Raw genomic sequence first — 218,329 nt, forward strand, 5'->3', positions numbered from 1 at the left:
GCGTTCCTCCCCGACCATGATGTGGATGCCTATCTGGAGCGCCATCCTGAGCTCGTCGAGAACTGGGGACGTGCTCATGGCGAGCGCCCGCTGCGGGAGCGCCTCGCCGAGACGAAGGAACGCGGGTTCGCCGTCAACCCCGGCCTGATCGTCGAGGGGAGCTGGGGCCTCGGCGCGGCGGTGTTCGACCGTGCAGGGCGCCCGGAATGGGCGCTCAGCCTCACCGGCGTCGCCTTCCGCTTCGGCCCGGAGCGTCAGGCCGAGCTGGGCCGGACCCTCCTCGCCCACGCCCATCAGCTCTCGGCGAGGATCGCCCACGCCCGGCGGTGACCTCGATACATATCAGTAGGTATATACTTTCTGGTATGAATCGCTCCGAGGTCATCCCGTCACTCGTCCTGTCGGGGTACGCGCTGGGCCGCATCGCCGCCCAGGACGCAGGGAACGACGCCCCCGCGGCGCAGTGGCGGGTGCTCAGCCTGCTCGATCAGTCCGGTCCCCGCCGTGTCGGCGAGCTCGCCGCAGCAGCTCGCACCACGCAGCCCGGGATGACCCGGCTGCTCGGCACGCTCGAACGCGAGGGTCTCGTGCATCGCTCCCCCGATGCCGACGACTCCCGTGCCACCGTCGTCGCCGTGACCCGGGACGGGACGGCGGCCCTGACTGCCTGGCGCTCCGAGTTCCGGGAGACGATCGCGCCGCGGTTCGCCGACCTCGACGACGATGACTGGCACGCCCTCACCCGTGCGGCAGAGATCCTCGCCGCCCGCACCTCCGCAGACCGGACAGGAGAGATCCGTTGAACACCGCCCCCGCATCCCGCACCCCGTCGGTCTGGAAGCAGCCCGCCCAGGTGTGGGCCGTCGCCTTCGCGTGCGTCGTCGCCTTCATGGGCATCGGCCTCGTCGATCCGATCCTCCCGGCGATCGCGGAGTCCCTCGAAGCGACGCCGGTCGAGACGGAGCTCCTCTTCACCAGCTACCTCCTGGTCACCGGCCTCGCGATGCTCGTCACGAGCTGGATCTCCAGCCGGATCGGCGCTAAGGCCACGCTGCTGGTCGGACTCGGACTGATCGTGGTGTTCGCCTTCCTCTGCGCGATCAGCGGCAGCGTCGACGCCGTCATCGGATTCCGGGCCGGCTGGGGTCTGGGCAACGCGCTGTTCATCTCGACCGCGCTGGCCACCATCGTCGGCGCGGCATCCGGCGGCAGCAGCGCGGCGATCGTGCTGTACGAGGCTGCTCTCGGGCTCGGCATCGCCGTGGGCCCGCTGCTCGGCGGCATCCTCGGCGAGCAGAGCTGGCGCGGACCGTTCTTCGGCGTCGTCGCCCTGATGGCCATCGCGTTCATCGCCGTCCTGGTGCTGCTGCGAGGGCCGGGCGAGAAGCGCACCCCCGTGAAGTTCTCCGCCCCCTTCACCGCTCTGCGCCGTCCCGCTCTCGCGATCCTCGCCGTGGCCGCCCTGTTCTACAACATCGGCTTCTTCGTGCTGCTGGCGTTCTCGCCGTTCCCCCTGGGCTTCGGGGCCATGGGCATCGGCCTGACGTTCTTCGGCTGGGGCGTCGCGCTCGCGGTCACCAGCGTGTGGGTCGCGCCCGTGCTGATGCGCCGGATGCCGAGGACCCACGTCATCCTCACCGTGCTGCCGCTGCTCGCCGTCGACCTCGTCGTCGCGGGGCTGGTGGTCGCCGAACCTGCCGCTCTCGTCGTGTGCATCATCGTGGGCGGCCTGCTCCTCGGCGTCATGAACACCGTGCTGACCGAAGCCGTGATGGAGGCGACCGACCTCCCCCGCTCCGTCGCCTCCTCGGCCTACTCCGCGGTCCGCTTCCTCGGCGGCGCGATGGCCCCGCCGATCGCGGCGCTCCTGTGGCACCTGTTCAGCGCGACCGTGCCGTACCTCTTCGCCGCCGCCGCCGTCCTTCTGGCAGCACTGACGATCCTCCTCGGCCGGAAGGTCCTCGCGCACATCGACGACGAACCTGCCGACGCGACCGCGGAGGACGCGGCGGCGATCCTCGTCGGTGACGCCGGCTGACACGCTCGACTACCGTGGGGGCATGAGCGACCCCTCTTCCCTCCCCGAGCGCAGCCGACGGGTGCAGGAGCACCTCCTTGCGGCCGGTGTCGAGACCGAGATCCGGGTCCTGCCGGACTCGGCACGCACCGCTGCGGAGGCGGCCGCCGCCATCGACTGCGACGTCGCCGCGATCGCCAACAGTCTCGTCTTCCTCGCCGACGGCCGCCCCGTCCTCGTCATGACCAGCGGCGGGCACCGGGCGGATCTCGCCGTTCTCGCGCGGAGCATCGGGGCGCGTGCGGTGGCCATGGCGCCACCCGCCGTCGTCCGTGAGGCCACAGGACAGGCGATCGGCGGAGTGGCGCCCGTCGGCCATCCCGCACCCCTCCCCACCTTCATCGACCGCGCCCTGCAGCAGCACGACGCGATCTGGGCCGCGGCGGGCCATCCGCACACCGTCATGCCGCTGACCTTCGCCCAGCTGTCGAGCCTCACCGCCGGCACGGTGATCGAGGTCGTCTGACCGGATGTCCGCCCCATGCCCCATGATGGAGGCGATACCGGCCGCGGTCGGGTGACCGACGACAGGGAGGCGACGACATGTGCGGACGATTCGCGAACGACGCGACGACGGACGAGCTGATCCGGGAGTTCGTCGCCGAGGGCGGCCGACCGGAGGACTGGTGGAAGTCCTGGCACGGCGCCTACTCGATCGCGCCCACCGAGAGCGCCCCCATCGTCCGGGACCGGGGTGAGGGCCGCATCCTCGAACTCGTGCGGTGGGACTGGCAGAGTCCCCCCAACCGTCCCCAGCGCGCCCCGCTGATCAATGCACGGATGGAGAAGCTCGCCGCCGGATTCTGGGCGCCGGCGTTTTCTGCGGCCCGCTGCCTCGTCCCGATGCGCGGGTACTTCGAGTGGACAGGTGAGAAGGGGCACAAGACGCCGCATCTCCTCCACGGGGACGGCCTGCTCGCCGCCGCCGGCCTCACCTGGTCGATGGAGCACGAGGGCGAGAAGGTGCGCTGCTTCGTCGTCGTCACCAGGGAGGCGCGCGACGCCGGCGGCGAGGTGCACGACCGGATGCCCGCCTTCCTGACCCCCGACACGTGGGACGCCTGGCTCACACCGGAGAAGCTCACCGGGCAGACCAAGTTGGACACGCTGGCAATGCTCGATCACACCTCCGCCGACGTCGCGGCGACGCTCCGCGGCCACGTCGTGGACCGCAAGGTGAGCAACACCCGCACCGTCGACCCGTCCGATCCCACGCTTCTCGATCCGGTGGCCTGAAACGGGGAGACACGCGACGACGCACGACACCCCGGTCGGGTAGGAGAACGGGCAGAAGTGTGAAACGCTGAGCACACCCCACACCAGCGGTCATCGCGTCCGCGCCTCTTGGCACAGGTTCCCGTGGCGAGAAGGGAATCTTGCAATGGGCAAGTTCATCTACGAGAACAGCGTCAAGGTCGATATCGAAGACCGCGCTCTCACTCACATCCAGCTGGTCATGACCGCGAAGCTCCGCCGTGGCGAGCCCTTCGGCTTCACGTGGAAGGACGACGTCAGCATGGGCGGCGGCCGGACGACGGTCTGGATCCATGCCGGCAGCTCGCTCGTGTACAAGTACCACGGCAGCCGGCAGCCCAGCGTGAACCGCGCCTGGATCGAGGCTCTCGCATTCACGGCGAACGCCCCGAGCGGGCTGTATCTCGTCCCCGAGCCCGCGGAGCAGCAGCAGCCGGACGAGCGCGAGAGCGCTCTCACGCGCTCCTAACACGCCGACGGAGCGGGTTCAACCCCCCTTCGTATCGGTCCTGTCCCTTCGTATCGTGGAGCCATGGGGAACCATACGGGAATGACGACGACGCACATCGAGATCGATGGGCACGACTTCCTCCTGCCTCGCAGCACGGACGTCGCGGACCTCATGTCTCGGATCGAAGCGGCCGCCCGCTCGCAACCGACCTTCGTCGACTTGGCGACGGGCGATGCGCTGACGAGCGTGCTCATCACCGCCCAATCCCGGGTGGTCGTCTACCTCATCCGCGAGGACACGGGGCAGGATGCCCCCATCGACGCCCGTTCGACGCTCGACTGGGATCTCTGAGGAGCACGGCCCGCTCGTAGACTGGACCGATGCTCGTCGCTCTCATCCGCCCCCGAGGATCCATGACTGTCGACGTCACCGGGACATCCCTCGAAGACGTCCACACGCAGCTCGATGCTCATCGCGAGCCGGGCTACGCGCTCACGTCCGCCCCGGTGCGCATGCTCAAGGGCGAGGCGAAGATGGAGGCGACGGGAACGTTCCATCGCATCGACGGCGTCGAGCAGATCGAGGCCGACGACATGGCAGGCATCGAGGCCAAAGTGCCCGAGGGCTGGCAGTTGCTGTCCGTCCGTCGCGCCTGACGCGCGAACCGCCCACCCGAGCGCGCGTTTCCCCCCTCGCGCAGGTCGACCCGCACGCTCCGTGCGGGCTCGAAAAGGCTCCTGCGCGAGCCTGCAGAGGTGCGGTTTCGATCCCGCTAAGAGCACCCTGGCGGCCGGCATGGACGCGACCGCGGATGCAGCGAGCGTCTCGTTCGTACAGACAAAAGAAAAAGCCTCGGAGATGGCGAGATCTCTGAGGCTTGTTCCGTGCACCCCCAGGGACTTGAACCCTGAACCCACTGTTAGAAGGTGAGGGATGGCCTGACGTGGATTCTTGTGGCCTGACCTGCCAAAATGTTCCGTCGCCGTTGTTCGGCCACATGGACTGACATTCCCCGGGATTCCGCGGGATTCCCGTCATTGGATGGATTGAAAGTAGCCACTAAGTAGCCATTTTCGGCCCCTTCGCTACTTCCGGTGGTCGCTCCACGCCCGGCCGTCCCACCAGCGCAGGTTGGGCGTGCCGTCCGGGTCTGAGTACCAGCCGGCCTTGGGGCCGGTGGCGACGACCGGTCCCCTCGCCGCCGTCGCCACCGGTGTCTCGCGCCCCTCGTAGAAGGACGGGGGGAACGGGCGGCCGTCGGCGCCGTCGTGGGGCGCCACCGCGGCGCCGATCAGTCGCCCCATCGCGCTCTGAGTGCCGGGGCGATCGTGGAGCGACATCTGGTGCCCGCAGGTGTTGCAGGTGCCGGAGAAGGCCATGGCGATCTCTGAGACGCCGGCGGTCGCCACGGCCGCGCCGACGCGCCCCGTGTTGCGGACCCCGACGCCCACGCGGCTCGTCGTGCACTTCCCGCAGTCCGCGCAGCCGGTGAGGATTCGCTGTCGTCTTCCCATGGCCGAAGGATAGCGCGGCCGGTTGGGGCGGACAACGCTGCGCGACGTCGCCGGCGGGACGTACGATCGAGATCTCGGCCGGAGAACGGAGACGGCCATGCCATCGCGAGGGGTCCACCCCGACGTCAAGCTCTCGATCGAACTCGGGTGCATCCTGTCCAGGAACCGGTACACGGCCGACCCACGGCCCGTGATCGACGAGCTGCTCGCCACGGCGGGCGCCCGCGACGAACTGCTCGCGTTCGAGGTCGGGTCGTGGATCGCGTTCTACGACGACGAGCACACGCGCGCGCTGACGACGGCGCTACGCGCGCTCCCCCTCGACCTCGCCGCCGGGCTCACTGCTGGCGCGGAAGCGCGGCGGCGCGGCGCGCACGACACCACGGGCACCGGCGGCCCGGAGCAGGAACGCCGAAACGCCCCCACTCCCCGCGCATAGGCGGTGGAGTGGGGGCGTTTCGGGTCAGCCGGTCAGAGCCAGAAGAACAGGCTCGCGAGGAACGACAGGCCGAGGGTCAGGCCCTCGGAGCGGTCGTTGGTACGGGTGAAGGGCATGGGAACGCGCATAGCGGCCTCCTTGTATCAGAAGGCCGGCATGCCCTCTCCTGATAGGAGATGGAAGACATGCCGGCCGGTTTGGTGGAACGAATGTTGGATCTAGTGCGGGCAGAGCTCGCGTGGAGGGAGGACGGCGTCAGCGACGGTCGCGACGCAGGCTGACGCGCTGCACCGCGGTCTGGACGCGATCGCGCGCGTCCTCGTCGGTGGCGAATGCCTGCTCGACGAGGGCGACGTCGACGTAGTCCTTCGGGATGCCGTTGGACGTCACGTTGAGCCACGCCACGAGCCCGGCGAGGGGCGGGGCGGCGAGGGCGACGCCGAACTGGACCGCCGTCGCGACGACGTCGATCTGGCCGGTGACGATGCCGAGGACGACGGTCACCGAGATGCCGGCGGCGAGCGTGGCGGCGTACGCCTGGTACGTGGTGCGCACGAAGGCGCGCTTGGCCGCGAGCCGAACGGCCGCGGGGACGATGGGGTCAGTGCTCATAATGCTCCTCCATGGGGCGTCGGGATGATGAGCCTCGGGCCGGGGTCGGCGCCGAGCTCGATGATGATGAGGCGCAGGCGGCTTGCTTCCTCCTGCCACTGCCTGCGGTGATCGGCTTCACGGTCCGCGCGCTCGTCGGCGGCGCGCTCACCGGCTTCGGCCTCGGCCTGCAGCTTGAGCGCATGGTCTCGCTGCGCGACGATGTCGGACTTGCGCTTGTCCTCTTTGCCGGAAACGCCCTGACGGGCGAGGGTGACGACGCCGACGATCTCGCGGATTGCGATGCCGACGCCGCCACCGCCGAAGACGGCGACGGCCAGCGCAACCCAGTTGAATTCCTCCATGCGCTGCCCCTCGCCTACCGGTGTCGTCTGACGACGTCAGGAGTGCGCCGGCGCAGAGCAGCGGCGACTCGAGTTCGGAAGTCCGTGCCCGGTTCGGTAGCGAAGATCTGCAGCTCCGCGTAGCGCCGGACCATAACGAGCATCGCGACGCAGACGAGAGCTACTGCGACGGCCGAGGTGATCGAGGCGAAGGCGAACCTTCCGAGGACGATGAAGTAGATGCCGATGCCGAACGTCGCGAGGACCGTGGCGGGAACCTCGATCATCCACCAGCGAAGGAACCTACCCAGGAACCCCGCCGCGCCGCCGACGAGCAACAGGAAAGCCCAGAGGAGGATCAGCCATTCCCATCCGGCGAGCTCATCGACGATCGAGTTCGGGGTACCGACGAGGGCGTACACGCCTCCGATGAACACGGCGAAGTACGCGAACAGGTCGATGATGCGGATGATCGCTTCGTACCGGTGCCGCACCTTGGGTGAAATCGGCCAGCGGTCCACCGCCCTACTTCCCGCCGGCCTTCTTGAAGTCGGCCGCTGACGCGATGATGTAGACCGCGGCGCCCGTCTTCTCCGCGACACGGAAGGCCGCGTTCTCCTCGCGGGTGATCGGGCGGATCACCTTCTGCGTGCGGAGGTCGTACAGGTAGAACGTGCCGCTCGGGTTGGCCTTGTTGACCAGAATCGTGGGGAACATGGCGTCCTCCTCCTTCGTCTTGGCGCCAGTGGGTGCCGGGTCGTTGCGGTGGTTGTCGAGGTGCTCGAAGTGCTCGCCGTGCCAGGGCTCGTCCTTCGCCTTGTTGCCGGGGTAGCGCGCGGTCTGCCGCCAGCCGTGATCGCGCCACACGGCCGCGGCGCGCGCGTCGTACCAGTCGTCAGAGTCGGCAGCGCCGCCCTGGCAGTGGACGGACTCGTCCGCTCCCAGTGCGTACGGAGCCTTCGGTGCCCATGGGCCGCCCTTGAGGAAGAGCTCGTACGCGAGCCAGCGCGCGCGGTTCGCGTTGGCCTGCTCGGGCGACCGCCCGGCCTCGTTGATGTCGGCCGGGCGGCCGCGGAGACGGATGAGCTCGGCGTCGATCCGCGCGAGGGATGCTGCTGGCTTCGGGGCGAGCCATCCGCGCCCCAGGCCGATATCGACCTTCTTGAGAGTCCCGCCCATGGTTCCTCCTTGGGGGTCAGAGCGTGATCTTGGCGCCACGCCACACGGGGTCGTCGTTGGTCCGCATCCACACGATCTGCGGCAGAACCTTGACGGTGAGGGTGCGTTCCTCGGACGTCGTCCCGCCGACGGTCGCGCGGACGCCGATCACGACCGTCGTCCCCGCCATCGACGACGGCGCGACGAACGAGCGCGTGGCTCCGGACCCGGCGAATGCGACCGCGGGGCCGGAGACCTGGCGCCACGAGTAGCTGTCTGCTGGCAGCCCCGTGGACAGGACCGCGGTGACCGAAACGGTCGACATCGGTTCGACGGTGCGCTCGAGGAACGCGTTGATGATGACGGACGCGGTGCCAGCCATCGCGGCGCGGAACACCCGCCCGACGCGCGTCGCCGGCGCGGTGCCGGAAGCGGCGGCCCGGTACACGCGGCCCTTCGGGGCGTCCGGCGGTGCCGTGCCGACCATGCCAGCCCGATACGCCCGCCCGGCCGGCGGGGTAACAGGCGTGGTCAGGCCGGCACGGTAGGCCCGGCCGCCCATCTAGGAAGTCACCCCCAGCTCGAGGCTGAGGTTCGACCAGTCCGTGATCGCGGAGATCGTCGCGGGGAGGAGGGTGAACTCGTAGGCGGTGGGAGTTGCCGGGACACCTGCCTGCGTCCATGCCTGCCGGAGAGTGGTCCCCTCGAAGAGACGGATCTGCCAGTTGCCGACACCGGAGTCCATGCCGAGAGTGACCTGGACCTTGCCGGTGGCGCGAGCGGTGGACGGTGCGAGGCGGAACCGGATGCTCTGCTCGGCGCCCGAGACGGCGTCGGACTCGAGGTAGGTCGTGTTCGACTCGTCCGCCAGCGCGGCACCGTCGCTCGTGCCGCCGTTACGCGTCCACGCGCCGGACTTCGTCGCGGCGAAGGGAAGCGGGCGAGCGTCAGCGGCTCCGGAAGCCGGGACGCGAATCTCGACGGTGTCCGTGCTCGATGCCCCGAGGTTGTCGGTCGCCGTGAGCTGCAGCGTGTAGAGCTGCGGCGCGGCGCCGGCGACGAAAGACGGAGTGAGGGTGTTCCCTCCGCTGAGCGTCGGGGTGCCGGTCGACTCGGCGGCGACGAAGCTCCACGCGGTGGACGCCACAGACCCGCCAGGGTCGGATGCCGTCCCGGCGAGCAGGACCGTCGAGCCGCCGGCAACCGTCTGGTCGCCGCCTGCCGACACGCTCGGGGGCTCGTTGCCGATGCTCGTCGGGAACGACGCGTAGTCCGCACCGGTGTGCATGAGCAGGTCGTCCATGAAGACGCCCGAGGCGTTCGAGTTGGGGGCGCCCTTTCCGAAGCGGGTGCGGGTGATTGCGACCGTGCCGCCGCCGAGGTTCACGTTCTCGAGCCAGCCGGAGTCGGCGAGCGGCGTGGTCGCGTTGTTCGCGAAGATGGCCGCGCGCATACGTCCGCCGGTCGCGGTCGTGCCCTGCTCGACGAGGAGCTCGAATCGGACCCACTGCCCGGTCGGCATCGTGGTCGACGGTGCCCATGCGTTCGAGCCGCCGCCGCCGGAGACGTACAGACGGAGCACGTTGGTCGCGGTGAGGCGGAAGATCGCGATGCTGTTGCCGGCGGCGTCGTAGAGTCCGGCGAGGTTGAACTCGCCGCCGCTGTTGGGGTTGGTGAACCAGTAGGACCCCCGCATCGCGATGAGCGTCTCGGCGCCGTACGAGATCGCCCCGTAGGTCGCCGTCGCGGAGTCCGTGAACTCACACGACAGCGACCCCGAGTGCGCCCGGACGTTGGAGAACTTCGCTCCGGCACCGAAGACGCCGAACGCGTTGTCGGTCCCGCCTCCGCTGTTCGCCGCGGTGATCGCCGTGTTGTTGGCGCCCGCCTCGAATCCGTTCTTGAACTGCATGATGTGCTCCTAGTTGGATCTGACGAGGAAGTGGGTTGCCGGGTCGACGCCGGCGGCCTTGAGCGCGGATGCGGTCGGCGGCCACGCGGTCGTGACGATGTACGGCGCGAGCTTGTCGCCGGTCTTCGATCGGACGTCGAGCGTGTTGCCGACGCCGTCGATCCACCAGTACGTCGCCGGGGAGATCCGGAACGTGAGGTAGCCGTCGATCTGCGGGTGCTGCGTGTGGCGGAAGGTGCCGCCGTTGACGCGCAGGCGACCGCCCTTCGGGTTCCGGTTCCCGACCGAGGTGAACTGCAGGTGCATGGGCGACTGCGAGCTCGAGTTCGGGTTGTCCTGGACGAGCATGCAGTCGTTGAGCGTGATCGTCCCGTTGCAGGACTCCCAGCCACAGAGCGTCGCGTTCTCGTACCCGCCGAGCGACGCGCCCCCGTTGATGGCGGGGTCGCGGTTCTGCGTGTTCGTGATCTGCTCGACCTTGCACCGCGTGAGGGTGTACTCCCCGACCGGCGTCGTGGACGTCGAGTTCTCGTCGTTCGCCGCGTAGCGGGACACGTTCGAGTGGTGCAGCCAGCAGTCCTCGAGCGTCGACGACACCTCGTTGTTGAGCATGATCGGTGCGCACCGCCGCGGCCGCGCCGGGTCAAGGTCCGGCGACCGGCGCCCGTCGAACTCGCAGCGCACCCACAGCACGTTCCCGCGCTGGGAGTTGGCACATGCGTGCTCGAATGGCGGCTGCGAGTTGAGCGCGCGGCCCGCGCCCTGGAACCGGACGTGCGAGATGATCCCCGGCGACTGGTTGTAGAGCACGAGGCCCTGATGCGGCGCGGGCTGCGGCCGGTACAGGTCGCTGAGGTCCGACGCCATCGCCGTGATGTTCTGCTGGTCCGCGGCGCGCATCGTCAGGCCCGCGATGAGCACGGGCGACGCGGCCGTCCCGTCGAAGCGGGCGAAGCCCATCTGGTTCGGGGAGAACGACGCCTTGGTCTTCGTCGCGAGCTCGTTGAGCTGCGCCTGGGTCATGCTGTTCGCGTCCATCTGCACGAACGTCTTGTCCGCGCCCTGGCCGAGCAGTCCCTGCAGGTTCGGGAAGAAGATCCCGAACGCGTAGGTCGCGATCCCGGACGAGCCCGCGAGGCGGAACTGGTTGAGCCGGTAGACGCCCGCGCCGAGACGGACGACGACGCGGCCGCCTGCGGCGTTGACCGTGTTCTGCAGGTTGGTGTAGAAGTCGGACGAACCGGTCTGGATGTCCACGATCTTCGTGCCGACGGGCCAGCGGGACGTGAACTCGCGTGTGGAGCTGTAGACCCAAGGGGGTGCATCCTCAGTCCAGTCGGCGGTGCCCTTCGGCTTCTCGCCCAGAGTGGGACGGCCCTTGGCGTACCAGAGGGGATCGGGGTGGGTGCGCTGGTAGATCACACCCGGGATCGGGTTCGGCATCGGTCACACCCCCGGCGCCACGTAGATGTCGCGCACGCCTTCCCACGTCACGCCGGTGTACTCGGTGGGGCCACCAATGAACCAGCGCGACTTGATGCCAGGAGGGGCGACGGCCGGCAGGGTCGGCCAGCCGACACCGTCGACCCAGTAGACCTCGAGCAGGGAGCCGGTCCCACCGCCGCCTCCACCGCCGGTGCCTCCGGGCGCCGCGGTCCAGGTGCCGGAAGCGACCACCGGGACGTATCCGTCCGGGAGGCTCGTCGCGTCAGGCAGGCCTTCACCTGCGGGGCCGGGCTCGCCGGGCTCGCCGCGCGACCCCTCCTTGGACGTGATCGGGGTCATGATCGGACCCGACTTCGCGTACACGTCGGTCTCGCCGCTGACCACCTTGAAAGCCGGGTAGACGCCGGTCGGCGAGGCGATCAGGTACGCGAGCGGCACGTCGGCGAGGTCCGTGATCTCGAGCGGGAACTCGGCCGCAGTGTCCTGCATGGCGAAGATCTGCGCCTGCGCGCCGGGGACCACGTTGCCGGTTTCAGGGTTGAGGGCGATCTTCGGGTCGAAGTAGTCGTCAGCCATTGTCTTTTCCTCTCTCAGCCCACCGGCCAGGTGCCGTGAAGCATCACGACGTTTCCGACAGGGTTCGACCCGTACCGGTAGAGGTCTGAAATCCAGACGAGGCCGTTCGCATTCACGAACAGCTCGCCGTATGCCTTTGACTGCGTCACCGTCGCTCCGAGTGGGATGCTCGCGGACGGCCGGAACAGCGACGGGACAGTCGCCAAGTTCTCGTACGACGCGCCGGACTTCGCGGTCACGGCTCCGCGAAGGTGCGCGAGCGGACCGATCCGGCGTACGCGTGTGGGATAGCCGCTGACGGCATCCCACTTCGGACCGAGAGGGACGTTCACCCAGCCGGTGTCGGTCACGTCTGTCGACGCCCACCGTGGCGACCCGGTGGCGGTAACCGTGCGCGTCCACAGCACGTCGCCGATTCGCACCTGTGTGCCGATTCGGGTCAGGTACGACAGCGCGAGGTCATCGAATGCGATCAGCCCGTTGTCGCTGGGGACGCACCGCAGGTCGATGACTTCCTGCACGGCCGGCTGGCCCGCGTTGACGCGGCACAGGGCGATCGGCTGCTCGTACACGGTCCCCGGGATGTTCTGACGCGCGGGGATCTGCTTGGCGGAGCCGCCTGGGACGACGGCGAGGCTGGTGATGCGTGTCGCCCAGTTGTACCGGAGCACGATGAGGTCCCAGCGGACGCCCGACGGCACCGACGCGAGCGTCAGGGCTTCGGCTCCGGAAGACGCGGCCATCACGCCGCACGCCCATGCGATTCCGCCCGCGATCGCCACCTCGCGGGTGCCGGCGGAGATGGACACTCGCAGCGCGGCGAAGTCGTCGACGCCCTGCGTGACGCCGCCGGCGCGCGGGACGAGCTTCGCCCAATCAACATCGCCGACGGTGCCGGTGTAGCCCACACTCGTGATTGCCATGGTTACCTTCTCCCCTGATCGCGCTGACCGCGCGCGAGTTTCGCGACTGCGGCGCCGAGTGCTGCTTCTGTGGTCGGCTCGGCGTCTGCCTGGCCGATTCGGGGCGTCACGATGACGCCGCCCTTGGAGTTCTCGACGACCTCGACCGAGGTGATCTGCTCGCGGGTGTGCAGCGGGCCGACGTTGAGGTTGACGAAGTCGCCCTCGACGAACGTCTTGCCGTAGCGGAAGACGTCTGACTCGACGGCGTCGACCGTGATGCCGACGGCCGGCGCACCCTCGGCGACGGCTTCGACCGCCTCCGGGAGGATGTCCACGCCGACTTCGGTGTTGCGGGCGTCGACGAAGACCTCGATGATGTCGCCCCAGTCGAGCTCCCGCGCTGCGTCGATGTACTGCTTGAGCTCGCGGTCCTCGCCCTCCTGCCGGCCGCCGACGACGGCGCGCGTGGCTGTCGGGGCGACCGTGGTGAACTGGAACGAGTCCAGGACGCCGGAGTCGATCGTCAGGGTGCCGGGCACCGTCTTGCCGGGCCGGACGTCGACCGTGACCGCCCCCGTCTGGGGGTGGTAGCTGAGGACGACGACGAGCCCGTCGGCCGCGAGCGGCTCGAGGACTTTGTCGGCGAGCGGATGGAAGCGGACCGCGATCGCCTTGGAGGACGGGATCACGGAACCGCGGCCCTGGGACGGTGCGACCGTCCACGGGACGCCGAGACGCGTGAGGTTCTCCTGCAGCGCGGTCTTGAAGATCGTCTCCGTCGCCCCGGAGTAGTTCCGGTACGCCTGCGTCTGCGCAGTGATGGGCGCGGTCGTCAGCGGCCACCCCTGCCAGTCCCAGAGCTTCCGGAGGTCTCCCTCCACGCGAGGTGTCACCACGCCCGCTGGGCCCGTGCCCGGAGTCTCCGCGATCCGTCCGCGGAAGCGCTCCACACCGCGGAACCAGACGGCGCACCGGGCGCCCTTCGTGACGATCCCGTCGAGCGCGCTGTCGTTGTCGTCGAGTGTGAACTCGGCGGTGGAGATGCCGTTGGCGACGAAGGCGGCCGATGCCTCGACCTCGCTGAATGACCGACGGAACTTGTTGGTCTTGTCGTAGATGACGAACTTGAGGCCGGTCTCCATGGCTCTCCTCTCAGAACGCACGGAAGTACAGCGGCGTGATCTCGAACTGGATCGATCCGGCGCCCGTCGCGGCGATGTGCAGCGGCACTCCGGCGCCGTCCGGCACGGAGGCGTAGTTCTGCAGGCCGAGCTCCTCGGTCACGTCTTCGCCGACGAAGTCCGCCGGGTCTGCGACCGTGTCGCCGAGCGTTGCCGTCTGATTGCGTGGGCTGGTGTCGATGATGAGGGTCTTGCCGTCCGGGATCGCGAACGGCAGGTCGATGACCGCTCCGTCGACGCCGAGCTCAACATCCGTCAACGGGCCGACGGCCGTCCACTTCCCCCACGTCTCGATGTCGCCAGGGTTGGTCACCGCTGCGGCGTCGAAGGACGACTGTGAGGAGATGTGGAAGGGCGGGCCGCCGTCGCCGAAGAAGTCGACAGGATTCGCCGCCTGCCAAGGGCCGCATACGACCGGTGATCCCTCCCAGAACGGCTGCGCCGCCTCGAGCGTCACCCCGTACTGCGCCCAGCCGTGGAGCTGCGGGTCGATGTCGTACTGGTGCGGCTCGTCGAAGGTGCCCGTGAGGCGGAGGGTGCGCGTCTCGGTGCCCGCCGTGACCAGCCACTTTCCTTCGCGGTCCGGGTGGATGCTGCGGAAGAAGGCGTTATGCCGGGTGCGCCACTCTTCCGAGTCGTCGCCCCACAGGTAGATCGGCCAGAACACCGCTCGGGCTTCGGCTCGCCACCCGCGGAGCCGGTTACCCGGCACGCCCCGCGACGTCGACGTGTGGCGGGTGATGGACGGGTTGTGCAGGCCCTCGACTCCGCGGCGGAAGAGCATCGCGCCCTGCTCCCGCGAGTTGAGATCCCACTCAGACCCGTCCCACCCGACCCAGACCAGCGAGAGCGACTGCCACGCCGACTCGACGGGAGCGGGAAGCGGTGCCGGGACACTCAGGATGTATGGCGCCATTACCGCACCACCGCCTTCCTGAGTGCCCCGGTCCGGTTGAACCGGCGCCGCTTCGTCTGCTCGATCACCGAGCCGATTTCCGACGCGGCGGTGTCTGTCGTGACCCCGTAGAACTGGTAGGTGTCACCGCTTGCACGCGCGGTGCCAGCGGTGCCGCCCAGCCCAGTCGCCGTGGAGATCCCGTCGAAGTCGATGGCGTCGACCATCGACTTGCGGACGCCGGCGGCGCCCTTCGTGATGCCGAGCGCCACGCCCTGGATGAGAGGGAGACCGATCTCTCGATTCGTGCGGCGCGACGGCGACTTGATCTCTCCTGCGGCCTTCGCTGCGACGACGGCGCGGTCAACGGCTGCGGCGGCCGATCGGGAGACCGCGCCGCTGTTGTCGCTGATGCCGCGGGCGATGCCCCGCATGAGGGCGGCGCCCACGCTGTAGAACCAGCCGTCCGCACCGGCGAGCACCGATCCGATGGAGCCGCGGAGCCCGCTGAACGCCCCGACGACGCCGGAGCGTCCAGAGAGCGCGCCGGCGCGCATTCCGCCCATGGTGGCCGCGCCCGTGGGGATCAGCCACGAGCCTGCCGCCGACATTGCGCCGCGGAAGACCCCGCCGAGGTTGGAGAAGTCGGTCGAGATCGTCGGCGTGACGCCGTCGATCCCGGCCTTGAGGCCGCCCATCATGGCGGTGCCGCTCGGCGTGAGCCACGTCTCGGAGCCGGCCATCCCTCGCTTGACGGAGTCCTGGATGGACTTCATCGAGCGATCGAGCTCGGGCATGCCGAGCTGGATGCCGTCCGCGAGCTGCCGGGAGAAACTCACTCCCCCGCGGCCGCCGCCTCCGCCCCCACGTCCGTTCCGGTTGAGGTCGAGGGCCTCACTCGCTTCGTCGGCGAGGTCTCCGAGCTCCTCCATGATCTGACGGCGAGTGCCAAGGTCGACGGACCAGAACTCACCCATCCACGCCTTGCTGCCCTTGCCGTCGGTGAACGACTTCCGGATGCGCTCCGCGATGCGTGTTGCCTCGGACGCCGCGGTGTCGGCCGCGCTGGGGGCGAACTTCGGGTCCGGGAGCTCGAAGCCGAAGTCCTTGAACTCCGACTCCGCCCACGCGCGCACGTTGTCGTTCAGCGGATACGCGGAGTAGCTGCCGAGCAGCTCGTTCCACATCTCCGTCGCGCCCTCGGCGCCGCCCTCCTTGAACGCCTTCTTGACCTTGTCGACGACCGTCTCGAGCTTCGAGATCTCCGTCGCGCTGAGGTCCGGGAGGGCGAAGCCCTGCTGCAACTGCTCGTTGATCTTCGCGATCACCTCGGGCGGGATGCCCTCGATGTTGCGCATCTCGTCGACCAGCGCATCGGCGGCGCCCTGGCCCTCGGTGGCGAGTACGCGTTCGTACTCGTCCATGAAGACCTTCGCCATGCCCCGCGCCTTCTCGGAGACGGTCATGCGGTTGTCGTTCCAGTACCGGTCGAAGTCGAAGGACACCTCGACGGTGAACGGGTTGCCGTCGTCCTTCGGCTTGAACTGGCCGAGCTTGTTGAGCTGCTGCAGCGCGCCGGAGGAGTCCATGTCCCAGCCCATGAACTCGCGCACGCCGTCGAAGAAGTCCCCGTTGGCGCGGGACCACTCGCCGAGGGCGGAGATCCACTCGCCGAGGGTCTCGATGAGCGACGTGAGCACGGGAAGGATGTCGACCAGCGCTTCGGCGAGAGCGACGATGGCGTCGATCAGCACCGGACCCGCTGCCTCGACGAAGTCGTCCAGGGTCGGGCCGAGCTGCTCCGCGATCTGGATGACGGCGTCTCCGAGGGTCTCGAGGACGCCGGAATCCCTGATCTGGGAGATCAGCCGGTCGACCGCGGGCATGAGCTCTGCGAGCACACCCACCGCGGTAGGCAGGAGCGTCCCCGCGAGGTCGCCGAGCAGCCCCAGAAAGCTCCCGAAGGTCGAGGCGATCGTCGGCAGGTGAGGGAGGATGCCCTCGAGCGCGCGGACGAGCCCGTTCGACAGGTCGAGCAGGCCCTTGTCGACGGCTGGCTGGTTGAGCGCGTTCGCTGCGCCCTCGATGAGCCCGCCGAGGAAGGTACCGGCGGAGCCGATGAACTTCTCGATGGAGCGGTCGATTCCGAGGATCAGCCGACCGACTGCGGTGACGCCGTCGCCGAACGCGGTCATCGCGACGCTCGCGCCGCGGAACACGGCGGTGAGTCCGCGCTGGAAGTCCGCGCCGTTGACGATGCGGTCCCACTGCTGCATCATGTCGGCGAACCCAGCCAGCCCCTTCGAGCCTGCGGAGTCGGCGGCGCGCCAGAGTCCCTCGAAGACGCCGGCGATGCCGGTGGTCGCGTCCCACAGGTCGTACATCGACCGGATCGCGTTCTCCATCCAGCCGTCGAGACGACCGTCGGTGGAGACGGCTTCGAGCCAGTGGTCGAAGGTGTTGGCCTGCCGGACGAACCACTGCGCGAGGCGGGGCGTGTACTTCGCCGCGACCTGCGAGAGCGACGTCATGGCGCCGGCGAACGCGGGCGCGCCCGTGGAGAGGATGCGCCAGCCTTCGGCGATGCCGGAGAAGATCTTCTCGAGGCCGCCGTCGCCGAGCTCCTCGCCGAATGCCTTCGCGAGTTCCCCGGTGAACTGGCCGATGCCGGTGGAGAGCTCGCGGAACGAGGTCCGGAGCTGCGGCATGAGGTCGTTGACCAGGTCGAGGATCGGCTGCCGAGCCTGGCCCCAGAACGCGTCGTTGATGATCCCGCCGAGCTCGGACATGTCGTCCTTGAGGTCGGCGAGCTCGGTTCCGGTGTTGCGGAGCGCGACGATCAGCGCCGTCAGCGAACCGACGGCGTTGAGGATGAGACCGGGGACGACCAGGAACGCCGGCAGGATCGAGAAGAGCCCCTGGCCGATGCCGACGAGCCCACTGGTGGCGGCGAAGATCGCACCCACCAGGGAGGTGATGCTCGTGGTCCACCCGATGATCGACGGGAGGTTCTTGTCGAGGTTCTTCATCGACGTCGCGAGATCGTCGATCCACTTCCACGACAGCCGGGCGCCGGACAGGGCGGACAGCGTGGTCAGGGCGGAGACCACGGACGCCTTGGAGACCTTCGCGAAGATCTCGACCGTTCGGGGACGGGTGAGCCAGGCGAGACGGGCGGACGCCCACGCGGTGAACGGGTTGGCCTCGATGCGCGTCTCGCGATCGCGCGCGACGTGGTCGATGTGGTCCTTGATGTCGTTGAGACGAAGGCGCAGCTTCTCGGCGTCCTCGGGCGAGAGGATGTCCCGGGCGAGGCGGCCCGAGAGGTCGTGGAACTCGGCGCTCAGCCCGTCGAGCTGCTGGCGGAGTCGACGGTCCTCCATCGACGGGGTCATCTTGACCTCGATGTCGCGGAGGGTCTTGTCGATGTCGCGGCGCAGACGGTTCACGGTCAGGCGGTCCATCGTGAGCCGCACGGGCGCGACGATGTCCTTCATGTCCTGCACATCGGGCGTCGCCTTGAACCGGACGCCGCCGTCGAGGTCGCCGAGGCTGTTGAGCTGCTGGCGGATGTCCTCCTTGATGCGGCGGCTGTCGAGGCGGGCGCGGTTCACGCGCAGGGTCATCGACGTGCTCTTCTCGATGAGGTCGAGGCGGCGCTTGAGGTCGCGGCGGAACTCGTTGGTGTTCGGGACGACACGGATGGACAGGCGACCTGCGTTACGCCCGGGGTTGATACCTGCCATCCGTGTCACCCCTACTCTTTGATGAAGTTGTCGAGCGACCCGCTGAGCAGCTCCGCGATGGTTCGCGGCTGCACGGTCGTCTCCTGTTCCTCGGCGCCCGGATAGTCGATGAACATGCCGGGGTCTTTCTTCCCGGCGAGTCCCTGGATCAGCGAGGCGATGAGGTTGTGGGTGCGGACCGCGACGACGGTCGCGGCGTCCCACCCCTGCAGCTCAGGCGAGCCACCCCGGAGGGCGTATACGCGCGAGTGCGGGTTGAGCACGAGGTGCTCGGCGAGGATGACGACGTGGTGGGCAGAGACCTTGCCCGCCCACACGTCGTCGATGTTGAGCCCGTGGTAGAACTGGGCAAGGTCTGCGCGCAGCGCTCCTTGAGTGTCGAGTTCGTCGATCAGCTCTCGGAGCTGCGCGATTTCCCCAGTTCGTCCCGGTAGTGCATGTAGAGGGCGACGAAGTGCTCTTCGGTCTTCCCCTCGGACCAGGCGGCGTAGGCGTCCTTGTCCTCGGCGATGGTCTCGGCCCACTCGTCGATCGACTCGACGAAGGCGGCGAACTTCTGGTACCGCTCGATGTCCTCGGGCTTCGTCATGTCGAACTCGAGCATGCCCTCGCCGTCGCCGTTGCCATCGAAGGCACCGGACTTCGCGGCGTCGAGCGTGAGGTTCGTGAACGCGTTGCGGTGTCCGAGGCGGAACCGGTGCGGCTCGCGGAGCGGCGGCATGTCGCCGAGCAGCTCGCGGCGGAGCTCTTCGGCGTCCTGTTCGGCCTCGATCACCTCGGAGGGCTTCGGTGCCTTGCTGCGGGCCGGAGACTTCCGATCCTGCGGCTTCGTGGGAGTCGTCATTGCAGACCTCTTTCGTGCGGTGCAGACCTGGTGAGGAAGACGTCCCCCTGGGCGGGTCTGCGGCACTGCACCCAGGGGGACGGGTAGGGGGTTACGGCGTGGGAGCCGCGAGCCCGGTCTTGAAGATCTGGAAGACGCCGGCGCGACCCTCGACCGCGGGGATCGCGGAGTTGGCCGCCGACAGGATCGAGACGGAGAGCGGCAGCTCGAGGAACTGCGCCGTGTCGACCGACGGAGCGTCGCCGAGCGACACCTCCGTGTTCGGAATCCAGAACCCGACCGACCCGGTGGAGTCCTGGAAGTACAGGAACAGGGCGGTCGAGAGCGGCTTCGGCGTGGCGACGGTGTAGCCGCCGGTCGCCGGGTCGAATTCGCCGTTGAAGGCGAGGTCGAGCGTGGCGCCGTCGAACTGCAGCGCGGCGACGGTGACGCCCCAGGTGACCGAGCTGGTCGTGGTGCGCACGGCGTCGGCGAGGAAGGTGTCGATCGACTCCTTCTCACCGCCCTCCTTGGTGAAGGCGATGGTGTTCTGCTTCGACGTGTGACCGAGGTTCTTCCACGGCGACGGGCCGTCGGTCTGCAGGTTGAACGCCTCGAGCGGCGTCGCCGGCGGGACGGTGTTGACGGGGGCGTGGAAGACAGTTCCGTGCCCGGGGATTACGAGTGTGGTTGCGTCGACAGACACGGTTCCTCCTGGGTGTTGGGGTTGCAGACCCGCCCCGAGGGGCGCAGAAGGACTAGAACTTGCGGACGGCGAGCTGCCACGAGCCGGTGAGCTGGATCGCGGACTTGGCTTCCATCTGCGCTTCTCCGCCGACCCGGGAGAATGCAGAGATCTCGTTGAGGATGGACTCGACGGCGCCGATGCCCGCGACGAATCCGGCCGTGGGCAGCTCGTCCCAGGCGTGCACGCCGGTGTAGAGCGTGTCGGCGAGGGCGAAGGCGGTGTGGGGGTCGTCGAAGACGCTGAGGGTGAGCGTCACCGTCCACAGGTCGCGCCCGTTCCCGTCTTGCGACGCGAGCGAGTAGTGCGTGACGAGGGGCAGTGCGGCGAAGGTGCCGACGTCGAGGTCGGCGGCCACGTCGGAGTGGGCGGGCGCGATCTCCCGCACGAGCGTCTGGAACAGGCCGTCGTTGTCGAGGAGGAGGCCCATCAGCTCACCGCCCGGAGCGCTTTGCTCATGATGTGCTGGCCCGGCACGAACTTCACGCGGCGGGCGTTCTTGAAGCGCACGAGGTGGCCGTACTCGATCGACACGGCCGCCTTGTCGTCGGCGACGATGAGGCGGTCGTCGATGGGGCCGACTTTCGATGGCTGCACCGAGGGGACGGTCGCCACGAATGTCTTGCTGAGGTAGTCGCCGGTGAGGCGGTGCGACGCGGCAACCGAGCGCACGGCGCGGAGGCCGCGCTGCGCGACGACGTCCATCTCGCGGCTCTGGCCTGCGATCTGCGCGGCCATGGAACCGGCGCGAGGGTCGACGTAGGACATCCGGGCCTCCTACAGGTCGCGGAGCCACTTGATCGTGACTCGGTGGTGCCCCGTGCGCTTCGAGACGGAATGGCTCTGAGGTGCGCCGACCGTCTCGTACTCGGCACCGTTGAAGAGGACGTAGGAGTTGATGTCTCCGGGCCACTGGCGGGAGCGGACGATCGCGAGGTCGACCACCTGCAGGCCGAGCGTCTCGACTTCCTCGGACGATGACCAGTCGCGCACAGGTTCGACCATGCAGCGCACCGTGATCGGCGCTCCGTCGGGCACGTACTCGCGTTGGCCGCGCTCGTTGCGGACCATCTTCCGCTTCTGGACCTGGACGGTGTGAGGAGCTCGGCGGCCGAGGAGCGACATCAGGGCCACCCCTTCTGTCTGCTCAGCGTCGCGGTGCCGGCGCGGCCGCCGCGCTTCGGCGCGACGCGACCGGTGAGGTCGCGCTCGTCGATGTCGCTGAACCAGATGTAGCCGGATGCCGCGAGCGACTCACGCTGGAAGCCGTACTGGCCCTCGTGCTCCTCCTTGTAGCCCTCTTCGTTGCCGAAGACGCGGGCAGCGACTCGGACGACGACGGCGTTGTAGAGGCGCAGGGTGAGGACACCGGATTCCAGGCGGGCGGCGACGACGCTCCCCCATCGACTCTTGATCGAGTCGACGACCTCGCCGAGCTTGCCCTTGAGGTACCCATTGGCGAGGTCGGAGACGTCCACCGTCGAGTGCTTGGGGATCTCGTCGGGCGAGACTTCGGGGAGCGTCGTCATGTGGTCACTCCCCCAGCGACTCGATCGCGGCGTTGAGCTCGTCGTCGGTCAGGTTCTCGGCGTCTTCGATGCCGAGGTCGGTTGCCTTGGTGACGAGTGCGTCGCGGTCCGTCGCCTCGTCGTCAGCGGCTCCGGCGTCGCCCTGGGGCTTCGCTTCGGACCGCTTCGCGCGGATGCGGTCGGCGATCTCCGACTTGCTTCCGCTCTTCGCGACGCCGGTCGCCTCGGCGAGGTCGCGCAGCTCCTTGATGCCGAGGCCGGACAGGTCGTCCGTGTTCTCGTCCGACGGTGCGGGCTTCGACGCCGACGGGGCGGGCGCCGGGGGCTGGCTGGCGTCGGTGCTGGCGGGCTCTGCGCTCGGCGCGTCGATGAGTGCCGGGTTCGTCACCCAGTCGGGCGCCGCGTCTCCGGGGCCGGCGGTGACGAGCACGCCACCGATGATGCGGGCGACGTGACCGTTGAGGATTCGCTTCGTGTTGCTCATGGCAGACCTTCTCCTTACGGGTGCGGGGCGGCCCCGGGAAGGAGCCGCCCCGCAGTGACCGGGTGGGGTTACGCGACCTTGAGGGACGCGGTGTTGTCGGGCGCCTGCAGGATCGGCAGGCCGATCGCGGAGACGAGCACGTTGTACCCCTCGGGGTCGTGCGTGTGGGTCGCGCCGGAGAACACGCCGGCGGCCTCGGCCCGCGAGATGCCGTTGTCCTGCGACAGCGACTCAGCGGTGATGCCGGTGAGCGTCGAGCCGAACTGCGAGCCCGACAGCATCGAGATGCGGTCGGTCGGGAAGAGCGGCTGCTCGACGCCGGCGCGGTTCACGATCGTCTGCTCGTTGACGCGGACCTCGCCGTAGCCCCACTCGCGCAGCAGCGAGCGGACGTCCGTCTCGCTGACGCGGGTGGGGAGGTTGTCCCCGCGCTGGACGACGAGCTTGATGATCTCCACGTTCGTCTGCAGCAGCGCGAGGATCGTGCGCGGCATGACGATGGACGAGATGCCCTTGCCCATGACGGCACGCATGCCGTCGAGGTCGGAGATCGGGTCGGCGCCGGCGGCGTTCCACAGGGTCGGCGCGGTGCCGGTCTGCGCGGCCTTGCGGCCGAAGTCCACGATGACGCTGAGCCCGCGCTCCTGGATCGTCACCTTGCCGGAGACGAGCGCCTCGACCTGGCCGAGCACGAAGCGCGAACCGACGGCCTGCGCGTTGCGGCGGGCGCGCTTCTCGAACGCTTCGCCGATCGCGTCGTCCATGTTCATCAGCACGAGCTGCTGGTGCTCATCGACGGGCGTCCGGATCGAGATCGGGGGCAGCTTGCCGTCGGCGGTCTGGCCGCCCTCGAGCGTGCCGACCTCGGACTCGGTGCTGAAGCTGCGGTACGAGGCCGCGGCCGGGAGCACGGACTGACCGATGTTGACCGAGTAGGTCAGCGTCGGCGAGGCCTCGAGCGGGAGCATGTCGGCGGTCTCGAAGGACTCGACGTGGAGGCGGAACGCAGCGCGGGCGAACGCGGTGAGCTGCGCGGGGGTGCGGTGGTTCTTGCTGAACGCCATGGGTCAGTCCTCCACGTAGGTGAACGAGCCGCTCGACTTGGCCGTCTTCACGGTCGTGCGCTGAGCAGCGATGGGCAGGAGCGAGGGCTTGACGATGCCGTGCACGAGGCGGGCGAACGTCGGCTTGGCCGTCGCGGGGTTGTCGCCGAGGGACACGCCCTCGTTGTCGTCGACGTAGCCGGCGAGCGTGCGACGCGGGTCGCTGTCGTCGGCGCCAGCCGTCGCGCTGTACGGCCCGTACAGGCCGTTGGCGAGCAGGGCGACCGCGACCCCCGAGGGGATCACGTTCTTGTCCTGGCCGGGGATGTTGTAGTGCGTCCCCGCGGTGAACGCGGACACGTCGAGCTGACCGGGGCGCGCAGCGTCTTCACCGTGCGCCGACGCGCGCCAGCGGGTGTCCTGCTTCGCGCCGGTCGCACGAGACTTGATCTGGAAATCAGACATCAGTGCCTCCTTTAGGCGGTGGTCTTGGGCTTCATGGCGTCGTAGGCGGCCTGCTCCATCGACGCGACCGAACCGGTCGCACCGGGTGCAGGAGGGATGCGGTCAGCGTGGTCGCTGTGGAACCGCTGTCCCCATGCCGCTCCCGACTGGGTGCCGTTGCTGTCCGCCGAACCGAGGGACTGCGCGAACGTCTGGACCTTGGCGGCGTCCAGTTCTCCGTTGTCGCCGACGAACTTCGTCAAATCGGCGAACTCGATCGCACCCTCCACGCGGGAGGTTGCGGCTTCGACGGTCTCGCTCGCGCCCTTGGTGAGCGCGATGAGCCATCCCTTCACGGCGGACCCGAGCACCTTGCTCGTGCCCTCGGCGAATCCTTCGGCCTTGGCCGAGGTCTTCGCCTGCTCGAGCGCGCGGTCGGCGTCGCTGAGCGCGGCCTGGCGGGCCTGCTCGGCGGCGTTGGCCGCGTTCTGCAGGTCTTCGACCGTGCCGAACTGCTCGTATGCGCTCGCCCGTCGCTTCTCCGCCTCGGCGATGCGCTGCTGCACCTTGGACTGGTTCTTCCAGTACGCCTCGCGCTCTTCGGGCTTCATCTGGTCGAGGGGGGTGTCCTTGGGAAACCCGAGGTTCTCCTCCTTCGGCGCGGAAGCCCCCGGCGCCGGCGGCGTCTGCGTGCCCGCTTCGGCGCCCGGAACGGGGTCGATGTAGCGGAACCACGGACGGTGCCATGCGGGCGCGAACTGCGGGCCGAGGATACGGATGGGCTGGTGGGTGAGCATGGTGATGAGTCCTCCGGATCGGAAGGTGGAACCCGCCCCGGATCGAGGTGGGGGGTCTGTGTCAGGCGAGGTTCGACTCGGCCCGTGCGATGAGCGAGCGGTACCAGGCGATCGCCTTGTCGATGTCCTTCACCGGGATGGGGGTCTCCCCCTTGCCGGTGATGTCGACGAGGTTGGTGCCGTTGTCGCGCGCGTCGAGGAGGATGCGGAGGCCGCTTTCGGAGGTCGCGAGCTGCGACTCCCACATCCTTCGCTGGTCGTCGGCGGTCATGCGCGCGTAGGGGGTGAACTGCTTCCGCTTCGAGTCGCGGTTGACCTTCGCGAGGCTGCGGAATGCGTCGCCCTTGCGCGTGAGGATCGGACCGAGCTCGCCGTGCTCCCGCACCTGGACCGTGATGCGCTTGAGGTCGTCGGCGTAGTTGGAGCCGGCGGCCGCGTAGATGCGCGCGAGGTCGGCCTCGTTGAGGCGCAGCCCGAGGTCGCGGTCCTTCGTCAGGGGCGAGATCGTGCACTTGCACAGGTCGTGGAGCGGCATGAGCTCGGACTTCGAGTAGAAGCGCGAGGCAGCGACGATGCAGAGCCCGCAGGTTCCCGTCTTGGAGAACTCCGGGTGGATTACTCGGCGGTAGCCGATGACCTTCGGGGAGGCCGCCATCACCTTCTGCGCCTCGTCGCGGGTGACCGCGGCGATGTCGTCGTTGACGATCGACGTCAGCCGATCCTCGAACGTCTTCCAGACCTCGTCGGGCACCCGGTCGGGCCAGTCGACGGTCTCCGTGGTGGGGTTGCGGAAGCGCTCGCGGATGCGGTGCTCGAGTTGCCGGGCGGGTCGCTTGTAGACCTCGACGATGGACGTTCCGCCGCGCTCGTAGGTGTCCTCGATCGGCGGGAGCTCGTCCGGGAGCGCGTCGACGAGCTCGAGCTGGCGGAGCATGAACGCGCGGGCGGTGCGGCGTGCCCGCCGTGTGGCGGCGTCGACCTGGACGGCGGACGCTGCGGCTGCAGCGTTCACCATATCGGGTCGACCCCACCACACGAAGGGGAGCCATATCTGCAGAAGAGCTCTCAGCAGCGCCTCGACGATCGACTCCTGCTGCGCGGCGTAGGTGGCGACGAGGTGCTCGTACTTGAGATCCTCATTCGCCATCGTTCGCTCCTGTCGTGCTCACCGCCTGGCGGGTCGCCGGCGCGATCGCGAGGGCCGCGTTGAACGCCTCGTCGGCGCGGTCGGTCTCGGCCTGCCGCCGTTGCTGCGGCGTCATCTCGAACACCTCGGCGTCGATGAACGCCTGCGTGGCGCCACCGCCCTTGAACTTCGGTGCGGCTTCCGCCTTCTCGGCGAGGGTGGCCGGGTTGACCTTCGCCCACTCGACCTCGATCTTCGTGAACTCGGACCGGGTGTCCTGCCCCTCGATGCGAAGCGACTGGGACATGGCCTGAGCCAGCGAGACGCCCGCGACCCGGTTCATGCGGTTTACCGCGTTCACGAGCGGCTGGTGGCTGATCTGCGAGCCGAGCGCCGACTGGTTCGCGTTCGACGAGTCGAACAGGCTCATCGGCGTGCGGGTGATCGTGCAGAGGTCTTTCAGCTCGTCCTTGCGCGCCTCGTAGATCGGTCGCACGTCGGTCGCTGCGGACTCCCACATCTTCGCGGAGGACGGGAGGGTCCACAGGGCCGCGGGGCCGGTGCGGAACACCTCGTCGTAGTCGATCTCCTGCCCCGCCTTGGGGTGATCCTCGGGGTAGACCTCGTCGAGGTCAGCCATCACGGCGCGCTGCCGGAAGGACTGCATGACGATGAGGGTGAGGGCGTTCAGCGTGATCTCGTTGATCCGGTCGAGCGTGTCGAGGTGCTTCTCGTAGATGCCGGCGCCGTCGGGGGTCGCGAGCTGCGTGACGATGCACTCGTCGATCGCTCCCGTCCGGATCGGCTCGGAGACCCACGACCAGTCGGACGTGACCGTCCACGTCGTGCCATCGGCAGGGAGCGTGGGGACGTTCGTCGACCGGTACGCGACTCGGTAGTAGCCGGGCCGGAAGAGCGTCACTTCCTCGGTCCGCAGGATCGAGTTGTAGCCGACGATGATCGCAGCGCGCGTGACCCACGGGAACCGCGGGTCTTGCTCGCTGATCGTCGTCCACTCGTTCTCGATCTGCCAGAGCGCTTTCCCGTTCGAGTCCGGCGCGGTGATGATGTACGCGCGGCCGTAGTCGCCGAGGTCGTTGAACAGCGGCACCGACTGCATGGCCATGCGCGAGCGGTCCCAGATCGCCTGAGCGACCAGGTCGCCGTTCTCGTCGCCGGCGGCGGACGTGCGGAACGCGATCACCTCCTGTCGGTCGGTGCGCGCGTCCCGCAGCGTCTCCGCGACGTGGAGTCGCGATCGCCGCATGAAGCGGAGGTACTGCTCGCTCGTCGCGGCGTCCCACGAGTCGGCGGGAAGCAGGGCGTCGCCGTCACGGTACGAGCGCAGCTTCTCCATCCGCGGGAGGCCCGTGCCGAGGCGATTCGCCAGGCGCATGAGCCACCAGTCGTCGGTGTCCGGGATGTTCGCTTCGGTGAGCACTCTCCACCTCGTTTCCCCGGGGTTACCGGACTCGGCGAGCCGTGCCCGTCCGCTTCTTGAACTGCTTCCTGTACCGCGCGCGGCCTTCCACCGCGAGGCACATGCCGACGGCAGCGTCCATCTTCTTCATCGAGCCCTTGCGGTCCTTGCCGATGACGTCACCCGCTGAGCGCTTCCACCGGGACGCGTTGAGCACGTGCCGAGTGAGCACCTTGTGGTTCCCGTGGAAGAGCTCCCCGGACTTGATCGCGGTCTCGGTGCGCTCGACGACCTTCGCCATCACGGTGTGCTGGTTCGTCTCGAACGTGATCGGCTTCGCCTCGGACGCCTTGACGAGCAGGTCGGGACCGTACTTCGTCTCCCACCGGTCGACGTAGTCGCGCCAGTGAGGCGGGTCGGCGAGGAACGCGACGACCTTGAACTTCTTGAAGGTCTCGTCCAGCACGGCTTCGACCTCTTGATGGTCGACCGTCCAGTGCTTCGCTTCCTTCGAGTCGGGCGCTTCCCAGATTCCGATCGGGAAGACGTAGCCGTCGTCGATGCGGCATGCGATGAGCACGGTCGCGTCCGAGTTGAGCGATCCGTCGAACCCGAGCGCGATCTTGTCGCCGCGCGCCGGCGGACGGAACCCGAGCTTGGTGCCGGCTTCCTTCGCCTCGGCGAGCCGCGCCTGCAGGCTGATCCGCGACCACTCGACGAGCTTGAGCCACGAGTGCTTCCCCGCGACGACCGCGTTGAAGAAGTACCGGATGGTGTCTTCCTCGGACCGCCGCGGGTCGAACAGGTCGTCCAGCATGCCCTCGGGGTCGTTCCACGCGATCGCGTCGCCGAACGCCTCGTAGAACGCGTCGGTGAGTCGGGCGAGGTACTCCTCCTCCGTCTCGAGCCGCTGGCCGCCGCGCTTAGTCGGGTCCGGCACCTTGATCTTGTCCAGGGACTCGACGTCAGCCCACCGGTGATCGAAGAGGAGACGCGGCCTGCGCGCCTTCTTCTCCTCGATCTGGTCGGCGAGGAAGTACGTGTCCTCGGCGACCGATTCGGCGCCGGGCTCGTACATCGTCGTGGTCTCGATGAACCACGTGCCTTCCTTGCGGCGCTTGGACAGGTTGCGGACGACGGTGTCGTACATCGCGCGGAGCGTGGGCGTCTCGTAGAGGTGGGTCTCGTCGAAGACCGCGAAGGTCTCGAGCCCACCGTCCTTCGACGCGGCGCCGGCGGTGGACGGCGTGATCTGGCCACCGTTGTGCGGGATGAGGACGCGCGTCTTGCCCGCGTCGACTCCGTAGACGGCTTTCAGCGCGTAGAGGGGCGCGTTCTCGTCGGTCAGGTTGTAGTAAACGTTGTCGTAGACGTTGCCGGTCTGGCCCTCTTCCGTCGCCATGATCTTGACGGTCGGGGACTTGATCGGTTTGCCCATCGGCTCGCCCTTGAGGTACGTGTACGTCTGGCCGAGGAACTCGTAGGTCTCGCCGCCCTTCGCCCAGCCAGCGAACCGGCAGGGTCCGAACGCCTCGAACAGCACGAGCGCCGCGGCGACACCGGACTTGTCAGTGCCCTTCGGGCGCGAGAAGAACGCGGAGTTGTAGAACCGCTTCCCGGCAGCGTCGAGACCGTAGCAGTCGACGATGAAGCCGGTGTACTCGTCGCCGTACTTGATCGGCATGCCCGTGCCGCCACCGCGGCCGTGGACGACGAACGTCTCGATCCACCACACGGCCAGCCAGCCGAGCGACCTGTTCCTGTCGTGCCCCTTCGCGCGAATCAGACGCCGGGGCACCGTTCACTCCCCCGCTATCCGCTTGCGGCGGTCGTCGATGCTCGTGACATTCGAACTCTTCGCGTTCCCCACGGGATATTCCTCCGGGACTTCGATCTCGACGCGTAGACGCAGACGGTCAGCGGGCGTCGCACCGAAGTTCGCGACCCGAATACGGATCTCAGCGGCACGCTCAGAGTTCTTCCCACCGCTCTCCCACATCTGGTGATGCAGCAGGGCCGTGTCGAGCATGTAGTCCCAGTCAGGAGCGGAGACCATCTTCGCGGCCTGTGGCGACTCCCGCCAGTTGTTCCACCAGCGGACGGTTGCAGGATTCCACTGCTCGCGAAGAACGCGGTCCGGGTCGACCTGCTCGTCGTCGGGGAGGATCGGGAGCACGTCGTCGGGCAAGTCCCAACCGCCGATGCGGCCGTCGGAGCGGATGATGTCGCGGGTCTTGTTGTCGCGAGCTCGTGAGCGCCGTTCGGACGGCGCCGGTCCCTTGCCAGGCATGGTGTTCCCTCTCCCGAAACGGAAGCCGGCGACCGAAACGGTCACCAGACGGTGATGAAGTGGGGTCAGTCGGAATCTGCGGGCTCGACGCCGAGAGGCTCGAGCAGGTCTTGCGGGAGCGAGAACCAGAGCACCGACGAGAGGTTACTGATGAGCTCCGGCAGGTACTCGGTGTGGTGGTTGAGGAAGTTGAACGCGCGCTGCTTCCGCCGAGTCGTGCCACGCGCCCAGAACAGGCCGACGTGCGTGACCTCGTGGACGATGGCCGACAGCGTGACCGGCTGAGCGAGCATGACGATCGCGCCGACGCCGGCGGAGTCCGGCTTCCGGTATGTGATGGAGTGCGCGCCCGCCTCCGCGTCGCCGCACGCCCGTCGAAGCGCCTCGACGTCGTTGAAGACGAAGACGTGGACGCCGTGGGAGATCGACCAGCGGAGGTCGCCCTCGAAGACGCCCTGCCACGCGACATCGGCATCCGGCCAGGTGGCTTCGACGAGGTCGGGCATCGGTCTCCATTCGGCGCGACCGGGGCCGCATCATGACCCCCCAGACTCGCGCGCACCGCGAGAGGCAGAACGCTTGCGGGCGGGGCGAGGTGGGGGGCGGGGGGTGGTGGCCCCGGGGTGTCAGGTGGGTTGACACATGCGCGGTGTCGTGTGCGGCGGGTCGGTGTCGGCTGGCTGGACGGTGGGCGTGTGTCGGGTCCGGCTGGGGGGTGGGAATGTGTGCCGTGGGCGTGCCTGTGGGTGGGTGTGGACTGGGGGTAGACATGACACACGGGTGTGTGTATAGTCAGTGGTGTCGGAAGTGAAACACCGGCACACCACAACCGAAGGGAACAGACACCATGCGTGGAACACAGAAGCTCGGCCTTGCGGGACTCGGCGGACTCGCCGCGGGTATCGCGCTCATGGCGTGCATCGCAGCGACGGACGCGGGCACGGTCCCCGCGGATGAGCCGGCTACGGTCGTCACCGGTGAGGCGACGCCGGCGCAGCAGCTCGGCACGGATGACGCCGGCACGGTCGGCGCGGAGCCGGGCGCGGTCGAGTCGTCGGCTCCCGTTGCCGCGGATGCCGTTGCCCCGGATGCTCCCGTTGTCGCTCCCGTGGTCGAGGGCGCGGAGCAGGCGGCGCCGCGTGAGTGCGAGGACGACACGGACACGGGCTGTGTTGAGCCGCCGTTGCCGGTCGGCGTCACCGTGTACTTCCCCACGCTGGCAGAGGCGCAGGCGTTCCTTCCCGTGTTGCCGTGCTGGGAAGCACTGGACGGGCGCGGCGTGTGCTGGGTTGAGGGAGCGACGGGCGCAGACGTTCAGGGCTGAGGAATCCCGTGTCCCCGCGTAGGCGGCGACGGTTCACGACCGAGACACGGACGCACCCGGAAGTGAAACACCGGGCTTACCGAAGGGATAGGAACCATGTCCGCACAGAACACGATCACCGGACGCGTTACCCGCGTCATCCGCCACGGCCACACGGTGTACGGCAACCCGATTATGTCCATCGTCCTCGACACAGGGCACCGCGACGAAACCCCTCTCCGTGGGAGTGATGGTCAGGAGACTGGGCTCGTGTTCCCTGCAACAGAGCACGCACTTGTCACGGTCCGGATCTCAGACAACGCGAGCCTGGTCTACGGGATCGAGAACCCCGAGTACCGCGAAGACGAACACACGTTCGCGCTCACCCGCGCCGGGCGGGTGTCGCACGTCATCCGCGACTGAACCGCTCCCCCGTGCTACGCGTAGGCGTCGGCGGCTCACGACCGCGGCACGGGACAACCCCACCGGTGAGACAGTGGGGACGACGAAGGGAACAGGCAATGCGCTATTTCGACTGGGAAGACGGATTCACGCCCTACTCTGCGGCGCTGGACGGCGACGTACTCACGGAGTACGCCGGCGACATTGAGCGCGACCCGTCCGCGACCGTTGAGCGCCGTTCGCGGCTCATTCCGCGGCCGGAGTGGGATGGGCACCCGAACGCGGCCGACTACGTCATGAGTGACGATTTCAGCGCCGGCGAGGTCGGCGGCGAGGACGCCGTTTGGATCGACGGCCGCGGGTACGCGCTGACGCCGGCCGGCTGACAGGCACGGCACCTCATTGCACGATCCCGGGAAGTGAAACACCCGGGCACCGAAGGGAACACCATGAGCATCTATCGGGACGACTTCGCGGCGTGGGCGGACTACGTGGCGGGCGAACTTGCACGGTTCTACGATCACGCCGGCGGCGTCACGTACCTGTTCCAGAACACGCCCCGCGCGAACGCGTACCTTGCGAAGGCGGCGGCGCGCGGGTTCACGACGGAGCAGGCGGCGTTTTACGGCGCGGCGCACATGGTCCGCGGCATCGTCACGTCTGAGTTCCGGCAGTGGTGGATTGAGCATTGGGGTACGGAGCGGGTGACGTTCTCCCAGTGGCGGGAGCGCGCCGCTGAGGAGCGGGAGCAGGTCGCGTGGGAGGACTCGGCGGATAGGGCTCTCGACCAGCTCGACATGCTGCGGCGGCTGACGTTGGAGCGTGACGCGCTCATCCTTGACGCGGCGTCGAAGGGTGCGACGAAGGTAGCCATTGCGCGGGCGGTCGGGCTGTCCCGGCAGCAGGTACACACGATCATCGCGAACGGGACGACGCCGGACGTTGCGCCGTTCACGGAGTGGGCGGACGAGGTGCCCGCGGTCGTCGAAGTTGCAGCGGACGCGGCGTGGGGTCAGGTGTTCTAGTTGCAGGTTCGCGCGTTCCGCGTAGGCGGCGCCGGCGTCGTGGCCGGGACGCGCACGGTTGCAGATTGCAGCGCCCGGCAGGTGAGACAGCCGGGGAGGGTATCGAAGGGAAGTTGCAGCATGTTCGCATCGCAGGAGCTCGCCGTCAGCACGAACACGGAGCCGAACCCGATCCTCGTCGAGATCCGTCGTCAGAATCGGATCGGCGGGTGGAAGTTGCGCCCGCGGTTCGAGCTGCGGATGCTCGACGCCGGGGTGTACCGGGACCGTCGGCCGGATCAGGTGGAGCACGCGCGGCGGGTGCTGTCGCGGCTCGCGGCGCGGTCGCGGCGGTGAGCGAAGTTGCAGGGTCGGATGGCCTGCTCGAACCGCCGGAGCGGGAGCGGGACTTCGACCCGAAGTTGCAGCCCCTCGCGGGCGTGCGCTGGCCGCAGGGAGAGCGGCGGACGCCGGTCGAGGGGGAAGTTGCACTGTTCGATGTCACGGACCCTGGGGAATTGCAGGACTGGTGACATGAAGATGCCCCGGCTCGACCTCCGATGGAGGGTGAAACAGAGCCGGGGCGCGGAATCCAACCGAAGGGAAGGAACCATGGCCGATTCTACAGCTCATGGGACAATTGCAGGCATGACCGTGCAGTATCTTGGCCCCGCCGAAGTTGCAGCGCGCTTTGGGCTGGCGGCGGGCACGATCCGCCACTATGCGGCGCAGGGCAAGATGCCGGACCCGGACGTTCGGATCGGACCGATCGGCGGATGGTCGGAGGAGACGATCGACGCGTGGTGGGCGAACCGTCCCGGCCGCGGCGCTCGCACGGACCTCGACCGGGGCTAGTTGCAGCTACGGGAGCAGTCCCGGGTGCCGGCGCTTCTTTGCAGCCTTCCGGCGCGCTGAGGCGGCCGTGCCGCCCTCCGACGAGCTCTTCACGCGGTGGTGGTACTCGCACAGGGATTGCAGGTTCGACGGGGAGTGATCCCACGACCGCGACTGATCCTTGTGATCGACCTGATTTGCGTATTGCAGGCACTTCCGTTCCGTGTCGAATCGGATGTGCTGGCATCGGTTGCGATCGCGTTTCAGGATGAACTTGCAGATCTGGGGCCAGTCGTCGGGAAGTTGCGACTTCCGGTTGCTGGTCGACCAGGCCACGGCGGGTCAGCCCTTCTCGCGCCGCGCCTGCCGTGCTTCGGCGATGTCCATGATTTCGCACTCGCCGGCGGCCGACGGGGAGTTCCACGACGTCCCGCACTCGCGGCAGGTGTACTCGATCGTCGGCGGCGGTGTTGCGATCGTCACTTCGACCTCCGGGCGAGGATGCGGACCATGATCTCGGGGCCCGTGATGAGGCCGAGGCCGCGGGGCTCGTCGAAGCGCCGGGTGGGCTTCTTGCGTGCCTTCACGTAGGCGGTGCCAGCGCGCTTGCGCGCCTTGCGAGCTGCGGTGCTCAACGGGGCTCCTCGAGGGTCTCGATGCCGAGGTGCCAGGTCCGGAAGCGGGGGTGGCAGTCGGGATGCGTGGAGGGTGGGACGCGGGTGAGCGTCCACGCGAGCGTCGGGCGCCACAGGACGTAGGCGAGGATGCTGGCGGTGAGGCCGCAGGCGATGCCGAGGATGACGCGCATGTTGCACCGCCGGGGGGGTCGAAGGGAAGTTGCGTCTTGGGAGGTGCGGGACCGGCTCGGGGTGCCTGGGCGGGCTGGGTACCGCGCACCCGAAGTTGTCGAAAGACCCGCACCTCTCGCGACCCCGGGGAGAATCGAACTCCCGGCCTCCCACTTGACAGGTGGGCGCTCCCGCTGAGCTACAGGGCCGTGCGACCCGCCGCAGCCGAACTGGCTCGGGTCTGTTCAGTTGTTGCCCCTATGCACGCCAGTTGGTGCGCTCCGGCGGTGGTGTCCGGCTCTTCGGGGCGTTCGTCGCTCGCCGCCTACGACTGAGCCGACCGGGACCGCGATGGGTCAACCGAGGGATGCCAGGAGGAGGGTCTTAACGACGAAACCCCCGCCGAGGGCGAGGGTGTGGGGTATGGACGAGTCCAACCATAGAGACTCTATCAGGGGTTCTTCCGGTTTCTCTTCGCGTGCCACCGTGTCGTGCCCGGTTTGTCGATGGGGAGATCGCCGAAGCGCACGGCGAGTGGCGGCCGCCCCGTCGCCTCCGAGATGGGGTGCTCGAACGTGTGGATGGCGTCCTTCGCGATCCATCCGTCGATGGTTGAGCGGCTGACGCCGAACAGTTTCGGGAGGTCGCTGACTCGGACGGCGGCGTCGGCGAGCTCGTCGGAGCGGATGTAGTCGGCTCGGGTGGTCACTCCGGGATTCCTTCCAGGATGGTCTTGCACGTCCCGCAGACGGGGAACTTCGTGAAGTCGCGGGACGGCCGCCACTTCTTCCCGCAGAGCGCGGTGATCTCGACACCCTCGAACATCGACCTCTCGATGTCGTCCTTCCGGGCGTAGTGGGAGAACAGGTCGTGGTCGCCGGCGTCGGTGGTGACGGTGTCCGGTTTCTCGAGCGTGTCAGTGCTCATGGTTCTTCTCTCCTTCGGGGATGCGCCGGAACGGCACGATGGGATTCAGGGTGAAGTCGCCGACACTCTTCCCCGGGATCACCTCGACCTCGGGGCTGTACTCGCGATGTCCGTCCGGGAAGTCGAGGATCATCGCCTGGCGGCGCACGGGTTGGTCGGTCATCGTCTCTCTCGTCCTTCCTGGTCGAGTGGGATCGCTGACCCACCCCATGCCACGGGGCGGTCGTCGATGAGGGAACCGCAGGCCGGGCAGCGCCAGGCGGTGCAGTCGAGGTAGCGGTGCCAGCCGGTGAGCTGGCTGGCGTCGTGGGGGTGGTTGCATCGGGTGCAGAGGTACGGGAACGTCATGCCGGTCACGTCCGCGAGGACGGGCGACCGGTCGTCGAGGACCGCGGCCTCCACGCCGCGGCAGACGTTCCACTTCGCGGCCGGCTCCCCCTCCTCCCACGAGTGGCGGCCGTGGACGTGCGCGTTGCCGCAGGGCCGCTCGTCAGCCACCGTCGGCTCCTTCCTGCTTCACCGGCACCCACGGGCCAGCCTTACGACGACGCAGGAGCGTCTTCGTGTCGTCGGGATAGGCATGCTTTTCGAGAGAATCATTGGGCTGATCCATGAAGTAGCGGCAATTTTCATATGACCCGACGTAGGAGGGCTCGGGCTTCCAGTCGAACTTGACGCCGTACTCGCTTCCCGGTTCCTCGGCTACGACACCAGCCCGCACCGCGTCAACGAGCTCGGCCTGCTGAACCCAGATCGTGCCCGTGTCATCTCGCCACACGCCGTCGTTGTGGAACTCCCGCAAACGGATGCCGCCCCCTGCCCGCACCTCGGCATCATGAGCAACCAGCCAACGAGCGAAGTCTTCACTGCTCATGTAGCGCGAACACGCAGCGCTAACCTCCTCGGTGGTCGGTGTGTAGTCGGTCATCCCCTGTCCTCCACCTTCACTCGGAAGCCGCGTCGTACCTTCCGCCTCGCCAGCGATCGAGCGAACCACCGCCACCGCGTCTTGCGAACCGCCAGCCACCCGCCATCGCTCGTCCTCTCGCACACCCACCAGCGGTAGTGCGGCTCCCATGCCGTCTCAGCCACGGCTCTCTCCTTCCTCGTCTTCGTCGGGTCCGTTCTCGCGCCAGTCGTCCTGCCATGGCGAGTCGTCGTGCGCGTCGTAGTGCGAGTAGCGATGCCTCGGGTCTTCTGTGCAGACGGTGGCCCACGGTCCCGGCTCGGCGCAGTCGCCGCGGACGACTGCTCGCGCGATGCGTTCCTCATCACGCTCGAAGTACGTCTGGCCGCTCATCGCGCACCCCCAGCGGCCGAGAGCTCGACCTCGCGAGTCAGGAGGTGGTTCTCCTCCGCGTTGTCTGGTTCGCACCACCCGACTCGCTCGGGGGTCGAGTAGATCCACTGCCCGCGCCCCGCCGCTGCGAGACACGTGTAGTCCGCCGGGTGCTCGTCGAACACCTCCGGCAGCTCGCGCGCCAGGTCGACATGCTCCGGGCACGCCCAAGTGCACCAGTCGGTCGGCGGGGTGCCGATCAGGAAGTGCGCGACCGCGGGGCTGAGGCACGCAAGCTTCCCTGCCTCAGTCCAGTGGCACTTCCCAGCAGCGTGCTTCGGCGTTTCGCCGGTGACCTTGGGGCGGCTCATCGCGCACCCCCAGCCAACGCCGGAACGATCTCCGGGTAGGCGTCCACGATGAGCTGCGCGGCCTTCGCGTACGTTCCGGACACTTCGGGGCGGTACCGGTGGAGGAGAACGCCGAGCGTGAGCGCTGCGGCCTCCTCAGGTGTGTCTCCGTCCACAGCCACGTCGGGGCGGGTGGTGGCCTCGTACCTGAGTTCGAGCTTCACGGCCTCGATGATCTGGTGCTTCATGTGCCACATCGCCGTGTCCGGGTCGCCGTGGCGCGCCTGGCACTTCGCCTTGTGGCACTCGGGCCAGTCGTGTTCGACTATCGCCCGGCTCACACCAGCGCCCGCGACCGCAGCGACGATCCGGTCGATCAGAGCATCGTTCACTTCCCTGCTCATCGCGCACCCCCAGCGGCCGAGAGCTCGACCTCGCGAGTCAGGAGGTGGTTCTCCTCCGCGTTGTCTGGTTCGCACCACCCGACTCGCTCGGGGGTCGAGTAGATCCACTGCCCGCGCCCCGCCGCTGCGAGACACGTGTAGTCCGCCGGGTGCTCGTCGAACACCTCCGGCAGCTCGCGCGCCAGGTCGACATGCTCCGGGCACGCCCAAGTGCACCAGTCGGTCGGCGGGGTGCCGATCAGGAAGTGCGCGACCGCGGGGCTGAGGCACGCAAGCTTCCCTGCCTCAGTCCAGTGGCACTTCCCAGCAGCGTGCTTCGGCGTTTCGCCGGTGACCTTGGGGCGGCTCATCGCGCACCCCCAGCAGCACCCGGCTCCCAATCGGCGTGCCCGATCGCCGACCAAATGTCGTCCATCGCGTCTTCGATCTTGTCCGTGTAGACCAGGCCGTTGTCGCCCTGCTCGGTTGCCGACCACCACGCCATGCGCGCCTCCTCGATCTGGCCGCGAAGTCTCTGGATGGTCTGGGCGTCCTCGCTCTCGACAGCGCCCACCAGGGTCGCCGGCCAAACACGGTTCACGGACGGTTCGCCCTGTGGCTCCGATGACCGATTGATGCGAGCCTCAAGCGCAGAAGCGGTGCGCAGCCACAGACCGATCAGGCTGCCGGGCTTGATGCCGCTCGAAGTCTGCTTGCGCATCTGATTCGCCGTATCGATCAAGTCCCGCTCCTCGGCGCTCGGCTCCGGCACTCCGGAAGCAGCACGCAGAGCGGCAAGCACAACGCCACGCATCCGCTCGATGTCGTGAGCACGCCACGCTGAAAGCGGCTCAGGTTCCGGGCTGGGCTTGTATCCCCCCTGAACGGCGCGCAAATTGTCCTCCGCGTTCAGAGCGGCGAGGACAACCGCGTCGGACGGTTCACTCTGTAGCGCGCTCTCCCCAATCGACGCAGGCAGATGGATGCAGGACGGAATCGGCTTGCACGAGTGCTCGCTGAACACCTCCCCGCACTGATCGCATTCATGCTCGGTGCTCGGCTCCGGTACCTCGGAACGACGGAAGCCAGCATGAATCTCGTCGATGTGATGCGCTTCGCGGCAACGGTAACTGCGGGTATCCGCACCGTCTCCGGGACGTGCCAGGAGGTCACCGTGCTCAGGGCAGTAGTTGATGGTGATCATCGGCCCATGTCCTCTCGGTAAGGCGGGTACAGCTCGACGCATGCGGCCGTGGGGCAGTTCATGTCTTCGTGCTCGCAGCCCATCGGTGGGTGCGTGTAGTCCACCGGCTTCCCGGTGCGGTGCGCGTATTCGATCTCACGGGCCGTCGACTCCCCGATGTACTTGCCGGGGTTGACAACGAGGACTCTTGCGGCGATGTCGATCTTCCGAAGGTGCAGGGCGTCGAGCGCGATCTTCTGCTCCTCTGTGATCGCGTCGCCGGAGTGTGCGAAGACACCCGGAGTGACGACGACGGCACCGCTGAGGGTGAGGTCACGATTCGCAGCCTCAATCTCCGCGCGGAACCGGGTCGATCCGCAGATGCATACGACGTCGACGCTCGGCTCCGGTACCTCGGAACGACGGAGAGCCGCGAAGAACGCGCGCCGCTGATCCGGGGTGTTGTTCTCGGGAGCGGCGTCACGGTACTCGGCCCAGCGCCGCTCGTCGTCGGACGGGGCGTGCGCCTCCGGGAAGACCCGGCGTCCGCGCCAGTCCCGCGCGTTGAGGTTGCGGAACTCGACGGCGCGCCCGACGCGCCGGCACTGCCAGCCGTCGGGAGCGCCTTCGAGCTGCGCCCATTCGCTCGCTTCGGTCACTCGATCATTGGTCATTGGTCTGTCCTTCCTGGTTGGCGATCGCCAACAGTCCTGCGGCGCTTGCGCCAGTGGATAGTGCTCGCTCGACGCTCCATCCGCGTCGCAGGCGGTAGATGATCGTGTTCGCGTTGATCCCGAGCAGCTCGGCCCATTCCTGAGCGATGAGTTCTCGACCTCGCCACTCGATCCGGTGGTTGGTGCGCTTGTTCCTCTGGTTCGCTTGGTGCGACACCCAGCGGCAGTTCGATGGCGAGTAGTCGCCGTTGTTGTCGATCCGGTCGAGCTGGACGCCCTTGCGATAGCCCGAAGCCATGTCGGACGCGAAGAGCTCGAATCGGTGCCACCGCGCACAGACGGTGATTCCGCGTCCGCCGTAGTTCGACCATTCGGCGTGGCCCGGGTTTCCGGTGCGGTCGAGCATGCCGCGCCACACCCCGTATAGCGGCGACTTCGACATCCCGTGAGTCACGAGAGCATCAGCGGACGCGCACCCACACGACGTCGATACGCCGCGCACTAATGCCGATGCCTTGACGTCTCGTTCCCGACCGCAGTCGCACATGCACGCGATCAGCACCGCGCCGTGCCTGTCCCGCCCGGCTTCCTGATGCGCCGTCCAGCGCCCGAACCTGGTCCCCGTCTCGATGCTCAGCTTCGCGGGCATCAGTGATGCCCCTGGGATGCAATTTCGAGCAGTATGGCGGCGTGGCAGATGTCGGGTTCGCCAGGCGCCGGGAGCGGGCACCAGCACGCGAGGTTCTTCCCGGCGAGCTCGGCGCGGATGAGGTCGGGGTGGAACGTCCCGAATCCGATTGCGGATCGCTCGAAGAGCTCGACGGCACGGGCGCGGTCGCCGTTGACGACCCGGAAGGGGTTGCCCCACTTCGAGGGTCGGGCGACGACGACTGTGTTGTCCGGCTTCCGGTACCCGCGCCGGCGGGAGAGCTGCACCCGCTCAGGCATCGACGTCCTCCCACCACTCCGCGCCGCACCTGCGGCACTCGAACTGCCGGGTGTCTTCGTCCTCGTAGGTCAGGACGTCGTCGCACCCGAGGAGCTCACACCCGTCGTCAGGCATCCTGCTTCTCCTTCTTGGCCGCCTTCTCGCGGCGCTTCATGTCGGCTTCGATCGCTGCGAACGCGGGCGCGTACTGCTTCACCCACGTCTCCCACGCGACCTCGTACCCGCAGTCCGGTGTGCCGCAGACGACGCGGAGCTCGTCGCCGACGCGCTCCGGGGCCGCGCGCCACAGGTGCGGGTGGGAGCAGTTCGGGCACTGCAGGTACGGGATCGCTCGCAACTGCGCCTCCGAGTCGGGCCAGCGGCGCAGCGCGACGCCCATCCGCTTGAGGAGGATCACGGCCGACGTCGCCCCGTCGAGGGTGTTCACCCACGCGTCGACGTCGACCGCGACGGCGTCGTGCGCGAGGCGGATCGCCTCATCGATGGACGCCGTCGACGGGATCACCCGGGCGCCGAGAGCGACCATGAGCTCGTCGGCGGCGATCCACGGGTCCGGCATGAGGATCGACTTCTCCATCGAGGTGTCGACGCGCTCCCCGATCGCCTGCGCGGGCTTCTCGATCGACCGCAGGTGAGCGATCAGCCAAGCCAGGCGGCCGAGCGCGTCGACGACGCGCCGGTAGCAGACACCACAGAGGTAGCCGTGCTGCGCGGAGCGCGGAATGCAGCCCCGGCACGCCTGGTTCTCGCACTCGGCGAAGTGCGCCTCGGGGATGCGCTCCCCTGCGGGCGTCATGCCCCGCCGGCGGCAAGGGAAAGGGCGATCCGCTCGGTGGATCGCCCTCATGGACTCGTGGTTGGTGATGCAGATGTCGTGCTCGTCAGGCATCGGTGGCCTCTCGCTTGAAGATGAACGTGACCGGGCGGGGGCCGTACCGGTGTCCCATGGCGTTCTCGTGCGCCGCGCTGAGCTCGACCTCGACGAGGCGAGCACCCGCCGGTATCTCCGAGATCGCTTCGGCGATCGACAGGGCGTCGTCGTCGCGCGACGAGACGGTGAGGCGCTCTTCGCGCCGGACCGTCACCAGACACCCCCGCGCTCGTCCTCTTCGTGGATGTTGAACCGGTCGACTTCGGCCCGCTCGGACGCGGAGAGCTCGGGTGCGAGTACCGGCTCATACGTCTCAGCGAAGATGTCGGGCTTGCAGGGGTAGAACTCGCCTTGAACCCCGCGGATGATGTAGTCGCCCGGCCTGCCTTCCATCTCGCCCTCGAGAGTCACGATGTCGATGTAGTTGACGCCGAACTCCGGAAGACCGCAGAGCTCGCCGTCGACGACGTGCGTCTCTGACTCGGGCCACTCCGACACGTCTTCTCCGTCGGGATTGGCGAGGTATCCGTTCTCGACCATCCATACGGCGACCGCACGGTTGTGCTCGTTCATGGCTGAGCTGATCGCGTGGTACTCGTCGTTGTCGCCGTCCGCCGAGTAGGCGGGTCTGGTGTCGGGAGCCATCTGCATGGCTTCAATCTCGACGGGCTTCTTTCGGAACTTCATGGGGGTGGTCATAGCAGTCCTTCCTCTCGGAGCTTGGCCTCGGCGAGCGAGACGCGTTGGAACTTCGCGGGGTTGCCGCCGTGGTCGGGATGGGTCACCCGCTGGGCGCCCCGCAGCAGACGTGCGGGCTCGTCTCGGAACGCCCATCCGTCCACGAGCGATTCGAGGTACCCCCACGCCGCGTCCGCCGTGGCGAACCCTGCCGGCGCGGCCGCCGCTTCGATCGCGAGGAAGCCGCGGTACTGCTCTCCCCGCTTGGTGACGCCGTAGCGGTCGACCTTGCGGAGCGCTTCGAGCGCGAGAGCGATCGCACGGAGGTTGTCCTGCCACACCGTGAACGTGTCGCAGGGGTAGGAGAGGTGCCCGAACTTCGAGTCGATCGAGAAGATCACGCCCGGGTGCTCGGCCTTCGCGTTGGCGTATGGTCGACCGTCGTTGCGGAACGCGCCGGGCGGGATCGCGATGAGCAGCTCCGCGGAGTCCTGCTGCGCCTTCGTGTCGACGAGGTGGTAGATCTCCCGGTCGAGCAGCGTGAGCGAGTCGGAGAGCGTCGCGCTGAACTTCGACGGCTGCCTGTTCGGCGTCAACGCCGTCGGCCATTCGCCGATCGGGCCGACCTTCATGGTCGTGGGCCAGGCGGTCATGACTTTCCTTTCAGGGTCCGAGTGAGGCCCTTCGTGTGGGCCGCGGGGAGCTCGATGATCGGCTGACCCCGCAGGATGGATGCGCCGATCGCCGCCCAAGCGGCGTCGGCCTCGTTGTTGTTCCGCACGTCGGCCTCGGGGAGACGCTTCGCCGTGGCGAGCAGCACCTCGTCCTTCGCCGCGTTGCCCCGGCCGGTGGCGAGCTTCTTCAAGCTGGACGGGGCGAACACCCACGGCGCCTGGTGGTGCTCGCGGAGGGCGTTCATGGTGAGCCACCAGCCGCCGAACATCCGGTCGACTGAGGAGCCCTTCGCGCCGAGCGACGGCCCTTCGATCGCCCAGACATCACCCTCAGCGGGGTCCGCCCAGGCCGCGATCTTCGCCGCGATCCCTTCGACCCGATCGAGGTAGCCCTCCGGGGTGCCATCGTCGGGCTTCGTGGCGATCGTGCACCGATCCCACTCCCCGTCGATGTAGGCCGCGACACCGCATCCGGTGAGCGACCAGTCGATGCCGATGAATCCGGTCATCCTGATGTCCTTTCGAGATCGGCGAGCATCATGCTGCGATCGCCCCGTTGATGAACTCGGCCACCGCGTGCCCGAGGTCGCGCGCCGACGGCGGCGTGACCGCGTTCCCGGCCTGCTTGACCTTGTCCCGCTTCGACCCGAGCAGGTGGTAGTCACGGGCGAAGCCCATGCCCGCCTGGATCTCGTGCGGTTCGAGCATGCGGAACCCGGCGTCGTCGACGTCGAGACTGATCGGCTCGGGCGCGCCGATGAGCGACTGGTGACCGCCGGTCGTGAGCGTGCGGATCGGCTCGGTCACGGGCGTCGACATCTCGGCGCCGCCGAGGTTGTTCCGCATGACGAGGGCGTGGTGGTTGCCTTCGGCGCTGACCGTGTCGATCGGGTGCGATGCTGGCTTCGCGACGCCGTGGTTCCGCAGCGGCACGACGAGACCGGCACTGTCGACGGTGGTCACCGTACCCATGGGGTCATCGGTAGTGCGCGCTGTGCCCTTGCTGTAGTACGGCACGAGCAGCCCCGTCTCGTTCCGAGTCGACTGGGTGCGCAGCGGGTCCGCGGCGGATGCGGCGCTCTTGCCCTCGCGACCCTCGACGGGCACGAGCAACGACGCGTGGTTCCCACCGGCGACGAGCGACGGCAGCACCTCCGAGATGGGTCGAGACCGCGAGTCGTCGGCTCCCGAGAGGTTGTTGACAATGAGCGCATGGTTCGTCGCGGTGGTCACCGTGGGAAGCTCCTCATCGACGGTCCGCGCCCGGTTCGTGTGGTTGTTCGTCATGAGCAGTGGCGGGATCGCGAGGCCATGCTCAGCGCTGCCGGTCTGCACCGGCATAGGCGCGTCGAGCTCGGACACCCGGAGGTAGTTCGACCCTGTGGTGACGCCGTCGTACGTGTTCCCCGCAGCCTTGGCGACGATCGGAGACCAGTACCGCTCGATGCCACGGCGGATGCGCTCCCGGGTCTTCTCGGCGAGCGGCTTCTCCCGGTCTCCGATCCGCGGCGCCGGGATCGACCAGTCGATGATCGACGCCGCCGGCAGCCATCCGGGCTCCACGACCCCGTAGCACTCGGGGCACCGGTAGAGGTACTGCGCCCGGTACCGGCCCCACGGCTCCTCCTTCTTGAAGACCTGCACCGCGCGGACGAGGCCGTGCTCGAGGCAGACGGCCTCGGGGCGCGTCCACTTCCCGATCGCGGGCGCCGGGCGCTTCTTCGACGCGAGGTCCGACCGCCAGAACACGACGTACATGCGGTCGCGGGACTGTGGCGCCGGCAGGCCGCCGACCTGCGCGTGCATCGAGTTCAGCCACACGATCTGGTGCCGGTAGCCGAGCAGCTCCATCGCCTGCAGCCAGGCGGGGAACATCACCCACTTCGCGGCGTCGACGACGTTCTCGATGATGATGGCCTTGTAGCGGTGGTGCTCGGCGAACCGGGGCACGTCCCACATCGTCGCGCGGGACCGGTTCGCGGCCTCGTCGACGAGGGGGCGGGTGCCGTCGAGCTCGAAGAGCGCCTCGTTCATCGCGCGCTGGCGCTTCACGCCCTTCGCGATGGAGTGGTTCGTGCACTCGGGCGACGCCCACAGGATGTCGGTCGTCGGGAAGTAGCGCGGGTCGACCTGGCTGATGTCGGCCTGCGAGTGGTCCGTCTCCGGGTGGTTGACCTGGTGCGACGCGATCGCGAGCTCCCAGTGGTTCGCCGCGATCATGACCTTGTACCCGGCCTCGACGAGCCCGGAGGACGAGCCGCCCGCGCCGCAGAACAGGTCCGTGACGGTGAGCCCGTTCCAGGGCACCGACGGCTGGGCATAGCCCTTGTGCTTCGAGGTCTGGTGCCCGGCGACGAACGCGTTGGTGAGGGCCAGGTCGTTCGCTGCGTCGAGCGTGATGGCTGACGGTGTCATCGTTCTCCTAGGACGACGAAGCCCCCGCGGTGGCGGGGGCTTCGGTGGGGACGGGGCGCCGGTTCCGGTCGGGGTTCCGTGGGAGGCCGGCGGCGTTGCGGGTGCCGGTGACCTGGCGGCGCTCGAAGCCGAGCCGGTCGGCGATCTGCCGGTCGGTGAGGCCCTCCTTGAGGAGGGCGCGGAGGGTGTCGCGCGAGATGAGCGCGCTCTCGCCCGCTCGGGCGCGGTTGGCGGCGCCGCGGCGGTCGCCGACGGTGGCGCCGGCTCGGGGTCCGCCGCGAGCTCGGCGGGCCTTTCGTTCGGCTTCCGCGTCCTGCGCCGCGCGCTCCTGGTCGCTGGCGATGATGTCGGCCGCGCTGGCACCCGCGTCGACCTGCTTCCGGAACGTGTAGTCGCCCTGGTAGCGGACGTGGAACTCGCGGCAGGTGATCGGTGCTGGGCAGTGGCTCCCGCGGCATCCGAGGCGGTAGCCCTCGGATGTGCCGTGCGGGTGGGTGGGGTCGGACAGGATGTCGGCGCTCACGCGCTCCTCCTCGTGTTGGTGTCGCGCCTCCGCGGGAGGAGGTGCTCGGTGTTCGGGTGTGGGGGTGGCAGCGGCCGCTCGAGTTCGAGGCGGCGCCGGTACGGCAGGGAGCGCGCGTACCGGCCGCAGCAGTAGTCGAGGAACTCGGCGAACGCGAGGTCGGCGGACTTCATGGCCGTGTCAGGGACTCGCGCAACGCCCGGACCCAGGCGTTCTGGCTGGCGACGCGCCCGCGCTCCTCGCCGAGCTGCTTGACCGCGTCCGCGTGCTGCCTCGTCAGCTCACCGATCTTCCGCTGCGAGTACAGATCGACGGATTCGGCGACGGGACGAGACGGCTCCCAGTCGCCGCAGTCGAACGCGATCGACTGCTCGAGCTGCTCGATCATGAACGCCCGGAGCCCGATGTGTTCCGGCGTGGGCGGCGTCCACGCGCGCACCTGCCGCAGCATGGCCGTGTACCGGGCACGCAGCGCCTCCTTCTCGGTGATGTACGCCTCACGGACCGCCGCCATCTCGGCGGCCTCGGCCTCCTGGATCGCCGCCCACTCCTCCACGGAGCGGTCGAGCGCGGCCTGCAGCGCCTCACGCGTGCTCTCCACGCGTTCGGAGTAGTGCGGCTGCAGGGTCAGCTCGCGGAGCTCAGCTTCGAGCGGCTCGTCGCGCTGCATGATCGCCACGCCCATCGCGCGCGAGCAGCGGAGTGCGAACTCCGCGAACGTGATCGGCTGGTTGTCCTTGATGGGGGCGGTGTAGCCAGTGGCCATGGTGTGTCTCCTGCTGTTGGCTCAGACGAGCGCGGATTCGTGGATGTACTGCTGCACCTCGGCGGGCGAGCGGGTGATGGCGGCGAGCACGTACTTCGTCGGCGCGCGCGGAGGCTGCTGGATCTTGTTCAGAATCCAGACGGACACGTTGACGGTGTCCTCGGGGGCGAGGGTCAAGCCGAGCTTGTCCTCGATGTGCGCGCGGATGCGCATGACGTCGATCCCGTACTGGCTCGCCAGCGTGCTTCGGTAGGTGCCAGATTGATCGTCCGTCGCGTCGCTCGCGCGTGTATCTCGTGACGGACTCTCTGAGAGGTGAGTAGAAGTCTGGTGACTCTGACTCTGACTCTGACTCTGACTGTGCTTCTCGTTGTCAGATTCGGCTTGGCGTTTGCTAGCACTTGCTTGGGCCTTGGCAAGCCCGCCCCTGCGCCCCGCTTCCGCCCGCTTACTGCTGAGCGCCTCACGGTCCGCGCGGGTCTGCTGGTGCTTCGCGTACTCGCGGATGACGTAGTCCGTGCCGTCTCGGATGACGAGGGGGCGAGTGGGGTGAGAGCCGGTGAGTGCTTCGAGGATCTCTGGTGTCCAGAGGAACTCGGCGTCCTCGGCGCTGAACCGTCCGTCGTTGTCCGCGATACGCGCCTCGCCGTTCATTTCCACGAACGCCCACTTCACCTCGGCCGGCTGGTTGCGCAGCTTCGGGTGCCGGTGGAAGTCGTTCGGGAACGTCATGTAGAGGCGCTCATCCTTCGCCATCGCGATCCCTCCCGAAGAGCGAGTCCCAGAGGTCGTGACTGAGCCCATCCTTGAACCGAATGCGCGCAGAGAAGGTCGGCTCCGGACGCGGTTCGTCTGCCGGCCGGACGACCGTGCTTGGTCGGGTGCCGGGGACGGACCGCCCGTATCCATCGACGACCCTTTCGATTTCGAGGCGCTGGCATCCGGGCTGCCATGAGGCGAGAACCACGGCGCTCGCGGAGCGCCGGTCAGGGCTGAGCACGAGTGCGACGTGGGGGAAGACGGTGCGGTGCTTCCGCCGCGCGGAGAGCTTCGCCTTGTTTCGGCGTCCGCGGACCTTCATCCGCGGGAAGTGCACCGGGGTGCGGGGTTTCTGAGCCATCACGGCTCCCTTCCTGTGTTCATAGGTCGGCGGCCGCCTCGTCGACGATGACCGACCAGGGGCGGTGGAGCTGCCCGAGCCGATCCGTCGTCTTGAACGCACTGACGATGGACGCGGTGACCTGCATCGCCTCCGACAGCGATGCCCACCCGTCGTCCGCCCAGACGGTGACGCCTTGCGAGACGGCCCGTGCGCGCCACCGAATTCCGCCGCGCGTGGGCATCGGCGTGACGTAGCCGCGAGCCATCACGGCTGCCCTCTGTGCCGGGCGAGTTCGGCTTCCAGCTCGGCAACGCGGGTCTCGGCCGCCGCCACCTTGTCCGCCGGGGTGAGACCGTCGACGCGCTGCATGGTGAAGACGAACTCCGGATCGGGGCGGTCCGCGACCGTGAGCTTCGTCTCGACGTAGTTCACGCCGCCGACGGCCTCGAACCACATGCGTGCGATCTCCGAGACGACGAGCACGGTGTACTGGGTGTCCTCGATCGTGAGGGTGGCCTTGCCGTCGGTCAGATCGAGGTACTTGAGACGCATCTGATCGTTCGACGCGGACGGCAGAGCGCCGCGGCCGCGCTTCCGCGGCCCCCACCCGCCCTCCGGCTCGACGATCTGCATCTGGTTGCCCTGCATCCACATGCGCGTCTCGCCCGTCCCGTAGACGCGCTCGATGCACTCGTGGATGGTCTGCATCGCGTCAAGAGGGATCGGAAGCGAGAACGCCGCGCCGGACTTCCTTCGGATCTCCATCAGGTCGTGTCCTTCCTCAGTCGTCGTCGCACCGGCACGGCTTCACCAGCCAGCAGATGCCGCAGACGACCTCTTTCGGTCCGAGGGTGGTGGGGTCGGGCTTCGGGACGCAGCCGACGTGGCGGAACCTGCCGTCCTCGTCGCGCTCGATCTCGTCGCCCTCGTGGATGCGGTAGCCGCAGTCGGCGGCGCAGGTGCCGTTGTACTGAGCGGGGAACGACATCAGTGCCGTCCGATCGCCGCGAGCTGCAGAAGGGTGTTGGTGATCGTGAGGGATGCCGTCTCGGCCGCCGGCGTCGACCACCCGCGCCCTTCGAGGCTCGTCTTGAGCCGGTCAAGCTGATCGGCCATGTCATTCGTAGCTTCGAGGTTCGCCATGACGGCGGCCATCTGCTGTTCTGCGTCGGTCACGACGAGCCTCCGAGCTGTCGGGTGATGTTGAGCACGACCTCTGGGTCGCGGACTGCGAGGTCCCGGAGGCCGAGCGCGCCGGTGTACGGGATCGGCTCGACGAGCGCCCGACTGTTCGCCAGCACCAGGTGATGCACGTCCGGTTGTGCCCACGGCGAGCAGAGCTCCCCGGCCTTCGTGTGCTCGGCGTAGTCGACCAGAACGCCGGACGCGGTGGCGCGGGCGACATGCACATCGACGAGGTCGACGACGCCGATGATCTCGCCCGCGTGGTCATGCCAGGGTTGCGGTTCGTCGTGCACGCCGGGGTGGCGGTTCATCAGATCGGCGAGCACCTGCGACTGCCAGTCGTCGGCGTATGCCTTCGCGGCGTGGATGAGGACGGGGCCGCGGTAGTCGCCCGCGATGTTCGTGCTCCGGTTCTCGACGTCCTTCCCGCCGTGGATGATCGCCCATGCCCACGGCTGGCGAACGGTGAGGATTCGCATCACGTGTCCTTCCTGTTGCGGCGGTCAGCGAGGCTGACGATTCCCGCGAGGTTCTGCGGTGGTGGTTCGGGGACGGTGGTCCCGCGGGTGTAGTAGCGGTCTGCCCATGCGTAGAGCTCGTCGATGTTCCCGGCGAAGTGGCGGCGGAGGCGCCCGCCGCTGTTCGGCTTCGGCTCGGGTGACCCGTTGTCTTCCCACGCCTGCCTCGCGGCGCGGAGGATCGCGTTCGCCTGCGCCTGGTGGCGCTCGTCCTTGCACGCGCCGACCGGAGTGCGTTCGCCGGTCATCGGGTTCACGAGCATCGTCCGCATCCGTGGTTCGCGGGCGCACGGCGCACCCGCCGGGCGGAGCATCGTGCCGAGGCACTTCGCCTGCACCTTCATGTCGGGGCGGTACTTCGGGATGTCGTCGTAGAGCATGCGACGCAGCCCCGGGGTGAGCTCCTCGACCGTGCCCGTGCGCCCCATGAGCCGAAGCGCCCGGTAGGGCCAGCTCTCTCGGCGGAACTCCTTCACGGCCTGCCGCTCAGGCGCCGTCTCCCAGAGGTGGATGCCGGCGAGCGCGAACAGTCGCAGCGGTTCCGGGAGATCCGGATCGCTGAACACGGCCTCGCGTAATTCCTTCGCCTGCAGGGTGCGTTTGATGTCGACCATGCGGGGATGCCCTTCTCCGGGCATCCCCGGGTGGTCATGCGGCCGGCGTGAGGGTGCCGTCCGGGTTTCTGATGACGCGGCGCCCGTCCCACAGGGTCATCGGCGTCGTCGCGGGGTTCTGCGTCTGCCGGATGCGGAAGCCGCGCTCGGCCGCTTCGACCGGGTGGGACTCGATGTAGCCGTGGCACCCGGTGGTGCCGGTGCCGTGCACGAGGGTGCCGTTCTGCGGCTGGCCGGTGTCCGCGAGCCGGGAGCCGCCCATGCCGCGAGCGCGGACGTGCTGGATGCTGTACTCGCCGGGCTCGATGCGAACCGGGCGACCGCACCACTGGCACCGCGGGGTGCCGTGCTCGTCGCTGTCGCGGCCGATGATGATCCAGCGGACCCTCGGCGTGAACGCGCCGCTCACGTCGGCGCGTGGAGGCGCGCGACGACCGCGGCGTCCCACGCCTCTCGCCAGGTGTCGTAGCCGGCCCACGCGGTGCCCCGGTAGGGAGCCGCGTGGTCGCGAGAGGCGTCCACGTACCAGTACCCATCGGGGCCGTGCCGCACGAACGGATTCATGTGTCCGCTCCGAACTGGATCAGCTCGGCGAGGTGCTGGCCCTCGTTGTAGCGCAGCGGCCGCTTCCCCTTCTCGATCGAGTAGACGGTGCTCTGCGCCCAGTTGACGCCGCGCTCCGACATCGCGGCGGCGAGGCCCGCCTGGGAGAGCTCGGCGCGCTCCCGCGCCGCGGTCACCGCGGACCCGATCTCCACGTCGCTCTGCGGGGCACCGACACGCGGCCGCCCGGGCGCCGCCTGCGCCTGGGGCGTCGCGAGGATGCCGAGGTTCCTGATCGCACGCGAGATCGCCGATGTCTCGGCGACCTCCTGCGCGAACTGGCGGGTGACCTCGTCGGGGTCGTTCTCCCCGCGGGTGGCGTGTGCGACGGCGTCGGGCTGCTCCGACGAGGCTTCCTTCCGCACGTAGGCGCGGACGGTGTGCACCATGTACGGGACGCCCTCTGCGGTGCGCAGCTCCCGCGACTCGACCTCCGGGAGGATGCTGCCGTCCGGGTGCTTCTCCCAGAACGCCTCGATGCGCTGCGCCGCGCTGGTGAAGTCGTCGACGTTCTCCGACTTCGGCGGCCGCTGCAGTCGCGACCGGCGGGTGTCCTCGGGCATGTCGATGTCGTCGGCGGTGGTGGTCATGCTGTCGATCCTTCGAACTCGTCGATGTACTGGTTCACGTTCCACACCGGCGCCCGGAGGATGCCGATCGGACCGCCGCCTCGGGTCTTGTACCCCGGCCACTCCCCCGTTTCGATGCCCCGCGCGTACCGGATGCGGGCTTCCTTGGCCCGGCGACGGGCCATGAGGATCTCGTCGTCGCCGAGCCGAAAGACGCCCGTGAGGTACGGCGCCGCTGACTCGACCACGATGAACAGGTACGGGAGCGTGTCGCCGGTGATGAGGTTGTAGAGCCACTCGTAGTGCCCGAACTGCACGTCGTAGCCGAGCCGAAACGCGTCCTTCTCGAAGCCCTCCTCCGACGCGTCTCCCGACGTCGTCTTGAGGTCGGCGATGCGGCGCCCGAGCCAGTCGAGCCGGCCGCGCATCGGCAACCCGGTTTCCGGGTCGTCCGCGAACATGGAGACCTCGGGGTCGCCGGTCTCGAGCAGCTTCCGAACCGTCGGATCGGCGAGGACCGATTCCGCCATCCGCTGCACCTGGGCACCCTTCTCCCGCTTCACGGGGATCAGGCCCTTGGCGCGCGCGTCGGCCTCGAACGCCTTGGCCGCCTTCGTGCCGAGCGCGCCGACCTTCGACAGGACGGTGGTGAGCTCCTCGCCCTCGAACTTGAACGTCTCGTCGCCGGTGCCGTCGGGGTAGATCGCGATCTGCGCGCCCACACCGAGCACCCGAGAGTGCACCGCGGACCCGAGGTCAAACTCGGGCTTCGGCTCGTGCGGCTGGCTGACGTAGTGCTGGAAGTGCGCCGGCGACCGGAGCAGCTTCTTCGCGCCCGTGGAGCTGAGCCCGGGGAGCGCGTGATAGACCGTTTCGTCGAGGCCGCGGACGAGGCCCGTGTACTCCATGGCGCTCACTCGCCGCCCTCCGGCCAGATGCGGCGGGCCTCGACGATGAGTGGATCTTCGACGTCGATGTGCCTGGCGATGTTGTCCACCGGTTCGAACTGCATCCGCTCGTTGACCATGCCAACGCGCGCGGCGGTCGGTTCCATGTCGGTCTCCTGGATCACCCAGACCTCACCGGGGCGAGCGTCATGCCAGGGCTCCCGCGGAGGGTGCGCCACGAAGTACGCGTTGGCCGCACCGAACAGCGTGGGCTCGGTCCCGACGTACTGATCGCGCTGGGCATCCAAAGTCTGTCCAGTGCTCTCCGAGACAACGCGAACGCCGTCCCGTGGTCGAGGGAGTGCAACGTAGTCGGGATTCTCCGGCCACCGCCAGCGCCCCAGCTCCTCGTCGCGCTTCGCCTGCCACGTCTGTGCGCTCGCGAAGTCGTAGAACTCACGCAAGGCATCCGCCTGCCGCGGATCGAGATAGGCCTCGATCGAACTGCGGAGTGCCCCAGGAGTCTCGGCCGGGTCTTCGTCACGAACCGAGAGGCGGACGCCGATCGAGGTGTCGTGCGGGATCACCTTCACTCCGTTGCTGGCTGCGAACACGTTCATGCTGCGTCTCCGTTCCGTCGGTACATGGGCCACCCCACGAGGGAGTTGAGCCAGTCGATGTCGTCGGGGAGCCAGTGGAACCGGCTCACCTTCCACTCCCCCGCTTCGTTGTCGCGGTACTCGATCACGGGCTGGTCTCCTCGGTGGTGGCGGACGGGAGCCGGTTGAGGGTCTCCGTGAATGCGTCCGCGGTGATCCCGGACAGGAAGGCGTAGACCTTGATCCGCAGCTCGAATCCGTTGAGCGGCTGATCGATGATCCGGTAGACCTCGTCGGTGATGGCGGAGCGGTCGTCGCGCACGGCGCGCAACTCGGCGGTGGTGAGCTTGCGGAGGTCGGTCTTCACGGCATCCCCGCGATCACGTAGTAGGCGCCGCAGGCGATGATGACGAGGCAGACGGCGGCCGCGGCGAGGTTGGCGATCAGGTTCGCTTTCGTCATCCGCGGCCGCCGCATGGGCAGAGGCGTGCTGGCGGTCCGCGGCGCGGGGACAGGTGGAGGGAACTCCACGGCGTCGCCGGTCACCGCTGCTCTCCCAAGCGGCGCCCGTTCTTCTCGACGTTCGCAGACACGTCGTTCGCGTTCGTGCCCTCGATGATGAACGTGTTCGCGCTCTTCTGCGGAGGCCGCTTCCGGAAGAGGCCGCGCACCAATGCACTGAGCAGCAGGACGATGAGGACGAAGCAGGCGATGGCGATGACGGCGGCGAGCGCCCAGAGCATGAGGTCAAGAGGGTTCATTGGTCTTCCCAGAAGATGCGGGCGCCCTGGGGCGCGAGGACGGTGGCGGCGCAGGCGAGGAAGTAGGTCGTCACGCCGGGGTGGTTGTGGTCGATACGGGTGATGCGCTCGGCGGGGTGGAATGTCGTGCCGCTGCTCTGGTGGAGCACCGACCGCAGCCGGTCGCCAACGGCCGGCTGCGACGCCGAGCGTTCGCCTACCCATCCGCTGCGCATGCGGGTCACGAGTCGTCGCCCTGCATGTGGGCGGTGATCTGGGCGTGCGCCTTGAGCGGTTCGGTCGCGAGGTCGACGCGCTCGGCGCCGCCGGATCGGACGCCGGTGCCGCGGATCACGCCGATGTGCTTCTTCATCTGCGACACCCGCTTGTGGACGCTGTAGAACGCGATCCTGGGCCAGTCGTTCACCATGCGGCGGTGAAGGTAGACGTGCTCGAGTTCGGCTGGCGTCTGCGGCCCGAGCTCTTCGAGCAGGTCGACGATGGCGTGCATGACTTTCTCGGTGTTGGTGCCGGAGAGGCTGATCGCCGCGATGTGGGAGACGTCGGGGTCTCCGGTGTGTGCGAGGGCGTTGGTCTTCATGAACGGAGCTCCTTTTCGAGGAACCACTGCGCGCTCCGATTGTGCGTACCGCAGTGGAATGAGCCTGCTTCGATCTGCATCCGCCGGTGGCCCCAGCAGACGTTGATTTCGCAGCCACAGGTCGCTTTCCGCCACCAAGCTGCTGCGTTTCCCGGGACGACGTCGCAGGTTGGCCACGTCACGCGGGTTCCTGTCCCTCCGCAGGCGAGGCAGTCGGACTCTTCGTCCGGGTCTTTCGAGGTGGAGTAGAAGCCCCACCCGCGGCAGATGGGACACGCGTCACGGACGCGCGGGTTCCAGCGATCGCTCACGGCGTCTCCTTGGGTCGGGGGTTCTGCTCCCACAGGTCTTCGGTGGCCCACAGGATCGTGCGGACGAGCGTCATGCCGTCCTCGGTCGCGGCGGCCGCGATGATGACGCGGCCTCTGACCCAGAGCCACGACTCGTGGATGGGTGAGAAGAGGATGCGTTCGGGGAAGCGGAGCGCGTCGGTGACCTCGATCGGGTCGAGGCGTGCCTGCTGCCTCATCAGGTGCAGTCGGCCGGTGGCGTGGTGCGACATCACCAGGCGCTCCGCGTCGATCTCGGGGTGGCCATCGCGCGCGACGGCGCTCCGGAGGGGGTTGGACCTCGAGCGCTCCCGCGGCGTGCCGTAGCGACGCTGCACGGCTTCGAGCATCTTCATGCCCTTCCCCGGGGTGAGGCCGGGCCGCACGATGAAGGTGCCGCCGTCGGGGAAGCGGTAGCTGACACCGTCCGAGTTCTTCGCGATGCGTTCCGCGCCGAGCGCCCGGAACTCGCGGTCGAGGCACTTCGCGGGCTGCCGCAGCATGTCGCTACGCATCGCCTTCGCCTCCGCCCCGCGTACTGCTGGCATTCCCTGTGCGCATGAGCGCTCCCTTCGACCGAGCGAGCCCGGGCGGTTTCACCTCGCCCGGGCTCGCTGTTCCTTCGGTTGTGAGTAGTGGTGCTATTGGAGTTGGATCGCTGCTGCGACGAGCGCGACGACGATGGCCGCCGTCACGATGAGAGAGAAGATCGCGGTTCCGGGCGTGATCGGCGCTCGGGGCTTGCCGATCTGGCTGACGACCGCGAACGCGCTGAACGTCATCCACACCGCGGCCGCCCAGAGGGCTATGAGGAGCCACATGGTCAGCCGCCCGTGGCGAAGCGGACGACGCTGATGATCTGCAGCACGACCTGAACTGCGCCGAAGATGAACCAGGCGATCGCACCGATGACGCCGATGGCGACGCCGATGGGGGCGATCCAGAGCTTCTCGGCGGCGGATGCGAGCCCGATGCCGCCCAGCGCGAAGACTGCGTAGATGAGCCACGCGATTCCGAAGGTGAGAATGAGCCAGACGACTCCCCACACGATTGCCTCGGTCATGGGTATTCCTTTCTGTGTGCAGTAGTTCTGCGTGCCCGCCGTGGACTGGCCCACGGTGTACTGCCTGGTTCGGGCGCCGGCGATATCTCGTCGCCGGTCGGAATGTCTGTGGGCTTCCCTTCGATGAGTCACCCGCGGTTGTTCAGCACTCAGGCGTGCGTCACGTTCGCTACGGGGCCACGACGCGACCTAGCATCATCCCCGTTCGCGACCGCCTGTCTTGCCCCTCTCGGGATTCGGCGGTCTGACTTCGGCATGCGCTGCTCTTCCCCGTCGTCGTCTCGACGTGAGGGTCATGCTCGCTGTGCGTGTAGCGCTGTGGAGTTGAGATAGAACGCGTGCAGAACCCCTCGCGGAGAGCGCACTGAGTACCGGCCCTGTCGCATGCGACAGGGAACGCGGCGACCCGGATTAGCGACCCGGGCGGTCGTTGGGCCCGTCAGAGTGGGTGGTTCGGGAGGCTCGGAACTCGAGCACGAAGTAGAGGGCCGCGGCGACGATGGCGGCGGGAAGCGCGAACTCGATCGGGAGGGAGTCGATCATCAGGACTCCTCGGCGGTGTCGGCGGGCTGCAGGAGAGCTTCGACCCCGACCCGCGGGTACCGGACCATGCGGCCGATCTTGATGAACGGCGGTCCGATCTGCTTCCAGCGCCACTTCGCGAGGGTGTCGAGCTCGACGCGGAGGAGGTCGGCGACCTCCTGCGGGAGGAGGAACTCGGGCTTATCGGTCTGCGTGGTCACAGCGACACCAGCTCTGCGGCGGGCTCGGCGGTGATGAGCTCGGCGGCGGTGATGTTGAGGGCGCCGGCGATGAGGAAGAGGTCTCCGGCGGTGAGTCGCTCGGGCTTGTAGAGGAGCTTGGAGCGGAGGGTGGAGTACGGGATGGTGGACTTGTCCGAGAGCCACATCATGTCCCGGTCATCGTCTTTGATGAGCCGGAGGATGCGACTGGCGAGGTCTTCGACTTGGTGCGTCTTGCTCATAAACGCAACTGTAAGCGCCACAGAGGCAACATGCAAGCATTTGATACATCGAGAGTGCTACAAAGTTGTCTTGAAAGCGTTGTATATTGCCTACAAGAGCAAGAGAGTTGCTACCCAATGTTGGCGATTCTGGCGATATCATTGCCCCCATGGGGACAACCAGCGCCTTCGAAACCGCCACCGCAGCGCAGCTCAAGGCAGAGATCACCGCAGCAAACAAGAGCATCCGCAGCGTGGCCGCCGCCCTCGACCAGGACTACACCACCTTCTACAGGTGGGTCACCGGGAAGCGGCCGATCAAGCTCATCACCGTCTACGCGATCCTCGACTACATAGGCCTAGACATCGGCACGTTCTTCACGCGAGTGCAAGAGCGGGCCGACTCAGAACGCTAGCCAGAGTGATGCCCACCATGTCGCACGCCTCCTGCAGGTCCGAAATCGTCGGGCACTCCTTGCCCGGACGGAACAGAGGGCACTTCGAAGCGCAGGGACGGGTGGGAGCGCAGACAGTCATTGTGGGGCACCTTCGGGGCATGTCAGTCGGGGCTATAGCCCCTGGGGGTATGGGGGAATCTATCACCACTTCCACTCGACACATCCCCCCGCGATTAGAACGTATGTTCGATACTAGGTCGGGACGCAGACATTTGGGAAGGAAGCACCATGCCTAGGCCTCCACTCCCCCTCGAGACGTGGGGAAAGATCCGCCACGAGCTCCGGAACGGGAAGCCCGCAGCGATCACCTACTACCGCGACAGCAGCGGTCAGCGGCAGCGGATGATGCGCACCGGGAAGACAAAGACCGCGGCCGAGAACAACCTCAAGGCCGCGATCCGCGAGCGCATCGGAGTCATCGACGACGACGAGCTCCTGACCCCGGAATCGCCGCTGCGCGCACTCGCGAAGCAGTGGTACGCCGAGAAGGCGGCCGCCGGGCTCAAGCCGGGCACGCTCCGCACCTACCGGGTGTCGCTCGACGGTCACATCGTCCCGGAGCTCGGCGGCGTCCGGCTCTTCGAGGCGACGGTCCCCCGCATCGATCGGTACCTCAAAGCGCTCACCCTCTCCTCGGGGAGCGGCACCGCCACGACGGCGCGGGTCGTCCTCAAGGGCATGTTCGCTCTCGCGGTCCGCCACGGCGCGATGAAGAGCAACCCGGTCGCGGCGACCGCGGCGGTATCGGCGAAGCGCACGCGTCCGATCGCGCCGGACAAGGCGCAGGTCATCGGTATCCGGACGCGCTTCTACGAGTGGGACAACACGCTCGATGGCCGCGGGCGCCCGAAGATCACTCGCCTGCTCGAGGCGTGCGACATGCTCATTGGCACCGGCATCCGCACCGGCGAGCTGCTTGCGCTCAAGTGGGACGACGTCGACCTGGTCGACTGCACGGTGACGATCCGTCGCACGGTCGCCGTCGACGAGGAGGGGAAGGTGTTCGTGCAGGAGCTCCCGAAGACGGACGACTCGGCGCGCACTCTGATCCTGCCGGCCGCCGTCGTCCGGATGCTCTCCCGCCGCATCCGCGAGTCCGAGTTCGTCTTCCCGTCGACGACGGGGACGTTCTGGCAGCCGTCGAACTTCCGCGCGCGGTGGCGCGAGGCGCTCAAGGGTACGGAGTATGCCGGCACGACGCCGCGCGCGTTCCGCAAGCTCGTCGCCACGACGCTGCAGCGCGCGCTCGGCTCGCGCGCCGCCGGCGATCAGCTCGGCCACGCGTCGGAGCGCACGACGGAGCAGCACTACATCATGCCGACCCGGCAGGGTCCGGCGACGCAGGTGCTCGACGACCTGTTCAGCCTGCAGGCGAGCGAGTCCATCGAAAGTAGCCAATAAGTAGCCACGGAACGCAAAAAGGCCCCCATCCGAGCCGAAGCTGGATGGGGGCTTTGCCCTTGCGGGAGTAGATGAAGGCGGTGTGCACCCCCAGGGACTTGAACCCTGAACCCACTGATTAAGAGTCAGTTGCTCTGCCGATTGAGCTAGAGGTGCGTGGCCCGGGATAACCCCGACCGAGGAATTACATTACCAGCGGTTGGCGCCGAGACGAAATCCACGGCGACCCGGGCGTGGCTCGGGCGTTTCGCCCGCCGATCCTGGCCGATGGTCTCTGCGGCTGCGTCGATGACGGCGACTATTCTGAGAGCGTGACCGCCACTTCCGACGCCGCTGACCTGCGCGCCGATCTCCAGCTCGCCCTTCGCCTCGCCGACGCCGCGGACGCGCAGTCGCTCCCCCGGTTCGACGCTGCGGATCTGGAGATCTCCACGAAGGCGGATCACTCCCACGTGACCGACGCCGACCTCGCCACGGAGCGCGCGATCCGCCGACTCCTCGAGGAGGAACGTCCCGACGACGGCATCTTCGGCGAGGAGTTCGGCGCCCAGGGCAGCACCGTCCGGCAGTGGATCATCGATCCGATCGACGGCACGGCGAACTTCCTCCGGGGCGTCCCGCTGTGGGGCACGATGATCGCTCTCGCGATCGACGGTGTGCCACGGGTCGGCGTGGTCAGCATGCCGGCGCTCGGTCGACGGTGGTGGGCGGCGACGGGACACGGCGCCTGGACCGTCGATGACCGCACGGAGCGACGCCTCGCCACCTCCTCCGTCTCGGCGCTGCATGAGGCCAGCGTGAGTTTCCAGAGCATCGCCCAGTGGCGCGACGCCGGGCAGCTGGACGCCCTGCTGCGTCTGAGCGAGCACGTCTGGCGCGATCGGGCGTACGGCGATGTCTATGCGTACATGCTCCTGGCGGAGGGACGATTGGAAGCCGTCGCCGAGTTCGATGTGAAGGAATACGACATCGCCGCCGCCGTGGCCATTGTCACCGAGGCGGGTGGGCGCATGACGGCTTTCGACGGTTCCGAGACGATCTCGGCGCGCTCGACACTCGCCACCAACGGCATCCTTCACGATGACTTCCTCCGCCTTCTGCACGACTGATACCCCGAGGCACCATGAACCCCCGACGACTCGCGGCTCTGACCGGCCTCGTACTGATCGGGGCGCTCCTCACGGCGTGTACCGACGACGGCGCCCCCGACCCGTCGCCCTCGCAGGAGCCCACGTCCGCCGCGGGTGACGAGGGGGCGACGCCGGCGGCCACGGATGAGTTGACGTGCGAGTCGATGATCTCGGAGGGCACGGTCGCCGCCCTCACCGAAGCCGGGTGGACCGCCGAGCCGCGGGAATTCCGCGTCGGCGGCGTCGAGCTCTCGGAGGGACTCCTGTGCTTCTGGGCGGACTTCACCGTCCCGTCCGATCACGGTCAGATGTACGGCTGGTCTGCGCTCTCCCCCGCCGACGCCGAACGGGCGCGGGAGGGCCTCGAGGACGAGGGCTGGCGGAGCGAGGAGAGCGCCCAGGGCGTCTACGTCACCGAGGACCCTCAGTATGCGATGAGCACCGACGAGGACGGCTACGGCATGACGTACCTCTTCGGCGACGGCTGGGTGAAGGTCGCCGACACCAAACAGGGGCTGCTGCTGGTCGAAGGCCGGGACTGAGCAGCGCACCATCCCGACGACGTTGTCAAGCGTCTGGGCTCGGCGCTGCCAAGAGAGCATGCTGGAGGTATTCGTCGAGGAAAGGAACGCGCATGGCTAACGACAGCGACCGCAACGACATCAGCACCGAGCCCTCCCCCGGCCCGGAGGAGAACGACAACCTCGGCGCCGAGGACAACAAGGGCGAGCCGCGAACGGTTCCGCCCACGGATGGGTCCGACGATGACGGGGACGACGTCCTCGCGGAGGATCCGGACCGCTCGCACTGAGCCTGTCGAACACAGGAGCCCCGCCTCATGACGAGGCGGGGCTCCTGTCGTCTCGTCCGGGCGTCGACCCCTGGACGATCTCGTCGACGAGGTGGATCCCCCCAGTCGAGTTGGCCGACTGCATCAGATCCTCGATCCACTGCGGATTCAGCTTCGGCGGCTCCCGACCTTCGAACGTGAAGCGCAACGGGATCGCCGGATGCAGCCAGATCGTAGAGCGACCGTAGGCCTCTCCCTCGGGGTGCGTCCAGGACACCGTGAAGCTCTCGTTGCGTCGGAGCTTCGTCGCGATCACGACCTTGAGGTGCGCGAGCGCTCGGTCTTCGATGTGGAGCTGGCTCGTGCCGTCGTACATGATGAACCCCATGTGCGAATCGTAGGCCCGCGTTCCATCCGTCACCAGAGGCAGTCAGGTCCTCTGGAGTTCATGGCCGCCGGGATCTGAGCGCGAGCATGTCTGTATGAGCGCCCACCGCTGAGTGACGTCCCCCGAAGAGGGGACAGACGGCTCCTGGCATACGTCGATACTCTGGCCGGATCAGGGGACTCGTGCGAGATACGAGAGGTGCGAGCGTCGATGGCCGGTCACGCCGATCATCGCCCGGCGCTCATGATCGGAAGGACTTCTCATGACGATTGATGTCGTTGCGGAGCCGCTGGTGGCAGCAGTCCGCGAGGCGTGGGCCAGGGCGCGGGGAACGATCCTCGTGCCCTCGGGATTCCAGCTGACGGAGGTGACGGTCGATGCCGGATCGTTGACTGCTCAGGTGGCCGACCCCGCCGGCTCGCGATTCGGCATGCGCGTGGCGCTTCCGAATGCCGCGCGGTGGGAGGGTCGTGTCCAGGGCGGAGAGGGGACATCAGAGCACTGGGCGCTGTGGAGCGTCATCGTCCCGCTCATGGAGGAGCTGGAGACGGACGCCGCGCACCGCTTCCGTCCGGACGCCGACGGCGTCCGCTGGGTGACCTCATAGGAGAAGCCCCGGTGTCCCGGACGAGAGTCCGAGCCACCGGGGCTTCTTTCTGGTGACAGCGACCTGGTGGAGCTGGGGGGAATCGAACCCCCGTCCAACGCTGAGTCTCCACGCCTTCTCCGGGCGCAGTCTGTGGAAGCGTTCTGCTCGGCTCCGACCTTTGTCACAGACACCTAAGTCGACGAGCCCAGCCTGGGAAGAGTCCCACGTGACGTCCAGACGCCGTCACGCAGCAAGATTCCTAGATGACGCCAGGATCCGTATCGGAATCACATACGGTCTGACGGACTATCGGGCTCGCTTAGGCAGCGAGGGCGAAGTCGTTGCGCTTGGTTTCGGCAACTATTGTTTTGCAGAGAGCGTTTACGAGATAACTCTGCATCCTCGGCCCGCTTCTCGTGGATTCACAGGCGCTGTCGAAACCGATCAGCCCCGTGGTCCTTCTCTCGAAGGAGCCGCTGTCACACTGTGGAATTGTCACTCCCGGGCGACGAGCACCCGAGCATCTCAGACTACAACGTTCGCGCCTCGGCCGCCATTCCCCGCCGCCGATGCCGGTCGCGTAGAGTCGGCCCATGAGCGATGTGACAGTCACCGTCCGCGGCGAACACGAGGCGCGTCTGTCGCCGGAACGGGCGACCATCCGCGTCACGGTTCGCGCAGAGGGTCCGGAGCGCGCGACCGTCGTCGACCACGTCCTGCGTCTGACCGAACCCGTCCGCAGCAGCATCGTGGGACGTGTGGATGCCGGCACCGCCCTCGACTGGAGCAGCACGCGACTCTCGGTGCGTGCCGAGCGCCCGTGGAACGCCGAGGGGAAGCGTCTCGCCCCGGTGTACTACGCGAGCATCGACGTGACCGCGACCTTCGCGGAGGCCTCGGAGCTTTCCCTCTGGATCTCCGACATCTCCGCGTGGGACGGTGTCGAGATCGGTTGGGTCGACTGGCATCTCACCCCGGAGACCCGCGTCCGCGTGGAACGAGAGGTCGCCGCACAGGCCGTCGGCGTGGCCGTGACGAGGGCCGAGGCCTACGCCGCTGCTCTCGGTCTCGCCCAGGTGACTCCCGTGGAGATCGCTGACACCGGCCTGCTCTCCTCCACGACGCCGGCGCCGGGCGCTCCGCTCGGGAAGGCACGCGGCGCCGTCGCCTTCGCGGCCGATGCCGCCCCGGCCATGGAGTACGAGCCGCAGGATATCGTGCTCACGGCAACCGTCGAGGCGCGGTTCCTCGCTCGCTGACCCGCGCCCTCAGTCGGCGACGACGAAGGGGGCGAGGTCGGCGGCGAGGCGCTCCGACACGTGCGCGTGGACGGCGGTACCCGCCTCCTCGTGCTCGACCGACAGCAGCATCCCGGTCTCGTGGATCGCGGCGACAAGGTCTCCACGGTCGTAAGGGATCACGGCGTGGAGCTCGACCGCGGGCTTCGGCAGGGCCTCCTCGATCGCTGCACGGAGTTCGGCGATGCCCTCACCCGACCGCGACGACACGAAGTGCGCCCGCGGCTCCAGTCCGCGGAGAACCAGCCGCTCGTCTTCGGGGATCAGATCGGCCTTGTTGAAGACGACGAGCTCCGGCATGTCACGCACACCGACGTCGCCCATCACGTCACGCACGGTCTGCAGCTGTCCGGCCGGATCGGGGTGCGAGCCGTCGACCACGTGGAGGACGACGTCTGCGTCCCCGACCTCCTCCAGCGTCGAACGGAAGGCTTCGACGAGCTGGTGCGGCAGGTTGCGCACGAAGCCGACGGTGTCGGTCAGCGTGTACACGCGGCCGTCCTCGGTCTCCGAGCGCCGCACGGTCGCGTCGAGGGTGGCGAACAGCGCGTTCTCCACGAGGACGCCCGCGCTCGTCAGCGCATTGAGCAGACTGGACTTTCCGGCGTTCGTGTATCCGGCGATGGCGACAGACGGGATCGTGTTCCGCTTGCGCTCGGCGCGCTTCGCCTCACGCGCCGGGGCGAAGTCGCGGATCTGCTTGCGCAGCAGCGCCATCTTCGTCCGGATGCGTCGACGGTCGAGCTCGATCTTCGTCTCACCAGGACCGCGCGAACCCATACCGGCGCCGCCGGCGCCGACCTGTCCACCGGCCTGACGGCTCATCGATTCACCCCAACCACGCAGGCGCGGCAGCAGGTACTCGAGCTGTGCGAGCTCGACCTGGGCCTTGCCCTCCCGGCTTTTGGCATGCTGGCTGAAGATGTCGAGGATCACAGTGGTCCGGTCGATCACCTTGACCTTCACGACGTCCTCGAGCGCTCGTCGCTGGCTGGGCGCCAGCTCGGTGTCGGCGATGACCGTGTCGGCGCCGACCGCCGCGACGATGTCCTTCAGCTCCTGGGCCTTGCCTCGCCCGAGGTAGGTGGCGGCATCCGGGTGCGGGCGGCGCTGCAGCACGCCGTCGAGCACGACCGCGCCCGCTGTCTCCGCGAGCGCCGCGAGTTCGCGCAGCGAATTCTCCGCGTCCTCCTGGGCACCCTGCGGGTACACCCCGACGAGCACGACGTTCTCCAGCCGGAGCTGGCGGTACTCGACCTCGGTGACGTCCTCGAGTTCGGTGGACAGACCACCCACGCGCCGCAGCGCGTGCCGATCTTCGAGGTCCCACTGTTCGCCGTCGGCCGTCGAATGCGCGGCCGTCGCTTCGTCCTGGAGTGCCTGCGCGGCGCCGAACGTGCGCACCTCGGAGCGCTTCTCTGCGTTCGCCAGCACGCGGTCGACCGTCTGGTCGTCGGTGGAGGGTGTCTTCGTCTCCGTCATCCGTTCCTGTCTCTGGTTTCCTCGCGAGCCTTAACCTTAGCCCGCGCTGTCCGGTACGCTCACCGTATGGGGTCCGACCACTATTTCACTGCGGCCCCGGCTAGCCCCGAGAACCTGCGCAAGATCCGCGTATCCCTTGCAGGCCGTGAGCTCGAAGTGACCACCGCGGGTGGTGTCTTCAGCCCGGATCGACTCGACGCCGGCACCGCAGTGCTCCTCGCCAACATGCCTCCCGTTCCTCCCGGAGGTCATCTTCTCGACCTCGGGAGCGGGTGGGGGCCGATCTCCCTGTCGATGGCACTGGCCTCGCCGCACGCGACCGTCTGGGCGGTGGACGTGAACGAGCGGGCCTTGGATCTCGTACGTCGCAACGCGGCTGCCCTTGGCCTCACCAATATCAACGCCTCCCTGCCCGAAGATGTTCCCGACGACGTGACCTTCCGCACGATCCGGTCCAATCCGCCGATCCGCGTCGGGAAGAACGAACTGCACGGGCTGCTGGAGAAGTGGATCCCGCGGCTCGACGAACGCAGCGACGCGTGGCTCGTCGTCCAGCGCAATCTCGGCGCCGACTCTCTGCAGCGCTGGATCGCTGCGACCTTCCACCCCGGTTTCAGCGTCTTCCGCACGGCGACGGGCAAGGGCTACCGCATCCTCAAGGTGAGGAAGCACGGGACGCCGCCGACGGAACCGATCGACGTCGTCTGAGCCCCCCTCACCCCTCAGACCAGATCGACTTCGCCCTGGTAGACGAGCTGAGCAGGTCCGGACAGCGCGACGTGCTCCCCGTCCTCGGCGGGGAACATCCGGACTCCGAGCGTGCCACCCGGAACCTCGACCTTCCAGTTGTCAGGCGCCTGGGCACCGGCCCAGTAGCGCACGGCGAGTGCGGTGGCGGCCACGCCCGTGCCGCAGCTCAGGGTCTCGCCGACGCCGCGTTCGAACACACGCATCCGCACGTGGCCGACGCCGTCGCGCACGAGGGGCTCGCCGGGCACCACGAACTCGACGTTCGCCCCGGCGGGCGGAGCCGGTTCCAACTCGGGCGCGCGCGTGAGTTCCAGCAGGCCGAGCTCGGCGTCGGAGGCGAGCGCCACCACGACGTGCGGGTTCCCGACGTCGATGCCCAGTCCGGGCCGGGTCACGGTCAGCCCGTCCGCGCGCACCAGCGGGTCGACGCCCGACAGGCGCCACGCGCCCAGGTCGACCTGGTAACCGCTCACGCCGCGCGTGACGTCACGGACGCCAGCCCTGGTGCCGATGGGGAGAGTACTGCCGGCCTCGATGTCGGCGAGACCGGAGCGCACGAGGTAGTGCGCGAAGACTCGGATCCCGTTGCCGCACATCTCGGCGACCGAGCCGTCCGCGTTGCGGTAGTCCATGAACCACTCGGCATCCGGCTCCTCCGCCAGGGCCGCTGCCCCCTCCGCGATCGCGGACGAACGCACGACTCGGAGAACGCCGTCGGCCCCGATGCCGAAATGGCGATCGCAGAGCACCGCGACCTGCTCCGCGGTCAGCTCCAGCTGGCCGTCGGGGTCGGCGATGATGATGAAGTCGTTGCCGGTACCGTGCCCCTTGGTGAATGCGACCATGGGACCAGTCTAGGGAGCCGTCGAGCCGGCGCTCCGCCCCGCGACGCGGTAACGCCCGCAGAGGAAGCTGCGGTTGCGGGCGACCTCGATCAGATCCAGGTCGAGACGCCGGGGCAACAGTGGGGCACCGCCCCCGAGGGTCACCGGGGCGTATTGGACCCAGACCTCGTCCAGGAGGCCCGCGTCTGCGAACTGTCCTGCCACGTCTCCCCCGCCGACGACCCAGAGGTCCTTTCCTTCCGCCGCCTCGTGCATCGCGGCATGGACGTCGGGGATCGCCGCGCTCGTCACACGGACGTCCGCCCCGGTCGGCACGGCGAGCTCACGATGCGAGAGCACCCACGTGGGCTGCTCATACGCCCACCGGCCCTCCTCGTGGCGCATGACCCATTCGTACGTCGATGACCCCATCACGAGCGCCCCGATACTCTTCTCGAACGCCGGATAGGCCATGGGACCTTCCATGTCGATGTCCTGCGTCAGAAGCCAATCCAACGAATGCTCCGTCGTGGCGATGTACCCGTCAAGGCTGGACGCGGTGAAGTAATGAGTGGCCATGCGCGCATCGTCGCACGGGCCACCGACATCAGGTCAGGCCGCCAGCAGGTCGGCGACGGCCACCGGCGGCGCCATCCATTCGAGTTCCGGGTAGCGCTTGAACCACGACACCTGACGACGCGCGTAGCGCCGGGTGAGTGCCTGCGTCTCCGCGATCGCTTCCTCGGCGGTGGAGCGTCCCTCCAGCTGTGCGAGCGCCTGCGCGTACCCGATGGCCCGGGGAGCCGTCGTCCCGCGCTCCAGACCCTCGTCGCGCAGCCGCGCGACCTCGGCCACGAGGCCGTGCTCCCACATCCGCCGGACACGAGCATCCAGTCGGGCGACGAGATCGGAGCGATCCACGTGCAGACCGATCAGCCGGGTGCGCGGATGCCAGAGCGTCGGCTTCTCGGGCAGTGTCGCGCCGTGCGTCGCGCTCCCCTGTTCGACGACTTCGAGAGCACGGATCACTCGTCTGCCGTTGCGCGGGTCCACCCGGGCTGCGGCTTCCGGATCGCGCGCACGCAGCCGCTGGAGGAGGGCATCGACGCCATCCCGATCCAGCTCCTGCTCGAGACGCTCGCGGATCACGGGGTCTCGAGGCGGGAAGTGGAACTCGTAGACGACACTGGACACGTAGAGTCCGGATCCGCCGACGAGGATCGCGTCGCCGCCCCCCGCGTGAATCCTCTGCACGGCCTCGCGTGCGAGCGGTTGATACCAGGCCACAGCGGCATCCTGCGTCACCTCTCGCACGTCGAAGAGATGGTGCGGAATGCCGCGTCGTTCGGAGACGGGCAGCTTGGCCGTTCCGATGTCCATGCCGCGGTAGAGCTGCATCGCATCCGCGTTGACGATCTCCGCCGGGTTGCCGCGACGCCGGAGCTCCTCGGCGAGATCGAGCGCCAGATCGCTCTTCCCGGTGCCTGTCGCGCCGACGACGGCCCAGAGCCGAGGTGTGGTCACACTCCGACGCGGAGAGTCGGCAGGCCGAGGGAGACGGCGCGCGGTGCCCCGTCGCTCGGAGCCGGCACGGCGCACGACTCCGCCTGTCCCCGATCCCAGGCATCTCCACCGCGCGTACGGCGGATGCGCAGCGGCGCGCCGGTCGGATCGTCGGCGAGGAGGTGGAACGGTGCGGCGTGGGTCACCCTCACGGTGACGACGTCACCCGGACGCGGCAGCTCCGAACCCGGGGTCACCTCGAAGTGCACGAGCCGGTTGTCCTGAGCTCGTCCGGTCAGTCGACGGGTCTCCGTGTCCTTCTTGCCTTCACCCGTGGAGACGAGCACCTCGACCTCCCGGCCGACCTGCTTCTGGTTCTCCTCCAACGAGATGCGCTCCTGGAGCGCGATCAGCCGGTCGTAGCGGGCCTGCACGACCTCCTTGGGCACCTGATCCGGCATGGTGGCCGCGGGGGTCCCTTCGCGGATCGAGTACTGGAAGGTGAAGGCTCCGGAGAATCGGGACTGCTCGACGACGCGCATCGTGTCCTCGAAGTCTTCCTCGGTCTCGCCGGGGAAGCCCACGATGATGTCGGTCGTGATGGCCGCGTGCGGGATGCGTTCCCGAACGCGGTCCAGGATGCCGAGGAAGCGCTCGCTGCGGTACGAGCGCCGCATCGCCTTGAGGATCCGATCGCTTCCGGACTGCAGCGGCATGTGGAGCTGCGGCATGACCGCGGGGGTCTCCGCCATCGCGTCGATCACGTCGTCGGTGAAGGCAGCGGGGTGCGGGCTCGTGAAGCGGATGCGCTCGAGGCCCTCGATCTCACCGGCGGCACGGAGAAGCTTGCCGAACGCCTGACGATCCCCGAACTCCACCCCGTAGGAGTTGACGTTCTGCCCGAGGAGTGTGACCTCGATGGCGCCGTCCTCGACGAGAAGACGGATCTCGTTGAGGATGTCGCCCGGTCGACGGTCCTTCTCCTTGCCGCGGAGACTGGGGACGATGCAGAACGTGCAGGTGTTGTTGCAGCCGACGGAGATCGACACCCAGCCGCTGTGCGCGGAGTCGCGCTTGGTGGGAAGCGTCGAGGGGAACACCTCGAGTGATTCGAGGATCTCGAGCTCCGCGTCGCCGTTGTGACGGGCGCGCTCGAGCAGACCGGGCAAGGAGCCCATGTTGTGGGTACCGAAGACCACGTCGACCCAGGGCGCCTTGTCGAGCACGGCCTGCTTGTCCATCTGCGCGAGGCAGCCGCCGACCGCGATCTGCATACCGGCCTTGCGCCGCTTCACGGCGGCCAGATGGCCGAGCGTTCCGTAGAGTTTGCCGGCAGCGTTGTCCCGCACGGCGCAGGTGTTGATGATCACCACGTCGGCCTCGGTCCCGGCGTCGGCACGGATGTAGCCGGCACTCTCCAGAGACCCTGACAGGCGCTCGGAGTCGTGCACGTTCATCTGACAACCGAACGTGCGCACTTCGTACGATCGCTGGCGCCCGTCATCGTCGACGGCCGCTGACGACGCGCTGATGATCGTCGGTTCGCTGCGGGGGATAGTCATGATGTTCCCATTGTACGAGCGTCACCGAGAGGCGACCGCGTGCGGCTGTCAGTCGGAATCCACGAACCGGACGCCGGAGACGCCGCTACCGAAAGACGCCTCCCGCAGCGCCGTCTTCGCGGCGTTCATGGCGACGGAACCGGCGTATCCGCGGCGCGACAGCTGCCCGACCAATCGCCGTAGTGCCGCGTCGGGATCGAGGCGGCTCATCGAGCGTGCTTTGGTCCGTGCGAACTCCAGCGCCCGCTCCGCGTCATCGTCCGGGAGCTCGTCGAGAGCGGCATCGATGACCTCGCGAGGGATGCCCCGCTGTGCCAGCGCCCGGGACAGCGCGACCCGGCCCTGACCCTTGCGCTCGACCCCGGCCGTGACGAGGAGCTCGGCGAGTACCGCATCGTCGAGATAGCCTCGCCGCATGAAGTCGTCGATGACGTCTTCGATCGCGTCTGCGGCGAGCCCATGGCCCTTCAGCACCAGCCGCGCTTCGGAGACGGACAGCGATCGCGTACGGAGCTTCCGCACCAACGACTCCTCCGCCGTGGTGCGGACCTCCTCCGCGGAGGGCGCGCTCTCGCCGGCCTCTCCCCCACCGTCCGACCGGGACGTGTCACCCACTGCACGCAGCCTGGTCTTCTTCGCACCCGCGGTCCCGCGTGCGGGATGACGTGCGCTGGGAGAACCGTCGTCGTCAGCAGTCCGCTTCCCCGCTGTCGCGGGATCGTCCCAGGTCGACCGCCAGAGTCCCGCAGCGTCCGTAGACGGCGCCGACCGGCCGTGCCAACCGGGCGACGCGGCGCTCGCACCGTCATCCGCCGGGCGCTCGGCACGCGCGGGGCCGCCGAAGAGAGGGATGATGGGGGCGATCCGCTCGGAATCGCCCCCACGCTGGTCACTCATCAGGCCGGGCGACGCTCGGCCAGTTCATCAGCACCCGGAGCCGCGGCCGGGCCGCCGATACCGAGCTTCTGCTTGATCTGGCTCTCGATCGCCAACGCGATGTCCGCGTTGTTGAGCAGGAACGTCCGCGCGTTCTCCTTGCCCTGGCCCAGCTGATCGCCGTCGTAGGTGTACCACGACCCGGACTTCTTGACGATGCCGTGCTCGACGCCGAAGTCGATCAGGCTGCCCTCGCGGGAGATGCCGACGCCGTAGAGGATGTCGAACTCCGCCTGCTTGAAGGGCGGGGCCATCTTGTTCTTCACCACCTTGACCCTGGTGCGGTTTCCGACGGCGTCGGTTCCGTCCTTCAGCGTCTCGATACGACGGATGTCCATGCGGACCGACGCGTAGAACTTCAGCGCCTTACCACCGGCGGTGGTCTCGGGAGAACCGAAGAAGACGCCGATCTTCTCGCGCAGCTGGTTGATGAAGATCATGGTGGTGTTGGTCTGGTTCAGCCCACCGGTGAGCTTACGAAGGGCCTGCGACATGAGTCGCGCCTGCAGACCCACGTGCGAGTCACCCATCTCGCCCTCGATCTCGGCACGGGGCACGAGCGCTGCCACCGAGTCGATGACGATGAGGTCGATGGCTCCGGAGCGCACCAGCATGTCGGCGATCTCCAGCGCCTGCTCACCCGTGTCGGGCTGCGAGACGAGAAGGGCGTCGATGTCGACGCCGAGCTTCGCGGCGTAGTCGGGGTCGAGGGCGTGCTCGGCGTCGATGAACGCCGCAATGCCGCCGGCCCGCTGGGCGTTCGCGATGGCGTGCAGCGTCAGCGTCGTCTTACCCGAGGACTCCGGGCCGTAGATCTCGACGATGCGTCCACGCGGCAGACCTCCGACGCCGAGAGCGACGTCAAGAGCGATGGAGCCGGTGGGGATGACGGCCACAGGGGCGCGCTCATCGCTGCCCAGCCGCATGACCGAGCCCTTTCCGAACTGGCGGTCGATCTGAGCGAGGGCTGTCTCGAGAGACTTCTCGCGGTCGGCGGGTGATGGCATGGTGTGCTCCTTCTGCGCGTGTGCTGCCGCCTGTAGGCTGTCGCGGCTCTTCCGGCTGGAAGGAACTCTCCGACAAGGCGTATGGCTTTTCAGCCTGGCCCTCACGGTACGGCGGGCCTCCGACATTCGGTCGCAGGAGCCGGGGATCGTGGGGATCAGATCCGTCTGACCACTTGTGCAGAAGACTACGCCCGCTTCGAACAGATTTTCGACACCACGCCGGGATCGGCGTGTCGGACATCCGCACACCGAGACGTGACCGTCATCGCCCTCGCGGCTCCAGGCGCCCGACGCCGTGGCGGCGCGACTCCGGGACGTCCATGTCCGCGCAGAGCGCCAACCAGATGTCCCGCGGCGGCACCCCGGCGTCCAGCGCTTCGAGCGCCGTGCGCCCGTCCATCCCGGACAGCACCAGGTCGTTCACCAGAGACGATGCTCGGCCATGGAACTCGGCGTCGACGGCGCGCAGGAACTCACTGCGTCGCATAGAGGGGATCTCCGGGACTCAGCGGAGCGAGAGCTCGGGTTCCACGGACGCGACCAGGTCGTCCGGAACGACGTCCGGGAAGACCTGGATACCCTCGAGGACCGAGATGCGGTCCCCGACCTCGCGCATGATCGTGGAGATGGGGACGTCGAGCGCCTCCGCCACCGAGGCGAGGATCTCGCTCGAGGCCTCCTTCTGACCGCGCTCGACCTCACTGAGGTAACCGAGAGCGACCGAAGCCTTGCTCGCGACCTGGCGGAGCGTCCGCCCCTTCTGCAGACGGAAGTCCCTCAGCACGTCGCCGATCTCCTGTCGTACAAGAATCATCGGAACCTCCTCCGCAGTTCATGGATCGGGGTCTCCCCCGAAGAGACGGCCAGTCTAGTCCTCCTGGCTTGCACAGAATCTACCCTTGCACTCTGTGGTTTGAATGTGAGCACATCCGTATCAACATGACGCTGCACGTCCCTATTCCCGCAGTGCGGCGGCCATCACGTCGAGGACGGCCGCGACCGTCTGCGCCCGCACCGCGTCGCGGTCGCCTCCGAAGCGGAACTGTTCGGTGCGGCTCACGGTCGGCGTCACCACTCCGATGTGGACGGTACCCACAGGCTGGCCGTCCGGAGACTCCGGTCCCGCGATCCCGGTGGTGGACACTCCGACGTCGGCAGGACGCCCGTCGACCGCGACAGCCTCTCGCACACCGGCGGCCATCTGCCGCGCGACCTCCGCGTGCACCGGCCCGTATCGTTCCAGAAGCTCGGCATCGACCGCGAGCAGGGTGTGCTTGACCGGGGTCGCGTAGGCTACGACGCCGCCGAGAAGCACCGCCGAGGCGCCGGGGACCGCGACGAGCGCCGCAGACACCGCCCCGCCGGTGAGGGACTCCGCGACGCCGAGCGTCCAGCCCCGCCCCCGCAGAGCGGTCAGCGCCTCGGTCGGCGTCGTACCGCTCATCGGCTCTGACGGGCGCCGCGGACCTGCGCGACGATGTAGTCGATGCCGCTGACCACGGTGAGCACCAGAACGATGACCATCAGGACGGTGGTCACGACGGTCCAGGGCCCGAGACCGATGAACACATGCAACGGCAGGAGGGCCCACCCGAGAGCGACGCCCTGGAACGCTGTCTTGATCTTGCCCATCCAGGCGGCCGCCACCACGTGCTCGCTCGCGACGACCAGGCGATGGATGGTGATCCCCCACTCGCGGACGAGGATGACCGCGACGATCCACCAGGAGACCTCGCCGAGGATCGCCAGCCCTACGAATCCCGCGCCGGTGAGGAGCTTGTCCGCGATCGGATCCCACAGCTTCCCGAAGTCGCTGACGATGTCGTACCGGCGGGCGAGATAGCCGTCGACCCAGTCGGTGGAGATGGCCACGATGAAGAGGACGGCGGCGATCCAGCGCACGGTGAGGTCGGTGAGACCGTATGTCCCGCCGACGAGCAGGAGGACGAAGAACACCACGGCGAGCGGGATGCGCGCCACGGTGATCGCGTTGGGGAGCTGTCGGGGAATCGCCATCAGTCGCGTCCCGTCAGGCCCCAGGCGTCTTCGTCGCCCTCCGCTTCGACGACCGGCAGGCCGTCGTACTGCGCCTCCAGCGGATCGCGTTCGGCCGGTGACGCCGCGGCGGTGGGCGCAGCCGGTGCCGCGGGAGCCGATGGCACGTCCTCGCCACGGAGCTTCGCCATGACCTGCGGCAGCTGCTCGGGGGTCGCGAGCACATCCCGGGCCTTCGACCCCTCCGAGGGGCCGACGACCTCTCGCGACTCGAGGAGATCCATCAGGCGTCCGGCCTTGGCGAACCCGACCCGCAGCTTGCGCTGGAGCATGGACGTGGATCCGAACTGCGAGGAGACGATGAGCTCGGCCGCCGCGAGCAGGAGCTCGAGGTCGTCGCCGATGTCCTCGTCGACCTCCTTCTTCTTCGCCGGCTCCATCGCCTCCTGGACGTCCGCGCGGTACTCGGGACGCGCCTGACGCGTGACGTGCTTGACGACCGCGTCGATCTCCTTCTCGTCGACCCACGCGCCCTGCAGGCGGAACGGCTTCGACGATCCCATAGGCGAGAACAGGGCATCACCCTGGCCGATGAGCTTGTCGGCGCCGGGGCTGTCGAGGATCACGCGGCTGTCCGTGACGCTCGTCACCGCGAACGCGAGGCGGGACGGCACGTTCGCCTTGATGAGGCCGGTGACCACGTCGACGCTCGGGCGCTGCGTGGCGAGCACCAGGTGGATGCCGGAGGCACGGGCGAGCTGCGTGATGCGGACGATCGAGTCCTCGACGTCCCGCGGCGCGACCATCATGAGGTCCGCGAGCTCGTCGACCACGACGAGGAGGTACGGGTACGGCTTGAGCACGCGCTCGCTGCCCGGGGGCACCTCCACCTCCCCCGCTCGCACGGCGCGGTTGAAGTCGTCGATGTGGCGGAAGCCGAACGACGCGAGGTCGTCGTACCGCATGTCCATCTCCTTCACGACCCACTGCAGCGCCTCTGCGGCCTTCTTCGGGTTCGTGATGATGGGGGTGATCAGGTGCGGGACACCCGCGTAGCTGGTGAGCTCCACGCGCTTCGGGTCGATGAGGACCATGCGCACGTCGGAGGGGCGGGCCCGCATGAGGAGGCTCGTGATCATCGAGTTCACGAAGCTCGACTTACCGGACCCCGTCGAGCCCGCCACCAGGAGGTGCGGCATCTTCGCGAGGTTGGCGACGACGAAGTTGCCGCCCACGTCCTTGCCGACGCCGATCGTGAGCGGGTGCGTGCTCTTCTGCGCTGCACCCGAGCGCAGCACGTCGCCGAGGGCGACCGTCTCGCGGTCGGTGTTCGGGATCTCGATGCCGATCGCACTCTTGCCGGGGATCGGCGAGAGGATGCGCACGTCGTTGGAGGCGACGGCATAGGCGAAGTTGTTGCTCAGCTGCAGGATCTTCTCGACCTTGACGCCGTGGCCGACCTCCACCTCGTACTGCGTGACCGTCGGGCCGCGGGAGAAGCCGGTGACCTTGGCATCGACCTTGAACTGGTCCAGGACGCTGGTGATCTGCTCGACGATGCGGTCGTTCGCCTCGGACCGCGCGACCGAGGGCGGACCCTCGGACAGCACTCCCGGCGACGGGAGGATGTACGGGGCCACCGGCGCCTGCGGACCGCGGTCGCCGGGTCCCTCAGTGCCGAACCCGTCGAGCCCGGGGAGCTCCGGCATCTCGCCGGTGTCGGACTCATCGTCCAGCAGCGCGGTCGTCTGCTGCTCCGCGAGCGTGTCGGTGACGGAGCGGACGTCGCTCAGCACCTCGGTCGCGGCATCGTACGGGTTCGCCACCGTCACCGCCTGGTCGTACGCCGGGGTGGCCTCCGTGGTGGACAGGAGCGCCGTGATGTCGTCGGACGCGAGCGTGCCCTCGTCAGGATCTTCCTCGCGGCCGGTCTTGTTGCGCCGCCACCAGGGCAGCACGTCGGGGTCGTCGACCTTGTCGGCCTCGTCGACCGTGGCCGAGGCGTCCTTCGCCGGCTTCTCCGGGCGCTCGGCGTCGAACATCCAGGCGTAGAGGTCTCCGAGCCGCGCACCGATGCGGTTCGGCGGTGTCTTCGTGAGGATCAGGATGCTGAGGGCGGCGAGGAGCCCGAGGACGATGTAGGCGGGGATGTCGGTGAGGTACGTGAGCGGCTGCCCCACAAGCCAGCCGAGCAGACCGCCGGACTCGCTCAGCGCGGGCATGCCCTGGTTGGGGTGGGGACGGGGACCGGCGACGTGGAAGATCCCCGCGAGGGCGAGGACGAACATGCCGAAGCCGATCCCGATGCGGCCGTTGTCGTGCACCGACGACGGGTGCCGGAACAGCCAGCCCGCCAAGAGCAGCAGAAGCACGGGCATGATGAATGCCACGCGGCCCACGAAGAGGCCCACGGAGTAGGCACTGATGTTCGACGCGACCTCGTTGCCGATGAAGAACCACTCGTTGACGGCGCCGAGGGCCGCCAGGATGACCAGGAGCAACGGGAATCCGTCCCTCCGGTCGTCCTTCTGCAGCGTCTCCGGTCCGAATGCGCGGAAGAGTCCCCCGACGCCGTGCGCGAGCCCGGTCCAGGCGCGCGCGGCGACAGACGGCTTGTCCGCCTCATCGATGTACTTCTTGGGGGCGGGCTGCGCCTTGGGAGCCGCCTGCCGCTTGGGGCGCGACGGCGCGCTCGTCGAGGCGCGCTCGGTCTTGGTGCTGCTCCTGGCCATGCCTCCACGGTACGACCCGCGACCGACATCTCCGCGTCACCACGCGGAATTCGCCGATACGGCGCGCGACAGCACGCCGTATCGGAGGGTCAGGCCTCGATGACGAGAGGCACGATCATCGGACGGCGGCGCAGCTTCTGGTTCACCCAACGACCGATCGTCCGGCGGACGACCTGGGACAGCGCATGCGTGTCACGCACCCCGTTGCCCGACGCCTCCTTGAGCGCGGCGACGATCTTCGGCGCGACGTCGTCGAAGACCGCGTCGTCCTCCGCCACACCTCGGGCGTGGATCTCGGGACCCGAGATGATGCGTCCGGTCGTGGCATCCACGACGACGATGACCGAGATGAAGCCCTCTTCTCCGAGGATGCGGCGGTCCTTGAGGTCGGCATCGGTGATCTCGCCGACGGTCGAGCCGTCGACGTAGACGAAGCCGAGGTCGAGCTGGCCCGCGACCTTCGCGATGCCGCCCTTGAGGTCGATCACGGTGCCGTTCGAGGCGATGATCGTGTTGTCCTCCGGCACCCCGGTGTCCTGTGCAAGCTTGGCATTGGCGATGAGGTGCCGGTACTCGCCGTGGACCGGCAGGACGTTCTTCGGCTTGAGGATGTTGTAGCAGTAGATGAGCTCACCCGCGGCGGCGTGTCCGGAGACATGCACCTTCGCGTTCGCCTTGTGCACGACGTTGGCGCCGAGCTTGGTCAAGCCGTCGATGACGCGGTAGACCGCGTTCTCGTTGCCCGGGATGAGGCTGGAGGCGAGAATGACGGTGTCGCCCTCGCTGATCTCGATCGCGTGGTCCATGTTCGCCATCCGGCTCAGCACGGCCATCGGCTCGCCCTGCGACCCTGTCGACATGTAGACGATCTGCTCGTCCGGGAGGTCGCGTGCCTTCTTGAAGTCGATCAGCACGCCTGACGGCACCTTCAGATAGCCGAGCTGCTCGGCGATCGTCATGTTCCGCACCATGCTGCGTCCGAGGAACGCGACGCGGCGCCCGTTGGCGTGTGCGGCATCGATCACCTGCTGCACGCGATGGACGTGGCTGGAGAAGCTCGCGACGATGACGCGACGCGGCGCCTTCGCGATGACCTGGTCGAGCACGGGACCGATGGAGCGTTCCGTCGGGGTGAAACCGGGAACGTCGGCGTTGGTCGAGTCGACGAGGAACAGGTCGACGCCCTCTTCCCCGAGGCGGGCGAACGCGCGCAGGTCGGTGATCCGACCGTCCAGCGGCAGCTGGTCCATCTTGAAGTCGCCGGTGGCGAGGACCATGCCGGCAGGGGTGCGGATGGCCACCGCCAAGGCGTCCGGGATGGAGTGGTTGACCGCGACGAACTCCAGGTCGAACGGACCGACCCGCTCCTCCTGACCCTCCTTCACGGTGAGGGTGAAGGCCTTGATGCGGTGCTCCTTGAGCTTCGCCTCGACCAGCGCGAGCGTGAGCCCGGAGCCGATCAGGGGGATGTCGCTCTTCAGACGCAGGAGGTAGGGCACGGCACCGATGTGGTCCTCGTGACCGTGTGTGAGCACCACGCCGACGATGTCATCGAGGCGCTCACGGATCGGCTCGAAGTCCGGGAGGATCAGGTCGACCCCCGGCTGGTGCTCCTCCGGGAAGAGCACGCCGCAGTCGACGATCAGGATCTTCCCGTCGTACTCGAACATGGTCATGTTGCGACCGATCTCCCCCAGGCCGCCGATCGGGATGACCCGGAGCGTCCCTTCGTCGAGAGCGGACGGTTCGGCCAGGGGAATGGACATGCTGTCTCCTCAGTCGGACACTCCACGCGTCCGTTCGTTCATGGTGACGCGGCTCAGCGCGTCGTGCCGTGCACCTTCGGCAGGGCGCCGCCCGCGGCCGCGTTGCGGTCGGGCCGGAAGTTCGAGAAGTCCGCCCCCGGCACGCCGCTGACGAGGTCGAGCTCGTCCTCGATGAGGGCGGCCTCCCACTCTTCCGGGCCGACGAGGGGAAGGCGGACGCGCGGGCTGGAGATGCGACCCAGCCCGTGCAGGATGTACTTCGCGGCGACGGTGCCGGGGACGTGCGTCATGACAGCGCGGACCAGCGGCTCCAGGCGCTTGTGCTCCGCAGTCGCCGTGGCGAGGTCGCCGCGATTCACGGCGTCGATGATCGTGCGGTAGGGCGCGGACGCCACGTTCGCGGTCACGCCGATGAGGCCGGTCGCGCCGATCGACAGGTGCGGCAGCACGTTCGCATCGTCACCGGAGAAGTACATGAGGTCGGTCTGGTTGAGCACGCGGCTCACCTCGGAGAAGTCGCCCTTGGCGTCCTTCACCGCGAGGATGTTCGGGTGCTTGGCGAGCCGGAGGATCGTCTCGTACTTGATCGGCACACCGGTGCGCCCGGGGATGTCGTACAGGATGACCGGCAGATCGGTCGCGTCGGCGACGAGCCGGAAGTGGGTGAGGATGCCGGCCTGCGTCGGCTTGTTGTAGTACGGCGTGACGATCATGATGCCGTCGGCGCCGGCCTTCTCGCTGGCCTTGTACAGCTCGATGGCGTGCGCGGTCTCGTTCGATCCGCCGCCCGTGATGATCTTCGCCCGGCCGGCGGAGACGGACTTCCCGACCTCGACGAGCTTGAGCTTCTCGGGGTCCGTCAGGGTCGAGGTCTCGCCGGTCGTTCCCGTCACGACGATGCCGTCCGCGCCTGCGGTGATCACGTCATCGATGTGCTTCTCGACGGCGGGCCAGTCGACTTCGCCGTCGGCCGTCATCGGAGTGACGAGCGCGACGAGAACCTGTCCGAAAGGGTTGCCCGAGTGCGTCATGCGTCCAGCGTATCGGGTCGGATGCCGCTGCCGCGGACGGTGACGGGAACCGTCAGACCCGACCCCGACGCGCGACCGCCGCGGTGAGGGATCGGGGCAGCACCTTCGTCACGGCGACGACGGCCTTGTAACGCAGCGAGGGGATGGACACGGACTTCCCGCGCGCGGCGTCCCGGAGGCCTTCGCGCACGACGTCTCGGGCATCGAGCCACAGGAACGACGGCACGCCCTCCTCGCCGACCGCGAGACCCATCCGCTCGTGGAACGACGTGTGCGTGAAGCCGGGGCAGAGCGCGGTGACGCTCACGCCGTCCGGACCGTAGGCCGTGTTCGCCCAGCGGCTGAAGTCGATGAGCCAGGCCTTGCACGCGGAGTACGTCGATCGAGAGATGAAACCTGCGACCGAGGCGACGTTGATGATCCGGCCGCCCCGCCCCCGCATGGTCTGCAGGGCCGCGTGCATGAGGCGCATGGAGGCCTCGACGTGCAGGCGCAGATGCCGCACCTCGTCCTCGATGTCATTGTCGGCGAACTGCAGCGGCAGCCCGAAGCCGGCGTTGTTCACGAGCAGGTCGATCGGGTCGTCCCGGTCGCGGAGCCGTGCCGCGACGCGTTCGACGCCGTCCTCCTCGGACAGGTCGGCCGGCAGCACCTCGACGGCCACTCCCCACTCGCCGCGCAGCTCCGTCGCAAGAGCCGACAACGACTCCTCCGAGCGTGCCACGAGCACGAGATCGGCGCGCCGACGAGCCAGCTGACGGGCGAACTCGGCTCCCAGCCCCGCGCTGGCTCCGGTGATCAGTGCGGTGGGCATCAGCGCTCGTACCTCAGGAAGCGATACCGGATACCGGTGCGGGAGGTCTGCCACTCCCCCTCATCCACTACGCGCCATCCGGTCTTGGGCGGAGCGAACGTGTCGCCGGCGACCTCGAGGTCGAGCTCGGTGACCTCAAGCCGGTCAGCGTCGGCGATCACCTGACGGAAGATCTCCGCCCCGCCGATGATCCACACCTTCTCCTGGCCGCGGACGGCCTCGGACACCGTGGCCGCACGGCGGGCGCCGTCGGCCGCCCAGTCCTGCTGGCGGGTCACGACGATGTTGTCGCGCCCGGGGAGCGGCCGGAACCGTTCCGGCAGCGAATCCCAGGTCTTCCGTCCCATGACGACAGGTGCGCCCTGCGTGGTCTCCTTGAAGTGCGCCAGGTCCTCCGGCACATACCAGGGCATACCGCCCTCAGCACCGATGACGCCTCCGGCGGCCTCGGCCCAGATGAGTCCCACCCAGGTCATACCGCCACCGCCGCCCGGATCGGTGCGTGGTGCTGGTAGTCCTCGACGACGAAGTCCTCGAACCGGTAGTCGAAGATCGAGTCCGGCTTCCGCGCGAATCGCAGCGTCGGGTACGGGTAGGCCTCTCGCGTGAGCTGCTCGCGCACCTGCTCGACGTGGTTGTCGTAGACGTGGCAGTCCCCGCCGGTCCAGACGAAGTCGCCCGGCTCCAGCCCCACCTGCTGCGCGATCATCATCGTCAGCAACGCGTAGGAGGCGATGTTGAAGGGCACGCCGAGGAACATGTCCGCGCTGCGCTGGTAGAGCTGACAGGAGAGCTTGCCGTCGGCGACGTAGAACTGGAACAGCGCGTGGCACGGTGCGAGGGCCATGTCCGGGATGTCCGCGGGGTTCCAGGCGGACACGAGAAGGCGCCGCGAGTCCGGTGACCGCCGGATCTGCTCGATGACCTCGGCCAGCTGATCGATGCTGCCGCCGTCGGGAGTCGGCCAGGACCGCCACTGGACGCCGTACACCGGGCCGAGGTCGCCGTCCTCGTCCGCCCACTCGTCCCAGATCGAGACGCCGTTCTCCTGCAGCCAGCGGACATTGGAATCGCCGCGCAGGAACCAGAGCAGCTCGTACGCGATGGACTTGAAGTGGACGCGCTTCGTGGTGATGAGGGGGAAGCCCTCCGCGAGATCGAAGCGGATCTGCCGCCCGAACACGCTCGTGGTCCCGGTCCCTGTGCGATCGCTCTTGTGCGTGCCCGTCTCGAGCACGTCGCGGAGCAGGTCTTCGTACGGAGTCGGGACAGCGGCGCTCATGGTTGTCAGGATACCCGCCCCGGTCGCCCCGAAGGCGGTGTCATCGGCGCGATGCTCTCGTCACCTACCGAAACATCGCGGCGCTTCTGCGGCCGCGGCTCTAGCCTCTGGTTATGTCCCCCGTGCTCGCGTTCGCCGCCCTGGCCGCGCTTCTGGTACTCGCCACCGTGGTCGGCCTCGCGCTCCGCGGGAGAGAGGGCCGCCGCCGGGATGGCGGCGGCCTGCGGTTCGATCCCGCCGACGCGGAGGGCGCGGCGCTGGGTGCCACCGCGACGCTCGTGCAGTTCAGTACGGAGACATGCGCCCGCTGCCCCCAGGTGCGTCGTCTTCTCGGCTCCTACGCGTCCGTGGATGCCGGCCTTGCTCACCTCGAGATCGATCTCACGCACCGTCCGGATCTCTCGGCGCGTTACCGTGTGCTGCAGACACCGACCACCTTCGTCCTCGACGCCACCGGGTGCGTCCGGGCGCGGTTCGCGGGCATACCCGCTCGCGAGAGCCTGACCCACGCCCTCGCCGCCGTCCGAGACCCCGCCTGGAGCAGATCATGACCCCTCCCCCCGGAATCGATCCGCGCGGACCCCGCTTCGCAGCCGGGATCACCGCACTCCTGCTCGCCGTCGCGACGTTCTTCGCCCTCATCGGGATCTCCACCGCGCGGACCCCCGATCGCTGGTTCGCGCTCACGGCGTCGTCGGAGTTCGCGTTCATCGGAGGAGGCGGCTGGGCGGTCTCCACTGCGGGGCCCGTCGCGCGCGTGCTCGACCCGGGCTTCCTCCTTGCGACGCTGATCGCGCTGCTGTTCCTCTGGGGAGTGGTCTCGCCGGCCACCGCACCGTGGGGCGTGCTCTACCGCCGCCTCGTCCGTCCGCGCCTGGCGCCGCCCGTCGAACTGGAGGATCCCCGCCCCCCGCGGTTCGCCCAAGGCGTGGGCCTCGTCGTGGTGGGGCTCGGCCTCCTGCTCCACCTCGCCGGCGTGCCGTGGGCCCTTCCGATCGCCACCGCCGCAGCGTTCCTCGCCGCTTTCCTCAACGCCGTGTTCGCATTCTGTCTCGGCTGCCAGCTCTACCTCCTGCTGCAGCGCGTCGGGCTGACCGGGAGAACGCGCCGCACCGCGTGATCCCGGTTTCCGACGGCCGGGTCGCTCGGTAGGCTGGCGACCAAGCGACGCCGCTCCCCCGGTGGCGTCAGAACCGGAGGAACCATGCCCGTCACCAGTGAAGCCGCCGCCACCTGGACCGGATCGCTCATGGAGGGTTCCGGCACGGTCGCCTTCTCCTCCTCGCATCTGGGGACGTTCCCGATCGACTGGAAGTCCCGCAGCGAGGGCAGCGACACCACCACGACGCCGGAAGAGCTCATCGCCGCGGCCCACGCCTCCTGCTTCAGCATGGCGCTCTCGCACGCCCTCGCCGAGAACGGCACCCCGCCGGAGCGCGTCGACACCAGCGCCTCGGTCACTTTCAAGCCAGGCGTCGGCATCACCGGCAGCCACCTCAACGTCAACGCCACGGTTCCGGGTCTGACTCCGGAGAAGTTCCAGGAGATCGCCGAGGGCGCCAAGACCGGGTGCCCGGTGTCCCAGGCTCTCGCAGGCATCGAGATCACCCTCGAGGCGACGCTCGCCTGAGCTCCGTGGACGTCAGGCGCGGGACAGGCTGATCGCCTGCCGGATGCTCGCCCTGGCGTCCTTCCTGCGCCCCGCGGCATCCTGCACGACGCCGAGCCGGTAGCGCGCACGCCAGTCCGTGGGTGCCGCCTCCGCTTCCGCCGTGTAGCGCGCGACGAGCGCGTCCGCGTCCTTCCTGGCGATGCGGCCACTGGGCGTGAGCTCGGTCTCGACCGGCGGCATTCCGCCTTCGGCGTCGAGCAGACGCCCCAGACGATCCGCTCCGAAACCGAAGAGCATCTCGCGAACCAGGGCCCATCCGCCGACGGGGGCGAGCACGAGGAGGGTGACGCCCATCCCGATGGAGACCGGCGTCCCGACGGCCAGGAACATGACCGCGAGCCAGCCCGCGACCGCGAGGTACAGCAGGAGGGCCGCCGCCATCAGTGCGACCCCGATCCGCGACATCACGAGCGGATGCCGATGTCGAGCATGTTCTCCAGACCGACCACGACTCCGGACGCGGTGGCCGCATACGGCACAGCCAGCCGGATCCCCGGCGCGTAGGCCAGCGCCGGGTCGGTGGTGTCATGCGTGAACGTGAGCGACTCCCCCGGTCCGGACAGGATCACCTCCTGTTTCGCGATCACCCCGGGCCGCCGGAGGGAGTGGATGGGCACGCTGCCGACCTGCTGACCCCGCGCGCGCTGATCCGCATGCGGGGCGCTGACGGGGCCTTGGGACGCCCTCGCGGCGGCGATCAACTCCGCCGTGCGGACGGCGGTACCGCTCGGGGAGTCGACCTTGGTCTCCCGATGCGCCTCGACGATCTCCGCGGAGCCGAAGTAGGGCGCGGCGGCCGCGGCGAGGGCCGAACCGAGCACGGAGCCGAGGGAGAAGTTGGGGATGAAGACCGCTCCGGTGTCAGCGGCCTCGACCAGCGGCCGCACGAGCGCGATCCGCTCGGCCGACCAGCCGGAGGTGGCGACGAGGATGTTGAGGCCGTGCTCGACGGCGGTGCGGACCACATCGATGCTGATCTGCGGAGTGGACGCGTCGATCACGAGGTCCGCTCCCGCGAGCTCCGAGAGGTCACTCGCCGATGTCAGCACCCGGCTCACCTCGAAGCCTTCCAGCTCGCCGATCACCGCGCCGATGATCGTTCCGAGCTTTCCGGTCCCGCCGACGAGGGCTACCTTCGTGGTCATGCGTCCAGTCTATTTTCCGGGCGTCGAGCGGAGGCCACGGCGCGCGGATACGGTGATCACACCAACAGCGCGTCGGGAATCCCCGTCCGCAACTCCATCGGCAGGTGGCCGGTGTCGTTGTGCGTGAGCAGGGTCCACGGCCGACCCTGCTTCTGGGCGATCACCGTCAGTCCGCAGTGCGACTGGTTCAGCGTCATCCACCGCCAGTCGGGTGCGGCGAGCACCTCGCGCACGAACCACGAGATCACGAAGTTGTGTGTGATGAGCACCTCGTGCACGTCTCCGGTCTTCCGCACGAGGAACTCGTTGACGGCGTCGGACATCTGGGCGCGACCGGCCTCGATCTCGGCTTCGGTCACCGAGCCGAAGAACGGTTCGAACACCGCCGGGGTCTCCTCTGTCATCCCCGTGGGCACGCAGTCGAACAGCAGAGCGGACGGCGCGGGGTCCACGGACGGGAGGCGACCGGCGATCGATCTCGCCGTCTCGGCCGCGCGGAGCAGCGGCGAATGCCACACGGCGTCGAGCGGGAGCCCGGACAGCCGATCCGCGATCAGCTCCGCCTGCCGCTGGCCGCGCGGCGAAAGGGGTCCGTCGGCGAGACCGTGCTCGGCATCCTGATGTTCACCGTGTCTGACCAGATATATGTAGTGCGTCACAACTCGCTCGCTCGCCTCATCGCCAGCATTCGCCGGTCTTCCTCTTCCACCCTATGTCACGGGCAGCGGAAGCTCAGGCGCCCGCGCGGGTGAGGTCGGCCACCTGCGCCCGGGACAGCGTCACACCGGCGCCCTGCATGAGCTCGTCGACATGGTCGGTCGCGAATGTGTTCACGATCGGCGCGGCGACCGTGCGCTGCGCGAGCAGCCAGGCGATGGACACAGCGGCCACCGGCACTGCCAGTTCGGCGGCCACCTGATCCAGCGCGCGCAGCACCTTCGTACCGCGGCGGTTGAGATTCCCTCGCAACTGCTCTCCGCGGACGCCTCGTGACGCGAGCGCCTTGGTGCGGTGGCGCCCGGACAGGAACCCGTGCTCCAGCGCATGGGAGGGCGTGACCGCGAGGTTCTGCGCGCCGGCCACGAGCCGCAGATCGCCTTCGAACGGCTGCCGCCGCACGAGGTTGTAGGGCGTGTCGATCACAGTGATCCGCGGGTACCCTGCGGACGCGAGGATGCGGGCCTCCACCAGCCGCTCCGGGGTGAAGCCGTACGCGCCGAGCGCGCCGATCTTCCCGGCCTCGACGAGCCACTCGACCGTGGCCAGCGTGTCTTCGAGGTTGGTGGTCGCATCCAGCGTGGCGTCCAGGTACAGCACGTCGATGCGCTCGACGCCGAGCCGGGTGAGCGACCCCTCGACGGCGCGGACGAGGTTGACCGACCCCAGACCGGGGTTGTCGGCATGCGCTCCGATGCGGACGCTGAGGACGACGCGCTCCCGTTGGTCGCGCGACCGCAGCCACTGCCCGAGGATGTGCTCGCTCCGACCGCCGGAGAATCCGTCCGCCGTATGGATGGCGTTGCCGCCGAACTCCACGTAGCGATCGAGGATGCCGTGGCTCGTCTCGAGATCGACGTTCCACCCGAACTCCGCGGCGCCGAGCATCAACGGGAACGTCTCGTATCCGGTCTCGCCGATGGCGGTGCGGATGGACTCCCCCACACCGGGGCCGACGATGGGGATCGGGGCGGAGGGATGATCCTCGTGCTCGAGCGCGACGCGTTCCGCGTCGGGACCTGCGCCTACGCCGAACAACCGCATACTCTCACCCCCGCTGCGATCGGCTGGACCGATCGACATCACTGCTTCTCCGGCACCCCCCGGTGCGTACTTCGAGGGTATGCGACGTGCGCGAGCGTCCCGGCCAATCCGGGGAACGGCGCGCAAACTTCCCATAACGTTTCGATCACGGATCAGACGACGGAACCCGGGCCCCTCCCGACGGAGGGACCCGGGTTCCGTGTCGACCGTGTCCTACTCGGCGGCGGCGTCCTCGGCCGGAGCCTCGTCCGCGGCGGGTGCGTCGTCGAGCACGGGCTCGAGCGACAGCTTGCCGCGGTCGTCGATCTTCGTGATCTTGACGAGGATCTTCTGGCCGACGGAGAGCACGTCCTCGACGTTCTCCACACGCTTGCCACCGGCGAGCTTGCGCACCTCGGTGACGTGCAGCAGGCCGTCCTTGCCCGGCAGCAGCGAGATGAAGGCGCCGAAGGTGGCGATCTTCACGACGGTGCCGAGGAACTGCTCGCCGACCTCCGGGTTGGTCGGGTTGGCGATCGCGTTGACCTGGGCGCGGGCGGCCTCGGCCGAGGGGCCGTCGGTCGCGCCGATGTAGACGGTGCCGTCCTCCTCGATGGAGATCTGCGCACCGGTCTCGTCCTGGATCGCGTTGATCGTCTTGCCCTTCGGGCCGATCAGCTCACCGATCTTGTCGACCGGGATCTGGACGCTGATGACGCGCGGCGCGGTGGGCGCCATCTCGTCGGGCGCGTCGATCGCGGCGTTGAGGACGTTGAGGATGGTCAGACGAGCATCCTTGGCCTGGGTCAGCGCGCCCGCGAGCACCGACGACGGGATGCCGTCGAGCTTCGTGTCGAGCTGGATGGCGGTGACGAACTCGCTGGTACCGGCGACCTTGAAGTCCATGTCACCCAGCGCGTCCTCGGCACCCAGGATGTCGGTCAGCGCCGCGTAACGGGTCTCGCCGTTCACGTCGTCGGAGACCAGACCCATCGCGATGCCGGCGACGGGAGCGCGCAGCGGCACACCCGCGTTCAGCAGCGACAGGGTCGAGGCGCACACCGAACCCATCGACGTGGAGCCGTTGGAGCTGAGCGCCTCGGACACCTGACGGATCGCGTACGGGAACTCCTCGCGGCTCGGCAGCACCGGCACGAGCGCGCGCTCGGCGAGGAAGCCGTGCCCGATCTCGCGACGCTTCGGCGAACCCACGCGGCCGGTCTCACCGGTCGAGTAGGGCGGGAAGTTGTAGTGGTGCATGTAGCGCTTGCTCGTCGTGGGCGACAGCGAGTCGATCTGCTGCTCCATCTTGAGCATGTTCAGCGTGGTGACGCCCAGGATCTGGGTCTCGCCGCGCTGGAAGATCGCCGAACCGTGCACGCGCGGGATGACCTGCACCTCGGCGTCGAGCGGACGGATGTCCGCCAGGCCGCGGCCGTCGATGCGGGTGCCCTCGGTGAGGATGCGACCGCGGACGATCTTCTTCGTGACGGACTTGTACGCCGCGGAGAACTCCAGCGGTGCCGCAGCCGGGAGCGAGCCCGCCTCGGTGGCCTCGATGAGCTCGGCCTTGACGCGGTCCTTGATCGCGTCGTCGGCGTTCTGACGCTCGGTCTTGTCGGCGATCTGGTACACGTCGCTCAGCTCGGCGAAGGCACGCTCGGACACGAAGTCGTAGACCTCGTCGCTGTACGCGGGGAAGACCGGGTAGACGCCCGGCTCCTTCGACGCGGTGGCGGCGAGCTCGGCCTGCGCCTTGACGAGCTGGGCGATGAACGGCTTCGAGGCCTCGAGGCCCTGGGCCACGATGGTCTCGTCGGGCTTGGTGGCGCCGGCCTTGATCAGGTTCCAGCTGCCCTCGGTCGCCTCGGCCTCGACCATCATGATCGCGACGTCTTCGGAGCCGTCGGCCTTGGTGACCACGCGACCGGCGACGATCAGGTCGAACACGGCCTCGGAGACCTGCTCGGCGGTCGGGAACGCGACCCACTGGTCCTCGTGCTGGCCGTGACCGGGGATGAACGCGAGGCGCACACCGGCGACGGGGCCCGAGAACGGCAGACCCGAGATCTGCGTCGACGCGGAGGCGGCGTTGATCGCGAGGGCGTCGTAGAACTCACCCGGGGCGATCGAGAGGACCGTGATGACGATCTGGACCTCGTTGCGCAGACCGTCGACGAACGACGGACGCAGCGGACGGTCGATCAGACGGCAGACCAGGATCGCCTCGGTGGAGGGACGACCCTCACGACGGAAGAACGAGCCGGGGATCTTGCCGGCGGCGTAGGAGCGCTCCTCGACGTCGACCGTCAGCGGGAAGAAGTCGAAGCCCTCACGCGGGTGCTTGCCCGCGCTCGTGGCCGAGAGCAGCATGGTCTCGCCGTCCAGGTAGGCGGCGACGGCACCCTGAGCCTGCTGCGCGAGGCGGCCGGTCTCGAAGCGGATGGTGCGGGTGCCGAAGCGGCCGTTGTCGAGAACGGCCTCGGTGGCGGTGATTTCAGGACCTTCCAAGAGGTCTCTCCTTCTTTGTTTAGACTCGCGAATCCGTGTGACGCGCGAGCATGTTCAAAGGAGCGGAACGGAAGGGTTCGGGCGCGCGGGCACTCCCGCGAATCTCGCCTGCGCTGGCCACCAGTAGAAAGCCACCCGACGTGTGCCGAGGAACCCACCACAGGGGACCAGCTTCTCCGCCGATCGCTCCATGAGTCGATGTGAAATTGTCGGATGACCGGGGTCACCCTCGACCACACTACCAGCGTGCGCCCTCAGTCCCGAGGGTTCCCCACGCGGTTCGGTCACGACACCGCACGGTCACCCGACGTTCACCGCCCGTCCGCCGGGGCGAGGGACGGGTCGGCTGTGCTGGGCGCATGCGGATGTCAGTGATCGGTTGCGGGTATCTGGGAGCGGTGCACGCTGCGGCGATGGCCTCGCTCGGTCACGACGTCGTGGGCATCGACGTGGACGAGCGCAAGGTGGCCGACCTCGCCGCAGGCGCCGCGCCCTTCTTCGAGCCGGGCCTCGACGAGCTCCTCGACGCGGGGCTGCGATCCGGGCGGTTGCGCTTCGCCTCGGATGCCGCGGCCGCTTCCGGGGCGGATGTGCACTTCCTCGCCGTCGGCACCCCGCAGTCCGCCTCCGGTCCCGCGGCCGACCTCCGCTACATCGACGCGGCGATCGACGGGCTGCTCCCCCATCTGCGGCCGGGCGCGGTGGTGGCCGGGAAGTCGACGGTCCCCGTGGGCACGGCCGCGCGCCTCGCCCGTCGGATCGAGCAGACCGGGGCGACGCTCGCCTGGAACCCCGAGTTCCTCCGGGAAGGCTGGGCCGTCCACGACACGCTCACCCCCGACCGCCTGGTGGTGGGGGCCGATGACACCCCGGAGGGTGCCGCCGCCGTCGACCTGCTCCGCCGCGTATACGCCGCGGCGATCGATGCGGGCTCCCCGTTCCTGGTCACGGACCTCGCCACCGCGGAGCTCGTCAAGGGTGCCGCCAACGCTTTCCTCGCGACGAAGATCTCCTTCATCAACGCCATGGCCGAGGTCGCCGAAGCGGCCGGTGCCGACGTCACCCTCCTCGCCGAAGCCCTCGGCCACGACTCACGCATCGGCCGCCGCTATCTCGGCTCCGGGATCGGGTTCGGAGGCGGCTGCCTCCCGAAGGACATCCGCGCGTTCGCCGCCCGCGCCGAGGAGCTCGGCCGCGGCGAGGCCGTCGCCTTCCTGCACGAGGTGGACGCCATCAATCTCCGCCGGCGTGATCGCGCCGTGCGTCTGGTCGTCGATGCCCTGGACGGCCTGGTCTTCGGGCGGAGGATCGCCGTGCTCGGCGCGGCCTTCAAACCCTTCAGCGACGACGTCCGCGATTCTCCCGCGCTGGAGGTGGCCGTGCGGCTGCGCGGACTCGGCGCGGATGTCGTGGTGACGGACCCGGCGGCGATCGAGAACGCCCGTGCGCGGCATCCGCAGCTCGGATACACGTCGTCCAGGGACGAGGCCCTGCGGGACGCGGACGCTGTCGTCGTCGTCACGGAGTGGGACGAGTACCGCCGCGAGCTCAGTCCGCAGCACGCCGGCGGCCTCGTGCGGGGCCGGATCGTGATCGACGGACGGAACTGTCTGGACGCCGCCGCCTGGCGAGCCGCCGGTTGGACGTACCGCGGGATGGGGCGACGCTGAGGGCTGCCGTCCCTCAGACCACGCTGGCGTCACGCTCGACGGAGGAGCGTCCCACGTAGACGTAGTCGTCGTGCTTCGCCCGACGGCCGTCTCCCGCGGCACGGCCGTGGAGTCGCCGCCACACCCACGGCAGCGCGTGCCGCCGCCACCAGGCCGCGCGGCCGATCGGCTCGTTCTCGTGCAGGGCCGCATCCAGCAGTCCGAGCGCGTCCGCGTGCGGCACCCCGAGCACCTCGGCGACCCGATAGGCGAGGAAGCGGTGTCCGCGACTGCTGAGGTGCACCAGGTCCTCGCCCCAGTGCTGCCGCTCCGCCAGCACCGGATGCAGATCCGTGTCGATGAGGATCGCACCGGTCCGCGCAGCGATCCCCGCGAGGGCCGTGGCGAAGGCGGAGAAGCGCCGGGTGTACAGCGCCGCCGCGCGTCGGTCCGGGAGGAACGGGGTGACCAGGACCACGTCGGCCCCGGTCGCGCGCACTCTCCGCACGGCGGCCTCCAGACTCGCGGCGAGCGCCGGCACGGCGGCACGGTGCTTCACGAGATCGTTGGCGCCCACCAGCACGGTGACCAGATCGGGTCGGAGCTCCAGTGCGCGCTCCAGTTGCGGGCCGCACACGTCGGCCACGCGCTTCGAGCGGACCGCGAGGTTGGCGTAGTGGAGGCCGCCCCGCGCGGCGAGGAGCAGGGCGAGCCGGTCCGCCCACCCGCGGAGAGCACCGTCCGGCCCGGGGTCGCACAGTCCCTCGGTCAAGGAGTCGCCGAGCGCGACCACCCGCCGCCACCGTCGCGACGGGGCGGGCGCGGCGGGTTCCGGTCGGACGAGGCGGCGAGCGCGCAGACGGCTGTCCACGGCGTGCAGCGCCCGCGCCTCCTCGAAGTGCCCCAGGAGCTGATCCCCGAGGTGCTCCCAGCTTCGTCCCTGCACAGCGCTCCAGCCCGCTTGCCCGAACGCTCGGCGGGTCTGCTCGTCCCCGGCGAGAGCGGTCACGCGTCGGCGGAGGTCGGCGAGGTCCCCGGGGCGGTAGAGCCAGCCGTCCACGCCGGCCCTCACCAGATCGAGCGGCCCTCCGCGACCGGTGGCGACCACGGGCACCCCGCTCGCGTGGGCCTCCTGCAGCGTCTGGCCGAACGTCTCGCTCTCTCCCGGATGCACGAACACGTCGAAGGAGGCCAGCGCGGTGGCGAGCGCATCCCCGTCGAGCCTCCCGAGGAACAGAGCGTCGGGAAGCTGTTCCTGCAGCCGGTCCCGCCGTGGCCCGTCGCCGACGATGACCAGACGGGCGCCGGGGATGCCGTGCAGCGCGGCGAGATCCTCCACCTGCTTCTCGGCGGCGAGGCGTCCGACGTAGCCGATGACGATCTCCGCTCCCCATTCCGCTCGGAGCGCGTCGCTGCGCCGGGAGGGGTGGAAGCGCTCCGCGTCCACCCCTCTCCCCCAGGATCGGAGTCGGTCGACGCCGAGGTGACCCAGCTGGTGCGCGGATTCGGAGGACGGCGTGAGTGTGAGGGTCGCTCGCCGGTGGAGCCGTGCGATATGGGCGTGGGCCATACCGGTCGTCGCGGCGACGCGATACCTCTCCGTGTATGCGGCCACATCGGTCTGGTAGGCCGCGACCGTCCCGATGCCGCCGCGTTCTGCGGCGAGCAGCCCGCGCCACCCGAGGGCGAACGGCGACGCGAGGTGGACGACATCGGGGCGGAAGCGGCCGAGCTCCGTTCCGATCCGACGGGTCGTCGCCGCGCCGACGCGGACATCCCGGTATCCGGGGAGCGGCACGCTGCGGATCGCCGTGACGGGGGCACCGTGCAACCGCTCCGGGATGCCCGTGGCGGCGGGAGCGAGCACACAGGCCTCGTGCCCTCGGCGCTCCAGATGGCGGAGGATCTGCATCACGGATCCGGTCACGCCGTTCATGTGCGGAAGGAAGGACTCGGTGACGATCGCGACTCTCACCCCCTCAGGATGACGGTGCACCTCGCCCCCGCTGCGAGAAACCGGCGTCGAGCACCGGATGTTCACCGGATGCTGGATCACGGGTCACCGGCTATCCGCGCGTTGGTTCCCGTTCACCGTCTCGGGGCAGGGTGGCGGGGTGTCGACAGACCTGCTCGCTGACGTCCTCGCCGGTCCCTGGAGCCTGGCCGCGATGAGCCTGCTCGTGCTCGGGGACGCGTTCTTCGTCGTCGTCCCCGGGGAGATCGCCGTGACAGCCCTCGGCGCGGTCGCGATGACGACCGGAACGCCCGCGCTCTGGGCGGTGGTGCTCTGCGCGGCGGGGGCGGCAGCGCTCGGTGACGCCTGCTGCTATCTGATCGGGTGCGTCGTCGGCACCGAGCGCTGGGGCTGGATGAGAGGCCGCCGCATGCAGCAGGCCCTCGGCTGGGCACGCGACCGGCTGGACCGCGGCACGGCCACGGTGCTGTTCACCGCTCGTTTCGTCCCGTTCGCCCGGCTCGCCGTGAACCTCGTGGCGGGCGCCTCCCGGATCCACCCGCCCCGCTATCTGGCTCTCGTGACGCTCGCCGCGACCGGGTGGGCGGCATACCAGGCCGCGATCGGCGCGCTCGTCGCCGCGGTGCTGCCCGGCGGCCCCCTCGTCGCGGTCCCGGTGTCGGTCGCCCTGGCCGTCGGTCTCGGGCTCGGGGTCGACCGGCTCACGCGAGGGCGGGAGCGGTGACACTCGCCGCTGCTCCTGCCGTGCCCTAGGCTCGGGAGCATGAGCACCGAAGAAGGCGCCGGCTCCTCCTCGGAGGACATGAAGCGCAAGTTCAAGGAAGCGCTCGAGAAGAAGAACGCGCACCACCGGCAGGGCGAGGCCCACCTCGACGGCGATTCCGCCGTGCACGCCGCCAACGCCCCGCAGACGCGGCGCGAGTTCCGACGCAAGAGCGGTTGACCGTGCGGATGCGGGAGCCGGTCCACGGCTCCCGCATCCCTCTCCGCAGACACGGACATGCCCCGCGCCGAAAGGCACGGGGCATGTCACTCTCGAGAGGCTCCCTGTCACTCTCCGGCGAGACCGCCGAGCATGTGGCCGAACGAGCGCCCCTCACCCAGGTAGGTCGCGGGATCGAAAGGGTCGACGACGGTGGCAGCCTCCCGGCGCGCGACCGCCTCGGCGAGTTCCCTCGCCCCCTTCTCGACGCGCTTCGCCAACGGTGCGACATCGTCTCCGGCGCCGCCCCAGTCGCTCGACGCCGCGAAGACCCCTGTGGAGACGGCCTCGGCGTGCAGGTAGGCGAACAGCGGACGGATCGCGTAGTCGATCGCGAGCGAGTGCCGCGGTGTCCCCGCGTTCGCCCCGATCAGCACGGGCTTCCCCGTGAGCGCGTCCGGGTCGAGCACATCGATGAACGACTTGAACAACCCGGAGTAGCTCGTGGAGAAGATCGGCGTCACCGCGATCAGCGCGTCGGCCGAGACGACGGTGTTGATCGCCGTCTCGAGTGCAGGCGGCGCGAAGCCGGTCAGCATGTTGTTCGTGATGTCATGCGCGTGGTCGCGCAGCTCGATCACGTCGACCGTGGCCTCGATGTCGCGCTCCGCGAGCGCCTTCACGGTCTCCGCTGCCAGTCGGTCGGCGAGCATCCGGGTGGACGACGGGTTGGAGAGACCCGCCGAGACGACGGCGATGCGACGCGTGGTCATGTCAGGCCTCCTTCCGGCCGAGTCCGAACGCGGCTCCCGCGGGAGCCGGCGTGTCCTGGTAGGGCGAGTCCCCGGTGAGGTTGTCGCCGCGGTTCGCGCCGGGACGCGCCTGCCGGGTGGGTCCGTCTCCGTAGGTCGCCTGCACGCGCGCGGCGTGGGTCGGCGCGTCGGGCACCGTGGACGGGCGGTCCTTCGCCAGCTCCTTGCGGAGCACCGGCACGACCTCGGAACCGAGGATGTCCAGCTGCTCGAGCACCGTCTTCAGAGGCAGGCCGGCGTGGTCGATGAGGAACAGCTGACGCTGGTAGTCGCCGTAGTGCTCCCGCATCGCCGCATAGCGGTCGATCACCTGCTGCGGCGATCCCACGGTGAGCGGGGTCATCTCGGTGAAGTCCTCCATGCTGGGACCGAGACCGTAGACCGGGGCGTTGTCGAAGTACGGGCGGAACTGGTTCACCGCGTCCTGCGACTTCGCCGCCATGAACACCTGGCCGCCGAGACCGACGATCGCCTGCTCCCGCGTGCCGTGACCGTAGTGCTCGAAGCGCTGACGGTACAGCTCGATGAGGCGCTGGTAGTGCTCCTTCGGCCAGAAGATGTTGTTCGCGAAGAACCCGTCACCGTAGTAGGCGGCCTGCTCGGCGATCTCGGGTGTGCGGATGGAGCCGTGCCACACGAACGGCGCGATGCCGTCGAGGGGACGCGGGGTCGAGGTGAAGCCCTGCAGCGGGGTGCGGAACTTGCCCTCCCAGTCCACGACGTCCTCGCGCCACAGCTTGTGCAGGAGCGCGTAGTTCTCGATCGCCAGCGGAAGCCCCTGGCGGATGTCCTGGCCGAACCAGGGGTACACCGGGCCGGTGTTGCCGCGACCGAGCATGAGGTCCATGCGGCCGTCCGAGACGTGCTGCAGCATCGCGTACTCCTCCGCGATGCGCACCGGGTCGTTCGTCGTGATCAGCGTCGTCGAGGTCGAGACGATGAGCCGCTCGGTCTGTGCGGCGAGCGCGGCGAGGAACGTGGTGGGACTGGACGACCAGAACGGCGGGTTGTGGTGCTCGCCGATCGCGAAGACGTCGAGTCCGACCTCCTCGGCATGCGTCGCGATGGCCAGCGTCGCCTTGATCCGCTCCTGCTCGCTGGGGGTGACTCCCGTGGTGGGGTCGCGGGTGATGTCGCTGACCGACATGATGCCGAACTGCATCGCCTGCGCGCCTGACTGCTCGCTCATGATTGCTCCGTGTTCTCCGAATCGGATGCTCGACATCCGGTTCTATTCATTTGAATGTAATTGGGTCAACGCGTGCAGGGCAACTTTATTCCCGGCCGGTAGCCTCGGAGAATGAGCACCACCGGAGTCGGGACGACGGGGCCCAGCACAGGGCCGGTCGACCGCAAACGCCGACGCGTGCCCTTCTGGGACAACGCGCGGTACGCCTGCATCGTCCTCGTGGTCCTGGGGCACGCGATCCAGCGCCTCATCTACGACTCGGACATCGCCTTCGCCCTCTACCTGGCGCTGTACGCCTTCCACATGCCGGCGTTCGCCATCATCTCGGGCTACTTCTCCAAGTCGGGCTCCCCCACCCGGACGCAGATGGCCCGCGTCATCACCGACATCATCCTCCCCTACGTCATCTTCGAGGCGCTCTGGACGCTCACCAAGTGGCTCGTGGAGGGAGAGACCACCCCGAACCCGACGCAGCCCAGCTGGACGCTCTGGTTCCTGCTCGCGCTCGGGATCTTCCGCCTCGTCCTCCCCTACCTCGCCCTGCTGCGCTGGCCGTTGCTGTGGACGGTGGTCATCTCCGTCGGCGCGGGCTATCTCCCGAACGTCGACAGCACCTTCTCGCTCTCGCGCACCCTGGGCCTGCTGCCCTTCTTCGCCCTCGGCTGGTGGCTCAGGGAGCGGAACATCGTCGACCGCCTGCGTCTCCTCGACTTCCGCCCGTGGTGGGTCCGGATCACCGCCGTCGCCGTCCTCGGCACCGCCGGGTGGGCTGCGTGGAACTGGCTCCCCGTCTGGCAGGCCACCGATCTGCGGCATTGGCTGTTCTACGAGGCCTCCTACTCCGACCTCGTCGGGGACCAGTGGTGGGCCGGCGGCATCCGTTTCGCGCTCCTGCTCCTCGCCGTCGTCCTCTGCGCCGCGTTCTTCGTCCTCATCCCCCGCGGGTCCTACTGGTGGACCACCTTCGGCCAGTACACGATGTACGTCTATCTGCTGCACTCGTTCGTGCTCTACCCGTTCCGGGAGAGCGGCGTGCTGCGTGACCTCGAGCCGACCTGGTTCTGGCTCCCTGCGGTCACGGCGCTCTCGGTGGTCCTCGCACTGCTGCTCGCGACCACGCCCGTGCGGCGGGTGTTCCGTCCGCTCGTGGAGCCGCGGCCGCGGTGGCTGTTCACCGATCCCGAGCTCGCGTCGCGGGAAGGCCGCCGCAACGATCCGACCGGATCCCGGCGTCCGCGATGACAGCCGCCCACCCCGCGTCCGAGGTCCGGGACCGGCTCGTCGCCATCGCCGACTCCCAGGGGTTCGCCGCGCACGGGCTCCACGTGCGCATCGGCGAGGACACCGCAGGTCACCGCTGGGCACCCGACGTCCGGGAGGACGTGCACTCGATCGCGAAGGGCGTCTGCGTGCTGGCCACGGCCATCGCCGCCGCCGACGGACTGATCCGCCTGGACGACACCGTCGCCACCCTCCTCCCGGACCACGAGCTCGGCGACGGTGTCGCTCAGGTCACCCTGCGTCACCTGCTGTCGATGTCGAGCGGCATCGACCTTCCGTGGTCCGAGACGCTGATGACGGACTGGCCGGATCTGGCCCGCGAGTTCCTGCGACGGCCCTCGCGCGGGCGTGTGTTCCAGTACTCCAACGCGAGCACCTATACCGCGATGACCGCCCTCGCGACCCGCGTGGGCGACATCGGCGACTACCTCTCGACGCGCCTCTTCGCCCCGCTCGGCATCGAGGACGTGGTCTGGTCGCGATGCCCGAACGGACGCATCGAGGCGGGTGGCGGCCTGCCGCTCCGCACCGAGGAGGTCGCGCGCCTGGGGCTGCTCATCCGCGATCGCGGCTCCTGGCAGGGTCGTCGACTGGTCGCCCCGGAGTGGATCGACGCCATGCACGAGGACGGCGTCGTCGCGGGCGTCAACCCGGGCTACGACCGCTATGCGCTCGCGGGCTGGCAGGGTCCGGGGCGGGCGTGGCGGCTGCACGGGGCCCACGGCCAGCTGCTGCTGTTCCTCGGCGACGCGGTGGTGACGGTGACCGCTCACGATCACGCCGGAGCGGATGCGTTCGCCGCGGACGCCGTCGCCGCCCTCGAAGACGTCGCCGCCGGCTGAGTCCTGCTCAGGCGAACAGCTCCGCCCCCACGTGCGAACCCGGTCGCGCGCCCGGCGGGATCGCCCACATGCCTGAGCCCACGTGACGGATGTACTCGTTGAGACGGTCGGTCGACAGTCGGCGCTGCAGGCTGATGAACTGGGCGGGATCACGCTGGTAGGACAGGAAGAACAGCCCGGCGTCGAGTCGCCCGAGGGCGTTGTTGCCGTCGACGTAGTTGTACCCACGGCGCAGGATGCGGATGCCGTCGTTCTGCTCGGGATGCGCGAGCCGGACGTGACTGTTCGCATCGATCTTCGTGCCGCGGAAGTCCGGGGCCGTGAACTCGTCACCGCCGGAGAGCGGCGCCCCCACGCCCTTGTCCCGTCCGATGATCGTGTCCTGCTCGGCCAGCCGCACCCGGTCCCAGGTCTCGATGAGCATGGCGATCTTCCGCGCGACGAGGTACGAACCGCCGGCCATCCAGGACGGCTCGTCGTCGGTCGAGACCCAGACGTGGTCCGCGAGCGCCGTGGCGTCGTCGGCGAGGATGTTGGCCGTGCCGTCCTTGAAGCCGAAGAGGTTGCGCGGCGTCGCCTGGCCGGCCGTGGTGCGAGAGGTCTTACCGAATCCGAGCTGCGACCAGCGCAGGCGCGCCCGCCCGAACGCGATGCGGCTGAGGTTGCGGATCGCGTGAACCGCGACCTGGGGGTCGTCGGCACAGGCCTGGATGCACAGGTCGCCGTGCGACGCCTCGGGATCGAGGTCGTCCCCGAGGAAGGCCGGAAGCCGCTCGAGACCGGGTGGCCGCTGGGCGGCGAGACCGTAGCGATCGCCGTCCTCGTTCTCGAACAGTCCAGGACCGAACCCGAACGTGAGGGTCAGGCCCGCGGCGGGGAGCCCCAGCGCCTCCCCCGTGTCATCCGGGGGCGCTTCGGCGGGACCGTTCACCGCGCCGCTCGCACTCACCTCCAGGCCCTGCGTCATCCGTGCCGCGGCGTACGACCAGTCCTGCAACAGGGAGATGAGGTCGTCCCGGTCGGTGCGGGGCATCATGTCGAAGCTCGCGAAGTGCAGGTGGTCCTGCACGGGCGTCGTGATGCCCGCCTGGTGCGCGCCGAAGAACTCGTACCGCGACTCGGCGTCTTCCGCGGCTCGTGCGCGTCCGAGCGCCACGCCGCCGGCCGTCCCGGCCCCGAGGCCGACGGCCAGGCCCGCGACCCCGCCGCCGACGGCCAGCCCGAGCAGCCCGCGGCGGCTGAGACCGCCGCCGGAGGGCGCAGTAGGCACCCCCGCTGATGCCTCGTGGGCCTCCGGTTCCGACTCGTTCACGTCCATGCCTGCCCGTGCACCGTCGTCAGTCGAGCACCGTGCCGGTGAGCTGCGAGAGCGGCTCCGCCAGGGCGTTGATGAGATCGGTGAACTCCCGCTTGTCCGCTTCGGTCAGCTCGCCGTACCCCACGAAGCCCTCTGCGAGCGAGCCGTGCGCGGTGAGGGACTCCTCGAGGGCGGTGTATCCGGTCTCGATCTCGGAGACGAGGGCCTCGCCGTCGTCTCCCTGCGCCGCGGCGAAGTCCTGCACCAGCGAGAAGGCCATCTTGGAGCCCTCGACGTTCGCGGCGAAGTCGAAGAGATCCGTGCCGGACCACCAGTCCTCCTCGCCGGAGATCTTGCCGGTGGCCACCTCGTCGAGCAGGGCGATCGCGCCGTTGGAGATGCCGCCGATCCCCTGGTCGTCCAGTGCGGTGGTGAAGTCGTCCGAGTGCACGTAGTCGTACAGCTCCTGCACGTCGGCCAGGAGCAGGTCGCCGTAATCGGCGCGCTCCGCGGGCGTGGACGGCGCCCAGTCCTGCCATGCCGGGGTCTCTCCGTCGGCGTTCAGCGCGTCCTTCGCCGGCACCCAGAGGTCCTTCTCGATGCGGTGGAAGCCGGTCCAATCCAGGCCCTCGGCCACCGCATCGACCTCTCGATAGTCGATCCGCGGGTCGAGGTCCCCGAGCGCCTCGGCGACGGGCTCGATGCGCTCGTAGAACGCCCTCGTCTGTGGGAAGAGCGTGCGGGCGGTCTCGTCGTCGCCGGACTCGTAGGCGGCCACGAGGTCTTCCACGGCCGGCACGAGCTGCCCGACCTGATCCTTCACGAACGCCCCGTAGAGATCGACGGCCTTCTGCTTCTGCTCGGCGTCGGGGCCGTCCACCGCCACGCGGTCTCCGGTCACCGTGAACGAGGCCCGGCCGACACCGTCGCCGACCATGCCCGGCTTGCAGAGCGTGAAGTACTCGCCCGGCTGGGCGACCACCGTGAGGGTGCGGGACGCAGCCGGGGCGATGTTCTCGACCTCGCCGACGATCCGCAGACCGTCCTCGGCCAGCAGGTAGAACTCGGAGACCTGGTCGGTGTCGTTCTTCACATCGAACGTCAGCGTCCCGCTCTTCGCGGTGGACGCGGAGACGGCGCAGTCCGTGGCGGTGGATGAGACGTCGAACGCCGCCGTCGCCTGGGCATCGCTCTTCGCGACGCAGCCGCTGAGGAGGAGGACGGCGGTGCCCGCGGCGGCTGCCGCGGCGAGGACCCGGTGCGAGGTGATCATGCTGCTCCTTGCTGTGTGAGGGAGGACGTCGGGGTGGCGGCGGAGGCGCCGCGCGTCGAAGGGCGTGCCGAGCGGAGGCCGCGGAGGTAGAGCCCACCCACGACCAGGATGTAGAGGCCCCAGGCGAGCACCTGCAGCCAGGTCATGGCGGGCATGAAGCCGACCGTGGCCTGCAGGACGGAGGCCAGCGCGCCGCCGGGAGCGATCGCCGCCGACACGTCGAACGCCCAGCCGAACGGGAAGCCGGCCGCGCCCACGGCGACGGCGCCGGTGACCGGGTCGAGCGGAGCGGCGGCGGTGAAGGGACCGGGAAGTGCTCCCGCCTCCTGCAGATCCATCAGGGCGTAGGCGAGGACACCGGCCGCGACGATCACGAGGAAGCCACCCGTCCAGGCGAAGAACCGCCGCAGGTCCAGGCGCAGCGCCCCGCGGGAGATGAGCCAGCCGAGCAGGACGGCCACGGAGAGTCCCAGGAGCGCGCCGAGGAGGGCCGAGGGGGCATCACCGAAGGACTGCACCATCGACCACAGCAGCAGCGTGGTCTCGATCCCCTCCCGGGCGACGGAGACGAAGCCGATCGCGATGAGCGCCCAGAGACCGCCCACCGTCAGCGCGCGGTCGATGCCCCCCTCGAGGGTCGCCTTCATGGTGCGGCCGGCACGCTGCATCCAGAAGATCATCCACGTCACCATCGCCACCGCGACGAGGGACAGCCCGCCGCCGATCAGCTCCTGCGCCTGGAACGTGAGTTCGTAGGCCCCGAAGGTGAGGATCGCGCCGATGCCCAGAGCGAGGGCGACCGCAAGGCCGACCCCGGCCCACATCTTCGGCAGCGCGTCACGGCGACCGAGACGGCGGAGGTAAGCGACGAGGATGCCGACGACGAGCGCGGCTTCGAGACCCTCGCGGAGTCCGATGAGGAAGGTGGCGAGCACGGGAGACACTCTCTGGCAGGCGACTGAGGTAAGGCATCCCTTACCGACGAGACTCTAGCACCGTGATCGGCGCCCGCCCGACACCGGCCACCGAAGTAATGGAATGCAACAGAGCATCCTCGGGCCTCATCCGCGACATAGCCTCGGTCCATGGCTGAACTCTCGCTCCCCATCCTCGACCTGTCCCAGCTCGACGACGGCCCCGAGGCCGCGGCGCGTTTCCGCGACGACCTCCGCGCGGCCACGCACGATGTCGGCTTCTTCTACCTGACCGGCACCGGCATCTCTCCCGAACTGGAAGCGCGGCTGCATCAGGCCGCCCTCGACTTCTTCGCTCTGCCGGAGGAGGACAAGCTCGCGATCGAGAACGTCAACAGCCCGCACTTCCGCGGCTACACCCGGGTCGGCGGGGAGCGGACGCAGGGCAAGGTCGACTGGCGCGAGCAGATCGACATCGGCCCCGAACGGGAGCCGGTCGAAGGGGGACCCGCCTTCAACCGCCTCACCGGACCGAACCTCTGGCCCGCAGCGCAGCCGGAGTTGAAGGAGGTCGTCACGGAGTGGCACGACACCCTCACGGAGATCGCCCGCAAGCTCCTGCGGGCCTGGGCCCTCACCCTCGGGGCGGAGGAGAACTACTTCGACGAGCCGTTCCGCGATCCGTCCACCCTGATCAAGATCGTGCGATACCCGGGAACGAACGAGCCGGAACCGCAGCAGGGCGTCGGTGCGCACAAGGATTCCGGCGTGCTGACGCTGCTCTGGGTGGAGCCGGGCAAGGGCGGACTCCAGGTCGAGCGTGACGGCGAGTGGGTGTCGGCTCCCCCGGTGCCGGGCGCCTTCGTCGTCAACATCGGCGAGCTGCTCGAGTACGCCACCGGCGGCTACCTCAAGGCGACGAACCACCGGGTGATCTCGCCACGGGCGCCGGAGGAGCGCATCTCGATTCCGTTCTTCTTCAACCCGGCGCTCGATCAGCAGCTCCCGTTGCTCGAGCTCCCTGCCGACCTCGCCGCCGAGGCGACCGGAGTCACCGAGGACCCGAGCAATCCGATCCACGCGACCTACGGCGAGAACGCCATGAAGTCCCGACTGCGCGCACACCCCGACGTGGCGGCCATCCACCACCCTGATCTCGTGGGTGCCACCGCCTGACGGGGTCTCAGAACGACGTCTTGCCGCCCAGGGCGACGATCTCCCGCAGCGCCTGGAGGTGCGCTGCGAAGGCGTCTCGGCCCGTGCTCGTCGACCGCACCCACGTGCGCGAGCGCCCGCCGACGGTCCCCTTGCGCGCGGTCACGTATCCCGCCGCCTGCAGATGGGTGATCGCCTTGCTCAGGGGCGAGTCGCCACACTGCAGCATCTCGCGCAGCGCCGCGAAGTCGAGTTCCATCCCGTCTCCCAAGCCCGCCATGAGCGAGAAGCGGATCGGGGACGCGAAGTTGTCATCCAACCGCGTTCGCGGGTGCGGGACGGCATGGGAGTCAGTCACGTTCCGCACGTCCCGGGATGCAGGTGACCACCGCGAAGCACACGATCACGGCAACCCCACCCCAGACTCCGGCCCACCCCGCATCGCCGAGCACTCCCGCACCCAAGACGAGGGTCACCGGAACGCACGCGGCGAGCAAGAAGACGAGCACATGCGGCCACCGCCACGACGCGCCGATCGCCGGCAGCCCGACCTCCGAGGTCGAGACCGCTATCCACGCCACCAGGCAGAGCATCACGAGCAGCGAGATCGCGCTTCGCAGCACATCGTCCGGCGATCCCGCCAGCATGGTCAGCACTCCGATCGCGATGCCGACCAGGGCGGTGCCCCAACGACGTGGGCCCTTAAGAGCGACGGGACCCGGGCGGGAACGGTGCGAGTCGTTCGACGCTCGGAGGAGCTGCACGACTCCGTGCCCCCCGATGCCGACGAGCACCACGGCGGCGGGAAGGAGTACCACGGCTTCGGGGAGCCGCGTGTCCAGGGCGGCGAAGCCGAACACCACGAGTGCGCCGATGAGAACCGCTCCCCCTCCGAGCAGGAACGGCAATCGTGAACGCGTCATCCGCCACTGCAGCCCGGTGCGCTGCGCCATCCCGCTGGACAACTGCCCCCACACGAGGAAGGTGAACAGGACGATCTGCGACGCCAGCACATCGCCGCGCCGGAGAACGAGTGCGAAGGCGACGAGGTAGGCGGCCGTCACCACCGCGTTGCCGATCTCCAGCCGCGCGAGGGCACGCCGGTCGACCGCGCGATCGCGGCGCTCGACCGCCGCCTGGGCCGCTGCCAGGTACTGACTGGCGGTCTCGGAGTCCGGCGGGGCCAGAGGGTCCTGACCAGCGATCGGTTTCTGCTCCATCGTGGCCTCCCCGACTTTCCTGGTGGAAAGCTCTAGAACTTTCCTACCGGAAAGTGATGGCCAGGACAAGTCCGGACATGACGAAGGCCGCCCCACACCGTGGGGCGGCCTTCTCAAGAATGTTCTGCGCGATTGAACGCGGGGTCCGTGGTGCCTTATCGGCGAAGACCAAGGCGTGCGATCAGCGAGCGGTAACGCTCGATGTCGACGCTCTGGAGGTAGCCGAGCAGACGACGGCGCTGACCCACGAGCAGGAACAGACCACGACGCGAGTGGTGGTCGTGCTTGTGCTCCTTCAGGTGCTCGGTGAGGTCCTTGATGCGCTGCGTCAGCATCGCGGCCTGCACCTCGGGGGATCCGGTGTCACCGGGGTGCGTCGCGTACTCTTCGATGATCGCCTTCTTGACGTCTGCTTCCAGTGCCATAGATTCGATCCCCTCTCTGCTTGTTGCGCGGCGCCCGACGCCTGATGCGTGAGCTCTCTTTATCCGCGGCCGATCGAACGGCAACCTGACGAGTCTACCAGCCCGGACGACCACGGCGGGACACGGCGCCGGGGACGAGGCGCGTGGGGTCAACTAGGCTCGGGATGTGCAGAAGAAGACCGCCCTGTGAGCTCCCGACGCGGCCATCTGATCGACCTGACTCCGCTGAAGGCGAGCCCGGCCTTCGCCCGGATGTGGATCGGCTCGACACTCGCCGGCATCGGCGGTCAGCTCACCATCGTGACCGTGATGCTGCATGTGTTCGATCTGACCGCGAGCACGTTCGCCGTCTCGATGATCGCCGTCGCGGGCCTCCTCCCGATGATCCTCGCCGGCCTCTACGGCGGGATGCTCGCCGACGCGTTCGACCGGCGGCGGGTCGCGCTCATCGCCGCCACGGTGACCTTCGCCTCCACGGGGCTGCTCGAGGCGCTCACCTGGACCGGCACGGAGACGATCTGGTGGCTGTACGCGCTGAGCATCGTGAACTCGGCGGCGAACTCCGTCGGCATGGCCACGCGGACCGCGATCGTCCCCCGCCTGATCCCCCGCAGCATGCTCGCGGCCGCGTCCGCGCTCAACGGCGTCGCGTTCGGGCTCACGGTCATGGCGGGTCCGGCCCTCGCCGGGCTCCTCGTGGCGCTCACCGGATACGGCTGGACGTACACGATCGACGTCGTGCTCATGCTGTCGATGTTCCTCGGCCTGTGGACGCTCCCTGCCCTGCGCCCTGAAGGCGACATCGTGCGTCCCGGCCTCGCCTCGCTCGTCGACGGCTGGCGCTTCCTCCGCCGGGCGGGCAACATCCGCATGCAGTACGTGATGGACATCATCGCGATGACGTTCGGACAGCCGCTCGTGCTCTTCCCGGCACTCGGCACGGTCATCCTCGGCGGCGGGGCCTTCACCACCGGCATCCTCACGGCGGCGGTCGCCGTCGGCACCTTCTCCTCGAGCCTGTTCTCCGGGCGCGTGGTGCAGTACCGGTGGCACGGCCGCGGCATCGCCCGCGCGGTGGAGGCCTACGGCGCCGCCATCGCGCTGTTCGGTCTCGTTCTCCTGGCCGGCGCGTTCTCCCCGACGCCTGCCGGAGAGGACCGGCCGCACGTCGCACTGATCGTCGCCGCCTGCGTGGCGCTGGCCCTCTCCGGCGCGTCGGACAACGTCAGCTCGATCTACCGCAACACCATGATGCAGGCGGCGGTGCCGGACGCCATGCGCGGACGCCTGCAGGGCCTGTTCGTCGTGGTGGTGACCGGTGGCCCCCGCGTCGGCGCCCTCTACGCCGGGACGCTCGCGACGCTGACGTCACTGTGGTTCCCGCCGCTGCTCGGAGGGATCATCGTGATCGCCCTCGTCGCGGTCCTCGCCCGGCGGCATCCTCGTTTCCGCGACTACGACGCAGAGAACCCCGAGCCCTGACGGGCCCGGGGTTCACAGGGTCTGCGCGTCAGTCCTGCTGCAGCGCACCCTGGAGGTCGAGCGTGATCGTGACGTCCTTGCCGACGAGCACGCCGCCGGTCTCCAGCGCGGCGTTCCAGGTGAGGCCGAAGTCCTCGCGGTTGATGACGGTCTTGGCGGAGGCGCCGGCCTTGTAGTTGCCCCACGGGTCGCTGCCGAAGCCGCCGAAGTCGAGTTCGAAGGTGACCGGCTTCGTGATGCCGCGGATGGTGAGGTCGCCGTCGACGAGGAAGTCGCCGCCCTCGACGCGGGCGCCGGTCGAGACGAACTCCATGGTCGGGAAGTTCTCGGTGTCGAAGAAGTCGGCGGAGCGGAGGTGCTGGTCGCGACCCTCGTCCTTGGTGTCGACGGAGGTCACGTCGACGGAGGCCTCGACCTTGGCTTCGAGGGGGTTCTCCGGAGCCACGAGCGTCGCGCTCTTCACACCGAAGGTGCCGCGCACCTTCGAGATCATCATGTGGCGGACGCTGAACGTCACCTCGCTGTGGGACGGGTCGAGGACCCAGGTGCCGGGGCGGTAACCGGGGATGTCGATGCTGCTCATGATTGCTCCTCAGGAGACGTCGGCCGCGGCGGCGGCGAAGGGATGGCACCGCGATCGTCCGCGGCACCCTTCCGACAACATACATTCACTCGCATGTATTCCCGTGACGAACAGAAATGTCTCGACATGCAGAAGCGCCCCGCACCACGGGGTGCAGGGCGCTTCGGAGCGACGAAGTCAGCCGACGGCGACGAGATCGATGATGAAGATCAGCGTCTTGCCGGAGAGGAAGTGTCCTCCCCCGGCCGGGCCGTACGCGAGGTGCGGCGGGATGATCAGCTCGCGGCGGCCACCGACCTTCATTCCGGGGATGCCGTCCTGCCAGCCCTGGATCAGGCCGCGGAGCGGGAACTGGATGGTCTCCCCGCGACCCCACGACGAGTCGAACTCCTCGCCGGACTCGAACTCCACACCGGCGTAGTGGACGGTCACGGTGTCGCCGGGCTTGGCCTCGGCGCCGTCACCCTCGATGATGTCGCGGATGACCAGTTCTGCGGGGGCAGGGCCGGTCGGGGCGTCGAACTCGGGCTTTGTGCGATCAGTCATGGCTCCATCCAACCCGACCGTCGCGCGGCCGGTCAACGCGACGGTACCTGCTCACAGCGAACACCTCGCCGAGGGACTCCGCTCCGAAGTCCCTCGGGGCTCTTGACAGTTCGCGGGACGCGGGTGCACCCTGGTGGCAGATCAACTCAGCGCCCGGGAGACATGCAGGCATCGCCGCAGCACCGGGCGCTGAGTCTGTCTGCCGGGGCGCCGCTCAGTAGGCCAGCAGCGCGGCGCGTGCCGCCCTGGTCCGGATCAACAGGGCACGCTCGTCCTCGACGGCGAGCGGGTCTCGTCCGGTGATCGCCCGCTGACGGACCGCGGCCAGAGCCGTCGCATCCTTGATGAATTCGCGCATCAGCGGCCGGCGGTCGCCGCGCAGCTGCGCGGCCCAGGCGAGCCCCACCTTGCGCCCGGCCGGCGTGGCCAGCATCGTGACCTCCTCCGGCGTGAACCAGCCGGCGGCCGCATACTCGGCCAGGCGGGCCCGGGTGAGCCGCGCCTCCTCCCTGCGCAAGGCGATGATCCCGAGGATGAAGCCGATGAACAGCGGCACCTGCAGGGTGAAGTAGAGGCCGAAGAAGTCCGCGAATGTGGCCGATCCGTTCCACAGCGCGTGCAGGAGGATCGCCCCGACCATGCCGAGCAGGCCGGCCCCGGCGGCCGCTCCGGCGGAGGCGTGCCGGCGGGCCACGAGGCCGATCGCGAATCCGGTCAGCGAGGTGAACATCGCGTGCGCGAACGGCGACAGCACCGCCCGCACGATGAACGTGACGCCGAGCTGCTCTCCGCCGCCCTCGATGAGGCTGATGGCGAAGTACTGGATGTTCTCGGTGAACGCGAAGCCTGCACCGACGAGCGCCCCGTAGACGACGCCGTCGACCGGCCCGTCGAAGGACCGCCGCGCGAGCAGGAAGATGAGGAAGACCCCGAGGCCCTTCCAGAACTCCTCGACGATGGGGGCCTGGACCACCGCCGAGAACTCCTCGGAGCGGATGCCCAGCAGCATCGTGAGCCCGATGTCGACGAGGAGCGTGAGGCCGACGGCGGCGACCGCACCCCAGGCGATGGCGAACGCGACGAGGCGCTTGGGCTCGGGCTCCCAACGGTCGATCATGCGCACGCCGAGGAAGACGATCGTGAGCGGGATCACAGCCAGGACGAGCCCGATCACCGAGGCGGTCGGGCCGAGGGCCCAGCCGAAGTAGCCGATGAGTGCGAGCAGCAGGAAGCCGAGGAAGCCGAAGAGCCACAGCGAGATCGTGCGGCCCTTCTTGTTCGGCACCGGGAGAGCCGGCAGCGACTCCGCGGGCGACGGCGCGACCGGCGCCGGCGGTGTGTAGGGCGTGGGTTGCGCGAGAGCCGACGCATAGCCCGGCTGCTGTCCGTAGGACGGCGGCAGGTAGGGCGATTGCGCGTACTGCGCGGCGGAGTACGCCGAGGGCTGTGGTGGTGTCCCCGCCGGGGGCGTGTATCGGGCGGGCTGCTGGGGGTCGGACGGTCCTCCGAAGGTCATGGTCAAAGCTTATGGGGCACAAGCTTGCGCGCCGGGCTCTGGGGGCTTCCTCCACCCGACCGGCCGCAGGCACCCGGTAGCGTAGAACCATGCGGTTCGCTCACCTGCGCCGTCCAGACTCCTCCCGTGCGGTTCTCGCCGTGGTGGAGGGCTCGGACGCCATCCTCGTCTCCGATCTCCTGTCCGACGCGCCTGCCACCCTGCAGCAGCTGATCGAGCGAGGGGACGCCGGACTCGACGAGCTCCGCGCCGCCCTCCGCGACGGCACGGCCCCGCGCCACCCGCTGACCGACTGGGGTTTCGCCTCCGCGGTCATCGCGCCGCCGGCGGTGCTCGCCGTCGGGCTTAACTATGCCGCCCACTCCAGCGAGCTCGGCCTCAAGACCGACGCCGCGCCGACCGTGTTCACCCTGTGGCCCAACTCGCTCACCGGTCACGATCAGACCACCTCCTGGCCGCGGAGCCTCAGCGAGGCCGTCGACTACGAGGCCGAGCTGGGCGTGCTCATCGGCACCCCCGCGAAGGACGTCCCGGAGGCGGACGCCCTCGCGCACGTCTGGGGTTACACCGTGGTCAACGACATCACCGCCCGGAACATCCAGTTCTCCGAGGCGCAGTGGTCCCGTTGCAAGTCGTTCGACGGCTTCACCCCCACCGGCCCGTTCGCGGTGACCGCCGACGAGATCGCCGACCCGCAGGACCTCCACATCTGGACCGTCGTCGACGGGCACACCGTGCAGGACGCCAGCACCGACCAGATGGTGCGTTCGGTGGCGAAGCTCATCGCGCACCTCTCCCAGTCGCTCACGCTGCTGCCCGGCACCCTGATCTCGACGGGCAGCCCGGGTGGCGCCGGCTACTCCCGCGACCCGCAGATCTTCCTCCGCGACCGCTCGACCGTCACGGTCGGCATCGACGGGATCGGCGAGCTCACGACGCACTGCCGCATCCTCGACTGACTCGGACGCGACGAAGGGGACGGGAGCTGCGAGCTCCCGTCCCCTTCCCGTATCCGGTCGACGCTCAGATCTGGATGAGGTCGTCCGGGGTGACGATCGGGATGGCCGCGGTGACCGCCTCCAGGCCCGACAGGCGGGCAGGAGAGAGCTGCTTGGTCACCTCGTCGCGGGACATGAGTCCGGCCTCGACCACCAGGTCGGCGACGTTGCGGTTGGTCAGCAGAGCCGTCTTGGCCAGAGCCGCGGCCGCCGCGTAGCCGATGAAGGGCGTGAGCGCCGTGATGACGCCGACCGACGCGCCGACCATCGCGCCCAGACGGTCGCGGTTGGCGGTGATGCCCTCGACGCAGTTCACGCGCAGCGTCCACATGGCCTGACGCATCCAGGTGATCGACTGGAAGATCGAGTGCGCGATGACGGGCTCGAAGGCGTTGAGCTGGAGCTGCCCGCCCTCGACGGCCATGGTCACCGTCATGTCGGCGCCGACGACCGCGAAGGCCACCTGGTTCACGACCTCCGGGATCACCGGGTTGACCTTCCCGGGCATGATGCTGGAACCGGCCTGCCGTGCGGGCAGGTTGATCTCGCCGAGGCCCGCCTGCGGACCGGACGACAGCAGCCGCAGGTCGTTGCAGATCTTCGAGAGCTTGATGGCGTTGCGCTTGAGCGACGACGAGAACGACATGAAGGCGCCCGTGTCGCTCGTGGACTCGACGAGGTCGGTGGCCGTCTCGAGGTCGAGCCCCGTGATCTCGCGCAGGTGCTTCAGCACGGCCGGCGCGTAGTCGGGGTGGGTGGTGATGCCGGTGCCGATGGCGGTCGCGCCCATGTTGATCTCGAACATGAGCGAGGCGTTCTCGGTGAGGCGGCTGTGATCCTCGCCCAGGGTCGTGGCGAAGCCATGGAACTCCTGGCCGAGCGTCATGGGCACCGCGTCCTGGAGCTGGGTCCGGCCGACCTTGAGGATGTCGTGGAACTCCCCCGCCTTGCCGAGGAACGCCACGCGCAGGGCGTCCAGTTCGTCGAGCAGCGAGCGCAGCGTCAGCGACAGGCCGATCTTGACCGCCGTCGGGTAGACGTCGTTGGTCGACTGGCTGCGGTTCGTGTGGTCGATCGGAGAGAGGAAGGCGTAGTCGCCCTTCTCGCGTCCGGCCATCTCGAGCGCGATGTTGGTGATGACCTCGTTCGCGTTCATGTTCGTCGAGGTGCCGGCACCACCCTGGATGACGCCGACGGTGAACTGATCGTGGAACTCGCCGTCGATGACGCGCTGCGCCGCGCGGTCGATGAGGTCGGCGCGCTCGGCGTCGAGGACCCCGATCTCCTTGTTGGCCCTCGCGCTGGCCTGCTTCACCATCGCGAGCGCGATCACCAGTTCGGGGTACACCGAGATGGGGCGCTTCGTGATCGGGAAGTTCGCGTCGGCGCGGGCGGTGTGGATCCCCCAGTACGCCTCGGCGGGAATCTCCATGCTCCCCAGCGAATCGGTCTCGGTACGGGTATTGGCGGGCGCGGCAGAAGCCATGTCACATCCTCGTGGGTCGTGGCGAACGGAAAGGTCGGGGGATGCGTCCAGTCTACGCCGGTCCCCGCGGGGGTTTTCTGGAGAACGCCTCCAGGCGCCCTTCCGGCGTCAGCGCCGCCATACGGGCGACCCACTCCTCGGAGAAGTAGTCGCCGGTCGGCGCATCGACCACCGGGACGACGGTGTGCGTGAGGGTCTCCGGCCGCACGTGCACGAGCTGGAACGCCTGGGCGGCGTCCATGCCGTTCACCTCAGACGCGGGGCGCGCGACGTTCATCGTGTAGCAGGTGGCGGACGCCACGCTCACCGGGACGCCGGCGAACAGCCCGTGCGAGGAGTAGTGCAGGTGACCGGCGAGGATGCCGCGGACGTCGGTGCCCCGGATGACGGCGGCCAGCTCGTCCTGATGCCGCAGCTCGAGGATGTCGAACAGCGGCAGATGGCTGGGCAGCGGCGGGTGGTGCATCGCCAGGAGCGTGCCGTGCGGCGCCGGCTCGGCGAGGACCTCGGCGAGCCACGCGAGCTGCGCCGGGTCGAGGTCGCCGTGATGCCACCCGGGAACGCTCGTGTCGAGGGCCACCAGACGCAGCCCGTCGAGATCCCACACCCCGGTGACCGGCTCTTCCGTGGGCTCGGCATCGAGGAGGACCTCGCGCAGCACCGGGCGCTCGTCATGGTTGCCCGCGACCCAGACCACGGGAGCGCCCAGTTCGGCCGCGACCGGCTCGATCGCCGCACGCAGCCGGCGGTACGCATCCGGCTCGCCGAGGTCTGCGAGGTCCCCGGTGACGACGATCGCGGCGGGAGCGGGATGCACGGCGCGGATCGCCTCCAGCGTCCGCGCGAACGTGCGCTCGACGTCGTACCGTCCCCCCAGCGCCGCACCTCCGGCGAGGAAGTGCGGATCGCTCACATGGATCAGGACGTGGGAGGCGGGGGCGTACCGACCGAAGACCGGTGGTGTTCCCTTCGCTGCGGACATGTCCTCAGCCTACGGCCGGTCACCGACGCGCCCGGCGCACTGCGGACTCAGTGGCCGATGACGATCAGGAGGATGCCGGCGATGACCGCGGCGGCGCACAGCACGAAGCAGCCGTAGGCGCCCACAAGCGCGAGGGTCTTCTGCCCTTCGGTGAGCGGACTCTTCTTCGCTGCCTTCGCCGCCTGCTTGGCGGCCCGCTTGAGCTCCTTCTCCGAGATCACCGTGATGGCGTCGGTGAACTCCGCGGGGCTCACGACGGGCGCCCGCCCGCTGCGCACGAGCAGACGCAGGCCCAGGGCGTAGAAGGTGACGATGGCGGCGGCGCCGATGAGCGCGGCGGCGAACACCTGCAGGAAGGCGATCCAGTCGATCGTGACGTTCATGCCGAGTCCCCGTTCTGCGACGCGTCGGACGACGAGGCGCTGCCGGTCTTCGCGGCCTTCGCGTCCGCCTTGGCCTTGGCCTTCTTCTTCGCCTTGTCCTTCGCCTCGGCCTTCGCCTTCTCCTTGGCCTCGGCACGGGCCTTCGCCTCCGCCTTCGCCTGGGCGATGCGCTGCTGGCGACGCGTGGGCGGCGGGGTATCGGGAACCTCGACGGCGAGGTGGGATTCGGCGACGTCGCTCATGGCGTTGGCCGGCGTGACGGCGTTGCGCCGAGAGCGCATGTACAGCCCGAGGATGATTGCCACCGCGAGGACGGCGTCGATGGCCACGCCCCACGGGCCGAGCCACACGACGAGCAGTGCCGCCAGGGCGCCGACGCCTCCGGCCGCGGGCAGGGTCAGCAGCCAGCCGACGCCGATGCGACCTGCCGTCCGCCAGCGGACCGTGGACCCGCGGCGACCGAGGCCCGATCCGATGACCGATCCCGAGGCCACCTGGGTGGTGGAGAGGGCGAAGCCGAGGGCGCTGGAGGCGAGGATCGTCGCGGCCGTCGAGCTCTCCGCCGCGAAGCCCTGAGCCGGCTTGACGTCGGTCAGGCCCTTGCCCAGCGTGCGGATGATGCGCCAGCCGCCGAGGTACGTGCCGAGGGCGATCGTGAACGCACAGGCGATGATGACCCAGAGCTCGGGCTCGTGGTGCGCACCGGACTGCCAGCCGACGGTGATCATGGCGAGCGTGATGACGCCCATCGTCTTCTGCGCGTCATTCGTGCCGTGTGCGAGGGCGACGAGGGAGGACGTGAAGATCTGACCCCAGCGGAATCCGTCCCGTCCGTCCGGCTTGCCGTCGTAGCGACGAGTGACCGAGTAGGCGATCTTCGTCGCGACGTACGCGATGATGCCGGCCGTGATGGGGGCGATGAGGGCGGGGAGGACGATCTTCGACAGCACGGCGCCGAAGTCGATGCCGCCGAGACCGGCGCCGACGAGCGTCGCGCCGATCAGTCCGCCGAAGAGCGCGTGGGACGAGCTCGACGGCAGGCCGAGCAGCCACGTCAGCATGTTCCAGGTGATGGCGCCGATGAGCCCGGCGAAGATCAACGAGAGGAACAGCTCCGCTCCCGCGGCGATGATCGCATCCTCCTGGATGATGCCGCCGGAGATGGTCTTGGACACCTCGGTCGACAGGAAGGCGCCGACGAGGTTGAGGAGAGCGGCCAGGAGGACCGCTGTCTTGGGCTTGAGCGCTCCGGTCGCGATGGGCGTGGCCATCGCGTTCGCGGTGTCGTGAAACCCGTTCGTGAAATCGAAGAAGAGTGCCAGCGCGATGACGAGCACGACGATGAGGGCTGCGGTTTCCACCGTTCGCTTTCGGTCTTGAGGAAGAGGGAGATGTCGACGGGATCGACGTGACGAACGAAGAGTTCACCGTGGGTTTGACTTCCGTTTACCGGCCCCGGTAAATCCTGCCACCGTCCCCCGTGCCGGTCAACTCGACCTGGGATAGCGTGGGACGGTGACTGACGCCCCGATCGCCGCCCGCCGTTCCACCCTCCGCACGCATCACGGCGACACGGTCGACGACCCGTACGAGTGGCTGCGCGCCAAGGACTCCCCCGAGGTCATCGCACACCTGGAGGCGGAGAACGCGCACACCGAGGCCGAGACCGCGCACCTCGCCGCGCTCCGCGAGACGCTGTTCCAGGAGATCAAGGGACGGGTTCAGGAGACCGACCTCTCGGTGCCGACACGGCGTGGAGACTGGTGGTACTACAGCCGCACCGAGGAAGGCGCGCAGTACGGCATCCACTGTCGCGCCGCCGCCGCCGAGGGCGATTGGACGCCGCCGCGTCTCGAGCCGGGGGTGCCCGTCCCCGGTGAGGTGGTGCTGCTGGACGGCAACGTCGAGGCGGAGGGGCACGAGTTCTTCTCCCTCGGCGCGTTCGACACCTCCGACGACGCGACGAAGCTGCTGTGGTCGACGGACTTCGAGGGCGACGAGCTCTATACGGTCCGCGTCCGCGATCTGGAGACGGGCCTCACCCTGGACGATGAGATCCCGAACACCGGAGGCGCGTTCTTCACCCCGGACGGCACCGGGGTCCTCTACACGACCCGCGACGATGCGTGGCGCCCCGACACCCTGTGGCTGCACCGGCTCGGGACCCCGGTGTCGGACGACATCACGCTCTTCCACGAGCCCGACGAGAAGTTCTGGCTCGGCGCCGGGATCACGCGGAGCCGGCGCTACCTCGTGATCGGTGTGGGCTCCAGCATCACGAGCGAGGAGTACCTCGTCGACCTCGCCGGCGACATCACCGCGGAGCCGCGCACGGTGTGGCCGCGGCGCGAAGGCGTGGAGTACTCGCTCGAGCACGCGGTGGTGGACGGTGAGGACCGGCTCCTCATCCTGCACAACGACGACGCCCTGGACTTCGAACTCGTCTCCGTAGCGGCGGACGACCCGCAGGGCGAGCGCCGCGTCGTCGTCGCCCATCAGCCAGGACGGCGACTGCTCGGAGTGGACGCCTTCCGCGACTTCGCCACGGTGGAGTATCGCAGCGAGGGCCTCGAGCGCGTGGGCCTCCTGGACTACGCGACCGACACGGTGGAGGAGCTGCGGTTCGACGAGCCCCTCTACTCCGCGGGGGTCAGCGGCAACCCGGAGTGGCACTCCCCCTTCCTGCGACTCGGGTACACGTCGTTCGTCACGCCGGGCACGGTGTACGAGCTCGACCTCGCGACGCGGGAACTCGTGTTGCGCAAGCAGGTGACGGTGCTCGGCGGCTACGACCCCGCCGACTACGGACAGCGTCGGGAGTGGGCCACCGCGGAGGACGGCACCCGCGTGCCGATCTCCCTCGTGTGGAAGCGCTCCTTCGGCGAGCCCGGTGCGACCACGCGTCCCGTCCACCTCTACGGCTACGGCTCGTACGAGCACTCCATCGACCCGGGCTTCTCGGTCGCACGGCTCTCGGAGCTGGACCGCGGAGTCGTCTTCGCCGTGGCGCATGTGCGCGGAGGCGGCGAGATGGGTCGGCAGTGGTACGAAGACGGCAAGCTCCTGCACAAGCGGAACACCTTCACGGACTTCGTCGCCTGCGCCCGGCACCTCGTCGACGAGGGGACGACCACCCCGGCCCAGCTCGTCGCGGAGGGCGGCAGTGCCGGGGGTCTGCTGATGGGCGCGGTCGCCAACCTCGCCCCGGAGCTCTTCGCCGGCATCCTCGCGGGTGTGCCGTTCGTCGACGCGCTGACGACGATCCTCGACCCGTCGCTCCCCCTCACCGTGATCGAGTGGGACGAATGGGGCGACCCGCTGCACGACCCCGAGGTCTACGCGTACATGAAGTCGTACACGCCGTACGAGAACGTGCGCGACGGCGTGGAGTATCCGCGGATCCTCGCGGTGACCTCGCTGAACGACACCCGGGTGCTCTACGTCGAGCCGGCGAAGTGGGTCGCCCGGCTGCGGGAGGCCAGCGCGAAGGACGTGCTGCTGAAGTGCGAGATGGTCGCGGGGCACGGGGGCGTGAGCGGACGGTACAACTCCTGGCGCGAGCGGGCGTTCGAGATCGCCTGGCTCCTCGACACCCTCCACCTCGCCTGACCCGCGACATCAGGCACTCGCGCGACATCAGGCGCCTGCGCGCCGACCTGGCCTGAACTCGCGCGCACGCCTGTGCTGGCGGGGCGCGACGCCGGCACAGGCTCCCGCGGGGCATCAGGCGCCCATGCCTGTCCTGGCATGAGCTCGCGTGGAGGCCTGTATCGACGACCGAGCACTGCTCCTGCACAGGCAGAGAGTTCCGGGAAGCGCCTCCCCATCCGCGGTGGCGTGGTGAAGCGCGGCAGCGGGAGCCCGCAGGGTGGAGGGGTGACACGCACACGGGTGGAGAGCTGGGTCCGGGAGCAGGGAGGATCCGCGCATTCGTCGCGCGTGCGGGAGGCGGGCTTCACCGAGTACCAGATGCGTCGGGCGGTGCGGGAAGGGACGCTCGAGCGCGTGCGCCGGTCGTGGCTGCTCGTCCCTGAGGTCGATCCACGGCGCAGGGCCGCAGCATCCGTGGGCGGGAGGGTCACCTGCGTGAGCGCGGCGGCCCTCGCCGGATGGTGGGATGTCGGGGCCGCGGAGGTGCACGTCGCCCTCCCCCGCACCGCCTCTCGATTCGATCGCGTCGGCGTCCAGGTGCACTGCGCACAGGGGCCCGTTCCGGTGCATCCGCGGGCGGCGGTCGATCCTGTCCTAGGCGTCCTGTTCCACGTCGCGCGATGCCGGCCGTTGATCGAGGCCCGCGCGATCTGGGAGTCCGCCGTCCGCCACGGGGCCGTGGAACTGGACACCCTCGCACGCGTCCGGTGGCGGTGCGATGCCGCGAACCGCCTCGCTCGAACCGTCCGCGGCCGGTCGGACTCCGGTCCCGAGACGGTCTTCGTCGAACGGATGCGCGCGGTCGGCATTGACGTGCGACAGCAGGTGTGGGTCGACGGCCATCCGCTCGACGGTGTGATCGGCGAACGGCTCGCCATCCAGATCGACGGCTTCCGCCACCACAGCGCCGCGGGCGACCGGCGACGCGACCTCGCTGCCGACGCAAGGCTCGCACTCCGCGGCTACACCGTCCTCCGCTTCGACTATCACCAGGTCATGGTCGATGACCGTCATGTCGAGGACACCGTCCTGGCCGCGCTCGCGCAGGGGCTCCATCGCGCAGACCATCGAGCGACGGGTCGCGGATAGCGGACCGAACACAAGCACAGGCCCTCACGGGAGTTCAGGCGAGAAAGACAGCAAGATGCCTGAAGCGGCGCGAGAGCCTGAAGCCGGGCGGAGGTCAGCCGAAGAGGGCGGCGGCCTCGTCGTAGCGGTAGCGCGGCACCGTGTTCAGCTCGCCGAGAGCATCAGCGAACGGGACGCGGACGATGTCGGTGCCCTGCATCGCGACCATCTGCCCCCAGGCGCCGTCAACGATGGCGTCTGCGGCGTGCAGGCCGAGGCGGGTCGCGAGGACGCGGTCGAACGCCGACGGCGAGCCGCCGCGCTGGATGTGGCCGAGGATCGTGGCGCGGGTCTCGATGCCCGTGATCCGCTCGATCTCGGGGGCGAGCAGGTCGCCGATGCCGCCCAGCCGCGGTCGGTTGAACGCGTCCAGGCCCTTGTCGCTGTAGGCCTCGTCCATGCCGGCGAGCTTGAAGCCCTCGGAGACGACGACGAGCGGTGCACGACCGCGATCGTGGGCGCTCGTGACGAGAGCGGTGATCTCGTCCAGCGACATCGGCACCTCGGGGATGCAGATGACGTGGGCCCCGGCGGCCATCCCGGCATGCAGCGCGATCCAGCCGACGTGACGACCCATGACCTCGGCGACCATGCAGCGCTGGTGGGAGTCACCCGTGGTGCGGAGCCGGTCCATGGCGTCCGTGGCGATGTTCACGGCGGTGTCGAAGCCGAAGGAGTAATCCGTGGCCCGGAGGTCGTTGTCGATCGTCTTCGGAACGCCGAGCACCTTGATGCCGTCCTTGGCGAGACGGTCCGCCGCCGCGAGGGTGCCTTCGCCGCCGATCGCGACGATGCCGTCGATCTTGTGGCCGTAGAGCGTCTTCGCGATGTTCTCCGCACCGCCGCGCTCCCCCTCGTACGGGTTGGTGCGGCTGGTGCCGAGGATCGTGCCACCCACCTTGGACAGGCCCTTCACCTCGTGCCGGGTCAGGGGCATGAAGTCGCCCTCGACGACGCCGCGCCATCCGTCGCGGATGCCGACGAACTCGAGGTCGTAGGTCGTGGTGCCCTTGAGCACGATGCCGCGGATGACCGCGTTGAGTCCGGGGCAGTCGCCGCCGCTCGTCAGGATGCCGATTTTCATGCTGCTGCCTTCGGAGGTCGAGGGATGGGGGTGAGGCGACAGTGCCTGCGATCGACACTAGCGCGCCGCCCCCTCGCGTGGCCATTCGAGCGCGTCGAAAACCCGCGATCTTGACGGCCGCAGCGACCGATGCCGACGAAGTTCGCGCCGCGACAGGAACTTCCGCCTGCAGCAGCGTTAAGAACTCTTGTTCTTGACGCTCGCTCAGCGGCCGCCGAGAGCCTCGCGCAGAAGATGCATCAGCGCGGCCAGCTGCACCGACTCGCTGGCGGTCTCCTCCGTCGCCTCGCCGTCCAGCGCGCGGGCCGCGAGCCCCTGCTTCTGGTCGATGAGCTCCGCGATCTTCGTGTCGATCGTGTGGGCGGCGATGATCCGCCACGCCGTGACGGGCTCGTCCTGTCCGATGCGGTGCACGCGGTCGATGGCCTGCGTCTGCTCGGCCGCGGTCCACGACAGCTCCGCGAGCACGACGTTCGACGCCGCCTGCAGGTTGAGGCCGACGCCGGCCGCCGTGAGCGAGCACACCGCGATGCCGACCTCGGGGTCGCCGTTGAAGTCGTCGATGGCCTGCTGCCGTGCTGTGTTCGTCTGGTCACCGCGGATGGACACCGCGCGGATGCCGGCAGAAGCGAAGTGCGCCTCCGCCTGGTCCATGACGTCGATGTGCTTCGCGAAGAACACGACCTTGCCGACCGAACGCTGCAGCTGCGCGGCGTAGTCCGCCGCGAGGAGAGCCTTCGCCTGACCGATGCGGCGCACCATCGTGAAGACGTTGTCTCCCCCGGTGCCGGCAGCCTTCGACTCCTCGAGCTCGTTCTGCGCGACGAGACGGACGATGTCGTCGTCGATCTCGCCCGGGGCGAGGCCGCGGTCGCCGCGTGCCTCGATGATGCGACGGTAACGGGCGGCCAGCCGCTCCCCCAGCTCGCGCTCGGCCTGGCGGATGCTGCGGCCGAACTCGTCGTCGAGCTGCACGGGCAGATCGGCGATCAGCTTGTCGGGCAGATCGGCGGCGACGTCCTTCTTCTTCCGTCGCACGATGCCCATCGAGATCACCGCGTCGCGGGCCTCCGGGTAGAAGGCCTTGTCGGCAGGCGTCAGTCCCGTCGCGTCGAGCTTCTCCATGAGCTCCGGTCCGGGCTTCTCGCCGTTCGTCCAGCCGAGGAAACGCCAGATGGCGTCGAAGTCCTCGACGTCGTTGATGAGCGGGGTACCGGTGAGCGCGAGCATGAGCGGATCGTGCCCCGGCGTGCGCTCGCGCACTTGCGCGGCGAGCGAGAGCACGTTCTGCGAGCGCTGCGACGAGAGGTTCTTGATGAAGTGCGCCTCATCGACGACCATGCCGCGCAGGCCGATCGACGCCAGCCACGACATGTGACGGTCGAGGATCTCGTAGTTCACGATGAACACGTCGGCGAAGGCGTCGATGTCATCGCCGTCGCCCTGGATGACCGTGGCACGACGCTGCGGCGTCCACCGCTCGACCTCGCGCGCCCAGTTCATCTTCACGACGTTGGGCACGACGACCAGCAGCGGATAGGCGCCGGCGACGGAGGCCGCGAGCACCGACTGCGCCGTCTTGCCGAGGCCCGGCTCGTCGGCGAGCAGGAAGCTGCGGTGCCCGGCGCGGACGGCCTCGAGGAAGCGCGACTGGTGCACCATGATCTCGCGGCCCTTGGGCGAGAGGTGATCGAACTCGGGGGCCGGGGGAAGCTCCATCGACGCCGCGGCACCGCCCGCACCCGTCTCGAATGCCTTGTACAGCGGCCCCATGAGCTCCCAGCCGTCGAGACGGCGGCGCGGCGTGCTGGCCGGACGCGGCGTCAGGTCGGGCGCCAGGAAAGGGTTGGCGAGCTGGCGGGCCTCGACCGACGGCGGGGTGACCTGACGCTCCGCGATGGCCGCCGGCACCACCGACACCTGTACGGGCGCGGGGTCGGCGATGATGAGCTCCTCGGGGGGAAGCTCGGCACCGGACTCGAGCAGCCAGTCGCGACGCATCCGCTTGGCGACCGGCGAGGTGGCCTGGTCGGCCTCGAGCAGCTGGATGAGCGAGGTGTCCCGAGCGGCCGTCTTCGCGAGGATCGTCGCGACGCCGTCGAGCCGCTTGAGCAGCTCGGCGCGGGCCGCATCGGTGATCTCGGTGTCGGCCTTGACCCTGGCGCGCTCCTCGCGCACCAGGAACGCGATCACCTGGAACTTCGTGCGGTTCGTGGGGCCCAGCTTGCCGCGCTGGGACTTCGCCTCGATCTCGCGCACCTTGCGCGCGAGGATCGGGATGAGGGGTGCCTCGTCATCGCGACGGGACGTCTTCTTGCGCCGCGGGGCGGCGGTTGCCGTGGTCGGCATGCTCCTCCTGAGCCTGAAGGGCTCCGGCTCCCTCAGGGAGCCGTGAGCCGTTCTCGTCGTCCGCGTGTGGCGTGAGCCAGGACCGTGCGGACTGTGGATCGGTGTTCCCGCCGGAGCACGCGATACGTGCGGGACCGGTGGGAGCCTGATGCCATTCTATGCCATCCCGGCCCCCGGCCGCGGAAGCAGGGTGCCGCCGTGTTACACGGGTTCGTCGAGGATGGCCGCGGCCTGCGCGACGTCGGCGGCCATCTGCGTCATCAGCTTCTCGATGCCCTCGAACGCGACCATGCCGCGCAGCCGCTCGACGAACTCGACCGTCACGTCATGACCGTAGAGGTCGAGACCGGTCTCCCCCAGCACATGGGCCTCGACCTGACGCACGAGCACGTCGTCGAAGGTGGGGTTCGTTCCCACCGAGATCGCCGACGGATGCCGGATCCCCGTGTCGTGGTCGACGAGCCATCCGGCGTAGACGCCGTCGGCGGGCACGAACGCGTCGACGATCGTGGAGAGGTTCGCGGTCGGGAAGCCGAGCTCGCGTCCGCGCTTCAGACCGTGGACCACGACGCCGCGCACGTCGGGATACCGTCCGAGCGCGCGAGTGGCCTCGGCGACATCCCCCGCCATCAACAGCTCGCGGATCCAGCTCGACGAGACCCGTCGGCTGGAACCCGGAAGGTAGACGTCGTCCACGACCTCGACCGTGAAGCCGTAGCGGGGGCCGAGTGCGCGCAGCAGCTCGGGCGTTCCTGCACCCCGGTGCCCGAAGCGGAAGTCGGCACCGACGAGCACGGTGGACACGTGCAGCGCGCCGACGAGGATGTCGACGACGAAGTCCTCGGCGCTGCGGGCGGCGAGCGTCTCGTCGAACGTGAGCACGAGCGTCGCGTCGAGGCCGAGCTCGCTGAGGAGTTCCAGCTTGCGGTCGACGGTCACGACGTTCTCGGGGCACCGGTCCGGACGGATCACGGCGAGCGGGTTGCGGTCGAACGTCACCGCGACGGCACGGCTCCCCGAGGCTGCGGCGGCCTCCTCCAGACGGCGGATGACCGCCCGGTGCCCCTCGTGCACGCCGTCGAACTTCCCGATGGCGACGGCGCTGGGGCCGTAGCCGTCCGGGACCTCGTCCGGATTCCGGAACACGATCACGCGGCGACCTCGACCGGACGCGTGGCCTCGACGGGCCGGTGCGTGCGGAGCCACCAGATCCCGAAGACCGGGAGGACGAGAGGGATGAAGAGGTAACCGCGCCCGAACAGCGACCACACGGTCTCGTGCTGGAAGAGCTCGGGGAGGACGAGGCTGAGGACGCCGACGACCAGGACGCCGGTGAGCTCGAACACGATCGCGACCCACGCGACGGTGTACCAGCCCCGACGCCGCGCGAAGACGAGTGCGAGCGTCGCCAGGACGTACACGACCGCGGCGAGCGCAGACAGCGTGTAGGCCAGCGGGGCCTCGTCGAATCGACGGACGATCTGCACGAAGCTGCGCCCGGTGGCCGCCAGCGCCATCACGGCGTAGACGATCACCAGGACACGACCGATACCGGTCATCCGGGTGGAGGGGGCGGTGGAGCTCATAGCGCATTCCATCCTAGAGCCGGGTGAGCCGCCCGGCGTCCGCTCCCGGCCCGCGCTCAGGCGACCTGGATCGTCCAGATGACCTGCATGCGCCACAGCATGATCGCGATAGCGAGGGCGGCCACGCCGAGAACGACAGTGCTCCACCGGCTGCGCTCCATGAGGGCCCAGAGCACCGCACCGATCGGGAGCAGAGCCGCCGAGACGAGATACACCCAGAACTCCAGCAGGTCCCCGGTCGGCGGATTCCCCGCGAGGGGCGCGACGATGGCGACCACGACCTGCACGAGCAGCAGCAGCTCGACGAGCGCGAGTGCGCCCACCGAGAAGTCGCTGGGGCGCCGACCGGCGAACCCGGCACCGAGGCAGAAGAGCCCGGCGGCGACGGCGACGACGATCTCCACGATCGTGAACCACAGGATCATCGGGAGACCTCCGGCATGTTCATGGCACTCTTCACATCGGCGCCGCGCTTCTCGACGATCCCCACCAGCGCGCCGTCGTCCTCGATGGCCGCGGCGAGCGGACCGTCCAGGCGCACCGCCTGCCCCGCCAGACGCTTGCCGTGGCGCAGATCGCGGGCCTCGTCCGCCGTGACGGGGAGGACGGGGAGGACGCGAGCGGCGGCCTGGCCGGGGGTGAGCACGGGAGCGGTGTCGAGCGCGTCGATCGACACCGCGTCGCGCACGTCGAACGGGCCGACGCGGGTGCGGCGGAGCGCCGTCAGGTGGCCGCCGACGCCGAGGGCAGCGCCCAGGTCGCGGGCGAGCGAGCGGATGTAGGTGCCGGACGAGCAGTCCACGACGACATCGAGGTCGAGGGCGTGGTCGTCGCGGCGACGGGCGAGGACATCGAACCGGGAGACGACGACCTCCCGCGGCTCGAGGACGACCTCCTCCCCCGCACGGACCCGGTCGTACGCGCGACGACCGTCGACCTTGATCGCCGACACCGCGCTCGGGACCTGGGAGATCGCGCCCGTCAGCGCGGCCACCCCGGCATCGATCGCCGCGTCCTCGACCGCGACGAGAGCGGCGGGGTCCGCAGTGTGGAGGATCTCGCCCTCCGCGTCATCCGTGGAGGTGACGGCACCGAGCCGGATGGTCGCCTCGTAGGTCTTGTCGGCGCCCACGATGTACGTGAGGAGGCGGGTCGCACCCTCGATGCCGATGACGAGCAGCCCCGTGGCCATCGGGTCGAGAGTCCCGGCGTGGCCGACCTTGCGGGTCCCGAAGGCCCGTCGGGTGCGGGCGACCACGTCGTGACTGGTCAGCCCGCCGGGCTTGTCGACGAGGAGGATACCGGGGGTCGCCATCCCTCCAGCCTACCGAGGCCGAGAGCGGCGACCGCTCGCCTAGGCTGGAGGGATGGCCGCGCCCGCACCGTCCCCTGCGACGTTGACGCCCCTGCTCGGCTGGTACGCCGAGGCGGCGCGCGACCTCCCGTGGCGCCGGCCGGACTTCCATGCGACGTTCGGCGCCTGGGGCGTCCTGGTGAGTGAGTTCATGCTGCAGCAGACGCCCGTGACCCGGGTGATCCCGCATCTCGACGCGTGGCTGACACGGTGGCCCACGCCCCGCGCGATGGCGACAGCGTCCACGGCGGACGTCGTGCACCAGTGGGCGAACCTCGGCTATCCGCGGCGGGCCCTGTGGCTGCACCGGGCCGCCATCGAGGTGGTCGAACGGCACGGAGGCGTCGTGCCGCGCGACGTCGACGCCCTCCTCGCCCTCTCCGGCATCGGCGACTACACCGCCCGTGCCGTGGCCGTCTTCGCGTACGGCGACCGACATCCCGTCGTCGACACCAATACACGGCGCGTCCTGGCACGAGCCGTCGATGGACGGGCACAACCGGGGCCACCATCCCGCCGCGACCTCGCTCTCATGTCCTCCCTGCTTCCCGAGGGGGTGACTGAGGCGAGCGTCCTCAACGCCGCGGCGATGGAACTCGGCGCGACGATCTGCACGTCGCGCGCGCCCCGGTGCGAGCGCTGCCCGCTGGCTGACACCTGCGCGTGGCTCGCAGCCGGCCGACCCGATACCGGAGACGAGCGACGGCGACAGGCCACGTTCGAGGGGTCGGACCGGCAGGCCCGCGGCGCCGTGCTCCGGCTCCTGCGCGACGCGGCCCCCGAGCCGGTTCCCCTCGCGGCGGTCCTCCCGGCATGGCCCGACCTGCATCAGCGGGATCGGGCGATCGATTCCCTGATCGCAGACGGACTCGCGGAAGCGGACGGGGAGGGACTCTCGCTGCCGCGGTGAGCGCGGCTCAGAGGTACTGCTCGGTCCGGTGCGCCAATACGGTCAGCTCGACACGATTGCGCACGTGCAGCTTCGCGAACACGCGTCCGAGATGCACCTCGACCGTCCGGATCGACACCGACAGGCGCTCCGCGATCGCGCGGTTCCCCGTGCCTTCGACGGCGAGCATCGCGACCTCCAGCTCCCGCGACGTCAGCCGCTGCGCCCAGGCGCTCCGGCACACGGGGAGATGCGCGCCGCCCATGACGGGCGGGTCGGTCTCCAGCCGCTGCAGACGCCGGCGGACGGCACGCCCCCACGCGCTCGCCCCGGCGGCCTCGAACAGTATCTCGGCCTGCGCGAGGTGACTGCGGGACGCGATCGGATCCCCGTGCAGCCCGGACCTGACCCCCAACAGCGTCTCGACACGGCCGCGGGCGAAGGGCGACCGAAGCCGTCGTGCCGCCTCTCGCAGGGTCTCCTGCTCCGTGCGCCAGGCACCGTCGCCGGACGCCGCGACGGCGTGACGCAGGGCGTCGGCGAACTCCGTCTCCGGTGGGCGCACCGCCGGTGACGCCCGTCCGGCCTCGGGGACGAGCACGACCTCCTCCACCCCCGGCACCGCGAAGCGCGCCTGCGGCTCCCCGCGATCCCGCCACAGCCCGATCGCACCGGCGGCCGCCTCGAAGGAGCCGTTCAGGAACGCCTCGACAGCGCGGTCCACCAGTACGTCCATGTCTGCGGCCCGAGGGAGCACGGCGGTGAGAGCCCTGGCGATCGGGCTGAAAGCGCCGAGGACCGCCAGATCGAGCCGCCGAGCCAGCACCACGCCGAGTCCCGCGAACGGGATCGCGACGGGGAGCTCGACCGCTGCCTGCCGCAGCAGCAGCCTGGCGCGACCGATGTCTCCCCGCCAGACCAGAAGCAGCACCTCGGTGACGGCCCGGTAGGCCCGGCCCAGTGGGCTGTGCTCGAAACCGGGGATCATCGGATCGCGCTCCCCCACCCCGGGGAGATCCGCGGTCTGCAGCAGCCGCAGGCCCTCGTCGATGTCGCCGCCGCACGCGGCATGCAGAGCCCCCGACACGGCGCCCAGCAGCCCGCCGATTCCTGGCACGTCACCCGTGACGACCTCCCCGGCGAGGAGGCCGCACAGCGTCTCGACCGCGTCCCGCAGGAGGCCGTCCCCGCCGACGCGCGAGGCCCCGTCACGGACCTCGGCGAGCCAGCGGCGCCCCGCCCTGCGGTCGCCGCGCTCCGCGCACAGGATCGCCAGGAGCGCCGCGGACCGCGCCCAGGAGTCGCCGTCCGCCGTACGCAGCGGAGCGAGCCGCTGCGGATCGACGGCCGGCACCGCTCCGTACCGGAACGTGCGGGCGACGAGGAACGGTCCGAGCGCTCGCCCCCGACGGTGCTCGGCGGCACCGCAGACGAGGCTTCCCAACCATTCCTCGGCATCCGCCGCATGACCGCATGCGAGCGCCGCGCACCCGGCGAGCATTCGCGCTTCCTCGCCGATGTCGCCGGCCGCGTGCTTCGCGGCCTCGGCGGCGAGCAGCAGCACGCGTTCCGTGCGTCCCTCTGCGGCCGCGGCGCGGGCACCCGCCGTCAACGCCGCCGCGGACAGACGATCGCGGGCGGCGCCTCCACGGGCGCGATGCCAGGCCGCAGCCACCCGATCTCGCCGCCGGACGGCGACCGCGGCGAGGCGCGCGTGCGTATGCGCGACCTCAGCCGCCGACGCGGTCGCGTGCACTCGCGTCTCCATCCGGGGATCGGCGAACCGGACGCGTCCCGCGTGGATCACCAGGTAAGGCGAGGCGCCGCTCGCCCGCACCTCCTCCACGCCGCGCCCGTCCACCGCGAGGACCGGATCGAGGTCATCCTCGAACGTCAACGCCACGGTGAGCAGCAGCAGCCGGTCCGGGGTCGACAGCATGCCGAGAGGGACGGCATCGGCGGCGGACGGCAGCGGCCACGGCAGCCGGCCGAGACCTCGCCGCTGCTCCGGTGTGAGGCGGGCCGCCACCGCCATGACGGCAGCCGGGTCCTCCGGAAGCGCGGCGACGAGCCGCGCGGCCACGTGCGGGGCGCACGCGAGCTCCCGAGCCCGAAGCTCGTCCAGCAGCGCCTCGACGTCGCCGGGCGCGACGGACGACCCCGCAGGCGCGTTCCGAGACTCGATGTCGATCCCCCAGATCCACCGGTTGTCCCGCCGCGGACCTGAGGGTATCAGACGGGATCAGTCCTCGTCGTCGTCCGCACGGTAGGGGTCGGCCTCACCGGCGTGGGTCGCGGAAGAGGCCAGCTTGGCGACCTCCGCGTCCCGCTCCTGCGCCTCACGGAGCAGGGCGGTGATGTGATCCGCGTTCTCCGGGAGGGCGTCCGGGATGAACTCGAGCGTGGGGACGAGTCGCGTGCTGAGCTGTCGACCGACCTCGCTGCGCAGCATTCCGGTCGCGGACGTGAGCGCGGCGCCGCTGGCGAGGCGCTCCTCTTCCGTACCGAGCACCGTGTAGAACACGGAAGCGTGCTGCAGGTCGCCGCTCACGCGGACGTCGGTGATGGTCACGAAGCCGAGACGCGGGTCGCGCAGCCCCTTCTCCAAGCGCTCGGCGAGGATCACGCGGATGCGATCCGCGAGTCGGGCCTGTCGTTCACCAGCCATTGTTCCTTCTCCCACCTCTGTGCATCGCGGTTCCCAGCGAACCGCGGAGGCGGCTGCCCCCTCCCCCGTCATGGGAGGAGGAGGCAGCCGCCGGAGCCGTGCGGGTCAGCCGCGCGGCTTCTCCACCATCTCGGTCGTCTCGATCTCGTCGCCGATCTGGATGTCGTTGTACTTGCCGAGGCCGATACCGGCCTCGTAGTCCGTCCGCACCTCGGTGACGTCGTCCTTGAACCGGCGCAGCGACTCGATGGCGAGGCCATCGGCGATGACGACGCCGTCTCGGATGACACGGGCCTTCGCGTTGCGCGTGATCGTCCCGGACCGCACGATGACACCGGCGATGTTGCCGAACTTCGAGGAGCGGAACACCTCGCGGATCTCGGCGACACCCGACTGGACCTCTTCGTACTCCGGCTTGAGCATGCCCTTGAGCGAGCTCTCGATCTCGTCGATCGCGTTGTAGATGACGGAGTAGAAGCGGATGTCCACGCCCTCACGCTGAGCACGCTCGCGCGCCTTCGTGTCGGGGCGGACGTTGAAGCCCACGATGATCGCGTTGTCGATCGTCGCCAGGTTCACGTCGGACTCGGTGATCGCACCGACACCGCGGTGGATGATGCGCAGCTGCACCGAATCGTCGACCTCGATCTTGAGGAGGGACTCCTCCAGCGCCTCGACGGCACCGGAGACGTCACCCTTGATGATGAGGTTGAGCGACTCGACCTTGCCCTCTTCGAGAGCACGGGTGAAGTCCTCGAGCGAGATGCGCTTGCGGGCCTTGGCCAGCTGGGCGTTGCGCTCGACGGCTTCGCGCTTCTCCGCGATCTGACGCGCCATGCGGTCTTCCTCGGTGACGATGAAGACGTCGCCGGCGCGCGGCACGGAGTTCAGACCCTGCACCTGGACCGGTCGGGACGGCGCAGCCGCCTCGACGACCTCGCCGTTCTCGTCGATCATCGCGCGGACGCGGCCGTAGGCGGTGCCCGCCACGATCGCATCGCCGACCCGGAGGGTTCCGGACTGGATCAGCACCGTCGCGACCGAACCGCGGCCCTTGTCGAGCTTCGCCTCGATGGCGACACCGCGAGCGGCCTTGTTCGGGTTGGCAGTCAGGTCGAGACCGGCGTCCGCCGTGAGCAGCACCGCGTCCAGGAGCTCCTGGATGCCGGTGTTGGCACGGGCCGACACGTCGACGAACATGACGTCGCCGCCGTACTCCTCGGCCACCAGACCGTATTCGGTGAGCTGCTGACGCACCTTGGCCGGGTTGGCCTCCGGCTTGTCGACCTTGTTCACCGCGACCACGATCGGCACGTTCGCCGCCTGGGCGTGGTTCAGCGCCTCGACCGTCTGCGGCATGATGCCGTCGTCGGCCGCGACCACGAGGATCGCGAGGTCGGTGACCTGCGCACCACGGGCACGCATGGCGGTGAACGCCTCGTGACCCGGGGTGTCGATGAACGTGATCGCCCGCTCGATGCCGTCGTGCTCGGTCCAGACCTGGTAAGCACCGATGTGCTGGGTGATGCCGCCGGCCTCACCCTCGATGACGTTGGTCTGACGGATCGCGTCGAGGAGGCGCGTCTTACCGTGGTCGACGTGACCCATGACGGTGACGACCGGGGGACGGATCTCGAGGTCGTCCTCGCTCTCCTCCTCCAGCTCCTTCTCGAGGTCGAGACCGAAGCCCTCGAGGAGCTCCTTGTCCTCGTCCTCGGGCGAGACCATCTGGACCTTGTAGCCCAGCTCCTCACCGAGGACCTCGAACGTGGCCTCATCCAGCGACTCGGTGGCCGTGGCCATCTCGCCGAGGTTGAAGAGGATCGTGACGAGGGTGCCCGGCTGCACCGTGTAGCCGGTCAGGGCCTCGATCTTGTCGGCGAAGTCCGCGATGGACGCACCGCGACGCATGCGGATGATCTCCCCGTTGCCGCGGGTGACGTTGACGCCACCGACGACCGGGGCGCTCCGCATCTCGAACTCTTGCCGCTTCGCCCGCCGCGACTTGCGCTGCTTGCTCTTGCCGCCGCCCTTACCGAAGGCACCGGCGGTACCACCACCGGGACCACGGCCACGGCCACCGCCGCCACCCGGACGACCGGCGAAACCGCCACCGGGACGGGGACCCGCACCGGGACCGCCACCGCCGCCGGGGCGACCGGGACCGCCCGTACGCTGCTGGAACGGAGCACCGGGACGACCACCCTGGCCGCCGCGGGGAGCACCGGGACGCGGCGAGCCGGGACGCGGGGCACCCGGGCGCGGAGCACCGGGGCGCGGCGCCTGCGGACGCGGGATGTTGCCGGGGGTCGGCCGCTGGCCCATCCCCTGCGCCGAGGCGAAGGGGTTGTTGCCGGGACGAGGGCCGGCGGGACGCTGGCCCATGCCCTGAGCGGACGAGAACGGGTTGTTGCCGGGACGGGGCGCGCCGGGCTTCGGCGCGTTGCCGTCACCGGAGGACGGCGCGGCCGGGGCCGGAGCCGCGGGCTTCGCGGGCGCCGACGGTGCCGGAGCCTTCTCCGCCTCGGGGGCGGGCGCCGGTGCCGGGGCGGCCGGAGCCGCAGGACCCGGCTTGGGTCCGGGCTTCGGGCCAGGGGTGGGCGCCGAGGACTTCGGTGCCGGCTTTGCGGCGGGCTTCGCCGCAGCGGGCTCGGACCCGGCCTTGAGGGACGGGTCGGCCTCGATCGCGGCGCGCAGCTTGCGCGCCACCGGGGGCTCGACCGTCGAGGACGGGCTCTTCACGAACTCGCCGAGTTCCTTGAGCTTCGCAAGTGCGACCTTGCTGTCGACGCCGAGTTCGGCGGCGATCTCATGTACGCGTGGTTTACCAGCCACAATTCTCCTGTCTGGGTCGGTCTGCCCAGACAGGGCAGACCACTAGTCGCGGACGGGTCTCATTTCGAGCCGTTCACTTTGTTTCCATAGCTGTTCAGCCTTTGTTTCTTGGTGGGTGCTGTTCGAAGGTCCGTGTGTCCAGCTGAGTGGTCACACGCAGTGCTCTTCCGAAAGCTCGACGCCGCAGAGCGGCTTCCATGCACTCGGGTGTCGGATGCACCCACGCGCCGCGCCCCGGCAGGACAGCACGCTCATCGGGGATGAGAGTGTCGTTCTGGGCAACCACCCTGAGCAGAGTGGAGCGGGGAGCACGCGTGCGGCAACCGACGCACGTTCGTACGGGTTCCATCTTACACCTGCGTTCCGTCCGTCCTCGCCGCCACCGGGCGTGGCGTCGAGGACGGACCGGGATCAGTCGAGGACGCTGTCCGGCTGGATGTCGATCTTCGCACCCGTGAGCTTGGCGGCCAGACGCGCGTTCTGACCCTCCTTGCCGATCGCGAGCGACAGCTGGTAGTCGGGCACGAGGGCGCGGACGGCCTTGGTGCTCGCGTCGAGGACGAACGAGCTCGTGACCTTGGCGGGCGACAGCGCGTGCGCCACGAACGTCGGCAGGTCGGCGTCGTAGTCGACGATGTCGATCTTCTCCCCCGCCAGCTCCTCCGTGACGGCTCGCACACGGCGCCCCATCTCACCGATGCACGCCCCCTTGGCGTTGATCGCCGGGTCGTTGGCCTTCACCGCGATCTTGGTGCGGTGGCCCGCCTCACGCGCGAGCGCGACGATCTCGACGAGTCCGGCGGCGATCTCCGGCACCTCGAGGGCGAAGAGCTTGCGGACGAGGCCGGGGTGCGTGCGCGACACAGTGATCTGCGGACCCTTGAGCCCCTTGGCGACGCTGGTGACGTAGACGCGCAGACGGGACCCGTGCGTGTACTCCTCGCCGGGCACCTGCTCCTCGGGCGGGAGGATCGCCTCGACGGAGCCGAGGTCGACGTGGATCATGCGCGGGTTGGGCCCCTGCTGGATCACGCCGGCGACGATGTCGCCCTCCTTGCCCTTGAACTCGCCGAGGACGGCGTCGTCGGCGATGTCCCGGAGGCGCTGGCTGATGACCTGCTTGGCGGCGAACGCGGCGATGCGACCGAAGTCGTCCGGCGTCGCCTCCTCTTCGCCGATGATCGCACCCTCGTCGTCGCGGACGACCTGGAGGACGGCGACGTGGCCGGTCTTGCGGTCGAGGTGCACGCGGACGCCCTCCGGCGCGGCGCCCTCGGGCGAGACGTGCTTGGAGTACGCGGTCAGGATCGCCTGCTCGATGATCGCGACGAGCTCGTCGAACGGGATCGCCTTCTCCTTCTCGATCCCTCGCAGCAGACTCAGTTCGATGTCCATGACGGCCTCCCTATTCAGCTCTCGTCGCGCCCGAATGCACGCGCGACATCCGTACCACGATACCGTGTGCCGCGCCCCCGGGCCATCCGCGCCCGGGCACAGGCATTCGCGCGGCAGCAGGCGCCCACCGCGGGAACAGCCTGATTCCGCGTGGGAGCCTGTTGCGTCGTGGGATGCGTCGCGGGGTCAGACCTTCGGCGCGGACGGGAGCGCGTTGAGAGCCCCGATCAGGCGGAAGAGATTGCCCACCTGACGCTGATTCAGGTGCAGGGCGAGGCGCGGGAGGTCGAGCCGGTCGTCGTCGGCGACCTCCGGGGACCGCGGAGCCGTGCGCTCGATGCGCCCGGTGGACAGCAGCCCTGCGAAGCCGGCGTTGAGCTCCTCGATCTCGGCGTCTGTCGGCTCGGCCTTGAGGCGCAGCACCAGGGTGTCGCCGACCCACCGCAGCGAATCGTAGTTGCGCCAGAACCCCGTGATCTCGGCGCGAGCCTCCTCCACGGAATCGGTGACGACGACCCGATCGAAGTCACCGGGGGAGATCACCCCCATCGGCGCGAGGTGCTCGTCGACGAAGCGCCGCATGCCCTGCCAGAACGATCCGCCCTTCTCGTCGAGCAGCACGATCGGCGTGGGCTCGGCCTTGCCCGTCTGCTGGAGGGTGAGCAGCTCGAACATCTCATCCAGCGTGCCGAATCCGCCGGGGAGGCAGATGAAGCCGCTCGACTCCTTGATGAGCATGAGCTTGCGGGTGAAGAAGTACTTCATCGCGACGACCTGATCGCTTCCCGCGACCAGGCTGTTCGCCTTCTCCTCGAAGGGGAGACGGATGGAGACACCGAGCGACAGCGCGGGCCCGGCTCCTTCGGCCGCGGCCTGCATGATCCCCGGCCCGGCGCCCGTGACCACCATCCAGCCGTCGCTCGCGAGGGCCGCGGCGACATCACGCGCCTGCAGGTACAGCGGGTCGTCGTGGAGGGTGCGGGCGGACCCGAACACCGTCACCTTCGGCACCCCGCGGAAGGGCGCGAACAGGCGGAACGCGTCCCGCATCTCGGCCAGGGCGGCGGAGGCGATCTTGAGGTCGAGGCGGTCGGTGCCGTCCTCCCCCAGCAGCAGCGCGGTGCGGAGCATCCGCATCACGAGGCGACGGTCCGTGGCCACACCCGCCTCGTCCAGCACACGGTTGATCTCGTCGCTCAGGGCTGCCGGCAGCGGTTCCTCGGTCATGCCCCCAGCGTCCCACGCGGCATCCGGTCGGCGGGACGCAACGCCGAGGGACCGTACCCCGGGGCTCCGGAGCACGGAGGAGGAGCGGTGTCAACACCCGTGCCCGCCGCCGGGGAAGGCGTCACCATGGCGACATGACAGAGATCACCGGTCCCGAAGCCCTCGCCCGCGTCGCCGAACTCGTGGAGGACATCGACTTCACCATGCTCACGACCACCGATCCGGACGGGAACCTCGTCAGCCGCCCCATGTCGACCAGGCAGATGGACGATGCCGGCGCCATCTGGTTCTTCACGGCGGAGGACACCGAGAAGGTCGAGGAGGCCCGTCGTCATCACGACGTGGGGCTGGCCTACTGCGACGCCAAGGGGATGCGCTACGTGTCGGTCGCCGGCACCGCGGAGATCGTCCACGACCGCGCGAAGATGGAGGAGCTCTACTCCCCCTCCCTCGACATCTGGTTCGAGGACGGCCTGGGGACCCCGGGCATCGCGCTGCTCAAGGTCACTCCGGTCGTCGCCGAGTTCTGGGAGCCCGCGAAGGGCAAGGTCGCGATGGCCGCCGGGGCGCTCAAGGCGCTGGTGACCCGAGACACCCCGGACGACGACATCATGAACCACGGCCGCATCACCTGCTGAGCGGCCCGCTCCGAGCGCCGGCTCAGCGCGCGGCGGAGACCCGCTCCACCGCTTCGGCGACCGAGACGGCCTCACGCTCGCCCGTCCGACGGTCCCAGAACTCCACCTGCCCGTCGGCGGCTCCCCGGCCGACGATGACGATCTTCGGGACGCCGACGAGCTCGGCATCGCCGAACTTGACCCCGGGCGACACCTTCGGGCGGTCGTCGTAGAGCACGTCGAGGCCGGCCGCCTCCAGCTGCGCGGACAGGCCCTCCGCGACGTCGAAGGCGACCTGGTCACGGCCCGCGGCGACGACCTGCACGTCGAACGGCGCGACCGAGGCCGGCCAGATGAGGCCCTTGTCGTCGTTGTTGAGCTCGGCGATGATCGCCAGGATCCGCGTCACGCCGATGCCGTACGACCCCATGGTGACCGTGACGAGCTTGCCGTTCTCGTTGAGGACCTTCAGGCCGAGCGCCTCCGCGTACTTCCGCCCGAGCTGGAAGACGTGACCGATCTCCATGCCGCGGGCGAGCTCGACCGGACCGGAGCCGTCGGGCGCCGGGTCGCCGGCGCGCACGTTCGCGATCTCCACGATGCCGTCCGCCTCGAAGTCGCGCCCGGCGACGACCGAGTGCGCGTGCTTCTGGTCGATGTTCGCGCCGGTGACCCAGCTCGTGCCCTCGCTCACGCGGGGGTCGACGAGGTAGCGGATGCCCGTGGCGGACTCCTCGCCGAGCACCGCACCCGTAGGCGACCAGGGACCGATGTACCCCTTCACCAGGAGCGGGTTGTTCTCGAAGTCGTCCGCGGTCGCGGTCTCCACCTCGGCAGGGGCGAAGGCCACCTCGGCACGCTTCTCGTCCACCTCGCGGTCGCCGGGGATGCCGACGATCACGAGCTCACGGGTGCCGTCGAGGTGCTTCAGGGCGAGCACGACGTTCTTGAGCGTGTCGGCGGCGGTGTACTCGCCGTCGAGCTCCCGGTTGCAGTGCGCGACGAGGGTCTCGATGGTGGGCGTGTCGGGCGAATCGAAGATCACCGGAGCGCCATCGGCGTCGAACGGGACCGGAGCGGGCACGGGCGTGCTGAAGGCCTCGACGTTGGCCGCGTACCCCCCGGCGCTGCGGACGAAGGTGTCCTCCCCGACGGGCGTCGGGTGCAGGAACTCCTCGCTCCGCGAACCGCCCATCGCGCCGGCGTCGGCCTGCACGATCGCGTACTCGAGGCCCAGCCGCTGGAAGATGCGCTCGTAGGCGTCCCGCTGCGCCTGGTAGCTCACGTCCAGCCCCTCGTCCGAGGCGTCGAAGGAGTAGGCGTCCTTCATCGTGAACTCGCGCCCGCGGAGGAGACCGGCGCGCGGCCGGGCCTCGTCGCGGTACTTGTCCTGGATCTGGAAGATCGTCAGCGGCAGATCCTTGTACGACGAGTACAGGTCCTTCACCAGCAGCGTGAAGGCCTCCTCGTGCGTCGGCGCCAGGAGGTAATCGCCGCCCTTACGGTCCTGGAGGCGGAACAGCAGGTCGCCGTACTCGTCCCAGCGCCCGGTCGCCTCGTACGCCTCGCGCGGCATCAGTGCGGGGAAGTGCACCTCCTGGGCACCGGCGGCGGCCATCTCCTCGCGGATGACGGTCTCGATCTTCGCCTTGACGCGCAGCCCGAGAGGCAGCCACGCGAAGATGCCTGCTGCCTGCGGTCGGATGTACCCGGCGCGGATCAGCAGCTTGTGACTGGCGACCTCGGCACCGGCAGGATCTTCGCGGAGCGTACGGAGGAAGAAGTTCGAAAGACGAGTGACCACGGCTCAAGTGTAGTGAGCCGCGGTCACCCGCCTCGTCGCTCAGTTGAGGGCCGGCAGCCCCTGCGGCACGACGCCGCCGCGGTAGAGGCTCTCGGCGAGCTCCTGCAGCGCGGTCAGCGCGACCCGCTGCGGCAGCGGACCGTAGGAGATGCGGGCCACGCCGAGCTTCTCGTACTCGGATGCGGCGAGCGCCCCGGGGATCCCGATCACGCTGACCTTGCGCTCCCCGATGCCCTCGACCAGCTGTCGCGTGACGTTCGCATCGAGGATGCCGGGGACGAACACCGCGGTGGCACCGGCGTCGAGGAAGGCGCGGCCGCGCTGGATGGCATCCGCGATGCTCTGCTCCACGGGCCGCGACCCGGCACGCACGAACGCATCGGTGCGGGCGTTCAGAGCGAAGGGCACGCCCTCGGCCTCCGCAGCCTTCACGATGGACTCGACGACGGCGACCGATTCGTCGAGCGGCTTGAGGCGGTCCTCGACGTTCGCGCCGACGACGCCGGCCGCGATCGCGAGGCGGGTGGTCTCCCCGGCGTCCCCGTATCCGTCGTCCAGGTCGGCGGTGACGGGAACGGACACGGCCGCGGCGATCCGTCCGACCATGTCGATCATGACGTCGCGCGGGGTGTCCCCGTCGTCGTAGCCGAACGACGCCGCGATGCCGTGACCGGCGGTCGCGATCGCCGTGGTCTCCGGCAGTGCGGCGACGGCACGCGCGGAGACGACGTCCCACACGTTCACCACGCGGAGGATCTCCGGGGCGTCGTAGAGTCCGACGAGGGTCTGGGCCTTGGCAGCAGTGGTCATGTCCCCACGCTAGCGGCCGGTGCGGGCACGCGGGCCGGATGCCCGGGTTCCCTGCGGCGGTCGACCTAGGCTGGCAGCATGCCCCAGCGCCGCTCGCATGTCGCCCCCTCCGCCGCCCAGACCGAGCTCGCCGCGGCGCTCTCGGCCCTTCGGGAGGATCTGGACGCGTCGACGGAGTTCCCCGCCGACGTACTCGCGGAGGCGGAAGCCGCCACGGCGACTCTCCCCGACCTCGACCTCACGGATGTGCCGTTCGCGACCCTCGATCCGGCCGGTGCCCGCGACCTCGACCAGGCGTTCCACCTGGAACAGGACGGCGACGGCTATCGGGTGCGTTACGCGATCGCGGACGTGCCGGGTTTCGTCACCCCCGGTGGTGCCGTGGACGCGGAGGCCCGCCGGCGCGGACAGACCCTGTACGCCGCGGACGGCTCGATCCCGCTGCACCCACCCGTGCTGAGCGAGGACCGTGCCTCCCTACTCCCCGACGTCGACCGCTCCGCCCTGGTGTGGACGTTCCACCTGGATGCGGCTGGATCCGTGATCGACTTCCGGTTGGAGCGCGCCCTCATCCGTTCCCGGGCCCAGCTCGACTACGCCTCCACCCAGGAGGCGCTCGACCGGGGCGACGGCGGTCACGCGGCCCTGCTGCCGGAGATCGGCTCCCTCCGTCTGGAGCAGGAGCGCCGCCGCGGTGGCGCCAGCCTGAACATGCCGGACGAGGAGGTCGTGCGCACCGACGACGGCTTCTACGCGATCGAGCGCCGCAGCCCGCTGCCCGTCGAGGAGTGGAACGCGCAGCTGTCGCTCATGACGGGGATGGCGGCCGCCGCGCTCATGATCGACGCGGGCGTCGGCATCCTCCGCACGATGCCGGAACCCGACGAGGCGGCCTTCACTGCCTTCCGGCACCAGACGGAGGCACTCGGGCGGCCGTGGACCGACGGCACCTACGGCGAGTACCTCCGCGGCCTCGACCGCTCCGACCCGATGACGCTCCCCGTGCTGGAGGCCGCCGCCTCGCTGTTCCGCGGCGCGGGGTACCTCGTGTTCGACGGCGAACCACCCGCCGACGCCGTGCAGGCCGCGATCGGAGCACCGTACGCGCACGCGACCGCACCCCTGCGCCGACTGGTCGACCGCTGGGTGCTCGCCATCTGCCTCGCCGTGTCGACCGGGCAGCCGGTGCCGGGATGGGTCCGCTCCTCCCTCGGAGAGCTCCCCGCGCTCATGCAGGAATCGGGTCGGCGGGCGTCGCAGTTGGACGCGGACACCGTGAACCGCGTCGAGGCCGCGCTGCTCACTCCGCTCGTAGGACAGGCCATCGAGGCCACGGTGATCGAGCTCCGGGGCGAGCGTGCCGCCGTCCAGATCGCGGACCCTGCAGTGACCACGACCGCGTCGGTGACCCCCGACACCAAGCCCGGCGATGTGGTGCAGGTGCGCGTCGTGCGCGTGGACATCGGGACGGGTGAGATCGAGCTCGCCCTCTGAGCCCGCCAGATCAGGCGAGGACGCCGAATCAGGCGCTCCCGGGCACGACCGCCTGCACTCCCGCGTTCGCCTGATCCTGCACAGCCATCAGCCCGAGGGGAGACAGTCGTCGGCGCCGCTCGTGAGCATGTCGGTGCCGGTCGGCATACTCGCTCCATGCCTTCCCTGCCGGTCGAATCCGTGACGCGCCCATCGCTCGACCTCTTCGCGCTGGCTTCCTCCTTCGTGGAAGTCCCGGTGTCCTCGTGGCGCTCCGCCCCCTGGTGGTTCTTCCGCCTGTGCCTGGCGGTCTTCCTCTCCCTCGGAGCGGCCACTGCGTTCACGGTGGCGCCGGCTGCGACCGCGAACGACATGTCCCTCCGCATCGGCATCGGGATCGGATGCTCGATGGCGACCGTCATCCTGCTGGTCACGCTTCTGACCGCGAACGGCTACAGTCGCGTGACCCGGTTCGCCCGGAAGGCCCGGCACCGGATCAGTGCCGCGGTGCTGGGGCTGTCCGTCGCGTTCTCGCTGCTGCTGGCGATCGGAGCGGGTGCGGCGGCGCTGACACCGACGATCGGCCGGGACCCCCAGCTTCTCCTGCTGCTCGCCACGACCGCCGTGCTCGCCGCCTTGTGGGGATGGATGGCCCTGATGCTGACTCCCCCGGTCCTCTCGACGGCCCCGACCGCAGACCTGCATCGGGCAGGACGGGCCTACACGGCGATGACCGCAGCGGCAGTGATCTTCGTGGCATACACGTGCTGGTTCCTGAGCCCCCAGCTCGAGGTCGCGGGTTCCTTCTCCGTGGGCCTCGTCGCGGTGGCCGCCTGTCTCGCCTGGCGCAACCGCGCCCTCGCCGCGATGGAAGCGCAGCGGCAGCGGATCCTGGCGATCCTCGACGACGGCATCGCCGCCCGCACCGGCGATACGCATCGAGGCCTGCACGCGTCCAGCCTTCTCCCGCTGCAGAGCGCGGTGAGCGTGAGCCCGTTCGCCCCGAACTCCTTCCTGAGCACTCCGATGGCGGCAGCGTGGGAAGTGCAGATGATCCTCGCGTTCCTGGTGTGGGACTCCGGCGACGGTCCCTTCCCCGCAGACCTCGAGAAGCGGCGCGATCAGCTCGAGGTCTGGCAGCAGCTCCGCTCAGAGGAGCGAGAACTCGCCATCCAGGGCTTCTTCCGCGCACTGCGCCGACGAATCGTCGCCTGAGCCGCCGGATAACCTGACGAGATGGATCAGGTCGAACGCGTCGGGCGCTTCATCGCCGCGCGGTATCCGCGCGCACGCATCGCGATCGTCGCGGGGAGCACGGCCCGCGGCCAGCGCACGCGCACGAGCGACATCGACCTCCTGCTCATCGACGATGACCTCTTCACCGATCGCGCCCAGCAGAGCGAAGCCCTCACCTGCGAGTTCGAGGGCGAGATCCTCGAGGTGTTCGCCTACACGGTGGAAGGGTTCGAGACATGGGCCCACCGCGGCATCGCACAGCATCGACCCGTCATCGTGCACATGCTCCTGGAGGGCGTGCCGGTGCGCTCCGGACCCGGGCTCGACGACCTGCGGGCCCGGTGGGGTGCGGTGCTCGCCGCCGGCCCCGTCCTGGGCAAGACGGAGTCGCGGATCCGGCGGTACGTGATCACCGATCTCCTCGACGACCTCCAGGACGCGACGGACCCTCTCGAGCAGCGCGTCGTCGCCGGCCTGCTGTTCGAGCGCATGGCCGAGCTGATGCTGCTGGCCAGCGGGCAGTGGATCGGATCCGGGAAGTGGCTCCCCCGACGTCTGCGCGCGTGGAGCCCCGAGCGCGCGGACCAGCTCAGCACTCCGCTGCTCGCTGGAGACTTCCCCGGCTTCGCGGCGCGGGTCGATGAGGAGCTGACGATGGCGGGTGGTCGAGTGCAGGCGGGGTTCGTGCGCTGACCTCACTCGTTCACAGGCAGTCACGCGACAGCAGGCGACACCGGCGGCTGGCGCCTGTCCTCGCGTGATCGCCTGACGCGAGGGCTCAGGAGGCGGGGGTCGCAGTCGTCGTCATCACGAGCAGCTGAGGGTCGGACAGGTCCAGGGTCACCGTGATGGCGGCGAATTCCGCGAGGGAACGGACGTGGGTGCCGCCACAGAGGATGACGGCCTCGCCCTCCGGGAGCTCGCAGTGCCAGCGCCGCCGGTCCACGATCGTCGGTCCGTCCACCTCGATGCGGCTGGCGGCAGCCGAGGCGACCCAGGCGGCGAGCTGCGCGTTGATGCGGTGCTCGCGGTCGGACAGCGTCGCCGCGAACGTCTCGGTGTCGAATCCCGCGCGGCGCAGGCTCTTGCCCAGGCGGTACTCGTCGACGGCGCCGTCCTCGTGGATGCGGCTGGACTGGTTCGCCCGTCCCTCGAAGTCCGGGTTTCCCAGCGCATCCTCCCCCGGGTCCTTGCGCCAAAGGTCCGAGACGGCGATATCGAGGGCGAGGGAGGCGAGATGGCACGCGGTGTGACCGCGGCTGAGGCCGGCACGGTGCGCCTCGTCGACCGAGAGGGCCACGCGCGTCCCCTCCGCGAGCCAGGCGGGCGCGGCACCATCGAGCCGCTGGCCCACCAGCCAGGTCCACCCCTCGGTCCCGCGCTTGACGGGGATCGCACTCCCCACCGCGAACGCACCATCATCCGACACGGCCGCCATGAGCGCCTCGGTCACGTGGACGGCTCCGTCCTCGCCGGAGATCTCGCCGGTATCGCCGGGCTGATCGGGCCAGGTGTGATCGACGGGGTGGAACGGCGTGGCGTCGACGACGACCACGGCTCCGTCGGCGTCGTCCGCCACGCGGGTCACGACGGCGTCTCCGCGGAGGCTGCCGTCCGGGAAGGTGACGATCGTGGGCGTGGTCATGGGGCTCCTCGGAGAGACGACGGAACGATGGTGCCGATCAGGCACGGGGTGTCAGTGGGACGGTGGGATCGTGAAGCTGGCGAGCCGGTCGCCGTCGACGACGAAGATCCCATCGGACTCGCCGTTGAAGACGCGACTGCTCCACCCGAAGCGGATGCGCGTCATGTCGCCGTCCGTGGTGGCGGAGAGCACGGTCATCCGTGCCCCGGCGCCGATCGCGTCGCTGTCCGCCCAGCCGCGCACCCCGTCGGCACCGGCTTTCACGGTGCCCCAGTCGCTCACGAAGCCGTCCGCGGTGAACGCGGCGACGAAGGCCTCGGTGTCTCCGGCATTGATCGCGTCGATCATCGTCTGGACGGGCGCGGGCAACAGGAAGTCGGACACGGGCGCTCCTCGAGTCAGGCCGTGACGACCTGGGCGGTGCCGAGCGGAGCGTCCGGGCCCATCTCGGCGGCGATGCGGTTCGCCTCCTCTATGAGGGTGGCGACGATGTCAGCCTCCGGGACGGTCTTGATGACCTCGCCCTTGACGAAGATCTGGCCCTTGCCGTTGCCGGACGCGACACCGAGGTCGGCCTCGCGTGCCTCACCCGGGCCGTTCACGACGCAGCCCATGACGGCGACGCGCAGCGGCACCGTCATCTCCTTGAGCCCCTCGGTGACGTCTTCCGCGAGCGTGTAGACGTCGACCTGAGCCCGACCGCACGAGGGGCACGAGACGATCTCGAGCTTGCGCTCCCGGAGGTTGAGGGACTGGAGGATCTGGTGACCGACCTTGACCTCCTCGGCCGGCGGCGCGGACAGCGAGACGCGGATGGTGTCGCCGATGCCCTCCCCCAGCAGGATGCCGAAGGCGGTCGCGCTCTTGATCGTGCCCTGGAAGGCCGGTCCCGCCTCGGTCACACCGAGGTGCAGCGGCCAGTCGCCCCGCTCGGCGAGCTGGCGGTAGGCCTTGACCATCACGACGGGGTCGTTGTGCTTCACCGAGATCTTGAAGTCGTGGAAGTCGTGCTCCTCGCACAGCGACGCCTCCCAGACAGCGCTCTCGACGAGGGCCTCCGGCGTGGCCTTGCCGTACTTCTCGAGCAGGCGACGGTCGAGGGAGCCCGCGTTGACGCCGATACGGAGCGAGACACCCGCGTCCTTCGCTGCCTTGGCGATCTCGCCGACCTGGTCGTCGAACTTGCGGATGTTGCCCGGGTTGACCCGCACGGCGGCGCAGCCGGCGTCGATCGCCTGGAAGACGTACTTCGGCTGGAAGTGGATGTCCGCGATGACCGGGATCTGGCTCTTCTTCGCGATGATGTGCAGCACATCCGCGTCGTCCTGCGACGGCACGGCGACGCGGACGATCTCGCAGCCGGAGGCGGTGAGTTCCGCGATCTGCTGCAGAGTCCCGTTGATGTCGGTGGTCTTCGTCGTCGTCATCGACTGCACGCTGACGGGCGCATCGCCGCCGACAAGCACCTTGCCCACCTTGATCTGACGGGACTTGCGACGCGGGGCGAGGACTTCGGGGACCTTCGGCATCCCAAGATTCACTGCTGGCACGATCCCAGCCTACGCCGCCAGGATGCGGAAGGGCTGGATGCGGCGGGTGTGGTAGTTTCGCCCCATGATCGCGCACATCACCTGGTGGCCCGCCTCCTAGGCGGTGTGTTCGCGTTCCCTCGAATCCAGACCGCCTCCGGGGCGGTCTTTTCGTTGCGCCGAGCCGGAGCCCTCGCACAGGAGACATCGATGACCCTCTCTCGCCTCGACGAGCTCAGCGCCGATCCCACCGCGTCCTTCGTGCTGATCGCCCGTGACGGCGCGGACACCGTGGAGCTGCTCACCGGCGCCGTGACCGACGTCGAGCTGCTCTCCGACATCCCTCTGACGTCCGAGGGAGAGCCCCGGGAGGTCTTCGCCCTCGTCCCCTACCGGCAGGTCCGAGAGCGCGGGTTCGTCGCGCAGGACGACGGGGCACCGCTGCGCTGCATCGTCGTGGACGAGCACCTCCATCTGCCGACCGCGGCTGTGCTCGATGCGCTTCCCACCGCGCCGATCCCGCTGCGCGACGAGGGCTTCGACATCGCCGACGAGGAGTACGCCGCCATCGTCGAGACCGTGATCGCCGACGAGATCGGCCGCGGCGAGGGGGCGAACTTCGTCATCCGTCGCGACTTCACGGCGACCGTCGAGGCGGACGAACGGCAGGCGGCCCTCACCTGGTTCCGGGCTCTGCTCGCCCATGAGCGCGGGGCCTACTGGACGTTCGCGGTGTTCACCCCCCGCCACATCGCGGTGGGGGCGAGCCCGGAGGCACACGTCGTGGCCCGCGGTGGCGTCGTCACCATGAACCCCATCTCGGGGACCTTCCGGCATCCGGCGGGCGGCGCGACGAAGGAGACGCTGACCGACTTCCTGGCCTCGACCAAGGAGACCGAGGAGCTGTTCATGGTCGTGGACGAGGAGCTCAAGATGATGAGCGCCGTCTGTGCCGACGGCGGACGCATCACGGGCCCGCATCTGAAGGAGATGTCGCGGCTGACGCACACGGAGTACATGCTGCGCGGCCGGAGCGCTCTGGACCCCCGGGACATCCTCCGCGAGACGATGTTCGCCCCCACCGTCACCGGCTCCCCCATGCAGAACGCCTGCGCCGTGATCCGGCGGCACGAGCGCAAGCCGCGGGGCTACTACTCCGGCGTCGCCGCGCTCTTCACCCCCAACGCCGACGGCGGCCACGACCTCGACGCGCCGATCCTCATCCGCACGGTGTATCTGCAGGACGGCGAGCTGAGCGTTCCCGTCGGCGCCACCCTCGTCCGCCACTCCGACCCGCACGGCGAGGTCTCCGAGACCCACGGCAAGGCAGCGGGTGTGCTCGGCGCCATCGGCGCGATCGACCGGGACCGTGTGGCGGAAGCCCGCAGCGACGCCGACGCCCCCGGTGAGCCCCGGCGTCTCGCCGACGACCCGGACGTCGCCGCGCTCCTCTCCTCGCGCAACGCCCGCCTCGCCGAGTTCTGGCTGAACCCGCAGGGTGAGGACTTCACGGGGCCGTTCTCCGGCCGCTCCGCCCTCGTGGTCGACGCCGAGGACCGCTTCACGACGATGCTCGCGCATCAGCTGCGGCACCTCGGGCTTGACGTGACCATCGCGTCCTGGGACGACGTGGACGACGAGGCGGTCGAGACGGCCGATCTCGTCGTCGCCGGCCCCGGCCCCGGCGACCCCCGAGACGACGCGAGCCCGCGCATCGCCCGGATGCGCGAGGTCGTGGCGGCCCGCCTGCAGGCGCATGCCCCGCTGCTCGCGGTCTGCCTGAGCCACCAGATCCTGGCGGACCGGATGGGGATCGCGCTGACGCCCCTCGACGCTCCGCATCAGGGGCTGCAGAAGGCCGTGCCGATCTTCGGCGAGGACGCGTCGATCGGGTTCTACAACACGTTCACAGCGCGGGTGGACCCGGGGACGCTGACCGTCGGCGCGGCCGAGGTGTCGGCGGATCCGGCGACCGGCGACGTCTACGCCCTCCGGGGCGACGGGTTCGCATCGGTGCAGGGCCACCTCGAGTCGATCCTGTCCCGCGACGGCATCCGCACGCTGGAGCGTCTGGTCGCGCACGCCCTGCGCTGAGTGCGTCCCGGTCGCTCAGCCCAGCAGCTTGACCGGGTTGAAGAGGTCGGCCACCAACAGCAGAGCTCCCATCGCGATCAGCAGCGTCGCGACGACGACGGTTAGCGGGACGAGTTTCGTGGCGTCGACCGGAGCCGGCGGCGGCCGCCGGAAGAGCTTCGCCCACGCCCGCTTGATCCCTTCCCAGAGCGCGACGACGATGTGTCCGCCGTCGAGGGGCAGCAGCGGGATGAGGTTGAACACGAAGAGCGCGACGTTGAGCGACCCGAGGAGGCCGAGCAGCACGGCGAAGCGGTTGAGCACCGGCGCGTCCGTCGCGGCCACCTCGCCCGCCAGACGCCCGACACCGACGACGCTCAGCGGCCCGTTCGGATCGCGTTCCCCACCCGTCACCAACGACACACCCACGTCCCACAGCCGCACGGGCAGCGTGACGATCAGCGAGCCGACCCGGGCGACCGTGTCCGCCGCCATCTGCGGTCCGGCGGTGAGCGGCTGCTGCACGTAGCCCATCTGCGCGATCATGCCCGCGTAGCCGACCTCCTTCACGACGGGTTCGCCGTCGTCGTCGAGCACCGGCTGCCCGCTCGGATCCGTGATGGTGCGCTCCGCGGCGATCGGCGTGAGGGTGAGCGTCTGCTCCGTGCCGTCCCGGCGCACGACGAGGTCGAGGGGCTGCCCCGGCGAGGCCTGCACGATCGCAGTCGCCTCGGCGAAGGTCTCCACCGGTGTCCCGTCGATCGACACGAGGACGTCCCCGGGCTGCACGTCGGCCGCCGCCGCCGGAGACTCCGGATCGTCGGCACCGCATTCGGTCGCCGACGATGAGGCCGGGACCACGCATTCGTTCACCGCCGCGACCGTCGTGGTGCCCTGCTGCACGCCGATTCCGCTGACGAGGACGGTGAAGATGACCACGGCCAGCACGAGGTTCATGAGCGGTCCGCCGAGCATGACGATCACGCGCTTCCAGACCGGCAGCTTGTAGAAGACCCGATCCTCGGCGCCCTCGGCGATCGTCTCGTCGTTGGCCGAGCGCGCATCCTGGATGAGCGTGCGGAACGCGCCGGACGCGGGTCCGCTGTCCTTCGACGACGGGTACATCCCCGACATCGAGATGAAGCCGCCGAGAGGCAGGAGCTTGAAGCCGTACTCCGTCTCGCCGATCCGCTTCGACCACAGGCGCGGCCCGAAGCCGATCATGTACTGGCCGACACGCACGCCGAAGAGCTTCGCAGGGACGAGGTGACCGACCTCGTGCAGACCGATCGAGAGCCCGAGGCCGATCAGCATGAACACGATGCCGCCCAGATAGAGCAGGAATTCCACGTGCCCACGCTACTGCCCACCGCCTAGGAATCCGCCCGGCTCGCACAGCATGGCTAGGCTGGCGGGATGACGTCCCGGCAGCTGCGCTTCCTCCGCGCCGCCGCCGTGTCCGCGATCGCCACGCTCCTCGCAGCCGTGTCGCACACGCTCGCCGGCGGCGCCGCTCCGCACCCCCTGCTCATCGCCGCCGTCGCGGTGCTCTTCGTCCCGCTCTCCGCCGCGGTGGCCGGCGGTCGGCCGTCACGCGCACGGGTCGCCGTGGCCGTGCTCCTGGCGCAGGCCGCGTTCCACCTGCTCTTCCAGCTTCTGGGTGCGCCCACAGCGGGGGGCGCGTCCGTCATCGGCACGCACGCGCATCACCTCGACCTGGGCGCGCTCGCACCGCTGTCCCCGGCTCCCGGCCCGGACACGCTGATGCTGTCGGCGCACCTCGCCTGCGCGGTGCTGACCACGCTGCTGCTGTGGCACGGCGAGAGCGTGTTGCGCGCGATCGCCCGCTGGTTCCAGGCCGCGCTCCGGCGCGCGGCGACTCCCACCTCCGCGCCTCCCGCACCGCCGCGTCCGCTGCGCTCCGCTCTCCGCTCTCCGCTCGATGCCGCGATGACCGTGGTGGTGTCGCGGCGCGGTCCGCCGGTGCCCGTCGGCGGCTGAGCCGCCCCGCCGACCCTGCCGTCCTCGAGAGACGGCCCCTTCGGGCCGCGCTGTTCCCGCGCGCCCCCACACGAGCATCTGGAGACCCCATGTCGAACCCCACCATCCGCCCCCGCCGTCCGCGCCGCGCCCTCCTCGGAGCCACCGGCATCATCGGCGGACTCGCCCTCGCCCTCGCCGTCCCGGCGATGGCCGGCGCCCACGTCACCGTCAGCCCGGACGAGCTCGCCGCCGGTGACCACGGCGTGCTGACCTTCTCCTTCTCGCACGGGTGCGGCACCTCGCCCACCACAGCCCTGCGCGTCACCATGCCGGAGGGCCTCGCCTCCGTCGCCCCGACGCTCGACGGCGACTGGAGCATCCAGGTGGAACGCGGCGACGACGGTCTCGTGAGCGCGGTCACCTACACCGCCCTCACGCCCGTGCCGACCGACCTCCGCGGCGCCGTGAGCATGTCGGTGGGACTGGATGAGGACACGCCAGAGACGCTCGCCTTCCCGGTGGTCCAGCAGTGCGTCGACGGGGCGACGGAGTGGACGCAGCTCGCCGAGAAGGGCGAGGACCCGCACGACCTCGACTCCCCCGCTCCCGTCGTGACGGTGACGGACAACGCCGAGGGCGGTCACGGCACGAGCACCGTACCGCAGCCCGCGACGGCCGATGCCGGCGACGACGCCCTGGGTATCGCGCTGGGCGCCGGCGGCCTCCTGGCCGGTGTCGCGGCTCTCGTGGTCGCCGTGCTCGCGTTCCGCCGCCGCGCCTGAGCCCCGGGTCCGCCGCGCCCGGCTCCGGCGCGCGGCGGACCGACCCGCCCGGGCCGACACCGCCGTCATGAGAACATGGAGACGACATGTCGATGGAACAACAGCCGACCCTGCCCCCCGTGCTCCGCCCCGCGAACCCGCCCCGGCGCGAGCTGTCCGAACTCGCCTCCCGATTCGCCCGCTCCGTGCGCGGCGACGTGGAGGGCGTCGCTCTCAGTGGCATCACCCTCGCCACGGCGGACCTGCGTCCCGGCGAGGCGTTCGTCGCGATCCGCGGCGTGAACCGCCACGGCGCGGACTTCGCCAAGACCGCTGCCGAGAAGGGGGCGGTCGCCGTGATCACGGACCAGGCGGGCGCCGACATCGCCGCGGACGCCGGCCTCCCGATCCTCATCGTCGACGACCCCCGCGGCGTGCTCGGCGCGCTGAGCGCCTGGGTGTACGGCACGGGAGCGGAGGACCCGCTTCCCCTCCTCTTCGCGACCACCGGGACGAACGGCAAGACGAGCGTCTCGCACCTCCTCGAGGGCATCCTCGAACAGATGGGCGTCGTCACCGGGCTCTCCTCCACGGCCGAACGACACATCGCGGGCGAGGTCATCGTCTCGCGGCTCACCACCCCTGAGGCGTCGGAGATGCACGCCCTGCTCGCGCTGATGCGGGAGCGCGAGGTCGAGGCCGTCGCGGTCGAGGTCAGCGCCCAGGCCCTCTCCCGGCACCGTGTCGACGGCATCCGGTTCGACGTCGCGGGATTCACGAACCTCAGCCACGACCACCTCGACGACTACGCCGACATGGAGGAGTACTTCGAGGCGAAGCTGCCGCTCTTCCGGCCCGATCGCGCCGTCCGCGGCGTCGTGTGCCTCGACTCCTCCTCCGGGGCCCTGGTCGTGGAGCGCTCCGAGATCCCCGTTATCACCGTCGGGACGCCCTCCATCGCCGCCGACGCCGATCAGGCATCGCGAGCGGACTGGGTGGTCGTCATCGACGACGAGCGGACGACCGGAACGACGTTCACGATGACGGGACCGGCTGGCACGCTCACCACGACCGTCCCGGTGATCGGCCCCCACATGGCCGCGAACGCGGCGCTCGCGATCGTCATGCTGCTCGAGGGCGGCTATGCCTGGGAGCGGATCGTCGAGGCCCTGCAGCGCGACGGCGGCATCCACGCCTACCTGCCAGGGCGCACGCAGCTCGTCTCAGGCGCGCGGGGGCCGGCCGTCTTCGTCGACTTCGGCCACTCGCCTGACGCCTTCGAGAAGACCCTGGCCGCCGTGCGGCGGGTGACTCCCGGCAAGGTGCTCATGCTCTTCGGGGCCGACGGGGACCGGGACGCCAGCAAGCGCTTCGACATGGCCCGCACCGCGGTGGAGGGCAGCGACATCCTCGTCGTGACGGATCACCACCCGCGATTCGAAGACCCGGCGTCGATCCGCGCAACGCTCGTCGAGGGCGCGCGTCGCGCCCGTCCCGACGCCGAGATCCACGAGTACTCCCCGCCGGAGGCCGCGATCGTGGCCGCCGTCGGACTCGTCGGCGACGGCGACGCGATCCTCTGGGCCGGCCCCGGGCACCAGGACTACCGCGACATCCGAGGGGTGCGGACGCCGTACTCGGCCCGCGAGCTCTCCCGGCGTGCGTTGAAGGCCGCCGGCTGGCCGGTGCCGGAGCCGCGCTGGCCCGTGCCGTACCCGGACGAGGACTGAGCCCGCGCCGCGTCAGACGGCGGCGATGAGCTGGTCGGCCTTCCGCCGCGCCCAGTCCTCGGCCGCCGCGAGCGATTCCACGGTCAACGCGTCCGGAGCGTCGTGCGCGTCGACGACCCGCTGCACGGTGTCGACGATGCCGAGGAACGGCAGGCGCCCTTCGTGGAACGCGTCCACGGCCTGCTCGTTGGCGGCGTTGTAGACGGCGGGGAAAGTGCCTCCGGCGCGCCCGACGGCCTTTGCGAGCGCCACCGCGGGGAAGGCGTCGTCGTCGAGCGGCTCGAAGGTCCAGGACGTCGCCGTGGTCCAGTCCAGCGGACGGCCCACACCGCCCACGCGGTGCGGCCAGTCCAGGCCCAGCGAGATCGGCAGACGCATGTCCGGCGGCGAGGCCTGCGCGATGGTCGAGCCGTCGACGAACTCCACCATGGAGTGGACGATCGACTGCGGGTGCACGACGACGTCGATGTCGTCGTAGGGCACGTCGAACAGCAGGTGCGCCTCGATGACCTCAAGCCCCTTGTTGACCAGGGTCGCCGAATTCGTGGTGACCGTGCGACCCATGTTCCACGTCGGATGCGCCAGCGCCTGTTCCGGGGTCACTCCGGTGAGCTCGTCGCGCGACCTGCCGCGGAACGGGCCACCCGAGGCCGTGACCACCAGACGGCGGATCTCATCGTGTGTGCCGGAGCGCAGGGCCTGGGCGAGCGCGGAGTGCTCGGAGTCCACGGGGACGATCTGCCCGGGTGCCGCGGCGGCGAGCACGAGATCACCGCCGACGATCAGCGACTCCTTGTTCGCCAGCGCGAGGGTCCGCCCCTCCTCCAGCGCAGCGAGCGTCGAGCCGAGACCGATCGAGCCGGTGATGGCGTTCAGCACCACATCGGCTTCGACGTCGCGGACCAGCTGCTCCGCCTCGACCGCGCCGAGAGCCGTGTGCTCCACCTGGAACTGCGCCGCCTGCTCGGCCACCATCGTGGCGTTCGACCCCGCGGCGAGACCGACGAGCTCGAAGCGTCGCGGATCGGCGCGGATCACATCCAGCGCCTGCGTGCCGATGGAACCGGTGGAGCCGAGGATGATGACGCGACGCATGACGCCAGCCTAGGACACGCCGCCGGCTCTCCCGGGCCGCGGCTACTGCTGCGGCTGGACCGGAGTCGTGGCGAGGATGTCGACGACGAACACGAGGCTCTCGTCCTGCAGCTCGTGCCCCTCGCTCGCGCCGTAGCCATCGGACGGCGGCATGACGACGAGAACCTGCGAACCGACCTTCTGACCCTCGAGCGCCTTCTGGAACCCGGCGACGACTCCGGTCGTCTGGAACTGGGCGGGGGCCGCATCGCGGCTCCAGCTGGAGTCGAACTCTTCGCCGTCGGACCACTTCACCCCGAGGTACTGGACCACGACGAGGTCGCCGGACGCCACCGTTGCGCCGTCGCCCTGCTTGAGGACGGAGACCTTCGTCTCGGTCGGCGCATCGCCGTCCGGGATCGTGACGGACGGCTTGCCATCGTCGTCGAGCTCGACCTCGGGCATGCCGGCGGTCGGCTCGACCTCCTTGCCGGAGGCGACCTCGGGGAGCCGGTCGACGGCCTCCGCGTAGACGACGATGTTGCTCTGCCCCTCACCGAGCGCGCTGCCGGGGATGGCGAGGACGACGCGGGATCCGACCGGCTCGCACTCGAGCGCGGCGACGAACAGCGACGACTGGTTCGGGTCGAGGAGCACGGGGAGCGTGCCGTCCTCGCCGCGCGCCGACGAGTCGACCACGTCGCCGCTGGCGGCATCGACGATCTGATACTGGACGGAGACGAGGTCGTTCGCCGCGAGGTCGTCTCCCTCGCCCTCAGACACGACGGTCCGCTCGACGTTCGCGAACTCCGCATCGGCGGGAACCGTGATCTTGGCGTCGAGACCTTCGCCGTCCACCTCGATGGCGTCCGAGGTGTCGCCGGCCTTCGCGTTCACGAGGCACTGGCTCGACCCGGAGGCGTCCGGAGAGGAGGTGCTCTGCGGATCGCCGTTCCCGGAGCATCCCGCCAGCAGCAGGGTCGCCGCAGCGACGGTGGACAGGACGAGCAGCGGACGGGTGCGCACAGGAAGACCTCACGATCGCGGGCGGGAGCTTCCATCCTGCCTCATCGCCCTTTGCTCGCGCTGGGAAGCGGCGGCGCGAGTCTTCATTCCCACGTCGGCATGGATCCGGGAGTAGCCTGCTCTGATGAGCTCTGAGCAGTCCGTGGACCCCGAAACCCCCTCAGAGGACTCCCCGAAGCCCCGGCACGCCGGCTTCACCTACACGCTCGGCCGCAGCCTCATCGCCCCGCTCGCCCGGCTCGTCTACCGGCCGCGTATCGAAGGACGTGAGCACGTCCCCACCACCGGCCCGGTGATCTTCGCCAGCAACCACCTGTCGTTCATCGACTCCATCGCCATCCCGGTGGCGGCTCCGCGTCCCGTGCACTTCCTCGCCAAGTCGAGCTACTTCGAGGGCACCGGCATGAAGGGCTGGGCGTCCAAGACGTTCTTCGAGGCGATCGGTGCGATCCCGGTCCGCCGCGGCGCCGGCCAGGCGGCGCTGGACGCCCTAGACCTGCAGCGTCAGCTCCTCGACGAGGGCCTCGCCGTCGCGCTCTACCCTGAGGGCACCCGCTCCACCGACGGCCGGTTGTACAAGGGCCGCACGGGCGTGGCCTTCCTCGCTCTGCAGACGGGAGCACCCGTCGTCCCCGTGGGACTTATCGGTACCGACAAGGTGATGCCGGTCGGCGCCAAGATGCCCACGCTGTCCGAGCGGATCACCGTGCGCTTCGGCGAGCCCCTGGATCTGTCGCCGCACGGACCGGCCACGAGCGGCCGCGCGCGCCGGCTCGCGACCGACGAGATCATGGCCGCGATCCACGCGCTCTCCGGACAGGAGCTCGCGGGCACCTACAACGAGGCGCCGGCTCAGAACACGATCGAGAAGATCAAGCAGGCGCTCCCGCACGAACGCCGCTGAGGAGTCCGTTCAGCCGGCGGCCGTCACCGTCGCTTCGTGCCGGACGGGGAAGTTGACCGAGTTGGCGATGAAGCACCACTCGTTCGCCTGAGCGTGCGCGCGCTCGGCCGCCTCGATCATCGAGGCCTCGGCGACGACGACCTCCGGGCGCAGCAGCACCTCGACGAAGGAACCGCCGCCGGCGCCGTTCTCGCGCATCAGGCCGCTCGCGGTGTCCCGGTAGGACACGACCACCACTCCGGCCGTCACGCAGGCGTGCAGGTACGACAGGAGATGGCACTCGGAGAGCGAGGCCAGCAGCAGATCCTCCGGATTCCACCGCGCCGGATCGCCGCGGAACGGCTTGTCGGAGGAGGCGAGCAGCTCGGGCTTGCCCGCGACTTCGATCGTGACATCGCGGCGGTAGTCCCGGTAGCCGCTCGTGCCGGATCCGGTGTTGCCGGTCCAGGTGGAGGTGAGGGCGTAGCGGTGCTCGCCGAGGGACCGCGGAGTCGTCTGCTCTGGCATGCGCTCAGTCTGCCAGGTGCGGCCGACACGGCGCCGACTCGGCACCCGACCAGGCTGGGCCGGACCCGCCGGTAGAGTTGTCGGGTGCTGGAGACTCTCACCGTTCAGGATTCCGTCGAGCTCGCCGTCGTGGAGCGGAGCGGCTTCATCGAGTCGCGTCACGCCGGGGCGGCCGTGGTGCTCTCGCCCGAGGGTGAGGTGGTCGCGCGGCACGGGAATGCGGATGCGCTGATCCTCCCCCGTTCCAGCCTGAAGCCCCTGCAGGCGGTCGCCTGCCTCACCGCCGGTGCGGTACTCGAGGGCGAGCAGCTGGCGCTGTCGACGGCGAGCCATTCCGGCACCGATCGGCACGCCGAGGTCGTGCGCGAGATGCTCACCGCGGGCGGCCTCAACGAGGACGACCTCGCGTGTCCTCCCGCCTGGCCGAGCGACTCCGCGACCCGCGATGAGATGGTGCGCGAGCACGGCCAGGAGGCGCGCATCCGCATGAACTGCTCGGGCAAGCACGCCGCGATGCTCCGCGCCTGCGTCGCGACGGGCTGGCCGACCGACGGCTACCTCGACCCCTCGCATCCGCTCCAGGCGCACATCCGCGATGTGATCGCCCGGCTGACCGGCGAGAAGATGGCCCACACCGCGATCGACGGCTGCGGTGCCCCCGTGTACGCGCTCAGCCTCACCGGACTGGCCCGCGCGATCCACCGCATCGGAACCGCCTCCGAGCGCTCCCCCTTTGCGCTGCACCGCGTGGCGGGCTCGTTGGTGAAGGCGGTGCGCGAGAACCCCTGGACCATCGACGGCCCCGGGCGCCCTGACACGATCGCGATCGAACGGCTCGGGGTCTTCGCCAAGGGCGGCGCGGAGGGTGTCATGGTGATGGTCGCCCCGAACGGGACCACGGTGGCGCTGAAGATGCTCGACGGCGGCGCACGCGCGTCCACGATCGTGGCCGCCACGCTGCTGGCACGCGCGGGCGGGCTCAGCGACGCCGACGTGACCGGACTGGCCGACTCCCTGCCGCTCACGGTGCTCGGAGGCGGCGCGAACGTCGGCGCGATCCGTCCGGGTGCGGGCATCTGACCCGACCTCGTCGTCCCCGTGCCGCTGACCGTCATCGCCGGTCCAGCGCCGGGAGGACCACCCGCCGGGGAGGGCGGTCTCCGATCACGGACCAGGCCCGCCCGGCGTCCGGTCGCGCGTACGGCGGCTGAGCGCGGATGCCGACGAGCTGGCGGAGCTCGCCGGGCCGCTCCGCCCGGATGAGCACCTCCCCCTGCGATCGCACCCGCTGCCACAGTGCCCACTGACGCTGCCAGTTCTCGGCATCGCCCACCAGCACGAGCGGTCGCCCCGTTCCGCTCACCTCCGGACCCACCGCCTGTACGTCGCAGTCGGGATGCGCGGCCGCCAACGCCGCGACGACGCCGACGACGCCCGGGGTGACCAACGCCGTGATCTCCGCCTGCGGCACCCACACCGGCGTGCTCCCCCGCAGCTCTCCGGAGCGCGACTCCACCCCGGGACCCTCGACCCAGGCGAACTGCATCTCCCGCTCTCCGCACACGGCCCTCCCCGGCGGACGATCGCGTCGGAAGTGAGCGACCTCGCCGCCCGCGGCGATGTGCTCGACGCGTGTCGGCATCCGCAGCAGGGCCCGACGCGGGAGTGCCTCCAGCACGCGTGCCAGCGGACCCGTCGCCCGACCGGCCGCGAGCACCCAGGTGACGGTGGCCGATGATCGCACCAGCTGCTCCCACCGCTGGACGAACTCGTGGCCGACGTCGAGAGGCAGGCGCGCGTGGAGCAGATCGAGATCATCCGCGAGCACGACGTCGGGTGGCGCCGTGCCGCCCGCGACCCACGCGGCGAGCAGGTCGACGGCCGCTTCGGGATCATCCGGGAACCACGCGCTGTGGCGATGCTGCGCCGCGATCACACGCAAGGCTGTCGTCCGCCCCGTTCCCGGGGCGCCGAGGACCACGAGCCCGCGGTCGCGGCCAGGATGCAGAACCTCCAGCGGCTGCGCCTGATTCTCGGGCTCGTCAGCGCGTCCGAGCACCAGGCAGGGCCCGGCTTCCGAAGGCGCGGACCCTGCCCGAGCGGTCAGCAGCGCGTCGAGCGGCAGGCGCGTCGGGAGAGCGGGTCGCCACGGAGGTGGAGACGTCGGCGCTCCCGCCCATCGCTGCGCGATCCGTCGGATGACGTCGTCATCGGTGAGGGCGATGCGCACCGGCAGCGGCTCGTCGTCCTGCGGGCGACGGAGGAGCGCACGGCCTCGGCCCTCCGCTCCGCCGGGAAGCTCGGCTGCGCCGGAGGTGCCGAGCATCGCCCTGCTGTCAGAAGTCTCGGCGACGCGCAGGCTCAGCCGCAGCGGGCAGTTCGTCGCGAGCGCATCGCGAATGACCCCGGCGGCGCGCTGCGTGCCGAGGACCAGGTGCATGCCCAGGGCGCGCCCCCGCGCCGCGACGTCGGTGAACACCGCCGCCAGCTCTGTGTGCTCCTGCAGCAGGGCGGCGAACTCGTCGACGACGATCAGGAGTCGGGGAAGGTCGGTGTCACGCACGTCGCGCGCCTGCGCCGCCGCGAGGGCACCCTCACGGCGGCGCATCTCTGCGGCCAGGCTGGCGACGCCGCGCCGCGCCTCCGTCTCGTCGAGGTCCGTGAGGACGCCGACGACCTGCGGCAGCTCACGCAGGCGATCGAAGGCCGTCCCTCCTTTGAAGTCCGCGAGGAGGACACTCACCCGCTCCGGCCCGTACCCCGCGCAGACGGCGGCGACCCATGTGATGAGGAGTTCGCTCTTGCCTGTCCCCGTCATCCCCGTCACGATCGCGTGCGGGCCGTCCTCGACGATGTCGGCCATCACCGGGGCATCGTGTGCTCCGCGACCGAGCGCCACGAGGAGGCCTGGGCCCACCGGTGGCTGCGGAAGGTCCCGGAGCGCCACCGCCGCCCCGGTCGCCTCCGTCGCGGACCCTTTCCCGCCGCACAGCTCGGCGGCCGCCGTCGCCTGCGCCGACGACAGGTACTCGACGTCCACCCCGTCCTCGCCGTCCGGGGTGCGCAGAGTCGCCGCACCGGGTTCCACGATGTCGACCACCGTCGTGATGCCGTCAGGAACGTCCGCACCGGTCGGCAGGGTCCAGATCACCGCATCGGCGCTCGCGGCCGATGCGGCCTCCTCTGCGAGGGCAAGCCGGAAACCACCGCGTCGCGCCTGCTGCATGTGCGGGAAGCCCGCCAGCGCCCCGTCCCGCGCCGGGTCGCCGACGAGGGAGAGCACACTCGGGGAGAAGCGGAGACAGAGCTGGACGACGAGCGCACGTGCGGCGGCCCTGGCGAGCGGCTGCGGGCCCCGCAGGCATACTCCTCGACCGAGGAGGACGACCCGCGGCGCGTCTTCCAGGACACCGCACCGGCGGCGGAACGCAGCGGCGCGCTCGTCGTCACCGCCCTCGCAGCGCACGGTGCTGACCCGGAATCCGCGTCCCACGACGAGCGGAGTGTCGTGGTCGGGCGGCCGGGCATCCTGCAACGGGCGGCTGCGCAGACACGAGGCGGCATCCGGGTGCCGACGTTCCTCGTCTGCGCGCTCCTCCGCGTGGCGGCGGTGCAGCTGCGCTTCGACCTCTGCCCATGCGGCGTCCATCCGGAGCGCCTCGGCTCGCCGTTCGCGACGACGTCCGCGGGCTGCGTCGAGGAGCGACGCGCCCAGCATCAGCGGCCCGAGAGCCGCGAACCAGAGCGCATGCACCGCACCGGTCGTGAACCAGAGAGCCAGACCGACTCCCACGGGGACGACGGCGGCGATGACGGGAAGCGGGCGCCGCCGGGCCGGCGCCATGGCGGACGGGAGGACCAGGGGCGAGGAGTGCATGCCTCCAGTGGAGCCCACCACCGGGGCGGATAGGGCCTCTCCACAGGGGACGGAGCGCTACTCCCCCGAGTCCGCGGGTGGGGAGGAAGGATCCTCGGGATCGTCGACCTGCAGCACGATCACGGTGACGTTGTCGCGCCCTCCGTTGTCGAGGGCCGCCGCGAGCATCGCGTCGACGCTCTCCGCGGGGTCGGCATGAGCGCGGAGGAAGTGCTGGATGCCGTAGTCCGTGAGCTCCTTCGTGAGACCGTCGGAGCAGATGACGAAACGGTCGCCCGGCCGCACGTCGATGGTGACGTAGTCCGGCGCCGTGAGCTCGCTCGCACCGACCGCGCGGGTGATCACGTTGCTGTACGGGTGGCCCTCCGCCTCTTCGGGACTGAGCTTGCCGGCGGTGATGAGCTCCTGCACGACGGAGTGATCGGTCGTGACCTGCAGCAGCCGGTCGTCGCGCAGCAGGTACACGCGCGAGTCACCGATGTTCAGCGCCACCCAGTGCGGCTCGTCTCCCTGTTCGTCCAGGTAGACGCCGGTGAGCGTGGTGCCGGTCCCCTCGTCGGTGGTGTCCGGGTGCTCGGCGATGTCGTCCACCGCGAGCGCGAGAGCCTTCTCGATCGCGGAGGGGGTGACGTCGTCGGCATCGACCATCGCCCGCAGGCGCGCGACCGTGCTCTGGCTGGCGATCTCGCCGCCGGCATGACCTCCCATGCCGTCCGCGACGATGAAGAGCGGGTACTCGGCGAGGAGGGCGTCCTGATTCGTCTCCCGGCGGCGCCCCTGGTCGGTGACGCCGGCCCAGGACAGCCGCAACGGACGATGCGCAACCGTGAGGGTGTGCGTCTTGGTCTCAGCCACGAACTGCCTCCGATGGACCTGCGGCGGATGGGGCGGGCGCAGGATACTCACACATCGTAGTGGAACTCGCTCCTCGGGACCGCACCGGAATGGCGGTGGACGGGGCGCGGGGCGACGGGAGGAGGGACGACTTCCCTCCGCTGCGACGAGTCCATGTCTCCACGTTAGCGGCATGTGGGGACACGGAGGAGCCACGCACGCGAAGAACCCCCGATCCGAGGACCGGGGGTTCTCCTCACGTCGTCACGCAGGCGGCTGCGTGGGATCGTTCGGCGTGGTCGGCGGAGCCGGAGGGGCCGCAGGAGGAGCCGCCGGCGGGGCCGGAGGCGTGGTGGGCGGAGCCGCGGGAGGCGCAGGAGGCGTGGTGGGCGGCACCGGAGGGATCGGCGCACCCGTCGCCGGGGCGGCGGGGCCGGCGGGCGGCGCGTAGCCGGGTGCCGCAGGCGGCGTGTACGCCTGCGTCGGCGGCGCGTAGCCCTGCGGCGGGGTGCCGTAGCCCTGCGGTGCCCCGTATCCCTGCGGCGCACCGTAGCCCTGCTGCGGGGCGGCCGCTGCCGGCTGGACGGGAATGCCGTCCCACACCGTGCGGTCGCCGAGGAAGCCGTTACCCGCCCAGGAGGCCGGCTGGATGTTCGGGTTCCAGCGCGACTTGTCGAACGCGTTGATACCGAGCCAGACGATGGAGAGGAAGACGTAGAGGACGACCCAGACGGCGTCCTTCTGGAGCTTGAGGCCCACGCGCCACGCGGCGATGACCGAGAGCACCGAGAGCGCGAGCGAGAACAGGAAGCCGATGCCGATCCAGCTCAGCAGGGCCGTGCCGGCGATGCCGTACAGGACGAGCCACGGGCTCAGGTCACCGAGCTTGAAGAAGATCATCATGTTGTAGACGGGCACCCAGGCACGCCAGTTGCCCTGCACGCCGGCCTTCTGGAAGATCTTCATGTAGAAGAGCGACACCAGGACGTACCCGGCGACCGCGATCAGCAGAATGACGAAGAAGTAGGCGAAGAGCAGGCCGAGATAGCCCGCTCCGTAGTCGTCGTAACCCATGAGGCTCACATTCTCTGGTCAGGGGAGACGGCTCTCGTCCCCCGCCACGAGACTCCCCGCCTCGCATTGGACATGGTAGCGGTGCGCCCAGGGGGCGGCAACGACCGCCGGGGGCGATTCGCCGGCCTCGGGACCGTCAGTCGGCGACGACCAGCTCGATCTCCCCCGGTGCGGCGCCGTCCCGCAGAATGACGTCGTGCGCCTGTGCCCACCGGTGCAGCCCACGGAGCGAGCCGAGACGCGGCCGGTCCTCGGCAAGTGCCCGGACGAGCAGCCCCTTGGACTTCTTGTTGAAGTGGTTCAGCGCCCTCCCCTGCGCCGTGACGACCCGCACGTACACGGACGGCACCCCGGCCGGCACGGGTCCGAGTGCCGCGTACGCCTCGCTGCGCAGATCGAGCACGAAAGCCGGGGCATCGGCCGCGATCGCCGCCGCCGTCGGATCGGCCCAGTGGCGACGCAGCGGCGGCATCCCCGGAAGCGTGGTGCCGGCTGCCAGGCGATAGGTCGGGATCGCGTCCAGGGCCGCGACCGGGCCGAACGGAGCGCTGTGAATCCACACGTGGGCGTCCAGCCAGCGACGGGAGGCGGTCGAGAGCGACGCCGCGTCGAGGGCGTCGAAGAGCACACCGGTGTAGCGGTCCACCGCGGGCATCGTGGGCGCGCTCCTCACGACACGGTTGTGCGCGATGTCCCCCCGCTGCCGATCGCTCAGCTTCAGCACGCGCCGGCTCGCGTCCTCATCGGCGGCGAGAGCCACGAGAGCGTCGATCACGGCGGTCCGCTGCGGTGTGAGGTCCGGGAGTGCCAGCGCGGGCACATCCAGCGGACCGCCGTCACCGCCCTCGCGCTTGGTCTCGGACGGCGGAAGCAGGATCTTCATGGGACCTCAGGGGAAAGAGACGCGTCCGCCTCGACACCCGGGCGGGTGTCGAGGCGGACGCGATGTACAGGACTGTCAGGAGATGAGTGCCGCGTTGCCGGCCACGATCGTCAGGACGTCGCCCTCCATGGAGAGGAAGCCGTCCTGCGCGTTCGCCAGCACCTTGGCGCCATCCGTCTGGGTGATCCGGACCTGACCCTCGGCGAGGATGGCCAGCACCGGCTCGTGACCGGACATGAAGCCGATCTCGCCCTCGACGGTCTTGGCGACGACGAGGCTCGCCTCTCCCGTCCAGACCTCCGCGTCGGCGGAGACGAGGCTGACATGCAGCGCCATGGTCAGGCGTTCTCCTTCTGGATCTGCGCCCAGCGCTCCTCCACGTCGGCGATGCCACCGACGTTGAAGAAGGCCTGCTCGGCGACGTGGTCGAAGTCACCCCGGGTGATCGCATCGAACGACTCGATGGTCTCCTTCAGCGGCACGGTCGAGCCCTCGACGCCCGTGAACTTCTTCGCCATGTAGGTGTTCTGCGAGAGGAACTGCTGGATGCGACGTGCACGCGACACGACGATCTTGTCTTCCTCGGAGAGCTCGTCGACACCGAGGATGGCGATGATCTCCTGCAGCTCCTTGTTCTTCTGGAGGATCTGCTTCACCGTCGTGGCCACGCGGTAGTGGTCCTCGCCCAAGTAGCGGGGGTCCATGATGCGCGACGTCGAGGTCAGCGGGTCGATGGCCGGGTACAGACCCTTCGACGCGATCTCACGGGAGAGCTCGGTCGTCGCGTCGAGGTGCGCGAAGGTCGTGGCCGGGGCCGGGTCGGTGTAGTCGTCGGCCGGCACGTAGATCGCCTGCAGCGAGGTGATCGAGTGACCGCGCGTCGAGGTGATGCGCTCCTGCAGGAGGCCCATCTCGTCGGCGAGGTTCGGCTGGTAACCCACGGCGGAGGGCATGCGGCCCAGCAGCGTGGAGACCTCGGAACCGGCCTGCGTGAAGCGGAAGATGTTGTCGATGAAGAGCAGCACGTCCTGCTTCTGCACGTCACGGAAGTACTCCGCCATCGTCAGAGCCGACAGGGCGACGCGCAGACGCGTCCCCGGCGGCTCGTCCATCTGGCCGAAGACGAGGGCGGTCTTGTCGAAGACGCCCGCCTCCTCCATCTCGTGGATGAGGTCGTTGCCCTCACGGGTGCGCTCACCGACACCGGCGAACACCGACACACCACCGTGGTCCTGCGCGACGCGCTGGATCATCTCCTGGATGAGGACGGTCTTGCCGACACCGGCGCCACCGAAGAGACCGATCTTGCCACCCAGCACGTACGGGGTGAGGAGGTCGATCGACTTGATGCCCGTCTCGAACATCTGCGTCTTCGACTCGAGCTGGTCGAAGTTCGGGGCCTTGCGGTGGATGGGCCAGCGCTCGGTGACCTCGATGGTCTCGCCGGGCTCGAGGTTCAGCACCTCGCCGATCACGTTGAAGACCTTGCCCTTGGTCACGTCGCCGACGGGGACCGAGATGGCCTCACCGGTGTCGCGCACCTCCTGGCCGCGGACGATGCCGTCGGTCGGCTTCAGGGCGATGGCGCGGACCAGGTCGTCGCCGAGGTGCTGCGCGACCTCGAGCGTGATCTCGGTGGACTCCTCGCCCATCACGATGGTGGTCTTCAGGGCGTTGTAGATGTCGGGGATCGAGTCGTGCGGGAACTCGATGTCGACAACCGGACCGTTGACGCGGGCGACGCGCCCGACGACCGCGGTCGCCGGCTGCTCAGCCGTGGCGGTGGTGGTCATTTCTTCGTCTCTTTCCTGAGGGTCTGTCAGCTCGATGCGAGAGCGTCGGCGCCACCGACGATCTCGGCGATCTGCTGGGTGATCTCGGCCTGACGCGCGTTGTTGCGCAGGCGGGTGTAGTCGGTGATGAGCTTGTCGGCGTTGTCGCTGGCCGACTTCATCGCCTTCTGCGTCGCGGCCTGCTTGGCGGCGGACGACTGCAGAAGGGCGTTGAAGACGCGGCTCTGGATGTACACCGGCAGGATCGCGTCGAGCACCGTCTCGGCGTCGGGCTCGAACTCGTACAGCGGGTAGACGGTGCTGCCCGCCTCCGAGTCGTCGGCCTCCGCGATCTCCAGCGGCAGCAGGCGCACGGACTCCGGCGACTGCGTCATCATGCTGACGAAGCGGTTGTACACGAGGTGGATCTCGTCGACGCCGCCGTCCTCGCCGCCACGGTTGAAGGCCTCGAGAAGCGTCTGCGAGATCTCCTCCGCCGTGTGGAACGAGGGGGTGTCGGTGTCGCCGGTCCACTCTGCAGCGGCCTCGATGCGACGGAACTGGAAGTACCCGACGGCCTTGCGGCCCACGAGGTAGAACACCGGCTCCTTGCCCTGCTCGCGCAGGAGCTCCGCCACCTCGAGACCCTCACGGAGGATCTGCGAGTTGAAGGCTCCGGCGAGACCGCGGTCCGACGAGAAGATCACGACCGCGGAGCGGCGGATCGTCTCGGGCTCGCGGGTGAGCGGGTGGTCGACGTTCGAGTGCGTCGCGACGGCGGACACGGCCCTCGTCACGGCCCGCGCGAAGGGGGTGGACGCCTTGACGCGTGCCATCGCCTTCTGGATGCGCGAAGCCGCGATGAGTTCCATCGCCTTCGTGATCTTCTTGGTCGTCTGAGCAGAAGAGATCTTCTGCTTGTAGACCCTGAGTTGAGCGCCCATGAATCAGTACCTCACGCGGTTACGCGCGACGACCCTTGACGATCTTCTCCTGGTTGACGTCCTCGGCCTCGGCCGCAGCGTGCTCCTCGTGGCCAGGGGCGCCGATGGCGTGGCCCTTGCCGCCCTGGAACTCCAGGAGGAAGTTGTCGGTCTGCTTGTCGAGCTCGGCGACGGTGGCGTCGTCCAGCACGTTGGTCTCCCGCAGCGTGTCGAGCACCTTCGTGTTGCGACGCAGGTAGTCGAGCAGCTCGCGCTCGAACCGCAGCACGTCCTCGACCTCGATCGAGTCGAGCTTGCCGTTGGTGCCGGCCCAGATCGAGACGACCTGCTCCTCCACCGGGTACGGCGAGTACTGCGGCTGCTTGAGCAGCTCGGTCAGACGGGCACCGCGCGAGAGCTGACGACGCGAAGCGGCGTCGAGGTCCGATGCGAACATCGCGAACGCCTCGAGCGAGCGGTACTGCGCCAGCTCCAGCTTCAACGTTCCGGAGACCTTCTTGATCGACTTCACCTGAGCGTCACCACCGACACGCGACACCGAGATACCCACGTCGACCGCGGGACGCTGGTTGGCGTTGAAGAGGTCGGACTGCAGGAAGATCTGGCCGTCGGTGATCGAGATCACGTTGGTCGGGATGTACGCCGAGACGTCGTTCGCCTTGGTCTCGATGATCGGAAGACCGGTCATCGAACCCGCACCGAGCTCGTCGGACAGCTTCGCGCACCGCTCGAGCAGACGGGAGTGCAGGTAGAAGACGTCGCCAGGGTAGGCCTCGCGGCCCGGCGGGCGGCGCAGCAGCAGGGAGACGGCACGGTAGGCCTCGGCCTGCTTCGACAGGTCGTCGAAGATGATGAGGACGTGCTTGCCGCCGTACATCCAGTGCTGGCCGATGGCCGAACCGGTGTACGGAGCGAGGTACTTGAAGCCGGCGGGGTCGGACGCCGGAGCCGCCACGATGGTGGTGTACTCCAGAGCGCCGGCCTCCTCGAGCGCGCCCTTCACCGAAGCGATGGTCGAGCCCTTCTGACCGATGGCGACGTAGATGCAGCGGACCTGCTTGTTGACGTCGCCGGACTCCCAGTTGGCCTTCTGGTTGATGATCGTGTCGATCGCGATGGCCGTCTTGCCGGTCTGGCGGTCGCCGATGATGAGCTGGCGCTGGCCGCGGCCGACCGGGATCATCGCGTCGATCGCCTTGATGCCGGTCTGCATCGGCTCGTGCACCGACTTGCGCTGCATGACGCCGGGGGCCTGGAGCTCGAGCTCGCGGACACCCTCGGTCGCGATCGCGCCGAGGCCGTCGATCGGGTTGCCGAGCGGGTCGACGACGCGGCCGAGGTAGCCGTCGCCGACCGGGACGGAGAGGACCTCACCCGTGCGGGTGACTTCCTGACCGGCCTCGATGCCGGTGAAGTCGCCGAGGACGACGACACCGATCTCGTGCTCGTCGAGGTTCAGCGCGAGACCCTTGGTGCCGTCGGCGAAGGTCACGAGCTCGTTCGCCATCACGCCGGGAAGTCCCTCGACGTGAGCGATGCCGTCGGCGGCGTCGATGACGGTGCCGACCTCGGTCGCCGCGGCCCCGGTGGGCTCGTACGCGGCGGCGAAATCCTTCAGCGCGTCACGGATGACGTCGGGGCTGATCGATAGTTCTGCCATTGTCTTCCCTTTGTATCTGGGTGCGCGGTTCCCCGCGCGAAGTCGTGTTAGCCCGCGAGCTTCTGGCGAAGGTCGGCGAGTCGTGCGGAGATGCTGCCGTCGATGACGTCATCGGCGATCTGCACGCGCAGGCCTCCGACGACGCTGGGGTCGATGACGACGTTGAGGGACACCTGGCCGCCGTATCGCTGCGAGAGCGTCTGGCCGAGTCGCGTGCGCTGCGCGTCGCTGAGCTCGGTCGCCGTGTGCACCGTGGCCACGAGGCGACCGCGCTGGTTCGAGACGATACGCATCGCCCGGCTCAGCAGCTGCCGCACCCGGCGCTCGCGCGGCTGACGCACGAGGGACGTGACGATGAGGGCCGTCGGAGCGCTGGCGGAGGCATCGACGAAGAGACGCTCGACCAGGGCGGCCTTGGCGTCCTCTCCCCCGAGCCGGCTGCCGAGCGCGAGCTCGAGCTCCGGGTTCGCCGCGATCACCCGCGAGAAGCCGAAGAGCTCGCCCTCGATGTCCGCGCCGGGCTCGGCGATGGTCGCCGCCCGGATCGCGAGCTCCTCGAGACCGTCGATCAGCTCGGAGGCGTTCGACCAGCGTTCGGCGACAGCGGTGCGCAGGACATCCTGCGCCGCGGAGCCGTACTGCCCGAACACCGCGGACACGACGTTCTGCCGCGCCGAGGTCGGAGCCGAGGGGTCAGCCAGCGCGCCGCTCAGCTGAGACGATTCGCCCACGGCCCGCGCGGCCGCGAACAGCTCGCGCGCGGTCTCGAGGGTGACGTCCTTCGCTGCGGCAAGCGTCTGAGTGGATGCCGCGAGTGCCTGAGCGGTCGCGCTGCCCATTACGACTGCCCGCCCGGGACCTGAGCCTGTCGAAGGTCGGATGCTTCGAGATCGGCGAGGAAGCGGTCGACCACGGCGGCCGCGCGGGCGTCGTCGGAGAGCGTCTCGCCGACCACGCCGCCGGCGAGGTCCAGAGCGAGCGAGCCGACCTCGCTGCGCAGGGAGACGAGAGCCGTCTGGCGCTCTGCCTCGATCTGCGTGTGCGCGGTGGCGGTCAGACGCGCGGCCTCGCTGGCTGCGGTCTCCTTCGCCTCGGCGATGATCTTCTTGCCGTCCTCACGGGCGGCCTCACGGATCTCACCGGCCTCGGTGCGTGCCTCGGCCAGCTGTCGGGTGTACTCCTCGAGAGCCGCTTCCGCCTGCTTCTGCGCCTCATCGGCCTTGGCGATGTTGCCCTCGATGGCGGCGGACCGCTCGTCGAGCATCTTCGTCAGACGAGGAAGGGCGACCTTCCACACGACGGCGAGGATGATGAGGAACCAGAAGCCCGACCAGATGATGTCGTACCACGCGGGGATCAGCGGGTTGTTCGCCGCCTCACCCTCAGCCGCGAGGTTCGTGACAAGAGCGTTCAGCATCCTGTCTCCTTCAGAAGTCGGTGGGGATTACGGGAAGGGGATGAATCCGACGGCGATGCCGACGAACGCAAGCGCCTCGGTGAAGGCGATACCGATCCACATGAGGACCTGCAGGCGACCGGCCAGCTCGGGCTGACGGGCGACGCCCTCGATGGTCTTGCCGACCACGATGCCCACACCGATGGCCGGGCCGATGGCCGCGAGGCCGTAGCCGACCGCCGCGAGGTGGCCGTTGATTTCAGCGAGAACCGTAGTTGCGTCCACGGGTTTTTCCTTTCGTTGGGTGGGAGGGCTGTTGCCCGCCCGCTCAGTGCTCTTCTGCGACCGCGAGCTGGATGTAGACCGCGGTGAGGACGGTGAAGACGTAGGCCTGCAGGACGGCGACCAGGATCTCGAAGAGAGTGAAGGCACCGCCGAAGGCGAGGGTTCCGATACCGAGGGCAGCCCAGCCGCCGCCCGCGGTGAAGAAGAAGAACTGGGTCGCCGCGAAGCAGAGGACCAGGATCATGTGGCCGACGACGAGGTTCATCAGCAGTCGCAGGGTGAGGGTCACCGGGCGGATGATGAACGTCGAGATGAGCTCGATCGGCGTGACGATGAAGTAGACCGGCCACGGCACGCCGGACGGGAAGAGCGCGTTCTTGAAGAAGTTCTTCGGGCTCTTCTTGATGCCGGCGTAGATGAACGTGACGTAGCTGACCACGGCGAGCGTGAGCGGCACCGCGATGATGGCCGTTCCCGGCATGTTCAGGAACGGGATGATGCCCGTCACGTTCATGAACAGCACCATGAAGAAGATCGTGGTGAGGATCGGCAGGAAGCGGTCGCCGTCCTTGCGGCCGAGCAGGTCGTGCGCGATGCCGCCGCGGACGAAGCCGAGGCCCATCTCGACGAGGCTCTGGAACCGGCCGGGCACGACCTTCATGCGGCGGGTGCCGAGCCAGAGGATCAGGACGACGGCGATCACCGAGAGCAACTGGATCAGGTGGATCCGGTTGACCGGGATGGGTCCGACGTGGAAGAGGATCTCCGGGAAGAACTCATCGATCGAAGGGCCATGGAACTCGCCATCAGAGGACGCGAGTCGGGGGGTCAGGGTCGCAGCAAGATTAAACAGCGCGGGCTCCAGCTTCGGGGCACCGGTCAGAACCGGGGCGACGATGGTCGGTGTGCTACACAGCGCAAGCGCTCGCGGGCGAGCGGCGGGCACTCCTCAACACTATCAGAATCCAAGGGTGCCCTAAGACCGCGGGGCCGCGTCCGCAGGGCCGTCGGAGGCATCGTTCACCGCTCCGGGGGCGCGGTCCTCCGGCACCTCGGTGGGGAGCGTGGTGTCGCTGACGTTGGGCAGCCGCATCTGGGTGAGAACGACGACGTCGATGATGAGGGACATGAGCACCCCCGCGACGATCGACAGGAAGAACACCATCGGCTCGATCCACGGCTGTCCGGCGAGCAGGATCATCACGACGACGAAGACCCCGAGCTTCAGCAGCCACCCGCCCAGCACGATCGCGAAGAAGAGCTGCACGTACAGCGGATCGCCGTACCACCGGTTGGCGATGAGGATGCTCAGCCCGGTGATCCCGAGGAACAGCGCGGCGAGGAGGACACCGAGGAGACCGCTGACCAGCCCCTCCCCCTGCGCGACGGCGAAGCCGATCCCGCCGGCGACGAGCGCCAGCACGACGGTGGCCACCGCCGACCAGACGAGGGTGCGACGCAGGATCGGGGTGCTGGAAACGGGGCTCGGGCTCATCGGGGCTCCAGGGGGATCGGGTCGGGCGCGACGCCCGCGGCGGTCTTGCGTCGGCGGGTGGGACTCAGGGTGATGACGAGGCATGCGGCGATGCCGACGACCCCGAACGCGACACCCGGAAGGTACTGGCCGGGCCAGTCCTCTCGGGCGCCGACGTACATCAGGAGGACGGCGAGGGAGATGACGGCCGTCCAGGCGTAGAAGATCAGGACCGCGTCGCGGTCGCGGTGGCCGAGGTCGAGCATCCGGTGATGCAGGTGCTTGCGGTCCGGCGAGAACGGCGATCGCCCCGCGCTCATCCGACGCAGCACGGCGAGGCCGAAGTCCAGCAGCGGGAGGAGCACGACCAGCAACGGGAGCAGGATGGGCAGGAAGGCGCCGACCAGCTGCGAACGCCCCAGGCGCTCCGGGTCCAGGGCGGACGGATCCATCTGCCCGGTGATCGCGATGGCCGAGGTTGCCATGAGCAGACCGATCACGAGAGCACCGGAGTCGCCCATGAAGAGCTTCGCCGGGCTCCAGTTCAGCGGGAGGAAACCGAGGCAGGCGCCGATGAGGACCGCGGCGAGGAACGTGGAGAGGTTGAAGTAGCTCGACGCCCCCGAGTCCCGCGTGAAGATGTACGAGTACGCGAAGAAGACGCCGTTCGAGATCAGGCAGACGCCGGCGACGAGACCGTCGAGACCGTCGATGAAGTTCACGGCGTTCATGACGATCACGATCGCGAACATGGTGATCGTGATGCTCAGCCAGCTCGACACGACGATCAGATCGCCGAACGGCAGGGAGAGGATCTGCAGGCCGCCGCCCACCGTGATGATGCCGGCGGCGAGGAACTGCGCGCCCAGCTTGATCATCCAGTCGATGTCCCAGAGGTCGTCCATGACCCCGATCACGGCGATGAGCAGAGCGGCCGCGAGGATCGACCACATGGTCTGCGGCGGCGTCCAGATGCTCTGGAAGAACGGGTTGGCGGCCGAGACCGCGAAGGCGGCGACGATGCCGAGGAAGATCGCGACGCCGCCGAGTCGGGGCGTGGGCGTGGTGTGCACGTCGCGTTCGCGGATGCCGGGATACAGCTTGAAGCGGAGGCTCAGCCGCCACACCGCCCAGGTCAGCACGAAGGTGATCGCGGCGGTGACGATGATCGTGAAGAGGTACTGCTTCACGAATCCTCGTCCTGCGGGTCCGGCTCGAGCAGGTCGCCCAGGACCTCGCGCAGCTGCTCCCTGGTCACGACGCCGTCCCGCAGGATCCGGACGACGCCCTGCTCGGCGTCACCCGCGCGGCGGACGAGCGAGGTCGCATCGATGATCGTGGACGCGACGCCGTCCTTGCTCATGCCGTCGTCCAGATACACCGCGACGCTGTCGCCCAGCATCTTCTCCGCGTCGAGCGCGGAGATCGCTGCCGCCTTGCCGGTGAGGTTGGCACTGGACACCGCGAGCGGTCCGGTCTCGGCCAGCAGCTCGAGCACCACCCGCCCCTCCGGCATGCGGACGGCGACCGTGCCCTTGGTCTCCCCCAGATCCCACACCAGCGAGGGCTGCGCCGGCAGCACGATCGTGAGCCCCCCGGGCCAGAACGCGTCGACGAGACGCTGGACGGGCTCCGGAACAGCCTCCGCGAGGGCCGTCAGCGTCTCCTTCGTGCCGACGAGCACGGGCGGCGGCTGATTGCGGCCGCGACCCTTGGCGTCCAGGAGGCGCTGCACCGCAGGCGGCGAGAAGGCGTCGGCGGCGACGCCGTAGACGGTGTCGGTGGGGATGACGATGAGGTCGCCGCGGCCGATCGCCTGGCGCGCATTGCGCATCCCGGCGAGCAGCTGCGCCTCGTCGCTGCAGTCGAAGATGGGGGACATGACGGTTCGATTCTACGCGGGGCGGGTTCGGGACGAGCTCGACGTCTGCTGATCAGGGGCGGACGGCGGTGGTGGCGCGGTCGCGCAGCGTCAGATCGCGATGGGTGGCTGCGGCCCGCCATCCGTCAGCCGTGAGCAGCTCGCGGATCGGGGAGCCCTGCAGTTCTCCGTGCTCGATCACCAGCGTGCCCCCCGGCCGCAGCAGACGCAGAGCCCTGGTGCTGAGCACACGGACGACGTCCAGCCCGTCCTCTCCGCCGTAGAGCGCGAGGGCGGGGTCGAACAGCCGGACCTCGGGGTCGCGCGGGATCGCCTGAGCGGGGACGTACGGAGGGTTCGAGATGACGACCGCGGCTGTGCCGTCCAGTTCGGGGAAGGCATCGGCGAGATCGGACAGCACGAGCGTGAGGTTCTCGACACCCTCGACGTTGCGACGGGCCCAGACATGGGCCTCCGGGGAGATCTCCGCGGCGTACACCCGGGCGTGCGGCACCTCGGTCGCCATCGCGAGCGCGATCGCCCCGCTGCCCGTGCCGAGATCGACGCCGATGGGGGACGGATCGCCCGATCCCAGAAGGGCGTCGATCGCATACTGCGCCACGGTCTCCGTCTCGGGCCGGGGGACGAAGACACCAGGGCCCACCGCGAGCTCCAGATGCCGGAACGGTGCGGTGCCGGTGAGATGCTGCAGGGGCTCACGGCCTGCGCGTCGGGCGACGAGCGCGTCCAAGGCGGTCGCGTCGTCGTCGTCGAGCCTGTCGCCCCGGACGATGGCCGCCTGCACCTCCCCGCGGCGCTGTCCTCGGACGTGTCCGGCGAGCAGCTCGGCGTCGACGAGGGGGTCGGGCACGCCGGCGTCGGCGAGACGCTGCGCCGCGGCGCGCACGGCCGCAGCGAGGGAGAGGTCGGGCATGGCTCCAGCGTAGAGTGCGCAGCCGTCACAATGCCCCGTGCCCCATCGCGCTCGCCTAGGCTGGAGCGGCAGCGCACCCGCACAGGAAGGCTCCCCCATGTCCGGAATCCACCCCGACATCACCACCGCTTTCGGGAACACCCCGCTCGTCCGCCTCAACCGCGTGACCGAGGGCCTCGGCGCCACCGTGCTCGCGAAGCTCGAGTACTACAACCCGGCGTCGAGCGTGAAGGACCGCATCGGCATCGCCATGATCAACGCGGCCGAGGCCGCCGGCGAGCTCTCCCCCGGCGGCACCATCGTGGAGTCGACGAGCGGCAACACCGGTATCGCCCTCGCCATGGTCGGCGCCGCCCGCGGCTACCGCGTCATCCTCACCATGCCCGCCTCGATGTCGAAGGAGCGCCGTGTGCTGCTCAAGGCCTTCGGCGCGGAGATCGTCCTCACCGACCCCACCAAGGGCATGAAGGGGGCCATCGAGGAGGTCAAGCGGATCGTCGACGAGACCCCTGGCGCCGTCTGGATCCGCCAGTTCGAGAACGCGGCGAACCCGCAGATCCACCGCGAGACCACGGCGCAGGAGATCCTCCGGGACACCGACGGCGCGGTCGACATCTTCATCGCCGGCGTCGGCACGGGCGGCACCGTCACCGGCACCGGGCAGGCGCTGAAGGCGGCGAAGCCCGAGGTCCGGGTCATCGCCGTGGAGCCCAAGGACTCCCCCGTCCTGACCGAGGGGCACCCCGGACCGCACAAGATCCAGGGCATCGGCCCGAACTTCGTGCCCGACGTGCTCGACCGCGAGGTGCTCGACGAGATCATCACGGCGGAGTTCGAGGACTCGCTGCGCGTGGCCCGCGAGCTCGCGGCGAAGGAGGGTCTGCTGGTCGGCATGTCCTCCGGTGCCGCCGTGTCGGCGGCCCTGACCGTCGCCGCGCGCCCGGAGAACGCCGGCAAGACCATCGTTGTGATCATCCCGGACACCGGCGAGCGGTACCTCTCCACCGCCCTGTTCGAGGACCTGCGCGAGGACTGAGGTCGTCGATGGGCATGATCGGGCGAATGCGCGAGGACATCGCCGCCGCGCGCCTTCGCGATCCGGCCGCGCGCACGGCGATCGAAGTGGCACTGCTCTACCCCGGCCTGCACGCGATCTGGGCGCACCGCGTCTCGCACGCGCTGTGGCGGCGGCGCCTCCGGCTCCTCGCGCGCGCCGGGTCGCAGATCTCCCGGTGGCTGACCGGCGTCGAGATCCACCCCGGAGCCCGGATCGGCCGGCGCTTCTTCATCGACCACGGCATGGGCGTCGTCATCGGCGAGACAGCGGAGATCGGCGATGACGTGCTGATGTACCACGGCGTGACGCTCGGGGGCCGGACACGGGACATCGGCAAGCGGCACCCCACCCTGCAGGACGGCGTCGCCGTGGGCGCAGGGGCGAAGATCCTCGGCGCCGTCACGGTCGGAGCCCGTTCCGTCGTGGGCGCCAACGCCGTGGTCACCAAGGACGCACCCGCCGACAGCGTGCTCGTCGGCGTTCCCGCGAAGCCGCGCCAGCGGACCGCCGGAGAGGACACCAGGGCCCTGCTGACCGCCCCGGACTACTCCATCTGACGCTCGCCCCGCGGCCGGCGACCTTCGTCACTGCGCGACGAAGAACGGGACGGCGCCGACCAGGATGCCGATCCCCAGCATCACGAGCGACACGATGACCGCGCGCCACAGCACCTTCCGGTGGTGGTCTCCGAGGTTCACCCCGGCGAGCGAGACCAGCAGCAGGATCGCGGGGACCAGCGGACTCTGCAGGTGCACCGGCTGCCCGGTGATCGAGGCTCTGGCCATCTCGACCGGATCGATGCCGAAGTTCGCGGCGCTCTGTGCGAGCACGGGGAGGATGCCGAAGTAGAAGGCGTCGTTCGACATGAAGAACGTGAACGGGATGGACAGCACACCCGTGATCGGGGCGAGGAACGGTCCGAGCGCGGGTGGCAGCACGGTGGTGATCCAGGTCGCCATCGCGTCGACCATTCCGGTGCCGGAGAGGACTCCCACGAGGACGCCGGCCGCGATGACCATCGATACGACGCCGACGATGCTCGGGGCGTGCGCGACGATCTCCGCCGCCTGATCCTTGATGCCGCGGAAGTTGACGACGAGGGCGACGCCGGCCCCGACCATGAACACGTAGGGCAGCGGAAGGATGTCGACGACAAGGAGCACCATGACGGCGACGGTCAGCAGGAGGTTGAACCAGATCAGCCGCGGGCGCAGGGTGGGGCGGGCCGGATCGAGCATGGTGTCGGCCATCGCCGTGTCCGCGGGGTCGACGCTCCCGGCCGCGACCGGGGCGTGCCCGCCGGCGACGACGACGAGGTTGCCGGTGCGCAGCGAGGCGCGCGCGCCCGGCTTGAGCTCGGCGCCGCGGAAGATGCGGGGCACAGAGGCGAGCACACCGCCGTCGGCTCCGGTGAGCCGCCCGTCCGCATCGATCCGCCCCAGACGACGCCGCTCCCCCAGGCCGAGCAGCCAGGCGAAGCCGAGCGTCACGACGATGCCCGCGCCCAGCGCGGGAAGCATCGGCACGAAGATCTCCGTCGGCTGCACGCCGAGCGCGGTCGCGGCGCGCACGGTCGGTCCGCCCCAGGGGACGATGTTGAGCGTGCCGTTCATGAGGCCGGCGACGCAGGTGAGGACGACGGGGCTCATGCCGAGGCGCAGGTAGATGGGCAGCATCGCGGAGGTCGTGATGATGAAGGTCGTCGAGCCGTCGCCGTCGAGGGACACGGCGCCGGCGAGGATCGCGGTCCCGAGCACCACCTTCGCCGGGTCATCGCCGAGCAACCGCGTGATCAACCGGATGAGCGGGTCGAAGAGGCCGACGTCGATCATGATGCCGAAGAACATGATGGCGAACATCAGCAGCGCCGCCGTGGGCGCCATGGTGCCGATCGAGTCGAGGATCATGTCGCCCAGGCCGAGACCCGCCCCCGCGAACAGCCCGAAGACGGTGGGCACCAGGATCAGCGCCACCATGGGCGTGAGGCGCTTGGTCATGATCAGCGTCATGAACACGAGGACCATCGTGAAGCCGAGGATGACGAGCACCCCCTCCGGCGGCACGAAGGCCACGTCGTAGGTGGGTGCCTCCTCGGCGGCAGCGATCAGCGCGGTCGATGCGTGGAACATGCGTGACTCCTTCGTCGTCGCTCCGTCATCGCTGACGGATCCTGACGAGGCTAGGCAATCCGGAGACGCGGAGCGCGGTATGCCGCATTCCCGGCTGTTGTGCGCGTACCGTGACTTCTGCGCATATTGCGCGTCGGGAGCGAGGTGACGATGTCCACGGAGAAGCGGGTCCGGTTCGCGACCCGCGCCCTGTTGCTGCATCTCGCCGCCGTCGCCCTCGTCGTGACGCTGTGCACGGGCGTGTATCTCGCGCTCGCGGTCCAGCAGCTGCGCGCCGAGGCGGAGTCGACGGCACTCGGCATCGCCAGGACCCTGGCGGAGGACGCGCAGGTGCGGGAGACGGTGACCGCCATCTCCGCGTCGGACGACGAGCCGGATGCGGCGGCGCTGCGCGACGGGGAGCTGCAGCAGATCTCCGCCGCCGTCATGGCGCGCACCGGGGCTCTGTTCGTGGTGATCACGGACGACCACGGCATCCGCCTCGCCCACCCCCTGCCGTCGCGGATCGGCGAAGTGGTGAGCACCCCGTTCGCCGAGGTGCTGGCGGGCCACGAGGTGGTCGACTGGCAGACCGGCACGCTCGGCGAGTCGGCACGCGCGAAGGTGCCGGTGCGGGACGATACCGGCACGCCGGTCGGCGAGATCAGCGTCGGGTTCGAGCGCACCGGGGTCTTCGACGACCTCCCGCCCGTGCTCGCCGCGATCGGGCTGACGGCCGCCGGCGCGCTCGCGCTCGCGCTCGCGACCTTCCTTCTCCTCCGCCGCCGCTGGGAGCGGTTGACCCTCGGCGTGCAGCCCGAGGAGCTGGTCGCCCTCGTGCAGAACCAGACGGCGGTGCTGAACGGTGTCGGCGACGGCGTGCTCGCGGTCGATCAGGACGGTGTCGTGCGGGTGAGCAATGCCGCGGCGGATCGGCTCCTCGGGCTCCACGACCCGGTCGGCCGCCGCGTGGGCGAGCTCCCGCTGCCACCCGTCGTACGGGACACGGCCACGGGAGCCCGCGAGCGTGCGGAGGCGGTCGTCGGCGACCGGGTGCTCTATCTCGAGTCGAGCGCGGTGCGGCGCGACGGGCAGGAACTCGGTGACGTGCTGATCGTGCGCGACCGCACCGACCTCATCGCGCTGACCGAGCGGCTGGAGGCCGTGCGCACGATGACCTCAGCACTGCGCGTCCAGCGCCACGAGTTCGCCAACCGCCTGCACGTGGCTGCGGGCCTCATCGACGCCGGCCGTGTCGCCGACGCGCGCGCCTTCCTCGACGAGCTGGTGAGCCGTGGTCCCGTGTCGTTCCCCGTCGCCGGCCTCGACCTCGTGGGCGATCCGTTCCTGCACGCCTTCCTGGGAGCCAAGGGCGTGGAGGCCGCCGAACGGGGCGTCGCCCTGCGGATCGCGGAGGACACGCAGCTGATCGGCACCGTGCGTCGGGTGGAGGACGTGGCGAGCGTGCTCGGCAATCTCGTCGACAACGCGATCGCCGCCGCCGTCACGGGCACGAGGGACCCGCGGTGGGTCGAGGTCTCCGCGCTGAGCGACGGCGGCGCGCTCGTCGTCACCGTCTCCGACTCCGGCACCGGTATCCGGGAGCCCGACCTCCGAGCGCCCGCCGACGACGCGGGAAGCGAGGATCGCGTGCACGGGCACGGTATCGGCCTGCCCCTGGCCACGGAGATCGCCCGCCGGAGCGGCGGCGACCTCTGGATCATCGACCCCGGCGGCACCGGCCACGGCGCGGTGTTCGCCGCCCGCATCGGAGATGCCGTCGACCCCACTCCGCATCTCTCGAAGGAGGACCTGTGACGGAACCGCTGCGTGCGCTCATCCTCGACGACGACTTCCGGGTGGCCGACCTGCATCGGGCGGTCGTGGACGACCATCCCGGATACACCGTGACCGGAACCGCGCGCTCCTGTGGCGAGGCTCGCGACCTCGTGCGCTCGACACGCCCCGACCTGCTGCTCGCCGACGTCTACCTCCCCGACGGCGACGGCATCGGACTCGTCCGCGAGGTCGGGGTGGACGCGATCCTCATCTCCGCCGCGGACGACGCGCCCACCGTGCGACGAGCCCTGCGGGCCGGCGCGATCGGCTATCTCGTGAAACCGTTCGACCGTCGCGGACTGACCGGCCTCCTCGACCGGTACCTGCGCTATCGCAACCTGCTCGCGGGCGAGCGTCCCCTCACGCAGGAGGACGTGGACCGGGCGCTCGCGATCCTGCACGGCGGCGGTGAGCCGGTGTCCCTATCGCGCTCGGCCACCGAGCAGCGCGTGCTCGCAGCGCTCGGAGACGGCGAGTCCTCGGCCGCGGAGGTCGCCGAGCGGGTCGGCATCTCACGGGCCACCGCGCAACGGCACCTCGCGGCTCTCGCCGCACGGACGATCGTCGAGGTGCGGTTGCGGTACGGATCGACCGGACGGCCCGAGCACCGGTACGCGACGCGCACGTGACGCGGTGGGCGGCCGCTCAGCCCTCGGAGCCCACGGCGGCGAGGCGTGCTTCTTCGTCGGCGGCGATGGCGCTCTCGATGATGGGGTCGAGCGCACCGTCCATGACCTGATCGAGGTTGTACGCCTTGAACCCGGTCCGGTGATCCGCGATCCGGTTCTCCGGGAAGTTGTAGGTACGGATGCGCTCCGAGCGGTCCATGCCGCGGATCTGCGACTTGCGCGCGTCGGAGGCGGCCGCGTCGAGCTCCTCCTGCTGCTTGGCGAGCAGTCGGGCGCGCAGCACGCGCATCGCGGCCTCGCGGTTCTGCAACTGCGACTTCTCGTTCTGCATAGACACGACGATGCCGGTCGGCACGTGGGTGATCCGGACCGCGGAGTCGGTGGTGTTCACCGACTGGCCGCCGGGGCCCGATGAACGGAACACGTCGATCTTCAGATCGTTCTGATCGATCTGGATCTCCTCGGGCTCGTCCACCTCGGGGAACACGAGCACGCCGGTCGTGGACGTGTGGATGCGTCCCTGCGACTCCGTGGCCGGCACCCGCTGCACGCGGTGCACGCCGCCCTCGTACTTCAGGTGCGCCCAGACGCCCTGTGCAGGGTCGGACGAAGAGCCTTTGATGGCGACCTGGACGTCCTTGTAGCCGCCGAGGTCGGACTCGTTGCGCTCGAGCAGCTCGGTCTTCCACCCCTTGGACGCGGCGTACTGCACGTACATGCGCAGCAGGTCCGCCGCGAACAACGCCGACTCGGCGCCGCCCTCCCCCGCCTTGATCTCCATGATCACGTCGCGGGCGTCGTCGGGGTCGCGCGGGATGAGGAGTCGTCGGAGGCGCTCCTGCGCGGTCTGCACGCCCTCCTCCAGCGCGGGGACCTCGGCGGCGAACGCCTCGTCCTCCCTGGCGAGCTCGCGTGCCGCCTCCAGATCATCGACGGCGCCCGTCCACGCCTCGTGCGCCGCGACGATGCGTGACAGCTCGGCGTACCGACGGTTGACACGCTTGGCGCGGGCCGCGTCGGCGTGCACCGCCGGGTCGGAGAGCTCCTCCTGGACCCGGCGATGCTCGTCGATCAGAGTCTGGACGGACTCGAACACGTCGGGCCTCAGCGGATGTTGTTGTCGTGCCCGTGGGCGCCCGAGGGCAGCGTCGGGATCGACTTCTGCATCTGAACGAGGAACTCCACGTTGGAGTGGGTCTCCTTGAGCTTGCCGAGCACGACCTCCAGCGCCTGCTGCGGGTCGAGGCCGGCGAGAGCGCGGCGCAGCTTCCAGGTGATCTTGACCTCGTCGGCGGAGAGGAGCATCTCCTCGCGGCGGGTGCTGGACGCGTTCACGTCCACCGCCGGGAAGATGCGCTTGTCGGCGAGCTGGCGGGACAGGCGCAGCTCGCTGTTGCCGGTGCCCTTGAACTCCTCGAAGATGACCTCGTCCATCTTGGAGCCGGTCTCGACGAGCGCGGTGGCGAGGATCGTGAGGGATCCGCCGTTCTCGATGTTGCGGGCGGCACCGAAGAAGCGCTTCGGCGGGTAGAGCGCGGATGCGTCGACGCCACCGGTGAGGACGCGGCCGGACGCCGGAGCGGCCAGGTTGTACGCGCGTCCGAGGCGGGTGATCGAGTCGAGCAGCACGACCACGTCGCGGCCCAGCTCGACGAGGCGCTTGGCGCGCTCGATCGCGAGCTCGGCGACCGTCGTGTGGTCTTCGGCTGGCCGGTCGAAGGTGGAGGCGATGACCTCGCCCTTCACCGTGCGCTCCATGTCGGTGACCTCTTCGGGGCGCTCGTCGACGAGCACGACCATGAGGTGCACCTCGGGGTTGTTCTGCGCGATCGCGTTGGCGATCTGCTGCAGGACGATCGTCTTGCCGGCCTTGGGGGGCGCGACGATCAGGCCGCGCTGGCCCTTGCCGATCGGTGCGACGAGGTCGATGATGCGCTGCGTCAGCTTCTCCGGAGCCGTCTCCAGGCGCAGACGCTCCTGCGGGTAGAGCGGCGTGAGCTTGCCGAACTCCACGCGGGTGGCCGCGTCGTCGACCGAGAGGCCGTTGATGGAGTCGACCTTGACGAGGGCGTTGTACTTCTGGCGGCCCTGCTGCTCGCCTTCGCGCGGCTGCTTGATGGAGCCGACGACCGCGTCGCCCTTGCGGAGGTTGTACTTCTTGACCTGGCCGAGCGAGACGTAGACGTCGCTGGGCCCGGCGAGGTAGCCGGTGGTGCGCACGAAGGCGTAGTTGTCGAGCACGTCGAGGATGCCGGCGATCGGGATGAGGACGTCGTCCTCGGTGATCTCGGTCTCGAACTCGTCGACCGGGCCGGCACCGCGACGCTTGTTGCGCTGACGGTTGCGCCCGTTGCCGTTGCCGGACTGGTCGTCGTCGGCCGGTGCGTTCTGCGCCTGCTCCTGACCGCCGCCCTGCCCGCGGCCGCGGTTGCGGTTGCGGTTGCGGCTGCGGCCTCGACCACCCTGCTCGTCGCCGTTGTCTCCCTCGCCGGACGCGTCCTTCGCGGGGGCGTCCGCCTCGGCCTCGTTCTTCGCGGCAGCGCCGTCGTTCTTCGGCTCGTTCTTCGCCGCGTCGTTCTTGGTGCGGCCGCCCTGGGCGGTGCCCGCGTCGGCCGTCTCGGTCGCGCCGTCGGCCGGTGCCGCCTCGGCCTTCTCGGTCTTCGCCTCGGGGGCCTCGGCGTCCGCCTTCTTCGTGCGACGGCCGCGTCCGGACTTCGGGGCCTCGGCCGGCGCCTCGGCGGCCTCGGCAGCAGGCGCCGGCTCGGCGGCGGCGGTCTCGGCGGGGGCCTCGGCGTCCGCCTTCTTCGCGCGGGTGCGGCGCGGAGCCTTCGCCTTGGGCGCGGCTTCTGCCCCCTCGGCGGAGTCGCCGGCAGCGGCGGGAGCATCGGCGGTGCCGGACTCCTCCGCCTTGGCGGCCTTGGCAGCGGCCGTCGCGGTGCTCGCCCGGCGCGGCGCGCGCTTCTTGGCCGGAGCGGACTCGGTCGCCTGCGCGGCGACGGGGGCGTCGGCGGTCGGAGCCGCCTGATCGTTCTGGGTCTCGGAGAGGTTCTCCACGAGTACTCCCTTATAGGTCATGGGAAATGAGCGTGAACGCGCACAACGGGTGCTGCGCACGATCGCACGGGCTGACGCTCGGCGTCAGCCAGCCTCGGCACTTGGGCCTCAGGGGTTTTGCGTGCGGGTCTTGCAAGAGATGCAATGGGGCCAGATTCACGAATGCTACGTGGAGCCCTCCGCTCGATCCCCCACTGTACCACCACGGACGTCGACGGCGAGCAGGAGCGCCTCCCACGGGGTGTCGGTCACCCGGTTGGCCAGCTCCACGGCGTCCAGACGACTGCCCGGACCGTCCGCGAGGACGAGCACACTGGGGCCGGCCCCGGAGACGACGGCCGCGAATCCGGCGGCCCGCAGCGCCTGCACGAGGCGCTGCGTCTCGGGCATGGCGCCGGCGCGGTAGTCCTGGTGCAGGCGGTCGGCGGTCGCGTCCAGCAGCAGCTCCGGGCTCTGCATCAGCGCCGCGATGAGCAGAGCCGACCGGGACACGTTGAACACGGCGTCGGCCGTGGAGACGTGCGGCGGCTGCAGCGAGCGGGCCTGCGAGGTCGACATCGTGTACGCGGGGACGAGGACCAGGGGCGAGACGCCCCGATGCACGAGGAGCTTCTTGTGCTGCGGACCCCGCTCCCCCATCCACGCGATCGTGAGCCCGCCGAACAGCGCGGGCGCCACGTTGTCCGGGTGGCCCTCCAGCTCGGTCGCGAGGCGCAGCAGATCGGTGTCGGAGAGGTCGACGTCGCCGGCCAGCAGCCCCTTCGCCGCGAGCACGCCGGCCGCGACGGCCGCACCGGAGGACCCCAGGCCGCGGCCGTGCGGGACCGCGTTCTCGGCCACGATGCGGAGGCCGGGCATCGGCCTGCCGACATCCGCGAAGACGTAGGCGATCGTCTGGACGATGAGGTTGGACGCATCCCGGGGGATGTCGGCGGCGCCCGAACCGGAGACCTCGATCTCGAGCTCCCCCTCCGGCAGAGCGGTCACCTCGAGACGGTCGTAGATGCTCAGGGCCAGGCCGAGCGTGTCGAAGCCGGGGCCGAGATTGGCGCTCGTCGCCGGCACCGTCACCTCGACCGTGCGGCCGATGCGGGCGCCGTGCTCCTCGGGAGCGGGAGCCGTAGCCGTCACCGTGGTCACTCGCCTTCCACCCGGAGGACGGACACCACGCGGGCGACGACATCGCTGTCGGCCAGCACGTCCACCGTGTCGCTGAGGGCCTGCTCGGTCGCACGGTGCGTGCCGATGATGAGGCGAGCGGTCGGCTCGTCCTCGCCCTCGACGGTCTGGACGACGGTCGCGACGGACACTCCGCCGTCGCTGAGGATGCCCGCCACGGTCGCGAGCACGCCGGGGGCGTCGGAGACCTCGAGGGTGATCTGGTACCGCGTGGTGACGTGGCCGATGGGCACGACGGGGAGATTCGCCCGGGTGGACTCGCCCACGCCGACGCCGCCCGCGATATGCCGACGCGCAGCGGAGACGACGTCGCCGAGGACGGCCGAGGCCGTCTGCACACCGCCGGCGCCCGCCCCGTAGAACATGAGAGAGCCGGCGGCCTCCGCCTCGACGAAGACGGCGTTGTTGGCACCGTGCACGGAGGCGAGCGGGTGGGACACGGGGACGAGGGCCGGGTAGACCCGCACCGAGATGGACTCGGCGCCGTTCGCCTCGATCCGCTCGCAGACGGCGAGCAGCTTGATGACGAAGCCAGCCGCGCGGGCCTCCTCGATCATCGACGCGGTGATCGAGGTGATGCCCTCCCGATGCACCGCCTCCAGCGGCACCGCGGTGTGGAAGGCGAGGCTGGCGAGGATCGCGGCCTTCTGCGCGGCGTCGTAGCCCTCGACGTCGGCGGTGGGGTCGGCCTCCGCATACCCCAGGCGCTGCGCGTCGGCGAGCACGTCGGCGAAGTCGGCGCCCTCGGTGTCCATCCGGTCGAGGATGTAGTTCGTGGTGCCGTTGACGATCCCCATGATGCGCACGACGCGGTCGCCGGCGAGCGAGTCGCGCAGCGGACGGATGATCGGGATGGCGCCGGCGGCCGCCGCCTCGTAGTACACCGATGCGCCCACGCGATCCGCGGCCTCGAACAGCTCCGGCCCGTGGGTCGCCAGCAGCGCCTTGTTGGCGGTGACCACGTCGGCGCCGGAGCCGATGGCCTGGAGGATGTTCGTGCGGGCGGGCTCGATCCCGCCGATCAGCTCGATCACGATGTCGGCGCCGAGGATGAGCGACTCGGCATCGGTCGTGAAGAGCTCCTTCGGCAGCTCGACGTCGCGGGGCGCGTCGAGGTTTCGCACCGCGATGCCCGCCAGCTCCAGCGCGGCACCCGCGCGGTCGGCCAGCTCGTCGCCGTGGCGGAGCAGGAGGGCCGCCACCTGGGAGCCGACGGCTCCGGCGCCCAGCAGCGCCACGCGAAGTCGTCTGTAGTCAGTCATGGGTGCTCCTTCTGGGGTGGGTCATCGTGCTCCCTCGGGGGCGTGCGCCCCGTCGATGCCCGCGTCGCGGGCCAGCAGGTCGTGGACGGTCTCGCCGCGGACGATCACCCGCGAGCGGCCCTCGCGCACCGCCACGATCGGCGGCCGCGGGACGTGGTTGTAGTTGCTCGCGAGAGAGGCGCAGTACGCGCCCGTCGCGGGCACCGCGAGCAGGTCCCCCGGGGTGACGTCGCCGGGCAGATATTCGTGATCGACGACGATGTCGCCGGACTCGCAGTGCTTGCCGACCACCCGGCTCAACTGCGGGTCGCCCGTGCCCGCGCGCGAGGCCAGGCGGGCGGAGTAGCTGGCGCCGTAGAGGGCCGTGCGGGCGTTGTCACTCATCCCGCCGTCGACGCTGACGTAACGCCGGGTCGCCCCCGAGGCGACCGTGACGTCCTTCGTCGTGCCGACCTCGTAGAGCGTCACGCCCGCGGTGCCGACGATCGCACGCCCGGGCTCGAACGACAGCGCCGGCACGGGGATGCCGCGCGCCGCGCAGCCCTCGGCCACCGCCGCGACGATGCCGCCGGCGAGCTCGTCGATGGGGGTGGGGTCGTCGATGCGGGTGTAGGCGATGCCGAACCCGCCGCCGAGGTTCAGCTGCGGCACGGGGCCGTCCTCGAGGAGGGCGGCGTGCAGTTCGAGCACGCGGGAGGCCGACTCGCGGAAGCCGGCCACGCCGAAGATCTGGGAGCCGATGTGGCAGTGCAGTCCGGCGAACTCCAGCCCGGGGATCTCGCGGATCCGTGCCACGGCGACCTCCGCCTCGGCGAGCGGGAAGCCGAACTTCTGGTCCTCGTGCGCCGTGGCGAGGAAGTCGTGGGTCTCGGCGTGGACGCCGCTGATGACCCGGACCATGACGCGCTGCACGGCGTCGGTGCGGGCGGTGATGGCGGCCAGGCGCTCGATCTCGATCGCGCTGTCGACGACGATCGTCCCCACGCCGAGGGCGACCGCGCGCTCGAGCTCGGCGACCGACTTGTTGTTGCCGTGGAAGCCGAGCGAGGCCGGAGCGACCCCCGCGGCGAGGGCGACTTCGAGCTCGCCGCCGGTGCACACGTCGATGCGGAGCCCCTCGTCGACGACCCACCGGGCGACCGTCGTGCACAGGAACGCCTTGCCCGCGTAGTACACCTGCGCGGTCGTGCCGTGGGCGGAGGCGGCGCGGTCGAAAGCGTCGCGGAAGGCCCTGGCGCGGCGGCGCACCTCGTCTTCGTCGAGCACGAGGAGCGGCGTGCCGTAGGCCCGGACGAGCTCCGGCGCCGTCACACCCGCCAGCACGAGGGCTCCGTCCTCGTCGCGCTCCGTGGAGGACGGCCAGACCCCGACCGCGAGATCGTTCGGGTCGTCGGGGACGACGAGCCAATCCGGAGCGAGCGTGGCGGCAGAGTCGAGCACGGAACACCAATCGTGGGACGGATCTCGGGCGGAGGCGCACATCGAGTTGCCCCGATTCTAGGGCACCCCCTGTCCCCGCCTGGTCATGGTGACACGCCGCGTCAACCCCCTGGGGAGGGGTGCCGAGCGGCTCATAGGGTGGGGGCGTGGCAGACACCGACACGCGAGACTCCGAGAACCGTTCCGCAGCCCCGGCCCGACCGGGACTCGTCGCCCGCATCACGGGACCGGTGATCGCTTGGGCCCTGGCCCGGCGCCCGGTCAGGGCGGTGCTGCTGTACTCCGAGCGCCGCGGTCCGATGCTCGCCGACAGCGTGACCTACCGGGCCCTGTTCAGCGTCTTCGCCGGCGTGCTCCTCGGCTTCTCCCTCGCGGCCCTCTGGCTCTCCGGAAACCCGGAGGCCTGGCGCGCGATCATCGACGCCGTGCAGTCCGCGGTCCCCGGGCTCATCGGCGAGGGCGGTGTCATCGATACGAAGGACCTCCGGACTCCGGCGTCGTTCTCGATCGCCGGCATCATCTCCCTCGTCGCGCTGGTCGGTGCCGCGCTCGGCGCCATCGGCTCGCTCCGCACGGCCATCCGGACCATCGCCGGCACGATCCAGGCGGACATCCTGTGGATCTGGGTCATCGTCCGCAACCTGCTTCTCGGCATCGGCATCGGCCTCGCGTTCGTGCTCGCCGCCGGGATCACCTTCATCGGACAGCTCGGGGTGACCTGGATCGGCGACCTGCTCGGGGTGCCGTCGGATTCGCCTCTGCTCGCCTGGACGGTCCGGATCCTGTCGCTCCTCGTGGTGTTCATCCTCGACGCGGCTCTGATCGTGGGCGCCTTCCTCCTGCTGTCCGGCGTCCGACCCGCTGCGCGGTCGTTGTGGAGCGGCGCCTTCCTCGGAGCCTTCGGCCTGATCGTGCTGCAGCAGCTCTCCGGGCTCTTCGTCGGCGGTGCGACGAGCAACCCCCTGCTCGCCTCGTTCGCCTCGCTCCTCGCGCTGCTGATCTGGCTCCAGCTGTCCACCCAGGTCATCCTCGTCTCGTGCGCCTACATCGTCACGGCCGAGGAGGAGCGCGGGGACCGCCTGCACGAACGGTTCGGCGCACGGACGTTCGTCCAGCGGCGACTGCAGCGCGCCGAGGTCGACGTCAAGATCGCCACAGCCGAGCTGCGTGACGCCCAGCGTGCGGCGGCCGAGGAGAACGGCACCGCCGAGAAGAAGTGACCTTCCTCGTTGTGACCGGAACCGATACGGTGGTCACAACGAGAGGGGACGCATGCCCGCACCACGACGGCGCACCGTGACCGTTCCCGGCGCGCGGGTGTCGGTCGCGGAATGGTGCCCCGCGGCGGAGACGCAGCCGCCCGCGCTCCTTCTGCACGGCGGCGGCGCCGACAGTGCAGAACTCTCCTGGGGCGAGGTCGGACCGGCGTTGGCGGCCGCCGGACACCGCGTCGTCGCACCGGACCACCCCGGGTTCGGGCGCAGTCCGCGCCTCGAAGCGCCGCTGACGCAGAAGCGCCTGGTGCAGTACGTCGGCGACCTCGTCGATGCCCTCGACCTGCAGGCCTACGTCGTCGGCGGACTCTCCCTGGGTGCCGGGTTGGCGTTGGGCCACCTCCTCGACCGCCCCGACGCTGCGCTCTCCGCCGCCCTCCTCGGCAGCTACGGGCTGATGCCACGGCTGACGGACGGACGCCTCGGTGCCCTCTCGCACCTGTCGACATTCCTGCTCCTGCGTTCGGGGCTGCTCGGCGCCATGACACGCGCCTACGCGCGCGACCGTAAGGCGATGACGCGCGGCCTTCAGGATCTCGTCCGCTCCCCGGGGGCCCGCACGCCCGCCCTCGTCGATGCGGTGCTCGCCGAGGCCGCGAACGGCTCCGGCCTCACGACGTTCGGCGACTGGCAGAGGGATCAGGTGCGACCGCTGCGACTCCGCACCGACTACCGTGACCGGCTCGCCGAGATCCGCGTCCCTGTCCTGCTCGTGCACGGCGACCGGGACTCCGGCGTCCCTCTTCGGAGGATCGAGGAGGCGGCGGACGCGCTGCCGGCCGGCCGGCTCCTGGTGGCACCCGGAGCCGGACACTGGGTGCAACGCGACCGCCCCGACCTCGTGATCCCCGCCCTCCGGAACTGGTTCGCCAGAGGCTCCGATGCCTAGGCCGCTCGTGCCCGACCGGCGCGCTCGCATCCTCGATGCCGCGGAGCGGATGGTGCTGACCGACGGGTTCGATGCCATGAGCGTCGCCGCGATCGCACGCGCGGCCGGCATCGGCAAGGGCGCGGTCTACCTGGAGTTCGCGGCGAAGCGCGACATCCTCGACGCGCTGCTCCAGCGCGGCACGTCTCGGATCGCCGATGCGGCCGCCCGTACCGCAGGACCGCAGCCCTCGCTCAGTGCCCTCTACCGCGCCACAGCTGCTGCCCTGCTCGGCGACGAGCTCATGACGGCCGCGTTCCTCGACGACGCGGGAGTGCTCGGTGCGCACGTCGCCGCGCAGCCACCCGCCCGGTACCGGATGCGTCACGAACAGGTCGTCGCCGGGATCCGTGAGCTACAGGAGCAGGGCCGGATCGTGCCGGACGTGGAGCCCGAGGCCCTGGCTCTCGCGTTGTCCAGTGCCACGCTCGGCCTGCTCTCCGCGGCCCGCACCCTGGGGCCCCTCGATCGCGCGACGCTGGAGAGCGCCATCGACACGGTCGGCCGCATGGCCGCGAGCTTCGAGACGGAGTGACATGCATCACGAGACGACAGGCTCCGCAGGAACCCCTCCCCTCCTCCTGCTGCACGGGGGCGGGGTCGCCGGCTGGATGTGGGAGCCGCTGCGCAGTCACCTCGACCCCGCACGGCGGGTCATCCTCCCGGATCTTCCGGGACACGGTGGCAGCGCGACAGCGGACTACGTGTCGCACGAGGAGACGGTCGCGGCGCTCGTCCCGCTGCTGGAGCAGGAGACGCAACCGGCGACCGTCGTCGGGTTCTCCCTCGGCGCCCAGCTCGCCGTCCTGCTCGCGGCACGACGACCGGACCTCGTCGCCGACGCCGTGGTCATCAGCGCTCAGGCGGAACCGCTGCGCGCCGTCGGCCCGACCCTCGCGCTGCTCCGCCTCACGGCAGGGCTCGCCAGGAACGAGCGCTTCGCCCGCCTTCAGGCCCGCGAGCTGTTCATCCCCGACGCGCTGCTCCCCCGCTATCTGGAGACCTCCGCGGCCATCTCGCGCACGACCCTGCTGCGCGCGGTAGAGGAGAACCTCCGTTTCACGCCTCCGCCCGCGTGGCGCGCGCATCCCGGCACCGCCCTGATCCTGGTCGGTGCGGAGGAGAAGCCGATGATGCGCCGCTCCGCCGCGCTGCTGGACCGGGTGCATCCCCGCAGCACCCTCGAGGTCGCCGAGGGGTGCGGACACGGCATCCCCCTGCAACGGCCGGCGGAGCTCGCCGCGCGTCTGGAGGAGCGCCTGGCCACCTGACCGGTGCGTGACCGCTCAGCGGTCGCAGGTCCCCTTCTCCTGGAGCGTCTCGTCCGTGACGATCGCCCCGTCCACGTCGATGTCGATCACGGCCTGGTCGTCGACGATCTCGATTCCCGTCAGGGTGAGGCCGGCCGGCAGCTGGTCCGCGATGCAGACGCGCCGCGGTTCGGTGATCCCCTCGCCGAGGGATCCGAGGGACGAGCCCACACGATCGAGATCGATGTCGACGCCGCCGATGCTCGCCGCCACCGGAGTGAGTTCGAGGTCGCCCTCGACAGCCCCGGGGGTCAGGGTCACGGATACCGGCACCGCGGTGCCGAGCACGTCGAACGAGCCGCCGAGGGTCGCGTTCGGCGCCACGAACTCCACGGTGTCGACAGGGAGTTCCGAGTCGGCGAGCAGAGCGGTGAACTGCTCCTGGTCGATGCGGATGGTGCCGTCCGCGCCGTCGAGGTCGCCGCCCCGCAGCGGAACGCCCGTCGCCGTGACGTCGGCGGCACCGGTGATGCCCTGCAGCGTGACGGCCTCCGTCGACAGGCGCAGGGTGTCGAGACGACCGGCGAGGAGCTGTGGGAGGAGGATCCCCTCGGTCTCGACGTCCAGCTGCTGGTCGGCAGGGAGGTCGAGCTGCTCGATGACGATCGATCGGACGACACCGGGCAGCACCGCACGGGCGACGAACTCGGCCGCGACCACGAGGGCGGCGAGCACGACCACGACGATGAGCACGACCCACGGCCACCGCCGGCGACGACGTGCGGCGCCGCCCCGACCGTCCGCCGCGTCCGGGACCACGAGCGTCGGGTGCTCGTCCGAGGGCTTCGGATACGGGAGGGTGTGGTTGTCGTCGCTCATGGCGCTCCTACATGCGCTCGGGCGCGGACACGCCGAGCAGGTCGAGTCCGTTGCGGAAGACCTGGCCGGCGGCATCGTTCAGCCACAGGCGCGTGCGGTGCACGTCCTCCACCGGGGCCTCGCTCAGCGGGATCACCCGGCAGTTGTCGTACCAGCGGTGGTACAGGCCGGCGAGCTCCTCCAGATAGCGCGCGACGCGGTGCGGCTCGCGCACCTCGGCCGCGAACGCCACGATGCGGGGGAACTCCTGGAGCGCGCCCAGCAGCGCCGCCTCGGTCTCGTGCGTGAGCGTCTCCGGGGCGAAGACGGAGCGGTCGACGCCGGAGTCGGCGGCGTTGCGCGCGACGTTGTGGGTACGGGCGTGTGCGTACTGGACGTAGAACACCGGGTTGTCGTTCGTGCGCTTCTGCAGCAGCTCCGGGTCGAGGTCGAGCGGCGAGTCGGCGGGCGAGCGCTCCAGCGAGTAGCGCAGCGCGTCCGTGCCGAGCCAGTCGAGCAGGTCGTCCATCTCGATGATGTTGCCCGCACGCTTGCTGAGGCGGGCGCCGTTGATCGAGACCATCTGGCCGATCAGCACCTGGATGTTCTTCGCGGGGTCGTCCCCCGCCGCCCCCGCGACCGCCTTGAGACGGTGCACGTAGCCGTGGTGGTCGGCGCCCAGAAGGTAGATCTTGTCGCGGAAGCCGCGGTCGCCCTTGTTCAGGTAGTAGGCGGCGTCGGCGGCGAAGTACGTGTACTCGCCGTTCGAGCGGCGGATCACACGGTCCTTGTCATCGCCGAAGTCCGTCGTGCGCACCCAGACGGCGCCGTCCTCGTCGAACACGTGACCCTGCTCGCGCAGACGGTCGACGGCCTGGTCGATCAGGCTCGACCCCGAGGCGTCCTTCGCGTGGAGGGTGCGCTCGGAGAACCACACGTCGAACGGCACGTTGAAGCGCTCGAGCGAGTTCTTGATCTCCGCGAGCTGGTACTCGTAGCCGAGCTCGCGGGCGACCGTGAGCTGCTCCTCCTCCGGGAGATCGAGCAGGTCGGGACGCGCTTCGAGCACGCGACCGGCGAGCGTCGCGATGTACTGCCCCGGGTAGCCGCCCTCCGGCGTGGGCTCCCCCTTGGCCGCGGCCAGCACGGACGCGGCGAAGCGGTCCATCTGCACGCCCGCGTCGTTGATGTAGTACTCACGCACCGCGCGGGCGCCGCTCGCGAGGAGCAGGCGCACGATCGCGTCGCCGAGGGCCGCCCAGCGCGTGTGCGCGATGTGGAGAGGACCGGTGGGGTTGGCCGAGACGAACTCGACGTTCACGCTGACGCCCTCCTGCGAGGAGTTCGTCCCGTAGGCGGGACCGGCGTCGACGATGACCTTCGCGAGCGCACCGGCGGCGGCGGCGTCGAGACGGATGTTGAGGAAGCCCGGACCGGCGACCTCCACGCTCGCGATGCCGTCCACATCGACCAGTCCGTCGGCGATCTGCTGGGCGAGCTCACGCGGGTTCGTGCCGAAGGGCTTGGCCAGGCGCATGGCGATGTTCGAGGCCCAGTCGCCGTGGTCGCGGTTGCGCGGGCGCTCCAGCACGATGTCGGCGGCGGAGTGGTCGAACGGCTCGCCCGGACGTCGTTCCTCGGCGATGGGGGCGAGGACGGCGAGGAGGGCGTGGGCGAGCGTTTCAGGATTCATAGACTCCCCAGTTTACGGGGGCGCGCCGCCCCTCTCCGCCGCCCCTCGTCGCGAAGAGTTTGCGTTCCGCGTTCCGTGATCTACTCTCATGCCATGAACGCCCCCGCCGCCTCTCGTCGACTGCGCATCGCGGGCGTCGCCACCGCTCTTCTCGTCGCCGTCGCCGCGGGGGTCCTCGGAGTCTGGCGCCCCTGGGTTCCGGCGCCGTCGTCCCTCCCCGTCGGCGCGGCAGCCGGAGACGAGTCCATCGCGGTGATCGCTCCCGCGCCGCTCGCGCTCCCGGAGGAGCCGACCATCCTCGTCTTCGGTGATTCCTGGACCTACGGCTCGGCCGCCTCCGACCCCACCCTGGGGTATGCGTACGTGCTCGCCGACCTCCTGCGCGGCACGACCATCGTGGACGGCGTCCGGGGCAGCGGCTACCTCAAGCCCGGCATCGACGGCCCCACCTTCGGCGAGCGCATCGCGGCACTGGACCCGGCCCTCGACCCGGATCTCGTCATCATCCAGGGCTCCATCAACGACCGGGCGCAGGGCGAGGCCGGCTATCGCGACGCCGTGACCGCCGCATGGGACGCGCTGACGGCGCGCTACCCGGAGGCGGCGATCGTCGTGCTCGGGCCCGCGCCGCACGAGCTCCCGGTCGGGGCGCAGACGGCACGGATCGACCGGGACCTCGCGGCTCTCGCCTCGGCCCGCGGCTGGTGGTACATCTCCCCGATCGAGCGGGACTGGATCACCGACGAGAACTATCTCGCCGTCATCGACGTGGAGGTCGGGCACAAGCATCCGTCCACCGATGGCCACCGCTACCTCGCGGAGAAGCTGACCGCAGCGCTCGACGAACTGCGCGCCGCGCCGGTCACGGAGGCCGGTGGGTCGGAGACCACCCCCGACGAGTGATATTGTCGATCGGTACGCCTCCGTAGCTCAGTGGATAGAGCGCCGGTTTCCGGTACCGTAGGTCGCAGGTTCGACTCCTGTCGGGGGCACTAGAAAACACTGGGAGAGCTGGGGAAACCCCGGCTCGCAGTAGCCAAAACTGTGGCCACCTCGATTTTCGAGGTGGCCACGTTTTTTTCGGCGTTTCGCGCTCAGGCGGCACGTTTCAGCCGTCCGCGGAACCGTTTTGCCGATCCGCTCTCTCACCATCCGCGCCGTCACCGGGCCAGCTTCGATTCCTTGAATGGATCGCCCGGCGGTGGAGGAGCGTCCAGTAGCGGACTTCACTGATGTGGCGTTGGGCCGCGGATGGGGTGGGTGTCGGTTGGGGCGCTTCGGGTCTCGGTTTCGACTGCGAGTACCGGGCGTCACGGTTCCGATGATCGCTGTGGCGTCAGGCATCCGCTTCTCTAGATGACACGCAATTGAGCGGCATCTACGATGCGAGCATGGGGATCAACTACGCCGCCGCGACCACTGTGCAGCTAAGGGCCGAGATCGCGGGAGCCGGGCGCAGTATCCGAAACGTCGCTGCGGAACTTGGCGTCGACTACACCACTCTGTTCAGGGCGGTCACTGGCGGGAGGCCGATTCGAGTGCAGACTGTCTTTGATCTGCTCGAGGTTCTCGGGGTGACTCCAGGCGTATTCTTCGCGCGCGTTCAAGAGAGGGCTGAGCGGGTAGCCGAAGAAACCGCAGCCACCCATCGCCTGTCTAGGCTCCCTTGATGCCACTGTCTACCCTGGGTAGACTATACTCATGGTCAGCGAGCAACCCACCCGGAAGATGGTCAAGGCACTACGGGCCGCCGGGTTCACCGCGGTCCGAACGGTTGGGTCGCACACCGTCTGGGCAAAGGAAAACACCAGCATCAGCGTCCCGGACGGGCACAAGACGATCTCTCCCGGCGTTGTTCGCCAGATCAACAAGGCAATTGAGGAGGCCACCAAGTGAAGAGCTATGAGGTCATCGTCAGCCGTGAGGGAAAATGGTGGATGGTCGCCATCCCCGAGATCGATGGGCTCACGCAAGCCCGCACGATCAAGGAAGCGCATCAAATGGCAAAAGAGTACATCGCCGTCACCCTCGATATTCCACTCGATTCATTCGGAATTCACGTCAAAGCTGAGCGCATCGGGACTGTAGAGCACGTCACGCAGATCCTCGAAGACATCAAGATCGAACGCGCGGAGGCCGAGAGGAAAGAGCGCGAAGCGAATGAGCGAGCTCGAGCGTTGGCCAAACAGCTAGCCGCTCAAGAGATCACTCTTCGGGACATAGGCGACTTGTTCGAAGTTTCTCACCAACGCGCGCATCAGCTCGTCAAATCGTAATTTCACCCTGAATGCGGTTCGCTCGCGCAGCAGGTACCCGTCTGATGCGATGCCCGTGTTGGATGAGCTGAAGGCGACCGCGGGTAATCGAACCAACCGATCTGCTTGCTGAGGCCTGGGCAATTGGATCGGATACTTCACTTGAGACAAGAGGGATCGTCCAGACGGACGGTCCCTCTTCTCGTGCGCCCAGGGTCCCGTCAGCAGCCCCGACGCACGGACCGGTAGCCTGGATCCGTGCCCTCCCTCCTCATCGCCGGTTCGACGCGCGCTCCGCGCCGTCTGTCGTCCGCGACGCCGATGACGGAGTGGATGCGCGTGGTCCTGCACCCCGGCACGAACGGGTGGACGAGCGTCTGGGGCACCCTCTCGCACGGCGAGATCGCGGGCTGCCCGCCGCCACAGGGATAGGCCGCACCCGGACGGGTGCGGCGACATCGCGTCACCCATCCATCTGCCGTGAGGTATCCCTGTGTCTTCTTCGCCGTCCCCTGCCCGTTTCCGTCTCGCGCCGCATGAGCTCTGGCGCGGCATCCGCTCCACCGCCCGCAGCGACGTGCTCGGCGGCGGTCTGCTGCTGACCGCCACGCTCGCCGCCCTGATCCTCGCCAACTCCCCCGCCGCCCCGTGGTACGAGGCGATCAGGGACTTCCGCTTCGGTATCCCGGAGTGGCACCTCGAGCTCAGTGTCGGTGCCTGGGCCGCCGACGGCCTCCTCGCGGTGTTCTTCTTCGTCGTCGGTCTGGAACTGAAGGAGGAGTTCGTGGCCGGGCGCCTGCGCGATCCGCGCCGTGCCGCGCTTCCGATCGCCGCCGCGGTCGGCGGCGTGGTCGTCCCTGCCCTGCTGTTCGTCGCGATCAACGCGGCCTCGGGCGCCGACGTGCTGCGCGGGTGGGCGATCCCCACGGCCACGGACATCGCGTTCGCGATCGCCGTGCTCGCCGTGGTCGGCCGCTTCCTCCCGCCGGCCCTGCGGGTGTTCCTGCTGACCCTCGCGATCATCGACGACCTGATCGCCATCACGATCATCGCCACCTTCTACACCGAGACCATCAGCTTCCCCTGGCTGATCCTCGCGCTCCTCCCCCTCGCAGGCTTCGCGCTCGCCGTGCAGAACGGCATCCGATCCTGGTGGATCCTGCTCCCCCTCGCTCTCGCCGTGTGGGCATTCGTGCACGCCTCGGGGGTGCACGCGACGGTCGCCGGCGTGCTGCTCGGCTTCATGGTGCCGGTGCGCCCGACGGACCGCGCGCGGGTGCGCACCGGAACGGACGGCGACGGTGCACCGGTGTACGACGGGCTCGCCGCGCACTTCGCCGACCGCTGGGGCATCGTAGCGACCCTCGTCGCCGTGCCGGTGTTCGCGTTCTTCGCGGCCGGGGTCGAGATCGGCGGCATGGACGGCCTCGTCTCGGCGCTGACCGATCCGATCACGATCGGGATCATCGTGGGGCTCGTGCTCGGGAAGCCCATCGGCATCCTGCTCACGACCTTCCTGTTGAGTCGCGTGCCGACCCTGCGCCTCGATGAGTCGCTGCGCTGGCCGGATCTCGCGGGCATGTCCCTGCTCGCGGGCATCGGGTTCACGGTCTCGCTGCTGGTGGGAGAACTCGCGTACGGCAGCAGCAGCGTCGCGGACGATCACGTGAAGATCGGCGTCCTCGTCGGCTCGCTCCTCGCCGCTGTCCTCGGTGGCCTGGTGCTCGCGGCCCGCAGCCGTCGTGCGCGTGCGGAGACCGGGGCCCTCCCCGAGAGGTGAGCACGCGCTCCTACGCTCTCCTGCGCCGTTCGTCAACGCCCTGAGTGATCCTCGAGGCGGTGCTTAGCGTCGGTCACCCCGACGCAGCGAAGGAGCACCCGATGAAGGCGATGACCTACCGCGGACCGTACAAGATCCGGGTCGAGGAGAAACCCGATCCGGCGATCCAGCATCCGAACGACGCCATCGTGCGGGTCACGAGGGCTGCCGTCTGCGGATCGGATCTCCACCTCTTCCACGGCATGATGCCCGACACCCGCATCGGGCACACCTTCGGTCACGAGATCGTCGGGGTGGTGGAGGAGGTGGGCTCCTCGGTGGAGACGCTGCGTCCTGGCGACCGGGTGATGGTGCCCTTCAACATCTACTGCGGCTCCTGCTATTTCTGCCGCCGAGGCCTCTTCTCGAACTGCCACAACGTGAACCCGAACGCGACCGCCGTCGGCGGGATCTACGGCTACTCGCACACGACAGGCGGGTACGACGGCGGGCAGGCCGAGCGCGTCCGTGTGCCGTTCGCCGATGTCGGCCCGTCGGTGATCCCGGAGTGGCTCGCCTCGGAGGATGCGCTGCTGCTCACCGACGCGTTCTCCACGGGCTACTTCGGTGCTCAGCAGGGTGACATCACCGAAGGGGACACGGTGGTCGTGTTCGGCGCCGGTCCCGTCGGCCTCGCCGCCGCGCGCTCGGCCTGGTTCCTCGGCGCGGGAGGCGTCATCGTCGTCGACCATCTCGACTACCGGCTCGAGAAGGCCAGGCAGTTCGCCTTCGCCGAGACGATGCACCTCCACGAGGTCGGTGACATCGTCCTCGCCCTAAAGAAGGCGACCGGCTACCTCGGCGCCGACGTGGTGATCGACGCGGTCGGCGCGGAGGCGGACGGCAGCGTCGTCCAGCACGTGACCGGCGCGAAACTGAAGCTGCAGGGCGGCTCCCCCGTCGCCCTGAACTGGGCCATCGACAGCGCGCGCAAGGGAGGGACGGTCTCGATCCTCGGGGCTTACGGGCCGCTGGTCACCTCCGTCCGTCTCGGGGACATCGTCAACAAGGGACTCACTGTGCGCGGCAATCAGGCTCCCGTGAAGAGGCAGTGGCCGCGACTGCTCGAACACATCCAGGCGGGGCACATCCGCCCGTCCGAGCTGCTCACCCATCGCTTCCCCCTGGAGCACATCGCCGAGGCCTACCACGTGTTCTCGTCCAAGCTCGACGACTGCATCAAGCCGCTCATCGTCGTCGGAGAGGAATGACCATGCCGTACGAAGGATCTCGACCCGTCCCCGCGCCGACCCCCGACGAGCTGCGCGCCCGGATCCCGGGCTGGGGCGCCGACCTCGCCCCGGAGCACCGCCGCACCTGGCAGCAGGTGGACGATGTCGGCGACACGGGCGCCCATTGGGACCTCCCGGAGCGTCAGGGCCCCGACCGCGGCCGCGAGCGCTCGATCGAACACGGCATGCTGCCCCCGGTCTGGGGCACCGCGCAGCCGCTGCACGGCGTGTCCGGAGCCATCCGGCGCGTGGCCTACGACCGGTTCAGCGAGACGAAGAACACCCGCTGGCTGCTGCTCGTCCTGGGAGACCGTGTGGACGCCGTGACGGCGCACGCCCGCTCCCTGGTGACCCGGCGACCGGACGATCCGATCACCCAGACCGGCGTCCTCGCGGAGCCCCGTCACCGTCCGCTCGCATCACGGTTCGGACGAGGCCGCATCGATCTCCGGCACACGTGGCTCGACCCGATCATCGTCGTCGGGCCCTGGGTGCTGACGGCGGTCCTGGGCGTCCGCGCTCTCCGCCGCCTCGGCCGCCGGCACTGAGCCGGGACCGAGACGGCGGCGTGTGAGGCTCAGCGCTGCAGGATCTCTGCGGTGACGACCTCCGGACGGAGGTCGAGCCGCCGCAGCAGCTGCGCGTTGAGGGCCACCACGATCGTCGACAGCGACATCAGCACCGCACCCACGGACATCGGCAGCACGAAGCCGATCGGCGCGAGCACCCCCGCGGCGAGCGGCACGGAGAGCAGGTTGTACCCCGCCGCCCACCAGAGGTTCTGCTTCATCTTCCGGTAGGAGGCACGGGACAGCTCGATGACCGACAGCACGGCGCGGGGGTCGTCGCCCGCGAGGATGACCCCCGCGGACGCGATCGCCACGTCGGTCCCTGCGCCGATCGCGAGACCCACGTCGGCCTGGGCGAGGGCGGGCGCATCGTTCACGCCGTCTCCCACCATCGCGACCTTGCGGCCCTCGCGCTGCAACTCCTGCACCTTCGCCGCCTTGTCCTCCGGCCGGACGCCGGCGAACACGCGGTCGATGCCGAGGTCCGCCGCGACGGTGTGCGCGACGGCCTCCGCGTCACCGGTGATCATCACGACCTGGACGCCGAGCGCATGCAACGCATCGACCGCGTCCCGCGACTCCGGACGCACCTCGTCCGCGAGCTTGAGCGCCCCGACGACCCGGCCGTCACGCAGCACGTGCAGGATGATCGCACCGTCTGCACGCCAGCCCTCCGCGACGGGGAGCTCCTGGGCGTCCTCCTCCGTGAGCAGATGCGGGCCGCCGACCCGGATCACGGCTCCGTCCACCGTGGCGGTCACACCGACCGCAGGAGAAGACGAGAAGTCGCGGCTGGCCGGCACCGGGAGCTCCTTGTCGCGCGCAGCGCGCACGATGGCCTTCGCCAGCGGATGCTCGCTGTCGGCCTCGGCGGCCGCGGCGAGCGCCAGCACCTCGTCCGCGGTCTCCGCGCCGGCCACCGACACCTCGGACACGACGGGCTCGCCCTTGGTCAGGGTGCCGGTCTTGTCGAACAGCACGGTGTCGACGGTGCGCATGCTCTCCAGGGCGAGCCGGTCCTTCACGAGGACGCCGCCGCGCGCCGCACGCTCGGTCGCGATCGACACGACGAGCGGGATGGCCAGTCCCAGTGCGTGCGGGCAGGCGATCACGAGGACGGTGATCGTGCGGATCACGGCGTCATCCGGCAGACCGACGGCGCTCCACACGACGGCGGTGATCACGGCGGCACCCAACGCGAACCAGAACAGCCAACCCGCGGCCGTGTCGGCGAGGCGCTGCGCGCGAGACGAGGAGTTCTGCGCTTCCGTGACGAGCCGCTGGATCCCCGCGAGCGTCGTGTCGTCGCCGGTCGCGGTGATCTCCACGCGCAGCCCGGAGTCGGTGGCGACGGTGCCCGCGGTCACGGGGTCGCCGGTCACACGGGTGACCGTACGGGACTCCCCCGTCACCATGGACTCGTCCATCGAGGCGCGGCCGTCGACGATGCGACCGTCCGCGGGGATGCTGCCGCCGGGGCGCACCACCACGACGTCTCCCACGCGGAGGTCCGAGGGAGAGACGCGCACGACCTGATCGCCCTCGACGCGCTCCGCCTCGTCCGGCAGGAGGGCGGCCAGCGAGTCGAGGGCGGAGGTGGTCTGTGCGAGCGACCGCATCTCGATCCAGTGCCCCAGCAGCATGATGACGATCAGCAGGGCGAGCTCCCACCAGAAGTCGAGCTCGTGGTGCAGGAGGCCGAGGCTCGCTCCCCACGAGGCGACGAACGCCACGGTGATCGCGAGACCGATGAGCAGCATCATCCCGGGCTTGCGCGCACGGATCTCGCTGGCAGCGCCGATGAGGAACGGCTTCCCTCCCCACACGTACATGACGGTGCCGAGGACCGGCGACACCCATGCCAGGCCCGGGATGTCGGGGAGCGGGTAGCCGAGGATCATCGCGAACATGCCCGAGAGCAGCACGGTGGGGACCGCGAGGACGAGCATGATCCAGAACAGCCGCCGGAACTGGGCGACGTGGTCGCCATGACCGCCATGGCCCCCGTGACCTCCGTGTCCCTCGTGTCCGGTGTGCCCGGTGTGCCCGGTGTGTCCTGCGTGGTCCGTGTGGTCTCCGTGCGCGGTGTGGTCCGCGTGTCCGGAGTGGCTCGTCTGCGTCCCGGTCCCGGCTGCCGCGGGGTGGCCGTGCGCGGAATGGTCGTGGTGCGAGGTGCTCATGTCTTCCCTCCAACGTCGATGATGCCGTGCGGGGCCGGTTCTGTCGCGGCCCCGCACGGATGGGGGCTCAGGCCGCCCTGGTGTACTTCGCGGGATCGGCGTCGAACGCCGGCCCGCAGCCCGCGCAGCAGAAGTAGTAGCGCGTGCCCTCGTGGTCGCGGTACAGGCCCGCGGCCTCGGCGGTCGCGATCACCACGGGTGTTCCGGCCATCACCGGGCATTCGGCCATGCCCTCGGCCGGCACGGCGAGCAGGTCGGTGCGCCCGTCGGCGGAGACGCCGCTCTGGCGCGGGACGCTGCAGCAGGATCCTGCGGGGGAATCGGACATGTCGGTGCTCCTCTGTCGTTCGTTCACGGGGTGTCCACCGCCCTGCTGCGGAAGGACCGCAGGCGGAGGCTGTTGCCGACGACGAAGACGCTGGAGAACGCCATCGCCGCACCGGCGAGCATGGGGTTGAGCAGGCCGAGCGCCGCGAGCGGGATCGCCGCGACGTTGTAGGCGAAGGCCCAGAACAGGTTGCCCTTGATCGTGCCGAGCGTGCGGCGGGACAGGCGGATCGCGTCGGCGGCACTGCGGAGGTCGCCGCGGACGAGGGTGATGTCGCTCGCCTCGATCGCCGCGTCGGTTCCGGTCCCCATCGCCATCCCGAGGTCCGCCTGCGCGAGGGCCGCCGCGTCGTTCACGCCGTCCCCGACCATCGCGACGACCTTGCCCTCGTCCTGAAGCCGGCGCACGACGTCGACCTTGCCCTGGGGCAGCACCTCGGCGATCACCTCGGTGATCCCGACCTCGCGTGCGATCTGCTCCGCCACCACGCGGTTGTCACCGGTGAGCAGGACGGGGGTCAGCCCCAGTGCGCGGAGCTGCGCCACCGCCTCCGCACTCGTGGCCTTGACCGTATCGGCGACGACGAGCACTCCGCGGGCCCGGCCATCCCAGCCCACCGCGATCGCGGTCGTGCCCTGAGCCTCCGCCTCGGTCGTGGCCGCTCTCAGCCCTGCGGACAGGTGCTGCGACCAGTCGGCGAGCAGCGAGGTGCGTCCCACGACGACGGCGTGACCGTCCACGATGCCCTGGACACCCTTGCCCTCGATGTTCCCGAACTCCTCGACGGCCGGCAGGGCGCCGAGTTCGCGGGTGGCCGCGGCCGCCACAGCCTGAGCGATCGGGTGCTCGGAGGCGTCTTCGAGGGCGCCGGCCAGCCGCAGCAGCTCCTCGCGCTCCACCCCGTCGTCGGTGTGCACCGCGGTCAGCGTCATGCGACCGGAGGTGACCGTCCCCGTCTTGTCGAGCACGATCGTGTCGACCTTCCTGGTCGACTCCAGCACCTCGGGGCCCTTGATGAGGATGCCCATCTGGGCGCCGCGACCGGTGCCGACGAGCAGGGCGGTCGGCGTGGCCAGACCCAGCGCGCAGGGGCAGGCGATGATGAGCACCGCGACCGCGGCGGTGAACGCGGCGGACGCAGGGAATCCGGCCGCCAACCAGGCCACCAGCGTGCCGAGGGCGATGACGATCACGATCGGCACGAAGATCCCGGAGACCTTGTCCGCGAGCCTCTGGACCTCGGCCTTCCCGGTCTGCGCGTCCTCTACCAGCCGCGCCATCTGCGCGAGCTGGGTGTCGGCGCCGACCCGGGTCGCACGGACCACCAGCCGTCCGCCGGCGTTCACGGTGGCTCCGGTGACGGCATCGCCCGCGCCGACCTCCACGGGCACCGACTCACCGGTGAGCATGGAGGCGTCGACCGCGGACGTGCCGCCGACCACGACACCGTCGGTGGCGATCTTCTCCCCTGGACGCACGACGAACTGGTCCCCGACCCGCAGCTCGCTCGTCGGGATCCGCGTCTCGACGCCGTCGCGGAGCACGGCGACCTCCTTCGCGCCGAGTTCCAGCAGCGCGCGGAGCGCCGCACCGGCCTGCCGCTTCGAGCGCTTCTCGAAGTAGCGCCCGGCGAGGATGAACGTGGTCACCCCGGCTCCGACCTCGAGGTAGATGTTGGCAGCACCGTCGCTGGGCGCCACGGTCAGCTCGAACGGGTGCGTCATACCTGGCACCCCGGCGGTGCCGAAGAAGAGCGCGTACAGCGACCACAGCAGCGCGGCGAGCGTGCCCATCGAGATGAGCGTGTCCATCGTGGCCGCTCCGTGCCGGAGGTTGATCCAGGCCGCCTTGTGGAACGGCCAGGCCGCCCACACGATCACAGGTCCCGCGAGCGCGAGCGACAGCCACTGCCAGTACGTGAACTGGAGCGCCGGGATCATCGCCATCGCGATGACCGGGACGGTGAGCACGACGGCGGCGATCAGCCGCTGCCGCAGCGCGGTGAGCTCCGGATCCGGCTGCTCTCCGTCGGGCTGCGCACCCTCCGGCGCGGGAGGCGCAGGGACGACGGCGGTGTAGCCGGTCTTCTCGACCTCGGCGATGAGCAGGGCGGTGTCGACGCCCGCCGGCACCGTGACGCTCGCCTTCTCGGTCGCGTAGTTCACGGTGGCGGTGACGCCGTCGAGACGATTGAGCTTCTTCTCGATCCGCATCGCGCACGACGCGCAGGTCATGCCGCCGATCTCCAGCTCCACGCTGGTCGCGGATGGGGTGTCCATCAGGACCGTACCGCCTGGTAGCCCGCCTCGTCCACGGCGGCCAGCACGGCCGTGTCGTCGACGGGGGCGGAGCTGCGCACCACGAGTCTCCCGCTCTGCGCGCTGACATCGATACCCTCGACACCGGGGATGCGCGACACCTCGTCGCGGATCGCCATCTCGCAGTGGCCGCACGTCATTCCGGTGACCTGGTACTCGCTCGTGCTCATCATGCTTTCCTTTCCTCGGAATACCCCCCTGGGGTACTCCTTCGGCACAACCTTATACCCTCCGCGGGTATTCCCGCACGCCCGGGCGGCAACGGGACTCGTCCGCTCCGGGTGAGGGACGCTCGGCATCCGACGCCGCGCCTGGGAGGATCGCGGTCATGGACTCCACTCCCCTGTCATCCTGGCGGGACACCACCACGCGCCGCGCCATCGAGGCGTTCGTCGCCGCCGCGACCACAGGCCCGGAGGCCGTCCCCGTCGAAGAACGGATCGCCGTGTTCGACAACGACGGCACACTGTGGTCGGAGAAGCCCATGCCCACCCAGCTGCACTACGTGGTCGAGCGCTGGCGCGAGGCGGCCACCCGCGACCCGTCCCTCGCCGAGAACCAGCCGTACCGCGCGGCGGTGACCGGTGACCTCGCCTGGCTCGGCACCGCGATCGACAAGCACTACGCCGGCGACGACTCCGACCTCGGTGTCATCATCCAGGCGCTCCTGGGGCTGACCGACGGTGTCAGCGTGGAGGACTACGCCCGTTCGGTCACGGAGTTCTACCGCTCCGCGCAGCACCCGATCCTCGGTCGCCCGTACGCGGATTCCGTGTACACGCCGATGGTGGAGCTGCTGCGCTACCTCGAAGCCCATGGCTTCACCTGCTACATCGTCTCCGGCGGCGAGCGCGACTTCATGCGGCCGATGACCCAGGCGAACTACGGCGTCCCTCCTGAGCGCGTGATCGGCTCGGCGCTCGGGCTCACCTACGACGAGAAGGATGCCAGCGTCCGCTACTCGTCCGCCCTGGCGTTCTTCGACGACGGTCCGGAGAAACCGGTGCGGATCTGGAGCCGGATCGGTCGGCGTCCGCTGCTCGCCGCCGGCAACTCCAACGGGGACATGCCCATGCTCGACTTCGCGCACGGCGGCCCTCGCCGCGGACTCGCGCTGCTGATCCATCACGACGACGCGGGCCGCGACGACACCCCCTACGACACGGGAGCCGAGAAGGCCCTGCGCGCAGCCGACGACCGCGGCTACACCGTGGTCAGCGTCAAGGACGACTGGGCGTCCGTGTTCCCCGACCCGGCCTGAGTCCGGCAGTGCCGGGCGGTCAGAGGGCGCAGCGGAAGCCGATGTGGGTCATGGCGGTGTCCTCTGCCTGCGCCGATCGCGCCGCAGGGCGGTAGCGGAGGCAGTACTCCGGAGCGCAGAGGTGCGAACCGCCCTTGAGCACGCGGCGCGGGATGGGCGACCCGGGCTCGGAGGACAGCAGGCTCGCGCGATGTCCGGCCTCGACGCCCACGGCTCCCGGCGGTACATGTCGGTGCGTCCAATAGTCCGCCGTCCATTCCCACACGTTGCCGATCATGTCGTGCAGGCCGTAGCCGTTGGCGGGGAACGAGGCCACCGGAGCGGTGCCGATCCACCCGTCGGCGCCATCGTTCCGGTACGGGAAGGCACCCTGCCAGGTATCCGCCATGAGGGTGCCGTCCGGCTTCGTGTCCTCCCCCCAGGCGAAGCGGGCACCGACGAGGCCACCGCGCGCCGCCCATTCCCACTCCGCCTCGGTGGGCAGGCGCCTGCCGGCCCACGCGGCGTAGGCGACGGCATCGGGGTACGCGACCTGCACGACCGGATGATCGAGACGGTCATCGATCGACGAGGTCGGCCCGAAGGGGTGCCGCCAGGACGCCCCGGGCTCCCACCGCCACCACTGACGCCAGTCGCGAAGGTCGACGGGACCGCGTGTCGGCGTGAAGACCATGGCCCCGGGGACGAGGTCGTCCGGGTGCACGCCTGGGTAGTCGGCAGGGTCCATCGGCCGCTCGGCGATCGTGACGTAGCCGGTGTCCTCGATGAAGGCCGCGTACTGGCGATTGGTCACGGGATGCTCGTCCAGCGTGAACGGCTCCACGCGCCGCTCGTGGACGGGCCCCTCCTCCGGGTAGAACTCGTCCGACCCCATGAGGAGCGTGCCGCCGGGGACCTCGATCATCGCCGTCATGCCCTCATGCTAGGCCTCGGCCCGCTCCGGTCGATCACTCGCGCGACAGCATCGCCGCTGCCTCGAGTTCCATATCGAGATACTGCTCCGTGCTCACGTCCACCGCCACGCCCAGGAGCTTGCCGCCGGTGAACGGGAACGGGTTGCGGTACTGCGCGCTCACCGGGTCGGCGCTGTCCCACCCGACGCAGAGTCCGTCGCCGCAGAGCGTGAACTTCCCGACCTGCGCCCGCATCGGACCGGACGCCACCGCGCGATCGTCGACGTACAGCGTGGTCGTGCCGACGGACTCGCCGTGCTCCCCCGCCCCCTCGCGGACGAACTCCACGCCGAGGGTATGCGGGCCGGGGGTGAGCTCGTCCGAGGTGAACGACTGCTCCGGCGGGATGCCGAGGAAGTTGTACACGTAGACGAGCCTGTTGTCCTTGAGGAACAGCGAGTGCCCGCCGAAGCGCGAGCCGTGCGCGAAGAGCACGCCCTCGGCACCCTCGTCGAGCACGACGTCGGCGATGATCTTGTAGGAGCGCCCTCGGACGTTCACCGCGACGCTCTCCGGTACCGCCGCGGTGCCGGGGAAGTACACATACCGATCCCGGGGCGCCTCGGCCTGGGGCCGCGGGACCGTCAGGATCTCGCGAGCGGAGCGGTCATCGAGCGGAAGGGCGAAGTTCGCCTCCGCCTCGGCGAACCATGCGGTGATGAGCTCCTGCAGCTTCTCCGGGTGGGTCGCGGCGAGGTCGTTCGACTCGGAACGGTCCTCCGCCACGTGATACAGCTCCCAGACGTCGTCGTCGAAGTGGCCCTTGCCGCTCAGCGGCGCGTGTACGGCGGCGGCCTTCCAGCCGTCCTTCCAGATGCCCCTCGTGCCGAGCATCGAGTAGTACTGCACCGTCTTCTGCGTCGGACCGTCCGGCGCCGCGTCGAAGGACGACTTCATCGAGACGCCGTCGAGCGGTCTCTGCGGCACCCCACGGTAGGACTCCGGCATCTCGATGCCGATGACGTCGAGCACTGTCGCCACGACGTCCACCGAGTGGTGGTACTGGTGGCGCAGCTCCCCCTTCGCCGCGATCCCCTTCGGCCAGTGCACGACCATCGGGTCGCAGGTGCCGCCGGAGTACTGGGAATAGCGCTTGAACATCTGGAACGGCGTGGAGAACGCGGCCGCCCACCCGGTCGGATAGTGGTTGTAGGTGTCCGCGGAGCCGAGGGTGTCGATCATCGCGAGGTTCTCGGCGAGATCGTCGGGGTAGCCGTTGAAGAACTTGTTCTCGTTCACGGAGCCGTCCGGTGATCCCTCTCCCGAGGCGCCGTTGTCGGCGCAGTAGAAGATGATCGTGTTGTCCAGCTGCCCCGTCTCCTCCAGGTAGTCCACGATCCGACCGACCTGGGCATCCGTGTACTCGGAGAAGCCCGCGAACACCTCCGCCATGCGGGCGAACAGCCTCCGCTCGTCGTCGTTCAGCTCCGCCCAGGGGCGCACGTGGTCGGCCGGGTTCGCCGCGTCCTCCGGCAGCGGATTGAGCGGCGTCAGCCGCGTGCCCTCCGGCAGCACGCCCTTCTCGATCATGCGGGCGAGCACCCACTCGCGATAGGCGTCGTAGCCGTCGTCGAAAGCACCCTTGTACTTGTCGATGTACTCCTGCGGCGCGTGGTGCGGAGCGTGGTTCGCGCCGGGACAGAACCACATGTACCAGGGCTTCGAGGGGTTCGAAGCCTGCTGGTTCCGGATCATCGCGAGCGCCTGGTCGGCGAGATCCTTCGACAGGTGATACCCGTCCTCGGGGCGGTACGGCTGCTCGATGAAGTGGTTGTCCTCGACGAGATCGGGGTACCAGTTGTTCGTCTCGCCACCGAGGAAGCCGTAGAACCGGTCGAACCCGAGCTGCAGCGGCCACATCGAGCGGCTGCCTCCCGGCGCGATGTCCTCCTCCGGGACGTTGTGGTCTTTGCCGAGCCAGAACGTGCTGTAGCCGTTCTCCTGCAGCACCTGCCCGATCGTCGCGCACTCCGCCGGGAGCCGTCCCGCGAAGCCCGGGAAGCCGTTGGTGCCCTCCATGATCACGCCGGCGCGATTGACGTGGTGGTTGCGCCCCGTGAGCATGGTGGACCGCGTCGGCGAGCACAGCGCCGTGGTGTGCCACTGCGTGTAGGTGAGGCCCCCGGCGGCCAGACGATCCATGGTCGGCATCGCGATGCGACCGCCGTACGGCGACCAGGAGGCGAGCCCGGTGTCGTCGTAGAGCACGACGAGGACGTTCGGTGCTCCGTCCGGCGCCTTCCGCAGCTCGTACGGCGACCAGTCGGGACGGGAGTCGCGGACGTCCAGCGTGATCTCGCCCGAGAAGTCTGCGTTGAATTCCGACATCGTCTCTCCTTCGTTCAGGGCGCGTCCGCGCTCCTCGGCACGAGTCTTCCGAGCCGGCGTCCGTGTGGACAACGGTTCTCACCCGGGAAGGGTGATCTCAGTGGCGTCATCCTCGACCGGCTCGTCCGTCTCATCCGCTGCGGAGTCCGGACGGCGCAGCAGTTCCACGAGGACCGTCAGCACGAGGACGCCGATCGCCACGCCGACCACGGCACCGAAGGTCACAGGGCGCGTCGCCCCGAGGATGAGCACACCGATCGCCATCCCCGCGATGAGGATCGCGCCCCGATAGCGGTCGACCGCCCGCCCGAATCGTCCCGTGGATATCCCCCGAACCTCCGCCGCCTCGCGCAGCGCCCCGAAGCCGCTCTCGGTCGCACCGCGCACCGTCGAGGCGCTGCGGCTCGATCCGGCCAGCCAGGCCCAGAGCGCGATGAGCACGCCGACGAGAGCGAGGGCGACGATGGTGGACCCGAGGAGCGCCGTGAGCTGATCGAAGAGGGATTCGGCCGCCGCAGCCGTCATGATCGACGGACTGACGGCGCTGACGAAGAACCCGCGTCCGATCCCCATCCCCGCGGCGAGGAGCAGGAAGACGACGGCGAAGCCCGCGCTCATCCAGAACAGCGCGCGCGGCCGGTCCACCGCCAGCAGCACGCCGAGCACGACGAGGCCGAGCACGACCCAGGGCAACCAGAACCCTGCGGCCACCGCGATCTGGTAGACCGTGCGCACCAACGCGAGGGCGTCCGCCTGCACCACCGGGATGGTGCGATCGATCACGGGGATGAGGTCGGCCACGCCGGCCCCACGCTCGGCGAGAGCCTCCTTGACGCGTTCCACGACCGCCCCCACGTCCACCGAGAGCACGCCGTCGTCGCTCAGCTGCAGTGCGGTGCCCGGGTCGTCCTGGAGGATCGCGACGGCACGCTCATGCGTGAAGCGCAGCGACTCCGCCCAGATGTCGGCGAACTGCGGCGACGACACCACCTCGTGCACGACACCGTCGATCAGCGACGACAGCCCGGACGCGGCCGGTGCTTCCAGGAGCCCGAGGGCGGCTGTGGCACGGGGCGGCAGATCGAGGGCGCGCAGCCCATCGAAGAGCTCTCCGACCACCGCATCCAGGTCGACCTGCTCATCGATGGCGGTCGTCACCTGATCGGCGACGAAGTCCTGGACGTCCGGGTCCTGGGCCAGTGGAGCGAACGTCGCGACGAACCGATCCGCATCGACGAGCTGCAGCCGCGCCCACGTCCCCATCGCCGCGATCGGTGCGAGGAGCACTGCGACGACGAGCACGATCCCGGCGATGATGCTCCGGGCCGAGACCCGACGTCGAGGGCGACGCAGCTCCTCGTTCTCCTGCTCCAGCGCGCGCAATCGTTCCCGCAGATCGTCGATCTCGCTCATGGGCGCCTCGTCTCGATCGTCGCGGGCGCTCAGCCCAGCAGCTTCTGCTTCGCCGCGGTGAACTCCTCCTCCGTCAGCACACCGGAGGCCTTCAGCGACCCGAGCTCCTGCAGCTTGGCGATCAGGTCGTCCGCCGGTGCGGGCGGCGGGGACGCCGGCGGCGCATACTGCGCAGCCGCGGTGCGGGCCGCGTCGTCCCTCTGGGCCTGTTGCTGGGCGGCCTCATACTGCTGCTGCTCGTACTCGCTCTGCGCGCGGCGCTCCTGGTGCCGCATGGCGGCTCCCTGCACCGCGGTCGCCGTTCCGGCGACCACCGCGGTCCGTGCGGCGAGACCGATGAGCCCCGGCCGGCCGAATCTCCGCAAGGGCATGTCATTCACCTTCCTGTTCGAGGATGTCCATCACCGCGTTCACGACGGGAGCCGGAATGCGCTCGGTGCGCAGCACCTGGCCTCCCGCGGCGGCGACATCCTGGGCCAGGGTCCGGGCGAACAGGAGTTCCAGGACCACCACGGCCGCGGATCGTCCCGGTGGCACGACCTCCGCCAGAGCGAGGACGTCGTCCTCACTCGCGAGTCCGGCGACGATCGGCTCGAGCCCGCCGAGCGCCGGGGACCCGTCGCCCTCGTCCAGTTCGAGGATGTCGAGCTCCCCGTCCGCCGTCCTCGTCACCAGCACGAAGTCCAGCACGCGCACGACACCGCTCGACACGAGGTCGGTCAGCGCCCCGAACGTCGCCGGGTCCGGCCGGTCGCCGTCGAAGCCCACGAGGTAGAACTCGACGGGCCCGAATCGGAACTCCTTCATGTCGCCACCCTTCGTCCGGCAACAGGATGGCACCGCGACCGTGGGGCGCGTACCCCCTCTCACCCGCTCCGGGTGAGAGGGGGTACTCGGGCTCTCGCGCGGCTGTCACCATCAAGGACGGAGTGATGGAGGATCGAGGGCGGTCATGAGAAGCCGGGTGCTGGGCGACGTCGCGTTCGTCGTGATCGAGCTCCGCCGCGAGCACCCGGGACCACCGGTTCTCGAGCCACTCCTGCGGCAGGTCGAAGCAGGCACCCTGCGCGTGCTGGACTTCCTCGTGGTGCGGCGGGACGCCGACGCACACCGCATCACGGAGATCGACGGCGACGACTTCGCGCTCGCCGGTCTCCGCCTGTATGCGCCCGGACTCATCTGCGTCGAAGACGTCGGACACTTCCTCCCCTGGGTCCCCGTCGGCTCGGTCGCCGCCGTGATCCTCGTCGAACAGTGCTGGGACGTCCGGTTCGTCCGCGAGGTCGAGGACGGCGGCGATCGGATCCTGGCGACGCAGGCGATCCCCTCCGCGGTCGCGAACGCCGCCCTGACGGCGACCCTGGGCGCAGCGTCGTGAGACGGCTCACCGCTCACACCATGGCGTGGACGGCCTCCCGCCGGGACGACACCCCGAGCTTGCGGTAGATCGCGCGTTGATGCGTCTTCACCGTGTTGACCGACACGGAGAGTTCCTGCGCGATCTCCGGTAGCGTGCGCGCCGTCTGCATCTGGTGGAAGACGTCGCGTTCCCGCTCCGACAGCCGATCGGTCACGGATCCGACCGCGTCGACGGCGAGGCATGTCTCGATGAACTCCTCGAACTGCGTGCCGTGATGCACATGCGCCTGCAGCAGCCGGCGCACCGCGACCTCCCGCGGACCGAAGAGCACGACGAGGTTCTCCGCGGACGCGACGGCGAGTGCGGCCTCGCACAGGTCATGCGCGTCCTCCTGGTGGCCGGTCGCCCTCCGCAGCGCAGCCGCGGTGATCAAGGTGGCGGCCTTGACGTACGACAGCTCGGAGGCGCCCCGCAACGATCGCAGCATCTCCAGCGCCGCAGCGTGATCCTCGGCGCGACGCAGGATTCCGGACAGGGCGACGCCCACGCGCGGGAGGTCGGTACCGCTCGCGTACTTCTTCGCGATGCGCAGTGCGCGCTCCCTCCGCCCCACCGCCTCTTCGAGCAGGGCCACCGACGACTCTCGGAACGCCGGCCACGCCACCCCCTGCACGACGTCGATGGGGAGTTCCTGCACGCCGATGGCCGCCCGGCGACATATCGCGGGGTCTCCTGTGAGCGCGGCCGAATAGGCGCCCATCATGCGTGCATGCCCGGCGAGGTCGCGGCCGGATGCGGCTTCCTCCCGTGCCGCGTCGAAGATCCGGACCGCCTCCTCCGCCTCGCCGGACCAGTACGCGACCCACCCCGCGGCGGCCATGGCGCTGCCGCGCGCGAAGGTGTTCCGCGGAAGAAGAGTCTCGCGGGTGCTCTCGGCCTCGGCGAGCACGGTCGCGGCCTCCGTGAGCCGACCGGAGGTGGCGAGGCCATAGGCGAGATGTCCGACAGCGCGGGACGTGAGCTCCCGGTCGCCCGCTTCCTGCGCCTCGCGCGCCGCCGCAGAGAAGTACTCGATCGCGAGGTCCGGCGATTCGCGACTGCGCAGCGCGGTCCACCCCAGCAGGTGGTTGAGCGCCACCCGACCGCCGTACATCCTGTCGTCCTCGGCATCGAGCAGCGCGCGGATCTCGGGACCGGACACCGCCACCTCGACGGACGACTCCGCGAGCAGCAGGCGGACGATGAGGAGGACGGCAGGGGCGGCCTCCCCCGGCGTGCGGTCGAGGATGGCCTCGGCCCGTCGGCACAGCTCCCGGGCGACACGATGGTCCCCGAGGACATCGCTGGCCCCGGCTAGCACGAGCAGCAGGTGCGGATCGTCCGGGTTGTCGCGCAGGAGAGTCGTCGCCGTCCGCTCCACGTCCCCGGCCGAGGAGCCGACCACGAGGCCCAACCAGTGCCGGAGGAGGATGGCCCTGGCACCGGCGCGATCCCCGGCGCGCCGCGCGTGCGTCACGGCGGCGATCGGATCCGTGTGCTCCAGAGCACGGGCGGCCCGGCGGTGCACGGTGGCGAAACGGCCGGCATCCGTCCGCGCGAGGTCGGCGCACCGACGCGCGAACGCGGGGTGCCACCGGTACGTCGGGCCGTTCGGGCCGTCGAACCGGTCCAGGAAGAGGCCGAGTCGGACGCAGCTCTCCAGGAGGTCGGCGGCGTCCTCCCTCGCCGTCACGAGTGCGGCGGTCTCCGGGGTGAGTTCCGCGCAGGCGGTGCCGTCGAGCACGAAGTCGGCGAGCGCGGGCGGCAACGCGTCCAGCACGTGCTCGCGGACGTACTCGCCGAGGAACGACGCGGCCGTGGACGCGGCCGTCGACGGCAGCGCACCTCCCACGAGGACGAGCCGTACCGCTATGGGCCACCCGCCGGTCTCCTCTCGCACGGCGGTCGCATCGAGACCTCGGGGCACCGACCGCAGCAGACGACGGATCTCGTCCGTCGAGAACCGGAGCGTCTCCACGCCGACGAACGATCCGGGATGCATGAGTCGATGGCGGGACAGGGTGACCTCGATCAACGTGGTCCCGACGAGGACGAGGTGCAGTCCGTCCGGAGGCTGATCGGCGAGGAGGCCGAGAAGTCCCTCCCGCCAGGACTCGCCGGCACGGTGTGCGTCGTCCACGATGAGGTGCATCGGATGCTCGGCGTCCTGAAGCGCCGCGCAGATCTGCCGGTAGGCGCGCATCGGATCCTCGATATCGCGGCGGACGGCGAACGCGCGCCCCGTGCGCTCGGCGGCGAGCGCCAGCGCATTCACCACCCCGGACGTCAGCAGCGCGGGATCGTCGTCCGAGGCGCTCAGCGTGAGCCAGGCGACGTCGTCGCGCGCCACCGCCCAGGCCATGACCGCCGTCGTCTTGCCGTAGCCGCTGGGCGCGCTGAGAACCGTCACCCCGTCGGCCTCCACGGCCGCCGTGATCGCTGCGGTCACGCGTTCCCGCGGCAGGACGCCGATGGGCGGGGCGGGCGGCCGGAAACGCATCGCCGGTCCCGGCCTCGTGGAACGTACGGGAGGCGGCATGGCAACACGAAACCACGGGCCCGAGCGCCCTTCCAGGGGGTGGGCCCGCAATCACCCGGATGAAAGTGCCGGGGACTACGCTGGCCGCGTGACCTCGCTCCCGACTCCTTCCGGCCCCGCGGCAGACCGCGCGTCCTCGCCCGCCTTGCGGACCTTGCTGATCCTGGCGGCGAGCGCGATCGTCCTCGCCGGCGTCTCGCTGGCGCGTGAGGTCTTCGGTCCCTTGGCCCTCGCGATCGTCATCGTGGTGATCTGCGAACCGATCCGCCGTCCGTTCCAGCGCCCCGGTCGGCCCGCCTGGGTGGGGACGACCGCCGTGATCGTGCTCGCCTACGTGATCCTGCTGGCGATGGCGGCGCTGCTGTGGCTCGCCGGCACCCAGTTCGCCCGTCTGGTCGGCGACCTCGCGTCTCAGGACGGGCTGGTGCGCGCCGCCGATCAGATCGTCGCCTGGTTGCAGTCCCTCGGACTCGATCAGGAGGCGGCGGATGCCGCAGCCTCGGTCCTCGACCCCGAGACCCTGCTCGGTGTGGCGGGGAGCCTGGGCAGCGCGGTGCTCGGAGTCGCCACCGCCCTGTTCTTCGCCTGCGCCTACATCATCTTCCTCGCGGCGGATGCCGCTCGCTACCGGACGGCACCTGCACTCTTCGGCGCCACGCACGGCCCGGCGCTGCAGCGCATCGCCCGCCTGCAGACGGGGGTCCGCCGGTACTACGTCGTCAATGCCGCGTTCGGCGCCGTCGTGGCGATCATCGACGGCCTCGCGCTCTGGTGGATGGGCGTTCCCGCCCCGGTCGTCTGGGCGATCCTCGCTTTCGTGACGAACTTCATCCCGAACATCGGCTTCGTGCTGGGACTCATCCCGCCCGCGATCCTCGCCTTCGTGGTGGGCGGCTGGCCGCTGCTGCTCGGCGTCATCGCCGTGTACTGCGTGGTCAACGTCGTGCTCCAGGTGCTCGTCCAGCCCAAGTTCGTCAGCGACGCCGTCGACCTGAGCCTCACGCTGAGCTTCTTCTCCGTGATCTTCTGGACCTTCGTGATCGGGCCGCTTGGCGCCATCCTCTCCATCCCGCTCACCCTGCTCGTGCGCGCCCTCGTCCTGGAGGGCGACCCGGGCTCCACGTGGGTGCGCTGGGTGAGCGGCGACCGCACCGCCCTCCCGGCGCCGGCTCCGACCCCTGAGCCCTCCGCGGTGCCCACCCGACGCCGATTCCGACGACGCTGACGCGGCGCGGGCGACACGTTCATCCGAAATCACCAGGGCGAGGCTCTCCGACCCTCTGGTCGTCGGCTGCCGTCGATGCCATATTGAAGCCGGAACCATCCATCGGGCGGGAAGGGAGACCGGATGCCGCGTCCGCTCGCGGGCCTGACCCGACGCAACCTCGCGACCGAGCTCACCGCGGGAGTCACCCTTCTGGCGATCGCCATCCCCCTCAACATCGGATACGCGCAGATCGCGGGGCTCCCCGCCACCGCCGGACTGTACGCGCTGATCATCCCGACCGTCGTCTATGCGCTCGTGGTGTCGTCGCGTCAGCTGGTCGCCTCCCCCGATGCCGCCGCCGCCGCGCTGGTGGCCTCCTCCATCGGCGGGCTCGCGGTCGCCGGGAGCGCCGACTACGCCACCCTCGCCCTCGCCCAGGCGATCCTCTGCGGCGGGATGTTCCTGCTGCTCGCCGTCTTCAAGCTCGGGTTCCTGGCGAATTTCCTGTCCAAGCCGATCCTCGTCGGCTTCGTCGGAGGCCTGGCCCTGGACATCATGGTCAGCCAGATCGCGAAGATGCTCGGCGTGAAGATCGACTCCGGTGCGGAGTTCGTGGACAAGGTCGTCGCGCTGGTCACAGGTCTCCCCTCGCTCAATGGCTGGTCCGTGCTCCTCGCCGCCGTCTCCGTCGCGGTGCTACTCGTCGGACAGCGCTACCTCCGCGCCGTCCCCTGGGCGCTGATCGTGCTCGTCGCGACGACCGTCGTGGTCGTCCTCACCGGCCTCGACGGACGGGGCGTGGATGTGCTCGGCGAGGTCCCCGCCGGCCCTCCCGCGCTCACCTGGCCGGTCATCGACTGGTCGCTGTGGCTCGCCCTCATCCCCTCCGCGATCGCCCTGACCCTCGTGACCACGGCGGAGGGCCTGCTCGTGTCGCGCTCGTACTCCGAGAAGCACCGCTACCCGTTCCACGCCAACCGCGATCTGCTGGCGTTCGGCGTCGCGAACGTCGCGGCCGGCGCTCAGGGCAGCTTCGCGGTCGGGTCCTCGACCTCGCGCACCGCCGCGATGGACCAGGCGGGCTCGCGCACGCAGCTCCCCGCGCTCGTGCTCGCGGTCGGGACGCTCCTGCTGCTGCTCTTCGGCACCGCGCTCCTCGCCGACATCCCCTCCCCGGCGATCGGCGCCATCGTCGGCGTGGCGATCATCCCACTCCTCGGCATCCGCGACTTCATCCGGCTGTGGCGGCTGGATCGGTTCGAGTTCGTCATCGGTGCCGTCTGCTTCCTCGTGACACTGTTCGTCGGGTCGATCGCGGGAATCGTCGTGGCCTTCGTGCTCGCCCTCATCAATCTCGCGCAACGCGCCTCCCATCCGGCGATCGACGTGCTGGAAACCTCGGGCGACCCCGGGGAATCCCTGTTGGAGGATGCTGCCGCCGGCACGACCACCGCACCGGGGGTCATCGTCGTCCGGCTCGCGGCCCCGCTGTTCTTCGCGAACGGCGCTGTGTTCTCCGCGGCCGTGAAGGACGCGGTCCGCACCGCGGGCCCCTCCGCCGTCCAGCATGTCGTGATCGACATGGAAGCCGTCACGGACGTCGACGTCACCGGAGCCGAGGCCTTCCAGGCGCTCCGGGAGTGGCTCGACACCCAGTCGATCTCGCTGGCCTTCAGCCGCGTCCGTCCGAACACTCTCCGCCGCCTCCGCACCCTGGGCCTCCTCGACCGGGAGACCGTCTACGCGACCAACCGCGCGGCGATCACCGACCTCTCGCCGACCGATGCCGCCTCGCCGGCTCCGCACAGGAAGGGCAGCTGAATGGATGCCGTCATCGGGGAGATCCTCCCCCTCGCCGTGGGTGTCGCGATCAGCCCCGTGCCGATCATCGCCGCGATCCTCATGCTCCTGTCCCCGAAGGCGCGGGTCACGAGCATCGGGTTCCTCCTGGGATGGATCGTGGGCATCGTCGCCGCGGTCACCGTCTTCACCCTGCTCTCCGCCGTGCTTCCGGAGGAGGATCCTGACGCCTCCCGGCCGATCCGCGGCGTCATCCAGCTCATCCTCGGCCTCCTGCTGCTGGTCCTGGCCGTCGGTCAGTGGCGCAAACGCCCGAAAGCGGGGCAGCCCGCGGCCCTGCCGTCATGGATGAAGGCGATCGACACGATGTCGTTCGGCACCGCCCTCGGTCTCGGGCTCCTGCTGTCGGCGGTGAACCCGAAGAACCTCCTCCTGGCGGCCGGCGCCGGCGTCGACATCGGCAGCGCGTCGCTGGACGGGGGCTCCACGATCCTCGTGATCGCCGTCTTCACGCTGATCGGGGCATCGACGGTCCTCGTTCCCGTCATCGGCTATCTCGTCGCCGCCGCACGACTTCGCGCGCCGCTCGACGCCCTGCGCGGTTGGCTCGCCGCCGAGAACGCGGTCATCATGGCCGTGCTGCTGCTCGTCATCGGCGTGTCCATGATCGGCAAGGGCATCGGCAGCTTCTGAGCACAGCGTCCGGCTGGCCGAGGAGATCACCCGGATGAACGCGGCTCGCATCCGTGACCACGGCGCCGGCGCGGCAGTACTGTGCGGGGAAAGGCGGTTCGGCAGAGATGAAGGAGATGGACATGGCCCGTGACTTCCAGGGCAGGATCGAACTCGACGTCCGCGATTCGGAGGCCGACTGGGAGGCCTTCCTCCCGGCGAAGCCACGAGAGGGAGCACCCAACGTTCTCGTCGTCCTGTACGACGACACCGGCATGGCGGCGTGGTCCCCGTACGGCGGACGCATCAACATGCCGACCATGGATCGCCTGGCGCAGAACGGTCTGACCTACTCCCAGTGGCACACGACGGCGCTCTGCTCGCCGACCCGCTCGACGTTCCTCACCGGGCGCAACCACCACCTGAACGGCTTCGCGACGATCTCGGAGTCGTCCACGGGGTTCCCCGGATACAACTCCCACATCCCCGACTCGAACACGACCATGGCCCACGTCCTGCGCGACGCCGGCTGGTCGACGTTCTGGGTGGGCAAGAATCACAACGTCCCGATCGACGAGTGGACGGCCGGCGCCTCCAAGAAGCACTGGCCGCTGGCGCAGGGCTACGACCGCTTCTACGGCTTCATCGGCGGTGAGACCAACAACTGGTATCCCTCCCTCGCCGAGGACAACCACTACATCGACCAGCCCGCCCTCCCCGAAGACGGCTACCACCTGTCGAAGGACCTCGCCGATCAGGCGCTGTCGATGATCCGCGACGTCAAGCAGACGGAGCCGGACAAGCCCTGGTACCTCTGGTTCTGCCCCGGCGCGAACCACGCCCCGCACCACGCCCCGCAGGAGTACATCGACAAGTACAAGGGCATGTTCGACGACGGCTACGAGGCGTACCGCGCGTGGGTACTGGCCCGGATGATCGAGAAGGGCATCGTCCCGGAGGGCACCGAGCTCACCCCGCTCAACCCGATGCCGGAAGGCTCGTTCTCGGCCGCCGACGAAGTACGCCCGTGGGACTCCCTGGATGCCGAGGAGAAGGCGATGTTCTCGCGCATGGCCGAGGTCTACGCCGGATTCAGCGAGTACACCGATGCCCAGGTCGGCCGTATCGTCGACTACCTCGAGGAGTCGGGACAGCTGGACAACACCCTCATCATCTACTGCGCCGACAACGGCGCCTCCGGAGAGGGCAGCCCGAACGGCTCGGTCAACGAGGGCAAGATCTTCGGCGGGTACCCGGACGACGAGGCCGAGAACCTGCGCATGGTCGACAAGCTCGGCTCCCCCGACACCTACAACCACTACCCGACGGGCTGGGCCGCCGCCTTCTCGACGCCCTACAAGATGTTCAAGCGCTATACCTACCAGGGCGGCGTCTGCGATCCGTTGGTGATCCACTGGCCGGCCGGCATCAGCGCGCGTGGAGAGGTCCGTCATCAGTACCACCACTCCACTGACATCGTGCCGACGATCCTCGAGGCCTGCGGCGTCGAGTTCCCAGAGGTGTACAACGGCATCGAGCAGACGCCGTTGTCCGGCGTCTCGATGGCGTACTCGTTCGACGCGGCGCCGGAGGCACCCACGGAGAAGGAGACGCAGTACTACGAGATGTTCGGGCAGCGCGGCATCTGGCACCACGGCTGGAAGGCCGTCACCGTCCACGGCCCGATCAGCGGCACGGGGCACTTCGACGAGGACGAATGGGAGCTGTACCACACCGACGTCGACCGCGCCGAGGCCGTCAACCTCGCCGCGGAGCACCCGGACAAGCTCGAGGAGCTCAAGGCGCTCTGGATGGAAGAGGCGAAGGCCAACGCGGTGCTCCCGCTGAACGACCTCCAGATCATCGGGAACCCGAAGGACTTCGAGACCTTCGTGGCGATGGAGTTCCATCAGCCCGCGCCGCCCTCCGGCCGGTTCGTCTACTATCCGGGGACCAGCGAGGTGCCGGAGCGGTCGGCGGCGAACACCCACGGCGTCTCCTTCAAGATCGCGGCGGAGGTCGATTTCACGCCCGACACCGAGGGCGTCATCTTCGCGCACGGCTCCCGGTTCGGCGGCCACGCTCTGGTGGTCAAGGACGGTCAGATCCATTACGTCTACAACTTCCTCGGGATCCCGCCGGAGGACCGCATCTCCGGCCCCGCCCCCACCTCCGGGAAGCACATCATCGGGGTCGACTTCGTCAAGGAGGGCATGGGCGAGTACCGGGAGGGCGTCGGGCCCGCGCGGCTCTACATCGACGAGGAGAAGGTCGACGAGAAGCAGATCCGCACGGTCCTCGGTCACTTCTCGCTCTGCGGGGAGGGCCTGACGATCGGACGGGACAGCGCCGACCCCGTGTCGTCCCTGTACGGATACGGATTCGACTTCCGCGGCGGGAGCATCGCCCAGGTCGTGTTCGACATCGCCGACGACGCCTATCTCGACCTGGAGGCGCACCTGGCGGCCGCCATGGCCCGCGACTGACGGCCCGGCGGCCGCCCCGGCCCTCAGAGCAGTCCGAGGGCCTGGGCGGCCGCCGTCACCCCGTCGCGGTCCGGGACGCCCAGCTTGCGATAGATGTTGCGCACGTGCGTCTTCACCGTGTTCGGCGAGATGTACTCCTGCTGTGCGATCTGGCGCAGCGTGGCGTTGCGACTCAAGGCGCTCAGCACGATGCGCTCGCGCTGCGTCAGCTCCTCCTCGACGAGGACCCCGGCGGCGGCGAGCCGCTCTCGCACCCGATCGGCGAAGTGCGTGCGCGCCCCGACCGTCGCCCGGGCCGCGAGCAGCCGCGACACGACGGGTCCCGCTTCGGCGATGCGGCGCACATGGTCCTCCGGCTCCGCGAGGGCGAGGGCGGTCGCGAGCGCCAACTGCGCCCGATCCGGCTCCCCGTCGTGCACGTCGAGCTCGGCTTCCACCAGCCACGCGTCGATCATCGACGCAGGAAGCAGACACGGGGTCGCCCCCTCCAGCACCGACGCCAGCGCACCCCGGGCGATGCCGTCCCGGCGGTCGTGCACGGCGGCGATCGCGCGGAGCACGAGCACATCCCCCGTATCCCCGAGCGCGTCCTCCATGTCGGTGATGAAACGGTCGCGGAGCGTCGGCTCCCCCAGCCGGTCGAAGGCATGGACGGCGAAGGGCGCCATCATGGCGTACCAGTGCGGCGGAAGCGGCAGATCATCACGGGGGGTCAGGGTGTCCAGGAGCCGCACGGCCGCCTCGCGGGGATCCGCGGACCGGTCCGCCTCGAGCAGCCCGCGCATCCCCTGCAGGCCCCGCGCGATCGCGGTCTCTCCGCCGTCGGCGATCACCCGCGCCGCCGTGTGCAGGGTCTGCGCCTCGTCGATGGTCTGCATGCCCTCGTAGGGTGCCCAGAAACGCCAGACCCGCGTCACCTCGAAGAAGGGATTGTCCGGCTCGTCGAACTCGTGCCAGCGGTGCTCGAGAGCGGCTCCCGCGACGATGGCGTCGCGGAGCCTCCCGCGGAACAGCACGCTGGTGGCGAGGACAGCTTCGGCCTGAAGCTCCGCCGCGCGCGCCCCGATCGCTCGCGCGAGATCCCCCGCGAGTCGCGCGGTCGCCTCCGCCTGATCCAGCCGTCCGATGTAGAGCTCCGCCGTCGCGGCCTCCAGGAGGGCGTAGGTGTCGAGCTGCTCCTCTCCGCTGAGGCCGCGGAGGGCGGCGCCCGCCCCGTCGAGCGCCTCGGCGATCCCGCCCCGGCGCAACGCGGTGTGGAGTTCGATCCCGTGCCGCCACCGACGGTCGACGTCGGACTCCCCCGCGTCGACGGACGGCACGATCACGGCGGCCGACGGGTCCCCGCAGGACAACTCCGCCGCGGCGATCAGCATCCGCACCGTCGGCACCGATCGCAGGGCAGCCGGCAGCTCCGCCATCACCTGCCGCACCGCGTCCGCGCGGCCGTCCAGCACGAGCTGCATCCCACAGCGCCGCAGGACGCCGGTCGTGCAGGCCGTCTCCCCACCGCGGACCGCGTGCCGCAAGGCGAGGAGAGGCTCCCGTCGCGCGGCGAACCAGTCCGCCGCCCGACGGTGGAGCTGCTCCTCTCGGTCGGGGCCGCCTTCCCGCAGCCGGCCGAGGAGGAACTCCCGCAGCAGTGGCGGATAGTGGTAGCGGGGCGGGTCCGCGGCGTCGGGTCCCGCGAGCACGGTGAGGCGGAGCAGCCGGTCGATCAGGGCCGTCACGACCCCGGCTTCCGAGAGCACTGCGGCGAGTTCGGCGGTGAAGGTCTCCACGACCGCCGTCGCCTCCAGGAAAGTCCGGAGCTCGCCGTCCAGGTCGCCGAGGACCTCCTCGACGAAGTAGTCCGCGACTTCGGGGGCGTCTCCGCGGAGCGGACGGGAGAGCACGGTCTGCGCCCCCGCGGCGTCGAGCATCATGAGCTGCAGGCCGGTCGCCCATCCCTCGGTTCGGGAGAGCACGGAGCTGATCTCCCCCTGGGAGAGCCGGATACCCCGCGTGCGGAAGAACGCCCTGACCTCGGTCGGGTCGAACGCGAGCGCGCGGGCGTCCAGTTCGAGTGCCACCCCCGCGATGCGTCGACGCGCCAGAGGGATGGCTCTCGTCCCTCGTCCGGAGAGCACCACGTGCACGTTGCCCGGGGCGTTCTGCACGAACGTCGAGATCAGCTGCGCGGTCTCCTCGTCCTCCACACGGTGCACGTCGTCGACGACGATGACGATGCGCCCCCTCGCCTCGCTGAGGGCCCGGGCGAGCGCCCGCGCCGTGGCCGCGGACCGCAGGGAGGACACCTGGGACAGCGCGTCCTGCAACCCGGGATCGTCGATCCGCTCGAGGGCCGCACGCACGAGCGGCAGGTCCGCCTCCCCGCGCTCCAGCGACACCCAGACGAGCGCGATCTCCGCATCGGCGCGGAGATCCTGCGCCCACTGCAACAGCAGCCTGGTCTTGCCTGATCCTGCCGGCGCGCTCACGAGCGTGAGCGTCCACGGCCCGTCCATCGCGGCCGTCAATCGCGAGAGCAGGCGCTCTCGACGGACCTCGCCCTTCACCGCAGCGGGTAGGGGACTCTCGTCCGTTCCCGCCCTCCGTACATCGTGCAGCACTCGAAACCCCCCGATTTCGATCTTGCTCCCCCTCGCGGGCAGTCTATTGCAAGGTGGGAGCGGTCCCGCAAGAGGTATCGCGGACCGGGCTCACTCGGTGACTCCGGCGCGCACCGGCCGTCGGATCGCCAACAACGCCGGCACCAGCGCCCCGAAGAACAGCGCGAGGGCCACGCCCAGGAACGTCTCGAGGGTCCCGCTCCAGGAAGCGCGCGGTCGGCGACTCGGCCGATGTCGACAGCAGCAGGGTCAGGACGAGGAAGGTCGTGAAGGCGGGGGCGACATACCACCGGCTCTCCTGGACCGCGCCGAGACACCCCAGCACGACGCCGATCGCGAGGCCGATCACCGCACCACTCGGAGACAGCAACGCGAAACCGGCGGCCGCCAGCGCTCCGATGAGCACCGACGCCGCCCGACCGACGCTGCGGAGGACGAGCTGCCCGCGCACGGGACGCATCACGAGCAGCACGGCGCCCGTCGCCCAGCCCACGTGCTCGACCCCGGTCGCGAAGCCGATGGCGGCCGCCGTCCCCGCGGCGGCGCCCAGGAGAATCCCGTAGATCAGCAGGGCTCGCCCCTTGGGCATGGCCGCCGGGGCCCGCGCACCCGCCCCGTGCTCCGGCCACAGAAGCGCGATGAGCCACGCGTAGATCGAACCCGTGACGATCGCGCCCGCCAGAAGGAGCGTCGTCGAAGACAGGGGGAAGCTCAGACCGATCCCGACCATGGGCAGGACAAGGGTCAGAGCGAGCTGTCCGGCGCGCTCCCGCGCGGCGAGCATGCTGGCCAGCACCGCCAGCACGGCCAGGGCGAGCACGGCGAAGATCGGTACGAGGGAGAGGGTGGCGCCGAGCAGGAGCCCCAGCGCCACCAGCGCCCCCAGCACCGGGATCGCCGAGCGGGCCCGCCGCCGCGGGGGCAGTCCGATGACGGCCGCGGGCAGGACCCCGATGCTCAGCGCCAGCGCGAGAGCGGGGTCGAACGGTGCGACCGCGATCGGAGGCACGGCGTACAGGACGCCGAGACCGAACCGCGACCACCGCCACGTCAGTCCCCCGCGCGCCGCCATCATCGTCTCGCTCTCCGGTTCCGGCTGCGGTCGGGCATGCTCTCCCCGGTATCGATCGCCCCACGGATCCCTCGTGCCGTCAGCCTAGGCAGGCGATGACCGCGCGTCACCGCTCGTCGGGCACTTCACCCGGGTGAACGCCCCCGCGCTCCTCCCGGTCCGCCGCGGCCCGGAGCCCGACATCGACGGCAGGGTGCACGCGGCCCGCCTCCACCAGCCCGGCGTACCAAGGGGTCCGCGCCGCGACGACGGACGCCTCCTCCGGCAGAGCCGCGAGGTGGAGCTGCACACCGAGTTGAGCCAGCTCCCGGTCGAGCGCCTCCAGGGTGTCGAGCACGGTGATGGACATCACCACCTGCTGCGGCAGCCCGAGCACGAGCGTCCGCACCGGCTCGGCCTGAGCCGCGACCGTCTGGACGATGAGCCGCTGGTTGGCGAGCGCGTTCGCGGTGTACAGCCCCCGTTCCGGTTCCAGACCGAGAGCACTCCCCCTCCGCCCCACGACCCGGACCCGGGGGATGTTGAGCTCCCGCAAGACGAGGACGAGGGTCACCACGACCCCGACGGCCACCGCAGGAAGGAGTCCCGCCGTGAGGCCGATCGCCGCGACCGCGGTCGCGACCCAGAAGTCCACTCTGCTGATGCGCGCCCACCGCACGAGCTCGGGGATGTTGATGAGTCCGGCCACCGCCGTGAAGACCATGGCGGCCAGCGTCGCCTCCGGCAGCAGGCTGAGCACAGGAGCGAGGAAGAGCGCGACCAGGACGGCCAGCGCGACCGTCGTCAGCGTCGCCAGCTGGGAGCGGGCGCCGGCTCCCTGGTTGACCGCGCTCTGCGAGAATCCGCCTGCTGCGGGCATGGCCGCGAAGAATGCGCCGACGGTGTTCGCCGCCCCGGTCGCGAAGAGCTCCTGGTCGCTGTCGATCTGCGGCTCCGTCGCCTGGCGCAGGCTGCGCGCGACGGCAGCGGACTCGAGGAAGGCCATGACGGCGATGGCGAGCGCTCCCGGCACGAGGGCCGCGGCCTCGGACAGGTCAGGGATGCCCGGAACGGGCAGACCACCGGCCACCGGGGCGATGAGGTCGACCCCGAGTTCATCGATCCCGCCGACCCCGACGAGCAGCATGCCGGCCGCGACGACGACGAGGGTGCCCGGCACCCGCGGAGCGAAGCGCTTGAGGAGCAGGAGGGTGGCGATGGATCCGGTCGAGAGGAGCAGCGTGGGCACGTTGACGCTGTCGAACGCCCCTCCCACGGCGACCAGGGACCGGAGGAAGCCGTGGCCGGAGAAGTCGAACGACTCTCCGAGGAGCTTCGGCAGCTGGCCCACGGCCACCGTCGCCCCGACCCCGATCTTCAGTCCGAGCACGGTGGCTCCGCTGATGTTCTCGACGAGCGAGCCCAGGCGGCACGCCCGCGCGAGCAGCAGCACCGCCCCCACCAGGAGGGTGAGCATCATGAGCGCGCCGAGAGCGTCGTCCGACCCCGCAGCGACGCCCGCCGAGACCAGCGTCGTCGCGGTGAGGGTGGCGATGGTCGAGGTCGTCGAGACACTCATCGCCCTGCTGCCGCCCAGAAGAGCGTAGACGAGCATCGGCACGATGCACGTGTAGAGGCCGACCTGCACCGGGAGGTCGGCGATCGTCGCGTAGGCCATGGCCTGCGGCACCACCACCGCACCCGCGGAGAGGCCGGCGAGGACGTCCCGCACGATCCACCGGCGCTGGTAGCCGTCCAGAGTGCTCAGCAGCCAGGACGGTCTGCGCACTGCGCTCATCGGGGCTCCCTCCGCCGTCGAGGGAAGCGTACTGCCGACGCTCCGGCGGCGTCCGGCCGAGGACGCGTCGCGGACCCGAGTCACCCGGGTGAACTCCCCACGGAACCGGTGCGGAGGGTCACGGCCGCCGGTATGTTCCGAGCGTGCCCCGGCGACGGCGGCACCGAGAAAGGAGCAGTCATGGGATTTTGGGCATCGTTCTGGGACATCATCTGGTGGTTCCTGTGGATCTTCGCCTTCACCGCGTACCTCTTCGCTCTGTTCGCGATCATCGGAGACCTGTTCCGCGATCACAAGCTGAGCGGCTGGTGGAAGGCCGTGTGGATCCTCTTCCTGATCTTCGTGCCGTTCCTCACCGCCCTCGTCTACCTCATCGCCCGCGGCAACGGCATGGCCGAACGCAGCAGCGCCGAGGCGCGTCGGGCACAGGAGGCCGCGAACGCCTACATCCAGCAGGTCGCCGGCAGCAGTCCGAGCGAGGAGATCGCGAAGGCCAAGGCACTCCTCGACGCCGGCACCATCACGCCGGACGAGTACTCCCTCATCAAGGCGAAGGCGCTGCAGTAGGCCGCGGCCGACCCCCACCATCGCGAGGAGCCCGCGGCATGGACCTGCAGGATCTGCTGCCCACCGACATCGACTGGTGGCAGCTGCTGCTCGCCCTGCTCGTCGCCCTCGCGACCTGGATCATCTCGCGGTTCGCACGCCGGGGCACCACAGCCCTGCTCCGGCGTGCCCCCGGGATCTCCGCCGCCGTCGGGACGGCGATCGCGCAGTTCGTCGGCTACGCCATCCTCCTGCTGGGCTTCGGCATCGCGCTCGCGATGCTCGGCGCCAACGTCCAGCCTCTGCTCGCGATCGTCGTCATCCTCGGCATCGTGGCGATCCTCGTCCTCCGCGGCGTCGCCGACAACTTCGCGGCCGGTGTGCTGCTGCAGGCACGGCAGACGGTCCGCATCGGCGACGAGATCGTCGTGGAGGCCCTGGATTCGGTCATCGCCGGGACCGTGACCGAGCTCAACGCCCGCGCGGTGATCCTGCACACCGTCGACGGGCGCACCCTCCACATCCCCAATGCACGCCTGCTCTCGGATCCCGTCGTCAACGACTCCACCCATGGCGCCCGGCGCAGCGAGGTGGAGGTGCGGGTCCGGCGGGACGGGACGACCGGGATCGATGATCTGCTCGCGCCGCTCGTCGACGCGGCCCGGACGGCGGAGGGCGTGCACCGGCACGAAGGGGTGCGGGCACTCGTGGTCAGCGTGAGCGCAGACCGGCTGACCGCGCGGCTGCAGTTCTGGCACCACCCGCTGCACGGTGCCGTGGTGAGTGCCGCGGTCGTGATCGCGGTCTTCGATGCCCTCGGCAACCTCGGCACGACCGGCACGGTGACCAGCGTCCCGGCCCCACCACCGCTCGTCCCGTCCGACCCCGTGTGAGACCAAGGGTGCGCGATGTCGGTGCCCTCGGGCATGATCTGCGCATGGACATCACCTTCCTGCAACCGGACGGCCTCGTCCGCAGCCCTGCCTTCAGTCACGCCGCTGTCGTCCCGCCCGGGGCGACCACCGTCTACATCGGAGGGCAGAACGGCGTCGATGCCTCCGGTGCCGTCGTCTCCCCCGACGTGGCCGCGCAGTCCCTTCGCGCTCTCGACAACGCCCGGGTCGCATTGGAGTCCGCGGGGGCGACGCTCGACGACGTCGTGAGCTGGACCATCCTCATCGATCAGGAGGCAGATCTGCGCGCGGCGTACGGCGCCGTGGCCGCCACGCTCGCCAGAGAGGGCGCCCCGCCCCTGGTGACCGCCGCCCGGGTGGCGGGCCTCGGCGTGCCCGGAGCACTCATCGAGGTGAGCGCGATCGCCGCAATGGTCCGCGACTGAGTCAGATGCGACCGCGCACGGGGGTGCGTTCCGCGCCGTCCGGCTCGTCGGGCATGGTCATCTCGGCACGGACACCGAGCAGCCGCACTTCCCGGTCGGCGTCGAGGGTCTCGCCGAGAGCGAGTGCCATCGCGACCACGTCCTCTCGTTCCGTCGTGGGGTCCGGGAGCTTCCGGCCGAAGGTCTTCGTCTCGAACGGCGCATACCGCACCTTGAGGTGCACCCGGGTGACCGGACGCCCTTCGACGGCGCAGTCGTCGAACGCGTGCCCCGCGAGCTCGCGCAGCGCATCCTGTACCGCGTCTCGTGTCGTGAGGTTCTGCTGATACGTGGTCTCTCGACTGTGGCTCCGGGCCACCCACGGGGTGTCGTCGACGATCCGTGGCCCCAGCCCCGAGCCCAGACCCAGATACCACCGCCCCATCTTCGGACCGAACTCCGCGACCAGCGTCTCCTCGTCCGCGGCCGCCAGCTCGCGCACCGTCGCGATACCGTGGGTCGCCAGCCGCTTCTGCACCTTCGGCCCCACGCCCCACAGGTCACGCGTCGGCCGGTCGCCCATCACCGCGAACCAGTTGTCGGCGGTCAGCCGGAAGACCCCCCGCGGTTTGCCGAACTCGG

At 69.6% G+C, this 218,329-nt stretch carries 248 protein-coding genes, 3 tRNA genes and 1 other RNA gene (2 of these 252 only partly in view); 73 read left to right on the plus strand and 179 right to left on the minus strand.

Annotated elements, in window-relative coordinates:
• The 8 genes from ACIGJI_RS02510 to ACIGJI_RS02545 all read left to right on the plus strand — a co-directional run.
• A protein-coding gene (locus ACIGJI_RS02510) for an IclR family transcriptional regulator (RefSeq protein ID WP_363444307.1) crosses the window boundary here: on the plus strand, window positions 1–330 show its 3' end. Its footprint begins 459 nt before the window's first position; 330 of the gene's 789 nt are visible here — the last part of the coding sequence; its start codon lies off the left edge, out of view; its stop codon occupies window positions 328–330.
• Window positions 331–365: 35 nt separating this feature from the next.
• A complete protein-coding gene (locus tag ACIGJI_RS02515; RefSeq protein ID WP_259953925.1) occupies window positions 366–803 on the plus strand; it encodes a MarR family winged helix-turn-helix transcriptional regulator in 438 nt (145 codons plus the stop codon).
• Window positions 800–2,038, plus strand: coding sequence for an MFS transporter (locus ACIGJI_RS02520; RefSeq protein WP_280566394.1), 1,239 nt, complete (start codon window positions 800–802; stop codon window positions 2,036–2,038). The genes ACIGJI_RS02515 and ACIGJI_RS02520 overlap by 4 nt, the downstream gene beginning before the upstream one ends.
• A gap of 22 nt (window positions 2,039–2,060) precedes the next feature.
• Entirely contained in the window at window positions 2,061–2,543 is a 483-nt protein-coding gene (locus tag ACIGJI_RS02525; RefSeq protein ID WP_187663910.1) for a YbaK/EbsC family protein, read from the plus strand.
• Between the two features lie 77 nt (window positions 2,544–2,620).
• Window positions 2,621–3,313, plus strand: coding sequence for an SOS response-associated peptidase (locus ACIGJI_RS02530; RefSeq protein WP_363444311.1), 693 nt, complete (start codon window positions 2,621–2,623; stop codon window positions 3,311–3,313).
• 145 nt (window positions 3,314–3,458) lie between these two features.
• Window positions 3,459–3,800, plus strand: a complete 342-nt coding sequence (locus tag ACIGJI_RS02535; protein ID WP_187663908.1) for an ATP-dependent DNA ligase — start codon at window positions 3,459–3,461, stop codon at window positions 3,798–3,800.
• Between the two features lie 81 nt (window positions 3,801–3,881).
• Entirely contained in the window at window positions 3,882–4,133 is a 252-nt protein-coding gene (locus ACIGJI_RS02540) for a hypothetical protein (protein WP_187663907.1), read from the plus strand.
• Window positions 4,134–4,162: 29 nt separating this feature from the next.
• Window positions 4,163–4,438 (plus strand): hypothetical protein, encoded by a 276-nt coding sequence (locus ACIGJI_RS02545; RefSeq protein ID WP_268776422.1) that lies wholly within the window; start codon window positions 4,163–4,165, stop codon window positions 4,436–4,438.
• 429 nt (window positions 4,439–4,867) lie between these two features.
• Here ACIGJI_RS02545 and ACIGJI_RS02550 read toward each other — a convergent pair whose 3' ends face one another.
• On the minus strand, window positions 4,868–5,296 hold the full coding sequence (locus tag ACIGJI_RS02550) for a DUF2510 domain-containing protein (RefSeq protein ID WP_366243724.1): 429 nt from the start codon (window positions 5,294–5,296) through the stop codon (window positions 4,868–4,870).
• 97 nt (window positions 5,297–5,393) lie between these two features.
• Between ACIGJI_RS02550 and ACIGJI_RS02555 the strand changes: the two genes are divergently transcribed.
• Window positions 5,394–5,735 (plus strand): hypothetical protein, encoded by a 342-nt coding sequence (locus ACIGJI_RS02555; RefSeq protein ID WP_366243726.1) that lies wholly within the window; start codon window positions 5,394–5,396, stop codon window positions 5,733–5,735.
• Between the two features lie 255 nt (window positions 5,736–5,990).
• Here the strand turns inward: ACIGJI_RS02555 and ACIGJI_RS02560 are convergent, their stop codons facing one another.
• From ACIGJI_RS02560 to ACIGJI_RS02695, 28 genes are all read right to left on the minus strand, one after another.
• Window positions 5,991–6,347 (minus strand): hypothetical protein, encoded by a 357-nt coding sequence (locus ACIGJI_RS02560; RefSeq protein ID WP_366243728.1) that lies wholly within the window; start codon window positions 6,345–6,347, stop codon window positions 5,991–5,993.
• Entirely contained in the window at window positions 6,344–6,691 is a 348-nt protein-coding gene (locus ACIGJI_RS02565; protein WP_366243730.1) for a hypothetical protein, read from the minus strand. Before ACIGJI_RS02565 ends, ACIGJI_RS02560 begins: the two co-directional genes overlap by 4 nt.
• Window positions 6,692–6,705: 14 nt before the next feature.
• Window positions 6,706–7,191, minus strand: coding sequence for a hypothetical protein (locus ACIGJI_RS02570; RefSeq protein ID WP_366243732.1), 486 nt, complete (start codon window positions 7,189–7,191; stop codon window positions 6,706–6,708).
• Between the two features lie 4 nt (window positions 7,192–7,195).
• Complete coding sequence (locus tag ACIGJI_RS02575; protein ID WP_366243734.1) at window positions 7,196–7,849, minus strand: hypothetical protein; 654 nt, start codon at window positions 7,847–7,849, stop codon at window positions 7,196–7,198.
• Between the two features lie 16 nt (window positions 7,850–7,865).
• Window positions 7,866–8,315 carry a hypothetical protein gene (locus ACIGJI_RS02580; protein WP_366243736.1) on the minus strand — a complete coding sequence of 150 codons (450 nt, stop codon included), beginning with the start codon at window positions 8,313–8,315 and terminating at the stop codon, window positions 7,866–7,868.
• 75 nt (window positions 8,316–8,390) lie between these two features.
• Entirely contained in the window at window positions 8,391–9,740 is a 1,350-nt protein-coding gene (locus tag ACIGJI_RS02585) for a PKD domain-containing protein (RefSeq protein WP_366243738.1), read from the minus strand.
• 9 nt (window positions 9,741–9,749) lie between these two features.
• On the minus strand, window positions 9,750–11,183 hold the full coding sequence (locus ACIGJI_RS02590) for a hypothetical protein (RefSeq protein WP_366243740.1): 1,434 nt from the start codon (window positions 11,181–11,183) through the stop codon (window positions 9,750–9,752).
• 3 nt (window positions 11,184–11,186) lie between these two features.
• Window positions 11,187–11,762 carry a hypothetical protein gene (locus tag ACIGJI_RS02595; RefSeq protein WP_366243742.1) on the minus strand — a complete coding sequence of 192 codons (576 nt, stop codon included), beginning with the start codon at window positions 11,760–11,762 and terminating at the stop codon, window positions 11,187–11,189.
• 14 nt (window positions 11,763–11,776) lie between these two features.
• A complete protein-coding gene (locus ACIGJI_RS02600; protein WP_366243744.1) occupies window positions 11,777–12,685 on the minus strand; it encodes a hypothetical protein in 909 nt (302 codons plus the stop codon).
• Between the two features lie 2 nt (window positions 12,686–12,687).
• Window positions 12,688–13,809, minus strand: a complete 1,122-nt coding sequence (locus ACIGJI_RS02605) for a hypothetical protein (protein WP_366243746.1) — start codon at window positions 13,807–13,809, stop codon at window positions 12,688–12,690.
• Between the two features lie 10 nt (window positions 13,810–13,819).
• The gene (locus ACIGJI_RS02610) at window positions 13,820–14,764 is read right to left on the minus strand and encodes a hypothetical protein (protein WP_366243748.1); all 945 of its coding nucleotides are present in this window, start codon (window positions 14,762–14,764) and stop codon (window positions 13,820–13,822) included.
• Window positions 14,764–18,489 (minus strand): hypothetical protein, encoded by a 3,726-nt coding sequence (locus ACIGJI_RS02615; RefSeq protein WP_366243750.1) that lies wholly within the window; start codon window positions 18,487–18,489, stop codon window positions 14,764–14,766. Before ACIGJI_RS02615 ends, ACIGJI_RS02610 begins: the two co-directional genes overlap by 1 nt.
• Window positions 18,490–18,500: 11 nt before the next feature.
• Entirely contained in the window at window positions 18,501–18,806 is a 306-nt protein-coding gene (locus tag ACIGJI_RS02620; protein WP_366243752.1) for a hypothetical protein, read from the minus strand.
• Between the two features lie 74 nt (window positions 18,807–18,880).
• Window positions 18,881–19,333, minus strand: coding sequence for a hypothetical protein (locus ACIGJI_RS02625; RefSeq protein ID WP_366243754.1), 453 nt, complete (start codon window positions 19,331–19,333; stop codon window positions 18,881–18,883).
• Between the two features lie 91 nt (window positions 19,334–19,424).
• Window positions 19,425–20,018: a hypothetical protein gene (locus ACIGJI_RS02630; protein ID WP_366243756.1), complete on the minus strand. Its 594-nt coding sequence runs from the start codon at window positions 20,016–20,018 to the stop codon at window positions 19,425–19,427.
• Window positions 20,019–20,070: 52 nt separating this feature from the next.
• A complete protein-coding gene (locus ACIGJI_RS02635; protein ID WP_366243758.1) occupies window positions 20,071–20,487 on the minus strand; it encodes a hypothetical protein in 417 nt (138 codons plus the stop codon).
• Window positions 20,487–20,825, minus strand: coding sequence for a DUF5403 family protein (locus tag ACIGJI_RS02640; RefSeq protein WP_366243760.1), 339 nt, complete (start codon window positions 20,823–20,825; stop codon window positions 20,487–20,489). The genes ACIGJI_RS02635 and ACIGJI_RS02640 overlap by 1 nt, the downstream gene beginning before the upstream one ends.
• 9 nt (window positions 20,826–20,834) lie before the next feature.
• Window positions 20,835–21,128, minus strand: coding sequence for a hypothetical protein (locus tag ACIGJI_RS02645; protein ID WP_366243762.1), 294 nt, complete (start codon window positions 21,126–21,128; stop codon window positions 20,835–20,837).
• A 53-nt stretch (window positions 21,129–21,181) separates the two neighbouring features.
• Entirely contained in the window at window positions 21,182–21,586 is a 405-nt protein-coding gene (locus ACIGJI_RS02650) for a hypothetical protein (RefSeq protein ID WP_366243764.1), read from the minus strand.
• Between the two features lie 4 nt (window positions 21,587–21,590).
• Window positions 21,591–22,070, minus strand: a complete 480-nt coding sequence (locus tag ACIGJI_RS02655; protein WP_366243766.1) for a hypothetical protein — start codon at window positions 22,068–22,070, stop codon at window positions 21,591–21,593.
• 68 nt (window positions 22,071–22,138) lie between these two features.
• Window positions 22,139–23,134, minus strand: coding sequence for a major capsid protein (locus tag ACIGJI_RS02660; RefSeq protein WP_366243768.1), 996 nt, complete (start codon window positions 23,132–23,134; stop codon window positions 22,139–22,141).
• 3 nt (window positions 23,135–23,137) lie between these two features.
• A complete protein-coding gene (locus ACIGJI_RS02665; protein ID WP_366243770.1) occupies window positions 23,138–23,578 on the minus strand; it encodes a hypothetical protein in 441 nt (146 codons plus the stop codon).
• Between the two features lie 11 nt (window positions 23,579–23,589).
• Window positions 23,590–24,354: a hypothetical protein gene (locus ACIGJI_RS02670; RefSeq protein WP_366243774.1), complete on the minus strand. Its 765-nt coding sequence runs from the start codon at window positions 24,352–24,354 to the stop codon at window positions 23,590–23,592.
• Window positions 24,355–24,415: 61 nt separating this feature from the next.
• On the minus strand, window positions 24,416–25,501 hold the full coding sequence (locus ACIGJI_RS02675; protein ID WP_366243776.1) for a hypothetical protein: 1,086 nt from the start codon (window positions 25,499–25,501) through the stop codon (window positions 24,416–24,418).
• Window positions 25,491–26,921: a hypothetical protein gene (locus ACIGJI_RS02680; RefSeq protein WP_366243778.1), complete on the minus strand. Its 1,431-nt coding sequence runs from the start codon at window positions 26,919–26,921 to the stop codon at window positions 25,491–25,493. The genes ACIGJI_RS02675 and ACIGJI_RS02680 overlap by 11 nt, the downstream gene beginning before the upstream one ends.
• Before the next feature lie 22 nt (window positions 26,922–26,943).
• Window positions 26,944–28,698, minus strand: a complete 1,755-nt coding sequence (locus ACIGJI_RS02685) for a terminase TerL endonuclease subunit (RefSeq protein ID WP_366243780.1) — start codon at window positions 28,696–28,698, stop codon at window positions 26,944–26,946.
• A gap of 3 nt (window positions 28,699–28,701) precedes the next feature.
• Complete coding sequence (locus ACIGJI_RS02690; protein ID WP_366243782.1) at window positions 28,702–29,190, minus strand: hypothetical protein; 489 nt, start codon at window positions 29,188–29,190, stop codon at window positions 28,702–28,704.
• Window positions 29,191–29,255: 65 nt separating this feature from the next.
• A complete protein-coding gene (locus ACIGJI_RS02695) occupies window positions 29,256–29,696 on the minus strand; it encodes a hypothetical protein (protein WP_366243784.1) in 441 nt (146 codons plus the stop codon).
• A 341-nt stretch (window positions 29,697–30,037) separates the two neighbouring features.
• Here ACIGJI_RS02695 and ACIGJI_RS02700 point away from each other — a divergent pair, with 341 nt between their 5' ends.
• From ACIGJI_RS02700 to ACIGJI_RS02725, 6 genes are all read left to right on the plus strand, one after another.
• Window positions 30,038–30,514 carry a hypothetical protein gene (locus tag ACIGJI_RS02700; RefSeq protein WP_366243786.1) on the plus strand — a complete coding sequence of 159 codons (477 nt, stop codon included), beginning with the start codon at window positions 30,038–30,040 and terminating at the stop codon, window positions 30,512–30,514.
• 96 nt (window positions 30,515–30,610) lie between these two features.
• Window positions 30,611–30,916, plus strand: coding sequence for a hypothetical protein (locus ACIGJI_RS02705; RefSeq protein WP_366243788.1), 306 nt, complete (start codon window positions 30,611–30,613; stop codon window positions 30,914–30,916).
• A gap of 98 nt (window positions 30,917–31,014) precedes the next feature.
• Window positions 31,015–31,281 carry a hypothetical protein gene (locus ACIGJI_RS02710; protein ID WP_366243790.1) on the plus strand — a complete coding sequence of 89 codons (267 nt, stop codon included), beginning with the start codon at window positions 31,015–31,017 and terminating at the stop codon, window positions 31,279–31,281.
• 63 nt (window positions 31,282–31,344) lie between these two features.
• Window positions 31,345–31,920: a hypothetical protein gene (locus tag ACIGJI_RS02715; RefSeq protein ID WP_366243792.1), complete on the plus strand. Its 576-nt coding sequence runs from the start codon at window positions 31,345–31,347 to the stop codon at window positions 31,918–31,920.
• Window positions 31,921–32,040: 120 nt separating this feature from the next.
• A complete protein-coding gene (locus ACIGJI_RS02720; protein WP_366243793.1) occupies window positions 32,041–32,256 on the plus strand; it encodes a hypothetical protein in 216 nt (71 codons plus the stop codon).
• Window positions 32,257–32,547: 291 nt separating this feature from the next.
• Window positions 32,548–32,754, plus strand: a complete 207-nt coding sequence (locus ACIGJI_RS02725; protein WP_366243795.1) for an XRE family transcriptional regulator — start codon at window positions 32,548–32,550, stop codon at window positions 32,752–32,754.
• A 321-nt stretch (window positions 32,755–33,075) separates the two neighbouring features.
• Here the strand turns inward: ACIGJI_RS02725 and ACIGJI_RS02730 are convergent, their stop codons facing one another.
• The 50 genes from ACIGJI_RS02730 to ACIGJI_RS02975 all read right to left on the minus strand — a co-directional run bounded on the left by ACIGJI_RS02730 (window position 33,076) and on the right by ACIGJI_RS02975 (window position 54,988).
• Complete coding sequence (locus ACIGJI_RS02730; RefSeq protein ID WP_366243797.1) at window positions 33,076–33,216, minus strand: hypothetical protein; 141 nt, start codon at window positions 33,214–33,216, stop codon at window positions 33,076–33,078.
• Window positions 33,213–33,368 (minus strand): hypothetical protein, encoded by a 156-nt coding sequence (locus tag ACIGJI_RS02735; RefSeq protein WP_366243799.1) that lies wholly within the window; start codon window positions 33,366–33,368, stop codon window positions 33,213–33,215. Before ACIGJI_RS02735 ends, ACIGJI_RS02730 begins: the two co-directional genes overlap by 4 nt.
• A complete protein-coding gene (locus ACIGJI_RS02740; RefSeq protein ID WP_366243801.1) occupies window positions 33,365–33,541 on the minus strand; it encodes a hypothetical protein in 177 nt (58 codons plus the stop codon). The genes ACIGJI_RS02735 and ACIGJI_RS02740 overlap by 4 nt, the downstream gene beginning before the upstream one ends.
• A gap of 119 nt (window positions 33,542–33,660) precedes the next feature.
• Window positions 33,661–33,730 (minus strand) — tRNA-Asp (locus tag ACIGJI_RS02745).
• Between the two features lie 242 nt (window positions 33,731–33,972).
• Window positions 33,973–34,230, minus strand: a complete 258-nt coding sequence (locus tag ACIGJI_RS02750; RefSeq protein ID WP_366243803.1) for a hypothetical protein — start codon at window positions 34,228–34,230, stop codon at window positions 33,973–33,975.
• Entirely contained in the window at window positions 34,227–34,448 is a 222-nt protein-coding gene (locus ACIGJI_RS02755) for a DUF3039 domain-containing protein (RefSeq protein ID WP_366243805.1), read from the minus strand. Before ACIGJI_RS02755 ends, ACIGJI_RS02750 begins: the two co-directional genes overlap by 4 nt.
• Window positions 34,438–34,611 carry a hypothetical protein gene (locus ACIGJI_RS02760; RefSeq protein WP_366243807.1) on the minus strand — a complete coding sequence of 58 codons (174 nt, stop codon included), beginning with the start codon at window positions 34,609–34,611 and terminating at the stop codon, window positions 34,438–34,440. The genes ACIGJI_RS02755 and ACIGJI_RS02760 overlap by 11 nt, the downstream gene beginning before the upstream one ends.
• Window positions 34,608–34,946: a hypothetical protein gene (locus tag ACIGJI_RS02765; RefSeq protein WP_366243809.1), complete on the minus strand. Its 339-nt coding sequence runs from the start codon at window positions 34,944–34,946 to the stop codon at window positions 34,608–34,610. Before ACIGJI_RS02765 ends, ACIGJI_RS02760 begins: the two co-directional genes overlap by 4 nt.
• The gene (locus tag ACIGJI_RS02770; RefSeq protein WP_366243811.1) at window positions 34,939–35,376 is read right to left on the minus strand and encodes a hypothetical protein; all 438 of its coding nucleotides are present in this window, start codon (window positions 35,374–35,376) and stop codon (window positions 34,939–34,941) included. The genes ACIGJI_RS02765 and ACIGJI_RS02770 overlap by 8 nt, the downstream gene beginning before the upstream one ends.
• A gap of 156 nt (window positions 35,377–35,532) precedes the next feature.
• Entirely contained in the window at window positions 35,533–35,748 is a 216-nt protein-coding gene (locus ACIGJI_RS02775; RefSeq protein WP_366243813.1) for a hypothetical protein, read from the minus strand.
• Entirely contained in the window at window positions 35,745–36,098 is a 354-nt protein-coding gene (locus ACIGJI_RS02780) for a hypothetical protein (protein WP_366243815.1), read from the minus strand. The genes ACIGJI_RS02775 and ACIGJI_RS02780 overlap by 4 nt, the downstream gene beginning before the upstream one ends.
• A complete protein-coding gene (locus ACIGJI_RS02785) occupies window positions 36,095–36,481 on the minus strand; it encodes a hypothetical protein (protein WP_366243816.1) in 387 nt (128 codons plus the stop codon). Before ACIGJI_RS02785 ends, ACIGJI_RS02780 begins: the two co-directional genes overlap by 4 nt.
• Window positions 36,478–36,831, minus strand: coding sequence for a hypothetical protein (locus ACIGJI_RS02790; protein WP_366243815.1), 354 nt, complete (start codon window positions 36,829–36,831; stop codon window positions 36,478–36,480). Before ACIGJI_RS02790 ends, ACIGJI_RS02785 begins: the two co-directional genes overlap by 4 nt.
• Window positions 36,828–37,664: a hypothetical protein gene (locus tag ACIGJI_RS02795; protein ID WP_366243818.1), complete on the minus strand. Its 837-nt coding sequence runs from the start codon at window positions 37,662–37,664 to the stop codon at window positions 36,828–36,830. The genes ACIGJI_RS02790 and ACIGJI_RS02795 overlap by 4 nt, the downstream gene beginning before the upstream one ends.
• Window positions 37,661–38,317, minus strand: coding sequence for a hypothetical protein (locus ACIGJI_RS02800; protein WP_366243820.1), 657 nt, complete (start codon window positions 38,315–38,317; stop codon window positions 37,661–37,663). Before ACIGJI_RS02800 ends, ACIGJI_RS02795 begins: the two co-directional genes overlap by 4 nt.
• Window positions 38,307–38,966, minus strand: coding sequence for a hypothetical protein (locus ACIGJI_RS02805; protein ID WP_366243822.1), 660 nt, complete (start codon window positions 38,964–38,966; stop codon window positions 38,307–38,309). The genes ACIGJI_RS02800 and ACIGJI_RS02805 overlap by 11 nt, the downstream gene beginning before the upstream one ends.
• On the minus strand, window positions 38,966–39,265 hold the full coding sequence (locus tag ACIGJI_RS02810) for a DUF4326 domain-containing protein (RefSeq protein WP_366243824.1): 300 nt from the start codon (window positions 39,263–39,265) through the stop codon (window positions 38,966–38,968). Before ACIGJI_RS02810 ends, ACIGJI_RS02805 begins: the two co-directional genes overlap by 1 nt.
• Window positions 39,258–39,380: a hypothetical protein gene (locus ACIGJI_RS02815; protein ID WP_366243826.1), complete on the minus strand. Its 123-nt coding sequence runs from the start codon at window positions 39,378–39,380 to the stop codon at window positions 39,258–39,260. The genes ACIGJI_RS02810 and ACIGJI_RS02815 overlap by 8 nt, the downstream gene beginning before the upstream one ends.
• Window positions 39,373–40,062: a hypothetical protein gene (locus ACIGJI_RS02820; protein WP_366243828.1), complete on the minus strand. Its 690-nt coding sequence runs from the start codon at window positions 40,060–40,062 to the stop codon at window positions 39,373–39,375. Before ACIGJI_RS02820 ends, ACIGJI_RS02815 begins: the two co-directional genes overlap by 8 nt.
• Before the next feature lie 85 nt (window positions 40,063–40,147).
• The gene (locus ACIGJI_RS02825; RefSeq protein ID WP_366243830.1) at window positions 40,148–40,351 is read right to left on the minus strand and encodes a hypothetical protein; all 204 of its coding nucleotides are present in this window, start codon (window positions 40,349–40,351) and stop codon (window positions 40,148–40,150) included.
• Window positions 40,348–40,836 (minus strand): hypothetical protein, encoded by a 489-nt coding sequence (locus ACIGJI_RS02830; RefSeq protein ID WP_366243832.1) that lies wholly within the window; start codon window positions 40,834–40,836, stop codon window positions 40,348–40,350. The genes ACIGJI_RS02825 and ACIGJI_RS02830 overlap by 4 nt, the downstream gene beginning before the upstream one ends.
• Window positions 40,833–41,468: a hypothetical protein gene (locus ACIGJI_RS02835; RefSeq protein WP_366243834.1), complete on the minus strand. Its 636-nt coding sequence runs from the start codon at window positions 41,466–41,468 to the stop codon at window positions 40,833–40,835. Before ACIGJI_RS02835 ends, ACIGJI_RS02830 begins: the two co-directional genes overlap by 4 nt.
• Entirely contained in the window at window positions 41,465–41,998 is a 534-nt protein-coding gene (locus ACIGJI_RS02840; protein WP_366243836.1) for a hypothetical protein, read from the minus strand. Before ACIGJI_RS02840 ends, ACIGJI_RS02835 begins: the two co-directional genes overlap by 4 nt.
• 28 nt (window positions 41,999–42,026) lie before the next feature.
• On the minus strand, window positions 42,027–43,904 hold the full coding sequence (locus tag ACIGJI_RS02845; RefSeq protein ID WP_366243838.1) for a DNA cytosine methyltransferase: 1,878 nt from the start codon (window positions 43,902–43,904) through the stop codon (window positions 42,027–42,029).
• Between the two features lie 7 nt (window positions 43,905–43,911).
• Entirely contained in the window at window positions 43,912–44,427 is a 516-nt protein-coding gene (locus ACIGJI_RS02850) for a hypothetical protein (protein WP_366243840.1), read from the minus strand.
• Window positions 44,424–44,600, minus strand: coding sequence for a hypothetical protein (locus ACIGJI_RS02855; protein WP_366243842.1), 177 nt, complete (start codon window positions 44,598–44,600; stop codon window positions 44,424–44,426). The genes ACIGJI_RS02850 and ACIGJI_RS02855 overlap by 4 nt, the downstream gene beginning before the upstream one ends.
• Entirely contained in the window at window positions 44,597–45,193 is a 597-nt protein-coding gene (locus ACIGJI_RS02860) for a hypothetical protein (protein WP_366243844.1), read from the minus strand. The genes ACIGJI_RS02855 and ACIGJI_RS02860 overlap by 4 nt, the downstream gene beginning before the upstream one ends.
• A gap of 21 nt (window positions 45,194–45,214) precedes the next feature.
• Window positions 45,215–45,949, minus strand: coding sequence for a hypothetical protein (locus ACIGJI_RS02865; RefSeq protein ID WP_366243846.1), 735 nt, complete (start codon window positions 45,947–45,949; stop codon window positions 45,215–45,217).
• A gap of 383 nt (window positions 45,950–46,332) precedes the next feature.
• The gene (locus tag ACIGJI_RS02870) at window positions 46,333–46,560 is read right to left on the minus strand and encodes a hypothetical protein (protein ID WP_366243848.1); all 228 of its coding nucleotides are present in this window, start codon (window positions 46,558–46,560) and stop codon (window positions 46,333–46,335) included.
• Window positions 46,560–47,060, minus strand: a complete 501-nt coding sequence (locus ACIGJI_RS02875) for a hypothetical protein (RefSeq protein WP_366243850.1) — start codon at window positions 47,058–47,060, stop codon at window positions 46,560–46,562. Before ACIGJI_RS02875 ends, ACIGJI_RS02870 begins: the two co-directional genes overlap by 1 nt.
• A 16-nt stretch (window positions 47,061–47,076) precedes the next feature.
• Entirely contained in the window at window positions 47,077–47,283 is a 207-nt protein-coding gene (locus ACIGJI_RS02880) for a hypothetical protein (protein ID WP_366243852.1), read from the minus strand.
• The gene (locus ACIGJI_RS02885) at window positions 47,283–47,471 is read right to left on the minus strand and encodes a hypothetical protein (protein ID WP_366243854.1); all 189 of its coding nucleotides are present in this window, start codon (window positions 47,469–47,471) and stop codon (window positions 47,283–47,285) included. The genes ACIGJI_RS02880 and ACIGJI_RS02885 overlap by 1 nt, the downstream gene beginning before the upstream one ends.
• Window positions 47,468–47,959 (minus strand): hypothetical protein, encoded by a 492-nt coding sequence (locus tag ACIGJI_RS02890; RefSeq protein ID WP_366243856.1) that lies wholly within the window; start codon window positions 47,957–47,959, stop codon window positions 47,468–47,470. The genes ACIGJI_RS02885 and ACIGJI_RS02890 overlap by 4 nt, the downstream gene beginning before the upstream one ends.
• Window positions 47,959–48,612, minus strand: coding sequence for a hypothetical protein (locus ACIGJI_RS02895; RefSeq protein ID WP_366243857.1), 654 nt, complete (start codon window positions 48,610–48,612; stop codon window positions 47,959–47,961). The genes ACIGJI_RS02890 and ACIGJI_RS02895 overlap by 1 nt, the downstream gene beginning before the upstream one ends.
• A gap of 34 nt (window positions 48,613–48,646) precedes the next feature.
• Entirely contained in the window at window positions 48,647–49,021 is a 375-nt protein-coding gene (locus ACIGJI_RS02900) for a hypothetical protein (protein WP_366243858.1), read from the minus strand.
• A complete protein-coding gene (locus tag ACIGJI_RS02905) occupies window positions 49,018–49,176 on the minus strand; it encodes a hypothetical protein (protein WP_366243859.1) in 159 nt (52 codons plus the stop codon). Before ACIGJI_RS02905 ends, ACIGJI_RS02900 begins: the two co-directional genes overlap by 4 nt.
• Window positions 49,173–49,805, minus strand: a complete 633-nt coding sequence (locus tag ACIGJI_RS02910) for a helix-turn-helix transcriptional regulator (protein ID WP_366243861.1) — start codon at window positions 49,803–49,805, stop codon at window positions 49,173–49,175. The genes ACIGJI_RS02905 and ACIGJI_RS02910 overlap by 4 nt, the downstream gene beginning before the upstream one ends.
• Window positions 49,802–50,692 (minus strand): PD-(D/E)XK nuclease-like domain-containing protein, encoded by an 891-nt coding sequence (locus ACIGJI_RS02915; RefSeq protein ID WP_366243937.1) that lies wholly within the window; start codon window positions 50,690–50,692, stop codon window positions 49,802–49,804. The genes ACIGJI_RS02910 and ACIGJI_RS02915 overlap by 4 nt, the downstream gene beginning before the upstream one ends.
• 5 nt (window positions 50,693–50,697) lie before the next feature.
• Entirely contained in the window at window positions 50,698–51,258 is a 561-nt protein-coding gene (locus tag ACIGJI_RS02920; protein ID WP_366243863.1) for a hypothetical protein, read from the minus strand.
• Window positions 51,259–51,287: 29 nt separating this feature from the next.
• On the minus strand, window positions 51,288–51,419 hold the full coding sequence (locus ACIGJI_RS02925; RefSeq protein ID WP_366243865.1) for a hypothetical protein: 132 nt from the start codon (window positions 51,417–51,419) through the stop codon (window positions 51,288–51,290).
• Window positions 51,416–51,637, minus strand: coding sequence for a hypothetical protein (locus tag ACIGJI_RS02930; protein WP_366243867.1), 222 nt, complete (start codon window positions 51,635–51,637; stop codon window positions 51,416–51,418). Before ACIGJI_RS02930 ends, ACIGJI_RS02925 begins: the two co-directional genes overlap by 4 nt.
• Window positions 51,638–51,812: 175 nt before the next feature.
• A complete protein-coding gene (locus ACIGJI_RS02935; protein ID WP_366243869.1) occupies window positions 51,813–52,031 on the minus strand; it encodes a hypothetical protein in 219 nt (72 codons plus the stop codon).
• Window positions 52,028–52,255: a hypothetical protein gene (locus tag ACIGJI_RS02940; RefSeq protein WP_366243871.1), complete on the minus strand. Its 228-nt coding sequence runs from the start codon at window positions 52,253–52,255 to the stop codon at window positions 52,028–52,030. Before ACIGJI_RS02940 ends, ACIGJI_RS02935 begins: the two co-directional genes overlap by 4 nt.
• Entirely contained in the window at window positions 52,252–52,611 is a 360-nt protein-coding gene (locus ACIGJI_RS02945; protein WP_366243874.1) for a hypothetical protein, read from the minus strand. The genes ACIGJI_RS02940 and ACIGJI_RS02945 overlap by 4 nt, the downstream gene beginning before the upstream one ends.
• 307 nt (window positions 52,612–52,918) lie before the next feature.
• Window positions 52,919–53,455, minus strand: a complete 537-nt coding sequence (locus ACIGJI_RS02950; protein ID WP_366243875.1) for a hypothetical protein — start codon at window positions 53,453–53,455, stop codon at window positions 52,919–52,921.
• Between the two features lie 126 nt (window positions 53,456–53,581).
• Window positions 53,582–53,761 carry a hypothetical protein gene (locus tag ACIGJI_RS02955; RefSeq protein WP_366243876.1) on the minus strand — a complete coding sequence of 60 codons (180 nt, stop codon included), beginning with the start codon at window positions 53,759–53,761 and terminating at the stop codon, window positions 53,582–53,584.
• Between the two features lie 2 nt (window positions 53,762–53,763).
• Complete coding sequence (locus ACIGJI_RS02960) at window positions 53,764–54,003, minus strand: hypothetical protein (RefSeq protein WP_366243877.1); 240 nt, start codon at window positions 54,001–54,003, stop codon at window positions 53,764–53,766.
• A 411-nt stretch (window positions 54,004–54,414) separates the two neighbouring features.
• On the minus strand, window positions 54,415–54,546 hold the full coding sequence (locus tag ACIGJI_RS02965) for a hypothetical protein (RefSeq protein ID WP_366243878.1): 132 nt from the start codon (window positions 54,544–54,546) through the stop codon (window positions 54,415–54,417).
• Window positions 54,546–54,746, minus strand: coding sequence for a helix-turn-helix domain-containing protein (locus tag ACIGJI_RS02970; protein WP_366243879.1), 201 nt, complete (start codon window positions 54,744–54,746; stop codon window positions 54,546–54,548). The genes ACIGJI_RS02965 and ACIGJI_RS02970 overlap by 1 nt, the downstream gene beginning before the upstream one ends.
• Window positions 54,743–54,988 carry a hypothetical protein gene (locus ACIGJI_RS02975; protein WP_366243880.1) on the minus strand — a complete coding sequence of 82 codons (246 nt, stop codon included), beginning with the start codon at window positions 54,986–54,988 and terminating at the stop codon, window positions 54,743–54,745. Before ACIGJI_RS02975 ends, ACIGJI_RS02970 begins: the two co-directional genes overlap by 4 nt.
• A gap of 149 nt (window positions 54,989–55,137) precedes the next feature.
• Between ACIGJI_RS02975 and ACIGJI_RS02980 the strand changes: the two genes are divergently transcribed.
• Both ACIGJI_RS02980 and ACIGJI_RS02985 read left to right on the plus strand, forming a co-directional pair.
• Entirely contained in the window at window positions 55,138–55,383 is a 246-nt protein-coding gene (locus ACIGJI_RS02980; protein ID WP_366243881.1) for a helix-turn-helix transcriptional regulator, read from the plus strand.
• 270 nt (window positions 55,384–55,653) lie between these two features.
• Window positions 55,654–56,826 (plus strand): site-specific integrase, encoded by a 1,173-nt coding sequence (locus ACIGJI_RS02985; RefSeq protein WP_366243882.1) that lies wholly within the window; start codon window positions 55,654–55,656, stop codon window positions 56,824–56,826.
• An 83-nt stretch (window positions 56,827–56,909) separates the two neighbouring features.
• Here ACIGJI_RS02985 and ACIGJI_RS02990 read toward each other — a convergent pair.
• A tRNA-Lys gene (locus ACIGJI_RS02990) sits at window positions 56,910–56,982 on the minus strand.
• 155 nt (window positions 56,983–57,137) lie between these two features.
• Between ACIGJI_RS02990 and ACIGJI_RS02995 the strand changes: the two genes are divergently transcribed.
• The 3 genes from ACIGJI_RS02995 to ACIGJI_RS03005 all read left to right on the plus strand — a co-directional run bounded on the left by ACIGJI_RS02995 (window position 57,138) and on the right by ACIGJI_RS03005 (window position 58,767).
• Entirely contained in the window at window positions 57,138–57,935 is a 798-nt protein-coding gene (locus tag ACIGJI_RS02995) for an inositol monophosphatase family protein (RefSeq protein ID WP_363444314.1), read from the plus strand.
• A 14-nt stretch (window positions 57,936–57,949) separates the two neighbouring features.
• Window positions 57,950–58,498, plus strand: coding sequence for a hypothetical protein (locus tag ACIGJI_RS03000; RefSeq protein WP_363444317.1), 549 nt, complete (start codon window positions 57,950–57,952; stop codon window positions 58,496–58,498).
• Between the two features lie 92 nt (window positions 58,499–58,590).
• Entirely contained in the window at window positions 58,591–58,767 is a 177-nt protein-coding gene (locus ACIGJI_RS03005; protein WP_187663903.1) for a hypothetical protein, read from the plus strand.
• 25 nt (window positions 58,768–58,792) lie between these two features.
• Here ACIGJI_RS03005 and ACIGJI_RS03010 read toward each other — a convergent pair whose 3' ends face one another.
• Complete coding sequence (locus tag ACIGJI_RS03010; RefSeq protein WP_187663902.1) at window positions 58,793–59,134, minus strand: hypothetical protein; 342 nt, start codon at window positions 59,132–59,134, stop codon at window positions 58,793–58,795.
• 262 nt (window positions 59,135–59,396) lie between these two features.
• Between ACIGJI_RS03010 and ACIGJI_RS03015 the strand changes: the two genes are divergently transcribed.
• Window positions 59,397–59,741 carry a hypothetical protein gene (locus ACIGJI_RS03015; RefSeq protein WP_268776425.1) on the plus strand — a complete coding sequence of 115 codons (345 nt, stop codon included), beginning with the start codon at window positions 59,397–59,399 and terminating at the stop codon, window positions 59,739–59,741.
• A 64-nt stretch (window positions 59,742–59,805) separates the two neighbouring features.
• Here ACIGJI_RS03015 and ssrA read toward each other — a convergent pair.
• Window positions 59,806–60,175: a transfer-messenger RNA gene (gene ssrA, locus ACIGJI_RS03020) on the minus strand.
• Between the two features lie 141 nt (window positions 60,176–60,316).
• Here ssrA and ACIGJI_RS03025 point away from each other — a divergent pair.
• On the plus strand, window positions 60,317–60,982 hold the full coding sequence (locus ACIGJI_RS03025) for an SIMPL domain-containing protein (RefSeq protein WP_187663900.1): 666 nt from the start codon (window positions 60,317–60,319) through the stop codon (window positions 60,980–60,982).
• Between the two features lie 9 nt (window positions 60,983–60,991).
• Here ACIGJI_RS03025 and hflX read toward each other — a convergent pair whose 3' ends face one another.
• Window positions 60,992–62,503, minus strand: coding sequence for a GTPase HflX (hflX, locus tag ACIGJI_RS03030; RefSeq protein WP_187663899.1), 1,512 nt, complete (start codon window positions 62,501–62,503; stop codon window positions 60,992–60,994).
• A 66-nt stretch (window positions 62,504–62,569) separates the two neighbouring features.
• Between hflX and ACIGJI_RS03035 the strand changes: the two genes are divergently transcribed.
• Window positions 62,570–63,211, plus strand: a complete 642-nt coding sequence (locus tag ACIGJI_RS03035) for a class I SAM-dependent methyltransferase (RefSeq protein WP_259953970.1) — start codon at window positions 62,570–62,572, stop codon at window positions 63,209–63,211.
• A 14-nt stretch (window positions 63,212–63,225) separates the two neighbouring features.
• Here ACIGJI_RS03035 and dapF read toward each other — a convergent pair whose 3' ends face one another.
• The 16 genes from dapF to ACIGJI_RS03115 form a co-directional block, all read right to left on the minus strand.
• The gene (gene dapF, locus ACIGJI_RS03040) at window positions 63,226–64,098 is read right to left on the minus strand and encodes a diaminopimelate epimerase (protein WP_187663897.1); all 873 of its coding nucleotides are present in this window, start codon (window positions 64,096–64,098) and stop codon (window positions 63,226–63,228) included.
• A gap of 9 nt (window positions 64,099–64,107) precedes the next feature.
• On the minus strand, window positions 64,108–64,656 hold the full coding sequence (locus ACIGJI_RS03045; RefSeq protein WP_259953973.1) for a dihydrofolate reductase family protein: 549 nt from the start codon (window positions 64,654–64,656) through the stop codon (window positions 64,108–64,110).
• A gap of 33 nt (window positions 64,657–64,689) precedes the next feature.
• Window positions 64,690–65,601 (minus strand): tRNA (adenosine(37)-N6)-dimethylallyltransferase MiaA, encoded by a 912-nt coding sequence (gene miaA, locus ACIGJI_RS03050; protein WP_363444321.1) that lies wholly within the window; start codon window positions 65,599–65,601, stop codon window positions 64,690–64,692.
• Window positions 65,598–67,142 carry a tRNA (N6-isopentenyl adenosine(37)-C2)-methylthiotransferase MiaB gene (gene miaB / locus ACIGJI_RS03055; RefSeq protein ID WP_280566019.1) on the minus strand — a complete coding sequence of 515 codons (1,545 nt, stop codon included), beginning with the start codon at window positions 67,140–67,142 and terminating at the stop codon, window positions 65,598–65,600. The genes miaA and miaB overlap by 4 nt, the downstream gene beginning before the upstream one ends.
• Before the next feature lie 48 nt (window positions 67,143–67,190).
• Window positions 67,191–67,757, minus strand: a complete 567-nt coding sequence (locus ACIGJI_RS03060; protein WP_232089223.1) for a regulatory protein RecX — start codon at window positions 67,755–67,757, stop codon at window positions 67,191–67,193.
• A gap of 281 nt (window positions 67,758–68,038) precedes the next feature.
• Entirely contained in the window at window positions 68,039–69,085 is a 1,047-nt protein-coding gene (gene recA, locus ACIGJI_RS03065; protein ID WP_187663892.1) for a recombinase RecA, read from the minus strand.
• Between the two features lie 262 nt (window positions 69,086–69,347).
• Window positions 69,348–69,572 (minus strand): DUF3046 domain-containing protein, encoded by a 225-nt coding sequence (locus tag ACIGJI_RS03070; protein WP_363444324.1) that lies wholly within the window; start codon window positions 69,570–69,572, stop codon window positions 69,348–69,350.
• Between the two features lie 18 nt (window positions 69,573–69,590).
• Complete coding sequence (locus tag ACIGJI_RS03075; RefSeq protein ID WP_025103227.1) at window positions 69,591–69,899, minus strand: helix-turn-helix domain-containing protein; 309 nt, start codon at window positions 69,897–69,899, stop codon at window positions 69,591–69,593.
• Between the two features lie 141 nt (window positions 69,900–70,040).
• Complete coding sequence (locus ACIGJI_RS03080) at window positions 70,041–70,529, minus strand: CinA family protein (RefSeq protein WP_315637008.1); 489 nt, start codon at window positions 70,527–70,529, stop codon at window positions 70,041–70,043.
• Complete coding sequence (gene pgsA / locus ACIGJI_RS03085; RefSeq protein ID WP_268776433.1) at window positions 70,526–71,101, minus strand: CDP-diacylglycerol--glycerol-3-phosphate 3-phosphatidyltransferase; 576 nt, start codon at window positions 71,099–71,101, stop codon at window positions 70,526–70,528. The genes ACIGJI_RS03080 and pgsA overlap by 4 nt, the downstream gene beginning before the upstream one ends.
• The gene (locus tag ACIGJI_RS03090) at window positions 71,101–73,812 is read right to left on the minus strand and encodes a DNA translocase FtsK 4TM domain-containing protein (protein ID WP_363444328.1); all 2,712 of its coding nucleotides are present in this window, start codon (window positions 73,810–73,812) and stop codon (window positions 71,101–71,103) included. The genes pgsA and ACIGJI_RS03090 overlap by 1 nt, the downstream gene beginning before the upstream one ends.
• An 89-nt stretch (window positions 73,813–73,901) precedes the next feature.
• Window positions 73,902–75,578, minus strand: coding sequence for a ribonuclease J (locus ACIGJI_RS03095; protein ID WP_363444331.1), 1,677 nt, complete (start codon window positions 75,576–75,578; stop codon window positions 73,902–73,904).
• A gap of 53 nt (window positions 75,579–75,631) precedes the next feature.
• Window positions 75,632–76,609 (minus strand): 4-hydroxy-tetrahydrodipicolinate synthase, encoded by a 978-nt coding sequence (gene dapA / locus ACIGJI_RS03100; RefSeq protein WP_187663886.1) that lies wholly within the window; start codon window positions 76,607–76,609, stop codon window positions 75,632–75,634.
• Window positions 76,610–76,661: 52 nt separating this feature from the next.
• A complete protein-coding gene (locus ACIGJI_RS03105; protein WP_187663885.1) occupies window positions 76,662–77,423 on the minus strand; it encodes an SDR family oxidoreductase in 762 nt (253 codons plus the stop codon).
• On the minus strand, window positions 77,423–77,899 hold the full coding sequence (locus tag ACIGJI_RS03110; RefSeq protein ID WP_259953988.1) for a dihydrofolate reductase: 477 nt from the start codon (window positions 77,897–77,899) through the stop codon (window positions 77,423–77,425). Before ACIGJI_RS03110 ends, ACIGJI_RS03105 begins: the two co-directional genes overlap by 1 nt.
• Complete coding sequence (locus ACIGJI_RS03115) at window positions 77,896–78,705, minus strand: thymidylate synthase (RefSeq protein WP_259953989.1); 810 nt, start codon at window positions 78,703–78,705, stop codon at window positions 77,896–77,898. Before ACIGJI_RS03115 ends, ACIGJI_RS03110 begins: the two co-directional genes overlap by 4 nt.
• Window positions 78,706–78,818: 113 nt before the next feature.
• On the opposite strand from ACIGJI_RS03115, the gene ACIGJI_RS03120 reads away from it, so the two are divergent.
• From ACIGJI_RS03120 to ACIGJI_RS03130, 3 genes are all read left to right on the plus strand, one after another.
• Window positions 78,819–79,256, plus strand: coding sequence for a thioredoxin family protein (locus tag ACIGJI_RS03120; protein WP_363444336.1), 438 nt, complete (start codon window positions 78,819–78,821; stop codon window positions 79,254–79,256).
• Window positions 79,253–79,825: a DUF4395 family protein gene (locus ACIGJI_RS03125; protein ID WP_363444339.1), complete on the plus strand. Its 573-nt coding sequence runs from the start codon at window positions 79,253–79,255 to the stop codon at window positions 79,823–79,825. The genes ACIGJI_RS03120 and ACIGJI_RS03125 overlap by 4 nt, the downstream gene beginning before the upstream one ends.
• Before the next feature lie 84 nt (window positions 79,826–79,909).
• Window positions 79,910–80,335 carry an OsmC family protein gene (locus ACIGJI_RS03130; RefSeq protein ID WP_259953991.1) on the plus strand — a complete coding sequence of 142 codons (426 nt, stop codon included), beginning with the start codon at window positions 79,910–79,912 and terminating at the stop codon, window positions 80,333–80,335.
• 12 nt (window positions 80,336–80,347) lie between these two features.
• On the opposite strand, the gene ACIGJI_RS03135 is transcribed toward ACIGJI_RS03130, so the two are convergent.
• The 5 genes from ACIGJI_RS03135 to ACIGJI_RS03155 all read right to left on the minus strand — a co-directional run bounded on the left by ACIGJI_RS03135 (window position 80,348) and on the right by ACIGJI_RS03155 (window position 85,773).
• On the minus strand, window positions 80,348–80,782 hold the full coding sequence (locus ACIGJI_RS03135; RefSeq protein WP_187663879.1) for a hypothetical protein: 435 nt from the start codon (window positions 80,780–80,782) through the stop codon (window positions 80,348–80,350).
• Window positions 80,782–81,522, minus strand: a complete 741-nt coding sequence (gene dapB / locus ACIGJI_RS03140) for a 4-hydroxy-tetrahydrodipicolinate reductase (RefSeq protein WP_187663878.1) — start codon at window positions 81,520–81,522, stop codon at window positions 80,782–80,784. Before dapB ends, ACIGJI_RS03135 begins: the two co-directional genes overlap by 1 nt.
• Before the next feature lie 56 nt (window positions 81,523–81,578).
• The gene (locus tag ACIGJI_RS03145) at window positions 81,579–82,181 is read right to left on the minus strand and encodes a histidine phosphatase family protein (protein ID WP_187663877.1); all 603 of its coding nucleotides are present in this window, start codon (window positions 82,179–82,181) and stop codon (window positions 81,579–81,581) included.
• A gap of 73 nt (window positions 82,182–82,254) precedes the next feature.
• Entirely contained in the window at window positions 82,255–83,283 is a 1,029-nt protein-coding gene (locus ACIGJI_RS03150) for an aldo/keto reductase (RefSeq protein ID WP_187664141.1), read from the minus strand.
• Between the two features lie 213 nt (window positions 83,284–83,496).
• Window positions 83,497–85,773: a polyribonucleotide nucleotidyltransferase gene (locus ACIGJI_RS03155; RefSeq protein ID WP_363444342.1), complete on the minus strand. Its 2,277-nt coding sequence runs from the start codon at window positions 85,771–85,773 to the stop codon at window positions 83,497–83,499.
• Window positions 85,774–86,132: 359 nt separating this feature from the next.
• Here ACIGJI_RS03155 and ACIGJI_RS03160 point away from each other — a divergent pair, with 359 nt between their 5' ends.
• Window positions 86,133–87,443: a UDP-glucose/GDP-mannose dehydrogenase family protein gene (locus tag ACIGJI_RS03160; RefSeq protein WP_363444345.1), complete on the plus strand. Its 1,311-nt coding sequence runs from the start codon at window positions 86,133–86,135 to the stop codon at window positions 87,441–87,443.
• A gap of 13 nt (window positions 87,444–87,456) precedes the next feature.
• Here ACIGJI_RS03160 and ACIGJI_RS03165 read toward each other — a convergent pair whose 3' ends face one another.
• A complete protein-coding gene (locus ACIGJI_RS03165; protein ID WP_363444348.1) occupies window positions 87,457–89,397 on the minus strand; it encodes a GDSL-type esterase/lipase family protein in 1,941 nt (646 codons plus the stop codon).
• Window positions 89,398–89,536: 139 nt separating this feature from the next.
• Here ACIGJI_RS03165 and ACIGJI_RS03170 point away from each other — a divergent pair, with 139 nt between their 5' ends.
• Both ACIGJI_RS03170 and ACIGJI_RS03175 read left to right on the plus strand, forming a co-directional pair.
• The gene (locus ACIGJI_RS03170; protein ID WP_363444351.1) at window positions 89,537–90,121 is read left to right on the plus strand and encodes a VTT domain-containing protein; all 585 of its coding nucleotides are present in this window, start codon (window positions 89,537–89,539) and stop codon (window positions 90,119–90,121) included.
• A gap of 39 nt (window positions 90,122–90,160) precedes the next feature.
• Window positions 90,161–90,340 carry a DUF5302 domain-containing protein gene (locus ACIGJI_RS03175; RefSeq protein ID WP_136052140.1) on the plus strand — a complete coding sequence of 60 codons (180 nt, stop codon included), beginning with the start codon at window positions 90,161–90,163 and terminating at the stop codon, window positions 90,338–90,340.
• Window positions 90,341–90,447: 107 nt separating this feature from the next.
• On the opposite strand, the gene ACIGJI_RS03180 is transcribed toward ACIGJI_RS03175, so the two are convergent.
• Both ACIGJI_RS03180 and ACIGJI_RS03185 read right to left on the minus strand, forming a co-directional pair.
• On the minus strand, window positions 90,448–91,092 hold the full coding sequence (locus ACIGJI_RS03180; RefSeq protein WP_268776441.1) for an FMN reductase: 645 nt from the start codon (window positions 91,090–91,092) through the stop codon (window positions 90,448–90,450).
• 1 nt (window position 91,093) lies between these two features.
• A complete protein-coding gene (locus ACIGJI_RS03185; protein ID WP_366243884.1) occupies window positions 91,094–92,320 on the minus strand; it encodes an LLM class flavin-dependent oxidoreductase in 1,227 nt (408 codons plus the stop codon).
• Between the two features lie 111 nt (window positions 92,321–92,431).
• Here ACIGJI_RS03185 and ACIGJI_RS03190 point away from each other — a divergent pair, with 111 nt between their 5' ends.
• Window positions 92,432–93,562, plus strand: a complete 1,131-nt coding sequence (locus tag ACIGJI_RS03190; protein ID WP_363444354.1) for an acyltransferase family protein — start codon at window positions 92,432–92,434, stop codon at window positions 93,560–93,562.
• Window positions 93,559–94,443 (plus strand): serine hydrolase, encoded by an 885-nt coding sequence (locus tag ACIGJI_RS03195; protein ID WP_363444357.1) that lies wholly within the window; start codon window positions 93,559–93,561, stop codon window positions 94,441–94,443. Before ACIGJI_RS03190 ends, ACIGJI_RS03195 begins: the two co-directional genes overlap by 4 nt.
• Window positions 94,444–94,450: 7 nt before the next feature.
• Here the strand turns inward: ACIGJI_RS03195 and efeB are convergent, their stop codons facing one another.
• Genes efeB through efeU form a run of 3 tightly spaced genes read right to left on the minus strand, consistent with a single transcriptional unit; the run spans window position 94,451 to window position 97,948 of the window.
• The gene (gene efeB / locus ACIGJI_RS03200; RefSeq protein WP_396667008.1) at window positions 94,451–95,761 is read right to left on the minus strand and encodes an iron uptake transporter deferrochelatase/peroxidase subunit; all 1,311 of its coding nucleotides are present in this window, start codon (window positions 95,759–95,761) and stop codon (window positions 94,451–94,453) included.
• Window positions 95,762–95,780: 19 nt separating this feature from the next.
• Window positions 95,781–97,013, minus strand: coding sequence for an iron uptake system protein EfeO (efeO, locus tag ACIGJI_RS03205; protein ID WP_363444360.1), 1,233 nt, complete (start codon window positions 97,011–97,013; stop codon window positions 95,781–95,783).
• A complete protein-coding gene (efeU, locus tag ACIGJI_RS03210) occupies window positions 97,010–97,948 on the minus strand; it encodes an iron uptake transporter permease EfeU (RefSeq protein ID WP_363444363.1) in 939 nt (312 codons plus the stop codon). The genes efeO and efeU overlap by 4 nt, the downstream gene beginning before the upstream one ends.
• Before the next feature lie 150 nt (window positions 97,949–98,098).
• Here efeU and ACIGJI_RS03215 point away from each other — a divergent pair, with 150 nt between their 5' ends.
• Window positions 98,099–99,103, plus strand: a complete 1,005-nt coding sequence (locus tag ACIGJI_RS03215; RefSeq protein ID WP_187663866.1) for an isopenicillin N synthase family oxygenase — start codon at window positions 98,099–98,101, stop codon at window positions 99,101–99,103.
• A gap of 7 nt (window positions 99,104–99,110) precedes the next feature.
• Here the strand turns inward: ACIGJI_RS03215 and ACIGJI_RS03220 are convergent, their stop codons facing one another.
• From ACIGJI_RS03220 to rpsO, 3 genes are all read right to left on the minus strand, one after another.
• On the minus strand, window positions 99,111–99,440 hold the full coding sequence (locus ACIGJI_RS03220; RefSeq protein WP_280566053.1) for a transcriptional regulator: 330 nt from the start codon (window positions 99,438–99,440) through the stop codon (window positions 99,111–99,113).
• Window positions 99,433–100,302: a hypothetical protein gene (locus ACIGJI_RS03225; protein ID WP_363444366.1), complete on the minus strand. Its 870-nt coding sequence runs from the start codon at window positions 100,300–100,302 to the stop codon at window positions 99,433–99,435. The genes ACIGJI_RS03220 and ACIGJI_RS03225 overlap by 8 nt, the downstream gene beginning before the upstream one ends.
• A 155-nt stretch (window positions 100,303–100,457) precedes the next feature.
• Complete coding sequence (gene rpsO / locus ACIGJI_RS03230) at window positions 100,458–100,727, minus strand: 30S ribosomal protein S15 (protein ID WP_017203073.1); 270 nt, start codon at window positions 100,725–100,727, stop codon at window positions 100,458–100,460.
• Between the two features lie 186 nt (window positions 100,728–100,913).
• Here rpsO and ACIGJI_RS03235 point away from each other — a divergent pair, with 186 nt between their 5' ends.
• Window positions 100,914–102,209, plus strand: coding sequence for an MFS transporter (locus ACIGJI_RS03235; protein WP_366243888.1), 1,296 nt, complete (start codon window positions 100,914–100,916; stop codon window positions 102,207–102,209).
• Between the two features lie 28 nt (window positions 102,210–102,237).
• Here the strand turns inward: ACIGJI_RS03235 and ACIGJI_RS03240 are convergent, their stop codons facing one another.
• The 3 genes from ACIGJI_RS03240 to ACIGJI_RS03250 form a co-directional block, all read right to left on the minus strand.
• Window positions 102,238–102,792 carry a YceI family protein gene (locus tag ACIGJI_RS03240; protein WP_187663862.1) on the minus strand — a complete coding sequence of 185 codons (555 nt, stop codon included), beginning with the start codon at window positions 102,790–102,792 and terminating at the stop codon, window positions 102,238–102,240.
• A 177-nt stretch (window positions 102,793–102,969) separates the two neighbouring features.
• Window positions 102,970–103,338, minus strand: coding sequence for an FKBP-type peptidyl-prolyl cis-trans isomerase (locus tag ACIGJI_RS03245; RefSeq protein WP_025103196.1), 369 nt, complete (start codon window positions 103,336–103,338; stop codon window positions 102,970–102,972).
• A 214-nt stretch (window positions 103,339–103,552) separates the two neighbouring features.
• A complete protein-coding gene (locus tag ACIGJI_RS03250) occupies window positions 103,553–104,854 on the minus strand; it encodes a PrsW family intramembrane metalloprotease (RefSeq protein WP_268776448.1) in 1,302 nt (433 codons plus the stop codon).
• An 89-nt stretch (window positions 104,855–104,943) separates the two neighbouring features.
• Here ACIGJI_RS03250 and ACIGJI_RS03255 point away from each other — a divergent pair, with 89 nt between their 5' ends.
• Entirely contained in the window at window positions 104,944–105,813 is an 870-nt protein-coding gene (locus ACIGJI_RS03255; protein WP_315637021.1) for a fumarylacetoacetate hydrolase family protein, read from the plus strand.
• A gap of 64 nt (window positions 105,814–105,877) precedes the next feature.
• On the opposite strand, the gene ACIGJI_RS03260 is transcribed toward ACIGJI_RS03255, so the two are convergent.
• Genes ACIGJI_RS03260 through ACIGJI_RS03275 form a run of 4 tightly spaced genes read right to left on the minus strand, consistent with a single transcriptional unit; the run spans window position 105,878 to window position 110,064 of the window.
• The gene (locus tag ACIGJI_RS03260) at window positions 105,878–107,338 is read right to left on the minus strand and encodes an aspartate ammonia-lyase (RefSeq protein WP_187663860.1); all 1,461 of its coding nucleotides are present in this window, start codon (window positions 107,336–107,338) and stop codon (window positions 105,878–105,880) included.
• A 52-nt stretch (window positions 107,339–107,390) separates the two neighbouring features.
• Window positions 107,391–108,320, minus strand: coding sequence for a phosphodiesterase (locus tag ACIGJI_RS03265; RefSeq protein WP_363444373.1), 930 nt, complete (start codon window positions 108,318–108,320; stop codon window positions 107,391–107,393).
• Window positions 108,321–108,367: 47 nt separating this feature from the next.
• On the minus strand, window positions 108,368–108,703 hold the full coding sequence (locus ACIGJI_RS03270; RefSeq protein WP_187663858.1) for a peptidase: 336 nt from the start codon (window positions 108,701–108,703) through the stop codon (window positions 108,368–108,370).
• Complete coding sequence (locus ACIGJI_RS03275) at window positions 108,700–110,064, minus strand: inorganic phosphate transporter (protein WP_259953728.1); 1,365 nt, start codon at window positions 110,062–110,064, stop codon at window positions 108,700–108,702. Before ACIGJI_RS03275 ends, ACIGJI_RS03270 begins: the two co-directional genes overlap by 4 nt.
• A 154-nt stretch (window positions 110,065–110,218) precedes the next feature.
• Between ACIGJI_RS03275 and ACIGJI_RS03280 the strand changes: the two genes are divergently transcribed.
• Entirely contained in the window at window positions 110,219–112,312 is a 2,094-nt protein-coding gene (locus ACIGJI_RS03280) for a S9 family peptidase (protein ID WP_363444376.1), read from the plus strand.
• Window positions 112,313–112,579: 267 nt separating this feature from the next.
• Window positions 112,580–113,443: a DUF559 domain-containing protein gene (locus ACIGJI_RS03285; protein ID WP_366243891.1), complete on the plus strand. Its 864-nt coding sequence runs from the start codon at window positions 112,580–112,582 to the stop codon at window positions 113,441–113,443.
• A 94-nt stretch (window positions 113,444–113,537) separates the two neighbouring features.
• Here the strand turns inward: ACIGJI_RS03285 and ACIGJI_RS03290 are convergent, their stop codons facing one another.
• From ACIGJI_RS03290 to truB, 6 genes are all read right to left on the minus strand, one after another.
• Entirely contained in the window at window positions 113,538–114,566 is a 1,029-nt protein-coding gene (locus ACIGJI_RS03290) for a 6-phosphofructokinase (protein ID WP_187663854.1), read from the minus strand.
• 204 nt (window positions 114,567–114,770) lie between these two features.
• Window positions 114,771–116,915, minus strand: a complete 2,145-nt coding sequence (locus ACIGJI_RS03295) for a DEAD/DEAH box helicase (RefSeq protein ID WP_187663853.1) — start codon at window positions 116,913–116,915, stop codon at window positions 114,771–114,773.
• Window positions 116,916–117,116: 201 nt separating this feature from the next.
• The gene (locus tag ACIGJI_RS03300) at window positions 117,117–118,067 is read right to left on the minus strand and encodes a bifunctional riboflavin kinase/FAD synthetase (protein WP_268776453.1); all 951 of its coding nucleotides are present in this window, start codon (window positions 118,065–118,067) and stop codon (window positions 117,117–117,119) included.
• Window positions 118,064–118,501, minus strand: coding sequence for a hypothetical protein (locus ACIGJI_RS03305; protein ID WP_268776454.1), 438 nt, complete (start codon window positions 118,499–118,501; stop codon window positions 118,064–118,066). The genes ACIGJI_RS03300 and ACIGJI_RS03305 overlap by 4 nt, the downstream gene beginning before the upstream one ends.
• 56 nt (window positions 118,502–118,557) lie before the next feature.
• Complete coding sequence (locus ACIGJI_RS03310; RefSeq protein WP_187663851.1) at window positions 118,558–118,926, minus strand: hypothetical protein; 369 nt, start codon at window positions 118,924–118,926, stop codon at window positions 118,558–118,560.
• On the minus strand, window positions 118,923–119,816 hold the full coding sequence (gene truB, locus ACIGJI_RS03315) for a tRNA pseudouridine(55) synthase TruB (protein ID WP_315637026.1): 894 nt from the start codon (window positions 119,814–119,816) through the stop codon (window positions 118,923–118,925). The genes ACIGJI_RS03310 and truB overlap by 4 nt, the downstream gene beginning before the upstream one ends.
• Window positions 119,817–119,868: 52 nt before the next feature.
• Here truB and ACIGJI_RS03320 point away from each other — a divergent pair, with 52 nt between their 5' ends.
• Window positions 119,869–120,765 (plus strand): A/G-specific adenine glycosylase, encoded by an 897-nt coding sequence (locus ACIGJI_RS03320; protein WP_363444386.1) that lies wholly within the window; start codon window positions 119,869–119,871, stop codon window positions 120,763–120,765.
• A gap of 7 nt (window positions 120,766–120,772) precedes the next feature.
• Here the strand turns inward: ACIGJI_RS03320 and ACIGJI_RS03325 are convergent, their stop codons facing one another.
• The 6 genes from ACIGJI_RS03325 to ACIGJI_RS03350 form a co-directional block, all read right to left on the minus strand.
• The gene (locus ACIGJI_RS03325; protein WP_363444389.1) at window positions 120,773–122,827 is read right to left on the minus strand and encodes a helix-turn-helix transcriptional regulator; all 2,055 of its coding nucleotides are present in this window, start codon (window positions 122,825–122,827) and stop codon (window positions 120,773–120,775) included.
• Window positions 122,828–122,986: 159 nt separating this feature from the next.
• The gene (rbfA, locus tag ACIGJI_RS03330) at window positions 122,987–123,412 is read right to left on the minus strand and encodes a 30S ribosome-binding factor RbfA (protein ID WP_187663847.1); all 426 of its coding nucleotides are present in this window, start codon (window positions 123,410–123,412) and stop codon (window positions 122,987–122,989) included.
• Between the two features lie 105 nt (window positions 123,413–123,517).
• A complete protein-coding gene (gene infB / locus ACIGJI_RS03335; protein WP_187663846.1) occupies window positions 123,518–126,247 on the minus strand; it encodes a translation initiation factor IF-2 in 2,730 nt (909 codons plus the stop codon).
• Window positions 126,248–126,341: 94 nt separating this feature from the next.
• Entirely contained in the window at window positions 126,342–126,596 is a 255-nt protein-coding gene (locus tag ACIGJI_RS03340) for a YlxR family protein (RefSeq protein WP_083391685.1), read from the minus strand.
• Between the two features lie 62 nt (window positions 126,597–126,658).
• Complete coding sequence (gene nusA, locus ACIGJI_RS03345; RefSeq protein ID WP_187663844.1) at window positions 126,659–127,642, minus strand: transcription termination factor NusA; 984 nt, start codon at window positions 127,640–127,642, stop codon at window positions 126,659–126,661.
• Window positions 127,643–127,828: 186 nt separating this feature from the next.
• Window positions 127,829–128,869, minus strand: coding sequence for a TIGR00730 family Rossman fold protein (locus ACIGJI_RS03350; protein WP_187663843.1), 1,041 nt, complete (start codon window positions 128,867–128,869; stop codon window positions 127,829–127,831).
• Window positions 128,870–129,003: 134 nt separating this feature from the next.
• On the opposite strand from ACIGJI_RS03350, the gene ACIGJI_RS03355 reads away from it, so the two are divergent.
• A complete protein-coding gene (locus ACIGJI_RS03355) occupies window positions 129,004–129,507 on the plus strand; it encodes a pyridoxamine 5'-phosphate oxidase family protein (RefSeq protein ID WP_187663842.1) in 504 nt (167 codons plus the stop codon).
• A 22-nt stretch (window positions 129,508–129,529) separates the two neighbouring features.
• Here the strand turns inward: ACIGJI_RS03355 and ACIGJI_RS03360 are convergent, their stop codons facing one another.
• Together ACIGJI_RS03360 and ACIGJI_RS03365 are read right to left on the minus strand one after the other, a co-directional pair.
• Window positions 129,530–131,290: a proline--tRNA ligase gene (locus ACIGJI_RS03360; protein ID WP_187663841.1), complete on the minus strand. Its 1,761-nt coding sequence runs from the start codon at window positions 131,288–131,290 to the stop codon at window positions 129,530–129,532.
• Window positions 131,291–131,329: 39 nt separating this feature from the next.
• The gene (locus tag ACIGJI_RS03365; protein ID WP_268776460.1) at window positions 131,330–132,100 is read right to left on the minus strand and encodes an isocitrate lyase/phosphoenolpyruvate mutase family protein; all 771 of its coding nucleotides are present in this window, start codon (window positions 132,098–132,100) and stop codon (window positions 131,330–131,332) included.
• A 78-nt stretch (window positions 132,101–132,178) separates the two neighbouring features.
• Here ACIGJI_RS03365 and ACIGJI_RS03370 point away from each other — a divergent pair, with 78 nt between their 5' ends.
• The 3 genes from ACIGJI_RS03370 to ACIGJI_RS03380 all read left to right on the plus strand — a co-directional run bounded on the left by ACIGJI_RS03370 (window position 132,179) and on the right by ACIGJI_RS03380 (window position 135,502).
• Window positions 132,179–133,594 (plus strand): RNB domain-containing ribonuclease, encoded by a 1,416-nt coding sequence (locus ACIGJI_RS03370; RefSeq protein ID WP_363444396.1) that lies wholly within the window; start codon window positions 132,179–132,181, stop codon window positions 133,592–133,594.
• Window positions 133,595–133,750: 156 nt separating this feature from the next.
• A complete protein-coding gene (locus ACIGJI_RS03375; RefSeq protein ID WP_363444399.1) occupies window positions 133,751–134,788 on the plus strand; it encodes a hypothetical protein in 1,038 nt (345 codons plus the stop codon).
• Between the two features lie 21 nt (window positions 134,789–134,809).
• Entirely contained in the window at window positions 134,810–135,502 is a 693-nt protein-coding gene (locus ACIGJI_RS03380) for a nucleotidyltransferase domain-containing protein (protein ID WP_363444402.1), read from the plus strand.
• Between the two features lie 85 nt (window positions 135,503–135,587).
• On the opposite strand, the gene ACIGJI_RS03385 is transcribed toward ACIGJI_RS03380, so the two are convergent.
• Genes ACIGJI_RS03385 through ispG form a run of 3 tightly spaced genes read right to left on the minus strand, consistent with a single transcriptional unit; the run spans window position 135,588 to window position 137,983 of the window.
• Window positions 135,588–136,454: a hypothetical protein gene (locus ACIGJI_RS03385; protein ID WP_363444405.1), complete on the minus strand. Its 867-nt coding sequence runs from the start codon at window positions 136,452–136,454 to the stop codon at window positions 135,588–135,590.
• A gap of 51 nt (window positions 136,455–136,505) precedes the next feature.
• Window positions 136,506–136,838, minus strand: a complete 333-nt coding sequence (locus ACIGJI_RS03390; protein WP_268776464.1) for a nuclear transport factor 2 family protein — start codon at window positions 136,836–136,838, stop codon at window positions 136,506–136,508.
• A 14-nt stretch (window positions 136,839–136,852) separates the two neighbouring features.
• Complete coding sequence (gene ispG / locus ACIGJI_RS03395; protein WP_363444408.1) at window positions 136,853–137,983, minus strand: flavodoxin-dependent (E)-4-hydroxy-3-methylbut-2-enyl-diphosphate synthase; 1,131 nt, start codon at window positions 137,981–137,983, stop codon at window positions 136,853–136,855.
• 210 nt (window positions 137,984–138,193) lie between these two features.
• On the opposite strand from ispG, the gene ACIGJI_RS03400 reads away from it, so the two are divergent.
• Window positions 138,194–140,077, plus strand: a complete 1,884-nt coding sequence (locus ACIGJI_RS03400; protein WP_363444411.1) for a chorismate-binding protein — start codon at window positions 138,194–138,196, stop codon at window positions 140,075–140,077.
• A 15-nt stretch (window positions 140,078–140,092) separates the two neighbouring features.
• On the opposite strand, the gene ACIGJI_RS03405 is transcribed toward ACIGJI_RS03400, so the two are convergent.
• Entirely contained in the window at window positions 140,093–141,406 is a 1,314-nt protein-coding gene (locus tag ACIGJI_RS03405; protein WP_363444414.1) for a M50 family metallopeptidase, read from the minus strand.
• Window positions 141,407–141,472: 66 nt separating this feature from the next.
• Here ACIGJI_RS03405 and ACIGJI_RS03410 point away from each other — a divergent pair, with 66 nt between their 5' ends.
• From ACIGJI_RS03410 to ACIGJI_RS03420, 3 genes are all read left to right on the plus strand, one after another.
• Window positions 141,473–142,057 (plus strand): hypothetical protein, encoded by a 585-nt coding sequence (locus tag ACIGJI_RS03410; protein ID WP_187663833.1) that lies wholly within the window; start codon window positions 141,473–141,475, stop codon window positions 142,055–142,057.
• An 89-nt stretch (window positions 142,058–142,146) separates the two neighbouring features.
• Complete coding sequence (locus tag ACIGJI_RS03415) at window positions 142,147–142,821, plus strand: YcnI family protein (RefSeq protein WP_280569756.1); 675 nt, start codon at window positions 142,147–142,149, stop codon at window positions 142,819–142,821.
• A gap of 92 nt (window positions 142,822–142,913) precedes the next feature.
• Window positions 142,914–144,530 carry a Mur ligase family protein gene (locus tag ACIGJI_RS03420; RefSeq protein WP_259953787.1) on the plus strand — a complete coding sequence of 539 codons (1,617 nt, stop codon included), beginning with the start codon at window positions 142,914–142,916 and terminating at the stop codon, window positions 144,528–144,530.
• A gap of 12 nt (window positions 144,531–144,542) precedes the next feature.
• Here ACIGJI_RS03420 and dxr read toward each other — a convergent pair whose 3' ends face one another.
• Both dxr and ACIGJI_RS03430 read right to left on the minus strand, forming a co-directional pair.
• Window positions 144,543–145,625 (minus strand): 1-deoxy-D-xylulose-5-phosphate reductoisomerase, encoded by a 1,083-nt coding sequence (dxr, locus tag ACIGJI_RS03425; RefSeq protein ID WP_363444417.1) that lies wholly within the window; start codon window positions 145,623–145,625, stop codon window positions 144,543–144,545.
• Between the two features lie 42 nt (window positions 145,626–145,667).
• The gene (locus tag ACIGJI_RS03430; protein WP_187663830.1) at window positions 145,668–146,630 is read right to left on the minus strand and encodes an FKBP-type peptidyl-prolyl cis-trans isomerase; all 963 of its coding nucleotides are present in this window, start codon (window positions 146,628–146,630) and stop codon (window positions 145,668–145,670) included.
• Window positions 146,631–146,754: 124 nt separating this feature from the next.
• Between ACIGJI_RS03430 and ACIGJI_RS03435 the strand changes: the two genes are divergently transcribed.
• Window positions 146,755–147,534, plus strand: coding sequence for a 1-acyl-sn-glycerol-3-phosphate acyltransferase (locus ACIGJI_RS03435; RefSeq protein WP_259953685.1), 780 nt, complete (start codon window positions 146,755–146,757; stop codon window positions 147,532–147,534).
• A 9-nt stretch (window positions 147,535–147,543) separates the two neighbouring features.
• On the opposite strand, the gene ACIGJI_RS03440 is transcribed toward ACIGJI_RS03435, so the two are convergent.
• Window positions 147,544–148,041, minus strand: a complete 498-nt coding sequence (locus tag ACIGJI_RS03440; RefSeq protein ID WP_259953684.1) for an OsmC family protein — start codon at window positions 148,039–148,041, stop codon at window positions 147,544–147,546.
• A gap of 84 nt (window positions 148,042–148,125) precedes the next feature.
• On the opposite strand from ACIGJI_RS03440, the gene ACIGJI_RS03445 reads away from it, so the two are divergent.
• On the plus strand, window positions 148,126–149,121 hold the full coding sequence (locus tag ACIGJI_RS03445) for an asparaginase (RefSeq protein WP_259953683.1): 996 nt from the start codon (window positions 148,126–148,128) through the stop codon (window positions 149,119–149,121).
• A gap of 31 nt (window positions 149,122–149,152) precedes the next feature.
• Here ACIGJI_RS03445 and ACIGJI_RS03450 read toward each other — a convergent pair whose 3' ends face one another.
• The 16 genes from ACIGJI_RS03450 to prmC form a co-directional block, all read right to left on the minus strand.
• Window positions 149,153–151,918 (minus strand): FtsK/SpoIIIE domain-containing protein, encoded by a 2,766-nt coding sequence (locus tag ACIGJI_RS03450; protein ID WP_363444420.1) that lies wholly within the window; start codon window positions 151,916–151,918, stop codon window positions 149,153–149,155.
• A gap of 57 nt (window positions 151,919–151,975) precedes the next feature.
• Window positions 151,976–152,773 (minus strand): PP2C family serine/threonine-protein phosphatase, encoded by a 798-nt coding sequence (locus ACIGJI_RS03455; RefSeq protein WP_187663825.1) that lies wholly within the window; start codon window positions 152,771–152,773, stop codon window positions 151,976–151,978.
• A 243-nt stretch (window positions 152,774–153,016) separates the two neighbouring features.
• Window positions 153,017–153,826 (minus strand): large exoprotein, encoded by an 810-nt coding sequence (locus ACIGJI_RS03460; protein WP_363444423.1) that lies wholly within the window; start codon window positions 153,824–153,826, stop codon window positions 153,017–153,019.
• Between the two features lie 136 nt (window positions 153,827–153,962).
• Entirely contained in the window at window positions 153,963–154,709 is a 747-nt protein-coding gene (locus tag ACIGJI_RS03465; RefSeq protein ID WP_363444426.1) for a peroxide stress protein YaaA, read from the minus strand.
• A gap of 75 nt (window positions 154,710–154,784) precedes the next feature.
• Window positions 154,785–155,045 carry a F0F1 ATP synthase subunit epsilon gene (locus tag ACIGJI_RS03470; RefSeq protein ID WP_025103153.1) on the minus strand — a complete coding sequence of 87 codons (261 nt, stop codon included), beginning with the start codon at window positions 155,043–155,045 and terminating at the stop codon, window positions 154,785–154,787.
• A gap of 2 nt (window positions 155,046–155,047) precedes the next feature.
• Window positions 155,048–156,502, minus strand: coding sequence for a F0F1 ATP synthase subunit beta (atpD, locus tag ACIGJI_RS03475; protein ID WP_363444429.1), 1,455 nt, complete (start codon window positions 156,500–156,502; stop codon window positions 155,048–155,050).
• Between the two features lie 26 nt (window positions 156,503–156,528).
• The gene (locus ACIGJI_RS03480) at window positions 156,529–157,425 is read right to left on the minus strand and encodes a F0F1 ATP synthase subunit gamma (protein ID WP_025103151.1); all 897 of its coding nucleotides are present in this window, start codon (window positions 157,423–157,425) and stop codon (window positions 156,529–156,531) included.
• A 19-nt stretch (window positions 157,426–157,444) separates the two neighbouring features.
• On the minus strand, window positions 157,445–159,085 hold the full coding sequence (gene atpA / locus ACIGJI_RS03485) for a F0F1 ATP synthase subunit alpha (RefSeq protein WP_062634989.1): 1,641 nt from the start codon (window positions 159,083–159,085) through the stop codon (window positions 157,445–157,447).
• 47 nt (window positions 159,086–159,132) lie between these two features.
• Window positions 159,133–159,924 (minus strand): F0F1 ATP synthase subunit delta, encoded by a 792-nt coding sequence (locus tag ACIGJI_RS03490; protein ID WP_363444432.1) that lies wholly within the window; start codon window positions 159,922–159,924, stop codon window positions 159,133–159,135.
• Window positions 159,924–160,502 carry a F0F1 ATP synthase subunit B gene (locus ACIGJI_RS03495; protein WP_060922506.1) on the minus strand — a complete coding sequence of 193 codons (579 nt, stop codon included), beginning with the start codon at window positions 160,500–160,502 and terminating at the stop codon, window positions 159,924–159,926. Before ACIGJI_RS03495 ends, ACIGJI_RS03490 begins: the two co-directional genes overlap by 1 nt.
• A gap of 27 nt (window positions 160,503–160,529) precedes the next feature.
• Complete coding sequence (atpE, locus tag ACIGJI_RS03500) at window positions 160,530–160,766, minus strand: ATP synthase F0 subunit C (protein WP_025103147.1); 237 nt, start codon at window positions 160,764–160,766, stop codon at window positions 160,530–160,532.
• 43 nt (window positions 160,767–160,809) lie between these two features.
• A complete protein-coding gene (gene atpB, locus ACIGJI_RS03505) occupies window positions 160,810–161,598 on the minus strand; it encodes a F0F1 ATP synthase subunit A (protein ID WP_187664137.1) in 789 nt (262 codons plus the stop codon).
• Window positions 161,599–161,742: 144 nt separating this feature from the next.
• Window positions 161,743–162,261, minus strand: a complete 519-nt coding sequence (locus tag ACIGJI_RS03510; protein WP_187663819.1) for a hypothetical protein — start codon at window positions 162,259–162,261, stop codon at window positions 161,743–161,745.
• A complete protein-coding gene (locus ACIGJI_RS03515) occupies window positions 162,258–163,430 on the minus strand; it encodes an MraY family glycosyltransferase (RefSeq protein WP_187663818.1) in 1,173 nt (390 codons plus the stop codon). The genes ACIGJI_RS03510 and ACIGJI_RS03515 overlap by 4 nt, the downstream gene beginning before the upstream one ends.
• Window positions 163,427–164,122, minus strand: a complete 696-nt coding sequence (locus ACIGJI_RS03520; RefSeq protein ID WP_187663817.1) for an L-threonylcarbamoyladenylate synthase — start codon at window positions 164,120–164,122, stop codon at window positions 163,427–163,429. The genes ACIGJI_RS03515 and ACIGJI_RS03520 overlap by 4 nt, the downstream gene beginning before the upstream one ends.
• A 52-nt stretch (window positions 164,123–164,174) precedes the next feature.
• Entirely contained in the window at window positions 164,175–165,035 is an 861-nt protein-coding gene (gene prmC / locus ACIGJI_RS03525) for a peptide chain release factor N(5)-glutamine methyltransferase (RefSeq protein WP_363444436.1), read from the minus strand.
• Between the two features lie 97 nt (window positions 165,036–165,132).
• Here prmC and cysK point away from each other — a divergent pair, with 97 nt between their 5' ends.
• Window positions 165,133–166,071 carry a cysteine synthase A gene (gene cysK / locus ACIGJI_RS03530; protein WP_363444439.1) on the plus strand — a complete coding sequence of 313 codons (939 nt, stop codon included), beginning with the start codon at window positions 165,133–165,135 and terminating at the stop codon, window positions 166,069–166,071.
• 8 nt (window positions 166,072–166,079) lie between these two features.
• Window positions 166,080–166,649, plus strand: coding sequence for a serine O-acetyltransferase EpsC (gene epsC / locus ACIGJI_RS03535; RefSeq protein ID WP_315637047.1), 570 nt, complete (start codon window positions 166,080–166,082; stop codon window positions 166,647–166,649).
• A gap of 27 nt (window positions 166,650–166,676) precedes the next feature.
• Here the strand turns inward: epsC and ACIGJI_RS03540 are convergent, their stop codons facing one another.
• Window positions 166,677–168,221 carry a CitMHS family transporter gene (locus ACIGJI_RS03540; RefSeq protein WP_187663813.1) on the minus strand — a complete coding sequence of 515 codons (1,545 nt, stop codon included), beginning with the start codon at window positions 168,219–168,221 and terminating at the stop codon, window positions 166,677–166,679.
• A gap of 150 nt (window positions 168,222–168,371) precedes the next feature.
• Here ACIGJI_RS03540 and ACIGJI_RS03545 point away from each other — a divergent pair, with 150 nt between their 5' ends.
• On the plus strand, window positions 168,372–170,018 hold the full coding sequence (locus ACIGJI_RS03545) for a sensor histidine kinase (protein ID WP_363444444.1): 1,647 nt from the start codon (window positions 168,372–168,374) through the stop codon (window positions 170,016–170,018).
• Window positions 170,015–170,668 (plus strand): response regulator, encoded by a 654-nt coding sequence (locus ACIGJI_RS03550; protein WP_187663811.1) that lies wholly within the window; start codon window positions 170,015–170,017, stop codon window positions 170,666–170,668. Before ACIGJI_RS03545 ends, ACIGJI_RS03550 begins: the two co-directional genes overlap by 4 nt.
• 16 nt (window positions 170,669–170,684) lie before the next feature.
• Here ACIGJI_RS03550 and prfA read toward each other — a convergent pair whose 3' ends face one another.
• From prfA to lysA, 5 genes are all read right to left on the minus strand, one after another.
• Window positions 170,685–171,764: a peptide chain release factor 1 gene (gene prfA, locus ACIGJI_RS03555; protein ID WP_268776475.1), complete on the minus strand. Its 1,080-nt coding sequence runs from the start codon at window positions 171,762–171,764 to the stop codon at window positions 170,685–170,687.
• An 8-nt stretch (window positions 171,765–171,772) separates the two neighbouring features.
• Entirely contained in the window at window positions 171,773–173,722 is a 1,950-nt protein-coding gene (gene rho, locus ACIGJI_RS03560) for a transcription termination factor Rho (RefSeq protein ID WP_363332875.1), read from the minus strand.
• Between the two features lie 165 nt (window positions 173,723–173,887).
• Entirely contained in the window at window positions 173,888–174,853 is a 966-nt protein-coding gene (gene thrB, locus ACIGJI_RS03565; protein ID WP_363444597.1) for a homoserine kinase, read from the minus strand.
• Between the two features lie 5 nt (window positions 174,854–174,858).
• A complete protein-coding gene (locus tag ACIGJI_RS03570) occupies window positions 174,859–176,163 on the minus strand; it encodes a homoserine dehydrogenase (RefSeq protein ID WP_187663808.1) in 1,305 nt (434 codons plus the stop codon).
• A gap of 21 nt (window positions 176,164–176,184) precedes the next feature.
• Window positions 176,185–177,603, minus strand: coding sequence for a diaminopimelate decarboxylase (gene lysA, locus ACIGJI_RS03575; protein ID WP_259954977.1), 1,419 nt, complete (start codon window positions 177,601–177,603; stop codon window positions 176,185–176,187).
• A 146-nt stretch (window positions 177,604–177,749) separates the two neighbouring features.
• Here lysA and ACIGJI_RS03580 point away from each other — a divergent pair, with 146 nt between their 5' ends.
• The 4 genes from ACIGJI_RS03580 to ACIGJI_RS03595 are packed head-to-tail and all read left to right on the plus strand — an operon-like array spanning window position 177,750 to window position 181,076.
• Window positions 177,750–178,823, plus strand: a complete 1,074-nt coding sequence (locus tag ACIGJI_RS03580) for a YihY/virulence factor BrkB family protein (RefSeq protein WP_292796638.1) — start codon at window positions 177,750–177,752, stop codon at window positions 178,821–178,823.
• Window positions 178,824–178,875: 52 nt separating this feature from the next.
• Window positions 178,876–179,766 carry an alpha/beta hydrolase gene (locus tag ACIGJI_RS03585; protein ID WP_363444449.1) on the plus strand — a complete coding sequence of 297 codons (891 nt, stop codon included), beginning with the start codon at window positions 178,876–178,878 and terminating at the stop codon, window positions 179,764–179,766.
• Window positions 179,759–180,340, plus strand: coding sequence for a TetR/AcrR family transcriptional regulator (locus ACIGJI_RS03590; RefSeq protein ID WP_363444452.1), 582 nt, complete (start codon window positions 179,759–179,761; stop codon window positions 180,338–180,340). Before ACIGJI_RS03585 ends, ACIGJI_RS03590 begins: the two co-directional genes overlap by 8 nt.
• Before the next feature lies 1 nt (window position 180,341).
• A complete protein-coding gene (locus ACIGJI_RS03595; protein WP_187663803.1) occupies window positions 180,342–181,076 on the plus strand; it encodes an alpha/beta fold hydrolase in 735 nt (244 codons plus the stop codon).
• Window positions 181,077–181,091: 15 nt separating this feature from the next.
• On the opposite strand, the gene ACIGJI_RS03600 is transcribed toward ACIGJI_RS03595, so the two are convergent.
• Together ACIGJI_RS03600 and argS are read right to left on the minus strand one after the other, a co-directional pair.
• The gene (locus ACIGJI_RS03600) at window positions 181,092–181,934 is read right to left on the minus strand and encodes a DUF2993 domain-containing protein (RefSeq protein WP_280565914.1); all 843 of its coding nucleotides are present in this window, start codon (window positions 181,932–181,934) and stop codon (window positions 181,092–181,094) included.
• A 7-nt stretch (window positions 181,935–181,941) separates the two neighbouring features.
• The gene (gene argS, locus ACIGJI_RS03605; RefSeq protein ID WP_363444456.1) at window positions 181,942–183,606 is read right to left on the minus strand and encodes an arginine--tRNA ligase; all 1,665 of its coding nucleotides are present in this window, start codon (window positions 183,604–183,606) and stop codon (window positions 181,942–181,944) included.
• 93 nt (window positions 183,607–183,699) lie between these two features.
• Here argS and ACIGJI_RS03610 point away from each other — a divergent pair, with 93 nt between their 5' ends.
• From ACIGJI_RS03610 to ACIGJI_RS03650, 9 genes are all read left to right on the plus strand, one after another.
• The gene (locus tag ACIGJI_RS03610) at window positions 183,700–184,509 is read left to right on the plus strand and encodes an SGNH/GDSL hydrolase family protein (protein WP_363444459.1); all 810 of its coding nucleotides are present in this window, start codon (window positions 183,700–183,702) and stop codon (window positions 184,507–184,509) included.
• Window positions 184,510–184,525: 16 nt separating this feature from the next.
• A tRNA-Arg gene (locus ACIGJI_RS03615) sits at window positions 184,526–184,598 on the plus strand.
• A 399-nt stretch (window positions 184,599–184,997) separates the two neighbouring features.
• Entirely contained in the window at window positions 184,998–185,276 is a 279-nt protein-coding gene (locus ACIGJI_RS03620) for a helix-turn-helix domain-containing protein (protein WP_187663799.1), read from the plus strand.
• A gap of 31 nt (window positions 185,277–185,307) precedes the next feature.
• A complete protein-coding gene (locus tag ACIGJI_RS03625; RefSeq protein WP_187663798.1) occupies window positions 185,308–185,502 on the plus strand; it encodes a type II toxin-antitoxin system HicA family toxin in 195 nt (64 codons plus the stop codon).
• Window positions 185,499–185,882 (plus strand): HicB family toxin-antitoxin system, encoded by a 384-nt coding sequence (locus ACIGJI_RS03630; protein ID WP_187663797.1) that lies wholly within the window; start codon window positions 185,499–185,501, stop codon window positions 185,880–185,882. The genes ACIGJI_RS03625 and ACIGJI_RS03630 overlap by 4 nt, the downstream gene beginning before the upstream one ends.
• Before the next feature lie 237 nt (window positions 185,883–186,119).
• Window positions 186,120–186,293, plus strand: a complete 174-nt coding sequence (locus tag ACIGJI_RS03635) for a hypothetical protein (RefSeq protein ID WP_164498170.1) — start codon at window positions 186,120–186,122, stop codon at window positions 186,291–186,293.
• Window positions 186,294–186,354: 61 nt separating this feature from the next.
• The gene (nhaA, locus tag ACIGJI_RS03640) at window positions 186,355–187,641 is read left to right on the plus strand and encodes a Na+/H+ antiporter NhaA (RefSeq protein WP_363444464.1); all 1,287 of its coding nucleotides are present in this window, start codon (window positions 186,355–186,357) and stop codon (window positions 187,639–187,641) included.
• A 101-nt stretch (window positions 187,642–187,742) separates the two neighbouring features.
• Window positions 187,743–188,891 carry a zinc-dependent alcohol dehydrogenase gene (locus ACIGJI_RS03645; protein ID WP_363444467.1) on the plus strand — a complete coding sequence of 383 codons (1,149 nt, stop codon included), beginning with the start codon at window positions 187,743–187,745 and terminating at the stop codon, window positions 188,889–188,891.
• Window positions 188,892–188,893: 2 nt separating this feature from the next.
• Entirely contained in the window at window positions 188,894–189,460 is a 567-nt protein-coding gene (locus ACIGJI_RS03650) for a hypothetical protein (protein WP_268776495.1), read from the plus strand.
• 29 nt (window positions 189,461–189,489) lie between these two features.
• Here the strand turns inward: ACIGJI_RS03650 and ACIGJI_RS03655 are convergent, their stop codons facing one another.
• The 4 genes from ACIGJI_RS03655 to ACIGJI_RS03670 all read right to left on the minus strand — a co-directional run bounded on the left by ACIGJI_RS03655 (window position 189,490) and on the right by ACIGJI_RS03670 (window position 194,477).
• Window positions 189,490–191,661 carry a heavy metal translocating P-type ATPase gene (locus tag ACIGJI_RS03655; RefSeq protein ID WP_363444470.1) on the minus strand — a complete coding sequence of 724 codons (2,172 nt, stop codon included), beginning with the start codon at window positions 191,659–191,661 and terminating at the stop codon, window positions 189,490–189,492.
• A gap of 67 nt (window positions 191,662–191,728) precedes the next feature.
• Window positions 191,729–191,989 carry a YHS domain-containing protein gene (locus ACIGJI_RS03660; protein WP_187663793.1) on the minus strand — a complete coding sequence of 87 codons (261 nt, stop codon included), beginning with the start codon at window positions 191,987–191,989 and terminating at the stop codon, window positions 191,729–191,731.
• A gap of 23 nt (window positions 191,990–192,012) precedes the next feature.
• Window positions 192,013–194,268, minus strand: a complete 2,256-nt coding sequence (locus ACIGJI_RS03665; RefSeq protein WP_187663792.1) for a cation-translocating P-type ATPase — start codon at window positions 194,266–194,268, stop codon at window positions 192,013–192,015.
• Window positions 194,268–194,477 carry a heavy-metal-associated domain-containing protein gene (locus ACIGJI_RS03670; RefSeq protein WP_025103117.1) on the minus strand — a complete coding sequence of 70 codons (210 nt, stop codon included), beginning with the start codon at window positions 194,475–194,477 and terminating at the stop codon, window positions 194,268–194,270. Before ACIGJI_RS03670 ends, ACIGJI_RS03665 begins: the two co-directional genes overlap by 1 nt.
• Before the next feature lie 158 nt (window positions 194,478–194,635).
• Here ACIGJI_RS03670 and ACIGJI_RS03675 point away from each other — a divergent pair, with 158 nt between their 5' ends.
• Window positions 194,636–195,568, plus strand: a complete 933-nt coding sequence (locus tag ACIGJI_RS03675) for an HAD family hydrolase (protein ID WP_313366691.1) — start codon at window positions 194,636–194,638, stop codon at window positions 195,566–195,568.
• Between the two features lie 19 nt (window positions 195,569–195,587).
• Here ACIGJI_RS03675 and ACIGJI_RS03680 read toward each other — a convergent pair whose 3' ends face one another.
• From ACIGJI_RS03680 to ACIGJI_RS03700, 5 genes are all read right to left on the minus strand, one after another.
• Window positions 195,588–196,481, minus strand: coding sequence for a formylglycine-generating enzyme family protein (locus ACIGJI_RS03680; protein WP_363444473.1), 894 nt, complete (start codon window positions 196,479–196,481; stop codon window positions 195,588–195,590).
• A 34-nt stretch (window positions 196,482–196,515) separates the two neighbouring features.
• On the minus strand, window positions 196,516–198,849 hold the full coding sequence (locus ACIGJI_RS03685) for an arylsulfatase (RefSeq protein WP_363444476.1): 2,334 nt from the start codon (window positions 198,847–198,849) through the stop codon (window positions 196,516–196,518).
• A 78-nt stretch (window positions 198,850–198,927) separates the two neighbouring features.
• Entirely contained in the window at window positions 198,928–200,262 is a 1,335-nt protein-coding gene (locus ACIGJI_RS03690) for a hypothetical protein (protein WP_363444479.1), read from the minus strand.
• 29 nt (window positions 200,263–200,291) lie between these two features.
• On the minus strand, window positions 200,292–200,633 hold the full coding sequence (locus tag ACIGJI_RS03695; RefSeq protein ID WP_363444482.1) for an SHOCT domain-containing protein: 342 nt from the start codon (window positions 200,631–200,633) through the stop codon (window positions 200,292–200,294).
• A gap of 1 nt (window position 200,634) precedes the next feature.
• Window positions 200,635–201,069: a DUF6325 family protein gene (locus ACIGJI_RS03700; protein WP_259955235.1), complete on the minus strand. Its 435-nt coding sequence runs from the start codon at window positions 201,067–201,069 to the stop codon at window positions 200,635–200,637.
• 145 nt (window positions 201,070–201,214) lie between these two features.
• Between ACIGJI_RS03700 and ACIGJI_RS03705 the strand changes: the two genes are divergently transcribed.
• On the plus strand, window positions 201,215–201,640 hold the full coding sequence (locus ACIGJI_RS03705) for a DUF6325 family protein (protein ID WP_363444485.1): 426 nt from the start codon (window positions 201,215–201,217) through the stop codon (window positions 201,638–201,640).
• A 13-nt stretch (window positions 201,641–201,653) separates the two neighbouring features.
• On the opposite strand, the gene ACIGJI_RS03710 is transcribed toward ACIGJI_RS03705, so the two are convergent.
• On the minus strand, window positions 201,654–204,161 hold the full coding sequence (locus ACIGJI_RS03710; RefSeq protein ID WP_366243913.1) for a LuxR C-terminal-related transcriptional regulator: 2,508 nt from the start codon (window positions 204,159–204,161) through the stop codon (window positions 201,654–201,656).
• 127 nt (window positions 204,162–204,288) lie between these two features.
• Between ACIGJI_RS03710 and ACIGJI_RS03715 the strand changes: the two genes are divergently transcribed.
• The 4 genes from ACIGJI_RS03715 (at window position 204,289) to ACIGJI_RS03730 (ending at window position 210,365) form a co-directional block, all read left to right on the plus strand.
• A complete protein-coding gene (locus tag ACIGJI_RS03715) occupies window positions 204,289–205,425 on the plus strand; it encodes an AI-2E family transporter (RefSeq protein WP_366243915.1) in 1,137 nt (378 codons plus the stop codon).
• Window positions 205,426–205,548: 123 nt separating this feature from the next.
• Window positions 205,549–207,228 (plus strand): solute carrier family 23 protein, encoded by a 1,680-nt coding sequence (locus ACIGJI_RS03720; protein WP_363444494.1) that lies wholly within the window; start codon window positions 205,549–205,551, stop codon window positions 207,226–207,228.
• Entirely contained in the window at window positions 207,229–207,900 is a 672-nt protein-coding gene (locus ACIGJI_RS03725) for a GAP family protein (protein ID WP_363444497.1), read from the plus strand. It begins immediately after the preceding gene.
• Between the two features lie 122 nt (window positions 207,901–208,022).
• A complete protein-coding gene (locus ACIGJI_RS03730; RefSeq protein ID WP_363444499.1) occupies window positions 208,023–210,365 on the plus strand; it encodes an arylsulfatase in 2,343 nt (780 codons plus the stop codon).
• 23 nt (window positions 210,366–210,388) lie between these two features.
• Here the strand turns inward: ACIGJI_RS03730 and ACIGJI_RS03735 are convergent, their stop codons facing one another.
• The 3 genes from ACIGJI_RS03735 to ACIGJI_RS03745 form a co-directional block, all read right to left on the minus strand.
• Complete coding sequence (locus tag ACIGJI_RS03735; protein WP_363444502.1) at window positions 210,389–212,920, minus strand: LuxR C-terminal-related transcriptional regulator; 2,532 nt, start codon at window positions 212,918–212,920, stop codon at window positions 210,389–210,391.
• Window positions 212,921–213,017: 97 nt separating this feature from the next.
• A complete protein-coding gene (locus tag ACIGJI_RS03740; protein ID WP_363444505.1) occupies window positions 213,018–214,049 on the minus strand; it encodes an FUSC family protein in 1,032 nt (343 codons plus the stop codon).
• 103 nt (window positions 214,050–214,152) lie between these two features.
• Window positions 214,153–215,823, minus strand: a complete 1,671-nt coding sequence (locus ACIGJI_RS03745) for a SulP family inorganic anion transporter (protein ID WP_363444508.1) — start codon at window positions 215,821–215,823, stop codon at window positions 214,153–214,155.
• A gap of 180 nt (window positions 215,824–216,003) precedes the next feature.
• On the opposite strand from ACIGJI_RS03745, the gene ACIGJI_RS03750 reads away from it, so the two are divergent.
• From ACIGJI_RS03750 to ACIGJI_RS03760, 3 genes are read left to right on the plus strand one after another with little or no spacing between them, the layout of a single operon-like run.
• Entirely contained in the window at window positions 216,004–216,390 is a 387-nt protein-coding gene (locus ACIGJI_RS03750) for an SHOCT domain-containing protein (protein ID WP_187663776.1), read from the plus strand.
• A gap of 38 nt (window positions 216,391–216,428) precedes the next feature.
• A complete protein-coding gene (locus ACIGJI_RS03755) occupies window positions 216,429–217,262 on the plus strand; it encodes a mechanosensitive ion channel family protein (RefSeq protein WP_280565930.1) in 834 nt (277 codons plus the stop codon).
• Window positions 217,263–217,306: 44 nt separating this feature from the next.
• The gene (locus ACIGJI_RS03760; RefSeq protein ID WP_315637076.1) at window positions 217,307–217,708 is read left to right on the plus strand and encodes a RidA family protein; all 402 of its coding nucleotides are present in this window, start codon (window positions 217,307–217,309) and stop codon (window positions 217,706–217,708) included.
• A gap of 1 nt (window position 217,709) precedes the next feature.
• Here ACIGJI_RS03760 and ACIGJI_RS03765 read toward each other — a convergent pair whose 3' ends face one another.
• On the minus strand, window positions 217,710–218,329 hold the 3' portion of the coding sequence (locus ACIGJI_RS03765; protein ID WP_363444513.1) for a DNA polymerase IV. It continues 457 nt past the right edge of the window; the window shows 620 of its 1,077 coding nt (coding positions 458–1,077); its start codon lies beyond the right edge, outside the window — the gene reads right to left on this strand; the stop codon is at window positions 217,710–217,712.

The organism is Microbacterium sp. NPDC064978 (genome assembly GCF_044543605.1).
Lineage (GTDB): Bacteria > Actinomycetota > Actinomycetes > Actinomycetales > Microbacteriaceae > Microbacterium > Microbacterium meiriae.

Bases quoted from the DNA above. Each gene is read 5' to 3' on its own strand.
- ACIGJI_RS03410 (WP_187663833.1), top strand. From the start codon at position 141,473: ATGACGTCCCGGCAGCTGCGCTTCCTCCGCGCCGCCGCCGTGTCCGCG.
- ACIGJI_RS02595 (WP_366243742.1), bottom strand. From the start codon at position 11,762: ATGGCTGACGACTACTTCGACCCGAAGATCGCCCTCAACCCTGAAACC.
- ACIGJI_RS03180 (WP_268776441.1), bottom strand. From the start codon at position 91,092: ATGACCACGCGTCGCATCGCCGTCGTCTCGGCGGGTCTCTCCAACCCG.
- ACIGJI_RS03450 (WP_363444420.1), bottom strand. From the start codon at position 151,918: ATGCACTCCTCGCCCCTGGTCCTCCCGTCCGCCATGGCGCCGGCCCGG.
- ACIGJI_RS03355 (WP_187663842.1), top strand. From the start codon at position 129,004: ATGACAGAGATCACCGGTCCCGAAGCCCTCGCCCGCGTCGCCGAACTC.
- ACIGJI_RS02605 (WP_366243746.1), bottom strand. From the start codon at position 13,809: ATGGAGACCGGCCTCAAGTTCGTCATCTACGACAAGACCAACAAGTTC.
- ACIGJI_RS03160 (WP_363444345.1), top strand. From the start codon at position 86,133: ATGCGGATGTCAGTGATCGGTTGCGGGTATCTGGGAGCGGTGCACGCT.
- ACIGJI_RS03090 (WP_363444328.1), bottom strand. From the start codon at position 73,812: ATGGCCAGGAGCAGCACCAAGACCGAGCGCGCCTCGACGAGCGCGCCG.
- ACIGJI_RS02530 (WP_363444311.1), top strand. From the start codon at position 2,621: ATGTGCGGACGATTCGCGAACGACGCGACGACGGACGAGCTGATCCGG.
- ACIGJI_RS02985 (WP_366243882.1), top strand. From the start codon at position 55,654: ATGCCTAGGCCTCCACTCCCCCTCGAGACGTGGGGAAAGATCCGCCAC.
- pgsA (WP_268776433.1), bottom strand. From the start codon at position 71,101: ATGGCGATTCCCCGACAGCTCCCCAACGCGATCACCGTGGCGCGCATC.
- ACIGJI_RS02690 (WP_366243782.1), bottom strand. From the start codon at position 29,190: ATGCCTGGCAAGGGACCGGCGCCGTCCGAACGGCGCTCACGAGCTCGC.
- ACIGJI_RS02810 (WP_366243824.1), bottom strand. From the start codon at position 39,265: ATGCCTGAGCGGGTGCAGCTCTCCCGCCGGCGCGGGTACCGGAAGCCG.
- cysK (WP_363444439.1), top strand. From the start codon at position 165,133: ATGTCCGGAATCCACCCCGACATCACCACCGCTTTCGGGAACACCCCG.
- ACIGJI_RS02955 (WP_366243876.1), bottom strand. From the start codon at position 53,761: ATGTGGCTCCTCATAGCCCTCTGGGCGGCCGCGGTGTGGATGACGTTC.
- ACIGJI_RS03195 (WP_363444357.1), top strand. From the start codon at position 93,559: ATGACAGCCGCCCACCCCGCGTCCGAGGTCCGGGACCGGCTCGTCGCC.
- ACIGJI_RS03035 (WP_259953970.1), top strand. From the start codon at position 62,570: ATGGGGTCCGACCACTATTTCACTGCGGCCCCGGCTAGCCCCGAGAAC.
- ACIGJI_RS03650 (WP_268776495.1), top strand. From the start codon at position 188,894: ATGCCGTACGAAGGATCTCGACCCGTCCCCGCGCCGACCCCCGACGAG.
- ACIGJI_RS02905 (WP_366243859.1), bottom strand. From the start codon at position 49,176: ATGAATCCGTTCGTGCGGCACGGCCCCGATGGGTACTGGTACGTGGAC.
- ACIGJI_RS03070 (WP_363444324.1), bottom strand. From the start codon at position 69,572: ATGCGACGCAGTGAGTTCCTGCGCGCCGTCGACGCCGAGTTCCATGGC.
- ACIGJI_RS03725 (WP_363444497.1), top strand. From the start codon at position 207,229: ATGGATGCCGTCATCGGGGAGATCCTCCCCCTCGCCGTGGGTGTCGCG.
- ACIGJI_RS03665 (WP_187663792.1), bottom strand. From the start codon at position 194,268: ATGGACACCCCATCCGCGACCAGCGTGGAGCTGGAGATCGGCGGCATG.
- ACIGJI_RS03740 (WP_363444505.1), bottom strand. From the start codon at position 214,049: ATGATGGCGGCGCGCGGGGGACTGACGTGGCGGTGGTCGCGGTTCGGT.
- ACIGJI_RS03415 (WP_280569756.1), top strand. From the start codon at position 142,147: ATGTCGAACCCCACCATCCGCCCCCGCCGTCCGCGCCGCGCCCTCCTC.
- ACIGJI_RS03590 (WP_363444452.1), top strand. From the start codon at position 179,759: ATGCCTAGGCCGCTCGTGCCCGACCGGCGCGCTCGCATCCTCGATGCC.
- ACIGJI_RS02575 (WP_366243734.1), bottom strand. From the start codon at position 7,849: ATGGGCGGGACTCTCAAGAAGGTCGATATCGGCCTGGGGCGCGGATGG.
- argS (WP_363444456.1), bottom strand. From the start codon at position 183,606: ATGAATCCTGAAACGCTCGCCCACGCCCTCCTCGCCGTCCTCGCCCCC.
- ACIGJI_RS03685 (WP_363444476.1), bottom strand. From the start codon at position 198,849: ATGTCGGAATTCAACGCAGACTTCTCGGGCGAGATCACGCTGGACGTC.
- ACIGJI_RS03120 (WP_363444336.1), top strand. From the start codon at position 78,819: ATGTCCCCCGTGCTCGCGTTCGCCGCCCTGGCCGCGCTTCTGGTACTC.
- ACIGJI_RS03730 (WP_363444499.1), top strand. From the start codon at position 208,023: ATGGCCCGTGACTTCCAGGGCAGGATCGAACTCGACGTCCGCGATTCG.
- ACIGJI_RS02650 (WP_366243764.1), bottom strand. From the start codon at position 21,586: ATGACGACGCTCCCCGAAGTCTCGCCCGACGAGATCCCCAAGCACTCG.
- ACIGJI_RS02890 (WP_366243856.1), bottom strand. From the start codon at position 47,959: ATGCGAATCCTCACCGTTCGCCAGCCGTGGGCATGGGCGATCATCCAC.
- atpA (WP_062634989.1), bottom strand. From the start codon at position 159,085: ATGGCAGAACTATCGATCAGCCCCGACGTCATCCGTGACGCGCTGAAG.
- efeB (WP_396667008.1), bottom strand. From the start codon at position 95,761: ATGGACGTGAACGAGTCGGAACCGGAGGCCCACGAGGCATCAGCGGGG.
- ACIGJI_RS03660 (WP_187663793.1), bottom strand. From the start codon at position 191,989: ATGTCCGATTCCCCCGCAGGATCCTGCTGCAGCGTCCCGCGCCAGAGC.
- ACIGJI_RS03400 (WP_363444411.1), top strand. From the start codon at position 138,194: ATGACCCTCTCTCGCCTCGACGAGCTCAGCGCCGATCCCACCGCGTCC.
- ACIGJI_RS03720 (WP_363444494.1), top strand. From the start codon at position 205,549: ATGCCGCGTCCGCTCGCGGGCCTGACCCGACGCAACCTCGCGACCGAG.
- ACIGJI_RS03185 (WP_366243884.1), bottom strand. From the start codon at position 92,320: ATGAGCGAGCAGTCAGGCGCGCAGGCGATGCAGTTCGGCATCATGTCG.
- ACIGJI_RS03270 (WP_187663858.1), bottom strand. From the start codon at position 108,703: ATGAACGTCACGATCGACTGGATCGCCTTCCTGCAGGTGTTCGCCGCC.
- ACIGJI_RS03380 (WP_363444402.1), top strand. From the start codon at position 134,810: ATGGATCAGGTCGAACGCGTCGGGCGCTTCATCGCCGCGCGGTATCCG.
- ACIGJI_RS03680 (WP_363444473.1), bottom strand. From the start codon at position 196,481: ATGACGGCGATGATCGAGGTCCCCGGCGGCACGCTCCTCATGGGGTCG.
- ACIGJI_RS03710 (WP_366243913.1), bottom strand. From the start codon at position 204,161: ATGCGTTTCCGGCCGCCCGCCCCGCCCATCGGCGTCCTGCCGCGGGAA.
- ACIGJI_RS02665 (WP_366243770.1), bottom strand. From the start codon at position 23,578: ATGTCTGATTTCCAGATCAAGTCTCGTGCGACCGGCGCGAAGCAGGAC.
- ACIGJI_RS03420 (WP_259953787.1), top strand. From the start codon at position 142,914: ATGGAACAACAGCCGACCCTGCCCCCCGTGCTCCGCCCCGCGAACCCG.
- ACIGJI_RS03365 (WP_268776460.1), bottom strand. From the start codon at position 132,100: ATGACCACTGCTGCCAAGGCCCAGACCCTCGTCGGACTCTACGACGCC.
- ACIGJI_RS02715 (WP_366243792.1), top strand. From the start codon at position 31,345: ATGAGCATCTATCGGGACGACTTCGCGGCGTGGGCGGACTACGTGGCG.
- ACIGJI_RS02860 (WP_366243844.1), bottom strand. From the start codon at position 45,193: ATGGCCACTGGCTACACCGCCCCCATCAAGGACAACCAGCCGATCACG.
- ACIGJI_RS03465 (WP_363444426.1), bottom strand. From the start codon at position 154,709: ATGAAGATCCTGCTTCCGCCGTCCGAGACCAAGCGCGAGGGCGGTGAC.
- ACIGJI_RS03045 (WP_259953973.1), bottom strand. From the start codon at position 64,656: ATGGCCACTCATTACTTCACCGCGTCCAGCCTTGACGGGTACATCGCC.
- ACIGJI_RS03115 (WP_259953989.1), bottom strand. From the start codon at position 78,705: ATGAGCGCCGCTGTCCCGACTCCGTACGAAGACCTGCTCCGCGACGTG.
- ACIGJI_RS03670 (WP_025103117.1), bottom strand. From the start codon at position 194,477: ATGAGCACGAGCGAGTACCAGGTCACCGGAATGACGTGCGGCCACTGC.
- ACIGJI_RS02525 (WP_187663910.1), top strand. From the start codon at position 2,061: ATGAGCGACCCCTCTTCCCTCCCCGAGCGCAGCCGACGGGTGCAGGAG.
- ACIGJI_RS03250 (WP_268776448.1), bottom strand. From the start codon at position 104,854: ATGACCTTCGGAGGACCGTCCGACCCCCAGCAGCCCGCCCGATACACG.
- rpsO (WP_017203073.1), bottom strand. From the start codon at position 100,727: ATGGCACTGGAAGCAGACGTCAAGAAGGCGATCATCGAAGAGTACGCG.
- ACIGJI_RS02785 (WP_366243816.1), bottom strand. From the start codon at position 36,481: ATGAGCAGGGAAGTGAACGATGCTCTGATCGACCGGATCGTCGCTGCG.
- ACIGJI_RS02880 (WP_366243852.1), bottom strand. From the start codon at position 47,283: ATGTCGTTCCCCGCTCAGTACAACGGCACCTGCGCCGCCGACTGCGGC.
- ACIGJI_RS03520 (WP_187663817.1), bottom strand. From the start codon at position 164,122: ATGTCCCCCATCTTCGACTGCAGCGACGAGGCGCAGCTGCTCGCCGGG.
- ACIGJI_RS02695 (WP_366243784.1), bottom strand. From the start codon at position 29,696: ATGCCCGACCTCGTCGAAGCCACCTGGCCGGATGCCGATGTCGCGTGG.
- ACIGJI_RS03705 (WP_363444485.1), top strand. From the start codon at position 201,215: ATGAGAAGCCGGGTGCTGGGCGACGTCGCGTTCGTCGTGATCGAGCTC.
- ACIGJI_RS02615 (WP_366243750.1), bottom strand. From the start codon at position 18,489: ATGGCAGGTATCAACCCCGGGCGTAACGCAGGTCGCCTGTCCATCCGT.
- ACIGJI_RS03010 (WP_187663902.1), bottom strand. From the start codon at position 59,134: ATGGGGTTCATCATGTACGACGGCACGAGCCAGCTCCACATCGAAGAC.
- ACIGJI_RS03675 (WP_313366691.1), top strand. From the start codon at position 194,636: ATGGACTCCACTCCCCTGTCATCCTGGCGGGACACCACCACGCGCCGC.
- ACIGJI_RS02835 (WP_366243834.1), bottom strand. From the start codon at position 41,468: ATGACCGCCTGGCCCACGACCATGAAGGTCGGCCCGATCGGCGAATGG.
- ACIGJI_RS03265 (WP_363444373.1), bottom strand. From the start codon at position 108,320: ATGTCCGCAGCGAAGGGAACACCACCGGTCTTCGGTCGGTACGCCCCC.
- ACIGJI_RS02610 (WP_366243748.1), bottom strand. From the start codon at position 14,764: ATGGCGCCATACATCCTGAGTGTCCCGGCACCGCTTCCCGCTCCCGTC.
- ACIGJI_RS02550 (WP_366243724.1), bottom strand. From the start codon at position 5,296: ATGGGAAGACGACAGCGAATCCTCACCGGCTGCGCGGACTGCGGGAAG.
- ACIGJI_RS03255 (WP_315637021.1), top strand. From the start codon at position 104,944: ATGCGGTTCGCTCACCTGCGCCGTCCAGACTCCTCCCGTGCGGTTCTC.
- ACIGJI_RS03190 (WP_363444354.1), top strand. From the start codon at position 92,432: ATGAGCACCACCGGAGTCGGGACGACGGGGCCCAGCACAGGGCCGGTC.
- ACIGJI_RS02895 (WP_366243857.1), bottom strand. From the start codon at position 48,612: ATGGTCGACATCAAACGCACCCTGCAGGCGAAGGAATTACGCGAGGCC.
- dapF (WP_187663897.1), bottom strand. From the start codon at position 64,098: ATGGTCGCATTCACCAAGGGGCACGGTACCGGCAACGACTTCATCATC.
- dapA (WP_187663886.1), bottom strand. From the start codon at position 76,609: ATGACGCACTCGGGCAACCCTTTCGGACAGGTTCTCGTCGCGCTCGTC.
- ACIGJI_RS03600 (WP_280565914.1), bottom strand. From the start codon at position 181,934: ATGAGCGACGACAACCACACCCTCCCGTATCCGAAGCCCTCGGACGAG.
- ACIGJI_RS02720 (WP_366243793.1), top strand. From the start codon at position 32,041: ATGTTCGCATCGCAGGAGCTCGCCGTCAGCACGAACACGGAGCCGAAC.
- ACIGJI_RS03125 (WP_363444339.1), top strand. From the start codon at position 79,253: ATGACCCCTCCCCCCGGAATCGATCCGCGCGGACCCCGCTTCGCAGCC.
- ACIGJI_RS02760 (WP_366243807.1), bottom strand. From the start codon at position 34,611: ATGACCGACCAACCCGTGCGCCGCCAGGCGATGATCCTCGACTTCCCG.
- epsC (WP_315637047.1), top strand. From the start codon at position 166,080: ATGGGCATGATCGGGCGAATGCGCGAGGACATCGCCGCCGCGCGCCTT.
- ACIGJI_RS03440 (WP_259953684.1), bottom strand. From the start codon at position 148,041: ATGCCAGAGCAGACGACTCCGCGGTCCCTCGGCGAGCACCGCTACGCC.
- ACIGJI_RS02675 (WP_366243776.1), bottom strand. From the start codon at position 25,501: ATGGCGAATGAGGATCTCAAGTACGAGCACCTCGTCGCCACCTACGCC.
- ACIGJI_RS02845 (WP_366243838.1), bottom strand. From the start codon at position 43,904: ATGACACCGTCAGCCATCACGCTCGACGCAGCGAACGACCTGGCCCTC.
- ACIGJI_RS02790 (WP_366243815.1), bottom strand. From the start codon at position 36,831: ATGAGCCGCCCCAAGGTCACCGGCGAAACGCCGAAGCACGCTGCTGGG.
- ACIGJI_RS02740 (WP_366243801.1), bottom strand. From the start codon at position 33,541: ATGCGCGTCATCCTCGGCATCGCCTGCGGCCTCACCGCCAGCATCCTC.
- ACIGJI_RS03570 (WP_187663808.1), bottom strand. From the start codon at position 176,163: ATGACTGACTACAGACGACTTCGCGTGGCGCTGCTGGGCGCCGGAGCC.
- ACIGJI_RS03005 (WP_187663903.1), top strand. From the start codon at position 58,591: ATGGCTAACGACAGCGACCGCAACGACATCAGCACCGAGCCCTCCCCC.
- ACIGJI_RS03110 (WP_259953988.1), bottom strand. From the start codon at position 77,899: ATGACCTGGGTGGGACTCATCTGGGCCGAGGCCGCCGGAGGCGTCATC.
- ACIGJI_RS02875 (WP_366243850.1), bottom strand. From the start codon at position 47,060: ATGGAGATCCGAAGGAAGTCCGGCGCGGCGTTCTCGCTTCCGATCCCT.
- ACIGJI_RS02840 (WP_366243836.1), bottom strand. From the start codon at position 41,998: ATGACCGGATTCATCGGCATCGACTGGTCGCTCACCGGATGCGGTGTC.
- ACIGJI_RS03700 (WP_259955235.1), bottom strand. From the start codon at position 201,069: ATGAAGGAGTTCCGATTCGGGCCCGTCGAGTTCTACCTCGTGGGCTTC.
- ACIGJI_RS02980 (WP_366243881.1), top strand. From the start codon at position 55,138: ATGGGGACAACCAGCGCCTTCGAAACCGCCACCGCAGCGCAGCTCAAG.
- ACIGJI_RS02625 (WP_366243754.1), bottom strand. From the start codon at position 19,333: ATGACGACTCCCACGAAGCCGCAGGATCGGAAGTCTCCGGCCCGCAGC.
- ACIGJI_RS02830 (WP_366243832.1), bottom strand. From the start codon at position 40,836: ATGACCACCCCCATGAAGTTCCGAAAGAAGCCCGTCGAGATTGAAGCC.
- ACIGJI_RS03545 (WP_363444444.1), top strand. From the start codon at position 168,372: ATGTCCACGGAGAAGCGGGTCCGGTTCGCGACCCGCGCCCTGTTGCTG.
- ACIGJI_RS03610 (WP_363444459.1), top strand. From the start codon at position 183,700: ATGAACGCCCCCGCCGCCTCTCGTCGACTGCGCATCGCGGGCGTCGCC.
- dxr (WP_363444417.1), bottom strand. From the start codon at position 145,625: ATGCGTCGCGTCATCATCCTCGGCTCCACCGGTTCCATCGGCACGCAG.
- ACIGJI_RS02640 (WP_366243760.1), bottom strand. From the start codon at position 20,825: ATGTCCTACGTCGACCCTCGCGCCGGTTCCATGGCCGCGCAGATCGCA.
- prmC (WP_363444436.1), bottom strand. From the start codon at position 165,035: ATGCCCGACCTCTCCCTCGCTGCGGCCGTGCGCGCCGCGGCGCAGCGT.
- ACIGJI_RS03340 (WP_083391685.1), bottom strand. From the start codon at position 126,596: ATGGAACCCGTACGAACGTGCGTCGGTTGCCGCACGCGTGCTCCCCGC.
- ACIGJI_RS02865 (WP_366243846.1), bottom strand. From the start codon at position 45,949: ATGGCGAAGGATGAGCGCCTCTACATGACGTTCCCGAACGACTTCCAC.
- ACIGJI_RS02780 (WP_366243815.1), bottom strand. From the start codon at position 36,098: ATGAGCCGCCCCAAGGTCACCGGCGAAACGCCGAAGCACGCTGCTGGG.
- ACIGJI_RS02775 (WP_366243813.1), bottom strand. From the start codon at position 35,748: ATGAGCGGCCAGACGTACTTCGAGCGTGATGAGGAACGCATCGCGCGA.
- ACIGJI_RS03290 (WP_187663854.1), bottom strand. From the start codon at position 114,566: ATGAAAATCGGCATCCTGACGAGCGGCGGCGACTGCCCCGGACTCAAC.
- ACIGJI_RS02975 (WP_366243880.1), bottom strand. From the start codon at position 54,988: ATGAGCAAGACGCACCAAGTCGAAGACCTCGCCAGTCGCATCCTCCGG.
- ACIGJI_RS02645 (WP_366243762.1), bottom strand. From the start codon at position 21,128: ATGGTCCGCAACGAGCGCGGCCAACGCGAGTACGTGCCCGACGGAGCG.
- ACIGJI_RS03540 (WP_187663813.1), bottom strand. From the start codon at position 168,221: ATGTTCCACGCATCGACCGCGCTGATCGCTGCCGCCGAGGAGGCACCC.
- ACIGJI_RS02600 (WP_366243744.1), bottom strand. From the start codon at position 12,685: ATGGCAATCACGAGTGTGGGCTACACCGGCACCGTCGGCGATGTTGAT.
- miaB (WP_280566019.1), bottom strand. From the start codon at position 67,142: ATGACTATCCCCCGCAGCGAACCGACGATCATCAGCGCGTCGTCAGCG.
- ACIGJI_RS03075 (WP_025103227.1), bottom strand. From the start codon at position 69,899: ATGATTCTTGTACGACAGGAGATCGGCGACGTGCTGAGGGACTTCCGT.
- ACIGJI_RS03215 (WP_187663866.1), top strand. From the start codon at position 98,099: ATGGCTGAACTCTCGCTCCCCATCCTCGACCTGTCCCAGCTCGACGAC.
- ACIGJI_RS02935 (WP_366243869.1), bottom strand. From the start codon at position 52,031: ATGAACCCTCTTGACCTCATGCTCTGGGCGCTCGCCGCCGTCATCGCC.
- ACIGJI_RS03015 (WP_268776425.1), top strand. From the start codon at position 59,397: ATGACGATTGATGTCGTTGCGGAGCCGCTGGTGGCAGCAGTCCGCGAG.
- hflX (WP_187663899.1), bottom strand. From the start codon at position 62,503: ATGACGGAGACGAAGACACCCTCCACCGACGACCAGACGGTCGACCGC.
- ACIGJI_RS03585 (WP_363444449.1), top strand. From the start codon at position 178,876: ATGCCCGCACCACGACGGCGCACCGTGACCGTTCCCGGCGCGCGGGTG.
- ACIGJI_RS03695 (WP_363444482.1), bottom strand. From the start codon at position 200,633: ATGCCCTTGCGGAGATTCGGCCGGCCGGGGCTCATCGGTCTCGCCGCA.
- ACIGJI_RS02915 (WP_366243937.1), bottom strand. From the start codon at position 50,692: ATGGAGTACACGGGCCTCGTCCGCGGCCTCGACGAAACGGTCTATCAC.
- ACIGJI_RS03480 (WP_025103151.1), bottom strand. From the start codon at position 157,425: ATGGGCGCTCAACTCAGGGTCTACAAGCAGAAGATCTCTTCTGCTCAG.
- ACIGJI_RS02710 (WP_366243790.1), top strand. From the start codon at position 31,015: ATGCGCTATTTCGACTGGGAAGACGGATTCACGCCCTACTCTGCGGCG.
- ACIGJI_RS02795 (WP_366243818.1), bottom strand. From the start codon at position 37,664: ATGATCACCATCAACTACTGCCCTGAGCACGGTGACCTCCTGGCACGT.
- ACIGJI_RS03620 (WP_187663799.1), top strand. From the start codon at position 184,998: ATGGGGATCAACTACGCCGCCGCGACCACTGTGCAGCTAAGGGCCGAG.
- ACIGJI_RS03690 (WP_363444479.1), bottom strand. From the start codon at position 200,262: ATGAGCGAGATCGACGATCTGCGGGAACGATTGCGCGCGCTGGAGCAG.
- ACIGJI_RS03760 (WP_315637076.1), top strand. From the start codon at position 217,307: ATGGACATCACCTTCCTGCAACCGGACGGCCTCGTCCGCAGCCCTGCC.
- ACIGJI_RS03240 (WP_187663862.1), bottom strand. From the start codon at position 102,792: ATGAGCAGCATCGACATCCCCGGTTACCGCCCCGGCACCTGGGTCCTC.
- ACIGJI_RS02965 (WP_366243878.1), bottom strand. From the start codon at position 54,546: ATGATCGACTCCCTCCCGATCGAGTTCGCGCTTCCCGCCGCCATCGTC.
- ACIGJI_RS03130 (WP_259953991.1), top strand. From the start codon at position 79,910: ATGCCCGTCACCAGTGAAGCCGCCGCCACCTGGACCGGATCGCTCATG.
- ACIGJI_RS02515 (WP_259953925.1), top strand. From the start codon at position 366: ATGAATCGCTCCGAGGTCATCCCGTCACTCGTCCTGTCGGGGTACGCG.
- ACIGJI_RS03495 (WP_060922506.1), bottom strand. From the start codon at position 160,502: ATGCTGAACGCTCTTGTCACGAACCTCGCGGCTGAGGGTGAGGCGGCG.
- ACIGJI_RS03655 (WP_363444470.1), bottom strand. From the start codon at position 191,661: ATGAGCACCTCGCACCACGACCATTCCGCGCACGGCCACCCCGCGGCA.
- ACIGJI_RS02585 (WP_366243738.1), bottom strand. From the start codon at position 9,740: ATGCAGTTCAAGAACGGATTCGAGGCGGGCGCCAACAACACGGCGATC.
- ACIGJI_RS02800 (WP_366243820.1), bottom strand. From the start codon at position 38,317: ATGACCAATGATCGAGTGACCGAAGCGAGCGAATGGGCGCAGCTCGAA.
- ACIGJI_RS03135 (WP_187663879.1), bottom strand. From the start codon at position 80,782: ATGTCGCGGATCGGGGTCGCACTGATGGCGGCGGCCCTCCTGCTGTAC.
- ACIGJI_RS02700 (WP_366243786.1), top strand. From the start codon at position 30,038: ATGCGTGGAACACAGAAGCTCGGCCTTGCGGGACTCGGCGGACTCGCC.
- ACIGJI_RS03490 (WP_363444432.1), bottom strand. From the start codon at position 159,924: ATGGGCAGCGCGACCGCTCAGGCACTCGCGGCATCCACTCAGACGCTT.
- truB (WP_315637026.1), bottom strand. From the start codon at position 119,816: ATGGCGACCCCCGGTATCCTCCTCGTCGACAAGCCCGGCGGGCTGACC.
- ACIGJI_RS03350 (WP_187663843.1), bottom strand. From the start codon at position 128,869: ATGACCGAGGAACCGCTGCCGGCAGCCCTGAGCGACGAGATCAACCGT.
- ACIGJI_RS03080 (WP_315637008.1), bottom strand. From the start codon at position 70,529: ATGAGCGGTACGACGCCGACCGAGGCGCTGACCGCTCTGCGGGGGCGG.
- ACIGJI_RS03595 (WP_187663803.1), top strand. From the start codon at position 180,342: ATGCATCACGAGACGACAGGCTCCGCAGGAACCCCTCCCCTCCTCCTG.
- ACIGJI_RS02540 (WP_187663907.1), top strand. From the start codon at position 3,882: ATGACGACGACGCACATCGAGATCGATGGGCACGACTTCCTCCTGCCT.
- ACIGJI_RS02870 (WP_366243848.1), bottom strand. From the start codon at position 46,560: ATGGCTCGCGGCTACGTCACGCCGATGCCCACGCGCGGCGGAATTCGG.
- nusA (WP_187663844.1), bottom strand. From the start codon at position 127,642: ATGGACATCGAACTGAGTCTGCTGCGAGGGATCGAGAAGGAGAAGGCG.
- ACIGJI_RS03295 (WP_187663853.1), bottom strand. From the start codon at position 116,915: ATGCCGACCACGGCAACCGCCGCCCCGCGGCGCAAGAAGACGTCCCGT.
- ACIGJI_RS03375 (WP_363444399.1), top strand. From the start codon at position 133,751: ATGCCTTCCCTGCCGGTCGAATCCGTGACGCGCCCATCGCTCGACCTC.
- ACIGJI_RS02770 (WP_366243811.1), bottom strand. From the start codon at position 35,376: ATGACCGACTACACACCGACCACCGAGGAGGTTAGCGCTGCGTGTTCG.
- ACIGJI_RS02560 (WP_366243728.1), bottom strand. From the start codon at position 6,347: ATGAGCACTGACCCCATCGTCCCCGCGGCCGTTCGGCTCGCGGCCAAG.
- ACIGJI_RS03150 (WP_187664141.1), bottom strand. From the start codon at position 83,283: ATGCGGTTGTTCGGCGTAGGCGCAGGTCCCGACGCGGAACGCGTCGCG.
- ACIGJI_RS02705 (WP_366243788.1), top strand. From the start codon at position 30,611: ATGTCCGCACAGAACACGATCACCGGACGCGTTACCCGCGTCATCCGC.
- ACIGJI_RS03105 (WP_187663885.1), bottom strand. From the start codon at position 77,423: ATGCCCACCGCACTGATCACCGGAGCCAGCGCGGGGCTGGGAGCCGAG.
- ACIGJI_RS03245 (WP_025103196.1), bottom strand. From the start codon at position 103,338: ATGACTGATCGCACAAAGCCCGAGTTCGACGCCCCGACCGGCCCTGCC.
- ACIGJI_RS03745 (WP_363444508.1), bottom strand. From the start codon at position 215,823: ATGAGCGCAGTGCGCAGACCGTCCTGGCTGCTGAGCACTCTGGACGGC.
- ACIGJI_RS03310 (WP_187663851.1), bottom strand. From the start codon at position 118,926: ATGATCCTGTGGTTCACGATCGTGGAGATCGTCGTCGCCGTCGCCGCC.
- ACIGJI_RS02755 (WP_366243805.1), bottom strand. From the start codon at position 34,448: ATGAGCACTGACACGCTCGAGAAACCGGACACCGTCACCACCGACGCC.
- ACIGJI_RS02815 (WP_366243826.1), bottom strand. From the start codon at position 39,380: ATGCCTGACGACGGGTGTGAGCTCCTCGGGTGCGACGACGTCCTGACC.
- ACIGJI_RS03385 (WP_363444405.1), bottom strand. From the start codon at position 136,454: ATGACCACGCCCACGATCGTCACCTTCCCGGACGGCAGCCTCCGCGGA.
- ACIGJI_RS03470 (WP_025103153.1), bottom strand. From the start codon at position 155,045: ATGGCGCTGCATGTCAGCCTCGTCTCCGCCGACGCGGAGGTCTGGACG.
- ispG (WP_363444408.1), bottom strand. From the start codon at position 137,983: ATGCCGAAGGTCCCCGAAGTCCTCGCCCCGCGTCGCAAGTCCCGTCAG.
- ACIGJI_RS02945 (WP_366243874.1), bottom strand. From the start codon at position 52,611: ATGAAGACCAACGCCCTCGCACACACCGGAGACCCCGACGTCTCCCAC.
- ACIGJI_RS02545 (WP_268776422.1), top strand. From the start codon at position 4,163: ATGCTCGTCGCTCTCATCCGCCCCCGAGGATCCATGACTGTCGACGTC.
- atpD (WP_363444429.1), bottom strand. From the start codon at position 156,502: ATGACCACCACCGCCACGGCTGAGCAGCCGGCGACCGCGGTCGTCGGG.
- ACIGJI_RS02655 (WP_366243766.1), bottom strand. From the start codon at position 22,070: ATGAGCAACACGAAGCGAATCCTCAACGGTCACGTCGCCCGCATCATC.
- ACIGJI_RS03025 (WP_187663900.1), top strand. From the start codon at position 60,317: ATGAGCGATGTGACAGTCACCGTCCGCGGCGAACACGAGGCGCGTCTG.
- rbfA (WP_187663847.1), bottom strand. From the start codon at position 123,412: ATGGCTGGTGAACGACAGGCCCGACTCGCGGATCGCATCCGCGTGATC.
- ACIGJI_RS02805 (WP_366243822.1), bottom strand. From the start codon at position 38,966: ATGCCCGCGAAGCTGAGCATCGAGACGGGGACCAGGTTCGGGCGCTGG.
- ACIGJI_RS03320 (WP_363444386.1), top strand. From the start codon at position 119,869: ATGGCCGCGCCCGCACCGTCCCCTGCGACGTTGACGCCCCTGCTCGGC.
- ACIGJI_RS02855 (WP_366243842.1), bottom strand. From the start codon at position 44,600: ATGAAGTCCGCCGACCTCGCGTTCGCCGAGTTCCTCGACTACTGCTGC.
- ACIGJI_RS02580 (WP_366243736.1), bottom strand. From the start codon at position 8,315: ATGGTCGGCACGGCACCGCCGGACGCCCCGAAGGGCCGCGTGTACCGG.
- ACIGJI_RS03750 (WP_187663776.1), top strand. From the start codon at position 216,004: ATGGGATTTTGGGCATCGTTCTGGGACATCATCTGGTGGTTCCTGTGG.
- ACIGJI_RS03460 (WP_363444423.1), bottom strand. From the start codon at position 153,826: ATGGGTTACGACGACTACGGAGCGGGCTATCTCGGCCTGCTCTTCGCC.
- ACIGJI_RS03175 (WP_136052140.1), top strand. From the start codon at position 90,161: ATGAGCACCGAAGAAGGCGCCGGCTCCTCCTCGGAGGACATGAAGCGC.
- ACIGJI_RS03260 (WP_187663860.1), bottom strand. From the start codon at position 107,338: ATGGCTTCTGCCGCGCCCGCCAATACCCGTACCGAGACCGATTCGCTG.
- recA (WP_187663892.1), bottom strand. From the start codon at position 69,085: ATGCCATCACCCGCCGACCGCGAGAAGTCTCTCGAGACAGCCCTCGCT.
- ACIGJI_RS02555 (WP_366243726.1), top strand. From the start codon at position 5,394: ATGCCATCGCGAGGGGTCCACCCCGACGTCAAGCTCTCGATCGAACTC.
- ACIGJI_RS03305 (WP_268776454.1), bottom strand. From the start codon at position 118,501: ATGAGCTCCACCGCCCCCTCCACCCGGATGACCGGTATCGGTCGTGTC.
- ACIGJI_RS02635 (WP_366243758.1), bottom strand. From the start codon at position 20,487: ATGGGCCTCCTCCTCGACAACGACGGCCTGTTCCAGACGCTCGTGCGG.
- ACIGJI_RS03755 (WP_280565930.1), top strand. From the start codon at position 216,429: ATGGACCTGCAGGATCTGCTGCCCACCGACATCGACTGGTGGCAGCTG.
- ACIGJI_RS02565 (WP_366243730.1), bottom strand. From the start codon at position 6,691: ATGGAGGAATTCAACTGGGTTGCGCTGGCCGTCGCCGTCTTCGGCGGT.
- ACIGJI_RS02820 (WP_366243828.1), bottom strand. From the start codon at position 40,062: ATGACGCCCGCAGGGGAGCGCATCCCCGAGGCGCACTTCGCCGAGTGC.
- ACIGJI_RS02660 (WP_366243768.1), bottom strand. From the start codon at position 23,134: ATGGCGTTCAGCAAGAACCACCGCACCCCCGCGCAGCTCACCGCGTTC.
- ACIGJI_RS02725 (WP_366243795.1), top strand. From the start codon at position 32,548: ATGACCGTGCAGTATCTTGGCCCCGCCGAAGTTGCAGCGCGCTTTGGG.
- ACIGJI_RS03095 (WP_363444331.1), bottom strand. From the start codon at position 75,578: ATGTCCATTCCCCTGGCCGAACCGTCCGCTCTCGACGAAGGGACGCTC.
- ACIGJI_RS02535 (WP_187663908.1), top strand. From the start codon at position 3,459: ATGGGCAAGTTCATCTACGAGAACAGCGTCAAGGTCGATATCGAAGAC.
- ACIGJI_RS03225 (WP_363444366.1), bottom strand. From the start codon at position 100,302: ATGGAGCAGAAACCGATCGCTGGTCAGGACCCTCTGGCCCCGCCGGAC.
- ACIGJI_RS03000 (WP_363444317.1), top strand. From the start codon at position 57,950: ATGAACCCCCGACGACTCGCGGCTCTGACCGGCCTCGTACTGATCGGG.
- ACIGJI_RS02960 (WP_366243877.1), bottom strand. From the start codon at position 54,003: ATGACCGAGGCAATCGTGTGGGGAGTCGTCTGGCTCATTCTCACCTTC.
- ACIGJI_RS03510 (WP_187663819.1), bottom strand. From the start codon at position 162,261: ATGAGCCCGAGCCCCGTTTCCAGCACCCCGATCCTGCGTCGCACCCTC.
- ACIGJI_RS03645 (WP_363444467.1), top strand. From the start codon at position 187,743: ATGAAGGCGATGACCTACCGCGGACCGTACAAGATCCGGGTCGAGGAG.
- dapB (WP_187663878.1), bottom strand. From the start codon at position 81,522: ATGACCACGAAGGTAGCCCTCGTCGGCGGGACCGGAAAGCTCGGAACG.
- ACIGJI_RS03435 (WP_259953685.1), top strand. From the start codon at position 146,755: ATGAGCTCTGAGCAGTCCGTGGACCCCGAAACCCCCTCAGAGGACTCC.
- ACIGJI_RS02590 (WP_366243740.1), bottom strand. From the start codon at position 11,183: ATGCCGAACCCGATCCCGGGTGTGATCTACCAGCGCACCCACCCCGAT.
- ACIGJI_RS02670 (WP_366243774.1), bottom strand. From the start codon at position 24,354: ATGCTCACCCACCAGCCCATCCGTATCCTCGGCCCGCAGTTCGCGCCC.
- efeO (WP_363444360.1), bottom strand. From the start codon at position 97,013: ATGATCACCTCGCACCGGGTCCTCGCCGCGGCAGCCGCCGCGGGCACC.
- ACIGJI_RS02910 (WP_366243861.1), bottom strand. From the start codon at position 49,805: ATGACCACCACCGCCGACGACATCGACATGCCCGAGGACACCCGCCGG.
- ACIGJI_RS03625 (WP_187663798.1), top strand. From the start codon at position 185,308: ATGGTCAGCGAGCAACCCACCCGGAAGATGGTCAAGGCACTACGGGCC.
- ACIGJI_RS02950 (WP_366243875.1), bottom strand. From the start codon at position 53,455: ATGCGTAGCGACATGCTGCGGCAGCCCGCGAAGTGCCTCGACCGCGAG.
- ACIGJI_RS03370 (WP_363444396.1), top strand. From the start codon at position 132,179: ATGCCCCAGCGCCGCTCGCATGTCGCCCCCTCCGCCGCCCAGACCGAG.